General features: G+C 49.8%; 217 protein-coding genes, 16 tRNA genes, 2 rRNA genes, 1 other RNA gene, 3 pseudogenes and 1 riboswitch (2 of these 240 only partly in view). Of the genes and pseudogenes, 73 read left to right on the top strand and 166 right to left on the bottom strand.

What is annotated here, in order from left to right:
- The 12 genes from argB to tsaB form a co-directional block, all read right to left on the bottom strand.
- Positions 1-472 carry the 5' portion of an acetylglutamate kinase gene (gene argB / locus H3L98_RS04445; protein WP_027022483.1) on the bottom strand. It extends 383 nt beyond the left edge of the window, so only the first 472 of its 855 coding nucleotides appear in the window; its start codon is at positions 470-472; its stop codon lies off the left edge, out of view.
- A gap of 185 nt (positions 473-657) precedes the next feature.
- Positions 658-1,620, bottom strand: coding sequence for a tyrosine-type recombinase/integrase (locus H3L98_RS04440; protein WP_051532133.1), 963 nt, complete (start codon positions 1,618-1,620; stop codon positions 658-660).
- Positions 1,620-2,636 (bottom strand): ornithine carbamoyltransferase, encoded by a 1,017-nt coding sequence (locus H3L98_RS04435; protein WP_027022484.1) that lies wholly within the window; start codon positions 2,634-2,636, stop codon positions 1,620-1,622. The genes H3L98_RS04440 and H3L98_RS04435 overlap by 1 nt, the downstream gene beginning before the upstream one ends.
- 28 nt (positions 2,637-2,664) lie before the next feature.
- Positions 2,665-4,407, bottom strand: a complete 1,743-nt coding sequence (ptsP, locus tag H3L98_RS04430) for a phosphoenolpyruvate--protein phosphotransferase (protein ID WP_027022485.1) — start codon at positions 4,405-4,407, stop codon at positions 2,665-2,667.
- Positions 4,408-4,410: 3 nt separating this feature from the next.
- A complete protein-coding gene (locus H3L98_RS04425) occupies positions 4,411-4,680 on the bottom strand; it encodes an HPr family phosphocarrier protein (protein ID WP_027022486.1) in 270 nt (89 codons plus the stop codon).
- A gap of 41 nt (positions 4,681-4,721) precedes the next feature.
- Positions 4,722-5,795, bottom strand: coding sequence for a zinc ribbon domain-containing protein (locus H3L98_RS04420; protein WP_051532134.1), 1,074 nt, complete (start codon positions 5,793-5,795; stop codon positions 4,722-4,724).
- A 174-nt stretch (positions 5,796-5,969) separates the two neighbouring features.
- The gene (locus tag H3L98_RS04415; protein WP_027022488.1) at positions 5,970-6,377 is read right to left on the bottom strand and encodes a PTS sugar transporter subunit IIA; all 408 of its coding nucleotides are present in this window, start codon (positions 6,375-6,377) and stop codon (positions 5,970-5,972) included.
- Positions 6,378-6,388: 11 nt separating this feature from the next.
- Positions 6,389-7,036 carry a glutaredoxin 2 gene (grxB, locus tag H3L98_RS04410; protein WP_027022489.1) on the bottom strand — a complete coding sequence of 216 codons (648 nt, stop codon included), beginning with the start codon at positions 7,034-7,036 and terminating at the stop codon, positions 6,389-6,391.
- Positions 7,037-7,073: 37 nt separating this feature from the next.
- Complete coding sequence (locus H3L98_RS04405; RefSeq protein ID WP_027022490.1) at positions 7,074-7,766, bottom strand: phospholipase D family protein; 693 nt, start codon at positions 7,764-7,766, stop codon at positions 7,074-7,076.
- A 41-nt stretch (positions 7,767-7,807) separates the two neighbouring features.
- A complete protein-coding gene (locus tag H3L98_RS04400) occupies positions 7,808-8,404 on the bottom strand; it encodes a phosphoheptose isomerase (RefSeq protein WP_027022491.1) in 597 nt (198 codons plus the stop codon).
- A gap of 6 nt (positions 8,405-8,410) precedes the next feature.
- Positions 8,411-8,749: a YraN family protein gene (locus tag H3L98_RS04395; RefSeq protein WP_027022492.1), complete on the bottom strand. Its 339-nt coding sequence runs from the start codon at positions 8,747-8,749 to the stop codon at positions 8,411-8,413.
- Positions 8,746-9,435, bottom strand: coding sequence for a tRNA (adenosine(37)-N6)-threonylcarbamoyltransferase complex dimerization subunit type 1 TsaB (gene tsaB, locus H3L98_RS04390; protein WP_034333805.1), 690 nt, complete (start codon positions 9,433-9,435; stop codon positions 8,746-8,748). The genes H3L98_RS04395 and tsaB overlap by 4 nt, the downstream gene beginning before the upstream one ends.
- Positions 9,436-9,722: 287 nt before the next feature.
- Here tsaB and H3L98_RS04385 point away from each other — a divergent pair, with 287 nt between their 5' ends.
- Both H3L98_RS04385 and H3L98_RS04380 read left to right on the top strand, forming a co-directional pair.
- Positions 9,723-10,451: an OmpA family protein gene (locus tag H3L98_RS04385; protein ID WP_051532135.1), complete on the top strand. Its 729-nt coding sequence runs from the start codon at positions 9,723-9,725 to the stop codon at positions 10,449-10,451.
- 103 nt (positions 10,452-10,554) lie between these two features.
- Complete coding sequence (locus tag H3L98_RS04380) at positions 10,555-11,394, top strand: basic amino acid ABC transporter substrate-binding protein (protein ID WP_027022494.1); 840 nt, start codon at positions 10,555-10,557, stop codon at positions 11,392-11,394.
- 226 nt (positions 11,395-11,620) lie between these two features.
- On the opposite strand, the gene H3L98_RS04375 is transcribed toward H3L98_RS04380, so the two are convergent.
- Together H3L98_RS04375 and gshA are read right to left on the bottom strand one after the other, a co-directional pair.
- The gene (locus tag H3L98_RS04375) at positions 11,621-14,182 is read right to left on the bottom strand and encodes a DUF4132 domain-containing protein (RefSeq protein ID WP_084481913.1); all 2,562 of its coding nucleotides are present in this window, start codon (positions 14,180-14,182) and stop codon (positions 11,621-11,623) included.
- 146 nt (positions 14,183-14,328) lie between these two features.
- Positions 14,329-15,687, bottom strand: coding sequence for a glutamate--cysteine ligase (gene gshA / locus H3L98_RS04370; protein ID WP_027022495.1), 1,359 nt, complete (start codon positions 15,685-15,687; stop codon positions 14,329-14,331).
- Between the two features lie 225 nt (positions 15,688-15,912).
- Between gshA and argC the strand changes: the two genes are divergently transcribed.
- From argC to H3L98_RS10815, 10 genes and pseudogenes are all read left to right on the top strand, one after another.
- Positions 15,913-16,851 (top strand): N-acetyl-gamma-glutamyl-phosphate reductase, encoded by a 939-nt coding sequence (gene argC / locus H3L98_RS04365; protein WP_027022496.1) that lies wholly within the window; start codon positions 15,913-15,915, stop codon positions 16,849-16,851.
- 50 nt (positions 16,852-16,901) lie between these two features.
- Positions 16,902-18,125 carry a bifunctional glutamate N-acetyltransferase/amino-acid acetyltransferase ArgJ gene (argJ, locus tag H3L98_RS04360; protein WP_027022497.1) on the top strand — a complete coding sequence of 408 codons (1,224 nt, stop codon included), beginning with the start codon at positions 16,902-16,904 and terminating at the stop codon, positions 18,123-18,125.
- Between the two features lie 194 nt (positions 18,126-18,319).
- Positions 18,320-18,733, top strand: a complete 414-nt coding sequence (locus H3L98_RS04355; protein WP_027022498.1) for an OsmC family protein — start codon at positions 18,320-18,322, stop codon at positions 18,731-18,733.
- A 109-nt stretch (positions 18,734-18,842) separates the two neighbouring features.
- Positions 18,843-19,739 carry a glycine--tRNA ligase subunit alpha gene (gene glyQ, locus H3L98_RS04350; RefSeq protein ID WP_027022499.1) on the top strand — a complete coding sequence of 299 codons (897 nt, stop codon included), beginning with the start codon at positions 18,843-18,845 and terminating at the stop codon, positions 19,737-19,739.
- Positions 19,740-19,749: 10 nt separating this feature from the next.
- Positions 19,750-20,184 carry an SRA domain-containing endonuclease gene (locus H3L98_RS04345; protein ID WP_027022500.1) on the top strand — a complete coding sequence of 145 codons (435 nt, stop codon included), beginning with the start codon at positions 19,750-19,752 and terminating at the stop codon, positions 20,182-20,184.
- 18 nt (positions 20,185-20,202) lie between these two features.
- A complete protein-coding gene (locus H3L98_RS04340) occupies positions 20,203-20,868 on the top strand; it encodes a glutathione S-transferase (protein WP_027022501.1) in 666 nt (221 codons plus the stop codon).
- 43 nt (positions 20,869-20,911) lie between these two features.
- Complete coding sequence (gene glyS, locus H3L98_RS04335; RefSeq protein ID WP_027022502.1) at positions 20,912-22,981, top strand: glycine--tRNA ligase subunit beta; 2,070 nt, start codon at positions 20,912-20,914, stop codon at positions 22,979-22,981.
- A gap of 41 nt (positions 22,982-23,022) precedes the next feature.
- Positions 23,023-23,376, top strand: coding sequence for a RidA family protein (locus H3L98_RS04330; RefSeq protein WP_027022503.1), 354 nt, complete (start codon positions 23,023-23,025; stop codon positions 23,374-23,376).
- A 1-nt stretch (position 23,377) separates the two neighbouring features.
- The gene (locus H3L98_RS04325) at positions 23,378-23,542 is read left to right on the top strand and encodes a hypothetical protein (protein ID WP_156932334.1); all 165 of its coding nucleotides are present in this window, start codon (positions 23,378-23,380) and stop codon (positions 23,540-23,542) included.
- A gap of 282 nt (positions 23,543-23,824) precedes the next feature.
- Positions 23,825-24,131 (top strand): annotated as a pseudogene (locus H3L98_RS10815) (transposase); the annotation flags it as partial.
- Positions 24,132-24,159: 28 nt separating this feature from the next.
- On the opposite strand, the gene H3L98_RS04310 reads toward H3L98_RS10815, so the two are convergent.
- From H3L98_RS04310 to H3L98_RS04300, 3 genes and pseudogenes are all read right to left on the bottom strand, one after another.
- On the bottom strand, positions 24,160-24,660 hold the full coding sequence (locus tag H3L98_RS04310; RefSeq protein WP_027022504.1) for a hypothetical protein: 501 nt from the start codon (positions 24,658-24,660) through the stop codon (positions 24,160-24,162).
- Positions 24,661-24,760: 100 nt separating this feature from the next.
- A pseudogene (locus H3L98_RS04305) lies at positions 24,761-24,985 on the bottom strand (type I secretion system permease/ATPase); the annotation flags it as partial.
- 161 nt (positions 24,986-25,146) lie between these two features.
- Positions 25,147-25,626 carry a universal stress protein gene (locus tag H3L98_RS04300; RefSeq protein ID WP_027022506.1) on the bottom strand — a complete coding sequence of 160 codons (480 nt, stop codon included), beginning with the start codon at positions 25,624-25,626 and terminating at the stop codon, positions 25,147-25,149.
- Between the two features lie 140 nt (positions 25,627-25,766).
- Here H3L98_RS04300 and H3L98_RS04295 point away from each other — a divergent pair, with 140 nt between their 5' ends.
- Positions 25,767-26,537 (top strand): tRNA threonylcarbamoyladenosine dehydratase, encoded by a 771-nt coding sequence (locus H3L98_RS04295; RefSeq protein WP_027022507.1) that lies wholly within the window; start codon positions 25,767-25,769, stop codon positions 26,535-26,537.
- A 3-nt stretch (positions 26,538-26,540) separates the two neighbouring features.
- Positions 26,541-27,332, top strand: coding sequence for a segregation and condensation protein A (locus tag H3L98_RS04290; protein WP_027022508.1), 792 nt, complete (start codon positions 26,541-26,543; stop codon positions 27,330-27,332).
- Here the strand turns inward: H3L98_RS04290 and nagZ are convergent.
- From nagZ to H3L98_RS04265, 5 genes are all read right to left on the bottom strand, one after another.
- Positions 27,329-28,408, bottom strand: a complete 1,080-nt coding sequence (nagZ, locus tag H3L98_RS04285; protein ID WP_027022509.1) for a beta-N-acetylhexosaminidase — start codon at positions 28,406-28,408, stop codon at positions 27,329-27,331. The two genes, H3L98_RS04290 and nagZ, sit on opposite strands and share 4 nt — an antisense overlap.
- An 18-nt stretch (positions 28,409-28,426) precedes the next feature.
- Complete coding sequence (locus H3L98_RS04280; protein ID WP_211247115.1) at positions 28,427-29,620, bottom strand: site-specific DNA-methyltransferase; 1,194 nt, start codon at positions 29,618-29,620, stop codon at positions 28,427-28,429.
- Positions 29,607-30,227 carry a hypothetical protein gene (locus H3L98_RS04275; protein WP_034333812.1) on the bottom strand — a complete coding sequence of 207 codons (621 nt, stop codon included), beginning with the start codon at positions 30,225-30,227 and terminating at the stop codon, positions 29,607-29,609. The genes H3L98_RS04280 and H3L98_RS04275 overlap by 14 nt, the downstream gene beginning before the upstream one ends.
- A 73-nt stretch (positions 30,228-30,300) precedes the next feature.
- Positions 30,301-31,794, bottom strand: coding sequence for a DegQ family serine endoprotease (locus tag H3L98_RS04270; RefSeq protein ID WP_027022512.1), 1,494 nt, complete (start codon positions 31,792-31,794; stop codon positions 30,301-30,303).
- A gap of 165 nt (positions 31,795-31,959) precedes the next feature.
- A complete protein-coding gene (locus H3L98_RS04265; RefSeq protein ID WP_027022513.1) occupies positions 31,960-33,843 on the bottom strand; it encodes a lytic transglycosylase domain-containing protein in 1,884 nt (627 codons plus the stop codon).
- A 213-nt stretch (positions 33,844-34,056) separates the two neighbouring features.
- On the opposite strand from H3L98_RS04265, the gene H3L98_RS04260 reads away from it, so the two are divergent.
- Positions 34,057-34,129, top strand: a tRNA-Asn gene (locus tag H3L98_RS04260).
- A 112-nt stretch (positions 34,130-34,241) separates the two neighbouring features.
- On the opposite strand, the gene H3L98_RS04255 is transcribed toward H3L98_RS04260, so the two are convergent.
- From H3L98_RS04255 to H3L98_RS04230, 6 genes are all read right to left on the bottom strand, one after another.
- Positions 34,242-35,732 carry an alanine/glycine:cation symporter family protein gene (locus tag H3L98_RS04255; RefSeq protein ID WP_027022514.1) on the bottom strand — a complete coding sequence of 497 codons (1,491 nt, stop codon included), beginning with the start codon at positions 35,730-35,732 and terminating at the stop codon, positions 34,242-34,244.
- A gap of 69 nt (positions 35,733-35,801) precedes the next feature.
- On the bottom strand, positions 35,802-36,491 hold the full coding sequence (locus tag H3L98_RS04250) for a 7-cyano-7-deazaguanine/7-aminomethyl-7-deazaguanine transporter (RefSeq protein ID WP_034333814.1): 690 nt from the start codon (positions 36,489-36,491) through the stop codon (positions 35,802-35,804).
- A 92-nt stretch (positions 36,492-36,583) separates the two neighbouring features.
- Positions 36,584-37,054, bottom strand: a complete 471-nt coding sequence (queF, locus tag H3L98_RS04245; protein WP_027022516.1) for a preQ(1) synthase — start codon at positions 37,052-37,054, stop codon at positions 36,584-36,586.
- A gap of 1 nt (position 37,055) precedes the next feature.
- Positions 37,056-37,101: riboswitch (PreQ1 riboswitch) on the bottom strand.
- Positions 37,102-37,194: 93 nt separating this feature from the next.
- Positions 37,195-38,703, bottom strand: coding sequence for an efflux transporter outer membrane subunit (locus tag H3L98_RS04240; protein ID WP_084481916.1), 1,509 nt, complete (start codon positions 38,701-38,703; stop codon positions 37,195-37,197).
- Positions 38,704-38,756: 53 nt separating this feature from the next.
- Positions 38,757-41,960, bottom strand: coding sequence for an efflux RND transporter permease subunit (locus H3L98_RS04235; protein WP_027022517.1), 3,204 nt, complete (start codon positions 41,958-41,960; stop codon positions 38,757-38,759).
- Positions 41,961-41,975: 15 nt separating this feature from the next.
- Positions 41,976-43,319, bottom strand: a complete 1,344-nt coding sequence (locus H3L98_RS04230; protein ID WP_084481917.1) for an efflux RND transporter periplasmic adaptor subunit — start codon at positions 43,317-43,319, stop codon at positions 41,976-41,978.
- A 390-nt stretch (positions 43,320-43,709) separates the two neighbouring features.
- On the opposite strand from H3L98_RS04230, the gene rho reads away from it, so the two are divergent.
- Complete coding sequence (rho, locus tag H3L98_RS04225) at positions 43,710-44,966, top strand: transcription termination factor Rho (RefSeq protein ID WP_027022518.1); 1,257 nt, start codon at positions 43,710-43,712, stop codon at positions 44,964-44,966.
- Positions 44,967-45,048: 82 nt separating this feature from the next.
- On the opposite strand, the gene H3L98_RS04220 is transcribed toward rho, so the two are convergent.
- Positions 45,049-45,933, bottom strand: a complete 885-nt coding sequence (locus H3L98_RS04220) for a hypothetical protein (RefSeq protein ID WP_027022519.1) — start codon at positions 45,931-45,933, stop codon at positions 45,049-45,051.
- Between the two features lie 80 nt (positions 45,934-46,013).
- A complete protein-coding gene (locus tag H3L98_RS04215; protein WP_027022520.1) occupies positions 46,014-46,514 on the bottom strand; it encodes a hypothetical protein in 501 nt (166 codons plus the stop codon).
- A gap of 41 nt (positions 46,515-46,555) precedes the next feature.
- On the opposite strand from H3L98_RS04215, the gene H3L98_RS04210 reads away from it, so the two are divergent.
- Positions 46,556-46,777, top strand: a complete 222-nt coding sequence (locus tag H3L98_RS04210; protein WP_027022521.1) for a DUF1653 domain-containing protein — start codon at positions 46,556-46,558, stop codon at positions 46,775-46,777.
- A gap of 69 nt (positions 46,778-46,846) precedes the next feature.
- Here the strand turns inward: H3L98_RS04210 and glnA are convergent, their stop codons facing one another.
- The 4 genes from glnA to H3L98_RS04190 form a co-directional block, all read right to left on the bottom strand.
- Complete coding sequence (gene glnA / locus H3L98_RS04205; protein WP_027022522.1) at positions 46,847-48,265, bottom strand: type I glutamate--ammonia ligase; 1,419 nt, start codon at positions 48,263-48,265, stop codon at positions 46,847-46,849.
- A gap of 44 nt (positions 48,266-48,309) precedes the next feature.
- Entirely contained in the window at positions 48,310-48,744 is a 435-nt protein-coding gene (locus H3L98_RS04200) for an META domain-containing protein (protein ID WP_051532136.1), read from the bottom strand.
- A 217-nt stretch (positions 48,745-48,961) separates the two neighbouring features.
- Positions 48,962-49,038: transfer RNA gene (locus H3L98_RS04195), tRNA-Asp, on the bottom strand.
- Positions 49,039-49,069: 31 nt separating this feature from the next.
- Positions 49,070-49,145 (bottom strand) — tRNA-Val (locus H3L98_RS04190).
- 313 nt (positions 49,146-49,458) lie between these two features.
- Here H3L98_RS04190 and H3L98_RS04185 point away from each other — a divergent pair.
- Both H3L98_RS04185 and H3L98_RS04180 read left to right on the top strand, forming a co-directional pair.
- A complete protein-coding gene (locus tag H3L98_RS04185) occupies positions 49,459-50,637 on the top strand; it encodes an efflux RND transporter periplasmic adaptor subunit (protein WP_034333816.1) in 1,179 nt (392 codons plus the stop codon).
- Positions 50,638-50,717: 80 nt separating this feature from the next.
- A complete protein-coding gene (locus tag H3L98_RS04180) occupies positions 50,718-52,655 on the top strand; it encodes a MacB family efflux pump subunit (protein ID WP_027022524.1) in 1,938 nt (645 codons plus the stop codon).
- Between the two features lie 61 nt (positions 52,656-52,716).
- Here the strand turns inward: H3L98_RS04180 and H3L98_RS04175 are convergent, their stop codons facing one another.
- Entirely contained in the window at positions 52,717-53,073 is a 357-nt protein-coding gene (locus H3L98_RS04175; RefSeq protein ID WP_156932337.1) for a hypothetical protein, read from the bottom strand.
- A gap of 224 nt (positions 53,074-53,297) precedes the next feature.
- Here H3L98_RS04175 and serC point away from each other — a divergent pair, with 224 nt between their 5' ends.
- Both serC and H3L98_RS04165 read left to right on the top strand, forming a co-directional pair.
- A complete protein-coding gene (gene serC / locus H3L98_RS04170; RefSeq protein WP_027022526.1) occupies positions 53,298-54,401 on the top strand; it encodes a phosphoserine transaminase in 1,104 nt (367 codons plus the stop codon).
- An 806-nt stretch (positions 54,402-55,207) separates the two neighbouring features.
- Positions 55,208-56,548 carry a Fic family protein gene (locus tag H3L98_RS04165; protein WP_027022527.1) on the top strand — a complete coding sequence of 447 codons (1,341 nt, stop codon included), beginning with the start codon at positions 55,208-55,210 and terminating at the stop codon, positions 56,546-56,548.
- Positions 56,549-56,613: 65 nt separating this feature from the next.
- Here H3L98_RS04165 and H3L98_RS04160 read toward each other — a convergent pair whose 3' ends face one another.
- The 19 genes and pseudogenes from H3L98_RS04160 to H3L98_RS04070 form a co-directional block, all read right to left on the bottom strand.
- The gene (locus H3L98_RS04160; protein WP_027022528.1) at positions 56,614-56,907 is read right to left on the bottom strand and encodes a type II toxin-antitoxin system RelB/DinJ family antitoxin; all 294 of its coding nucleotides are present in this window, start codon (positions 56,905-56,907) and stop codon (positions 56,614-56,616) included.
- Positions 56,908-57,016: 109 nt separating this feature from the next.
- A complete protein-coding gene (locus H3L98_RS04155) occupies positions 57,017-58,732 on the bottom strand; it encodes a DUF927 domain-containing protein (protein ID WP_051532137.1) in 1,716 nt (571 codons plus the stop codon).
- Positions 58,733-58,746: 14 nt separating this feature from the next.
- Positions 58,747-59,466, bottom strand: coding sequence for a hypothetical protein (locus tag H3L98_RS04150; RefSeq protein ID WP_027022530.1), 720 nt, complete (start codon positions 59,464-59,466; stop codon positions 58,747-58,749).
- Between the two features lie 171 nt (positions 59,467-59,637).
- Positions 59,638-60,717, bottom strand: coding sequence for a DUF7146 domain-containing protein (locus H3L98_RS04145; RefSeq protein ID WP_027022531.1), 1,080 nt, complete (start codon positions 60,715-60,717; stop codon positions 59,638-59,640).
- Positions 60,714-61,487 carry a KilA-N domain-containing protein gene (locus tag H3L98_RS04140; protein WP_051532138.1) on the bottom strand — a complete coding sequence of 258 codons (774 nt, stop codon included), beginning with the start codon at positions 61,485-61,487 and terminating at the stop codon, positions 60,714-60,716. Before H3L98_RS04140 ends, H3L98_RS04145 begins: the two co-directional genes overlap by 4 nt.
- 263 nt (positions 61,488-61,750) lie before the next feature.
- Positions 61,751-62,119 (bottom strand): hypothetical protein, encoded by a 369-nt coding sequence (locus tag H3L98_RS04135; protein WP_027022532.1) that lies wholly within the window; start codon positions 62,117-62,119, stop codon positions 61,751-61,753.
- Positions 62,120-62,394: 275 nt separating this feature from the next.
- Positions 62,395-62,946, bottom strand: a complete 552-nt coding sequence (locus tag H3L98_RS04130) for a hypothetical protein (protein ID WP_156932338.1) — start codon at positions 62,944-62,946, stop codon at positions 62,395-62,397.
- Positions 62,947-63,008: 62 nt separating this feature from the next.
- Positions 63,009-63,716 carry a KilA-N domain-containing protein gene (locus H3L98_RS04125; protein ID WP_084481919.1) on the bottom strand — a complete coding sequence of 236 codons (708 nt, stop codon included), beginning with the start codon at positions 63,714-63,716 and terminating at the stop codon, positions 63,009-63,011.
- Between the two features lie 605 nt (positions 63,717-64,321).
- The gene (locus H3L98_RS04120; protein ID WP_027022534.1) at positions 64,322-64,528 is read right to left on the bottom strand and encodes a helix-turn-helix transcriptional regulator; all 207 of its coding nucleotides are present in this window, start codon (positions 64,526-64,528) and stop codon (positions 64,322-64,324) included.
- A 108-nt stretch (positions 64,529-64,636) separates the two neighbouring features.
- Entirely contained in the window at positions 64,637-65,407 is a 771-nt protein-coding gene (locus H3L98_RS04115; RefSeq protein WP_027022535.1) for a hypothetical protein, read from the bottom strand.
- 182 nt (positions 65,408-65,589) lie between these two features.
- Positions 65,590-65,775 carry a helix-turn-helix domain-containing protein gene (locus H3L98_RS04110; RefSeq protein WP_051532139.1) on the bottom strand — a complete coding sequence of 62 codons (186 nt, stop codon included), beginning with the start codon at positions 65,773-65,775 and terminating at the stop codon, positions 65,590-65,592.
- A 52-nt stretch (positions 65,776-65,827) separates the two neighbouring features.
- Complete coding sequence (locus H3L98_RS04105; RefSeq protein ID WP_027022536.1) at positions 65,828-66,166, bottom strand: type II toxin-antitoxin system HicB family antitoxin; 339 nt, start codon at positions 66,164-66,166, stop codon at positions 65,828-65,830.
- Positions 66,167-66,570: 404 nt separating this feature from the next.
- Positions 66,571-67,760: pseudogene (locus tag H3L98_RS11075) on the bottom strand (tyrosine-type recombinase/integrase).
- Positions 67,761-67,980: 220 nt separating this feature from the next.
- Positions 67,981-68,070, bottom strand: a tRNA-Leu gene (locus H3L98_RS04095).
- Between the two features lie 10 nt (positions 68,071-68,080).
- Positions 68,081-68,158: transfer RNA gene (locus tag H3L98_RS04090), tRNA-OTHER, on the bottom strand.
- A 16-nt stretch (positions 68,159-68,174) separates the two neighbouring features.
- Positions 68,175-68,248 (bottom strand) — tRNA-Cys (locus H3L98_RS04085).
- A gap of 33 nt (positions 68,249-68,281) precedes the next feature.
- A tRNA-Gly gene (locus H3L98_RS04080) sits at positions 68,282-68,357 on the bottom strand.
- 24 nt (positions 68,358-68,381) lie between these two features.
- Positions 68,382-68,457, bottom strand: a tRNA-Gly gene (locus H3L98_RS04075).
- A 23-nt stretch (positions 68,458-68,480) separates the two neighbouring features.
- Positions 68,481-68,556, bottom strand: a tRNA-Gly gene (locus H3L98_RS04070).
- 182 nt (positions 68,557-68,738) lie between these two features.
- Here H3L98_RS04070 and H3L98_RS04065 point away from each other — a divergent pair.
- Positions 68,739-69,323: a beta-class carbonic anhydrase gene (locus H3L98_RS04065; protein WP_027022537.1), complete on the top strand. Its 585-nt coding sequence runs from the start codon at positions 68,739-68,741 to the stop codon at positions 69,321-69,323.
- A complete protein-coding gene (gene nadD / locus H3L98_RS04060) occupies positions 69,320-69,925 on the top strand; it encodes a nicotinate (nicotinamide) nucleotide adenylyltransferase (protein WP_027022538.1) in 606 nt (201 codons plus the stop codon). Before H3L98_RS04065 ends, nadD begins: the two co-directional genes overlap by 4 nt.
- Positions 69,926-69,969: 44 nt before the next feature.
- Here nadD and paeA read toward each other — a convergent pair whose 3' ends face one another.
- From paeA to H3L98_RS04030, 6 genes are all read right to left on the bottom strand, one after another.
- Positions 69,970-71,250, bottom strand: a complete 1,281-nt coding sequence (paeA, locus tag H3L98_RS04055) for a polyamine export protein PaeA (RefSeq protein ID WP_027022539.1) — start codon at positions 71,248-71,250, stop codon at positions 69,970-69,972.
- A 141-nt stretch (positions 71,251-71,391) separates the two neighbouring features.
- A tRNA-Glu gene (locus H3L98_RS04050) sits at positions 71,392-71,466 on the bottom strand.
- A gap of 16 nt (positions 71,467-71,482) precedes the next feature.
- Positions 71,483-71,559: transfer RNA gene (locus tag H3L98_RS04045), tRNA-Arg, on the bottom strand.
- 150 nt (positions 71,560-71,709) lie between these two features.
- Complete coding sequence (locus tag H3L98_RS04040) at positions 71,710-72,324, bottom strand: riboflavin synthase (RefSeq protein ID WP_027022540.1); 615 nt, start codon at positions 72,322-72,324, stop codon at positions 71,710-71,712.
- 118 nt (positions 72,325-72,442) lie between these two features.
- Positions 72,443-72,643, bottom strand: coding sequence for a hypothetical protein (locus tag H3L98_RS04035; RefSeq protein ID WP_027022541.1), 201 nt, complete (start codon positions 72,641-72,643; stop codon positions 72,443-72,445).
- Positions 72,644-72,921: 278 nt separating this feature from the next.
- Complete coding sequence (locus H3L98_RS04030; RefSeq protein WP_027022542.1) at positions 72,922-73,320, bottom strand: VanZ family protein; 399 nt, start codon at positions 73,318-73,320, stop codon at positions 72,922-72,924.
- 113 nt (positions 73,321-73,433) lie between these two features.
- Here H3L98_RS04030 and H3L98_RS04025 point away from each other — a divergent pair.
- Positions 73,434-73,509, top strand: a tRNA-Phe gene (locus H3L98_RS04025).
- A gap of 94 nt (positions 73,510-73,603) precedes the next feature.
- Positions 73,604-74,986 carry a mechanosensitive ion channel family protein gene (locus H3L98_RS04020; RefSeq protein WP_051532140.1) on the top strand — a complete coding sequence of 461 codons (1,383 nt, stop codon included), beginning with the start codon at positions 73,604-73,606 and terminating at the stop codon, positions 74,984-74,986.
- 63 nt (positions 74,987-75,049) lie between these two features.
- Here the strand turns inward: H3L98_RS04020 and H3L98_RS04015 are convergent, their stop codons facing one another.
- Both H3L98_RS04015 and H3L98_RS04010 read right to left on the bottom strand, forming a co-directional pair.
- The gene (locus tag H3L98_RS04015) at positions 75,050-75,802 is read right to left on the bottom strand and encodes a hypothetical protein (protein ID WP_034333820.1); all 753 of its coding nucleotides are present in this window, start codon (positions 75,800-75,802) and stop codon (positions 75,050-75,052) included.
- A 136-nt stretch (positions 75,803-75,938) separates the two neighbouring features.
- Entirely contained in the window at positions 75,939-77,690 is a 1,752-nt protein-coding gene (locus tag H3L98_RS04010) for a bifunctional chorismate-binding protein/class IV aminotransferase (protein ID WP_027022544.1), read from the bottom strand.
- Positions 77,691-77,831: 141 nt separating this feature from the next.
- Here H3L98_RS04010 and ppk2 point away from each other — a divergent pair, with 141 nt between their 5' ends.
- A complete protein-coding gene (gene ppk2 / locus H3L98_RS04005) occupies positions 77,832-78,752 on the top strand; it encodes a polyphosphate kinase 2 (RefSeq protein WP_027022545.1) in 921 nt (306 codons plus the stop codon).
- Between the two features lie 147 nt (positions 78,753-78,899).
- On the opposite strand, the gene pcnB is transcribed toward ppk2, so the two are convergent.
- The 14 genes from pcnB to H3L98_RS03930 form a co-directional block, all read right to left on the bottom strand.
- Positions 78,900-80,225 (bottom strand): polynucleotide adenylyltransferase PcnB, encoded by a 1,326-nt coding sequence (gene pcnB, locus H3L98_RS04000; RefSeq protein WP_027022546.1) that lies wholly within the window; start codon positions 80,223-80,225, stop codon positions 78,900-78,902.
- Positions 80,226-80,291: 66 nt separating this feature from the next.
- Positions 80,292-80,525, bottom strand: a complete 234-nt coding sequence (locus H3L98_RS03995; protein ID WP_027022547.1) for an HP1242/YdcH family protein — start codon at positions 80,523-80,525, stop codon at positions 80,292-80,294.
- Between the two features lie 95 nt (positions 80,526-80,620).
- A complete protein-coding gene (locus H3L98_RS03990) occupies positions 80,621-81,307 on the bottom strand; it encodes a YggS family pyridoxal phosphate-dependent enzyme (protein WP_027022548.1) in 687 nt (228 codons plus the stop codon).
- 84 nt (positions 81,308-81,391) lie between these two features.
- Positions 81,392-82,564 carry a porin gene (locus H3L98_RS03985; RefSeq protein WP_027022549.1) on the bottom strand — a complete coding sequence of 391 codons (1,173 nt, stop codon included), beginning with the start codon at positions 82,562-82,564 and terminating at the stop codon, positions 81,392-81,394.
- Positions 82,565-82,954: 390 nt separating this feature from the next.
- Positions 82,955-83,725, bottom strand: a complete 771-nt coding sequence (locus tag H3L98_RS03975; RefSeq protein WP_034333858.1) for a glycosyltransferase family 2 protein — start codon at positions 83,723-83,725, stop codon at positions 82,955-82,957.
- Positions 83,722-83,892 carry a hypothetical protein gene (locus H3L98_RS03970; protein ID WP_156932339.1) on the bottom strand — a complete coding sequence of 57 codons (171 nt, stop codon included), beginning with the start codon at positions 83,890-83,892 and terminating at the stop codon, positions 83,722-83,724. Before H3L98_RS03970 ends, H3L98_RS03975 begins: the two co-directional genes overlap by 4 nt.
- On the bottom strand, positions 83,882-84,208 hold the full coding sequence (locus H3L98_RS03965; protein ID WP_027022550.1) for a phosphoribosyl-ATP diphosphatase: 327 nt from the start codon (positions 84,206-84,208) through the stop codon (positions 83,882-83,884). Before H3L98_RS03965 ends, H3L98_RS03970 begins: the two co-directional genes overlap by 11 nt.
- A 16-nt stretch (positions 84,209-84,224) precedes the next feature.
- A complete protein-coding gene (hisI, locus tag H3L98_RS03960) occupies positions 84,225-84,611 on the bottom strand; it encodes a phosphoribosyl-AMP cyclohydrolase (protein ID WP_027022551.1) in 387 nt (128 codons plus the stop codon).
- A complete protein-coding gene (locus tag H3L98_RS03955) occupies positions 84,608-85,150 on the bottom strand; it encodes a CreA family protein (protein ID WP_027022552.1) in 543 nt (180 codons plus the stop codon). Before H3L98_RS03955 ends, hisI begins: the two co-directional genes overlap by 4 nt.
- A gap of 28 nt (positions 85,151-85,178) precedes the next feature.
- Positions 85,179-86,504 carry a M16 family metallopeptidase gene (locus H3L98_RS03950; RefSeq protein ID WP_034333825.1) on the bottom strand — a complete coding sequence of 442 codons (1,326 nt, stop codon included), beginning with the start codon at positions 86,502-86,504 and terminating at the stop codon, positions 85,179-85,181.
- Between the two features lie 77 nt (positions 86,505-86,581).
- Positions 86,582-87,502 (bottom strand): oligopeptide ABC transporter permease OppB, encoded by a 921-nt coding sequence (gene oppB, locus H3L98_RS03945; protein ID WP_027022554.1) that lies wholly within the window; start codon positions 87,500-87,502, stop codon positions 86,582-86,584.
- A gap of 77 nt (positions 87,503-87,579) precedes the next feature.
- Positions 87,580-89,235 carry an ABC transporter substrate-binding protein gene (locus tag H3L98_RS03940; RefSeq protein ID WP_027022555.1) on the bottom strand — a complete coding sequence of 552 codons (1,656 nt, stop codon included), beginning with the start codon at positions 89,233-89,235 and terminating at the stop codon, positions 87,580-87,582.
- A gap of 123 nt (positions 89,236-89,358) precedes the next feature.
- Positions 89,359-89,835 carry a copper chaperone PCu(A)C gene (locus H3L98_RS03935; RefSeq protein WP_051532141.1) on the bottom strand — a complete coding sequence of 159 codons (477 nt, stop codon included), beginning with the start codon at positions 89,833-89,835 and terminating at the stop codon, positions 89,359-89,361.
- A gap of 45 nt (positions 89,836-89,880) precedes the next feature.
- The gene (locus tag H3L98_RS03930) at positions 89,881-90,501 is read right to left on the bottom strand and encodes an L-threonylcarbamoyladenylate synthase (RefSeq protein WP_027022556.1); all 621 of its coding nucleotides are present in this window, start codon (positions 90,499-90,501) and stop codon (positions 89,881-89,883) included.
- Positions 90,502-90,581: 80 nt separating this feature from the next.
- Here H3L98_RS03930 and tmk point away from each other — a divergent pair, with 80 nt between their 5' ends.
- Positions 90,582-91,202 carry a dTMP kinase gene (gene tmk, locus H3L98_RS03925; RefSeq protein ID WP_027022557.1) on the top strand — a complete coding sequence of 207 codons (621 nt, stop codon included), beginning with the start codon at positions 90,582-90,584 and terminating at the stop codon, positions 91,200-91,202.
- A gap of 54 nt (positions 91,203-91,256) precedes the next feature.
- On the opposite strand, the gene H3L98_RS03920 is transcribed toward tmk, so the two are convergent.
- The 25 genes from H3L98_RS03920 to H3L98_RS03800 all read right to left on the bottom strand — a co-directional run bounded on the left by H3L98_RS03920 (position 91,257) and on the right by H3L98_RS03800 (position 118,882).
- The gene (locus H3L98_RS03920; RefSeq protein WP_027022558.1) at positions 91,257-91,595 is read right to left on the bottom strand and encodes a hypothetical protein; all 339 of its coding nucleotides are present in this window, start codon (positions 91,593-91,595) and stop codon (positions 91,257-91,259) included.
- A gap of 138 nt (positions 91,596-91,733) precedes the next feature.
- A complete protein-coding gene (locus H3L98_RS03915; RefSeq protein WP_027022559.1) occupies positions 91,734-94,817 on the bottom strand; it encodes a type I restriction endonuclease subunit R in 3,084 nt (1,027 codons plus the stop codon).
- Between the two features lie 116 nt (positions 94,818-94,933).
- Positions 94,934-96,112: a restriction endonuclease subunit S gene (locus H3L98_RS03910; protein WP_027022560.1), complete on the bottom strand. Its 1,179-nt coding sequence runs from the start codon at positions 96,110-96,112 to the stop codon at positions 94,934-94,936.
- Positions 96,109-97,644 carry a type I restriction-modification system subunit M gene (locus H3L98_RS03905; protein ID WP_156932340.1) on the bottom strand — a complete coding sequence of 512 codons (1,536 nt, stop codon included), beginning with the start codon at positions 97,642-97,644 and terminating at the stop codon, positions 96,109-96,111. The genes H3L98_RS03910 and H3L98_RS03905 overlap by 4 nt, the downstream gene beginning before the upstream one ends.
- A 132-nt stretch (positions 97,645-97,776) precedes the next feature.
- A complete protein-coding gene (gene lolA / locus H3L98_RS03900) occupies positions 97,777-98,400 on the bottom strand; it encodes an outer membrane lipoprotein periplasmic chaperone LolA (protein ID WP_156932345.1) in 624 nt (207 codons plus the stop codon).
- A 146-nt stretch (positions 98,401-98,546) separates the two neighbouring features.
- Positions 98,547-101,252, bottom strand: a complete 2,706-nt coding sequence (gene gyrA, locus H3L98_RS03895; protein WP_027022563.1) for a DNA gyrase subunit A — start codon at positions 101,250-101,252, stop codon at positions 98,547-98,549.
- A gap of 125 nt (positions 101,253-101,377) precedes the next feature.
- A complete protein-coding gene (locus H3L98_RS03890; protein WP_027022564.1) occupies positions 101,378-101,683 on the bottom strand; it encodes a DUF2818 family protein in 306 nt (101 codons plus the stop codon).
- 100 nt (positions 101,684-101,783) lie between these two features.
- Complete coding sequence (gene nuoN / locus H3L98_RS03885; RefSeq protein ID WP_027022565.1) at positions 101,784-103,277, bottom strand: NADH-quinone oxidoreductase subunit NuoN; 1,494 nt, start codon at positions 103,275-103,277, stop codon at positions 101,784-101,786.
- A gap of 10 nt (positions 103,278-103,287) precedes the next feature.
- Positions 103,288-104,805: an NADH-quinone oxidoreductase subunit M gene (locus H3L98_RS03880; protein ID WP_027022566.1), complete on the bottom strand. Its 1,518-nt coding sequence runs from the start codon at positions 104,803-104,805 to the stop codon at positions 103,288-103,290.
- Positions 104,806-105,125: 320 nt separating this feature from the next.
- On the bottom strand, positions 105,126-107,141 hold the full coding sequence (gene nuoL / locus H3L98_RS03875) for an NADH-quinone oxidoreductase subunit L (protein ID WP_027022567.1): 2,016 nt from the start codon (positions 107,139-107,141) through the stop codon (positions 105,126-105,128).
- Between the two features lie 60 nt (positions 107,142-107,201).
- Entirely contained in the window at positions 107,202-107,507 is a 306-nt protein-coding gene (gene nuoK, locus H3L98_RS03870; protein WP_027022568.1) for an NADH-quinone oxidoreductase subunit NuoK, read from the bottom strand.
- Complete coding sequence (locus tag H3L98_RS03865) at positions 107,504-108,154, bottom strand: NADH-quinone oxidoreductase subunit J (protein WP_027022569.1); 651 nt, start codon at positions 108,152-108,154, stop codon at positions 107,504-107,506. The genes nuoK and H3L98_RS03865 overlap by 4 nt, the downstream gene beginning before the upstream one ends.
- A gap of 9 nt (positions 108,155-108,163) precedes the next feature.
- The gene (nuoI, locus tag H3L98_RS03860) at positions 108,164-108,643 is read right to left on the bottom strand and encodes an NADH-quinone oxidoreductase subunit NuoI (protein WP_027022570.1); all 480 of its coding nucleotides are present in this window, start codon (positions 108,641-108,643) and stop codon (positions 108,164-108,166) included.
- A 37-nt stretch (positions 108,644-108,680) separates the two neighbouring features.
- On the bottom strand, positions 108,681-109,094 hold the full coding sequence (locus tag H3L98_RS03855) for a hypothetical protein (protein WP_027022571.1): 414 nt from the start codon (positions 109,092-109,094) through the stop codon (positions 108,681-108,683).
- Positions 109,095-109,233: 139 nt separating this feature from the next.
- The gene (nuoH, locus tag H3L98_RS03850; protein WP_027022572.1) at positions 109,234-110,283 is read right to left on the bottom strand and encodes an NADH-quinone oxidoreductase subunit NuoH; all 1,050 of its coding nucleotides are present in this window, start codon (positions 110,281-110,283) and stop codon (positions 109,234-109,236) included.
- A 2-nt stretch (positions 110,284-110,285) separates the two neighbouring features.
- Complete coding sequence (nuoG, locus tag H3L98_RS03845) at positions 110,286-112,556, bottom strand: NADH-quinone oxidoreductase subunit NuoG (RefSeq protein ID WP_027022573.1); 2,271 nt, start codon at positions 112,554-112,556, stop codon at positions 110,286-110,288.
- Between the two features lie 70 nt (positions 112,557-112,626).
- Entirely contained in the window at positions 112,627-112,941 is a 315-nt protein-coding gene (locus H3L98_RS10915; protein WP_246327838.1) for a DUF411 domain-containing protein, read from the bottom strand.
- 257 nt (positions 112,942-113,198) lie between these two features.
- Positions 113,199-114,494: an NADH-quinone oxidoreductase subunit NuoF gene (nuoF, locus tag H3L98_RS03835; RefSeq protein WP_027022575.1), complete on the bottom strand. Its 1,296-nt coding sequence runs from the start codon at positions 114,492-114,494 to the stop codon at positions 113,199-113,201.
- A 55-nt stretch (positions 114,495-114,549) separates the two neighbouring features.
- On the bottom strand, positions 114,550-115,179 hold the full coding sequence (locus H3L98_RS03830) for a LysE family translocator (protein WP_027022576.1): 630 nt from the start codon (positions 115,177-115,179) through the stop codon (positions 114,550-114,552).
- 42 nt (positions 115,180-115,221) lie between these two features.
- A complete protein-coding gene (locus H3L98_RS03825; protein ID WP_169733481.1) occupies positions 115,222-115,584 on the bottom strand; it encodes a T6SS amidase immunity protein Tai4 family protein in 363 nt (120 codons plus the stop codon).
- A gap of 143 nt (positions 115,585-115,727) precedes the next feature.
- Positions 115,728-116,201, bottom strand: coding sequence for an NADH-quinone oxidoreductase subunit NuoE (gene nuoE, locus H3L98_RS03820; protein WP_027022578.1), 474 nt, complete (start codon positions 116,199-116,201; stop codon positions 115,728-115,730).
- Entirely contained in the window at positions 116,201-117,454 is a 1,254-nt protein-coding gene (gene nuoD, locus H3L98_RS03815; protein WP_027022579.1) for an NADH dehydrogenase (quinone) subunit D, read from the bottom strand. Before nuoD ends, nuoE begins: the two co-directional genes overlap by 1 nt.
- Entirely contained in the window at positions 117,447-118,034 is a 588-nt protein-coding gene (locus tag H3L98_RS03810) for an NADH-quinone oxidoreductase subunit C (protein ID WP_027022580.1), read from the bottom strand. Before H3L98_RS03810 ends, nuoD begins: the two co-directional genes overlap by 8 nt.
- Before the next feature lie 9 nt (positions 118,035-118,043).
- Entirely contained in the window at positions 118,044-118,523 is a 480-nt protein-coding gene (locus H3L98_RS03805; protein WP_009115715.1) for a NuoB/complex I 20 kDa subunit family protein, read from the bottom strand.
- The gene (locus H3L98_RS03800; RefSeq protein WP_027022581.1) at positions 118,514-118,882 is read right to left on the bottom strand and encodes an NADH-quinone oxidoreductase subunit A; all 369 of its coding nucleotides are present in this window, start codon (positions 118,880-118,882) and stop codon (positions 118,514-118,516) included. Before H3L98_RS03800 ends, H3L98_RS03805 begins: the two co-directional genes overlap by 10 nt.
- 344 nt (positions 118,883-119,226) lie before the next feature.
- Between H3L98_RS03800 and H3L98_RS03795 the strand changes: the two genes are divergently transcribed.
- The gene (locus tag H3L98_RS03795; protein WP_027022582.1) at positions 119,227-120,987 is read left to right on the top strand and encodes a transferrin-binding protein-like solute binding protein; all 1,761 of its coding nucleotides are present in this window, start codon (positions 119,227-119,229) and stop codon (positions 120,985-120,987) included.
- A gap of 15 nt (positions 120,988-121,002) precedes the next feature.
- Positions 121,003-123,849, top strand: coding sequence for a lactoferrin/transferrin family TonB-dependent receptor (locus tag H3L98_RS03790; RefSeq protein ID WP_027022583.1), 2,847 nt, complete (start codon positions 121,003-121,005; stop codon positions 123,847-123,849).
- A gap of 66 nt (positions 123,850-123,915) precedes the next feature.
- Here H3L98_RS03790 and rnpB read toward each other — a convergent pair.
- Positions 123,916-124,270, bottom strand: an RNA gene (rnpB, locus tag H3L98_RS03785) — RNase P RNA component class A.
- Positions 124,271-124,381: 111 nt separating this feature from the next.
- On the opposite strand from rnpB, the gene H3L98_RS03780 reads away from it, so the two are divergent.
- Positions 124,382-126,127, top strand: coding sequence for a potassium/proton antiporter (locus tag H3L98_RS03780; protein ID WP_027022584.1), 1,746 nt, complete (start codon positions 124,382-124,384; stop codon positions 126,125-126,127).
- Positions 126,124-127,380 (top strand): D-amino acid dehydrogenase, encoded by a 1,257-nt coding sequence (locus tag H3L98_RS03775; RefSeq protein WP_027022585.1) that lies wholly within the window; start codon positions 126,124-126,126, stop codon positions 127,378-127,380. Before H3L98_RS03780 ends, H3L98_RS03775 begins: the two co-directional genes overlap by 4 nt.
- 175 nt (positions 127,381-127,555) lie before the next feature.
- Here the strand turns inward: H3L98_RS03775 and H3L98_RS03770 are convergent, their stop codons facing one another.
- The 15 genes from H3L98_RS03770 to bioH form a co-directional block, all read right to left on the bottom strand.
- Positions 127,556-127,918: a hypothetical protein gene (locus tag H3L98_RS03770; RefSeq protein ID WP_156932341.1), complete on the bottom strand. Its 363-nt coding sequence runs from the start codon at positions 127,916-127,918 to the stop codon at positions 127,556-127,558.
- A gap of 409 nt (positions 127,919-128,327) precedes the next feature.
- A complete protein-coding gene (locus H3L98_RS03765) occupies positions 128,328-130,172 on the bottom strand; it encodes a DUF927 domain-containing protein (RefSeq protein WP_051532142.1) in 1,845 nt (614 codons plus the stop codon).
- 4 nt (positions 130,173-130,176) lie between these two features.
- Positions 130,177-131,232, bottom strand: a complete 1,056-nt coding sequence (locus H3L98_RS03760; RefSeq protein WP_027022587.1) for a DUF7146 domain-containing protein — start codon at positions 131,230-131,232, stop codon at positions 130,177-130,179.
- A gap of 11 nt (positions 131,233-131,243) precedes the next feature.
- The gene (locus H3L98_RS03755; RefSeq protein ID WP_027022588.1) at positions 131,244-131,957 is read right to left on the bottom strand and encodes a Z-ring associated ZapG family protein; all 714 of its coding nucleotides are present in this window, start codon (positions 131,955-131,957) and stop codon (positions 131,244-131,246) included.
- Between the two features lie 258 nt (positions 131,958-132,215).
- Positions 132,216-132,428 carry a hypothetical protein gene (locus H3L98_RS03750; RefSeq protein ID WP_027022589.1) on the bottom strand — a complete coding sequence of 71 codons (213 nt, stop codon included), beginning with the start codon at positions 132,426-132,428 and terminating at the stop codon, positions 132,216-132,218.
- A gap of 92 nt (positions 132,429-132,520) precedes the next feature.
- The gene (locus H3L98_RS03745) at positions 132,521-132,925 is read right to left on the bottom strand and encodes a hypothetical protein (RefSeq protein ID WP_156932342.1); all 405 of its coding nucleotides are present in this window, start codon (positions 132,923-132,925) and stop codon (positions 132,521-132,523) included.
- Between the two features lie 29 nt (positions 132,926-132,954).
- Positions 132,955-133,182 (bottom strand): hypothetical protein, encoded by a 228-nt coding sequence (locus H3L98_RS03740; protein ID WP_027022591.1) that lies wholly within the window; start codon positions 133,180-133,182, stop codon positions 132,955-132,957.
- A gap of 359 nt (positions 133,183-133,541) precedes the next feature.
- On the bottom strand, positions 133,542-134,006 hold the full coding sequence (locus H3L98_RS03735; protein ID WP_027022592.1) for a hypothetical protein: 465 nt from the start codon (positions 134,004-134,006) through the stop codon (positions 133,542-133,544).
- Entirely contained in the window at positions 133,999-134,226 is a 228-nt protein-coding gene (locus H3L98_RS03730; RefSeq protein WP_027022593.1) for a helix-turn-helix transcriptional regulator, read from the bottom strand. The genes H3L98_RS03735 and H3L98_RS03730 overlap by 8 nt, the downstream gene beginning before the upstream one ends.
- A 187-nt stretch (positions 134,227-134,413) precedes the next feature.
- Positions 134,414-135,520 (bottom strand): hypothetical protein, encoded by a 1,107-nt coding sequence (locus tag H3L98_RS03725; RefSeq protein WP_156932343.1) that lies wholly within the window; start codon positions 135,518-135,520, stop codon positions 134,414-134,416.
- 887 nt (positions 135,521-136,407) lie between these two features.
- Complete coding sequence (locus H3L98_RS03720) at positions 136,408-137,604, bottom strand: tyrosine-type recombinase/integrase (RefSeq protein ID WP_027022595.1); 1,197 nt, start codon at positions 137,602-137,604, stop codon at positions 136,408-136,410.
- Between the two features lie 220 nt (positions 137,605-137,824).
- Positions 137,825-137,900, bottom strand: a tRNA-Thr gene (locus H3L98_RS03715).
- Positions 137,901-138,025: 125 nt separating this feature from the next.
- Positions 138,026-138,181 (bottom strand): 50S ribosomal protein L33, encoded by a 156-nt coding sequence (gene rpmG / locus H3L98_RS03710; protein ID WP_027022596.1) that lies wholly within the window; start codon positions 138,179-138,181, stop codon positions 138,026-138,028.
- Positions 138,182-138,212: 31 nt separating this feature from the next.
- A complete protein-coding gene (gene rpmB, locus H3L98_RS03705; protein ID WP_027022597.1) occupies positions 138,213-138,449 on the bottom strand; it encodes a 50S ribosomal protein L28 in 237 nt (78 codons plus the stop codon).
- A 70-nt stretch (positions 138,450-138,519) separates the two neighbouring features.
- Positions 138,520-139,278, bottom strand: coding sequence for a pimeloyl-ACP methyl ester esterase BioH (gene bioH, locus H3L98_RS03700; protein ID WP_027022598.1), 759 nt, complete (start codon positions 139,276-139,278; stop codon positions 138,520-138,522).
- Here bioH and H3L98_RS03695 point away from each other — a divergent pair.
- From H3L98_RS03695 to H3L98_RS11000, 3 genes are all read left to right on the top strand, one after another.
- Positions 139,277-139,969 (top strand): ComF family protein, encoded by a 693-nt coding sequence (locus tag H3L98_RS03695; protein ID WP_027022599.1) that lies wholly within the window; start codon positions 139,277-139,279, stop codon positions 139,967-139,969. The two genes, bioH and H3L98_RS03695, sit on opposite strands and share 2 nt — an antisense overlap.
- Positions 139,970-140,287: 318 nt before the next feature.
- Positions 140,288-140,752: a tRNA (uridine(34)/cytosine(34)/5-carboxymethylaminomethyluridine(34)-2'-O)-methyltransferase TrmL gene (trmL, locus tag H3L98_RS03690; protein ID WP_027022600.1), complete on the top strand. Its 465-nt coding sequence runs from the start codon at positions 140,288-140,290 to the stop codon at positions 140,750-140,752.
- A gap of 48 nt (positions 140,753-140,800) precedes the next feature.
- Positions 140,801-141,625, top strand: a complete 825-nt coding sequence (locus H3L98_RS11000) for a septal ring lytic transglycosylase RlpA family protein (protein WP_338025828.1) — start codon at positions 140,801-140,803, stop codon at positions 141,623-141,625.
- A gap of 66 nt (positions 141,626-141,691) precedes the next feature.
- On the opposite strand, the gene efp is transcribed toward H3L98_RS11000, so the two are convergent.
- From efp to mltB, 5 genes are all read right to left on the bottom strand, one after another.
- The gene (efp, locus tag H3L98_RS03680) at positions 141,692-142,252 is read right to left on the bottom strand and encodes an elongation factor P (RefSeq protein WP_027009733.1); all 561 of its coding nucleotides are present in this window, start codon (positions 142,250-142,252) and stop codon (positions 141,692-141,694) included.
- Positions 142,253-142,334: 82 nt separating this feature from the next.
- Positions 142,335-145,781: a DNA polymerase III subunit alpha gene (gene dnaE / locus H3L98_RS03675; protein WP_034333830.1), complete on the bottom strand. Its 3,447-nt coding sequence runs from the start codon at positions 145,779-145,781 to the stop codon at positions 142,335-142,337.
- A 261-nt stretch (positions 145,782-146,042) separates the two neighbouring features.
- Positions 146,043-146,558: a hypothetical protein gene (locus tag H3L98_RS03670; RefSeq protein WP_182078455.1), complete on the bottom strand. Its 516-nt coding sequence runs from the start codon at positions 146,556-146,558 to the stop codon at positions 146,043-146,045.
- A gap of 164 nt (positions 146,559-146,722) precedes the next feature.
- Positions 146,723-150,469 (bottom strand): tetratricopeptide repeat protein, encoded by a 3,747-nt coding sequence (locus H3L98_RS03665; protein ID WP_051532127.1) that lies wholly within the window; start codon positions 150,467-150,469, stop codon positions 146,723-146,725.
- Positions 150,470-150,659: 190 nt separating this feature from the next.
- Entirely contained in the window at positions 150,660-151,772 is a 1,113-nt protein-coding gene (gene mltB / locus H3L98_RS03660; RefSeq protein WP_027022433.1) for a lytic murein transglycosylase B, read from the bottom strand.
- A gap of 306 nt (positions 151,773-152,078) precedes the next feature.
- On the opposite strand from mltB, the gene H3L98_RS03655 reads away from it, so the two are divergent.
- The 8 genes from H3L98_RS03655 to H3L98_RS03620 all read left to right on the top strand — a co-directional run bounded on the left by H3L98_RS03655 (position 152,079) and on the right by H3L98_RS03620 (position 156,288).
- Entirely contained in the window at positions 152,079-152,327 is a 249-nt protein-coding gene (locus H3L98_RS03655; RefSeq protein WP_027022432.1) for a hypothetical protein, read from the top strand.
- A 156-nt stretch (positions 152,328-152,483) separates the two neighbouring features.
- Entirely contained in the window at positions 152,484-152,969 is a 486-nt protein-coding gene (locus H3L98_RS03650) for a TlpA disulfide reductase family protein (protein WP_027022431.1), read from the top strand.
- A 73-nt stretch (positions 152,970-153,042) separates the two neighbouring features.
- The gene (locus H3L98_RS03645) at positions 153,043-153,312 is read left to right on the top strand and encodes an HP0495 family protein (RefSeq protein WP_027022430.1); all 270 of its coding nucleotides are present in this window, start codon (positions 153,043-153,045) and stop codon (positions 153,310-153,312) included.
- Positions 153,312-153,917 carry a lipoyl(octanoyl) transferase LipB gene (lipB, locus tag H3L98_RS03640; protein WP_027022429.1) on the top strand — a complete coding sequence of 202 codons (606 nt, stop codon included), beginning with the start codon at positions 153,312-153,314 and terminating at the stop codon, positions 153,915-153,917. The genes H3L98_RS03645 and lipB overlap by 1 nt, the downstream gene beginning before the upstream one ends.
- Before the next feature lie 27 nt (positions 153,918-153,944).
- Positions 153,945-154,307 (top strand): hypothetical protein, encoded by a 363-nt coding sequence (locus H3L98_RS03635; RefSeq protein WP_156932323.1) that lies wholly within the window; start codon positions 153,945-153,947, stop codon positions 154,305-154,307.
- Positions 154,308-154,459: 152 nt separating this feature from the next.
- A complete protein-coding gene (locus H3L98_RS03630) occupies positions 154,460-154,927 on the top strand; it encodes a hypothetical protein (RefSeq protein ID WP_027022427.1) in 468 nt (155 codons plus the stop codon).
- Positions 154,917-155,291, top strand: coding sequence for a hypothetical protein (locus tag H3L98_RS03625; protein WP_156932322.1), 375 nt, complete (start codon positions 154,917-154,919; stop codon positions 155,289-155,291). Before H3L98_RS03630 ends, H3L98_RS03625 begins: the two co-directional genes overlap by 11 nt.
- A gap of 34 nt (positions 155,292-155,325) precedes the next feature.
- The gene (locus H3L98_RS03620) at positions 155,326-156,288 is read left to right on the top strand and encodes an NYN domain-containing protein (RefSeq protein WP_034333764.1); all 963 of its coding nucleotides are present in this window, start codon (positions 155,326-155,328) and stop codon (positions 156,286-156,288) included.
- A gap of 70 nt (positions 156,289-156,358) precedes the next feature.
- Here H3L98_RS03620 and H3L98_RS03615 read toward each other — a convergent pair whose 3' ends face one another.
- Entirely contained in the window at positions 156,359-158,593 is a 2,235-nt protein-coding gene (locus H3L98_RS03615; RefSeq protein WP_182078454.1) for a PIN domain-containing protein, read from the bottom strand.
- Positions 158,594-158,831: 238 nt separating this feature from the next.
- Between H3L98_RS03615 and lipA the strand changes: the two genes are divergently transcribed.
- Together lipA and H3L98_RS03605 are read left to right on the top strand one after the other, a co-directional pair.
- Complete coding sequence (lipA, locus tag H3L98_RS03610) at positions 158,832-159,800, top strand: lipoyl synthase (protein WP_027022423.1); 969 nt, start codon at positions 158,832-158,834, stop codon at positions 159,798-159,800.
- 72 nt (positions 159,801-159,872) lie between these two features.
- Positions 159,873-161,585: a hypothetical protein gene (locus H3L98_RS03605; protein ID WP_027022422.1), complete on the top strand. Its 1,713-nt coding sequence runs from the start codon at positions 159,873-159,875 to the stop codon at positions 161,583-161,585.
- Between the two features lie 194 nt (positions 161,586-161,779).
- Here the strand turns inward: H3L98_RS03605 and H3L98_RS03600 are convergent, their stop codons facing one another.
- Positions 161,780-162,250, bottom strand: coding sequence for a hypothetical protein (locus tag H3L98_RS03600; protein ID WP_182078425.1), 471 nt, complete (start codon positions 162,248-162,250; stop codon positions 161,780-161,782).
- A gap of 43 nt (positions 162,251-162,293) precedes the next feature.
- Between H3L98_RS03600 and H3L98_RS03595 the strand changes: the two genes are divergently transcribed.
- Together H3L98_RS03595 and H3L98_RS03590 are read left to right on the top strand one after the other, a co-directional pair.
- A complete protein-coding gene (locus tag H3L98_RS03595; RefSeq protein WP_182078424.1) occupies positions 162,294-163,022 on the top strand; it encodes a hypothetical protein in 729 nt (242 codons plus the stop codon).
- Positions 163,023-163,069: 47 nt separating this feature from the next.
- A complete protein-coding gene (locus tag H3L98_RS03590) occupies positions 163,070-163,318 on the top strand; it encodes a hypothetical protein (protein ID WP_182078453.1) in 249 nt (82 codons plus the stop codon).
- A 533-nt stretch (positions 163,319-163,851) separates the two neighbouring features.
- Here the strand turns inward: H3L98_RS03590 and H3L98_RS03585 are convergent.
- From H3L98_RS03585 to H3L98_RS03575, 3 genes are all read right to left on the bottom strand, one after another.
- Positions 163,852-164,175, bottom strand: coding sequence for a hypothetical protein (locus tag H3L98_RS03585; RefSeq protein ID WP_156932325.1), 324 nt, complete (start codon positions 164,173-164,175; stop codon positions 163,852-163,854).
- A gap of 279 nt (positions 164,176-164,454) precedes the next feature.
- The gene (locus H3L98_RS03580; RefSeq protein ID WP_156932326.1) at positions 164,455-165,030 is read right to left on the bottom strand and encodes an SMI1/KNR4 family protein; all 576 of its coding nucleotides are present in this window, start codon (positions 165,028-165,030) and stop codon (positions 164,455-164,457) included.
- 19 nt (positions 165,031-165,049) lie between these two features.
- Complete coding sequence (locus H3L98_RS03575; RefSeq protein WP_182078452.1) at positions 165,050-172,465, bottom strand: two-partner secretion domain-containing protein; 7,416 nt, start codon at positions 172,463-172,465, stop codon at positions 165,050-165,052.
- 430 nt (positions 172,466-172,895) lie between these two features.
- Between H3L98_RS03575 and H3L98_RS03570 the strand changes: the two genes are divergently transcribed.
- On the top strand, positions 172,896-174,650 hold the full coding sequence (locus H3L98_RS03570; protein ID WP_027022728.1) for a ShlB/FhaC/HecB family hemolysin secretion/activation protein: 1,755 nt from the start codon (positions 172,896-172,898) through the stop codon (positions 174,648-174,650).
- A 412-nt stretch (positions 174,651-175,062) separates the two neighbouring features.
- Here the strand turns inward: H3L98_RS03570 and H3L98_RS03565 are convergent, their stop codons facing one another.
- From H3L98_RS03565 to H3L98_RS03550, 4 genes are read right to left on the bottom strand one after another with little or no spacing between them, the layout of a single operon-like run.
- On the bottom strand, positions 175,063-176,085 hold the full coding sequence (locus H3L98_RS03565; protein WP_084481934.1) for a TniQ family protein: 1,023 nt from the start codon (positions 176,083-176,085) through the stop codon (positions 175,063-175,065).
- Complete coding sequence (locus tag H3L98_RS03560) at positions 176,082-176,975, bottom strand: TniB family NTP-binding protein (RefSeq protein ID WP_027022729.1); 894 nt, start codon at positions 176,973-176,975, stop codon at positions 176,082-176,084. The genes H3L98_RS03565 and H3L98_RS03560 overlap by 4 nt, the downstream gene beginning before the upstream one ends.
- A complete protein-coding gene (locus H3L98_RS03555; RefSeq protein ID WP_027022730.1) occupies positions 176,972-178,837 on the bottom strand; it encodes a Mu transposase C-terminal domain-containing protein in 1,866 nt (621 codons plus the stop codon). Before H3L98_RS03555 ends, H3L98_RS03560 begins: the two co-directional genes overlap by 4 nt.
- Complete coding sequence (locus tag H3L98_RS03550) at positions 178,834-179,481, bottom strand: heteromeric transposase endonuclease subunit TnsA (RefSeq protein ID WP_027022731.1); 648 nt, start codon at positions 179,479-179,481, stop codon at positions 178,834-178,836. Before H3L98_RS03550 ends, H3L98_RS03555 begins: the two co-directional genes overlap by 4 nt.
- 330 nt (positions 179,482-179,811) lie before the next feature.
- Between H3L98_RS03550 and H3L98_RS03545 the strand changes: the two genes are divergently transcribed.
- Complete coding sequence (locus tag H3L98_RS03545) at positions 179,812-181,449, top strand: ABC transporter substrate-binding protein (protein ID WP_027022732.1); 1,638 nt, start codon at positions 179,812-179,814, stop codon at positions 181,447-181,449.
- 39 nt (positions 181,450-181,488) lie between these two features.
- On the opposite strand, the gene H3L98_RS03540 is transcribed toward H3L98_RS03545, so the two are convergent.
- Together H3L98_RS03540 and dusA are read right to left on the bottom strand one after the other, a co-directional pair.
- Positions 181,489-182,103, bottom strand: coding sequence for an NUDIX hydrolase (locus H3L98_RS03540; protein ID WP_051532165.1), 615 nt, complete (start codon positions 182,101-182,103; stop codon positions 181,489-181,491).
- 70 nt (positions 182,104-182,173) lie between these two features.
- A complete protein-coding gene (gene dusA / locus H3L98_RS03535; protein ID WP_156932355.1) occupies positions 182,174-183,166 on the bottom strand; it encodes a tRNA dihydrouridine(20/20a) synthase DusA in 993 nt (330 codons plus the stop codon).
- Positions 183,167-183,334: 168 nt separating this feature from the next.
- Here dusA and H3L98_RS03530 point away from each other — a divergent pair, with 168 nt between their 5' ends.
- Positions 183,335-183,700 carry a hypothetical protein gene (locus H3L98_RS03530; protein ID WP_051532166.1) on the top strand — a complete coding sequence of 122 codons (366 nt, stop codon included), beginning with the start codon at positions 183,335-183,337 and terminating at the stop codon, positions 183,698-183,700.
- Between the two features lie 70 nt (positions 183,701-183,770).
- On the opposite strand, the gene asd is transcribed toward H3L98_RS03530, so the two are convergent.
- A complete protein-coding gene (gene asd / locus H3L98_RS03525) occupies positions 183,771-184,883 on the bottom strand; it encodes an aspartate-semialdehyde dehydrogenase (protein ID WP_027022735.1) in 1,113 nt (370 codons plus the stop codon).
- 135 nt (positions 184,884-185,018) lie between these two features.
- On the opposite strand from asd, the gene H3L98_RS03520 reads away from it, so the two are divergent.
- Together H3L98_RS03520 and H3L98_RS03515 are read left to right on the top strand one after the other, a co-directional pair.
- The gene (locus H3L98_RS03520) at positions 185,019-185,600 is read left to right on the top strand and encodes an RDD family protein (protein ID WP_027022736.1); all 582 of its coding nucleotides are present in this window, start codon (positions 185,019-185,021) and stop codon (positions 185,598-185,600) included.
- A gap of 28 nt (positions 185,601-185,628) precedes the next feature.
- Entirely contained in the window at positions 185,629-186,210 is a 582-nt protein-coding gene (locus H3L98_RS03515) for an RDD family protein (RefSeq protein WP_051532167.1), read from the top strand.
- A 67-nt stretch (positions 186,211-186,277) separates the two neighbouring features.
- Here H3L98_RS03515 and infB read toward each other — a convergent pair whose 3' ends face one another.
- The 7 genes from infB to H3L98_RS03480 form a co-directional block, all read right to left on the bottom strand.
- Positions 186,278-189,289: a translation initiation factor IF-2 gene (gene infB, locus H3L98_RS03510; RefSeq protein WP_027022737.1), complete on the bottom strand. Its 3,012-nt coding sequence runs from the start codon at positions 189,287-189,289 to the stop codon at positions 186,278-186,280.
- An 11-nt stretch (positions 189,290-189,300) separates the two neighbouring features.
- Positions 189,301-190,812: a transcription termination factor NusA gene (gene nusA, locus H3L98_RS03505; protein ID WP_027022738.1), complete on the bottom strand. Its 1,512-nt coding sequence runs from the start codon at positions 190,810-190,812 to the stop codon at positions 189,301-189,303.
- A 20-nt stretch (positions 190,813-190,832) separates the two neighbouring features.
- Complete coding sequence (gene rimP / locus H3L98_RS03500; protein ID WP_027022739.1) at positions 190,833-191,264, bottom strand: ribosome maturation factor RimP; 432 nt, start codon at positions 191,262-191,264, stop codon at positions 190,833-190,835.
- Positions 191,265-191,497: 233 nt separating this feature from the next.
- Positions 191,498-191,573, bottom strand: a tRNA-Glu gene (locus H3L98_RS03495).
- A gap of 41 nt (positions 191,574-191,614) precedes the next feature.
- Positions 191,615-192,487, bottom strand: coding sequence for an endonuclease/exonuclease/phosphatase family protein (locus H3L98_RS03490; RefSeq protein ID WP_034333943.1), 873 nt, complete (start codon positions 192,485-192,487; stop codon positions 191,615-191,617).
- 19 nt (positions 192,488-192,506) lie between these two features.
- Positions 192,507-193,091 carry an opacity family porin gene (locus H3L98_RS03485; protein ID WP_027022741.1) on the bottom strand — a complete coding sequence of 195 codons (585 nt, stop codon included), beginning with the start codon at positions 193,089-193,091 and terminating at the stop codon, positions 192,507-192,509.
- 63 nt (positions 193,092-193,154) lie between these two features.
- Positions 193,155-193,760 (bottom strand): opacity family porin, encoded by a 606-nt coding sequence (locus tag H3L98_RS03480; RefSeq protein ID WP_027022742.1) that lies wholly within the window; start codon positions 193,758-193,760, stop codon positions 193,155-193,157.
- Positions 193,761-194,254: 494 nt separating this feature from the next.
- On the opposite strand from H3L98_RS03480, the gene H3L98_RS03475 reads away from it, so the two are divergent.
- From H3L98_RS03475 to H3L98_RS10905, 3 genes are all read left to right on the top strand, one after another.
- Complete coding sequence (locus H3L98_RS03475) at positions 194,255-194,611, top strand: hypothetical protein (RefSeq protein ID WP_027022743.1); 357 nt, start codon at positions 194,255-194,257, stop codon at positions 194,609-194,611.
- Between the two features lie 152 nt (positions 194,612-194,763).
- Entirely contained in the window at positions 194,764-195,777 is a 1,014-nt protein-coding gene (bioB, locus tag H3L98_RS03470; protein WP_027022744.1) for a biotin synthase BioB, read from the top strand.
- Between the two features lie 267 nt (positions 195,778-196,044).
- Entirely contained in the window at positions 196,045-197,610 is a 1,566-nt protein-coding gene (locus H3L98_RS10905; protein ID WP_027022745.1) for a cell division protein ZipA C-terminal FtsZ-binding domain-containing protein, read from the top strand.
- A 144-nt stretch (positions 197,611-197,754) separates the two neighbouring features.
- Here H3L98_RS10905 and H3L98_RS03460 read toward each other — a convergent pair whose 3' ends face one another.
- Positions 197,755-199,050: a 23S rRNA (uracil(1939)-C(5))-methyltransferase gene (locus H3L98_RS03460; protein ID WP_027022746.1), complete on the bottom strand. Its 1,296-nt coding sequence runs from the start codon at positions 199,048-199,050 to the stop codon at positions 197,755-197,757.
- Between the two features lie 152 nt (positions 199,051-199,202).
- On the opposite strand from H3L98_RS03460, the gene H3L98_RS03455 reads away from it, so the two are divergent.
- Positions 199,203-200,282, top strand: a complete 1,080-nt coding sequence (locus tag H3L98_RS03455; protein ID WP_051532168.1) for a L,D-transpeptidase — start codon at positions 199,203-199,205, stop codon at positions 200,280-200,282.
- 56 nt (positions 200,283-200,338) lie between these two features.
- A complete protein-coding gene (locus tag H3L98_RS03450; protein WP_027022747.1) occupies positions 200,339-200,935 on the top strand; it encodes a Maf family protein in 597 nt (198 codons plus the stop codon).
- A 39-nt stretch (positions 200,936-200,974) separates the two neighbouring features.
- Here the strand turns inward: H3L98_RS03450 and H3L98_RS03445 are convergent, their stop codons facing one another.
- The 10 genes from H3L98_RS03445 to H3L98_RS03400 form a co-directional block, all read right to left on the bottom strand.
- Entirely contained in the window at positions 200,975-202,015 is a 1,041-nt protein-coding gene (locus H3L98_RS03445; RefSeq protein WP_182078451.1) for a hypothetical protein, read from the bottom strand.
- On the bottom strand, positions 201,996-202,688 hold the full coding sequence (gene hisG, locus H3L98_RS03440) for an ATP phosphoribosyltransferase (protein ID WP_051532169.1): 693 nt from the start codon (positions 202,686-202,688) through the stop codon (positions 201,996-201,998). Before hisG ends, H3L98_RS03445 begins: the two co-directional genes overlap by 20 nt.
- A complete protein-coding gene (locus H3L98_RS03435) occupies positions 202,685-203,326 on the bottom strand; it encodes an SCO family protein (protein ID WP_246327837.1) in 642 nt (213 codons plus the stop codon). The genes hisG and H3L98_RS03435 overlap by 4 nt, the downstream gene beginning before the upstream one ends.
- A gap of 104 nt (positions 203,327-203,430) precedes the next feature.
- A tRNA-Asp gene (locus H3L98_RS03430) sits at positions 203,431-203,507 on the bottom strand.
- 39 nt (positions 203,508-203,546) lie between these two features.
- Positions 203,547-203,622 (bottom strand) — tRNA-Val (locus H3L98_RS03425).
- A 109-nt stretch (positions 203,623-203,731) separates the two neighbouring features.
- Entirely contained in the window at positions 203,732-204,334 is a 603-nt protein-coding gene (ribA, locus tag H3L98_RS03420) for a GTP cyclohydrolase II (protein WP_027022749.1), read from the bottom strand.
- Positions 204,335-204,345: 11 nt separating this feature from the next.
- Positions 204,346-204,969, bottom strand: a complete 624-nt coding sequence (locus H3L98_RS03415) for a hypothetical protein (protein WP_027022750.1) — start codon at positions 204,967-204,969, stop codon at positions 204,346-204,348.
- Between the two features lie 184 nt (positions 204,970-205,153).
- The gene (locus tag H3L98_RS03410) at positions 205,154-206,581 is read right to left on the bottom strand and encodes an SLC13 family permease (protein WP_051532170.1); all 1,428 of its coding nucleotides are present in this window, start codon (positions 206,579-206,581) and stop codon (positions 205,154-205,156) included.
- A gap of 155 nt (positions 206,582-206,736) precedes the next feature.
- The gene (locus H3L98_RS03405; protein WP_027022752.1) at positions 206,737-207,363 is read right to left on the bottom strand and encodes an LOG family protein; all 627 of its coding nucleotides are present in this window, start codon (positions 207,361-207,363) and stop codon (positions 206,737-206,739) included.
- A gap of 81 nt (positions 207,364-207,444) precedes the next feature.
- Positions 207,445-207,930: a disulfide bond formation protein B gene (locus tag H3L98_RS03400; RefSeq protein ID WP_034333962.1), complete on the bottom strand. Its 486-nt coding sequence runs from the start codon at positions 207,928-207,930 to the stop codon at positions 207,445-207,447.
- Positions 207,931-208,037: 107 nt separating this feature from the next.
- Here H3L98_RS03400 and queC point away from each other — a divergent pair, with 107 nt between their 5' ends.
- The 3 genes from queC (at position 208,038) to plsX (ending at position 210,440) form a co-directional block, all read left to right on the top strand.
- Positions 208,038-208,706, top strand: coding sequence for a 7-cyano-7-deazaguanine synthase QueC (gene queC / locus H3L98_RS03395; RefSeq protein ID WP_027022754.1), 669 nt, complete (start codon positions 208,038-208,040; stop codon positions 208,704-208,706).
- On the top strand, positions 208,703-209,335 hold the full coding sequence (gene nth, locus H3L98_RS03390; RefSeq protein ID WP_027022755.1) for an endonuclease III: 633 nt from the start codon (positions 208,703-208,705) through the stop codon (positions 209,333-209,335). The genes queC and nth overlap by 4 nt, the downstream gene beginning before the upstream one ends.
- A 73-nt stretch (positions 209,336-209,408) precedes the next feature.
- A complete protein-coding gene (gene plsX, locus H3L98_RS03385; RefSeq protein WP_027022756.1) occupies positions 209,409-210,440 on the top strand; it encodes a phosphate acyltransferase PlsX in 1,032 nt (343 codons plus the stop codon).
- Between the two features lie 37 nt (positions 210,441-210,477).
- Here the strand turns inward: plsX and ubiE are convergent, their stop codons facing one another.
- From ubiE to H3L98_RS03360, 5 genes are all read right to left on the bottom strand, one after another.
- Positions 210,478-211,221: a bifunctional demethylmenaquinone methyltransferase/2-methoxy-6-polyprenyl-1,4-benzoquinol methylase UbiE gene (gene ubiE, locus H3L98_RS03380; protein WP_420838891.1), complete on the bottom strand. Its 744-nt coding sequence runs from the start codon at positions 211,219-211,221 to the stop codon at positions 210,478-210,480.
- 60 nt (positions 211,222-211,281) lie between these two features.
- Entirely contained in the window at positions 211,282-211,956 is a 675-nt protein-coding gene (locus H3L98_RS03375) for a rhomboid family intramembrane serine protease (RefSeq protein ID WP_034333949.1), read from the bottom strand.
- 9 nt (positions 211,957-211,965) lie between these two features.
- Positions 211,966-212,301: a gamma-butyrobetaine hydroxylase family protein gene (locus H3L98_RS03370; RefSeq protein ID WP_034333951.1), complete on the bottom strand. Its 336-nt coding sequence runs from the start codon at positions 212,299-212,301 to the stop codon at positions 211,966-211,968.
- Positions 212,302-212,316: 15 nt separating this feature from the next.
- Positions 212,317-213,693, bottom strand: a complete 1,377-nt coding sequence (ffh, locus tag H3L98_RS03365; protein ID WP_027022760.1) for a signal recognition particle protein — start codon at positions 213,691-213,693, stop codon at positions 212,317-212,319.
- Between the two features lie 106 nt (positions 213,694-213,799).
- Positions 213,800-214,318, bottom strand: coding sequence for a c-type cytochrome (locus H3L98_RS03360; protein ID WP_027022761.1), 519 nt, complete (start codon positions 214,316-214,318; stop codon positions 213,800-213,802).
- A gap of 353 nt (positions 214,319-214,671) precedes the next feature.
- Here H3L98_RS03360 and H3L98_RS03355 point away from each other — a divergent pair, with 353 nt between their 5' ends.
- From H3L98_RS03355 to H3L98_RS03330, 6 genes are all read left to right on the top strand, one after another.
- A complete protein-coding gene (locus tag H3L98_RS03355; protein ID WP_027022762.1) occupies positions 214,672-215,532 on the top strand; it encodes an SDR family oxidoreductase in 861 nt (286 codons plus the stop codon).
- A 15-nt stretch (positions 215,533-215,547) separates the two neighbouring features.
- Positions 215,548-216,027: a 2-C-methyl-D-erythritol 2,4-cyclodiphosphate synthase gene (gene ispF, locus H3L98_RS03350; RefSeq protein ID WP_027022763.1), complete on the top strand. Its 480-nt coding sequence runs from the start codon at positions 215,548-215,550 to the stop codon at positions 216,025-216,027.
- Between the two features lie 21 nt (positions 216,028-216,048).
- Positions 216,049-216,714: a ribose-5-phosphate isomerase RpiA gene (gene rpiA, locus H3L98_RS03345; protein ID WP_027022764.1), complete on the top strand. Its 666-nt coding sequence runs from the start codon at positions 216,049-216,051 to the stop codon at positions 216,712-216,714.
- Between the two features lie 148 nt (positions 216,715-216,862).
- Positions 216,863-217,717 (top strand): substrate-binding periplasmic protein, encoded by an 855-nt coding sequence (locus tag H3L98_RS03340; protein ID WP_156932356.1) that lies wholly within the window; start codon positions 216,863-216,865, stop codon positions 217,715-217,717.
- 56 nt (positions 217,718-217,773) lie between these two features.
- The gene (locus H3L98_RS03335; protein WP_027022765.1) at positions 217,774-218,355 is read left to right on the top strand and encodes a thermonuclease family protein; all 582 of its coding nucleotides are present in this window, start codon (positions 217,774-217,776) and stop codon (positions 218,353-218,355) included.
- Positions 218,356-218,358: 3 nt separating this feature from the next.
- Positions 218,359-218,922 (top strand): thermonuclease family protein, encoded by a 564-nt coding sequence (locus tag H3L98_RS03330; protein ID WP_051532172.1) that lies wholly within the window; start codon positions 218,359-218,361, stop codon positions 218,920-218,922.
- Positions 218,923-218,956: 34 nt separating this feature from the next.
- Here the strand turns inward: H3L98_RS03330 and H3L98_RS03325 are convergent, their stop codons facing one another.
- Positions 218,957-219,541: an aminodeoxychorismate/anthranilate synthase component II gene (locus H3L98_RS03325; protein WP_027022767.1), complete on the bottom strand. Its 585-nt coding sequence runs from the start codon at positions 219,539-219,541 to the stop codon at positions 218,957-218,959.
- Between the two features lie 279 nt (positions 219,542-219,820).
- Here H3L98_RS03325 and H3L98_RS03320 point away from each other — a divergent pair, with 279 nt between their 5' ends.
- The 7 genes from H3L98_RS03320 to fabF all read left to right on the top strand — a co-directional run bounded on the left by H3L98_RS03320 (position 219,821) and on the right by fabF (position 224,277).
- Positions 219,821-220,492 (top strand): C40 family peptidase, encoded by a 672-nt coding sequence (locus H3L98_RS03320; protein ID WP_084481935.1) that lies wholly within the window; start codon positions 219,821-219,823, stop codon positions 220,490-220,492.
- Positions 220,493-220,501: 9 nt separating this feature from the next.
- Positions 220,502-220,714, top strand: a complete 213-nt coding sequence (locus H3L98_RS03315) for a hypothetical protein (protein ID WP_027022769.1) — start codon at positions 220,502-220,504, stop codon at positions 220,712-220,714.
- 57 nt (positions 220,715-220,771) lie between these two features.
- Positions 220,772-221,563, top strand: a complete 792-nt coding sequence (gene dnaQ, locus H3L98_RS03310; protein WP_051532173.1) for a DNA polymerase III subunit epsilon — start codon at positions 220,772-220,774, stop codon at positions 221,561-221,563.
- Positions 221,560-222,234 (top strand): 2-C-methyl-D-erythritol 4-phosphate cytidylyltransferase, encoded by a 675-nt coding sequence (gene ispD, locus H3L98_RS03305; RefSeq protein ID WP_027022770.1) that lies wholly within the window; start codon positions 221,560-221,562, stop codon positions 222,232-222,234. The genes dnaQ and ispD overlap by 4 nt, the downstream gene beginning before the upstream one ends.
- A 69-nt stretch (positions 222,235-222,303) precedes the next feature.
- The gene (locus H3L98_RS03300; RefSeq protein ID WP_027009910.1) at positions 222,304-222,573 is read left to right on the top strand and encodes an oxidative damage protection protein; all 270 of its coding nucleotides are present in this window, start codon (positions 222,304-222,306) and stop codon (positions 222,571-222,573) included.
- 98 nt (positions 222,574-222,671) lie between these two features.
- A complete protein-coding gene (acpP, locus tag H3L98_RS03295; RefSeq protein WP_027022771.1) occupies positions 222,672-222,911 on the top strand; it encodes an acyl carrier protein in 240 nt (79 codons plus the stop codon).
- Between the two features lie 118 nt (positions 222,912-223,029).
- A complete protein-coding gene (gene fabF, locus H3L98_RS03290; protein WP_027022772.1) occupies positions 223,030-224,277 on the top strand; it encodes a beta-ketoacyl-ACP synthase II in 1,248 nt (415 codons plus the stop codon).
- Positions 224,278-224,319: 42 nt separating this feature from the next.
- Here fabF and H3L98_RS03285 read toward each other — a convergent pair whose 3' ends face one another.
- From H3L98_RS03285 to rpsP, 5 genes are all read right to left on the bottom strand, one after another.
- Positions 224,320-225,108 carry a Cof-type HAD-IIB family hydrolase gene (locus H3L98_RS03285; protein WP_027022773.1) on the bottom strand — a complete coding sequence of 263 codons (789 nt, stop codon included), beginning with the start codon at positions 225,106-225,108 and terminating at the stop codon, positions 224,320-224,322.
- A 74-nt stretch (positions 225,109-225,182) separates the two neighbouring features.
- The gene (gene rplS / locus H3L98_RS03280) at positions 225,183-225,551 is read right to left on the bottom strand and encodes a 50S ribosomal protein L19 (RefSeq protein ID WP_027022774.1); all 369 of its coding nucleotides are present in this window, start codon (positions 225,549-225,551) and stop codon (positions 225,183-225,185) included.
- The gene (trmD, locus tag H3L98_RS03275) at positions 225,529-226,314 is read right to left on the bottom strand and encodes a tRNA (guanosine(37)-N1)-methyltransferase TrmD (protein ID WP_027022775.1); all 786 of its coding nucleotides are present in this window, start codon (positions 226,312-226,314) and stop codon (positions 225,529-225,531) included. The genes rplS and trmD overlap by 23 nt, the downstream gene beginning before the upstream one ends.
- Entirely contained in the window at positions 226,314-226,820 is a 507-nt protein-coding gene (gene rimM, locus H3L98_RS03270; RefSeq protein ID WP_027022776.1) for a ribosome maturation factor RimM, read from the bottom strand. The genes trmD and rimM overlap by 1 nt, the downstream gene beginning before the upstream one ends.
- Entirely contained in the window at positions 226,820-227,065 is a 246-nt protein-coding gene (gene rpsP, locus H3L98_RS03265) for a 30S ribosomal protein S16 (RefSeq protein ID WP_027022777.1), read from the bottom strand. Before rpsP ends, rimM begins: the two co-directional genes overlap by 1 nt.
- A gap of 145 nt (positions 227,066-227,210) precedes the next feature.
- On the opposite strand from rpsP, the gene alr reads away from it, so the two are divergent.
- Positions 227,211-228,263 carry an alanine racemase gene (gene alr / locus H3L98_RS03260; protein WP_027022778.1) on the top strand — a complete coding sequence of 351 codons (1,053 nt, stop codon included), beginning with the start codon at positions 227,211-227,213 and terminating at the stop codon, positions 228,261-228,263.
- A gap of 43 nt (positions 228,264-228,306) precedes the next feature.
- On the opposite strand, the gene H3L98_RS03255 is transcribed toward alr, so the two are convergent.
- The 3 genes from H3L98_RS03255 to H3L98_RS03245 all read right to left on the bottom strand — a co-directional run.
- On the bottom strand, positions 228,307-228,954 hold the full coding sequence (locus H3L98_RS03255) for an MBL fold metallo-hydrolase (protein WP_027022779.1): 648 nt from the start codon (positions 228,952-228,954) through the stop codon (positions 228,307-228,309).
- Positions 228,955-229,026: 72 nt separating this feature from the next.
- Positions 229,027-229,139 (bottom strand): 5S ribosomal RNA (rrf, locus tag H3L98_RS03250).
- Positions 229,140-229,213: 74 nt separating this feature from the next.
- A 23S ribosomal RNA gene (locus tag H3L98_RS03245) occupies positions 229,214-230,686 on the bottom strand; it runs 1,413 nt beyond the window's last position.

Below are 230,686 nucleotides of genomic sequence, written 5' to 3'. Positions count from 1 at the left end.
AAGCAAATTCAGGCAAATGCGTATCCACTTTAACAATTTCGCCCACATAGCCCCAATCGGCGCTGCCGCGCAGTTTTTCACACAACAGCATGCCCCCGTCTATCCCACACAAACCAATCCCACGCCCCTTCAGCAGCGACACCAAGCTTTTATTTACCTTCCCCGCCAACATCTGCTGCACCACATCCATGGTTTCGCGGTCGGTAACGCGCAATCCGTCGATAAACACACTTTCCTTGCCAATCAGCTTTAAGCCCTGAGAAATTTCAGGACCACCACCATGCACCAGCACCACACGAATGCCGATTTGGTTCAACAGCAGCAAATCCTGCATCACTGCCTGTTTTAATTCCTCGTTAATCATGGCATTACCGCCATATTTCACCACAATGGTACGGTTTTGGTATTTTTTGATATAAGGCGCCGCTTCGCCCATGGCACGGGCAAGCGCATGAATTTGGGATTGATGCATAATAAACAGCCTTTTAAAGATGGGTAAAACCAGAAAATAGAGTAATGCCTATCACTTTAAAAGAAAACACGGTTTTTGCCAACCGTGCCAGTGCGATTATCTGCACTGTGCATGGGTGGGTTTACTGGGAAAATTTGCCAATTCGGTACTTGAGTGCAAGTACATTCTACTGTAATTTCATGCTTCTACAGCAGATTATTTTCCTCACAATCGGTTTTTATACCATCCGATTCTGCTGTTTTCTTACGCTTGGCACGCGGATGGGCTTCGTCATATACCTTTGCCAGATGTTCAAAATCCAGCTTGGTATAAATTTGGGTGGTGGACAGGCTTTGGTGTCCGAGCAGTTCCTGCACGGCGCGGACATCGCGTGAGGCTTGCAGCAGATGTCCTGCATAGCTGTGGCGCAGCATATGCGGCGACAGGTGTTGCGGACTGCCCTGCCGTTGCGCCCATTGTTGCAGGCGTTTGGCGATTTGGCGGGTGCTGATTCGTGTGCCTTGTCGGTTGGTAAACAGAGCGTTTTCGCCTGCGGCAGCGGCGCGGTGGGGCAGGTAGGCGTGAATCGCGGCAACGCTTTTGGCGGTAAGCGGGACTTGGCGTTGTTTGCCGCCTTTGCCCCATACCGTCAGCCACCCCGCATCCAACAACACATCATCAAGGTTCAGCGACACCAGTTCCGACAGGCGCAAACCGCTGCCGTACAGCAGTTCCGCCACCGCCACATCGCGCCGCGACAGGGCGTGTTGCGGCAAGGCTTGGTCTAACAGGGTGTTCAGCGTTTCACCATCCACGGCTTTGGGCAAGCGTTCAGGGGGTTTGGGGGCTTTGATGCCTGCGGTGGGGTCGCTTTCCAAAAGGTCTTGACGAATCAAATGGGCGCAATACTGCCGCCATACCGACAATTTCCGCGCCATGCTGCGGGGGTGAAGCTGCTGTTGCGAGAGTTTTTTTAAAGCAGACACCATATCGCGCCGCTGCGGACGTTCCACACGCGCGGGCAACAACTCTGCCAACTGCGCCAAATCGCGCCGATACGCTGCCAAAGTATGCGGGGAACGCCCTTGTTGGCGCAACACCAGCAACCACGCTTCGGCTTGGGCGAAAAACGGCGCGTGCGAGAAAAAAACAATGGATTGTTCGGGCATTATGCTGCGCCCAACGATGCCACCATCACGGCTTTAATGGTGTGCAAACGGTTTTCCGCTTGGTCAAAGGCGATGTTTTGCGGCGATTCAAACACATCTTCGGTCACTTCAATACCGTTTGCCAATTCGGGATAACGTGCGGCAATGTCACGCCCAACTTGGGTTTCGGTATTGTGAAACGCGGGCAGACAGTGCATAAACTTGACTTCGGGATTGTTTGCGGCTGCCATCAGCGCGGCGTTTACCTGATAAGGCATCAATGCGCCAATGCGCTCGCCCCATGCTTCCAAAGGCTCGCCCATGGATACCCATACATCGGTATGGATAAAATCCACGCCGCGCACGGCTTCTTGCGGGTCTTCGGTAAGCAGCAGTTGTGCGCCGCTTTCGCGGGCAAATTCGCGGCATTGTGCCACCCAATCGGCATCGGGCTGTAAAGCGGCGGGCGCGGCGATGCGGCAGTCCATGCCCAGCTTTGCCGCTATCAGCAACAGCGAGTTACCCATATTGTTGCGGGCATCGCCCACATAGGCAAAACGGATTTGGTTTAAGGCTTTGCCTTGGCTGTGTTCACGCATGGTCAGCACATCGGCAAGCATTTGTGTGGGGTGAAATTCATCCGTTAAACCGTTAAACACAGGCACGCCCGCATATTGCGCCAATTCTTCCACTGCGCTTTGGGCGTAACCGCGGTATTCAATGGCATCATACATACGCCCCAATACCCGCGCCGTGTCTTTAATGCTTTCTTTGTGTCCGATTTGGGATGCGGCGGAATCAATATAGGTCACGTTTGCGCCTTGGTCGTACGCAGCCACTTCAAAGGCGCAACGGGTGCGGGTAGAGGTTTTTTCAAAAATCAGGGCAATGTTTTTACCGCGCAGGGCGTGGGTTTCGCTGCCTTGGCGTTTGGCGTGTTTGAGTTGTTCTGCCAAATCAATCAGATATTCAATTTCGGCGCGGCTGTGGCGGCGCAGGCTGAGCAGGGAACGTTGGCGCAAAGATTGTGCGGGCATGGTTTTTCCTTTTATTGCAGGGGTTGGGTTAAGAATCGCTGCCGTTGAGTTTTTTCAACAGGGCATCGGCTTTGTCGGGGTCTTCGTTGCGGGTAAGGCGGCTGATGTCGTTTTCCAGTTTTTCTATGTCGCTGCCAAGCACAATTTCTTTTACTGCCAACAGGTTGGCAGTATTCATGGAAAAACGGCGCAAGCCCAAACCCAGCAGCAGGCGGGTATAGGCGGGGTCGCCAGCCATTTCGCCACACAGCGACACGCCTTTGCCCATGCGGTTGGCGGTGCGGATAATATGCGCCAGCAAACGGATAACGGCGGGATGCGCGGGCTGGTACAAATAGCTAACGCTGTCGTCATTCCTATCCACCGAAAGGGTGTATTGAATCAAGTCGTTAGTCCCAATAGAGACAAAATCGGCGTGTTTGAGCAGGCTGGAAACGGTAAGCGCGGCAGACGGGATTTCAATCATGCAGCCTACTGACACACCGCCGAATTTTTCTTCGCGTTCGGTCAGTTGGCGTTTGGCGGTTTCCAAATGCACCAAACTTTGTTTGAGTTCTGCCAAGCCCGATACCATCGGAAACATCATTTTAACGGGTCCATGCACGGCTGCCCGCAAAATGGCGCGCATTTGGGTGCGGAACATCACGGGTTCGGCGTGGCACAAACGCACGCCCGTCAAGCCCAAAGCAGGATTTAAGGCGGCGTTGGGCGTGCCACCACCACCAAACCAGCGCGGATTTTTGTCCACCCCCAAATCCACGGTGCGGATGGTTAGCGGTTTGCCTTTCAGTTTTTTCACAATATCGCTATAGGCTTGATACAGTTCTTCTTCTTCGGGCAGATTATCGCGGTTTAAATACAGGAATTCGCTACGCAACAAACCCACACCGTCTGCGCCAAGTTTGTGTATGGCTTTGATGTCGTCCACACTTTCAATATTGGCAAGCAGCTCAATGGTTTCGCCATCGGCGGTGGCAGCAGCGGTGTGTTTGAGTTTGTTGAGCTGGCGTTGGTGGCTGCGGTATTCGCGCAAACGGCGGCGGTATTCTGCCAACACGGTTTCATCGGGATTGATAATTAACGTACCGTTTGCACCATCTACAATCACCCATTCATGCTCGCGTATCAGCTGGCGGGCGTTGCCCGTGCCAATCACAGAGGGAATATTGAGGCTGCGCCCCAAAATGGCGGTGTGGCTGGTGGGTCCGCCCATATCGGTGACAAAACCTTCAATGCGCTGGTCTTTGAAAAACACGGTATCAGCAGGCGATAAATCGTGTGCAATCAAAACGGTATCGTCCAGCAAATTGGCATCTAAATTGATTTCGGTGCTTTGCCCGATTAGGTTTTTTTGAATGCGCTCGACCACTTGCAGCATATCCTGCTTGCGTTGGCGCAGGTATTCATCATCAATTTCGTCAAACTGTTGCGACAGGCGGTCGGTTTGGATTTTTAACGCCCATTCGGCATTGATTTGCTGCTCTTGCAAAATATCAATGGGTTCGCGCGACAGGGTGACATCGGTCAGCAGCATCAGATGCAGGGAAATAAACGCGCCCAATTCGGTGGGGGCGTTTTCGGGAATGGCGCTGCGCAGCTGTTCCAACTGGCGGCGCGTGGCTTTAACGGCGGCTTCAAAACGGGCGGTTTCGGCGGCGAGTTCGGCTTCGGGCAGGCAAAACTGCGGCACTTCCGACACGCCGCGCACCACCAGATGCGCCCGTCCGATGGCAATGCCGCGCCCTGCCGCCGCGCCGTGCAGGACAATCATGGTTTACTCCCCTTCGCCGAAGTAGTCGTTAATCAGTTCGCCCAAAGCCGCCATTGCCGCTTCTTCGTCTGCGCCGTCGGTTTCAATCTCAATTTGTGTGCCTTGCGCGGCGGCAAGCATCATCAAACCCATAATACTTTTGCCGTTGACGCGTCTGCCGTTGCGCGTTACCCAAATTTCGCAGGCAAATTGGGCGGCGGTTTGGGTAAATTTACTGGACGCACGGGCGTGCAAACCCAGTTTATTGATAATGGTGAAGGTGTGTTGTTGCATGATTTTTCTTTCTTAAAATAATGTTTCAGGCTGCCTGAAAATCAGCTTTCCGCGCTGTTTTCGTCTCCCTTACCGCAATGAAAGCAATAACGGTAAAACGCGCTGTAACGGGTGTCGCAATGCCCGCAATGGCGGAACAGGCGGATGCTGCAATGCGGACAAAAATCCAACTGCGTATTGGTAAAATCCAAACCGCGTTCACAACCGGGGCAAATGCCTTTGCCGATGGCAAGCAGGGCTTGGTCGTAATCCAAGCGGTCGCGGCGTTCGGTTTGCGGCAAGGCTTCTTCTGCCTGTTTGCGTTCCAAATAGCGGTTCATGGCGGCAATGGCGTAACGCCCGATTAACACGGTCAGCACAATGCCCACAACATAGCGCACATAGCCGCCGTAGCTAGGCAGGTAAGGCACCAATTCCACAAAAAAGGCAAACAGGGCAAACCAGATAAAGCCCCACACAAACGGCCACCAGCGCGAACGGCGTTGTTTGGCAAACAGCCAGCCCGCTGCCAACAGCAGCGGCAAAGTCAGTGCCAAACGGTACAGAAAAACGGTTAATTCAATGCGGCGGTCGTCCACATCTTTCAGCGGCTGCGCCTGCTCTTCTAACTGGCTGTATTCTCTGCTGTTTACTGCCGAAGCGTGGTCATTGTCCAACTGCTGCTTTTGAACGGCATCCACTTGTTTTTGCAACTGTTGTTCACGCTCGCGCAATTCGTCCAAACGGCGGGTACGCGCCAGCACTTCGGGATTTTGTGCCGATTGTTCGGTGGCGGTACGCGCCGCCAGCCAGTTATTGAGGTTTTCCTGTTCGGTTTGAACGGTTTTTTGCTGTTCGGACAGGGCTTGTTCGGCTTTTTCCTGTTCTTGTTGCAAAACCTGCTGCCGCGCTTCCAAGCTTTTCTGTTGCTGCTTGTTTTTCAACAGCTTGTCTTGCGGCATATAGCTTTCCAACTCGCGCACAGGCTCGGTTTGCGGCAGGTCGCCGACAATTTTGCCGCCCAAGCCAATCAGGAAAGAGGCAAACACCAAGGCAATCAGCCACAGCCCACGCCGAAACCATTTTTCGGGCAGGCGGTCGGATTTGGACAGATGACTGCGAACTTTGTCGCTCATGATTTTCCTTTCTGTGAAGATTAGCTTGGAACGCCCCCTCCCCTGTGCCAACGGGAGAGGGGAGGGGTGGAGGCAAGCGTTCCCTTGTTTATCGCTCTTTCCCCCACCCTAGCCCTCCCCCGCTAATACGGGGGAGGGAACAGTCTTTCCGTTTCAGGCAGCCTGAAAATGCTTTCAGCACAAAGGTTCGGCAAACAGCATAATGCCCTGCACTCCCGCCGCGCGTACGGTTTCGGCAAACTCGGTCAGCTGCTGCGCCTGCGCCGAATGCGACACCGCTTTAATCAGCATCGGCGCGTTCAAGCCCGTAATCATGGCGGAACGCTGCGGCACCACCAGTTTCATCGCCGCATTGCACGGGGTTGCGCCGAAAATATCGGTTAAAATCAGCACGCCCGCACCACGGTCGGTTTCAGGCAGCAGCGCGGCGGCACGGTCAATAATACTGGCGTGGTCGTCGTGAATATCCACATTCAAAATACGGATATGAGAACGGTTTTCTTGGTCGGGAAAAAAATGCTGCGCCAAGTCCCGATACGCTGCGCCCAAGGTTTCATGGGTAATTAACAGTATGCCAATCATGGTGTTATCCCTTATACGGCGCGGTCGTGATACAAATCAATGCGGTAGGTTGCTGCCATTTTGGCTGCATAATCCGCCACTTTTTCGGGAAAACAGATGCCGTTTACCATCGTTAAATTACGCAGCAGGGGAAACACCAGCACGTCTTCCATGCTGAAGCCTGTGCCGTTCAGGGCATCGGCGCTCGCTACCCAAGCGTTTAATTCTGCCAAATCGGCGTGGATTTGCTTTAAATAGCTTTCGGTTTGGGCGAGGTTTTCGGCGAAACTGCCGATAAACTGTTCTTTTTTCGCCACATAATAGGCAACAGCGGACGCTTCGGCAAATTCGGGCAAACCCAAACGCACGGCGCGTGGCATGGTTAAATGGTTGTAATAGCCGTTCACACGCTCAAACCATGTTTTCACTTGGGGGCGCACGTTTTCGTCAAAATCTTTACCTGCATTCGCCGCCGCATAACGGACAATATCCAAGCTCTCGCCCATTGCCGTGCCGTCTGTTTTTTGCAGAATCGGTACTTGTTTCGCACCAATCAGGGCGATGGGTGTGGCTTCGTCGTCGTTTGCCAAAATCATGTTTTCAACATCATAGCCGTAATGCGCCAATGCCAAACGGGCGCGGGTGCAAAAGGGGCAATGGTCGTAGATATAGAGTTTCATGGGATTACTTTCTCAATGGTTTCAGGCAGCCTGAAAATCAAACGGTCAAGTCTTCCGGCCACAGGATAAACCAGCCGTACTGCCCTTTACGCAACACGGCACCGGCGGCTTTACCCTGTTCGGTCAGAAAATAGGTTTTGCCTTTTAATTCCTGCAAACCGGCTTCGCACAGGCGTTTATTGCATTCGGCGCGGTCTATGCCCCATTTTTCCGCCAGTTTGGCGGCGGTCAAACCGTGTGCGGCAGGCTGGGCGGCAACGGCTTCGGCAGAGGCTTCTGGCGGCACAACATCTACGGAAATTTTCACTTCATCACTGATGCGGATAATGCGCTGGGCTTCTTCATAGGCATCACGGTACACTGCAACGTCTTCATCGCGGGTCAGGCGGATGCCCATTTCGTTATTATTGACTTGGCTGAATTCGTATAAATTCAGGCTGGTAATAATGCATTCGTTTTCGCTGATATAGCATTTGGCGTGCAGGTTGTGGCAGTAGCTGGTGCGGACATAGGACAGGTTTTTTAACCACGCCGCTTCGGCAGGCTGCAACTCGCTTTTGCCGTACACGATGCGGATATCAATCTTCATGCGGTCTTTGTCTTCCAAAAGCTCTTTGATGCGGTCGTTGAGCTTCAGGTAGGGGCTGATTAAATACAGCCGCTCGCGAGAGTTTTTAATTAAGTTTTCCAAATAAAAAGTAGTAGCACTGGTATTTAAAAATTGAGCCATGGTCTTTCCTTGCAAACACGGTTTTCAGGCAGCCTGAACGCTTACACGCCTTCCAACAGCATGGTGTCAATACAGTCGCAAATGGCGTGATACAGCACCAAATGCACTTCCTGAATACGGGCGGTACGTGGGTGGGGAACGTTTAACAACACATCGTCATCGCGCAGCATGGCGGCGATTTTGCCGCCGTCTTTGCCGGTAAACGCCACGATTTTCATCTCGCGCTCGTGGGCGGCTTTAATGGCTTCCACCACATTGATGGAATTGCCTGAAGTGGAAATTGCCACCAGCACATCGCCCGTGCGCCCCAAAGCGCGTACCTGTTTGCTGAAAACGTGTTCAAATCCGTAATCGTTGCCGATGGCGGTGAGCGCGGACGTGTCGGTGGTCAATGCCAAAGCCGCTAATTCCATGCGTTCTTTTTCAAAACGTCCGGTCATTTCGGCGGCAAAGTGTTGGGCATCGGCAGCCGAACCGCCGTTGCCGCACATTAAAATTTTGCCGTCTTCCGCCAGCGCGTGAAACATTAACATAGCGGCTTCAGCAGTGGCTTCGGGCAGAAACTCAAGGGCTTGTTGTTTAACGGCAATGCTTTCGGTAAAGTGTGCGGCAATGCGTTGGGTAAGTGGGGAAGTCATGATGATTTATCCTGTAATATTTTGAATCCAAACGGGCGCTTGGTTGCCTTCTATCAATATGGCATCCAAACGACAAGGCGGTTGGTCGCAACGGCTTTGCAAATACTGTTCGGCGGTGGTGTGCAGTTTGGCGAGTTTGGACGGGGTAATGCTGTAGGCTGCGCCGCCGTAAGCGGGGGTTTTGCGGTATTTGACTTCTACAAACAAAACACAGCCATTTTGCTCGGCAATAATGTCAATTTCGCCGTGCCTGCTATGCCAGTTACGCGCCAATATGTTACAGCCCTGCGCCTGTAAAAAGGCACAGGCTGTGTCTTCGGCGGCGTTGCCGAGGCTGCGGCTCACGCCTGCCCCGCACGGCGGGCGATTTGTTCGGCGGCGGTCAGGGCAACTTTGTCACGCACATACAGCAGCGAGGCAGAAGCGGCATCGGTGGCGGGATAACGTCCGCTGTCTGCCAATTCCAAAAAGTCCACCGCCGTGGGCATCGCCGCCAAGCCTTCAAACGGTGGCGGATAATCCAGCTCAAACGCATTGCCTACGGCGCGGATGTCGTCCCAAACGGCATCGTCAGGCGCAGTAATGACAGCGGCTTCGCCCACTTGGTAATCACTCAAACGCACATGGTTTACCGTGTCAAACCATGCGTAAAACACCTCGTCCATACGCGCATCAATGGCGGCAAGTACGCAGGCAGACGGCGGCAGCAGATAGGCAGCGGCATCCAAAGACGGTACACCGATTAAAGGCGTGTCAAACGGCGTTGCCAAGCCCTGCGCCGTGCCGATGCCGATGCGCAGTCCGGTAAACGCCCCCGGTCCTTGTGCATACACCACTGCGCCCAAATCGGCAGCATCTATGCCGAATTCGTCAAACAGCTCACGGATGCGCGGCAAAATCAGTTCGGCATGGCGCGTACCCGCTTCAGCGTGACGGGTGCGGGTGGTGCCGTTTACACGCAATGCCAGCGACAACACGCTGGTACCCGTATCAATGGCAAGGACGGGACGGTTTAAATCGGGAAAGTTCATCGGCATTCCTTCAGAATTCGGGTTAAACAAATCAAATCGGCAAGCTGCGCCAACAGCGCACAAAAACAGCAGAAATTATAGCATGATGCCCCGCAAAAACAGCCCTTGCCGCCGCGTGGGTAAAAATAAGCAAAATTTCTTTATGTTTCCGTTTGAAACCCTACCCGAAAGAACGGTATAATCCCGCCGAATCACGGCGCGCCGTGCCGTATGATACACACCGTCCTGCCCGCTGCGGGCAGCAGGTTGTCTGTTTGAAATCCCGATTTTTAAGGAATTACTTTACTATGACTACGGAAAAACATTCCGCCAAAACCCCCGCCCCTGCCGAACAAGACAATAACACGCGCATCGGACTGTGGGTCGGTTTGGGTACTGCCGCAGCCGCAGCCGCAGGTGTTTTGGCAATGGCTTTTTACACCCATTACCAAGACGAAAAAACCACCGTCAGCGAACCTGCCGCAGCCGTTGCCGCTTCCGAAACCGCCCCCAGCGTGATTCCCACCAGCGAAGCCCAAGCCGCCAGCATTGCCGCCGCCACTTCCGACGAACAAAGCAAAGGCATGACCGCACCTTCCGATGTGGAAACCACTTCCGCACCTGCCGCTTCCGCTGCTGCCATTGACCCCGCCGCTGCCGCTCAAGCCCCCGCTTCCACCCCTGCTGCTTCTACCCCCGCCCAAACCATCTTGGCGCAGGAAAACGCCGTTCACGCCGAAACCAAAGTGCTTGCCGCCGCCGACAGCGTGCAGTTTTACTTTGCCAAAGGCAAATCCGACATGGCAGCCAACACCCTTGAAGCACTCAAAGGCATTGTAGAAGGCGTGAAAAACGGCACAAAAGCCGTGATTGTCAGCCATGCCGACAGCGAAACCAACGCCAACCTAACCAAAGAACGCGCGTCCGCCGTGCGCACCGTATTGTTGGCGGCAGGCGTGCCCGAAGGCAGCATTGAAATCCGCGAACCCGCCGCATCAGGCGAAGACAGTCGCCGCGTAGATGTCGTTTTACAATAATTAAATTATTGTATTTAAATAGATTTAAAACAGGCTGCCAAACCCGCACGGTTTTCGGCAGCCTTGCCTACACCCCATTATCCATCCCACAGGAATTCCCGTCATGCGCAACCAAACCGCGATTTTCGGCATCTTTTCCGCCATCCTGCTGGGCGCGTGTTCGCAACAGCAGCCCGCCCAACCCGCCGCTTCCGCCCCTGCCGGCAGCCTGAATACCAACCAAACCTATATTGTCGCCACCGATGCTTCCTACGCCCCCATGGAATACATGGAAAACAACAAAGTAGTCGGTTTTTCCCACGACATTTTAGATGCCGCAGCCAAAAGCCAAAACATCAAACTGGACTTTAACAACACCCCGTTTGAAGGGCTTTTTGCCAATGTCAACAAAGGTGACAGCGACATCGCCCTTGCCAGCATCACCATTACCGACGAACGCAAACAGCAGCTGGATTTTTCCGAGCCCTATTTTGAAGCCACCCAAATGATTGTCTTCAACGAAGGCGCAGGAAAAAACATCAAATCCTTTAACGATTTAAAAACCCACAGCGTATCCGTACAAGCCGCCACATCAGGCGATTTGATTATGCAGGATTTGCAAGGCAAACAAAGCACCCAAATCAAACGCTTTGAAAATATGCCTTTGGCTTTTAAAGAACTGCAAAGCGGCGGCGTTGATGCCGTGGTAGGCGACAGCAGCGTGGTAGAACACTATGTTCAGCAAAACCCCGAAGTCAAACTCACCACCTTGGTTGACCCCTCTTTTGTCAAAGAGCAATACGGTTTTGCCTTCCGCAAAGGGCGCAACGACGGCTTGCGCGAAGCCATCAACAAAGGCTTGGCACAAATCCACAGCGACGGCACTTACGACAAAATCCACAGCCAATGGTTTGGCAATAAAAAAGAAGCCGCTTCTGCACCTGCATCCGCCGCTTCTCAATAAATCCCTTAACAATCCACCCCGAAACGCACAGGCTTTTCGGGGATTTTTTTATCACACACAAGCAGAAATCTTCATGCTGGACTGAATATTACCCCCTCCCCCGTTGGGTGAGGGTTGGGGTGGTGGGTAATCAATTCAATATTGACCAATATTTTGTTTATCCATTACTTTCCCCCACCCTAGCCCTCCCCCAAACGGGGGGGGAAGAGTAGGACAGTTCTCAAACTTATCCCGCCCGCCCGATTTGCGACACAATCGTCGGGTCAGTAATTTGCGTATCTTCCACCAACAACATCGCTTTAGACAACACCACCGACAACATCGTATCGCCCTCAAACGGCACAAACAAACCCTGTGTCGGGTCTTTTTTGCTGCGGTCCGGCACAATGCACAAATATTGGTCGTTAGGCAACATTAAGATATTGCTACTGCCAATATGGATTTTATAAGTGCGGATTTTGCCTTGCACAATCACAAAATTGCCTTCAATATGCGCCACTTTACCGATTTTCAAACGGGGTAACAGCGTTTCCAGCACCGCTTTGCGGTTTTTCGCCACTTCGCCCAAATCGCCAAACGAATAGCTTTGCCAATAATCGCGGTACTGCGGCAAACCGCCGTTGTCGTGCCAATCGGGGTCGTTGCCCACGCTGGCAACGCCCACAAACAAGTCCACATCGCGCATCACTTCCGAAAACGCCCGCACAGGCACATCAATCAAGTTCATTGGCGTATTGTCCTCGCCTTCGCGGTAAAAGCGCACTTGGTCGGTGGAAACATATAAATAAATCCATGATTCCGACATCAAATCTTCTTGATAGATGCCTTCCGTCCAAAATTCGGCGTGCAAGCCATATTCAGGCAATGCCAAACGGATAATCGGGTGGTCGCCGCCGTCCCAGCCACCTTGCAAACTGCCCTGCCAGTCGCGCCCTTTTGCCAAGTTCATATATTGATGTTGTTTTAAAATATGTGCAGCAAAACGGTTGCTGTATGTGCGCGTTTTTAATTCTGCATCGGTAATTAAGTAAATCTCGCGGTATGCCTGTTTAAATGGCTGACGGATTTGCTTTTCTGCCAACATATTACGCCAAGCCAATACTTCAGCAGGTTCAGCAGTAGCAGGATGCCACAACATCACTTGCGAATACGCTGATACATCAATTATTTCGCCCGCATGGTTCACCCATTCACCATCTGCATAAAACGCCGCTACGCCCTGCGTATCGTTTTCATTTTGAAAAAACTGCCAAATCAGCCCACGCGCCAGCCAAGCCATCAGCCCGTGTGCCAAGTAATATTGTTGAAAATGCACCATTGTCATGCGCTGTTCGCTACGCATCATGCGGTCCAAACGGTCGCGCTGGGCAGTTAGAGTAGTATTGAGATTTTTTTGTAGCAGTTTTAAGGCTTTTAGTTGTTCGGCGCACTGCTCTTTTACCGCAGCAGGCACAGTTTTTTGCGGCGAACCATCTGCTTTAAACCATTCCAAGCTGCTTTTGCCTACGCCTGTAATTTGCAAACGACAACTGTGTCCGCTGTCAAAGGTTTCCATGCGTGCGCCGTTTTCATCCAAGCCAAAACCTTCCACCGCCATGTCTTCAATGGCTTGGCGCGATACACCATGTTGTTCTGCGGCTGCGCGCATGTATTGGTCAATGGTTTTGCGGGTATTGGCTGCTTTGACACGCAACAGCAAACGCGACAAATATTTAATACCGTTTAAGCCTGATTCTGCCAACGCATACAAACAGGCATTGCCGATACTGGTAAGCGTGGATACGCCCAAGTTGGGTACTTTTTCATAACAGCGTAATGCTAGCGCCGTGAGCGTTGCCAGCATGGTTTCATCGGCACACAGCGCACTGCCCCACACCAAACCTTTTACAAGGGGAACATTCGCCCCCGCCACAGGCAAACCATAAGAAAAATAATATTCCCTCTCTGTCATCTCGGATGAGTCGCGGGTCTTTTGCTTAATCATCCAATGAAACCAATCCAGCAACTGATTTTTAAAAACCTCTTCACCCAATTCGTCCATATAAGTACGCATGGTTTTTAAAAACGCCGCAGAAGGCTTACCGGCTTTCGCGCCCAAAGCATGGGTAAAAATTTTGTGCCAACACACTTGCTGCTGCATCGGCAAAGCTGCCAATGCTTCGCTGTGTGCTTGAGCAAAATCATCATTCTCAGGAAATTCTGCCTTATCTACCGTATCGCCCAGCAATTGTTGCAGTTTTTGGGCTAATCGGGCTTTATCTGAACTGCTCCTGTCGGAAGCAGACACGCGCTGACGCGCCAATTGCAAGGCATCACGCAATTCGTTGTCTGTTGCTGTGCCGATGTGTTTTTCAATGTGTTTGAGTAATGCGGCTAAAGGATAATAGGTCCAAACTGCCAACTTACTTTTTTCCCGCTCTTTACCCTTGTTCTTAAACACCTTTTCAGCTTCAGGCTCATCTGCAAACGCTGTGTTTAACAGCCAAGCGGCTTCGTGGCTGCTGACAGGCAGGTTTTTACGCAGCAGTGCCAATATCAACGCGTAAGCAGGTACACGCCCATACCACCAAGTATTAATATGATACATTTTTTGGGTGCAATACACCAGCAAACTGACTTGCTCAGACGGGGGCAAACGGCTTAAAACGGTTTTATAAACTTCGGTTTGTGCAGCTTGAATATCATAATATTTATAGGATTGTATGGCTCGCCAATCTTTTCCAAGTTGGTTTAGCCATTGTTCATATTGCTTGATTTGTTCGGGGGTAAATTCGGAAGAAGCAGACATGGTTTTCTTTCTGAATAATCCAAAAAAGGTAGTAAAGTGTAACATATCGTTATCATATCAGAAAAAGCGGATATTTGGGTAGATTGCTCAAAATATTTTTACAGGGTAAACCGATGATTCTGATTCGGTTTACCCTGTTTTAATAATTAGGTGTTTGCAGGCTTGGTTTGTTCCAGCTCTACCGCCGCTGCCAATAGCGACAAACGCGCCAACACGCCGTAAACGTATAGGCGGTTGCCTACGCTGTCGGGATTGTCGGGGTCGGGGCGCGGAATGCCCATTTCGTCCCATTGCTCAAACACGCGCTGGCAGGCGTTTTGGGTTTCTTCATCGGTGGCGCTGCCTGCCGAAGGAATGCTTTCGTCTAAAGGCACAAACAGCATGCCGCCTGCGTTCAGGTTTTCATCGTTGCCGCGCCCTTCATGCACGCGGAAAAATCCGCCAATCACAAATCTGTCCATCATATACACTACGGGTTCACACACTGCGCCATGTAAGGTCTCGTGGGTGTAAATTCCTTCTTGTACAATGACTTCGCTAACTTGCAAACCTTCTTTGATTTTTGCCATTTTGTTGCGGTTTTTGCGGTTTAGCCCGCGCACTTCATCGGCGGATTTCACGCTCATCACGCCCATGCCGTAAGTGCCCGCATCGGCTTTTACAATTACAAAAGGCTGTTCGGTAATGCCTTTTTCATTGTATTTGGCTTGAATCTTTGCCAACATACGTTCTACGGCAGCGGCAAGGGCGTCTTCGCCTTCTCGCTCTTGAAAATCCAATCCGCCAATTTGTTCAAAATAGGGGTTGATGTGCCACGGGTCAATGCCAATCAGTTCGGCAAATTCGGCAGCCACGCCGTTGTAAGCGGCAAAGTGGGCGGTTTTGCGGCGGGTGGTCCAACCGCCGTGCAAGGGGGGCAATACGCTTTGTTCAATGCCTTGCAGAATATCGGGTACGCCACCTGACAAGTCGTTATTTAACAAAACAAAACATGGGGAAAATCCGTCTGCCAACTGCACGCGATTGCCGTTGCGCTGCAAGGGCTCAATCAGCAGGGTGTCGCCCAAGGCAGTGGTAAATTCGGTGGCTTCGCGGATTTCGGGATTAAACGAGCCGATACGCACTTCAAAACCTGCGTTGCGTAAAATGCCTGCCAAAGCATAGACGTTTTGCAGGTAAAAGGTGTTGCGGGTGTGGTTTTCGGGAATCAGCAGCACGGAACGGGCGTTTTCGCAGGCGCGTTCGGCGGCGTCTTGGGCGGCAATGCTTGCCAAGGGGATAAAGTGGGGGTTCAGGTTATTGAATCCGCCGGGAAAAAGGTTCATATCAATGGCGGCGAGTTTGTAACCTGCATTACGAATGTCCACCGAACCGTAAAACGGCGGACGGTGGGTTTTCCATTGGCTGCGAAACCATGCTTCAATTTTTGCCTGTTGGCTTAACAGGGTTTGCTCAAAATCGCGCAAGGCGGCGGCGTGGTGGGGGGAAATATGCGGCAGCTTCATCTGAATCAATCCTTTCTGATTGGGAAAAGCGGGATAAGGGCGCGTAACAGCTGCGCCGCAAAACGCTGATTATATAGTGAAGCCCGATAAATATGTTTTATTTTAATAAAACAATTTGTTATTATCTTAATAATCGTATGTTTCCTACGCATTGCAAAAAACGCTGGCAATCGGCGTTAATCTGTTGCAATATTGCCGCCTTACCTATTGTTACGGGTTTTTGCCATGAGTATGCACACCATTTTTATTGACGGCGCGGCAGGCACGACAGGGCTGCGTATTGAAGAACGTTTGGGCGCGGCAGCAGACATTACCCTGCTGCGTTTGCCCGAAGCCCAGCGCAAAGACCCCGCTGCCCGTGCCGATGCCATGGCGCAGGCAGATTTAACCTTTTTATGCCTGCCTGACGAAGCAGCACGCGAAGCAGTCGCGTTTGCCCCTGCCGATGCGCGGATTTGCGACACGTCCACCGCCCATCGCACCGCTGCTGATTGGGTGTACGGTTTCCCCGAACTGCACGGACAGCGCGAACACATCCGCACCGCCACACGCCTTGCCGTTCCCGGTTGCCACGCCAGCGGCGTCATCGCCCTGTTGCGCCCCTTACGCGAACGCGCTTGGCTGGCAGAACACGCCGTGCCCGTGTGCCACTCGCTAACAGGCTATTCAGGCGGGGGAAAAAGCATGATTGCCGAATACGCCGCCGCCGACCGCGCCGATAAATACGCTGCACCGCGCCTGTACGGTTTGTCTTTGCAACACAAACACCTACCCGAAATCCAAGCCGTTTGCGGTTTGACTGCACCGCCGCTGTTTACCCCTGTGGTGGCGGATTATTACAGCGGCATGCTGGTCAGCATTCCCCTGCGCCTTGCCGATTTAAACGGCGCAAGCGGCGCGGATGTCGCCCGACTGTTTGCCGATTACTACGCCGATGAAGCCATGATTCGCGTGCATCCGTTTAACACGCCCCAAGCAGACAATATGCTTGCCGCCAATGCCTTAACAGGGCGCGACAGCATGGAAATTTTGGTTTCAGGCAATGCAGAACAAGTGCTGCTGTGCGCCTGTTTTGACAATTTGGGCAAAGGCGCATCGGGCGCAGCGGTGCAGTGCATGAATTTAATGCTGGGGCGTGATGAAACCGCAGGTTTGGTGATTTAAACCCCAACCCCCATCCGTTTCACCCACACACATTTTGCAAAGGAATAACCATGACCCACACCCCCATCAGCGGTGGCATTTGCGCCCCGCAAGGCTTTTTGGCAGCAGGCATACACTGCGGCATCCGCAAAAACAAAAGCAAACGCGATTTGGCACTGATTGTCAGCGAACGCCCCGCCGCCACCGCCGCCGTTTATACCCGCAACAAAGTTCAAGGCGCACCCATTGCCGTTACCCGCCGCCATCTGGCAGACGGTTTCAGCCGCGCCGTGTTGTGCAACAGCGGTAACGCCAACACCTGCAACGCAGACGGCGAATACATCGCCCAAACCTGCTGCGCCCTCACCGCACAGGCATTGGGCGTGCAGCCCGAAGACATTGTGATTGCTTCAACAGGCGTTATTGGGCAACCCTTACCGCTTGAACCGTTTGAAAACGGCATTCCCGCCGCCGTTGCCGCCCTGTCACGCGACGGCGGCGCGGATGCTGCCGAAGCCGTGATGACCACCGACACCCGTCCCAAAAGCCACGCCCTGTCTTTTGACGCGGACGGCGTAAACTGCCGCATCGGCATCATCACCAAAGGCAGCGGCATGATTAACCCCAATATGGCAACCATGCTCACCTTTATTACCACCGACATTGCCATCAGCCCCGAACTGCTGCAACGCGCCCTGTCCGAAACCGTCAATAACACCTTAAACCAAATCAATATTGACGGCGACACTTCCACCAATGATATGGCGGTAATTCAAGCCAACGGCATGGCGGGCAATCCCGAAATCCGCGATGAAAACAGCCCTGCTTACGCCGCTTTTTGCGCCGCTTTGCACGCTGCCTGCGTGTGGGCAAGCCGCGAAATCGCCGCCGACGGCGAAGGCGCAACCAAGCTGTTGGAATGCACCGTCCGCAGCGCCCGCAGTCCCGAAGTTGCCCGCGCCGTTGCCAAAAGCATTATTTCCAGCGATTTGCTGAAAGCCGCCATGTTTGGCGAAGATGCCAACTGGGGGCGCGTATTGTGCGCCATTGGTTACACCGAAGGCGATTTTGCCGCCGACAAAGTATCGCTGGTGTTGGAAAGCGAACACGGCAGCGTCAAAGTGTGCGAACAATCCGCCTACTATCCCTTTAGCGAAGACGAAGCCGCCAAAATCCTGTCTGCCAAAGAAATTGCCATCAATGTAGAAATGCACGACGGCGAAGCTTGCGCACAGGCTTGGGGCTGCGATTTAAGCTATGATTATGTAAAAATTAACGGCGATTACCGCAGTTAAAGTTAGAACCTGCATTCACAATCTTAACAGCTCGCTTTTATCGCCACTTTATGCGCCTACCGCGTTGGCATTTCACGCCGATATGTTCAATATCGGCATAAAATGCCGCCTTGTATCCGCACAAATTGGCAATCAAATCAAGCCATCAATCTTATGAATACAGGTTCTTAAACAATAAAACAAAGGAATAAACCATGAAAATTACCAGCCAATGGGTGAGCGGACGTTGTTTTGTCGCCACCAACGAAAGCGGACACAGCGTATTAAGCGATGGCGCAGCCGCTGATGAAGGCAAACGCGCGCCCAGTCCGATGGAACTGCTGCTAATGGGCGTAGCGGGTTGTTCGGGCATTGATGTAGTGGAAATTTTGCAAAAGCAACGCCAAAATATTGACGACTGCCTTGCCACCGTTACCGCCGTCCGCGCCGACAGCGTGCCGAAAGTGTTTACCGAAATCCACATTCATTTCAAGGTAATCGGTAAAGATTTGAAAGAAGAAGCCGTCGCCCGCGCCGTGCAGCTTTCCGCCGAAAAATACTGTTCGGCATCGATTATGCTCGGCAAAGCCGCACACATCAGCCACAGCTTTGAAGTGGCAGAAAATTAAATTCAGACAACGGGGTGATGGTTTTTCAAGTTTCACCTTGAAAGATGACAAAACCCCGTCCAAACAGTAAAATTTCCCCCTTTATATTCCGCATGATTCGGCATTTACCATGCTCACTTTTCAAGACATTATTTTCAAACTGCAAAGCTATTGGGCGGCACAAGGCTGTGCTGTTTTGCAACCCTTTGATTTGGAAGTGGGCGCAGGCACGTCCCACCCCGCCACCTGCCTGCGCGCGCTTGGTCCCGAGCCGTGGTTTGCCGCCTATGTGCAACCCAGCCGCCGCCCCAAAGACGGACGTTACGGCGACAACCCCAACCGTTTGCAGCATTACTACCAATTTCAAGTGGCGTTAAAACCCGCGCCTGCCGATATTCAGGATTTGTATCTTGATTCGCTGCGCCAACTGGGCATTGACCCCACCGTTCACGACATCCGTTTTGTGGAAGACGACTGGGAAAACCCCACTTTGGGCGCATGGGGCTTGGGCTGGGAAGTGTGGCTGAACGGCATGGAAGTGACCCAATTTACCTATTTCCAACAGGTTGGCGGTATTGATTGCTCGCCTGTTCTCGGCGAAATTACCTATGGTATTGAACGCCTTGCCATGTATTTGCAAGGTGTGGAAAACGTTTACGATTTGGTGTGGACCACCACGCCTGACGGACAAACCCTCACTTACGGTGATGTGTACCATCAAAATGAAGTGGAACAATCTGCCTACAATTTTGAGCACAGCGATGCCGATTGGCTGCTGGCGCAGTTTAACGGCTATGAAGCCCAAGCCCAACGCCTGCTCGCCGAAGAAAACGCACAACTGGCGTTGCCCGCTTACGAATTGGTGTTAAAAGCAGGACATACCTTTAACCTGCTGGACGCACGCGGTGCGATTTCCGTTACCGAACGTGCCACTTATATCGGGCGCATCCGCAATTTAAGCCGTTTGGTGGCACAAAAATTTGTGGCAGGTCGGGAAGCTTTGGGTTTTCCATTATTGAAAGGGTAAATTTTTTAAAATGGAAAAATTTAATTTACAACCCAACGAAATTATTAAGCGTTCCGAACTACATGACCGCTTTGGCGGCTCACGCCAAAGCGGTATTGCACCCTCAGCAAAAACAAATAATGTTTTCTTATTTACCCACCCTGAAAATGGCGAGGAACATGGCTATTACGACCGTTGGCTCAATCATGGAAAACAATTTGATTATTCAGGAGAGGGGCAAACTGGTGACCAAGAAATGAAGAGGGGAAATAAAGCAATTCTCGAACATAAGTTAGATGGTCGTGCTTTGCATGTTTTTGAGCATGCTGGGCAAGATGGTTATGTTCGCTACAAAGGCCAATATCAAATTAGTGAATCACAGGCTTATTCAGAAAAAATAGAACATAGTACCAACAATGGTCCGGCAAGAAAGGTATTTATTTTCCATTTGGATAAAGTTGAATAATCATAGGCAGCCTGAAAAATGATTACCCTCTACGCCTTAAAACAATCTCGCGCCTACCGTATTGCTTGGCTGTTGGAAATTTTGCAACTGGATTACCAAGCGGAAATTTTAACGCGCCACCCCGATACCCTGCTTGCGCCAGAATCCTTGCGTCATATTCATCCTTTAGGTAAATCGCCGATTATTCAAGATGATGAAGTGGTTTTAGCGGAAAGCGGCGCGATTGTTGAATATCTGCTGGAACGTTACGACACCCAACACACGCTCAAACCTCGCGTTGGCAGCGAAAAATGGCGCGATTATCTGTATTGGCTGCATTATGCCGAAGGCTCGCTGATGCCTTTATTGGTGATGTCTTTGGTGTTTCGCAGAATTGACGATAGCCCGATGCCATTTTTGGTTAAACCCGTGGCACGAAAAATCACGGCAAATGTGCGCCAATCCTTTTTGCATCCGCAGCTGGAATTACATTTAAATCATGTGGAACGCGCTTTAGAGCAAAAAACATGGTTGTTGGGCGATGATTTAAGCGGTGCCGATATTATGATGAGTTTTCCCTTGCAGGCAGCTGTGTCACGCGCCACAGGGCAACTGCCCAATATTGCCGCTTATGTTGCCCGCATTACCAAACATCCTGCTTATCAACGTGCAGAAACCAAGCTGGGTCAATTAGATAAGCTATAAATTCAGGCAGCCTGAAATCACGACCCTTACGCATGAAAGAACCATAATGTCTTCTACTTTATTGATTGAATTACTTACCGAAGAACTTCCCCCCAAAGCCTTGAATCATCTGGGTAACGCCTTTGCTGCTGCCATTACCGAAGGCTTGGAAAAAGCGCAACTGCTGGACGGCACGCCCGACTATATCGCCTATGCTGCGCCGCGCCGCCTTGCCGTGCAAGTGAAAAACGTCAAAGCCGTGCAAGCCGACCAACAGGTTGTGAAAAAAGGTCCTGCGCTTGCCCACGCGCTAAAAGACGGCGTGCCTACCAAAGCTTTGGAAGGTTTTGCCCGTTCCTGCGGCACGGATGTTGCCAGCCTGAACATTATTCACGACGGCAAACAAGAAGTGTATGCCTATGAATTTACCCAACAAGGTCAAACCCTTGCTGCGCTGTTGGGCGAAATTTTGCAGCAGGCGGTCAAAAAACTGCCGATTCCCAAAGTGATGCGTTGGGGCAGCAGCACGCATACGTTTGTGCGCCCCGTACACGGCTTGGTAGCAATGCACGGCGCAGAAGTGTTGCCCGTCAATGTATTGGGCTTGGACGGCGGCAAGCGCAGCTTGGGACACCGCTTTTTGTCGCAAGGCGAAGTGGTGTTTAATCAAGCCGATGATTATGCAGAACAAATGCGCGAACAAGGCAAAGTGATTGCTTCGTTTGCCGAGCGCAAAGCGGCGATTCAGGCAGCCTTAAATCAACGTGCCGCCGCTTTGGGGGCAAGCGTTGCCGCCGATGATGCGCTGCTGGACGAAGTCAGTGCCTTGGTGGAATATCCCAATGTTTGGGAAGCAGGTTTTGAAGAGCATTTCCTTGCCGTGCCGCAGGAATGCCTGATTTTAACCATGCAGCAAAACCAAAAATATTTCCCGCTGCTGGACAAAAACGGCAAGCTGATGAACCGCTTTTTGCTGGTTGCCAACATCGCCCCTGCCGACCCCGCACAGATTATCCAAGGCAATGAGCGCGTGTTGCGGGCGCGTTTGAGCGATGCGGAATTCTTTTATAAACAAGACCAAAAAGCCACTTTAGCCAGCCGTTTGCCCAAATTGGCGAATGTGGTTTACCACAACAAATTGGGTTCACAAGCCGAGCGCGTGGCGCGTTTGGAAGCGATTGCCGCGCACATCGGCACGGCATTGGGCGCAGATGAAGCGCAAGTTCGCCGCGCCGCGCAGTTGGCAAAAGCCGATTTACTGACCGAAATGGTGGGCGAGTTCCCCGAATTGCAAGGCACGATGGGGCGTTATTATGCTTTGGCGGACGGCGAAGCGGCAGCGGTTGCCGATGCCTTGGCGCAGCATTACCGCCCCCGTTTTGCGGGCGACGCGCTGCCTGAACACGCCGTTGCCACAGCGGTTGCCTTGGCGGATAAATTAGAAACGCTGGTCGGCATTTGGGGCATCGGGCTGATTCCCACAGGCGACAAAGACCCCTACGGTTTGCGCCGCGCCGCTTTGGGCGTGCTGCGGATGCTGTTGGAAAACAATTTGTCTATCAAAGATTTGTTGGAAACTGCTTACCGCAGTTTCGCCGCAGGCAGCCTGAACGCCGACACGGTGGCGCAAGTGGCAGAATTTATGCAAGCGCGTTTGGCGGTGCTGTTGGGCAACGATTATCCGCAAGACGTGGTGGCAGCGGTGTTGGCACAACACCCCGACCGTTTAAACGATGTTGTTGCCAAACTGCAAGCGGTACAAGCCTTTAAGCAGCTTCCTGAAGCAGCGGCGTTGGCAGCCGCCAATAAGCGCGTACAAAATCTGCTGAAAAAAGCCGAAAGTGCTTTGGGCGCAGTCAATGCCGATCTATTGCAGCAGGACGAAGAACGCGCCTTGTATGCGGCGGCGCAGGATTTGCAACCACAAGTTTCCAAAGCATTGGCAAATCAGGATTTTCAGGCAGCTTTGTCGGCATTGGCGGGCATTAAACCGCAGGTAGATGCGTTTTTTGATAAAGTGATGGTGATGGCAGACGATGCGGCGGTGAAACAAAACCGTTTGAATCTGTTAAAACAATTGGCGGATTTGCTGAACGCTGTTGCCGATATTGCCAAATTGGGCGACACGGCTTAATGCGCCTTGCCATTTAACCCGCTTAAAGAAAAGGAAAAATCATGACTGAAATTCAACGTTTTGGCGGCAATTACCGTTTGTGCGAAGCGGCAACTGCCAATGGTTTTGTGTTTTTGTCGGGCATGGTACCCGAAAACACCGATGCGGATATCGGCGGACAAACGGCTGATGTGTTGCGCCAGATTGACCATTGGTTGGCGCAATGCGGCAGCGACAAAACCCGTATTGTGGAAGCCACGATTTTTTTGGCGGACATGGGCGATTATGAAGGCATGAACGCCGCTTGGGATGCGTGGGTGGATTTGCAACATCCGCCTGCCCGTGCCTGTGTGCAAGCACGTTTGGCAAATCCCGAATGGAAAGTAGAAATCAAAGTATCGGCGGTGCAGGGCTGATATGGGCATTGTATTCGGCTTTATTTTGGTGCTGCTGCTGGGGATTGCCATCGGTTATAAATTTGCGCAAGTGTCGCGGCAGGCGGAACATCAGGGCTTGAGCCGCGAGGAAATCGAGCTGTTCCGCGAGTGGGTACGCAGCACAAAAAACACCACAGACCGCTAAAATTTGATTGAATAAAAAAACCGCCATCTCTGTTTAACAGCATGGCGGTTTTTATGCACAGTTGATTAAAATCGCAATGATACGGGTTGCCAACGCCCTTGTGTACTATGCGTACACGGCGGACGTTGTCGCCTTGTCTCGTTTTTATTTATTAGGGCGTGTCCCTAATTCAATAAAACATGGAAATATTCCAAAATAATTCCTTAATTTCAAAAGATTATGCAACGGCAAAACACTATGAAGCAACATGGCTGTTACATTACCCCAAATACCCGCATCATTTTGATTCAGACGGTTGGACAGGCAGGTTGTCTGATTGCCGATAAGGGTTACGATTCTGATGCCGTTAGTGAAGCAGCCCGCAAACAACAGGGTATCCATCCCGTTATCCCCAAACGCAGGACGGTAAAAGGGGCGAATATCGGTTTTGACCGCTATTCGTACAAACTGAAGCATTTGTTTGATAGAAAACCTGTTGGCAAGGTTGAAGCAGTTTCGCAGCATAGCGGCACGGTATGAAAAGTTAGCCCGTAATTTTAAATCGATGCTTTATTTGGCTTGTATGATTATTCGCGCTAAACTGAATTAGGGACACAGCCTAGACATAATACATATTCCTACTTTCCTGGAAGATATAATGAGAAAACCAATTTAGCTAATATTGAACTGTCTTCAATAAACAAGCCTCTAGAAAAAATAGCAATTTTATCATTTTTCTTGGCATGGATTATGGTTATGGCGCTAGAATGGTTGAAATAACGATCAGAATCACATGGGGATATTGTTTTTGAGATATGATCATTTTTTTGAATAATTATTTGGAATTCAGCATCTTGCTTACAGATGAAATTAAGATTCAATGTTTCTAATGGTTTACCCTTTTCAGAAAAAGACAAACTAATCATATAGTCTTCGGTTTGAGTGATATCTACAAACAAATAAAGTTGTTCTTGGTAAATATTAGGAAATACCAGTTTACTTTCGTGTATAAATCTCTCTTCTTCTGGTACATAGGAAAACCTTTTATGAAAATAGAATATTGAAAAATAAACAAATAAAATAATTGAGACAAATAAAATGAAAGTAATTATAAGACGTAATAAATATTTTCTGTCCATTTTAATTATAATTTCTTATCTTATTCGAATTAAGTTAACATACTTTTATTAAAAGATCAAGTACTTTAAATTATATAATTTCTCATTTATTCTTAGCCACTTACCCATTCTGCAGCTCAAACAAATACCGATAGTACCCCCGCTCCCGCTGCAGCAGTGCTTCATGTGTTCCCTGCTCCACAATGAGCCCCTTATCCATGGCAATAATACGGTGCGCCCTTCTTACGGTAGAAAGACGGTGGGCGATAATCAACACAGTGCGGTGTCGGCAAATGGCATCCATATTTTGCATAATCGCTCGTTCTGATTCATAGTCCAATGCACTAGGGTGTGTCCCTATTTGCTTTGCCAAGCGGTTTTTTGAGTAAAAATCCGTGCATGCAAGGCAAAAATCCTTGCAAGGTTGGGCACCTTGCAAGGATTTTTAACGCGGCAGATATGGGTTTATATCAGAAACACCGCTGCATAAGTAAATAGGGACACGCCCTAAGCAGCAGCCTTCTCTTCATCATCGGGATTGCTGCGGATAACCAACAACGGTACGCGCGTTTGTCGCATCACGGTTTCGGTAAAGCTACCCATCAGCAGGTGCATCAGCCCGCTGCGCCCGTGCGTACCCAACACCAGTAAATCGCTGCCTTCTTTATCAGCATAATCAATCAATTCGGCAGCCATTTCTTTGGCACCGCGCACCGATACCAACAAATGTTGTACGGCATCTTTTACCCCTGCGGCTTCGGCATGGCGCAAGGCTTCGCCCAATACGCTTTCGCCGTGTTCACGCGCTGCTTCTTCATAACCGCCCTGCTGCACCAGTTCGGGCGCAACCGCCATAAATTCAGCGGGATTGGCAACGTTTACCAAAGTCAGTTTTGCGCCTGTAAACGCTGCCAAACGGCAGGCGTGTTCCAAAGCTTTCAGGGCAGTGTTGCTGCCATCTACCGCCACCACAATATGTTGATACATGGTTGTTTTCCTTTTACTTAAAGATAAACAGGCACAAATGCGGAACGTTTGCGCCGCCGAATACACGCCAACATTATAGCGCATTTTGCCCCCGAAACGGCTATAATGCCCATCCTGTTTTTGCTTTTAGAAAGAATGCCGTGAACACGCCTGCTTCCGATTACACCCGCCGTTTTGGCGGGATTGCCCGACTGTACGGTCAGCCTGCTGCCGATGCGCTGGCACGCGCCAAAGTGTGTGTGGTGGGCGTGGGCGGGGTTGGTTCGTGGGCGGCGGAAGCCTTGGCGCGTTCGGGCATCGGCGCACTCACGCTGATTGACCCCGACAACATCGCCGTTTCCAATACCAACCGCCAAATCCACGCCTTAAACGATAATTTCGGACAAGCCAAAACCACTGCCCTACATCAGCGCATCGCCCAAATCCACCCCGATTGCACGGTACACGAAATAGAGGATTTCGCCGATGAACACAATATCGCCGATTATTTAAATCACGATTTTGATTTTGTGATTGATGCCATTGACCAAGTACGCGCCAAAGCCGCGATTGCCGATTACTGCGTCAAACAGCGTATTGCCTTGGCGGTAAGCGGCGGTGCAGGCGGACAACGCCATCCGTCCCAAATTCGCAGCGGCGATTTGGCAGATGCCCGCAACGACCGTTTACTCGCCAATATGCGCTACCGTTTGCGCCGACATTACGGTTTTGCACGCGGCGAAGGCAAACGCATGGGCATACAGTGCGTGTATTCCACCGAAACCGCCGTTGCCCCGCAAAACGGAAACGCACAATGCGATACCGCTTTACAAGGGCTGTCGTGCGCGGGCTATGGCGCGAGTATGTTGGTGACTGCCGCGTTTGGACTGCATTTGGCACACGCTGCCATTGAACACATTGTTGCACAATAAAAAATGAACACCCCCACCGTGGCGCGGGTGTTCGGACAAACGCTGACCGACATTCCCGCCGATTTGTTTATCCCGCCCGATGCCCTGCAAGTGGTGCTGCACAGCTTTGAAGGTCCACTGGATTTGCTGCTGTATCTGATTCGCAAGCAAAACATTGACGTGCTGGATATTCCCATGGTGGAAATTACCGCGCAATATCTGGACTATATCGCCCATTTGGAAGCCAAACAGTTTGATTTGGCAGCCGAATATCTGTTGATGGCAGCGGTGCTGATTGAAATCAAATCGCGCCTGCTGTTGCCCGCGCCCGCCGCCGAATCGCCCGAAGACGAAACCGCCGACCCCCGCGCCGAATTGGTGCGCCGTCTGCTGGAATACGAACAAATCAAAGCCGCCGCCAACGATTTGGACGCGTTGCCCCGCGCAGGACGTGATTTTGCATGGGCGTATCTGCCTGTAGAATTGGCAGCACACGCGCCCCTGCCTGCCGCCACCCTTGCCGATTTAAGCCGCGCATGGATAGGCATACTCACCCGCGCCGCCCAGCATCAACACCATGAAATCACACAAGAAGCCTTATCGGTGCGCCACAGCATGCACGCCGTGATGCAGCAGTTGGCACACCGGCGGGACGGCTGCCGTTTTCATCAGCTTTGCCGTGCCGATGCTTCCGCTGCCGAATGGGTGGCGTGTTTTTTGGCGGTGCTGGAATTGGTTAAAGACGGCATGGTGCGCGTGGAACAAACACAGGCTTTTGACGATATTTGGGTGCGGCGGCACGATATCGCCATTTAAAACGCTTCGCCCACTTTCACCCCGCCTGCCGTGTCTTTGGGTGTGGACAAACGGGTAACCGTTTGTTGTGCCGCTTGAAATTCCGCCGTTGCCAATACCGCTTGCGCCTGTTCAGGCGACAAAGCACACGCCATATTCTGCCAACGCGCCGCCAAATGCGGATTATTGGGGGTGTGAAAATCTTGGCGCAATTCATCAACCAAATCAGGACGGTTGCATACCAGCACAATATCGCACCCCGCCGCAAACGCCAAACGCGCCCGTTCGCGGATACCACCCGCACTGCACGCGCCTTCCATGGTTAAATCGTCTGAAAAAATCACACCGTCAAAAGCGCAGTCGCCGCGCAACACCGTTTGCAGCCAATAGGCGGAAAAGCCCGCAGGCTGTGCATCTACCGCAGGATAAACCACATGGGCAGGCATTACCGCCGCCATACCAGCCGCCGCCAAATCCCGAAACGGCTGCAAATCGGCTGCCAATTGCGCCAAACTACGCGTATCTTCAGGCAAAACGTGGTGGCTGTCGCCCGCCACAAAACCATGTCCCGGAAAATGCTTGCCGCAGGATTTCATACCGCCACGGTTCAAACCCTTTTGCAATGCCAACGCCAACGCGGAAACCACTTCGGCATCGGCGTGAAAACTGCGGTTGCCAATCACGGCGCAGTTGCCCCAATCCAAATCCAGCACGGGCGTAAACGACAAATCCACACCGCAAGCCGCCAATTCGGTCGCCAACACCCAACCTGTTTGTTCCGCCAACTGCTCGGCAGCGGCTGCGCCCTGCTTGTCCCAAATCTCGCCAAATACACGCATTGCAGGTAAGCGGGTAAATCCGTCAATAAAACGCTGCACGCGCCCGCCTTCGTGGTCCACCGCAACAATCAGTTCGGGCGAACGCAGGGATTTAATATCAGCAATCAATTGTTTTAACTGTTGAATATTTTTAAAATTGCGGCGGAATAAAATCACGCCGCCAATGGCGGGGTCAAGCAAACGGGTGCGGTCGTCCGCACTTAACACATCAGCCGCCACATCAGCCATAATCGCGCCACGCGGTAAAGAAGTATACATATTTCAAATTTTAACGATCTAAAAATGGAAAGAAGACTGTTGTTCAGAAAGTAAAAAAGCCTCATTTAGACCATATTCACTTCTCAAACGGTCAAGGCGCATTTGCGCAATGCCATCAATTGTATCGGAATAGCCATTCTGCAACATATAATTAACCGCTGCCTGATTATTTTTAATTTTCTCGGGAATTTGGCATAAAATAAATTTCCGATTACTTTTTTCTTCCAAATTACACTCAATAACTGCTTGTGCAGTTGTACCACTTCCTGCAAAAAAATCTAATATTACATCGTTTTCAGAAGTAGATAGCTTTACTAAATATTTAATCATCTCAACAGGTTTTGCCGTCTTAAACAAATGCCCCATACCTAATTTTTCCAAATCATGCTTACCTTGTCTGGAATAGAAATTAAGGATACTCATCGCACTGTCTTTACTTTCTTGCAAAAGATGCTTTTCATAGGGACGACCATTTTTAAAAATTAAACGATTCGTTTGGTGTAACTGAATAAACTTCTCTTTTGACGACCACCCCCTTGTTTTCAAAGGCTCTAAATGCAAACCAATTTCTTCTATAACCAATTTATTCGGCGGTGACGGTACAGATAAATCTTTAGCAAAACAAATTTGTCCCAATTCATCAACAATGGAATAATTTCTTATCCAGCTAAATTCATCAATATTTTCATACTCTTTTAATTTTTCTTTGAGTAAAAGATTGGCTTCTTCAATACCCTTCAGTTGGAAACATTTTTTAACTTCGGCACTTAAGTTTAAAATAACCTCACGATAAAATGGAATTTGAATCCTATCCATTTCAAATTTCGGACAAAGCTTCTTATTTTTAGCATAGGCAACAATGTATTCATGTATAACATTAATATGTTTAGCATTACTTCTGGTTGCTTGGCGTGTAATCAACATACCTAGAAAATTGTCTTTGCCAAAAACTTTGTTTCCCATTTGACGTAACTCAACCATTTGATTATCATCAATAGAGATGAAAATACAGCCATCTTCACGCAATTTATCCCTAGCTTGATGCAATAAAGGTTCTATAAAAATTTCCCAATCACTACAACTATCATTATATTCAAATTGCTTGGACTGGGTATTATAGGGCGGGTCAATATAAATCATATTGATACTACTGTTATCAAGTAAAGGAAGAAATTGTTCCGCCGCCATACTGTAAAGTCTATTGAATTGCATCACTCCACCAATCCTGACCTGTAAATTTTAAGCGGAAGATTTGCCTTACTGAATCACTATCACGAACAGGCAGGATACGAAAACCGTAATCTTTGACTAATTTTTTAACATCAATATTTTGCGTAGATCGTGTTGAAGAGTTTTGAACAGCCCTAACACGTTTCAATAGATATTCTCCAATTTGAGGATGCTGTCCATAAATAATACATTGCAATTCCGACAAACCATGCCAGATACCTACTGCCAGAAAAGTCTTGCAATCCATAAAAGCATTGGCTTTTTCCTCATTGGTATCATTAAAAGTTGCCTGCCAAGTTTTACTGGTCGCAGAAACCTGTTTTATCTCCAAGAAAATATTATTCTCTACGGATTTTTTCGCATCAAATCCATGTTTTTCAATATTAACCAAATCAAAATCCAAATGCGCCGCAACAACACTATCTTTAAATTCATTCAGAAAAGTATCGCCATCCATTTTTTGATATTGCTTTTGAATAGCAACAATGGGTTCAAGGGCAAGATGGGTAGCTGTCATGAACTCGCGATTCAATGGTTGAAAGTTGCCCTTATTAAAAATAGCAAGCTCTTGGTTCTCAAAACTCGACATTTTTAGCTCCAAAAATTTTAAAGTAGTTTAAACACCAGTTCAAACTACTTTAAATTCCAATTAATCAAATAAGTTAAGGCATCACCAAGGCAAGAAACACCAGATTATTGCCACGTTGCACCAGCACAGGCAGGTTTTTACCTTTGCCCTGCACCGCTGCACGGAAGGCTTCTTCGCTATCTACACGCACCCCGCTGATTTCACGGATAATATCGCCACGTCTGAAACCTGCACGCAATGCCGAACCCGTTGCCTGATGCACCACCAGCTCGCGCACATTGCCGTTGGCAGCCACTGTTAATTGCAAACCTGCTTCTTTCACTTCAAACGTGCCAACACGGTTGCCTACAGGCGGCAGTTTGTCTGCTTTGCCCGTAGCCTGAGTGCCGTCATCTACCGCACCCAACACCACCGTGGCTTGCGTTTCCTTGCCCTTGCGCCAAATGCCCAACAACACTTGGCTGCCCGGTGCCAAACCGCCGATTGCCATCGGTAATTCGCTGGACGAACGGATGTTTTCGCCGTTTACGCTGTGGATAATATCGCCACTCTGCACACCACCCTTGGCGGCGGGGCTGTCGGGCAACACATTTGCCACCAACGCGCCCACGGGTTTTTCCAAACCAAAAGATTTGGATAAATCAAAGCTCACTTCCTGAATCACCACGCCCAATTGTCCGCGCTGTACCTTACCGCTTTTCTTCAGCTGCTCTGCCACATTCATTGCCACATCAATCGGAATGGCAAACGAAATCCCCATAAATCCGCCGCTGCGGCTGTAAATTTGCGAGTTGATACCCACCACCTGACCATTCAGATTAAACAGCGGCCCACCCGAATTACCGGGGTTAATCGCCACATCGGTTTGAATAAACGGCGTATAGCTTTCATCGGGCAGACTGCGACCTTTCGCCGACACAATGCCCGCTGTAATACTGTTGTCAAAACCAAATGGCGCACCAATCGCCGCCACCCACTCGCCCGATTTCAGCTCTTTGGGATTGCCGATTTTGGCAACAGGCAAATCCGCCGCATTGATTTTTAACAGGGCAATATCGGATTTTTCGTCTGCACCAATCACGGAAGCGGTGTATTCGCGCTTATCGTTCAGGGTCACTTTAATCGCGTCCAAACCTTTAACCACATGGGCATTGGTTAAAATATGTCCGTCTGCGCTGATAATCACGCCCGAACCGAAATTCCAATCGTCACCCTCTTCGCCATCCGACAAATCGGGCTGGTTAGGCAGCAGCCGTTTAAAAAATTCATAAAACGGGTCATCGCCTTGCGCGGCATCGGGTATGCCTTCAGATGTCGGCAGCGCGGCTTCGCGATAGGCTTCAATATGCACCACCGAACCACCTTCTTGCGCCACCAGCTGGGCGAAATCGGGCAACAGCATATTCACGCCGTTTTTGTTTTCGGGGGCAACAGGCTTAACAAACTCGCCTTTGGGTTGGGAAGCGGTAGCAGTTTGGTTTTTATCGGCTTTTTCGCCTTTGCTGCAGCTTGCGGCACACACGGCAAAGGCTACGGCTAAAGCAATGGTTTTTAAGGAAGTGTTCATTGTCATCGGGTTTAAGTTGTTATTGGTCTGCTTGGGCGGAATCGGGACAGACCAAGGGGTTAAATAGTCAAAATAATGTTGTCAAACCGCATGGGGCAGAACCCATACGATTCTGCCAAATATCGGATATTAAAGCAAAGATAATGCAGAAACAAGCATAATGCCTTAACGCGCGGGAATCGTTCCCATGCGTTGTTTTAATGAAGTGTTCGGCTGACCGAATAAGGCAGCGTAATACACGGCATTGGTCATCACTTTTTTCACATAATCGCGGGTTTCGGTAAAGGGAATGGTTTCGGCATACACTGCGCCTTCCAAGGGCTGCGATGCCTGCCAGCGGCGGGCGCGTCCGGGACCTGCGTTATAACCTGCGGTTGCCAGCACGGCATTGTTTTGCAGGCTGCGGCGGGCATCTGCCATATACCACGTTCCCATGCGGATATTGCCATCAATGGTGTACAACTCGCTGCTGGGCATACCGATTTTTCGCGCAATCATTTGTGCGGTGGCAGGCATTACCTGCATCAAGCCTTGTGCGCCCACGCTGGATTGCGCGCCAATCATAAAACGGCTTTCCTGACGAATCAGCCCGTACACCCAAGCGGGATCCACACCTGCCTGTGCGGAATAATTCATCACTTGGTCACGGAACGGCGAGATATAGCGCAAACGGTAATTGAGCAGTTGGTCGGTGCGTTCGGCGGTGTTAATCGCCATTTCGTAAAACTGATTGTTCATCGCCAACTGCGCGGCTGCCAACATGGTGGCTTCGTTCATGCCGCGTATGGCATAACGCCATTCTGCCTGTGCCTGACGGCGCATTTTCCAATCGCCGCTTTGCTGGGCGGTGCGGAACAGGGTTAAGGCACGCTGCAATGCGCCATCTTGCGACATCGTCCGTACCGCAGCATCGGTGGCATCCGCCACATTGTTTTTCGCGTTGACACGTCCGCCCAATTCTTCGGTTGCCAATACCGCATAAAAATTACGCCCTGTTTGCGCGGCGCGGGCATACAGTTTTTGTGCATCGGCGTTGCGCCCTGCGGCGGCATAGCTGCGTCCCAACCAATACAGCCACGCCGAATCTTTCTGCAAATCGGCGGGCATGGACTCAATCACGCTTGCCAGTTCGCGCCAATCATACACCCGCAAAGCAGCACGGGCATACCATTCCAATTGGTCTTTGGTCATTTGGCGGCGGTCGGCATTGCGGAAATAGCTCAATGCCACATGCATATTTTGACTACGCGCCTGCACCGTTCCCAGTACTGCCCACGCAAAACCTGCCTGCTCACGGCTCAAACTGCCCGACAACGCCGACAAACGCGCCGCCGCATCGCCGCTTTTTTGCGCCGCCGCACCAATAATGCCAATCAACAGGTTTTCCTGTGCCCCCTGCCCCGCGCCGCCGTCTAAAGGACTGCCCAACGCCGCTGCCAATGCCCGCGCATCACTGATTTGGTTTTCCGCAATCAGCCCGCGCACCCGCCGCCACGCCTTGTCTGTATCCAATGCGCCCGCCAAAGCACGTTGTTGCAACAGCATATTACAGCCCGCAGGCAAACGCCCCGTTTCCCACAACAACGCATCCACAAACGCCGCATCGTTTTCCAAACCAAAACCGTGTGCATAACAACGGTTTTCACGGCTGCGTCCTTCAGGCTCAAGCAGCGCGTATTGCTGTTTGAACTTATCGGCAAAGCCGCGCACGCCCAAACTCTTCAACCACTCGTTGCGGACACTTTCCGCCAAGGCACTGCGCCCCGCGCCCGCCAAAAACTGCTCTACGGCAAAATCATCGCCCGCTTTGGCAGCAGCCAACAAACCGTCCAAACGCGCATATTCGTTCAACACCTTGTCTACCGAATCGGCAGGGCGTGGTTTAAACTGAAAATGCTGCACTGTTTGCGGCGGCAAGGGTTGCGAACCACCCGCAGGCACAGGATTCAACACATTTGGCTGCTTGGGTGGCTGAGAAGCACAGGCGGCAATCAGGGTAAGCACGGCGGCAATCAGCGGATAAGCCGCTTTTTGGCGAAAAGGCATCATGGGTTTTACTTTATTATTCAAAACAGTTATCAAACCGCGCCATGATAACATTTTTAAGCCGTTTACACAGCCCGAAAAACACGCCCTTACCTTCCAACACCTGTTTTAACACTCACCAAAAATATTAAATACCATTTAAAAATAAACAGATGATAAATTTTTATCACAAATGTTTTGACTTATTACTAATAGCAGCTATAATACACACTTCTTTCCCCGATAGCTCAGTCGGTAGAGCGACGGACTGTTAATCCGCAGGTCGCTGGTTCGAGCCCAGCTCGGGGAGCTTTAAAAACCGCCTAAATGAAAATTTAGGCGGTTTTTACTTATCTTGCTTTTTTCTATATAAAAATATACTGCTTGAATATTAAAAGAATTCAAGCAGCATATTGTTTACATTACCAAATATCCGATTTAATTTTGCGTTTCAACACAGGGTGTTCCGACAGCTTAAACACAGGCTCTTTACCCAGTTTGCGCTTCACCATATAGTCTTTTAACAGCAGCAACACCAGCTTATACATCAAAGCAATGGCAATCAAGTTAATCAACGCCATCACGCCCATGGTCAAATCGCCCATGTCCCACACCAGCGAAGATTCGTTTACTGCACCAAAATACACAAACGCCAACACCAGCATACGGAAAACCGTCATCACTGTGGTGCTGTTGCGGATAAACTGCATATTGGATTCGGCGTAAGCATAGTTACCCAAAATAGACGAAAAGCAAAACAAAAACAGCATAAACGCCAGAAAATACTGCGCCCATACGCCAACATGCTGGGTCAGTGCGGTTTGAGTCAGCTGCACACCACTCAAGCCTTGTCCCACCGAAACATCAGACAGCAAAATAATAAACGCCGTGCAGGAACACACAATCATGGTATCCACAAACACGCCCAGCATTTGAATCATGCCTTGCGAAACGGGGTGTTTGACATCGGCAGCCGCCGCAGCGTTGGGCGCAGAACCCATGCCCGCTTCGTTGGAAAACAGACCGCGTTTAATCCCCAACATCATCGCTTGCGAAATCATGCCGCCCAATAATCCGCCACCTGCGGCTTTAACGGTAAACGCATCGGTAAAAATCAACCCAAACACTTTCGGCAACAACGGCAGATTGGTCACAATCACAAATACCGCCAACAGCAAATACAAACCTGCCATCAGGGGCACAACCGCTTCCGCCACGCGCGAAATGCGCTGAATACCGCCAAAAATCACGGGCGCAGACAAAATGACCAGCACCGCGCCAAGCATGTGGGTATAAACCTGCCATTGCTCGCGCCCTGCTTCGTAAGTAAAGCCCGCCGCCGCTTGCAGGGAAGCGGTAATGGTATTGGCTTGAATGGCATTAAACACAAAACCAAAACAACTGATTAAGCTGACAGCAAACACCATGCCTAACCATTTTTGTCCCAAGCCCTGTGTGATGTAATAAGCAGGTCCGCCGCGAAATTGTCCGCTGTCTTTGTCGCGCACTTTAAACAACTGCGCCAGCGATGATTCGGCAAACGCAGAACTCATGCCAATCAGCGCGGTCAGCCACATCCAAAACACCGCACCCGGCCCGCCTGCAGTAATGGCAATCGCCACGCCTGCAATATTGCCTGTGCCCACACGGCTTGCCAAACCCGTTACAAACGCCTGAAACGCCGTGATACCGTGCGGGTCGTTGGGATTTTGGCGGCTGGCTTTCATTTCGCTGATGCTGCGCCCGAACAAACGGATTTGCACAAAACCCGTCATTACCGTAAAAAACAAGCCCACACCCAACAAAATCCACACCAGCGCGTCCCACAAAGGGCTGCTGAGCCAATTAACCGAGCAATGTAAGCTTTCCCAAACCCCTGCCTGCTGCGAACAAGCTAAGTCTTTGTTATACATATACAGATACTTTCTTGAGCAAAGTAAAGGCGCGTATTGTAAAGAAGTTTGGCAAAGGTTTGGATAACTTTACATTTCACGCACAGGCACAGGCGGAAGCTCGGTCAGTTTGCGGGTCAGCAAGTTCAACAGCACACCATAAGCAGGCAAAAACAACGCCGTACCAATCACCAGCTTAAACACATAATCCACCCACGCAATATGCCCCCAATTCGCCGCCATAAAGGCATCGCTGCCGCCGTGAAACGCCACCGCAAAAAACAACAGCGTATCCGCACCGTTGCCCACCACCGTAGAAGCCGCAGGCGCAACCCACCACGTTTGCAAACGGCGCAAACGGTCAAACACCGCAATATCCAGCAACTGCCCCACCGCATAAGCGGTAAAACTCGCCAACGCAATGCGGAAAACAAATAAATTAAACTCGCCCAACGCCGTCCAACCCGTCCACGCGCCATCGTGAAACAGCACCGACAACACATAAGACAGCAGCAGCGCAGGCAACATTACCCAAAAAATAATTTTTCGTGCCAAAGGTTTGCCAAAAATCCGCACCGTTAAATCCGTTGCCAGAAAAATAAACGGAAAACTGAACGCGCCCCAAGTGGAATGCACTTCGTAACCGTTCGGCAGCGTAACGGTAAACGGAAACTGCACCAAATAATTACTGGCAGCAATCACGGAAATATGAAACAACACCAGCCAAAACAAAGCCTTGTTTAACTGTGCGGGCGAAAAAGAGTAAGTAGTGGTTTTCATGGTTACAATCTCAAAAAATCAGGCAAAAGCATTCCCAACTGTGGCAAAACACAGGGGAAACAGTATTGAATCTAAAAATAAAAAAGGGGAAATCAGCGCATATCGTGGCGCAACAGGCGTTCGCGTGCCATGTCCGCAAAAGGCGTATGGGGACGACCGTAATTGGCATACGGGTGAATGGCAATCCCGCCACGCGGAGTGAATTCGCCAAATACTTCAATATATTTGGGATTCATCAGCGCAATCAGGTCTTTCATAATGATATTGACGCAATCTTCGTGAAAATCGCCGTGGTTGCGAAAGCTGAACAGATAGAGTTTGAGTGATTTGCTTTCCACCATTTTCACATCGGGAATATAGCGGATAATAATGGTGGCAAAATCGGGTTGTCCCGTCATCGGGCAGAGGCTGGTGAATTCGGGGCAGATAAATTTGACGAAATAGTCGTTATCTTGATGTTTGTTGTCAAAGGCTTCCAATACTTCGGGGGCGTAATCGGCGCGGTATTGGGTGCGCTGATTGCCCAGCAAAGTAATGCCTTGCAATTCGGTTTCGTTTCTCATGGGTTTCCTAGTTTTGTTGTCGCGGGAGGTTTGCGAACCGCGTTGTTGCAGAAAAAGGGCGCAATTCTAACAGATTCATTGATAAAAAACACGGTTTCCCGTTGAGTAAGTGGCGGGAAACCGTGTGTCGGTTTAAGGTTTTATTTGTGTTTGTTTTTCAATTTTAGGGGCTTGCCCAAAGGTTGTCCTTTATCCACAGGGGTAATGGGGACAGCGGGCGCGGCGGGCTCTTCGTCTGCGGTGTGGCGTTTGAGTCCGCCACCCAATACTTTATACAAATCCGCCATGTTTTCCAGCAATGCCAATTGGGTTGACAAAACGCTGCTGTCGGCGCTGTAGCTGGTGCGTTCGCCGTCTAACAAATCCAAGGAACTGGCTGCGCCGTGCTGATAACGCAGTTTCACCAAGCGCAGGCGTTCGTTGTAGGCTTTGCGCTGCGCCAAATTGGATTGGTATTGGCTTTGCAGTGAGGCGCGTGCTGCCAGTGCATCGGATACGTCGCGGAAGGCGGAACGAACGGCGGCTTCATACGCGACTACAGTTTTTTCTTGGGCAATTTTCACGGCTTCCAAATTGGCGTTGTTGCGCCCCCAATCAAAAATCGGCACGCTCAACACACCACCAAACGACCAGTTATGCCCTTTGCTGCTAAACAGTTGGTTTAACTGGGTGCTGCTCAAACCGATGTTGCCCGTCAGCCCGATGGTGGGGAAAAAGGCGGCGCGCGCCACGCCGATATTGGCGTTTGCCTGACGCAGGGCGTGTTCGGCAGCGCGGATGTCGGGACGGTTTAACAACAAATTGGAACTCAAACCCGCAGGCAGTTGTTTGATGCGGTATTGTTTTTCCAAAGACAGGGGCTTGGGAAGATTAGCGGGAACGGGCTGACCAATCAGCAATGCTAAAGCATTACGCGCCTGTTCGCGCCCTTTGATGGCAACGGCACGGGCGGTTTTGGCGGATTCAATGGCGGCTTCCTGCTCGCGCAATGCCACGGCAGACACCACGCCCGCTTTGTGGCGCAATTGGGTTAAACGGTAGGTTTCCAAACGGCTTGCCAGCACCCGTTCGCTTAAATTCAACGAGGCATCGGCGTAAATTTCGTTAAAGTGGGCTTTGGCAACAGCAGCAATCAGGCTTAAATGGGCGGCATCTTTGGCGGCGGCGGTGGCAAAATATTGTTGCAATGCGGCATCAGAGGCATTACGCACACGCCCCCACAAATCCAGCTCAAAATTGCTCACGCCCAAACCAACGGCATAACCCGTTGATGCGCCCAATTGGTTGCCACGGCGGGTGGCGCTGGCATTCGTTCCCAAAGATGGCACTTCGGCACTGCGGGCAATGGCGTATTGGGCGCGTACCTGCTCGGCATTCAGCGCGGCGGTACGCAAATCGGTATTGTTTTTTAATGCCAATTCAATCAGCGCGTGCAGGCGCGGGTCGGCAAAATAGTCTTTCCAGCCCAAAGACGCGGCTTGAATGGCTTGGCTGTCGGCAGGCACATCATAACGGAATGTTTCGGGCAGGTTGACTTGGGGTTGTTGGTAATCGGGGGCGAGTTTGACCACAGGTTTGATGTGGCTACACGCACCCAGCAGCAATACGACGGCTGCCGCTGCCGCAGACGGGAACAGGTTTTTACTCATCATCATGTTTTTATTTCCTTCATGCCCGCCACAAAAGGCGGGCAGTGTGCGTTTTAATGGTGGGGTTTGTTCAGGTTTAAACCTGCTTCTACAGCGGCTTGTGCCGCATTGCGCGGCGGTTTGCCGGGGAACAGGCGGCGCACGAACACATAAAACACGGGCACCAAAAACACCGACAGCACCGTACCCACCAACATACCCCAAAATACGGTTGTACCGATGGCACGCTGGCTGGCTGCGCTCGCACCTGACGAGAAGTACAGTGGCACCACGCCCAAAATAAACGCAAACGAAGTCATCAAAATCGGACGGAAACGCAGATGCGCCGCTTCAATCGCCGCCTGCAACGCCGTGCGCCCCTGCTCTTGCAGGTCTTTGGCAAACTCGATAATCAAAATCGCATTTTTCGCGCTCAAACCGATAACCGTAATCATACCCACTTGGAAATAAATATCGTTGGCATACGAAATCGGCAAGCCCACCGAGTTATTGAAGGTGTTACGCATCCACACCCCCAACACCACGCCCAAAAAGCCCAAAGGCGCAACCAACAGCACCGCCATCGGAATCGACCAGCTTTCATACAGCGCAGCCAGCACCAAAAACACCGCCAACAGCGCAAACGCATACAGCATCAGCGTTTGCGAAGCGCCTTTCGCTTCCTCGCGCGACTGACCGTCCCATTCCACACTGTATTTACCACCACCGATTTCATTGACCAAACGCTGGATTTCCGCCATCGCCTGACCCGTGGAATAAGCAGGATTGGGCGCAGTGCTGATTTTCATGGCAGGATAACCGCTAAAACGCACGCTCTGTTCCATGCCCGTTTGCCAGCTAACCGATGCAAAGGTGGACAACGGCACGGCTTCGCCGCGGGCATTGTTTACCGTCAGATTCAAAATCTGCTCGGGCTGCATACGCGCCCCCGCTTCCGCCTGAATCATCACCTTTTGCAAACGCCCGTTATTCGGAAAATCATTCACATACGAACCACCCAACGCCGTTGCCAGCACCGAGCGCACCGCCGAGAAATTCACCCCTTGCGCGGCGGCGGCTTCGCGGTCAATGCTCAAACGCACCTGCGGCGCATCTTCCAAACCCGCAGCGCGGGTATCGCGCGGGCTGAACATCGGATTTTTACGGATTTTGGCGATTAACTCATTGCGTTTTGCCAACAAAGCCTCATGACTGCCACCCGTGCTGCGGTCTTGCAGGTAAAACTCAATCCCGCCGTTACCCAGTTCACGAATCGGCGGCGGATTGGCGGCAATCGCCATACCGTCTGTTACCACTTCCTTGCTCATCAAATCGCGCATCATCAGTTGCGACAAAATCACCGCATCAGACTTGATGCCGGGGCGTTCGTGCCAGTCTTTCAAAATCACAAAGCCCATCGCCATGTTTTGACCGCTACCGAAAAAGCTAAAGCCCGAAATGGTAATCACGTCTTTCACTTCTTCATAGCCTAAAACAAATTTTTCTAATTTTTCCAGCGTTTTATCGGTACGCTCTTTGGTTGCACCAGCGGGAAGCTGTACGCTAATCATCAGGTTGCCCGAATCTTCGGCGGGCAGGAAAGAAGACGGCAGACGGCTGTAAACATAGCCTGCACCCGCTGTCAGTGCCAGCCATACAATCATCATACTGCCCACGCGGCGCAGCATTTTGGTAACCCAGCCTTCATAACGCTTGTTGCCCGCATTAAATTTGCGGTTAAACCAGCCAAAAAAGCCGCGTTTTTCGTGATGATGCCCTGCTTGAACAGGTTTAAGCATGGTGGCACACAAAGCGGGGGTCAGCGTTAATGCCAAAAACGCCGAAAAACCGATTGCCAATGCCATGGTCGCGGCAAATTGGCGGAAAATATTGCCTACTGCGCCGCTCATCATCGCCATCGGCACAAACACCGACACCAGCACCGCTGTAATCCCGATAACTGCGCCCGAAATCTGGCTCATGGCTTTTTTGGTGGCTTGAAGCGGCGGCAAACCTTCTTCCGCCATAATCCGTTCTACGTTTTCCACCACCACAATGGCATCATCCACCACAATACCAATCACCAGCACCATGGCAAACATGGTCAGCACGTTAATCGACATACCCAGATAGTGAATGCCCGCAAACGCGCCCAGCAACGAAATCGGCACCACAATGGCAGGAATCAAGGTATAACGAATATTCTGCAAAAACAGGAACATCACCAAGAACACCAGCACCATCGCTTCAATCAGCGTGTGCAGCACTTTTTCAATGGAAATATCCACGAATTTGGACGTGTCGTAAGGGGCGCTCCACGTCATATCGCCGGGGAAGTAGTTTTGCAGTTGTTCCATGCGCTCGCGCACCAGCTTGGCGGTGGCGGTGGCGTTGCCGCTGTTAGACAGCATCACGGCAATACCCACGGCAGGCGTGCCGTTCAAACGGGTGCTGGAACCGTAGGCTTCCGAACCCAATTCAATCCGTGCCACGTCTTTCAAACGCACGTTCGCGCCATCGTTATTGCTGCGCAACATGATGTTGCCGAACTGTTCGGGCGTGGACAGCTGTCCTTCGGCGGTAATGGTGGCAGCCACGGTTTGTCCTGCCACAGCAGGCAATGCACCTGTTGAACCAGCAGAAAGCTGAGCGTTTTGCGCGGAAATGGCAGCAGACACATCGGCAAACGACAAATTGAAGTTTTGCAGTTTTTTCGGGTCAATCCACACGCGCATGGCACGTTGTGCAGCAAACATCCGCACTGCGCCCACGCCTTGCAAACGCTGCAATTCGGGTACCACATTGCGCTGTGCATAATCGGCAATATCGTCCAAGCCCTGCTGTTGCGATTTAAGCGTTAATACCATCAGGAAGTTGGAACGCGATTTGGACACATTCACGCCATACTGCTGCACGGTGGCAGGCAATAAGGCCTGCACTTCCGAGAGCTTGTTCTGCACGTTCATTTGTGCCAAATCTTCGTTGGTTTCGGGGGTAAAGGTAAGCGATACCGAACCCGAACCGCTGGAATTGGCAGATGTGGACATATAGTCCAAACCTTCAATGCCGTTCATGCCGCGTTCAATCACGGCAAGCACGCTGTCTTCCATCACTTTGGCAGATGCCCCTGGATAGGTGGCAGTCAGCGTGATGGTGGGCGCGGCAACCGAAGGGTATTGCGACACGGGCAACTGGCGAATCGCCAGCACCCCTGCCAAAATAATGAAAATGGAAATCACCCACGCAAAAACGGGGCGGTCAATAAAAAACTTGGCCATACTGCAAAAGCTCCTTTATTGTGCGGCGGAAGCTTCCGCTTCTTGTTCGGGCTGCGACAGCGACGGCACGGTACGGATGCCGATACCGCGCTGTTCCATCGGCACAACGCCTGTTGCCGGTGCGCCGTCTTCAGCGTGGGCTTCTTCCGCATCGGAAGCGGGCATGGGACGGGCATACAGGGCAGCTTGATCTTCAGGCGGCTGCCATTCTTTGGTTTCCACTTTTTCGGCATTACGCATGGCGGCAACCATCGTGCCGTCCATCACCACTTTATCGCCTGCTTGCAAACCTTCGGTAATCACCCAATTGCCGCTTTTTTCGCCGCCGATTTTCACCGTGCGCGGTTCCATTTTGCCTTCAGAATTGACAATCATCACCGTATCGGTTTTACCGCGCGTTACCGCGCTTTGCGGCACCAAAAACGCATCTAAAATCCCCGCCAAAGGCAGTTTCACGCGCACATACAGCCCATCCATCAGCAAAGAATCGGGATTGGGGATTTGTCCGCGCACCGTCATTTGCCCTGTTGCCTTGTCCACTTTGGAATCGGCAAACAGCAAACGCCCTTTATACGGATATTCCGTTCCGTCTTCCAGCATAATGCTGACCTCTACCACGCTGTTGCGGACTTTTTCGCCGCTCATTAACTGCTGTTTCAGCTTGATAAAATCGGTGGCCGATTGCGTGATATTGACATACATCGGGTCGTTTTGGCGGATGGTTGCCATTTTAGTGGAATTGGCATTAACCAACGCCCCTTCCGCCACCAGCGATTGCCCGATTTCGCCCGAAATGGGCGCAACAATCTGGCTGTGGCGCACATTTACCTGCGCCGCGTGAATCGCTGCTTCGGCAGATTTGATTTGTGCGTGCGCCGAACGCTCCGCAGCCACCGCCGCGTCCCATTCCTGACGGCTAATGGCATCGGCTTCCACCAACGGACGGTAACGCGCCACATCTGCCTGCGCTTTTGCCAACGCCGCCTGTGCGGTTAATAAAGCCGCTTCGGCACTTTGCAAATTGGCAGCATAGGAAGCATCGTCAATCTGATACAGCGGCTGTCCTGCCCGCACAAACGCCCCTTCGTCAAACAAACGGCGTTTAACCATGCCTGTAATTTGCGGCACCACATCGGTGGTACGCACCGACTCAATGCGTCCCGCCAAATTATTTTCCAACAAAATATTGGCAGGATACACCGTTAATACCGATACAGTGGGTTTGCTGCTTGCCATTTTTGCCATGGCTTCTTGCTGACGTTTTTCGTTTTTGTTTTCACAGGCGGTCAGCGCCACACACGCCGCCACCGCTGCTGCCGTCAAACGCCACATGCGCCGCTGCGGTTTACTCGCTGTCATAAGTCCATACTTCCTGAAGATGTGATTTGAAATAAACAAAACAAAAACAGGCGCATCGGCGCACCGCCTAGAGCGGACTCTCAGACACCCGTTTGTTTTATAAACATATATCCTGCCCGATTATACCGATTTCCCACATTTTGTTTATAAAACTTTGCGAAAATTCACACTTTCCGCCGCTTTGAAACGCAAGAGCTGTGGCATTTGCACCGCAACATCCGCACCCACTTCTTGACGGACAAACCCTTATACGATAGAATTTTATGATTTTCTTACTGATTTGCCGCTTCTTCGGCAGGATTTGGCTTCCCCGCCTGTTCAAACACACCCTTACCGCGCCTACTCCGCGCCCGTGTTCCCTATTGATATTTCTTTAAAATCTTTTAAACCATGCACGTTTCCGAACTCCAAACCCAACACATTTCCCAACTGATTGAACACGCCGAAAAAATCGGCATTGAAAACGCCAACCGTCTGCGTAAACAAGATTTGGTTTTTGCCATTGTCCGCCAAATGATGAAAGACGGCATGGATTTTTCCTGCTCTGGCACGCTGGAAATTTTGCCTGACGGCTACGGCTTTTTACGCAGCGCGGTTACGTCCTATCTCGCCTGCCCCGACGACATTTACGTTTCCCCCAACCAAATCCGCCGCTTTAATCTGCACACCGGCGACACCATTGAAGGCACGGTGCGCGTCCCCAAAAACGACGAACGCTATTTTGCCCTTGTGCGCCTCGACAGCATCAACGGCGACCACCCCGAAAAATGCCGCCACAAAGTCCTGTTTGAAAACCTTACCCCACTGTTCCCCACCCGTCAGCTTAAATTAGAACGCGACATCAAAGCCGAAGAAAACATTACCGGCCGCGTGATTGACCTGATTTCCCCCATCGGCATGGGACAACGCGCCCTGCTGGTTGCCCCGCCCAAAACGGGTAAAACCGTGATGTTGCAAAACATCGCCCACGCCATTACCGACAATTATCCCGACGTGCAACTGATGGTGTTGCTGATTGACGAACGCCCCGAAGAAGTCACCGAAATGACCCGCAGCGTGCGCGGCGAAGTGGTCGCTTCCACCTTTGACGAACCCGCATCGCGCCATGTGCAGGTTGCCGAAATGGTAATTGAAAAAGCCAAACGCATGGTAGAACACAAAAAAGACGTGGTGATTTTGCTTGATTCCATTACCCGTTTGGCGCGCGCCTACAATACCGTTGTCCCCGCTTCGGGCAAAATCCTGACTGGTGGTGTCGATGCCAACGCCCTGCACCGTCCCAAACGCTTTTTCGGCGCGGCGCGAAACGTGGAAGAAGGCGGTTCACTTACCATTATTGCCACCGCCTTGGTGGATACGGGCAGCCGCATGGACGACGTGATTTTTGAAGAATTTAAAGGCACGGGCAATATGGAATTAAACTTGGAACGCCGTTTGGCAGAAAAGCGCGTGTTCCCCGCCATTAACATCAACAAATCGGGTACGCGCCGCGAAGAACTGCTGGTGTCTAAAGAACAGCTGCAAAGAATGTGGCTGCTGCGTAAAGTGCTGCACCCGATGGACGATATTGAAGCGGCAGAATTTTTGCTGGATAAAATCCGCAAAACCAAAAACAATGACGAATTTTTTGATTCCATGAAAAAATAAGCCAGCGCAATCCAAACCGTGCAGCACAAGCCCGATTATTGCTTCAATATCAGGCTGATGCTGCACTTTTTTACTAAACAATTTATTGGCAGAGATACAGTTTGCCATCTTTGGAATACATCTTATTTGTATTTGCCCGTAGCCTTTTAGTTTGTACGGCGTGTTCGAAAGAAATGGGCGCACAGGACAAATCTTTCATTTTTTCATAATTCTTTTCCAAAGTGGATAAAAAAATAGTGAGATCATTGCTGCTTATAGGTAATACACTTTCATCAAACATATGTTCGAATTTAGTCAGAATATGACCACATTCATCAATGGCATAGTACTCACTCGATATTGTTTCAGGCTCAACGCCCCCATGCACATTGCTAATATATAGCCCCGTAATCTTAACCACATAGCGCCACCGTTCAGGATGATTTAAATTATCCAAGGTTTTCTCAAAAGGCAATTTAAAAAATGCTTCTTTGCTCAATAATTCGCAACAATTATAAGGAAAAAAGAAATCCACATTCAGGCTGTTGGTAAAATAGAAAGAAAATGGGAAATGCTGTTTCTTATCCAATTGCCCCTGAAAAAACGATTTGGCATTGACAATACTGGTTTCTTCGCCATCTAACAAAGGCAGAATGGTATCTGCTTTATAGTGGGCAATATAATCATCAAGGCTTAATACGGGGATTTTTTTTAAGGTGCAATCCCTTTCTGTTTCGCAGTCAATACGTTCTTCTTCTGGGTAAACATACTGATAGCGATCAAGGATAAAGTCTGTTAATGCTTGGGTAATTAAGGCATTTTTGCGGTTTTCATCTAATTTTCCAGCGGTACAGGTATGTAGTGGTTTAGTATTATCATATTGTTTATTGCCATCAGGTTTATCGTCATTATCACGATAAAAAAAGACTGCACAAGCAACGGCAACCACTATGATTAAAGCCACAGCACTGATTTTGCGTAAGGTCATGATGATTCCTTTTTGCTAATTAAAATTGCACAATCAAACAGTATTTTTACCATCTGTTTGGCGATGCTTACACCATCAAACTAATCTGGTCGGTATTCCCAAACGCCTTTTTGAAAATCATATATATGGTTGTCAAACACCATAACAGGGTCTTTATAATACAGTATGGGTGGTTGTCCGTTTTCTTGAGGAATGTAACGTATACGACCTTTTAGGGGCGTGTCGGGCGAAGGTGCAAATGCCTCACGCGGCGGATAGTTGCCGTGTGCTGCATGATAGGCACGAACCTGTACCACTACTTTATCAGCCGCTTGGCGCATCTTGGTAAATTCTTGTTGATAGAGGAAAAATATCCCACCAGCCAACGCCGTCCAAACCACGGTTTTAACCGCTTCGGGCAAAAAGTGGCGTTTACCAAACGGCACACATAACCAGCCCCATAAGCGTCCCAGCACAACTGGTGGCAGCAACATGCCCGCCAACATTGGATGAAGCAGTGCCACAAATACCAATACTGCCGTACTCAAGATAAATGAAACCACATTACCCAACAACATTTTATAAAATATCAGTTTATCCATGATTTCAACCTATTTATGTTTCAACATACAGAAAAAGCTCTATGAAAACCACGCTGCCACGCGGTATTTACCGCCATTATAAGGGCAATCTTTACGAAGTATTAGACCTTGCCCGCCACAGTGAAACCGAAGAAATATTGGTCGTTTACCGCGCCTTATACGGCAGTTACGGCTTATGGGTGCGCCCTTTGGCGATGTTTACCGAAAACGTATCCACAGAACAAGGCGAGTGTCCGCGTTTCATATTAGAACATAAATTCTAATTTTAAACCAATACAATAAAACCCGTTTTCAACATGATTGAAAACGGGTTGCCTGCTATTAAAAGCGCATTATAAAGAATAATACATTTCAAATTCCAAAGGATGCGGCGCCATACGCATACGCTTCACGTCTTCGGATTTAAAGGCGATGTAGCTGTCAATCCAATCTTTGCTGAACACGCCGCCGCGCAGCAAAAATTCGTGGTCTGCCTGCAAAGCTGCCAAGGCTTCTTCCAAAGAGGCGCATACGGTGGGGACTAAAGCATCTTCTTCGGGGGGCAGGTCGTACAGGTTTTTATCGGCGGGGTCACCAGGGTGGATTTTGTTTTGAATGCCGTCCAAGCCCGCCATCAGCAGCGCGGCAAACGCCAAATAAGGATTGGCGGTCGGGTCGGGGAAACGCGCTTCAATGCGCCGCGCCTTGCTGCTGGTGGTAGAAGGAATGCGGATGGACGCGGAACGGTTTTTCGCCGAATACGCCAGTTTAGTGGGCGCTTCAAAGTGCGGCACCAAACGTTTGTATGAGTTGGTAGAAGGATTAGTAATAGCGTTCAAGGCTTTGGCGTGTTTGATAATACCGCCGATATAGTACAGCGCGGTTTCGCTCAAGCCTGCGTAGCCTTCGCCCGCAAACAGGTTTTGCCCGTTTTTCCAAATGGATTGGTGAACGTGCATGCCGCTGCCATTGTCGCCCATCAGGGGTTTAGGCATAAAGGTAGCAGTTTTGCCAAAATTATGCGCCACATTCCAAATCACATATTTCATGTCTTGGGTTTGGTCGGCGCGTTTCAGCAAAGTATTGAATTTTGTACCAATTTCCATTTGACTACCCGTACCGACTTCCGAATGATGCACTTCTACGGGAATGCCAATTTCTTCCAACACATTTACCATCGCCGAACGCAAATCCTGTCCTGCATCCACAGGCGCAACGGGCGCGTAACCGCCTTTAATTACCGAACGGTGTCCCGTATTTTGTCCGTCCAAATGCTTGCCGCTGCTCCACGCGCCGCTTTCAGATGTGATGGCAAAACGCGCTGTATCCATACGGGTTTCAAATTCCACACCGTCAAACACAAAAAACTCTGGTTCAGGACCAAAGTAAGCGGTGTCGCCAATACCAGAAGATTTTAAATAGGCTTCGGCGCGGCGGGCGATGGAACGGGGGTCGCGGTCGTAGCCGCGTCCTTCGGCGGGGTCAATCACATCACAGGTCAGCACCAGCGTGGCATCATCGTAAAATGGGTCAATATAGGCGGTGGTAGGGTCGGGACGCAACTGCATATCAGAAGCCTGAATGCCTTTCCAACCACCAATAGACGAGCCATCAAACATTTGACCGTTTTCAAACCATTCTTCGGGGTCGTCCAAAACCGCGCGGGCAGGCACGGTAAAATGATGCTGTTTGCCTGCGGTGTCGGTAAAGCGCAAATCCACAAAACGGATTTGGTGTTCCTCAATCAATTCAATCACATTATTAATAGACATGGTGATACTCCAGTTTAAGCGGGGAAACAGTCAGAATAATCGGCTTAATCCCAATCCTGCGCCACAAAGTGCATTTCGCCTTTGCTGCCACGCAAAATCAGATGATGACCTTGGATTTGATAGTGGGTAACAGTGGGTAGGATGTCAGCAAACGCGCTTTCTACGTCCATTTGCTCCGCACAATACATGCGTGTGGCGGCAACAGGTCCGAATGACACTTTACCGTCTGCCTGCGGCTTGGCTTGAAACATCAAACGATTGCAACCCATATACGCCCCTGCTGCGGGCAGATTGGTCCAGTTCATTTCGGCTTTTAGCGCAACCAAACGGTCTTTACTAAAGCCGTCCAGTTTGGTTAGCATCCACACCCGTTTAAGCGCGGCTTCGCCTTGCGGCGTTCCCGCAGTATTGGGCGGTGTGGGCGCAGCACAGGCAGCCAATGCCCAAGCTGCTGCTGCCACAGACACAAAACGCATCATTGCGATTCTCCTTTCACAACAAAACCGAGATTGTGCGCCCGACTGCGCCGCTTGTCCACTGCTACAGCGATGCTTCATCACACTTCATGGCATCGCGCCTGTTTTTTAGCCAACAAAAAATCAAGACAAAAAAATACCTTTCAGGAAAGCCCTGAAAGGTTTCAACTTCATTGAAAGGATTTTATGAATGAAAGGAGTACATGATGAAAAAAACGTTTGGCGCGGTGGACGGGGCTCGAACCCGCGACCACTGGCGTGACAGGCCAGTACTCTAACCAACTGAGCTACCACCGCTCTACCAATGATCGTGAAGCAGTATGGAGAATGGTGGGTGATGACGGAGTCGAACCGCCGACATTCTGCTTGTAAGGCAGACGCTCTACCAACTGAGCTAATCACCCATCGCGTTGCAGTGCTGCATCAACGAAAGCACACATTAAACCAAAAAAACTTTACACGCGCAAGGGATTTGTTGCGGTTATTTTACAATTATTTTTAAGATATTGTTTTTAATATATAAAAAATTCAACTTCACACCCAAATGTGGGCTTGTGTTATTTTACGAAACCACCGATTAAAATGATGTAAAAAATTAAATTAGATAGTATTTTTTATCAATGATTTAAGTTTTACTACTGTGCTTAAGGGGTTTGATTGCCATTATCGTTTGCGTTACGATGGCTGGTTTCACACAGCACCCGTCCCATTTGCATCATGAAGAAGTTTTTGACAATACTGATGATTATCGCCGCCATCGCCGCTGCTGCGTATGGCGGCTACCGTTATTTTACCCCTGAAAACACGGTTTCTTACATTACTGAAGATGTTAAACGCGGCAGCATCAGCCAAACCGTGTCTGCCGTGGGCGAGATTTCCGCTTCGCAACTGGTGGACGTGGGCGCACAGGCATCGGGGCAGATTAAAAAAATGCACGTTGTGATTGGTCAGCAGGTACAAAAAGGCGATTTGATTGCCGAAATTGACAGCACCAGCCAGCGTAATGCCTTGGACAACCACCGCGCCAAGCTGGACACTTATCGGGCGCAGTTGGAATCGGCGCAGATTTCCCTGAAAACCGCGCAGAAAAAGTTTGACCGCTACCGCGCCTTGCAGCAAGAAGATGCCGTTTCCAAAGAAGAATTTGAAAACGTGGAAGACAGCCTTGCCGCTGCCAAAGCCAAAATTAAAGAACTGCATTCGGTTATCCGCCAAACCGAAACCGCGATTAATACCGCCGAAGCCGATTTGGGCTACACCCGCATCACCGCGCCGATGGGCGGAACGGTAGTGTCGCTGGTGGTGGAAGAAGGACAAACGGTCAATGCCAACAACACCACGCCCACCATTGTACAAATTGCAGATTTGGGGACGATGTTGAATAAAATGCAGATTGCCGAGGGCGATGCTACCAAAGTAAAAGCAGGGCAAAACTTGAGTTTTACCATTTTGTCCGAACCCGATACGCCGATTGAAGGCGTGTTGGACAGCATTGACCCCGGTTTGACCACGCTGTCTAAAGGCAGTTACAGCAAATCCACCGACAGCACCGATAATGCGGTTTACTATTATGCGCGGGCGTTGATTGACAATCCCGAAGGCAAGCTCGCCATTGGCATGACCACGCAAAACACCATTGAAATCAATCGTGCCGACAATGTTTTGATTGTGCCGAACACCGTGATTAAAAATCAAAAAGGTAAAAAAACCGTGCGCGTATTGGGCGCAGACGGCAAACCGCAGCCGCGCGAAGTGGAAACGGGTTTAAAAGACAGCATGAATGTGGAAATCCGCAAAGGCTTAAAAGAAGGCGAACAAGTGATTGTTTCGGAAATGAGTGCGGACGAGCAGCAAGCACAGGTAAACGGCAGACCACGCCGCTCGCCGATGCGCTAACCCCCACCCTAACCCTCCCCCGTCAAAACGGGTGAGGGAACAGCCAGCCTGAAAACCCCACCATTCCGAAAGCCCGCATTATGTCTTTAATTGAATGTCAAAACATCAACCGCTATTTTGGCGCGGGCGAAAACCGCGTTCATATCTTAAAAAACATTAACTTGTCCATAGAAAAAGGCGATTTTGTTGCCATTATCGGGCAATCGGGTTCGGGCAAATCCACGCTGATGAATATTCTCGGCTGCTTGGACACGCCCACATCAGGCTCGTACCGCATCGGCGGCGACGAAACCGCGCAAATGAACGCTGACCAACTCGCCGCTTTGCGCCGCAAACGCTTTGGTTTTATTTTTCAACGCTATAACTTATTGGGTACGCTCACAGCACGGGAAAACGTCGCCCTGCCTGCCGTGTATGCAGGCATGGAACAGCGCGACCGCCGCCAACGCGCCGATTTGCTGTTAGCAAAACTGGGTTTGCAGGGTAAGGAAAACAATAAACCGTCCGAACTGTCGGGCGGACAGCAGCAGCGCGTATCCATTGCCCGCGCCCTGATGAACGGCGGCGAAATTATTTTTGCCGACGAACCCACAGGCGCACTGGATTCCCACAGCGGCGAAAACGTGATGGACATTATCCGCGAACTGCACCGCGACGGGCATACCGTGATTATGGTCACCCACGACCCCAAAATCGCCGCCCAAGCCAACCGTGTGATTGAAATCCGCGATGGCGAAATCATCAACGACCGCAGCCAAGCCGCCCCTGCCCCGTCTGCCGTACGCACGCTGCCTGAAAAACACGGCTGGGCGTTTTACAAAGACCAGTTTGCCGAAGCCTGCACCATGTCTGTGCAAGCCATTATCGCCCACAAAATGCGCTCGCTGCTGACCATGCTCGGCATTATTATCGGCATTGCCGCCGTGGTGTCTGTGGTTGCCTTGGGCAAAGGCACACAAGAAAAAATATTAAGCGACATCAGCGCAATCGGCACCAATACCATCGGCATTTACCCTGGTAAAGGCTTTGGCGACCGCAGCCGCCACCGCATCCAAACCCTTACCGTTGCCGACAGCGAAGCCATCAGCCGCCAAAGCTATGTGGACAGCACCACCCCCATGATGCAAAGCAGCGGCACGCTCACCTTTCAAAACACCGACCTGTCCGCCACCCTGTACGGCGCAGGCGAACAATATTTTGATGTGCGCGGCATCAAGCTGGCGCAAGGGCGATTGTTTGACGAAGAAGACGTCAAAAACCGCGCCCAAGTGGTTGTGATTGACCCCAATACCGTGAAAAAACTGTTTCCCGAAGACAGCAATCCGCTGGGCAAAACCGTTTTATTTAAAAAACGTCCGCTAACCGTTATCGGCATCAGCGCCGAACAAAAAGGCGGATTTGGCGGCGGTGGCGACAGCCTGCAAATGTGGGCGCCCTATACCACCGTGATGAGCCAGATTAGCGGCGACAAACACATCAACAACATCACCGTTAAAATCAAAGATGAAGTCAATTCGCAAGTCGCCGAAAAAAGCCTGACCGAATTGCTAACCGCACGGCACGGCACACAAGACTTTTTTATGAACAACAGCGACAGCATCAAACAAACCGTAGAAAGCACCACAGGCGCAATGACGCTGCTGATTTCGTCTATTGCCCTGATTTCGCTGGTGGTGGGCGGCATTGGCGTGATGAATATTATGTTGGTGTCCGTTACCGAGCGCACCCGCGAAATCGGCGTACGCATGGCAATCGGCGCACGGCAGGGCAATATTATGCAGCAGTTTTTAATTGAGTCGGTGTTGCTGTGTTTGATTGGCGGCTTTGCGGGGATTGCGTTGTCGTTTGCTTTGGCAGCCATGTTTAACCGCTTTGCCGAAGATTTCAGTATGGCGTTTTCCACCGCTTCCATTGTCGGCGCGGTGCTGTGTTCCACCGTGATAGGCGTATTATTCGGCTTTATTCCCGCCAAAAACGCTTCCAAACTTAACCCGATTGATGCACTGGCGCATGATTAACATGGTTTCAGGCAGCCTGAAAATTATGTTCAAGCTGCCTGAAATAGATAAATAAATTAAACTAAAAATCCATATCCGTATCTGCCACAGAACTATTAGCACACACTCTTTCAAGGAAAGCTACAGCTTCCAGTATACACTCACACTCCCATTCTGAATTACTAGAACGCGCAACATCCGAACTATAAATTTTATCTATAGACGGAACATGATATTCCACATCATCAGGTTGCTTCACTGGATGTACTTCATGAAACCCTATATGGTCAGCCTCTGTTTTGCAATGAGCAGCACTATATTTTTGTTTAGCATCTTGCTCACTATATGCAGGAAAGACCCCACTATAAATTGCTTGACCGTTTCCATCGAGATTTTGTACCTGATAAAAACGTGCTTTCTTTACTACTTCCTTACTCATTTTAATTGACACCATTTCATTTAAGTTTACGAAAAATTTTTTATACCAAAATTCATCAAATCTGTCAAGTAATGAAAATTTACTGAATATATATAGATAATACGAGCTTCAACATTAAGCCACCGCATTTGTAGATTTTTTTAAAAAAGGATTATAGAATGTAAAGCCCTTTTGTTTCAGGCTGCCTGAAACGCCCCACTATCAGAAAAACAAGGACTTCCGCCATGTACGAAACCCCGATTTACAATTTTTCCGCTGGTCCTGCCGTGTTGCCCGAATCCGTGCTGCGTACCGCGCAAAGCGAAATGTTTGATTACAACGGCACAGGCTTTTCCGTGATGACCATGAGCCACCGTTCCGATGTGTTTATGAGCATTCTTTACCACGCCGAACAGGATTTGCGCCAGCTGATGGACATTCCCGATAATTACAAGGTATTGTTTTTACAAGGTGGCGCATCGGCACAGTTTAATCAGGTGGTAATGAATTTTGCCAATGGTTTCAAACGGGTGGATTCGGTAGTAACAGGCAACTGGTCGCAAATCGCCCACGCGCAAATGGGGAAATTGTCCGATGCCGAAATCCATTTGGCGGCAGACGGCAAAGCCTACCACTATCAAAACCTGCCCCCCGTGTCGTCTTGGGACATCAGCCCCGATTCGGCATTTGTGCATTTTGTGATTAACGAAACCGTACACGGTTTGCAATACCGTGAAGTGCCGAAGTTGCCCGAAGGCATGCCACCCTTGATTTGCGATATGTCCAGCGAAATTTTATCGCGTAAAATCAATGTGTCCGATTTTGGCGTGATTTACGCGGGCGCACAAAAAAATATCGGTCCTTCCGGTGCAACCATCGTGATTATCCGCGAAGATTTGCTGGAACGCTGCTCGGCGCGTGTGCCCGATGTGTGGAACTACAAAGCCCATATTGAAAAAGACGGTATGTACAACACCCCCGCTACCTATCCGATTTATATTTCGGGTTTGGTGTTCCGCTGGCTGCAATCGCAAGGTGGTGTAGAACAAATGGAAACCATCAATACCTTAAAAGCCAAGACCTTATACGATGCCATTGACAGCAGCGGCGGTTTCTACATCAATGAGGTCCACCCCGGTGCACGCTCCAAAATGAATGTGATTTTCCGCACGGGCGACAGCCGTTTGGACGAATTGTTTGCCCAAGAATCTACCACACGCGGGCTGCGGCTGTTGCGCGGCTACAAATCCATGGGCGGAATGCGCGCCAGCATTTACAATGCCATGCCCCTGCAAGGTGTAGAAGCCCTAATTGATTTTATGAAAGAATTTCAAAAACGTTACGGCTAAACAGCTGATTGTTTGACTGTAAGAAACCCGTGCCGACTTGACTTGGCACGGGTTTTCAATCAACCACGCAAATTCTTGGACGTAAAAAAACAGCCCGAAAAGGCTGCGTTTTTTATAGTGTGGTGCGGAACCTGACACGAACTCACGATATAAACAACTGTATTTAAAAAGTTTAAATTTTCACATTTTTCAAGATACCAACAAAAGTACCAACAATTTGCAAAAGTCATGTTGTTTTGGGGTGCTGGTGTTGCACCCAACATAGCCCGATTGCCCGCTCAAAAGCAAGCAGCAGATTAAGCCCAATTGCCGTATTTTTTCCACCTGTTTACTTCAAGGCATTTTTGCGCCCATTAGACTGCTCTCGCGCGCGTGCGCGTATTGGTCGCAAAATTGGTTCATGCTACATTTTTCACAACCCAATCAGCAGCCATCATAGCCGCTCAAACAAAAAAAACCTATATAAGACGTAAAAAAGTACTGGTTACACTGGTTACACTGGTTACACGCATGATTTCAATAAGAAAAAGTGTAACCAGTCGCAAAAAAGCACTGGTTACATTTGCTGATTTACTGGTTACAACCCGCATAAAGCATTGAATATAAAAATGGAAAAAGTGTAACCAGTAATGTAACCAGTAAAATCACAAAATAGACCTTAATAATCATCGCTGTAACCATGTAACCAGTAAAATCACGTTTTAGAGTAAACAAGTAATTTAATTGCCGTTGTCAAAATCCATTATACAAAAGATAAGAAAACTGCTTTAATAAACGCAATTTCTCAAAATTGCGTTGGTTTAACCATGAAAATTGCCAAGCCCAAACCCTTGATGGAACTATTAGAATCACACATGACGACACCCGAACAGGCGGTAAGCGTTTTGCAATATCAAAGCGAAATGGGTATGACGGACGAAAAAGGGCGTTATCTGCATTGGGATAAGTTCAGACGGCGTTACCGCAACCCCGAACCGCTTTGGCTGGCAACCAAAATCAGCCGTCAGGCAGCGCAAAGTGTTTTGGCTTTGGGCGAATACACATTTACCTACAATATCCCCAGTTCGCTGCAAGCCCTGCTGCACTTCATTGATAAGAATGGCGCGGGGCAATTGGCGGTAAACAGCGGGGACGGTTTAAGTCGGCGGGAACAAGGCAAATTTCTGATTAAATCGCTGATTATGGAAGAAGCCATTACATCAGCACAGCTTGAGGGTGCGTCCACCACCCGCAAAGTTGCCAAAGAAATGCTGAAAAGTGAACGCAAGCCGCGCACCAAAGACGAAATGATGATTTTCAACAATTACCGTCTGATGCAATACGCTTTAAAACACAAAAACAGTTTGTTAAGTGTGGAAATGATTTTAAAAATGCACGAAATCGCCACGCTTCACGCGATTGAAAATCATGCTGTTGCGGGGGAATTTCGGCAGTCGGACGAGTTTTTTATCGGCGACAGGGACGGCAATAATCTGTACCAGCCGCCGCCATCGGCACGTTTAAACGAACTGATGCAGGATTTTTGTGATTTTATCAATACCAACCACAATCAGACGGGGCAGGATTTTATCCACCCTGTTGTTAAGGCGGTTGCCATTCATTTTCTGATGGGGTTTATCCACCCTTTCGGTGACGGCAACGGACGGACGGCACGGGCTTTGTTTTATTGGTTTATGCTCAAAAGCGGCTATTGGCTGTTTGAATATATTTCCATCAGCCGCCTGTTGAAAAACGCACCCGCCCAATACACCCGCGCTTATCTGTATGTGGAAAATGATGATTTGGATTTAACTTATTTTCTGTACCATCAGGCGGAAATCATTAAGCGGGCGATTGGGGAATTGGACGATTATGTAAACGACAAGCAGCGTGTGTTTAAAGAGTTTTCGGCACAAATCGCACGTTTCCAAACGCACACGCCTTTGAATAACCGTCAGGTAGGCATCTTGCAAAAAGCGGTTAAGGAAACAGGCAGAATGTTCAGCGTGAAAGAAGTCAGCCATGATTTTGCCGTTTCGGAAAACACCGCCCGCAAAGATTTAAACGGCTTAAAAGATTTGCGCCTGTTGGGTGTGATTAAGGACGGTAACAGTGTGCTGTATGTGGCACAAAACAATCTGATGGACAAATTGAAGTCTGATACATAAAAAACCGCCCCTGTTTTTTTAGAATGGGGGCGGTGCTAGGGGCTTTATTGGCTGGGTAAACGGTTTCAATCATGGTTTGCCATATCCGCTAATGCTTGCGCGGCAGTATCAGCCGAATAGCCCGTTAATCTGCCTGCCTGATAATCTGCCCGCCCCGCTCTGATGGCTTGTGCGGTTTCGTTGTTAGGCATGGGAATTTCCGCCCAATCAAACGATAAGGGGATTTTGCCCGTGCGGGCAATCTGATTGAAAAACATTCGCACGGCTTGGCTGGGGCTTAATCCGTACTGTTCTAAAATCGGGTAAACATCAGCGCGTAAATCATCATCAAGGCGCATATTGAAGTTTGAATAGCCCATTATTGCTGTCTCCTAGTGATGGGGATAATATAACGCTATTGTAATGTACAGGTAATGTACATTCAATCAAAACCACCCCAATAATCCACTATCGGGGCGGCTGGTGTGGTTAGCTTGGCTCGGTTTCGGGCGGCTGTGCGCCTGAAAACACATAAAACCGTCCTTTATCCCGCTTTTGGTGCTGCCAACGCTCGCCGTTCTTTTGCAGCCATTGGATTTCGTAAAGCACTTTGCACGCTTTAAGCTTGTCCCTGCCTTTGCACAAATCCTGCTCAAAGGTTTGGCTTGTCAGCCAATACTCAATCACATCGCCCAAATCGCGCCGATAACCGTAATGCTTGTCGCTGTAATAGGGCTTGGCGTTCCAATCGGTAAAACAGGCAGTATGGGCGTACTGCTGCATAAAGTTTGCCGCCTGTTCAATAATAACGGTGTCTTCATATTTGCCTACGCCGTTCAGGGCTAACCAATCATCAAAGCATTGCTTAATGCCCGCCATGCCGACACCAGCAGGCAAACCCGTAACGGATACGGCGGTTTCCAATGCTGCCGACACCAGCGCAAAGCGTTTGGCAACGCGCAGGGCTTGTCCGTCCAATTCGGGCAGGGTGTGCAGGAAAGCATCACGGGCAGCGCGGATAGTAGCGGGGTCGGTGCGCTGTAACAGGGCAATCCATACCCGCCCTGCCGTGCCGTGCTGGTGTGTGATGGTGTCGTTCAGGTGGTCGGACAATGCCGCACCATTGCCAAAGCCGTGCAGGTTTTCATAAATGCCGTAACGGGTGGCGGCGGGGATACTGGGTAAACGCACAGACTGCCCCGCTTCCCATGTGTCGCCCGCCCGTTCCAAATAGCTTTTCAAGGTATGCTCGCCTGTGGACAGTAACAGGGTGCGCCATTCGGACTGCTGGCGGTTGCCGCCGTCTTTCGCGCCTTGCAGCTTGGATTTGCCGTTAATCACGGAATAGGCGGTTTTGCTGATGGTGCGCGGATTGGCTTCGCCAATTTCGTCCAATACCAGTAAACCATCGTTGCGGGCAAGGGCAGCATTGGAAAAGCCCAAATCCGTACCGCGCCAGCTCATTTTTAAGGTTTCGGCTTCGCCCCACACGGATAGGGCAACCTTGGCGGCGGTGGTTTTGCCGTCCGAACTGTCTCCGTACAGGTGGAAACCGCCATTAGGCTCATGCAGCAATGCCAACAGCGGTGCAGCCAATGCCGTGCCGATTGCTAAGCACAAACGGCTGTTTCCTGCGGCATAACGGCACACTTGCTGCTGCCATTGCTCAAGGCTGCCCGTGCTGGTGTAGGCGGCTGCCTTGCCGGTGTCGCCGTTGTACATCACAGGCTGCTGCTCGGTATCGTCAGGCGACAAGATTTCGCCGCTTGGCAGAATATAGCTGCCGTTTAACCAACCCGCTTTGTCGGTAACGGTGTAGGCAGTATTCGCACCAAAGGTTTGCAGGTAATCACTCAAACGCTCGCGGCGTACCCTGCCCGCCTGAACGGTAATCCCCATGCCCTGCAAACGCTGCCAACAGGCATTTGTGCCGATTTCGGCAGCGGCAAGCAATGCCGTTTTGTTTTGGCGGCTGATGCGGTCGCGGTAGCGGATAACGCGGTAGTAGCTCCCTTGCAAATCCATACCCGTACCAATCAAATCTACAGCATCGGCAAGGCGTAAGGGGTCGCCATCGGTAACATTGCCGTCTTTATCGGTTTTAACGGGTATGTAGTACACGCCCTTATTGTTGCATTCAAAACGTGGCTGCGGGGTGTAGGCGGGTAGGGTGTCGGGGTCAATTAAGGGGGGATTGGTAGTCATAATCGGTTTTCCTTTCAGTTGAATGATTGACGGCGTTTGCGCTCGCGGTAGGCGCGTTGGCGTTCCGCATTGCTGGCGTATTTGCGTTGTCTGCCCGTGGGCGGCGGTGCAGTCAGGGCAGGGGGATAAACGGGCGGATAAACGTCCACGTCCAACACATCATCATCAGCCCATTGCGGCTGAAACGGACGGCGCGGCTCGTCTTGCCAATCATCATAATCATCAGCATAAGGCGCATGATGAATGGGGCTGCTGGTGCAGGGTGCTTGCGGTTGCGGCTGCCATTGATGCGGCGGCGTATAAGCTGCCGAATGGCGCACATTTGCCGAATATTCCCGCTCACGCGCCCGCTCGCGTTCACGCTCACGCGCCCAACGTTCATCGGCGCGGTGTTCATCGGCATACAGGTCAATGGCAGCGGGCGCACTATTGCGGTTGATGGTAATCTGCATTTGCTCACGCGGCTGCGGTTCAGGGGCGTTCAGGTTCATTTGGCGGGCAATCAGGTAATCGGCGTAATCCCTGCCGTAAACAGCCTGTAAACGCGCCGCAATGGTGTTGCTGATGCTGCGGGACACGCTTAAAGCGATTTCCGTTTCCTGTTGGTAATAACGCGCTTTCCATTCCGCTTGTTCTAACTGCCGTTCCAATTCCTGATGATGCAGTTTGCGAACGGCAAGAAACAGCAGCAATACGCCCAAAGACAGGGCAAATACGGTGTAGGCGATAACCATGTGTTCTATCCTTTTCGTGTCGGGTTACTTGGTTGCCCCTTGCCCTGCCCTGCCCCTTTCGGGGGCGTTACAATCAAACGTAACATAACGGCGGGGCTGGGTTTTTTCGCTAGGGTAGGGGGCTTTTGTAACGTTTTTATCGGTCAGCGTTACGGCATTTTTGGGGTGGCGTTACGGCTGTTTTGCCGCGTTCAGGTTCTCCAAAATGCGGTAGGCGGGACGTTGGCGGCGGTGCAACTCATCTAACGCATCGCCTGCCGTTTCGGGTTGCCATAACTGCACACGGATACCCTGTTTGGTGGCACGGTCTGCCAAATGGCGGGCAGCTTCATAACCAATCGGGCGCGGCTCGTCATGGTCGGCACACACCAGCAAACGCTTCACGCTTTCCGGTAAAACGCATTGGCGTACCCCGTTGGCACTCAATGCCGCCCATACAGGCAAGGCAAACAACTCACGCGCGGCAAGGGCGGTTTCAATGCCTTCACACACCAGCAGGCTGCCGTCATCACGGATACCATCCAACTGCACCGCCGTGCCCGATACGCTGCCGCTGTAGCGTGAACGCATTTTTTTGGCGGGTAAGGGTTCGCCCGTTTCGGGGTGGCGCAAATCGGCTTTCTGCCAATGCGTGTGTTTGCCCTTTACGCGCCCTTGCAGATAGGTTTGGTGCAAACCCTGTAACTGTCCGTCCGTGCTGCGGATAGCGGCAAGCATGGCGGGAAACGTGCCTAATTGCCGAAAACTGCCGTCTTGCACCTTTACCCAATACGGCAACGCCGCCTGATAACGCAGCTCGCTGGAAATGGGCGCATTCACACTCAAACCCCTGCCCCGCAAATAGGCACAAACGGGGTCTTTATCGCTCAAAGGCTGCGCCGCTTCCCACAACGCCACAAGGCGCGGTAACTGGTCGGGTTCAGGTTTCGGCTCGGACGGCGGCGGCGTGGGAACGGGGCGGCTCACAGTAGCGGCAGCGGGCGCACCCATACCCAAGATTTCAGACACACGGCGGGCAGCGGTTTTAAAATCACAGTCCAACCACAGCATCAGCAGCTTAAAACCGTCTCCCGCACCGCAGCCGTTGCAGAAAAACGTACCGTTACCCTGCTTGTCGTCAAAGCGGAAACGGTCTTTGCCGCCGCAAATGGGACAAGGCTGGTGTTTGTTGCGTAAACAGTCGGCAGGGAATCCTGCGGCAGCCAAAATGCCGTGCCAACGCCCCTGTGCGCGGTATTTCAGTTCGCTCATGCTTGCCGCTCCCCCGCAAAGTGTTGTGCCAGCTTTGCCTGCCCTTTGGACGTAATCAGGGCTTGCGTGTAATCCACACCGTTGCGCTCGCTTACCCCGTTTACCTGAATCATGTCGCCCGCTTTGACGGCTTTGGCACTCGCCATAATGGGCGATTTGCCGTAAATCCATTGATGCGCCCGCAAATAGGCAATCAAATCCTTGCGCCCCATGTTCAAATGCTTGGCAACCAAAGTGATGTTGTAGGCATCATTGCGCCCCGACAGCACGTCAAACGCCGCCGCTTTCGGCTCGGCAACGGCAAGGCGGGCTTGCTGCTGCTGATTCTGTTCCGCCAAATCCGCAGCCAAGCGCAGGGCATCGGGCAGGGTTTGCGGCACGGCGTTCACACTGCCCGACACCAGCGCATCAAAGGCACGGATAACCGAAACATGAAAACGCGGGTTAATCCACATCGCATAGGCGTAAACCAAATCACGGCAAACATAAGTTCCGCGTTGGTCGCCGCCGTTCACAACTTGGATAACCTGTTGATTTTGTTTCACTCCTGCAATTCCAGTAGTGTGATTAAGTGATTGATTTGCATCAATAACGGAATTTCCCGTTTTTTCCAGTTCCGCAATCAGTTCTTGCGTTTGCTGGGTGTTCAGCCAATTGCTGGGCTGATGGCGTTTTTCATTCCCTGCGGCACGGTGCAAGTCGTTCAGGCAATACAGCCCGTTGTGGGTTTGACGGATTTGGATTTGGTTAATGGCAATAATCGGATTCATGGTGTTTTACTCCAACAATGCGTTTACTTGATTTTTAGTAAACGTGAATTTATGCACATCACAAGCAAGGGGGTTTTTCCCGATTTTTAGAAAAACCAGTACAGGCGTTTTCTGAAAATTTAGAAAACCCCCTGCCCGCTTTTCGGCTTGTCAGTCGGCAACCTGCAAACACAGCTTTTGTTTAAATTCAACATCTTGAATATTTACGCAGATTGCACTTTGCCAGCCGTGCCGTTTCGGGCAAGGCTGGGGGTTCAAAGGGATTAGCGGTCTAAATCAGATTGGAAAGTGTTATAGATATGGTGCAGCAGGGGCATCACTTCCCCCAACATAACCGATAATTCAAACTGTGCAAATGCAATCTCGGCATCAGGCACAACCCAAGTGCGGGCTTCAGTATTTGCCATAACCAGCTTGGCAAACACAGCCTGAACATTGCCTAAAGTGTTAATAGTGCCTTCGGCACAGGATTTCAGGTTAGAAACGGCTTTAGGGTCAAGTTTGCCGCCGTGCGTAAACACCTGCTCGGCATGGGCAAGATAGGCGGGATTGGACAATAAACCTGCCAAGCCCGAATAAGTGCTGGTGTCAAAAGGGGGAAGTTCAGGGGTTTGAATAGTTTGATTTTGCATGATTTCATGCTCCTTACGATATTTTGAGAGTGGGAAGCCCGTAAAGGGGCGGCGGTGCTCTCTCTAGTCGTAAGTCTAGTGCGGACGTTACCGTTACCGCACACCGCCCAAACCGTGATAGGCGCATGAAGCACAGATACACTTCAGGCTGCCAAAATAGAATAGGCGTGAAAAAACGGCGTTTTACCCGTGCCGATTCGGGGACTTACGAACTTTTGAGAGAGAACGGGCATTTTTCCCCATTCTCAAATGTTTGTCAATGGGTTTATACGCGCTTAAACAGCACCACCAATCACACGGCACACCGCCCAAGTATCGGCGGCAGTTTGCTGAATGGCTAAACGGTAATCAGGGCGGCGGTGCAAACGCTGCTGTGTAAAGCGGCTCGCTTGGCTGAATGTGGGAAAAATGCGTAAAGTGTGCAAGCACAGGGGATTAGAAAAGCCCTTACGCACGGCACGGGGACGGCGCACAGATACGCCAATGGAAGCAGTAGGATTCATGGAATCTGCCTTTTCACGTTGGTTTAATAACCCCGCTGATACGCTGTCAAACGCAAGGCGGGAAACAAAGGGCGGATTGACAGACTGGCAACGTGATACCAGCAGGCGCAAAGCCTTCCGCCCCTGTTTCCCGTAAAAAGGCAAAACTGGGGGATTGCAAGCGTAAGAAATGCCGCTGCGGTACTCTGTCGTTTTAAACGCGCTGGCACGCTGTGGCGGCTTGCTTGCCACGTTGTTCAGGCTGTCAAACCCGATTGCTTGATTCAAAGCAACGCAATTATTCTGCCAAGTGTGGCGGTTGCCGTCAATGATTTTTTGCATCATGGTACTTTCCTAATTTGCGTTTCGGGTGTTTTACCCAACCAAAACGCGGGTTAATCTGTTGTTTACGAATGAAAACGCAATTTCGCCGCATTGCGCTGGTGTGCTTGAACAGGCGGATAGTTCAGGGTTTTGGCAAACACCAGCAGACGGCTTTTGCGCTCTTGGTAGCTTAAATCCCGTGCAATCAGCGCGGTGTTTTCGGCAGTAATGGCATCTAATGCGGCAATTTGGGTAACGTCCAGCAAATCACGGCTGACAATATGCCGCTTGCCCGTTAAGGCTTCATATTCCAGCAGGGCTTCATTGATAAAATGGTGGGATTGGGTTGTTTTACCATGCGCGGCGCGTTGGTCTCTCAACAGGCGGTTTTTCAGCTTGGTAACGCTTTTCAGCTCGTGGCGGGCAGGTTGCCATTGCTGGTGTTGATGCAGCAGGTTTTCAATCTGCTCATCACACCACACGGCAAAATCGGGGCTTAACCATCGGGCAAAGGCAATTGCCAGTTTGGGGTGTAACCATGTACCCCCACTATTGCCGCGCTTGGTTTTGATAAAGTGGGATTTTGAAATACGGGATTTTCCCGTATTTGAATTTTCGTTTTGTTGTACTGCCCGCTTTAACAGGGCTTGAATGTATTGCTCTGTTTCGGGTAAACGAATCCACTCATAGGGCTGTTTGCCAAACATCGCTGCAATTTCGGTAGCGTTAAACCAAGCATCGCGGCTGGCATGAACTGCCATGCCTTGAAAATCCAAAGTCAGTAAATTCATGATGAGTATCTCTTTTGGGGGTAGCTTTAATGATGAAAGGGCTGGTGTCGGCAAAACCTGACAAAACCTTACATTTTTGCGTGGTTTGATTCTGCGCTTTTCGGGTAAATGCTTGTTTCTTGGGCTTCCCATTTTTGAACCATATTTTTACGCGGCTTATTTTGCGCGTTTAAGGGCGTTTTCCTGCTGGACGGTATCGGAATAGGTTTAAGCGGCGAAACGCTGTCCGTGCGCTTTTGTGCGCCAGCAAACGGCGGTTTTATCCAAAGCGGGTAAAGCTGCCTTTTTTATAAGGTCAAAAAACCCGCGTTTGCCTGTGGCTCGCAAATTATTGGTACGCACTTTGGTACGCACCGCGCCAAAACCTAATAAAACCTAAAACCTGATAAAACCTGAAGTCATTGCGCGATACACGGCAGCGGCTCGCTGGTGTGGGGAATGTACCGACACCAGCCATCAAACGCGCCCTGTGCTGCTTACAGGCGGCTGTGCTGCTTATGGGATTTGCCTTTTTATGGACTCCGAAAATTCCGACACAGGCAGCTGTACGCTTTACAGGATTTGCCTTTTTATGGACTCAAAAAATTCCGACATACGCGCCCCGCTTACAGGCGGCTTGCCGACAGTTTCTCGATATAGGCGTTAATCTCGCTTTCTAACCAGCCTGTAGCATTGGCGGAAATTTTGAACGGACGGGGAAAATCCGCATCGTAATGGCGGCTCTTGGGATTGCATTTATTCCATACCGTGCCTGTGGAAATATCCAAGCGGGCGGCAACGGCTTTAACGCGCAATACGGTTTTGTTTTGCATAATGGCTTTTCCTTGTACGGGGTTGAACAACAGGCAAAATAATAACCGCCCTTGCGGGGCGGTTTGTCTGATTTCAACTGGAAAGAAAAGCGGTTCATCTGATTTCAGCTAGGACTGTAAACGTTCCAAGCCATGCTGTATATATTTTGCCAGCGTGTTTTTATCAGGCGGATTGCCTAATTGCTCGGCTTGCCGCTGCCATTCTTGGCGTATGGTTTCAGCCATTTCATAAGGCTGTGTACCGTCTTTCTTGGTGTACATGATGGCAAGCGCAGCAATAATTTCAGCCTGTTTGTTGCGAGTTTTGGCAGTAGGTTCAGGCTGTTTTTTGGAAACATCAGACGGCTCTTGATTGGGCTGTTCTTGATTGCGCCGTGTTAAAAAATCATCAAGGCTAGGTAGGTCAATTTCACTCTGTGATAGATTTTTAGATTTGGCAAAAACATCTTTTATTGAATACACAAACCTTTTCTTATCAAAAAAAAGATTAAAATCATAAGTATAAAGCACACCATCATCATCCCAATCATGTACTAACACAGAATTATGCTTACACATATCTTGAATAAAGCTCTCAACACTTGGCGAATATTCCCCATCTGTATCATCTTTTTTAGGATAAAACGGACATTCATCATCTTTAGGATAAAACGGACATTCATCATCTCCTAGAACATCAGCATCATAATAAACACCCATCAAATCTCTATGGTAAGCATGCCCTGCAAAATATTCATCAAAATCGTATTTGTGTAGAAATTCTCCTACTTGCCGAAAATTTACCTGATTTCGCTCAACAAAAATAAGGTATTCCATTGCTTCTGCTGCGTGGATAAATTCGCCATCTTTTTTGCTTATATCATCAAAAATAATGCCCATCTTTCACACTCCCATCACTTCAAAATTTACCAAAACAACACGCGCCTTTCCCGCTCCCACACCAGCAGCCGTCAATTTGCTGGTGTTGCCCGCTTGTTGGTCGCCCTGCCACAAACAAGGCGGTTGCCGATATGTTTATCGCGTGTACACATTCCAAGAATATGTTTAAAAAAAGCCGATTTTTAAACATATCGGCTATTCATAAGACTTATCATGCCTTTGGCTTTTGTCGCTTCCGCAATGGCTGCCAAAAAAATATTGTGGTCGTCTGCTTCCGCAGCTTCTTGTGCGGCGGCTTCCAAAAACAGGGCAATATCGGTTTCATCATGTAAATATCTGCTTACGTCCAAAGGTGCGGTTTTAATCATTTTCCAGCTCCCGTTTCATTTGTTTGGCTCGTGCTGCAATCGCTTTCATCAACTACCCTGCCCGTGCCGATTTGCCGATTGCCTGCGATACCCATTCATTTAGGCTGATACCTGCCGCAGCCGCTGCCGCCACAGCCGCCGCATGCAATTCGGGCTTAATCCGCACGTTAAACTTGCCCGAATAGCGGCGCACAGGCTCTATGCCCTGCTCTTGGCACACGTCCAAAAAGGTTTTCAGGCTTTGCCGCGCTTCTCGGTGTAATTCGTCCACGGTTTCAGCGTAAAAGTCTGCGCCACCGTTCAGGTTGATAAATTCGCCACGAAACAGGTTAATTTCGGGGTCGTAGGCAATCACGGCTTGATAACCGTCAATGTTCAGTAAATTTTGCATCGGGGTTTACCCTGTTGTCGTTCAGCTCATAGGGCGGGAAGTATCAAATAACAGTACCAATTATAGCAGTTTCTTACTGCTTTTGACGGCATTCAACACCGTTAGACAATCAGCCAAAACGGGCAAACCTGCTGCCCGTGCTGTAAATACCCTTTCCAAGCCATTGATTATCAATATGTAACCAGTAGTGTAACCAGTAATGGTTTTTCACATTTCTTTATAAAACAGCCATATAAGAAAAAGTGTAACCAGTAATGTAACCAGTAAATATTTTTAATAATTATGGATAATCATTTAGATAAGTGATTTGTAACCAGTGTAACCAGTATTTTTAAGTTTTAATACGCGTATAGGAGCTTCCATTGGACGAATAAAAAACCGCCCTGTTTGGACGGCTGGTGTGTTTATACCTTTTTGCTGGCTTCAATAAAATGCTGCTTCAGGTGGTCGGCGTACCATTGCATCATCTCTATTCTTTCGGTCAGGTATTCCGTGCGGTTGTAGGCGGCGCGTACCTTGTCTGTGGGGACGTGGGCTAACTGCCGCTCTATGGCATCGGGATTAAAGCCCTGCTCATTCAGCGTACTGCTGGCAAGGCTGCGGAAGCCGTGCGGGGTGGCAATGCCTTTGTAGCCCATGTGGTTGATAATCTTTCCGAATGTGTTTTCGCTGATGTAGCCGTCCTTGGTGCGGCTTGGGAATAAATAGGGCGTATGCCCCGTTATGGCTTGCAGCTCACGCAGCAGCTCTACCGTCCAATCTGCCAACGGTACAACATGGTCGCGTGTTTTTTTCATGCGCTCTGCGGGGATTAACCATTGCCGCTGCGCCCAATCTATCTCATGCCATTGTGCGCCGCGCAATTCGGTATTGCGTACGAACACCAGCATCAGAATCATAATGCCTAGCTTATTCGCTGGCTCGGCATCGGCAACGCTTAAACGGCGGTAAAACTCCGTCAGTTCCCCATGCGGTAAGGCGGGCATATGCTCGGTTTCCTGCTTGGCTAAATACCCTTGCAGCAGCATGGCGGGGTTATTCTCGGTCAGCTCCAACATGGCGGCATACTTAAACACCGCTCCCGTCCATTGGCGGATTTTTCGGCGGTTTCGTAAACGCCCCTTGCGCTGATACCGTCCAACACGGCTTTAATGTGTTTTACCCGTATTTCGCTAATCGGTAAGCTGCCAATGCTGGGGAATACATCGTTTTCAAAATAACGCAACACACGGGCAGCATGATTGGGCTTCCAACGGTAACGGTTCTTTTCGTGCCATTCGCGGGCAAGGTGTGCAAAGGTATTGGCAAGCCTGTCTTGCTTCTCCCGTTTGGTTTGCTGCTTGACTGCTGATGGGTCTGTACCCTGTGCCAACATCTGCTTTGCCCGCTCTCTCGCTGCCCGCGCTTCCACTAAAGACACGGCAGGATAAGTGCCAAGGGCAAGGGTTTTCTGCTTACCACCAAAACGGAAGTTCAAACGCCAATATTTACCGCCATTGGGTTTAACCAACAAATACAGCCCGCCGCCGTCAGACAATTTTTGTTCTTTGGCAGCAGGCTTGGTATTCCTGATTTGACGGTCGTTTAGGGGCATTTTGTTGGTACTTTTTCAGGGCTGTTTTGAAGTACCAACAAATATACCAACAAAAAAAGGTTGATTCAATTGGGTGGAATTAGACGGCATTAGACAAACAATAGGGAAAAACAGGGTAAGAAAAAACCATTTAATCTTTATGGTTCAAATATTTGGTTTACGGCATTAGACAGTATTGGACGTAAAAAAACAGCCCGAAAAGGCTGCGTTTTTTATAGTGTGGTGCCCGGAACCGGAATCGAACCGGTACGCCTGTTTTAGAGGCGACGGATTTTAAGTCCGTTGTGTCTACCTATTTCACCACCCGGGCTGTTACCATCTGGAGGCGGGGGCGCGGATTTGAACCGGCCTGTACAGGGCTTGCACACCCTGTCGCATCAACACTCTGCCACCCCGCCGTGAAAGGGCTAAAATTGGAGGCGGAAGTCGGAATCGAACCGGCGTACACGGCTTTGCAGGCCGCTGCATAACCACTCTGCCATTCCGCCATTACTGTTTGAAAGCATCAAACAGATAAAAAATGGAGCGGGAAACGAGTCTCGAACTCGCGACCTCAACCTTGGCAAGGTTGCGCTCTACCAACTGAGCTATTCCCGCAGTGTGATTTCCGAAACAGAGAAGTGGAGCGGGAAACGAGTCTCGAACTCGCGACCTCAACCTTGGCAAGGTTGCGCTCTACCAACTGAGCTATTCCCGCCCTGATTCGGATAAAATAAATTGTGGAGCGGGAAACGAGTCTCGAACTCGCGACCTCAACCTTGGCAAGGTTGCGCTCTACCAACTGAGCTATTCCCGCTTAATTCCGCCCCAACATGGTGTTGGCTGGGAAAGCAGGCATTATAGCCTGCCTATCGCGCTTGTCAAGCATTTTGTGTGTCAGAATGAAAAATTCGCGCTGCATTAGCGCCGCCGCAGTAGGAAAAGCAGCGCACATTGTCTATAATCGTTGTGATGTAGATTGTTTGAAAGCAAGACACTGTGTCTGAATTAACTAAAATTATCCAATATAACCAGCAATTTGTTGAAGAAGGTGGATACGCCGAATTTTTTACCAATAAATTTCCCGAACGCAAACTGGCGATTTTGTCGTGCATGGACACGCGCATGACCAAATTATTGCCTGCTGCGTTAGGTTTACAAAACGGCGATGCCAAACTGATTAAAAATGCGGGCGCAGTGGTCAGCCATCCTTGGGGTTCGGTGATGCGTTCGCTGCTGGTGGCGGTGTTTGAATTAAAAGTGGAAGAAATTATGGTGATTGCCCATTACGACTGCGGCATGCGCGGACTGAATCCCGACAGCTTTTTACAGCGTGCAGACGAACAGGGCATTCCCGCCGAGCGCATTCAAACCCTTGAAAACGCAGGCATTAACCTAAACAGCTGGCTAACGGGTTTTACCGATGTGGAAGACAGCGTCCGCCACACCGTCCACACCATTTTGCGCCATCCGCTGATGCCCGCGCATATCGCCGTACACGGCATGGTGATTCACCCCACCACAGGTAAGCTTACCGTGGTGATAGATGGCAGCCGTGAATGTACTTTAGGGGCAACATCATGAATAATATTATTTTATTTGGCGGAACATTTGACCCGATACACCACGGACATTTACACCTAGCCTGCGCCGCTGCGGAACAGCTGAACGCCGTGCAAACCCTATTTTTGCCCGCAGGCGAACCCTATCACAAAACCACGCCGCGTACGCCTGCTGAACACCGTTTGGCAATGGCAACGCTGGCTGTAGAATCCTACCCCGATTTTGCTGTATCCGATTGCGACATTGTCCGCAGCGGTGCAACCTATACTTACGACACCGTCCAAATTTTCAAACAGCTCTACCCCAGCGCACAACTGTATTGGCTGCTGGGCAGCGACAGCCTGCTGCAACTGCACACTTGGCATAAATGGCGTGATTTGGTGCGACATACCCGCTTTGCTGTGGCGATGCGTGCAGGTTCAAGCTTAGCGCACACCCCGCGCGAATTGCAAAGCTGGTTGGGCGCAGCGGTACAGAACGGCGAAGTGGTTCTGCTCAACACCAGCCCACCCGACATCAGCTCCACCCAAATCCGCCATACACTGGCAACAGGCGGCGATGTTTCGGCATGGTTGCCCGAAACTGTGGGAGAATATATCCGCCAGCACCGATTATATATTTGAAATCATTTATTTTAAGACAAATCCGCGCCCATTCAGCCCCTGATTTAAGACGGCGTTTGGCGCGACACCAAAAGCTGGTCAATTTTTAAATTATCGGTATCCACCACCTCAAACACATAGCCTGCATAGCAAACCGAATCGGTTTTTTTCGGGATTTTGCGTAAAGAATACATCATAAAACCCGCAATGGTTTCATAGTTTTGTGCATGGGGAAAAGACTCAATCTCAAAAGTACGCATCACATCTGCCAAAGGCGTGGCACCATCTACCAACCAACTGCCGTCATTGCGGCGGACAATTTGCGCTTCTTCGGTATGCACCAGCTCGCCCATCACAATACTCATCACATCTTTTAGCGTAATCACGCCCACCACCAAAGCATATTCGTTCACAATCACAGCAAAATCTTCGCCTGCCGATTTAAACGCTTCCAACATATCAAACAGCGACAGGGTATCGGGAACGAACAAAACCTTACGCAAAATCCGAGTATCGGCAGGACAAACGTCCCGTTCTTTTAACAACAAAGTCAATAAGGCATACGATTCCACATAGCCGATAACGTGTTCCAATCCGCCCTGACACACCAAAAAATTGCTGTGCGGTTTTTGCGCCATAATTTCCAACACTTCATCACTGCCCTGCCCCTGCTCAAAAAATACAATTCCTTCACGCGGACTCATCGCCGAAGTAACGGTACGTTCCTGCATTTCAAACACATTTTCAATCAAATAATGCTCTTGTTGCTTTAATACGCCTGCTTGTGCGCCCGCATCCACCACCGCGTAAATGTCTTCCGAAGTCAATTGTTCCTGACGTACGGTAGAAATCCCCAAACGTGCAAACAAAAAGCCCGCCAAACCGTCAAACAGCCATACCAAAGGTTTAAACAACACAATCAGCCAACGCATCGGACGTACCACTCGTACCGCTACTAACTCTGGATTTGCCATGGCAAATTGCTTGGGCATTAAATCGGCAAACAAGATAAATCCCCCTGTCACCCCTACAAACGCCAGCAATGAAGCCCACGTCCCCGCATAAGGAACAGAAGCAAAAACGCTTTCCAAGTAAGGGCGCAATGCCGCTTCGCCCACCACACCCGCTAAAATCGCCACCGTGTTCAAACCAATTTGTACCACCGCAATAAAACTACCTGCCTGTTCCTGCATCGCCAATACCGCTGTGGCGCGGGCATCGCCTTCTTTTTCCAATAATTGCAATTTGATTTTTCTTGCCGAAGCCAAAGCCAGTTCCGCACAGGAAACAAAGGCACTGGCACACATCAACAAAAACAATATGCCGACAACATAAACAATATTCATCTTGATTCCTTCCTTTTGATTTAAATTTGATTTTTTGAGATGAGAAAGGCAATTAAGCCATTATATTGATAATTTGATAACTATGAGATACTGATAATAGACATAAAAATAACCCTGTGCAAGCACAGGGTTATTGGAATTTGGCACGCCCACGGGGAATCGAACCCCGGTTACCGCCGTGAAAGGGCGATGTCCTAACCGCTAGACGATGGGCGCGTAGAGTATTTCCTGATGGCGCACCCGGAGCGATTCGAACGCCCGACCCTCTGGTTCGTAGCCAGATACTCTATCCAACTGAGCTACGGGTGCATGTCTCGCTGCGCGTACAGCTAATCAAGAAAGATTGAATTATGCCTGTTTGCTGTCTGCTTGTAAAGGCTTGCTATAAAATTTTTTATCCAATTTAAACCATATTGTTTATTTCAAATAAAAAATAGTTTTTACGCCTTGCCCGAAATGCTACAGTTGTTGCGCCGCCAACACCCGTTTTACACTATCTACCACAGCTTGGGTTTGTGGGTCGATTTCCATATTGACCCGCATACCTGCTTCACATTCGCTAAAACGGGTGCGCCGCAGAGTCTCAGGAATCAGGTAAACGCAAAAAGCATCATCACGCACTTCCCCCACCGTCAGGCTACAACCGTCCAAACCGACAAAGCCTTTGGGCAACACATAGGGGCGCAAGGCTTCGGGCAATGCCAGCCAAACCGTACAGTTGTGTTCGCTGTGCTCTACTGCCAGCACTTCGGTTTGTCCCCAAATATGCCCGCTCATCAGGTGTCCGCCGATTTCATCGCCAATGCGGGCTGCGCGTTCAATATTGATGCGGCTGCCTTCCTGCAATCCACCCAAATTGGTTTTTGCCAAAGTTTCTGCCATTAAATCAAATTGGGCGCAATCGCCTTGCACGGCGGTAACGGTTAAACAGCAGCCGTTGTGCGCCACCGACGCGCCTTCGGTCAAATCTTTACCCATGCCTTCGGGCAAACGGACATGAAAAGTGCAAAAATCGGGCGCGGGACGTTGTACTTTTTCTAAAACGCCCATGCCCGCCACAATACCGGTAAACATTGTTCTCTCACCATTTAAATAATGGCTAAATTATAACGATACAAGCTATATTTTGCCAAATACGACACCCCCGCTGCAAGGCGGGGGCGGAATATTTACAGATTAAGGGCAAATCATATCACGCGGTAAATCCAGCAGCTGCCACAGCAGCTTTGAACACGGCTTCATCAAACGCATCAGTATGCGTAACCACCACATAGCTATCTTCGACATTGACATTAATCCAGCGAATCCCTTCAATATGTTCCGTTTGCGCCACCAGCTTGTCTGCATCGCCTTTGTCTTTCAAACCATTTACTGCAATTTTGGATTGAGCCATTATAAAACTCCTAAAATATTGAAATCTCTCAACTGATGGGACAATATAGCTGATTTTATCCCATTATGTTGCCTTATACAGCGGGGACTTGCCCCTTATTGAACCAAAAACCATCTCTTTTCAAAAACGCCGACAAGGGTAATCCGCTTGCTGACTGCCACGGCAAACACCCTGATATCATGGCATTTTTACTTGAAAAGGGCATTTTGCCCGTGTCGGGGCAATCTGTCCAGCCCCATCTAAAATGTTACCGTTTTTTTACAGACTCTGCCACCATTTTAACTTTCCTGCGCCCTGCGCCGCGCCCTTATCTTTTGAATGCTGACTGCCGCATACAGCGCCGCCGCCGCACCCGCCATATCTGCTATTCCGTCCCACACATCTGCCTGACGGGAAACGGTAAAAACCGCCTGTGCCCATTCGCTTGCCACCGCATTGCCCAAAGCAAACACCAGCAAAGGTACAATAGGTAACGTCCGCCGCGCCGTCAGCCATATTTTTGCTAACAACCATGTTTGCGCGAAAAACAGGAAAAAATGTGCCATTTTGTCAAAATGTGGAAACGGCGGCGCAGAGATATCGGCACTTTCGCGCCACACCAGCGCATACGCGCCCGCCAGCCACCACAACAACGCCAAAAACAACCATTTATTGATAAACCAATATTTTTCTTTCATTTTTACAAGCTGATTTAAGTATGAAAGCAGCAAACATACCACGTTCACCAAAAAATTTCCGCAAAAAACTTGCCCGAACGGAAAATTTGTGTTTTAATCACTTTCTTTCGCAAGGCCAGATAGCTCAGTCGGTAGAGCAACGGACTGAAAATCCGTGTGTCGGCAGTTCGATCCTGCCTCTGGCCACCATATCCCACAGCCCGAATCTTATTATTCGGGCTGTTGCTTTATCAAAAAAACATACATCACACACTTTCAACCGTTATCCGTCAAAAGGAATCCGATGAACGACTTTTCCGATTTGTTTAACGATTTTTCTCAAGAACTGGCAGCAGGACACGGCTTTACCGCGCCCATGCTGGCACAAAGCCTGAAAACCCCCGCAGGCTGGGTGGAACTGCTGCTCACCATTGCTTTAGCATGGCTGTGTTTTTATATTGCCGAACATCCCGCCGTGCGCCGCAGCATTGAAAATTGGCGTTGGCGTCCGCTGCGCCACATCGGGCAACGTATTTTCTGGCCGCTGCTGATGTTTGCCGCCGCATCGCTGGCACAGCTTGCCGCCAAAATCGCCGCTTATCCGGTGGTGTGGCCACAACTGCTCGCCATGGCTGCCAACTGGATGATTGGCATCCGTTTGGTATTGGCAATACTGCATTTGGCACTGCCGCAAGGACGTTTTACCGCACAATGGGAACGGCGTTTGTCGGGGCTGCTGTGGGGCTGTTTTGTGCTGTGGGTATCAGGCATTGACAAAATCATTACCGATTGGATGAAATCACTCAGTTTTACCATAGGCAGCAATAAATTAAGCCTCTATACCGTGCTGACGGGTCTGCTGTGGGTCTGCATCGTGATGATGCTGATGATGTGGCTGGCACGCTGGATAGACGAGAGACTGATGAGCACCCAACGTTTGGACATGAACCTGCGTATCGTCTTATCCAAAGTGGTAAAAAGCCTGTTTATGGTGCTGTCGGTGCTGATTGCCCTGCCCTTGGTGGGGATTGATTTGACGGTACTGTCGGTATTTGGTGGTGCTTTGGGTGTGGGCTTGGGTTTTGGTTTACAAAAAATCGCCAGCAACTATGTATCGGGCTTTATTATTTTGGCAGACCGTTCCGTGCGCCCCGGCGACCGCTTAAACGTAAACGGCTTTACCGGCTATGTCGGTAAAATCACTTCCCGCTTTGTGGTATTGCGCAGCGCAGACGGACAAGAAGCCCTGATTCCGAACGAAACCTTTGTTACCTCTACCGTGATTAACGAATCTTACACAGGCAAAGCCCTGTGGCAGAGCTTGGACGTACAAGTCGGTTACAACACCGATTTACCGCGTGCTTTAGCCATTTTGACCGAAGCCGCAGCTGCACAAAAACGCGTTTCTGCCAACCCCGCGCCCAATGCCTTTTTAACAGGCTTTGGCGACAACGGCATTGACCTGCGTGTCGGATTTTGGGTAAACGACCCTGAAAACGGCTTTTTGGGTTTGTTTTCCGATATTTTGATGACGATTTGGCAGCGTTTTAACGAAGAAGGCATTGAGTTCCCCTATCCACAGCGCGAAGTACGCATTTTGCAGGACGACAACGGCGAAACGCCTGCTGTTTTGCCTGTAGAAGATAAGGAAAAACCCAGCGAAACGACTGTATCCGAATCAAAATAATCCCATGCAGACGCCCCAAAAGATAAAATCTTTTGGGGCGTTTTTATATATCCATTCAGACCATTAGAAGCGGTAGCTGGCACCCACCGAAATCATCGGCAGCACTTTTACTTTAGCCACTTTGTCTTGAATTTTCTTTTTCTCTTCGTCAATATGGCGGTTAATTTCTGCTTGTGCCTGTGCGCGTTGTTCGTCAGTCAAACTTGCACCTGCAGCTGCTTCAGCTACCACCAATTTGTCGTTCAGGCTGTTGCTCAAACTGATGCTGGTTTTCGGCGAACCGATAAACACGCCCAAATCGGCAGTAAAGCCCCAAACGCCTTTGGCGGTTTTGATATTATGACCCCAACCGAGACCCAAATAGGGAGAAACCGCAGGATATTTCACTTTGGCAGATACTTTATCATCGTTGCCGTCAATGGTTACATTGTATTCTTTACCGCCCAATTCAAATGTGGCATTTTGGGTAATTTTCGCGGTACCGTCTGCTTTCAATTCGGCACGACCCAGCGCCAAGCCACCAGTTAAACGGAAACCGTTGCTCATCGGGAAATAATCGGCGTAAACATTGGCTTTATTGTTGCGGAATTTGGCACTGTATTTCACATCGCCTTCGTCAAAGTCGCGTGAAATACCCATCACACCCAAATCGCCGCGCACAGTCAGCTGCTCGTTAATGCCGTAACCGCCACCCACGGCAATATTCGGCAGACCTGCTTTACCGTACACTTCAAATTTTTTGTCTGCAGAGTCGTTTGCCAAAGCTGCGCCCGACAAACCCATACCCAACAACAAACCCAAAACAATCTTTTTCATATTTGACACACTCCTGCATTTAAGGAAAAGTAAGGAAATGAAACTCAACGCCTGTAAGCAGACGTTATTATTGTAATCCGATTGTTGGAATTGTGGCAGCAAAACTGGCGTTTTTTTAACCAAGCGCAAGAAAAGGTTAAATTATGTGGTTTTTTTGCAGCAATTTTACGGTAAACCAAGCATGCAGGGCATTACCCAAGCAGATTTTTTCGGCACGAAACAGCATGTCGCGGCTGATACGCGCTATTTTTACCTGCGGATAAGCAGCGCACAACCAACGGCGGGCGATACCGTGCAGCACATCGCCATCGGGAATCAGCATTTCGCCGTCTAATTCAATCATCACGCTGCTGCGCCCGCCTTCTAACAGTGCTCCGCTTTCATCAAAGAACAAGGCATCAAACGCGCCCTGTGCTTGGGCGTTGCGCCATGTTTGGTCAAAAATCTGACGACGCGTGGTTTTGTGGCGGCGCAAAAAGTCGTGCGTGGGCAATACCGTTTCTGAAATCAAAACATAAGGTTCGGGCGCGGTAGACAGGGGCGCATCCGTCCACCCACATTCGCCCTGCGGCGACAATACCAAACGCAAACGGAACACGCCTTGCCCCAAAGCAGCGGCGCGGGCGCAGGCTTGCTGGTAAATGGCTGCGGTTTGACAGGGAATATTGAGTGCGTGCGCCGATTCCTGCAAACGTTGCAGGTGCAGCGGCAAATGGGGAATCGTACCGTTTTCCACACGCATGGTTTCCAAAATGCCGTGTTCAGGGCGCAATTCACTCAGAAAACGGGCTTTCCAAGCACATTCGGTGTATTCGTCCGCGGCAATGCTGTCGGTAACAATGCCGCTGCCTACGCCGTATTCGCCGCGCCACAGGCTCTTATCCTGATGATTTGGATATAGGCACAGGGTGCGAATCAGCACGTTTAAACAGGCACGGTAACCCAAAACACTATCGGGGCAAGGTTCAATCCAACCAATACTGCCCGTGTACAAACCACGCGGCGCAGTTTCCAATAAATCAATGATTTCCATGCTTTTGCGCTTGGGTGCGCCTGTGATGCTGCCGCAGGGGAAAGTGGCAGACAACACCGTTGCCAAGGGCGTGGCAGCGGGCAAACGGGCGCACACAGTGCTGGTCATCTGCCACACGCTGCCAAAGGGCGAGACTTTAAACGGTTCGGGTACGCTCACGCTGCCTGTTTCGGCGATTTTGCCCAAATCGTTGCGTAATAAATCCACAATCATGGTGTTTTCGGCACGGTTTTTTGGGTCTTGACGTAACGATTCGGCGCGTTGCGCGTCTTGGCTGTCGCCCAAACGCGGGGCTGTGCCTTTCATCGGTTCGGTGCGGATCAGACCTGTTTCGTCTATGCGTAAAAACAATTCGGGCGAAAAACACAATAGCCAATCGGGTGCGTCTGCACGGGCTGGCAAACGCATCAAAGCGGCATAAGGTACGTTTTGGCGCAAACGGGCATACAGGCGCGGCGGTGCGCCATAGGCGTGCAGGTGCAAACGTTGGGTATAGTTGATTTGATAGGTTTCGCCACGCGCAATCGCAGCTTGAATCCGCGCCACGGTGTCGAGATATTCACTTTCGCTGATATTGGGCTGCGGACACGATACCCCCGCATCGCCGCTGTATTGTGCCAACCATGTATTTACATCTTCCACAGGCTCTTGATGAGTAAACCACAACACACGCGCCACCCCACCCGCTGCAAACGCATAATCCACTGCCAATGCTGCATGATGCCCTTGCGCCCAACCACGCTGCAAACAGTCGTCCAAACCCGCCCACACGTCCAACACATCTTCATCAACAAAACCGTGCAGCAGCTTTGCCTGCCCCGCTACGGCATCGTCAAACAACACAAACGGCTGCATCACACACCCTTTCCCTAATTTTGATAAACGGGCGATTATATAGCGGATGCGCCCGTGTCAAACACGTTAATTTGTGTTAAAATCGGTTTTATAATCAACAGGCGCACCCGCGCCACCTTTTCCCCACTGAAAGGTACGACCATGACCGAACCGCAACTGAAACCCTTTGAAAAAATTGCCCTGACCGAGCAGGAACAAGAAAGCTTGAGCGTTTTTAAACAGGCTGTTATCGAACACCGCGGACGCGCCAGCAAGGAAGACAGCGGCAGTGCGCCCCTGCCCGCCGATTATCCCTACAAAACCCGTATGAAACGGCGCGAATACGAAAAAGAAAAGAAAAAACTGCAAGTTGAGCTGCTGAAAGTACAAAGCTGGGTAAAAGACAGCGGCGAGAAAATTGTCGGTTTATTTGAAGGGCGCGATGCGGCAGGCAAAGGCGGTACCATCAAACGCTTTATGGAACATCTTAACCCGCGCGGTGCGCGCGTGGTGGCATTGGAAAAACCCACCGAAACCGAACGCGGACAATGGTATTTCCAACGCTATATCCAAAACCTGCCCACTGCCGGCGAAATCGTGTTTTTTGACCGTTCTTGGTACAACCGCGCCGGTGTGGAACGCGTAATGGGCTTTTGCGAACCGCACGAATACATGATGTTTATGCGCCAAGCCCCCGAATTGGAGCGCATGCTGGTATCCAGCGGTATCCATTTGTTTAAATTTTGGTTTTCTGTTTCTCAAGAAGAACAGCTGCGCCGTTTTGTGTCGCGTTACGACGACCCGCTGAAACACTGGAAACTCTCGCCCGTTGACATCCAATCACTGGACCGTTGGAACGACTACACCGAAGCGAAAAACGCCATGTTCTTCCACACCCACACCAAAGACTCTCCGTGGGTTATCATCAAATCGGACGACAAAAAACGTGCACGTTTGAACTGCATCCGCTATTTCCTGCACACGCTGGATTATCCGGGCAAAGACCTGAAAGCCATCGGCGCAGTGGACCCGCAAATCGTGATGCACCCCGATATGAACAAAACCACGCAAGACCGCGGTTAATGCAATCGGATTAGGGCGTGTCCCTATTTGCTTTGCCCATTACGCCCTCCCCCGTAAAAACGGGGGAGGGAACAGTGTTGAAAAATTGTTGTGTACTGTCTATCAGATGAAAACCCATCCCCGTATGCTTACCATACGGGGATTTTTTTAACTTTCTGATGCTTTATTCGCAGAAGCAGCCGATTTGCGCCGTCTGCGGCGGCGCTTTTTCTTGGCGGGCGCATCGCCTGAAGAGGTATTGGATTGGGCTGCGGTCATCTGCTTGCGTTGCGCTTCATTGGCTGCTTGAAACCGTGTCCACCATTCTGCCGTTTGTGCATCGGCTTCGCCCGCCGCCGCCCGAATCAGCAGAAAATCATAAGCAGCACGAAAACGCGGTTGTGCCAAAAGACGAAACGGACGACCACCACGCTGATGAGCAAACTGCGGCTGCATCAGCCAAATCTCACGCATTACCGCCGAATAACGCTGCGGCACGCCCCAATCGCGTTCAAAACCGCCGCGAATCTGCAGCACCGCATCGCCCATCGCTGCGGCGGGGGATTGTCCGCGCCCGATATTGTGCTGCCACAACGGACGCACCCGCGCCCATAGCAAAGCCGCCAACACAAAACCCGCCGATACGGTTTTGCCTTCGCGCACCCGCGCATCTGTGCCGCGCAAAGCCTGCGCCACCACCGTGTCCTGTTCCAAACCCTGCTGCAAAACCGATAAAAACGGATGCACTTCATCGCCCACGCCCAGCACTGCCAATTGGCGCAAACAGGCTTCCGCATAACCGCAGAATAAAATTTTCAATAATTCGTCAAACAAACGCGACTGCGGCTCACGCGCCAATAAATGCACCGCAGCGGCAATGGGTGCAGCCGTTTCCGCCGCCACTTCAAAACCCAGCTTGCCCGACAAACGCACTGCCCGCAAAATCCGCACAGGATCTTCACAATAACGCTCTGCCGCATCGCCAATCATCACCAGCCGCCGCGCCGCAATATCGTCCATGCCCCGATGAAAATCAATCACCTCCCCTTTAATCACATCGTAATACAAAGCATTACAGGTAAAATCGCGCCGTACCGCATCTTGCGCCATTGTGCCATAAGCATTGTCGCGCACCACCCTGCCCGCATCGTTTTGGCGCACCTGCCCGCTGCGGAAAGTGCTGACTTCCACCGTTTCCACCCCCATCGGCACATGCACAATCGGAAAACGCCTGCCCACAATACGACTGCGCCGAAACAATGCCTTAACCTGTTCGGGCGTGGCATTGGTCACCACATCAAAATCTTTCGGCTGCACCCCCAGCAGCAAATCGCGCACCGCACCACCCACCAGATACGCCTCATAACCCGCCTGAACCAGCTTGCGGATAATGCTGACCGCCGCCGTTCCTTCCACAATTAAATCCACCGAACGGCGCACTTCCCCAGCAGCGGCATTTCTTGCCAATTTTTTCTTAACCCATTGTTTTATCATAATTTATCAAAAATAAATAAACACCCGATAATACACATTAGCGGGTGTTTGTACAAGGTTTAACGCTTATTCTGCTGCTTCATCTGCAGCTTTTTTCAAAATCACATACAGCTCGTCTTTCAAAGCCAGTTTTTTCACTTTCAATTGATGAATTTCTTCTTCCGCAGACGAACCTGTTACAGGGTCTTTTTCTAAATTGGTAATTTTCTCATCCAATTCGTTATGCTCATTAAACAAACGGGTAAAATGTGCGTCTTTGTTCTTCAATTCAGTAATCAAATTACGGTACTCGGGAAACATATTCAATGCCTTTCAAAACATGATTGGGGGAAAAAAATCCAATGCTTATTGTATAGAAACTCGGCGAAATTTGCCAGCCTTTTACCCCGTTTTACCTAGCTGCGGCTGCCGAAAATCGCCCGCCCTATCCGCACCATGGTTGCACCATACGCCACCGCATCTGCCAAATCACCACTCATGCCCATCGATAAAGTATCCACTTGATGATACTTCTGCTGCAAACCTGCCAATAAATCGCGCATTAAAGCAAACTCTGCCACAGTCTGTTCACGGTTATCCGCCGTGGGTACACACATCAGCCCACGCAAACACACATTTGGCAAGGCAGCCACTTCATCTGCCAATGCCATCACTTCATTAGGGGCAACGCCGTGTTTGGCTGTGGAAGCGCTGGTATTCACTTCAATACACAGCTGCAAAGGCGGTAAATGGCTGGGACGTTGATGGCTCAAACGCCGTGCCAGTTTCACGCTGTCCAGCGTATGCACCCACGCTGCCTGCCCTGCCACCATACGGCTTTTATTAGACTGAATATGCCCGATAATATGCCACACCAAATCAGGACAACTGTCGCGCAAATCTTGCGCTTTTTGCTGCCATTCCTGAATATAATTCTCGCCAAAATCGCGCTGCCCTGCCCGATACAGCGTGGCAATATCGGCAGCGGGAAATGTTTTACCCACTGCAATCAAACGCACGGTTTCCGCATCGCGCCCCGCTGCCGCTGCTGCCATTTGAATTTGTGCCAACACTTTTAATCGGTTTGCTGATAAATCATTCATTTTATATCCATATATAAAAAAGGCCTGCAATGATTGCAAGCCTTTTGATTTTATCCAATCAACACAGCTTTATGCTGCATTAAATTAGAATTTGTGTTTTACACCCACGCCGATAGTACCGATGGCGTCTTTGTCTTCTTTTCTACCATACTGAATATAACCGATTTGGCTGTTCAGTTGGGTACGTTTAGACAGGTGATAATCGGCACCCAATACACCTTGAACATATTTAACACCTTTATCTTTTGTCAAGGTATTATCTGCTGTATCAAAGATTTTAGCATTAAAGCCATAGGCTGCACTACCTTTTACAGTTACGGCGTCGTTAATGGTATAAGCAGCAGTTGCAGCCACTTCATGGAAACGTGCCAAATATTCCGTACCTCTGTCACTTGTGTCACCAATCTTACCATCAACATTTTGTGAATATTGGTAAGCCAAACCTGCAGTCAAGTTGTCATTACGGAAACCCGCTTGCGCCAAAGCCTGATAGCCATATTTGTGTTTGGCACTTACTTTTTTGTTAGGATCGGCTTCACGAGCCACCAATTCAACATTGCCTGCACCACGTTTTACTGCAGTACCCGCCACATCTGCAAAGAAACCACCACCGGGTTGCTGGTAGCTGGCAGATGCACCGTAAACAGGACGGTCAACACGTTTGTTATCTGCACCGTTGCCACTGGCACTGTTTTGATCATCCATACGGTTGTTATCGCTGGGCGATACATAGGCTTTGGCAGTAAAACCGCCCATATCGGGGGTGGTGTACTGTACGGCTACACGGCGTTTTACCACATCGTTACCACGGGTAAAGAAACCTAAACCAGCAGCATCGCTGTTGTATTCCCACACATCCAGTTCGCCATTCAACTCACCTACGGGGTTGTGGAAGTAACCTGCTTTTACTTGACCGAAGCCACCTTCCAAACCAACAAACGAATTACGGGTACCAAAACCGTTTACACCTGCAGTTTCGTTTTTAGCGACATTAGTAACCACTTTTGTACCAGCTGCGCCACCAGCAATATCCACTTTTTGCTCTAATTGCCAAATAGCTTTCAAGTTGTCAGACAATTGTTCTTGACCCTTGAAGCCAATGCGCGAACCGTAGTCCACGATATTGGTTACAGTGCCTTTGACGTCTTTTTCTTTGGTAACTTCTACACCGCCTTTGATTTGGCCGTACAGAACGACTTCAGCCATAGAAGCAACAGGCAGAGCTGCCAAAGTGAGCGCGATCAGAGTTTTTTTCATTTCTGTCATTCCTTAAATTTAGAAACAAAACAACGAATTTGCACCAGCAAAATCCGCATCGGTTTTCAAAACGCCCCAACCCGCCGGTTGAAACGCCTCAATTCAGGTAACAATATAAAGGTTTCGCCCAAAAAAAACAAATCAATTTTTGCGTTTTATTTGATTTTTTTGTTGCCCGATGGTGCGCCAAATGCTGCAAAATCCAAAAAAAACAACAAATAATCAAATCCATGCAAACCAATCAGGCAAAAAGAACCTATACCGTTCCCACAGCCTATGTTGCGTGTTTCATACATTTTACGCCACACAACCCGCTGTAAAAACAATACCCAAACTGCATCATAGCCGTATTCTAGCATATTTTTTGGGATTTGCCATATTTTGCCCCATTTATGGCTTGGGCTGTTCGTTGGCTTCTTTTAATTTAACATATTTATAATAGGAATTGGCAGCCACTGAAGCAGAAATCACCCAACCGTCGCCACCGTATAAAAAACCTTTTTTGAAAACATAGCTTTTTAAAAAGGCAAATGCACCATGGGCAACGGCTTGGGCAGTGGTGGCGGATTTTTTGCCACGATAACGCTCGGCGTACAAATCACTGTAAAACTGCATTTTGGCAAGCAGTTCGCCTGCACCGTTATAAGAATAGTGCAGCAATTCGCCCGATAAAGCGGTTAATTGGCTATCATTTTGAATTTCAATGCGTTCATGCACAGGTACATCAGAAAATGCGGTATGGCTGCGGTGATACAGGCGCGGCACCATATCGGGATACCAACCGCAGCCGCGAATGGGACGACCACGGTAATGGTTTAAACGTGACACGGTATAAATTTTATTTATTTCTGAAAAATCAATTCTTTGCAAGGACTGCATTAATTCATCGCTGACGATTTCATCGCTGTCGATGTTCATAATCCAACCGTTGCGGGCTTGAGCCGCTGCCCGATTTTTCAGCTTGCCAAATCCTTCAAAAACATGATGATGTATAGAAACATTGGCATATTCGCCGGCAATTGCCAAAGTATTGTCCTGCGAGCCGTTGTCCAGCACCACCACTTCATCAAAACCACGCAAGGCATTGAGTACGCGCACCAAATGGCGTTCGGAATTTTTGGTTAATACTGTGGCACTGATAGGCAAAACGGACGAAGTCATATCCATATTCCAATAATTAAGCGGATAAAAGCAAAGATTAACAATACTTTGGCTAAAACCACCACCACACTGTGTACGGCGTGGGCGTGGCGGCGCAGCGGCGACAAACGGAATAATCCGTAAACCATCAGTACAAAAAAGGTAAAAAATAATATTTTATTCAGCATGTTGGCGTGCGGCTTTTTCCGCCAAACCCGATACGCCCTGCCGCCGCGCCAATTCTGCCAACACGCTTTCTACACGAATGCCCTGCTGCGCCAGTAAAACCATGCTGTGAAACCATAAATCGGCGGTTTCGTAAATCAGATGTTCGCGGTCGCCATCTTTGGCTGCCATCAGCACTTCGCCTGCTTCTTCAATCACTTTTTTGAGGATTTTGTCGGTGCTGCCTTGCAATAATTTGGCGGTGTAAGACGATTGGGCATCGGCATGTTTGCGTTGTTCTAACAAATCCGCCAAAGCGGGCAGAATCTCGCTACTCATTATTATTCCTTGATTATCAATAGATTTCATCAGCAGGTTTCAGCACAGGCAAGTTGTTCTGCCATTCACCGTTGCGCCATACACGGTAAAAACAACTTTCACGCCCTGTGTGGCAGGCAATGCCGCCATGCTGACGAATCAGCATCACAATGGCATCGCCGTCACAATCTAAATACATTTCATGTACTTGCTGCACATGCCCTGATTGTTCGCCTTTTTTCCATTGGGCTTGGCGGGAACGGCTGTAATAGTGGGCGAAACCTGTTTCGGCGGTGCGGCGCAGGGCTTCGGCGTTCATCCATGCCAACATCAAAACTTTTTTGGTTTCAAAATCTTGGGCAACAGCGCACACCAAACCGTCCGCATTCCATTTGACGGCATCAATCAGGGCATCGGCATTCATGCGGCTGCGCCCTCTACCACGCACGAGCCAACAATTTTGGCGTTGGGGCGGTTTTCCAACAAACGACGGGCATCGGCAGGCACACCGCTATGGCAAGAGATTGCACTGATTGAGTTTTTCGGCGAACCTTCAATCACGCGGTCGCTGTACACCATATAGCTGAAAGTGTGGCGTTTGCTGTCGTAGTAGCGGATAATCTGCATAGTTTTAAAGGCAAAACTGGCACTGCGTTTAAACACTTTGCTGGGCTTGGCAACGGTTTGTTCGTTGTATTCAATCGCGGGCGCGGTTTGGGCGCAGGATACGGAAAAATAGCTGGTATCTTCTTCTAAATTAACGGTTTCTTTTAAACCACCTTTTTTGGCATAGGAAAGATAGCACGCCACGCCTTTCACATCGGGGTCGTCAAAGGCTTCAATTTCAATGCGGTCGTTTTTGCCCAGCAGGTGAAAAACGGTGTCGGCTTCGCCGATTTTGTCGGTATTTTTGCCGCAAGCTGCCAGCAATAACACGGCAGCCAATAGGGTAATTTTTTTCATTATAAACATTCCTTTTATTTATCAATATTTAGAACTCGCCTTTTTTCGCACCACCTACCACTACGACATTCATTTGCTCGGGGCGGATGTGTTTTTGCCAAGCGTGTTTAATGGTTTCACTATCCAAGGCATTGATTTTACTGTTGTAGGTATCCAGCCAGTTATCGGGGCGGTTGTAATAGGCTGCGCTGATTAAATGTCCCAGCAGCTTGCCATTGGTGTCAAAACGCAGCGGAAAACTGCCTGTAATATAGGCTTTTGCTTGTTTTAATTCTTCTTCATTAGGTCCTTGTGCGACAAAATCCGCCAGCACTTTTTGCGCGGCTTTCAGCGCGGCGCGTCCGTTTTTGCGCTCGGTGGCAAAGGAAATTTCCAGCGGTCCTGCTTCAATATAGGGCGACAAACTGCTGCCTGCGCCGTAGGTGTAACCGTGTTGGTCGCGCAATACTTTCATCAAACGGCTGTCAAAACCGCCACCACCTAAAATATAGTTCCCCACCAGCATGGCGAAATAATCGGGGTCGTCTGCTTTTAATACGGGCAAACCCATTTGAATAATGGTCTGCTGATTGTGCGGATAGGGCAGATGTTCAAATTGTCCACCGCGCACACGCACAGGCGGCAAGCGCGTATCGGCAGCAGGGCGGGCAGGCAGCGGCTGTAATAATTCATCTGCCAAACGCGCAGCACGTTCGCGCCCGATGTCGCCAACAATGGCGATAATGGCATTGCTTCGCGCATAATGTTTGCGATAAAAATCATGCAAATCCTTGCTTTGAACAGCTTGGATTTTTTCTACGGTTTGAAATGCGCTTTTGCCATAGGGGTGGTCGGGATAGTTCAGACGCTCAAGGGCGCGGGAAGCGAGAAACCCCGGATATTGTTCGCTTTGCTGCAATGCCAGCGCAGCACGGTTTTTGATGCGTTGCAAAATAGTGGCGTCAAAACGGGGGGAAGCCAGCGATTGGGCAAAAATATCACTGGCAGCTTGCAGTTTGTCGGGGTGGCTGAGGCTGCGCATACGGAACGATGCGTAACCAGATGAGGCACTCCCCGACAAACTCGCGCCCAAATCGTTGATTTTTTCGGAAATCTGCTCTTCATTCCAATCGCGGTTGCCCAACACCAGCATAGATGCGGCGGCGCTGGCGGTATTGTCTTTGCCTACAGGGTCGGCAGCCGAACCCGCGCCTTTAAACAAAACCGCTACATCCACCATCGGCAGTTCACGGCGTTCCACCAACAGCACCTGTGCGCCGTCTGCGGTTTTCCAGCGTTGGATATCCACAGCCTGCGCCACCGCGCACGCAGTCACCAGCAAAGCAAACAGTTTTTGAGGCAGATAGCGCACCATGTTTCTCCCAATAAGGACAAAAGGGAAAGTATAGCAGTTTCGGCGCACACAGGGCAAAACGGTGTGCGCCCTTCGCTTTAATAACGGATTTTCGGGTCAATTACCGCATATAGAATGTCCACCAGCGCATTAAACGCAATGGTCAGCACGCCCACCAAAATGGTCAGGCTTAATACCATGCCATAATCGCGGTTGAGTGCGCCGTTTACAAACAGTTGTCCGATACCTGGTAAGCCAAAAATGGTTTCAATCACAATGGAACCCGTGATAATCCCCACAAACGCAGGTCCTAAATAGGAAATCACAGGCAATAGCGCGGGACGCAGTGCGTGTTTGAACACAATATAGCGCATCGGCAAACCTTTTGCCCGCGCCGTACGGATAAACGGACTGTTCATCACTTCAATCATGGAACCGCGCATAATCCGCGAAATACTCGCCACATACGCCATCGACAACGCCGCCACAGGCAACACCAAATTCATCCACGCGCCGCCGTTCCAACCACCTGCGGGAAACCATTTCAGCGTTACCGCAAACACCAGCACCATCAGCGGTGCTTTCACAAAGCTGGGAATCACGACCCCTGTCATTGCCAGCGTCATCAGTGTGTAATCGGTGGCAGAGTTTTGCCGCAACGCCGCCAACACGCCCAACGTTACCCCCAGCAGCAGCGCAATCACAAACGCATATATACCGATTTCCACCGACACGGGCAAAGCCTGCGCCAACAGCTCGTTTACCGAATGGTCTTTATATTTAAACGATGGTCCAAAATCGCCTTGCGCCAATTGTTTTAAATAATTTAAATACTGTAGCCACATCGGGTCATTTAAATGGTATTTGGCTTCAATATTTGCCAACACCGCAGGCGGCAGGTTGCGTTCGCCTGTAAACGGACTACCTGGTGCCAAGCGCATCATAAAAAACGATACCGTAATCAACACCAGCAAAGTCGGTACGGCTTCCAGTAGCCGCCGTATAATCAATTTCAGCATACAAACCCCCTAATCAATTAAAGCAGCGCAAACACCCCGCCCCACGCAAGGGCAAGGCATTCACACTGCCATACCGTTTAATGTTGTGCAATAGACCAGTTTTTCACTTGGAAATTATCCATCGGGTCTTTAGCCGAATAACCAATCACATACGGTTTAACCAAACGCGGCGACACATAGTGATACACAAAAATCGTTGCCGCATCTTTATCCAACACCGCTTCTGCCTGTTTGTACAGTTCGCCGCGTTGTTCGGGCGTTACATCGCTGCCCAAAGTTTTGGCAATCAAACCATCAAATTCCGCGCTGCTGTATTTACCGTAATTGCTGGAACTGGTGGATTTAAACGTATTCAAGAAAGTAGAAGCCTCGTTGTAATCCGCACACCAGCCGCCGCGCGCCATTTGATGATTTTGTTTGCGGCGCGTATCCAAATAGGTTTTCCATTCCTGATTGTTCAAGGTAACGTCCACAAAGCCCAAAGCTTCTTTCCACAGCTGCGCCGCTGCCACCGCATTGGTTTTGTGGTTTTCGCTGGTGTTATACAACAGCTCAAATTTCAAAGGATTGGACTCGCTGTAACCTGCTTCGGCAAGCAGTTTTTTCGCTTCTTCTACACGCTTGGCTTTGTCCCACGATTTCCATTCGGGGGTAAAGTTGTTCATGCCCTGCGTGGCAGTGGGGGTAAACTGATAAGCAGGTGTTTCGCCACGACCCACCACTTTTTCAGCAAACAAATCACGGTCAAAAGTCAATGCCAACGCCTTGCGTACTTTGGCATTGTCAAACGGTGCTTTGGTGTGGTTAAACTCGTAATAATAGGTACACAAAAACGGCGAAACTTTCAACTGGTCGCCCATTTCGGCTTTAATTTGCTTAAACTGCTGATTAGGCACATCATTATAAGTAACATCTACTTCGCCTGCTTTAAAGCGGTCCATATCGGTGGTGGCTTGGGTAATCGCCAAGAACGTTACGCGGTTGATTTTGGTGTTGGCATCATCGTAATACTGCGGATTGCGTTCCAAAACAATGCGGTCGTTTACCGTCCATGATTTAGGCAGATACGCGCCGTTGCCGACAAAGTTTTCAGGCTGTGTCCATTTGTCGCCGTGTTTTTCTACGGTGGCTTTATGCACGGGCTTCACAGATGAGTGAATCAACGTATCAGGGAAGAAAGGCGCAGGCTCTTTTAAGGTAATTTCAAGGGTTTTGGCATCAATGGCTTTTACACCCAAGGTGTCGGGCTTGGCTTTACCGTCCATCACTTCTTGCGCATTCACCACGCCCACATCTGCCAAATAGCTGGAATATGGCGAAGCGGTGGCGGGGTCGGTCAAACGGCGCATGGAATAGACAAAATCTTCGGCGGTAACGGGGTCGCCATTGCTCCATTTGGCATCGCGCAGGTGAAAGGTCCACACTTTATTGTCGGCACTTTCCCATTTTTCGGCGATACCCGGAATGGTTTTGCCATCATTATCGGTGGTGGTCAAACCCACCAACATTTGGCGCAACAGATTGGATTCAGGTACGCCACCAATTTTATGCGGGTCAAGCGATTCGGGTTCTGCGCCATTGTTAATGGTAATTTCTTGTTTGTCAGCAGGATTGCTGGTAGCGGCGTTGCCGGAAGCAGCAGGGGTTTGCGTGTTTTGATTACCGCCGCCGCAGGCAGCCAAGCCCAATACGGTTGCCAACAGCAAAAAAGCAGGGGTAGGTTTGATGTGCATGGTAAAATCCTTTTTAAGGTTTAACAGAAAAAGACAGCATAATCTTTAAGAAATTTAACGATTGTGTCAAGCTGCTTTACAAAAAAAGGGCAAACGGAAGATGTCCGTCTGCCCTATTGCTGCTTAATGATGGTGGTGATGCCCTTGTGTTTTGTTTTTTTCCAAAGGACGTACGGTTACGGTAACGGTTTGGCTGCGCCCTGTATCAAACTTCAGCTTCACAGGGAAACTTTTTCCCACTTCCAGCGTGTGTTTCAAATCAAAAAACATCAGGTGCAAGCCACCCGGTTCCAGCACCACCGTGCCTTGCGCAGGAATGCGGATGCCTTTGATTTGGCGCATTTTCATTACGCCATTTTCATGGATATGGGTGTGCAGCTCGGTACGCGCCGCAATCGGGGTTTCGGCAGACAGCAAAGTTTGGGCGCGTGTACTGGGATTATGCAGGCGCAAAAACGCTCCACCCTGACTCTGTCCTGCCACCGTAGGACGCGCATAAGCATCGCTTACGCGCACATCTTGCGTGTTGGCTTTGGCTGGGGAAACAGCATACGCAGGCGCAGCACACAGCAGCAACGCGCACAATACGGGTTTGAACATATCGGTCTTTCCTTTCTTGTGTAGCAACTAAAAACGGCGATTGTATTACAAACCCAAGCGCGACACATCGCCCTTGCCTGCGCGTATCAGTTCAATGCCATCTGTCATGTCCACCACGGTGGTGGGGTCTGTGCCACACCAGCCGCCATCTATCACCAAATCCACGCTGTGTTCCAAACGGTCGCGGATTTCGTAAGGGTCGGTTGGCGGTTCGTCATCTTCGGGCAACATCAGCGTACACGACAACATGGGCGCACCCAATTCACGCAACAGTGCCAATGCCACCGCATTATCAGGCACACGCAAACCAATGGTTTTGCGTTTGGGGTGCAAGGTGCGGTTGGGGACTTCTTTGGTTGCAGGCAAAATAAAGGTATAACTACCGGGGGTAAGCGCTTTCAACAAGCGGAACGCCACATTATCCACCTTGGCATACGTTCCCAACTCCGCCAAATCAGCGCACATTAAAGTCAAATGGTGTTTTTGGTCTATACCGCGAATGCGTAAAATCCGTTCCATCGCGTCTTTATTTCCCAATTCGCAGCCCAAGGCATAACACGAATCAGTGGGATACACCACCACGCCGCCATTGTGAATCATATTCACCGCTTGTTTAATCAAACGTTCTTGCGGATTATCGGGATGAATGGCGAAAAATTGTGCCATAATCGGTTTCCTGTGCAAAAAACCGTATCATACCGAACAATCCCCCACACAACACACCCTAAATCAGCAAAGGAATCCCCATGAACGCCAAATTCATTACTTTAGACGGCATTGACGGCGCAGGAAAAACCACCCAATTAGACGTTATCCGCCAATGGTTTGAACGCCAAAAACTGCCCGTGCGTTTTACCCGTGAACCGGGTGGCACGCCCCTAGGCGAAAACCTGCGCCAACTGCTGCTTGACCCTAATACCCACGCCCATATCCGCACTGAAACCCTATTGATGTTCGCCGCCCGCCAACAGCATTTGCAAGACGTGATTCTGCCCACGCTGGCAACAGGCACACATATTGTCTGCGACCGTTTTACCGATGCCACATTTGCCTACCAAGGCGGCGGACGCGGCGTGCCTGCTGACGACATCGCCCTATTAGAACAATGGGTACAAGGCAATTTCCGTCCCGATTTAACCATTCTGCTGGATATTCCGATAGACCTGTCCCAACAACGCCTTGAACAAAGCCGCGACAAAGACCGTTTTGAGCGCGAATCCCCCCAATTTTTCCATGCCGTGCGCCAAAGCTATCTGCAACGCGCCGCCGCTGCCCCCGAACGCTACGCCATTATCGACAGCAGCCGCGACAAAGCCCTTGTCCGCAACGAGATAGAAGCCGTGTTGGATAAACTGTTTGCCGCTTAAACCATAAAAAAACGGACGGAAAAAATTTTCCGTCCGTTAATTTTATTCAATTGATTACTTTACCACTTCCACAGGACCATGGTCATCACAATGGTCGCCGTGCTGGTGGTGCAAACGACCGTTTACGATGTAATCCACATGGTCGCCGTGCGGTATGGCTTCGTGTCCGCAGCCTTCGCCGTGAACATGTCCCGCACAATCATGCACAGGATGGCAACCATCGGGATTGGTGTCGTTTACATCCAAACGGTGTTCATCGTAATGACCGTTGTGTGCGTGGTGTAAATGACCGTCGTGCAGATAATCCACATGGTCGCCGTGGCGGATGGCGGTGTGTCCGCAGCCTTCGCCGTGAACGTGCTCGTGGTTTTGATGGGTGTCGCAATGGCTCATGATGCTGCTCCTAAAGTGTGTTTAATCAAGAAACGTCATCTTAACCACACCAATCAGTCATGTCAATAACTTTTTGATTTAATTGATTTTTTGTTTTGTTATAGCCTAACGGGTTAGGGTATAACTTCACTCTGCAAACTAAATCCTGCCACCAATTCCCTTAAATTTCTCCACAAACGCCGAAATTTTTTGAAACACCTTTTGTTTTAAACCCAAATACTGCGGATTGAGCGGACTGATTTTCGGCAAAATATCATGTAACTGCGTACCGTTTTCGCTGGCGTATTCGCGCTTGAGCGACACGGTCAGATAACGTTTTGCCGCTTCGGTATTCAGTTTTTCATCGTTAATCAACGCTTCCGCTTCCTTGCGTTGTTCGCCTTGAGCAAAAACATAAAAATTATCAATCAAGGTCGCTTTATCTTCAAGCGCATCCAAATCGGTTTGCCCGATAAAATCCATAATCAGGCTTTCTTTAGCGCGGTTGCTGATGCTGGCACGAACGGTGCGGCGGATTTCTTCGGCAAGCGCGGTTTTATTCTGATGCTTTTTGTTGTAATCAAAAATCAGCTCCAAAATAAAATCCAAATTGATTTCCTGTGATTTTAAAAGCTCCACTTCAAAAACCACATCACTCCAATCAATCCCGCTTTTTTCCCGTGATTGGCTGTCTTGCTGCTGGCGCAGCCAATCGCGGATATCGTTATAAGTAGAACGGCTGTCTTGTAAAGTACGCTCCGATAAAACAGGCGTGGTTTGAACCCTTGCCATTTCCTCATCAGTTAAATGGTGCTGTTCCTGAAACTGCTTAACTGCTTGGGCATCGCTGCCGTCAATTGCCTGATAGGCTTGTAATACAGTAAATTCATCATAGTTTTTTAAGATATTTTCCGCCCGCAAATATTCGCCAAACAGTTTCACAAACGCTTTTTTATCGGCATCGGTCGTAATGGCATCAGGCTGGGGAAATTGTTCCTGCAATTCGCGCACAATTTCAATATACCCGCGTTTATTATCCTCCTGCGAGCCGTGCAACTGCTCCGAATAGCTGGTTTGCAAAATTTGCTGCCGTGTACTGGCTTTGCCAAACAGGGTAATGGCGTCAATGGTTGCCTGCTCCAAATCGCGGAAAGTAACGATATTGCCAAACGCTTTGGTCGCATCATAAATGCGGTTGGTGCGCGAAAACGCCTGTATCAAACCGTGATAGCGCAAATTTTTATCCACAAACAGCGTATTTAAGGCAGGCGCATCAAATCCCGTTAAAAACATCCCCACCACAATCAGCAAATCCACTTCCTGATTTTTTACCCGTAGGCTTAAATCGCGGTAGTAATTTTGAAATTCCTTGCTGTCTACACTGTAATTGGTACTGAAATAACGGTTATAGTCGCCGATAGCTGCCTGTAAAAACTCTTTGGCACTGCTGTTTAAAGCCGTGGTTTCAAAGCCTTCATCGGTAATATCGCCAACGGCATCTTGTGTTTCATTGGCGGCAAACGAAAAAATCGTTGCCACTTTCAGCGGCTTGTCTGCGCCCTGCTGCAACTGTTTAAACGCTTCATAATACGCTTTGGCAGCATCCACGCTGCTGACGGCAAACATGGCATTAAAGCCCTTGCCCGTTGCGCTGGTGCGGTGGGTTTTGTATTTAAAATTATCCAAAATATAACGGCTGATTTCGCGGATACGTTCGGGGTGTAAAAACGCCTGCTTGGTTTCGTGGGCAGACAGTTTTTCCAAATCCTTTTCGGTTTCAAAAGATTTGAACTGCGGACGCACATCGTTATAATCCACCTTAAACTTCAATACCTTTTCATCACGAATCGCATCGGTAATCACATAAGTGTGCAATTCGCGTCCGAACACGCTTTGCGTGGTTTCTGCACCCAACGCATTTTCAGGAAAAATCGGCGTACCCGTAAACCCAAACTGATAATACTTTTTAAATTTCCGTTTTAGGTTTTTTTGCGCTTCTCCAAACTGGCTGCGGTGGCATTCGTCAAAAATAAACACTACCTGCCGTTGATAAACCGCCAGTTTGTCTTCTGATTTCATCAGATTATTCAGCTTCTGAATGGTGGTAACGATAATCCGATTATCGTCTTGTTCAATATTGCGTTTTAAACCTGCGGTACTGTCCGAACCGTTTACGCTGTCGGGGCTGAAACGCTGATATTCCTTCATGGTTTGATAATCCAAGTCTTTTCTGTCCACCACAAAAAAGACCTTATCAATAAAGGGCAATTGCGTTGCCAACTGCGCTGCCTTAAAGCTGGTCAGCGTTTTGCCCGAACCTGTGGTATGCCAGATATAACCGCCGCTTTCGCTGTTGCTCCAATTTTGCGCCTGATACGAACTGTTTATTTTTCGCAAAATACGCTCCGTAGCAGCGATTTGATACGGGCGCATAATCAGCAGCGTATTACTGACATCAAACACACAATAATGAGCCAACACATTCAGCAAGGTATTTTTATCAAAAAACGTTGCCGTAAAATCCTTTAAATCTTTAATAACCGTATTGTCTGACCTTGCCCACTGCATTGTAAAATCAAAGCTGTTTTTATTTCTTTGCGTGGTATTGGCAAAATAGCGGGTATCCGTACCGTTGCTAATCACAAAAATTTGCAGATACTTAAATAAAGAATATTCGCTGTTAAAACTTTCTTTGCTGTAGCGGTGGATTTGGTTAAACGCTTCCCGAATTGCCACACCGCGCCGCTTCAACTCAATTTGCACCAAAGGCAAACCGTTTACCAACACCGTTACATCATAGCGGTTGGCATGTTTGCCGGTTTGTTCAAACTGATTGATTATTTGTAATTTATTATTGGCAAGACGGGTTTTGTCCAGCAGGGCGATATTTTGAATGCGCCCGCTGTCAAACACAAAATCACAAATGTAATCATGATGAATTTTGCGGGTTTTATCAATCAGCGTATCGCTTGGTTTATTTAGGTATTCATCTAAAAAACGCTGCCACTCCCCATCAGAAAACGCCACTTTATTTAAAGCTTGAATTTGCTCGCGCAGATTATCCAACAGCTTGGCTTGGGTATTTAAATCGCGGCGGTATTCATAGCCTTGGTTTTGCAAATCGGCAATCAGCTCATGCTCCAAATCGTTTTCGCTTTGATAGCTGCCTGATTGCTCAATTTTTTCGTATTTATCCAAAACAATAAATTGATTGGTTTCGGCGACGGGGGTGGTTTCCAACATGGTTCATCCTGTCTAATGGGAAAATAAATTAAACTAACCAGTAGGTTGGGTTGAAGCGCAGTGTAAACCCAACAAAACACGTTGGGTTACGGCTTCGCCTCAACCCAACCTACCTGCTATGATTTGGGAAAACTTAACAACTGCTCGCGGTAATATTCGTATTGCTTGCGGCGCAGCGCGATTTCACGCGGCAAACCTTCACTGATGGATTGGGTAAGGGTGTCAAATTTATCCAAAATGGCAACGATTTTGGCTTGATGAGCAAGCGGTGGGACAGGGATTTGAAACTCTTTTAATTTACTATCCGAAATAGCGGGATAAGCAGAACCACTTTGATTCTCTTCCAAATATTCTTTAAATAATATATGGGATAAATTAAAATAAATCCATTTGGGCAAAACTTGCATTTTATTTGCCCTTAAAATGCAATAACCTGTACTTGCTATTTGACCATCAAATTCTTGAGGGATAATAGCTACACGCATTTGCGTTGGTCGTGTTGTTGCAAAGATAATATCATCAGTTGCAACAAGTTTTTGAGCTCGGCTCGGCGCATTATCTACATCAATATCCGTAGTTTTCGTGATTGAATTATTTTTTAAATCTACGGAAGTTAAATCAATATACTTAAATATACCATCTTGGCTTTTCCATTTAATATTTTTTGTCGGAAATGTTATATCATTCAAACTTTTCCATTCAAACCCAACTTTTGCCAATTCATTTTCAGATAGCAATTTATCACGATAGTAGTGATATTGTTTGTTACGCAGGGTAAGTTCAGCTTCCAGCGTAGCTTCCAGCGTAGCTTCCAGCTCTGTCATTTTGTCAAGTATTTTTACAATTTCTTTTTGTACGGATAAGGGTGGGATTGGGATTTCTAAAGTCTTTAGCTCACTGGCATTTAAGGCTGGAATCCCCGTAAAAGTACATAAACCATGTATTTCACTTTGTGAATAAAGTAAAGTGTGATACAGAAACCTTACATTTACCTCAGCTTGATTCTTAATGGTCACCGAATAGTTAAGATTTCCACGGAAATATTTACCATCTTGCCAAGTAACAGAACCCACACCAGCTCCACGAGTTGTAATGCCAATAGGGTCATTTTCAGTATTCCACTCATTGATATAGCCTAACGGCTCACGACCACTATTGATAACAGGATAATCTCCAACATTATCAGAAATTTTCTGCTTGCTAATTGCCTGCCCTGTTTTAATGATGGCAATTTCCCCAAGCGCTTTCCATTCCACTGTCTGCCCATCCAGCAGTTTTTCTAAATAATTTATCATGCGCTAATCTCCGCAATCACGGCATCAATTTCGTTGCGTAATTGTGCAATACGGGCAACGGTTTGGCTAATGTCTTGGTTAAGTTGTTCAATATCAATGATTTCGCGAGTGTCTTCCGCTTCTACATAGGAACTGACGGCAAGATTGTAATCATTGGCTTTAATGTCGTTGTGCGCCACCGATTTGGCAATATGGGCAATGTCTTGCTTGTCGGCAAAGCAGTTTACGATTTGTTCAATATGTTCTTCGGTTAAAACATTGTTGTTGGTTTCTTTTTTAAACCATTTGCTGGCATCAATAAATTGAATGCGGTTATCACTTTTGTGTTTGGACAATACCAAAATATTCACGGCAATGCTGGTGCCGTAAAACAGATTGGGGGCAAGGGCAATCACGGTTTCAATGTAGTTGTTGTCCACCAGATATTGACGGATTTTCTGCTCTGCGCCGCCACGGTAGAAAATACCGGGGAAGGTAACAATGGCTGCGCGTCCTTTTGACGATAGGTAGTTAAGCGCGTGCAAAATAAAGGCAAAATCGGCTTTGGATTTGGGCGCAAGCACGCCTGCGGGGGCAAAGCGTTCATCGTTGATTAGGGTGGGGTCGTCCGAACCTACCCATTTAACGGAATAAGGGGGATTGGAAACGATGGCATCAAACGGTTTGTCGTTTTTAAGCTGGGGTTTGAGCAGGGTGTCGCCCAGTTGAATATTGAATTTGTCGTAGTTGATGTTGTGCAAAAACATATTCATGCGGGCAAGGTTGTAGGTGGTGTGGTTAATTTCTTGCCCGAAAAAACCTTCTTCAATAATGTGTTGGTCAAATTGCTTTTGGGCTTGTAGCAGCAGGCTGCCTGAACCGCAAGCGGGGTCGTAGATTTTATTGACACTGCTTTGTCCGTGTAGGGCCAGTTTGGCAATCAGTTTGGATACGTTTTGCGGGGTAAAAAATTCTCCGCCTGATTTGCCTGCATTGGCGGCGTAGTTGGAAATCAGAAATTCGTAGGCATCGCCAAACAGGTCAATTTGATTGTTTTCAAAGCTGCCGAAATCCAGTTCTGCTACGCCTGTTAATACGGCGGCAAGGCGTTTGTTTTTGTCGGCAACGGTATTGCCCAAGCGGCTGCTGGTAATGTCAAAATCGGCAAACAAGCCTTTGATGTCGTGTTCGGACGGGTAGCCGTTGGCAGAAGATTCAATGGCTTGAAAAATATTTGCCAAATCGGTGTTTAGGTTGTCGTTGGTGTTAGCTGTTTTAACAATGTTTTCAAATAATTGGCTGGGGTAGATAAAGTAGCCTTTGCTTTTGGTTAAGTCGTCTTTGATTTCGGGGGCGATGTTGTTGTCGGGTAATTGGGCATAACGGAAGCTGCCGTCTTCTACAAAACGGGAAAAGTTTTCGCTGATAAAGCGGTAAAACAATGCGCCCAAAACGTATTGTTTAAAATCCCAGCCGTCTACTGCGCCGCGCACGTCGTTGGCAATCTGCCAAATGCGGCGGTGAAGTTCGGCTTTTTGCTGTTGGCTCGTCATGATAAGTAACTCTAAAAATAAATTTTATTAATCATTAGGGGAAAAGTTAAATAAACACTTTCCCCTGTTGGTGAATCTACAGTTGATAAAAATAAAGACAAAACAAAACGACAACGCCCAAATGTATAGCCTTTATTGGCTCAACACATCCACACCTTTGGGCGGAACAAATTTAAACGTGCCTTTAGACAAATTGGGCTTGGTATTGATGCCATGAAAACGGATGGAGGTTTGGTTGCCGAAACCGTCTTTCAATTCCATCGCCGCCAGTTGTCCGCCTTTAAAACCAATGCGGATAAACTGATAGCCCGCATTGTTTTTCTTCGGCGTGGCAAGCACATAATCGATTCCGCCTGCACTGCCGTCTTCTTTCAGCGAATAGCTGCTTTCCAAAGCAGATTTATTGGACAAAATCGCCGCAGGACTGTCGCCGATGGTTTGGTCTTGGTCAGATTTGGTTACCTGTTTCAAATCTTGGTCGTACAACCAAATGGTTTTGCCATCACCCACAATGGTTTGACGGTAGGGTTTGGTGTAATCCCATTTGAACAAACCAGGGCGCAGAATTTGAAACGAACCTGAACTGCTTTGGTTTTTCTTTTTGGATTTAACGGTTTGGCTAAAACCGCCACTCAAGCCATCGGTATCGCTATTAAAGCGTTTCAAATCGTCAATCGCGCCCGCGTGTGCAGCCGCAGCACACAAAGACACAGCACACGCTGCCAGCCAAGCACTTGCTTTACGGTAAGTTTTCATCATTTTACTCCTAACGTGGTTGATAAACATGTTACACCGTAACATATTTGCCACGCCGCTGAAAAGACCACAGCGCCCATGTAAAGGTTTATTAAATCACAAGTTTTTTATTTCAAAGAAAAACCGTGCAAAAACTTAACCGAACTTTAATTCGTGTGTGTGTCAGTCTGTGACACTTGTGTCACGTCTTCATCGGCTTCTTCCGCCACACGCTCCAAGCTAACCAAGGTTTCGCCTTCGTCCAAATTCATCAGTTTCACGCCAGCAGCAGCACGTCCTGTTTCGCGGATTTGTTCCACTTTGGTGCGGATTAACACGCCACCCGATGTAATCAGCATCACATCATCACTTTCGCACACCAGCGTGGCAGCGACCAATTCGCCGTTGCGCTCGCCCGTATCAATGGCGATGACGCCCTGCCCGCCTTTGCCTTTGCGGCTGTAATCGGCAAACGGCGTGCGCTTGCCGTAGCCGTTGGCGGTGGCGGTTAAAACCTGCTGTGGCGTATCGGGTGCAGACACCAGCAAACTCACAATACGCCCATTTTCAGGCAAACGCATACCACGCAAACCGCCGCTGCCGCGTCCGCTCGGGCGCACGCCGTTGGCTTTCGGGGTATCGGCACTTTCTTCTTCAGTTTCAGACAAATTAGCGGAATCTTCATTTTCCACTTCATCATCGCTACCCGATTTTTCCCAATATTCGTTAAAGCGTATCGCCTTGCCCAAATTGGAAAACAGCATAATATCGTCCTGCCCCGACGTTTTCGCCACGCCCACCAAGCTGTCGCCGTCTTTCAGGGCAATGGCCTTGATTCCGTCACGGCGCACGTTTTTAAAGGCGGACAACTGCACTTTTTTCACCATGCCCTGCGCGGTAGCAAAGAACACATATTCGTCTTCGGGGAAATCGCGCACCGCCAAAATCGCGCTTACTTTTTCGCCCTCGTCCAAGTGAATCACATTATTAATCGGACGACCGCGCGACTGCCGTCCGCCTTCGGGCAGACGATAGACCTTAATCCAATGGCAACGCCCGAAATTGGTAAAGCACATCAGGTAATCATGGGTATTGGCGACAAATAAAGTTTCAATAAAATCTTCGTCTTTGGTGGCAGCAGCCTGTTTGCCGCGACCACCGCGCCGTTGTGCCTGATAATCGCTGGTGGGCTGGGTTTTGATGTAGCCGCCGTGGGTCAGCGTCACCACCATATCACGCGGCGGAATCAGGTCTTCATCGGCAATATCGCCGCCGCCAAAAGGATTGATTTCGCTGCGGCGTTCATCGCCAAACTGGGTTTTAACTGCTTCCAGCTCTTCGCCCATCATCTCACGGATGCGTTCAGGTTTCGCCAAAATATCCAGCAAGTCAATAATTTGTGCCATAATATTTTTGTATTCGCGCACAATTTCGTCTTGGTCCAAACCCGTCAGATTACGCAGGCTCATCCGCAAAATGGCGCGCGCCTGCTCTTCGCTCAAACGGTAACCGTCTGTCTGCAAACCGCAATGTTCGGGCAAGTCATCAGGACGTGCCATACTCAAATCCACACCGCTGCGCGACAGCATCGTGCTGACCAATTCAGACGACCACGCCCGCGCCAACAATGCTTCACGCGCAGCATCGGCATCGGCAGAGGCTTTAATCAGCGCAATCATTTCATCAATATTGGACAGGGCAACAGCTTTACCCTCGGCGATATGCCCTTCGGCACGCGCTTTTTTCAGGCGGAACAGGGTACGGCGGGTCAGCACTTCGCGGCGATGGCGCAGAAATTCGCTTAAAATCTGTTTTAAATTCAACAGGCGCGGCTGTCCGTCCACCAGCGCTACCATATTGATGCCAAAACTGTCTTGCAGCTGGGTCAGCTTATACAGTTGATTTAATACGACTTCGCTGTTTTCATTGCGCTTCAGCTCAATCACAATACGCATACCCGATTTATCGGATTCGTCGCGCAATTCGGCAATGCCTTCTACGACTTTTTCGCGCACCAATTCGCCGATTTTTTCCACCAGCTTGGCTTTATTTACCTGATAGGGGATTTCGTCCACGATAATGGCTTCGCGCTCGCCGTTTTTGCCAATTGGTTCAATATGGGTTTTGGCGCGCATCACCACACGCCCGCGCCCGCTGCGATAACCTGCATGTACGCCGCTTAAGCCGTAAATGGTTGCGCCTGTAGGAAAATCGGGGGCTTTGATGATGTCAATCAGGGTTTGAATATCGGTTTCGGGGTCGTCCAGCAGTTTTAAGCAGGCATCAACGGTATCATTCAGATTATGCGGGGGAATATTGGTTGCCATGCCCACGGCAATGCCTGCCGAACCGTTAATCAACAAGCTGGGAATACGCGCAGGCAGAATATGCGGTTCTTGTTCGGAACCGTCATAATTATCCACAAAATCCACCGTGTCTTCGCCAATATCGGCTAACATTTCGTGGGCGATTTTTGCCATACGGATTTCGGTGTAACGCATCGCCGCCGCGCCGTCGCCATCTACCGAGCCAAAGTTACCCTGCCCGTCCACCAGCATATAGCGCAGCGAAAAATCCTGCGCCATGCGCACAATGGTATCGTACACAGCGGTATCGCCGTGGGGGTGGTATTTACCAATCACATCGCCGACCACACGCGCGGATTTTTTATAGGCGCTGTTCCAGTTGTTTTTCAGTTCGTGCATGGCATACAACACACGCCGATGCACAGGTTTTAAACCGTCGCGCACATCGGGCAGCGCACGTCCGACAATCACGCTCATGGCATAGTCCAAATAGGACTGGCGCATTTCGTCTTCAAGGCTGACGGCAATGGTTTCTTTAGCGAATTGATGGTCGTGTACGCTGCTCATGGCAAATTCCGAAACAGTTTAAAAAAACGGGGTATTTTACCACGATTCCCCCCATCGGCGGCGCAACAAAATACCGCACAAACGGGATAATTACCCATTTGTGCGGCGGAAACCGTCAAAGCCGTTCACTCACGATTGCGCCCGTGCCAAAAATAACGCCACACAAACGCGGGAAACGCACACACGGCATACAAGCACAACACCACCGCATAAAATTCCCAATCCTGCGGATGTACCGTTCCCGCCCGTGCTTCCAGCAGTCGCGCCAACAATCCACACACCACAAATCCCAACAGCCATTCGCCCAAATGCACGAGAAAACGCTTTTTGCCCCCACGCACAGGAAACACACCCAATAAACGTTGGGTAACAAAAGGAAAATTGGCAAAGAACACAGCCAGTGCCAATAAAGTGTACATTGAGGCAGTCATTGGGCATCTCCAAGTGAATCGGGCATTTTAACAAAGAAAACAGACTGCCCGAAAGCCTGTTCGGACAGTCTGTTTGAATCAGACAGATTAAAGGATTTAACTAGCTACCCAAAGTCAAACCTGCGTTTGCCACCGCCACGCGAATCCAGCCCATCAGCTGTTCAGGCATCACGCCCCACAGCAACAACAACAAGGCATTGGCAGACAACAGCAGCTTGGCAGTAGAATCGCCTTGCACGGGTGCGTCATCGGTTTTATCATCAAAATACATGATTTTCACCACGCGCAGATAGTAGAACGCACCCACCAGCGACATTACCACAGCAAACACGGCAACAGGCAAGACCCAAACATAAGCATTGGTGCTGATTAAGGCTTTTAATACCGCAAATTTGGCGTAAAAACCCATCAGCGGTGGGATACCTGCCATGCTGAACATTACCAGCAGCATTACAAAAGCATACCACGCATTGCGCTGGTTCAAGCCTGCCAAATCGCTTAAATTTTCGCATTCGCGTCCATCACGGCTCAACAGCATCAATACGCCGAAGCCCGCCAATGCCATCAGTGCATAGGCAATGGCATAGTAAACCGCTGCTTCCACGCCAATCACGCTGCCGATAAACGCCAGCAAAATAAAACCCATGTGCGATACGGTAGAAAAGGCAAACATGCGTTTGATGTCGGTTTGCATAATCGCTGCCAAATTACCCACCAGCAGCGACAAAATCGCCAAAATCGCAAACATCGGCTGCCAATCGCCTTTTTGCAGCACCAGTCCGCCCACCAAAATGCGGAAGGCAAATACGGTTGCCGCAATTTTAGGCAGCGAACCCACCAAAGCAGCCACAGAAGTGGGCGCACCCTGATACACATCAGGCACCCACATGTGAAACGGCACGGCACCAAATTTAAACGCCACACCCGCCACAATAAACAGCACGCCCAATTTCAACAGCCAGCCATTTACCGAACCGGCACGCGCCAAATCCACAATCTGACTGAATTCCAGCGTACCCGTTGCGCCGTACACCATGGAAATACCGTATAACAGCAAACCCGATGCCAACGCACCCAAAACAAAATATTTCAACGCCGCTTCAGAAGCTACGACAGAATCACGGCGCAGCGCAATCAGCGCATACAATGCCAAAGACAGCAGTTCCAAGCCCAAGTACGCGCTCAAAAAGTGGTTGGCACTAATCATAATGCTCATACCACTCACGGCAAACAGCGACAGGGTGTAAAACTCGCCTTTATCAATACCGCGCATTTGGTTATACGGTCTGGCATAGATAAACAACACCGCCATACCCAAATACACGGCAATTTTAGTTAATTGCGACAAGCCGTCAGCAATATACATATTGTTGAATGCACCTACTGCACCTTGCGACTGCCACACGCCCCATTGTCCGAATGCAGCACTTAACAGCACGCCCACACTCAGCCAATGCGTGATGTAACGCTTGTCGTCGCTGGTCCACAAATCCGCCAGCAGCACCGCAAACAAACCCGTCAGCAAGACGATTTCGGGCGCGGCAACGGTTAAATTCAGGTCAGCCCAATTCCAAGTCGGATTCCAGTTATTCATCGTTTGCCCCTCAAATCTTACTTTGCGCCACTTGGGCAATCAAACCATCGGCAGCTTCATGCACCACCGCCACAAACGGCTCGGGATACAGACCCATGCCCAGCACCACCACCGCCAAAATCGCCAACACAGCAAATTCGCGGCAGTTAATATCCTTCATTTCACGCACTTCAGGATTGTGAATCTCGCCAAAAATAGTGCGTTTGTACATCCACAGCGTATAAGATGCACCATAAATCAAGGTTAAAGCAGCCAGTGCGCCAATCCAGAAATTTACCTGCACCGAGCCCATAATCACCATAAACTCGCCCACAAAGCCCGAAGTAGCAGGCAAGCCTGCGTTTGCCATGCCAAACAGCATCATAAACGCCGCAAACTTAGGCATCACATTCACCACACCGCCATAATCGGCAATATTGCGCGTGTGCAAACGGTCGTACATCACACCAATACACATAAACATCGCCGCCGACACAAAACCGTGCGAAATCATCTGCACAATCGCACCTTTCAAGCCCCAAGTATTCAACTCACCTAACTCGCCGCCTGAAAACACACCGCTAAACAGGAAAATACCCAGCGTTACAAAGCCCATGTGGCTGATAGACGAATACGCCACCAGTTTTTTCATATCGGTTTGTACCAAAGCCACCATACCAATATAAATTACCGCAATCAGGCTCAACACAATCACCACAGGCGCAAAAAAGCGTGAAGCATCAGGCAACACAGGCAAAATAAAGCGCAAGAAACCGTATGCACCGATTTTCAGCGTAATCGCTGCCAATACCATTGAACCACCAGTCGGCGCTTCAACGTGTGCATCGGGCAACCAAGTATGCACAGGGAACATCGGCACTTTTACCGCAAACGCCATAAAGAACGCCACAAACAGCAGTTGTTGCACGCCCATCGGAATGTGTTTGATATTTTGCAAATCGGCAATCGCAAAGCTGCCCGCCTGATGCGACAGATACACCAAACCCACCAGCATCAGAAGCGAACCCAACAGCGTGTATAAAAACAGTTTTACCGAAGCATACACACGGCGCGGACCGCCCCACATACCGATAATCAGGTACAACGGAATCAGCATGCCCTCAAAAAACACATAAAACAACAAAGCATCTTGTGCCGCAAACGCACCGTTAATCAGCCCCGACATAATCAGGAACGCCGCCATATACTGCGCCGTTTTTTTCTGAATCACTTCCCAGCCTGCCAGCACCACCATCAGCGTAATAAACGCATTCAGAATCACAAACAGCACGGAAATGCCGTCCACTCCCAAAGCGTAATGCACATTCAGCGCAGGAATCCATTGATGCAGCTCGGTAAACTGATAACCGCCATTACTGCGGTCAAACAGCACAAACAGCGGCAGCGTTACCACAAACCCCGCCAATGCCCCGATTAATGCCAAAATACGGGCAAAACCAGCACGTTCATCCGAGCCAGTGGCTAAAACCAGCACCCCCGCTATCACTGGCACCCAAATTGCCAAGCTGAGTAAATTATTAAAAAACATAGTATTTACCTGTGTTCCCTATTTTAAAACCTGTGCGCCGTTTCAGGCAGTTTGAAAAATATTTCTGTTTTAATCGTAGCTTGGATTGAAGCAAAGCACAAACCCAACAATCTAAAATTTTTATGTACCGTATGGGTTATGCTGCGCTAACCCAACCTACTCGCTGCATCAAAGCCAAATATCATTGACTACCCTATTATTTTTCTTGAAACCAACTCACACATAAAAATTAAGCAAGCGTAGGTTGGGTTAAGCGAAGCTCAAACCCAACACGCCTTGTTCAGACAGCCCCTAATTTCAGACTGCCTAAAACGCTTTTCTTAAAACCACAAATGCCAAAAAAACGCCACCACCAGCACCAATACGCCCGTTACCATCACAGCAGCATAGGTGTAGATAAAACCTGTTTGCATTTTACGCACTTGTGCTGCCATATTACCTACAGCTTTGGCTGCGCCGTTGACAATACCGTTGTCGATAATGGCGGTATCGCCCACTTTCCAGAAGAAATTACCCAATGCGCGGCTGCCTTTAGCAAAGACATTAAAATAAATCACGTCCAAATAGTATTTATTATCCAGCAAGTTATACACAGGCTTGCAAGCTGCGTGGATTTTGGCAGGCAAATGTGGGGATTTCACATACAAGAACCACGCCGCTGCCACACCTGCAATCGCCAAATACAGCACGGGCGACATCAGACTGTGTGTTACCATACCAAACACGCCGTGGAAATGTTCAGCCATTTGGCTCATCACGGGGTGCAGTTCGTGATTCACATAAACGGCATCTTTCAAAAAGTCGCCAAACAACAAAGGTTCAATGGTCAGCGCACCAATCACTACAGAAGGCACAGCCAAAAACGCCAAGGGGAAAGTGACCACCCACGGGCTTTCGTGCGGATTGTCTTTGGGCGACAAACCGTGATGATGTCCGTGCTCATCATCGTGATGATGGTGGTCGTGTTTGACCTCACGCCAGCGTTCAGGTCCGTGGAAAACGATAAAGTATTGGCGGAATGCGTAAAACGCAGTCACAAACACACTGGCAAGCACAGCGAAATAGGCAAAGCCGCTACCCGGTAAATTACTGAATTTTACCGCTTCAATAATGGAATCTTTAGAATAAAAACCTGAAAACAAGGGTGTACCAATCAGCGACAGGTTACCAATCAGCATGGTAATCCAAGTAATCGGCATATATTTGCGCAGATTACCCATATTACGCATGTCTTGGTCGTGGTGCATACCGATAATCACACTGCCCGCTGCCAAGAACAGCAGGGCTTTAAAGAAAGCATGCGTCATCACATGGAACATGGCGATGGAATAGGCAGATACGCCCAATGCCACAGTCATATAACCCAGTTGCGACAGGGTGGAATAAGCAATCACGCGTTTGATGTCGTTTTGAATCGTACCCAAAAAGCCCATAAACAAGGCAGTAATCGCACCAATCACCATAATCACGCTTAAAGCGGTGGTGCTCATTTCGTACATGGGCGACATGCGCGATACCATAAACAAACCAGCAGTTACCATGGTAGCGGCGTGAATCAAAGCTGAAATCGGGGTCGGACCTTCCATAGAGTCAGGCAGCCAAACGTGCAAGGGAAACTGCGCCGATTTACCCATCGCGCCGACAAACAGCAGCAGACAGGTTACGGTAATCAAATCCGTACCCAAAAACGACATGCCCTCTGCCATGTGCAGATTGGCAAACACATCCTGATAACGCAGGCTGCCGCCAAAATACGCCAACACCAAACCAATGCCAAGCAAAAAGCCGAAGTCACCGACACGGTTTACCAAAAAGGCTTTTAAGTTGGCAAAAATCGCGCTTTCGCGTTTAAAGTAAAAACCAATCAGCAGGTAAGACACCAAGCCCACCGCTTCCCAACCAAAAAACAGCTGGATAAAGTTATTACTCATAATCAGCATTAACATGCTGAAGGTAAACAGGGAAATATAGCTAAAAAAGCGTTGGTAGCCGACTTCTTCGTCTTTCATATAACCGATGGTGTAAATATGCACCATCAGCGATACGGACGTAACCACCACCATCATCATGGCGGTCAGCCCGTCCACTAAAAAGCCGACTGAAAAATCCACATTGCCCATGCTCAACCAAGTGTAAACATTTTCGTCAAACTTGGTGCGGCTGCCTGAAACAAAGCCCCACAACACCTGCAAAGACAACAGCGCAGAAACGGCTACACCTGCAATGGTGGCACAATGTGCGCCACGCCGTCCGATTTGCTTACCGAACAAGCCCGCCAACAGCGAACCCGCCAAAGGCGTGAGTGCGATAATAAGATATAAAGTCATGTCGTTCATTTGATTGAACCCTTTAATTTAAAACCGATTTTAGGCAGTAGCAATTACTGCCTAAAAACTCTAGCCTTTCAGCGTATTTAATTCGGTTACGTTAATGGTATTGCGGTTACGGAACACCAACACCATAATCGCCAAACCGATGGCAGATTCTGCCGCTGCTACCGTCAAGACAAAAAACACAAAAATCTGTCCTGCCGTGTCGCCCAAATACTGGGCAAACGCGATAAAGTTAAAGTTTACCGCCAACAGCATCAATTCAATCGACATCAGCAAAACCAGCACGTTTTTGCGGTTCATAAAAATGCCCATGGCACTGATACCGAACAATAACGCCGCCAACACCAAATAATGATGAATCGTAATCATGCTTTTGCCTCCCCTTCGGCTTGGTCTGTATTTTCAGGCGCAACAGTGGTTTCCGCTGCCATTTTGACCATGCGCACACGACCTTGTTTGGCATCTACTTTTACTTGGTCAGCAGGATTGATGTATTTGGGATTTTCGGATTTGCGGTGCACCAAGGCAATCGCTGCCACCATACCCAAAACCAACAGCACCGCTGCCAGCTCAAACGGCAATAAATAAGTGGTGTAAATCTGCCGTCCCAAATCGCGCACATTGCTGTAATCAGCAGGCACATCTGCCATTTCGCCAAAAGCAGACAATTTGGTTTCAGGTGCAAGCAAAATCATCACCAGCACCACCGCCATCAAAATGCCTACCGTCATGGCAGAGGGTGCGTTGCGCCAAAAGCCCTTACGCATCTCTTCAATATCAATGTTCAGCATCATTACCACAAACAAGAACAGCACCATTACGGCACCCACATACACCACCATCAGGGTCAAGCCCAAAAATTCTGCTTGCATCAGCATCCACATCATCGCGCTCATGCTGAACGTCAGCACCAGATACAATGAAGCGTGTACAGGGTTTTTGGCGGTAACGGTTTTTAATGCGCCAAACAGAATTACCGCTGCCAGCACATAAAACATGATTAGGGAAAAAGTCATCACACACTCCTAGCGGTACGGCGCATCAGCGGCTTTACGTTTGGCAATTTCGGCTTCGTAACGGTCGCCGATTGCCAACAAAATGGGTTTGGTCATGTGCAAATCGCCGCGTTTTTCGCCGTGATACTCAAAAATATGGGTTTCCACAATGGCATCAACAGGACAGGCCTCTTCGCAAAAACCGCAGAAAATACATTTTGTTAAATCAATATCATAGCGAGTGGTACGGCGCGTACCGTCTTCACGCTGTTCGCTTTCAATATTGATTGCCATGGCGGGGCAAACCGCTTCGCACAGTTTGCAGGCGATGCAGCGCTCTTCGCCGTTGGGATAACGGCGTTGTGCGTGCAAACCGCGAAAACGCACCGATTGCGGTGTTTTTTCTTCGGGAAACATAATGGTTTCTTTGCGGGCGAAAAAGTTTTTGAGCGTTACGCCCATACCTTGCACCAATTCGCCCAATAAAAAGGTTTTGACTAAATTTGCCATAATGTTGCTCCTACCCTTTTGGTAGTGGTTTTTTTATTTAAAATGACTTTTCAAACTGCCTGAAAAAAGATAAAAACCAATCTTTCAATTCCAGCCAAGCTGAACGTTCATTCACACGAACATAATGTTTTGTTGGACGCCAATCTTGTGCAGAGCAATGACTGCCGTGCTCATCACGCTCAACCAAAGCCAAACGCACCGTTTCTTTTTTTTCCAAACAAACCGAAAAAATATGTGCTTTTACCATATTTTGGTTGCCACCTAAATGACTCACAAAAATTTGATATGGGCGATTGTATTCCATACCCTCAACTGCCACGCAATTATTTTCAGTATTGCCCTTTTCTTGTACCGACATCGTGTGGCTGCCTGAAATCACAATCCGTGAAATCATTTTGCCATTATTCAAATAAATACAAGGCTGCTGATTTTTCAAAACAATGCGTGCCACACCATCTGGTTTGGGTTCAGTTGAAACCGCATAACTGGGAGCAATACTGAATACAGCAAGCAGTAACAGTATGGGTTTCAATATGTAAAAGTTCAACTTTCAGGCTTCCCGCAGTAGTGGGTGCAAGCACCCACCTACTTTATTTCCACAGGCTTAAGGGCGAAATCATCCACAAGCCCAACAGCACGATGCAGACAAAAGTTACTGGAATCAATACTTTCCAACCCAAACGCATAATCTGGTCGTAGCGGTAGCGCGGGAAAGTGGCACGAATCCACAAATAGCCGTACAGGATAAACGCCATTTTCAGGAACATCCAAAACGCGCTTGGTACACCGATAAAGCCCCAGCTTTGCGGAAACGGCGACAGCCAGCCGCCCAAAAACATAATCGCGGTTAATGCGCCAATTAAAATCATAAAGATATATTCGGCCAAGAAAAACAGCGCAAAGGCAAAACCCGAATATTCCACATGGAAGCCCGCAACAATTTCCGATTCGCCCTCTGCTACGTCAAACGGGGCGCGGTTGGTTTCGGCAACGGCGGAAATCAAATACACCAAAAACACGGGGAACAAGGCAAACCAGTTCCACGAGAAAATCGAACCGCCTGCAATGCCTTTGGCTTGCGAAGCCACAATATCGTTAAAATTCATGCTGCCTGAAACCATTACCACACACACCAAGGCTGCGCCCATGGCAATTTCGTAAGAAATGGTTTGCGCGGAAGAACGCATCGCGCCCAAAAACGAGTATTTAGAGTTTGATGCCCAACCTGCAATAATCACGCCATACACCGACAAGGACGTAATCATCAGAATATACAGCAAACCTGCGTCCACATTGGTCAGCAGCCATTCATCGGAAAACGGAATCACTGCCCAAGCCGCAAAAGCGGGCATCAGCGACATCATTGGTCCGATATAAAACAAGGCTTTATTGGATACGGATGGACGGGTAACTTCTTTAAACAGCAGCTTCAATACATCGGCAAAGGGCTGAATCAGACCAAACGGTCCTGTTACGTTCGGACCGACACGCAACTGCATATAGCCAATTACTTTGCGTTCAAAATAAGTCAGGTATGCCACCGTTAAAATCAGGGGCAGCAAAATAATCACAATTTTCAGCAAGATTGATACAATCCAGCCAATTTCGTTGCCCAGCAGGGCTTGGAACCATTCTTGCATGATTATTCAGCCTTTCCTAAAGTAAGCACGTCCAGCATGCCGCCCAAAACGGCGTTGCTGCTGTGAACAGGCAGGTAAACGGTGTGTTCGGGCAAGGTGCTGTCAGCACAAACCGTTAGGGTTAAAGTTGCATCACCATGATGAACGGCAGCGCGGTCGCCGCTGTTCAAGCCAAATGCAGATAAGGTATCGGGGTGCAAACGCGCTTCAGGCGCAGCAGCGTGAGCGGTTTTCTGCAACGATTCGGCACGGCGCACAATCGGATCACTGTGGTAAATACCCACACCACCGGTACGCAGCAGACGCGGCGCACGGAATGCCGCTGTTCCGCGCCATGTGCTGTGGTTGTCCAAACGTTCTACCACAGGTTGCACGCCCAAGGCTTCAGCAGCAACCTGCTCGCTACTGTCAAATTCAAAGCCTTCCAATTCAAACACATTGCCCAATACACGCAACACTTTCCACAAGGGGCGCGAATCTCCGTAGCCTTTGACGACACCGTGGAAAGACTGCACACGCCCTTCCATATTCACCAAAGTGCCTGATGTTTCGGTAAACGGGGCAATCGGCAGCAGAATATCGCATACGTCCAGCAGGGTTTCGCTTTCAAACGCGGTAAACGCCATCACGCTTTGTGCTTGTTTTAAAGCAGCAATGGCTTGTGCGCCTGCACGGGTGTCAATTTCGGGTTCTACATTCAGCAGCAAAACGGCTTTTTTCGGTTTTGCCAACATTTCATTGAAATCGGCACTGCCTGCTTGCGGGGCAAAACCCATCAAATCTGCGCCTACGCTATTGGCAGCTTGCGGCAACACCCCCAAAGTGGCGTTGCTTACCGCCGCCAAACGCTGTGCCGCCGCATAAATCGCTGCATAATCAGGATGATTTTGTACATCTGCGCCTAAAATAATGGCAGCGGTTTGTGCGTTACGCAAACTGCCTGATACGGCATTGTCGGGGTGGGTGTACAGGCTTTCCAAATGCGCTGCCCATTGGTCGGGATGCAGGCTTTCCTGCGTGAGCAACGGCATGTGTAATTCTTCTTTGGCAGCCGCAATTACGCTTAACGCCATGCCGTTTTTGGCAGAACGGCGCAAACGAGCAGTCAGCAAAGGTTGTTCTTTACGCAAATTCGCGCCTACCACCAGCACCGCATCACAAGCCGCCAATTGTTCAATGCTTTGACCCAACCATTGCGCCCCACGGAAGCTGCCCGCTAAACGGTTGTCCTGTTGGTGCAAACGGCTGTCCATACTGCCAATGCCCAAGCCTTTTGCCAATTTTTTCGCCAAATACAGCTCTTCCACGGTGTTCATTGGGTTCGCCCAAATGCCTACCGCGTCTTTACCGTCTTCACGGCTGATGCAATCTAAAGTTTTGCGGACATATTCCAACGCCGTTTGCCAATCCACATCATGCCATTCGCCGCCATGTTTGATTTTCGGTGCTTTCAAACGGCTGGCGTGATACAGACCTTCATAAGCAAAACGGTCGCGGTCGCTAATCCAACATTCGTTTACTGCTTCGTTTTCCAAAGGCAAAACGCGGCGGACAGTGTGGTCTTTGGTTTGAACAATCAGATTGCTGCCCAAAGCATCGTGCGCGGAAATGGTTTTACGGCGCGACAATTCCCAAGAACGTGCATCGTAACGGAAAGGCTTGCTGGTGAGCGCACCGACAGGGCATAAATCAATCACATTGCCCGATAATTCGGTTTCCACCGCTTTACCGATAAACGGCATAATTTCAGAAAACTCGCCACGGTTTGCCATGCCGATTTCCTGCACACCTGCCACTTCTTCGGTAAAACGCACGCAACGGGTACAGTGAATACAGCGGCTCATCTCTTCTGCCGACACCAAAGGACCCATGTCTTTACCGACAACGGAACGTTTGGCTTCCTGATAACGGCTGGACGATTTTCCATAACCCACCGCCAAGTCCTGAAGCTGGCATTCGCCGCCTTGGTCGCAAATCGGGCAATCCAAGGGGTGGTTGATTAACAGGAACTCCATCACGCCTTCCTGCGCCTGTTTGGCTTTGGGCGAATGGGTATGCACCACCATACCGTCTGTTACCGGTGTGGCACAGGCAGGCAGGGGTTTGGGGGCTTTTTCCACTTCCACCAAGCACATACGGCAGTTGGCGGCAATAGACAATTTTTTGTGGTAGCAGAAATGCGGAATATAGGTACCGAGCTGGTGCGCAGCTTCCATTACCGTTACGCCCTGCTTGACTGCAATCTGTTTACCGTCGATTTCAATTTGTAACATGGTTGTTCCTAGTTACGATATTTAATTTAAAAATTTGTTTTCAGGCTGCCTGCAATGCCGCCTGCCCTATTCAATAAGATTGATAAACTTGGCTGCTGCCGTCTTTGCCAACCAGCAAAACATCATAAGGCTGCGTTCTGTCTTGGTACATTTCACCGTCCATACCCGGCGAACCCAAAGGCATTCCCGGCGTTGCCAAGCCTAAAGCATCGGGTTTTTCTTTCAACAAACGGCGCACATCGGCTGCCGGAGTATGTCCCTCAATAATATAACCGTCTATTTTGGCTGTATGGCAGGAAGCATAATTTTGCGGCATACCGAAAGATTTGCGGATTTCGCTGTTGCCGGTATTGTGTACCGTTACTCGGAAGCCATTTTTCTCCATGTGATTTATCCATTCAGTGCAACAACCGCAATTCGGATCTTTCCATACCTCAATATGCCCAGTATTTTGATGTGCGTCCGTATATTTATCAGCCGACACACCGTGTCTGACCTCTGTTTGCGGCGACAATATGCCCGACACCACAGCCGCAGCAACTACTGCCAATACCATTAAAACCCATACTGTTTTTTTAAATAAAAAATTAATCTTTTTCATATCTTCTTACAATCTACTTTGGTTTTCAGGCTGCCTGAAACTCAGCACCATTTATGTTCTTTAGCCGGTTTGCCGTGTTCAATATAATATTCAAATTCGTGGCGGAAATGCTTGGTAAAGCTGCGCACGGGAAACACCGCTGCATCGGCCAAAGCACAAATGGTGCGTCCAGCCATATTGTTGCCGATGGAATCAAGCAAATCCAAATCTTCTTTGCGGCCTTTGCCGGTGGCAATACGGTGCACGATGCGGTACAACCAGCCCGTACCTTCACGGCAAGGCGTACATTGTCCGCAAGATTCTTCATGATAGAAATAAGCCAGACGCTCCAATGCTTTAACCATGCACACATCTTCGTCCATCACAATCACCGCGCCCGAACCGAGCATAGAACCGGCTTTGGCGATGGCATCGTAATCCATGGTTAAGCCCATCATAATCTCGGCAGGCAGCACCGGCGCAGACGAACCGCCCGGAATGACGGCTTTCAGCTTTTTGCCGCCGCGCATACCGCCTGCCATTTCCAGCAGTTCGGCAAACGGCGTACCCAAAGGCACTTCATAATTACCAGGGCGTTCCACATGGCCGGAAATGGAAAACAGTTTGGTACCCCCTGCCCCTTCCACGCCTTTATCGGCAAAAGTTTTGCCGCCGTCGCGGATAATAAACGGTACGGATGCAAAAGTTTCGGTATTGTTAATGGTAGTCGGTTTGCCGTACAAACCGAATGATGCAGGGAACGGCGGTTTAAAGCGCGGCTGGCCTTTTTTACCTTCCAAAGATTCCAGCAAGGCGGTTTCTTCGCCGCAAATATATGCACCATAACCGTGGTGGGCGAACAATTCAAAAGAAAAGTCCGACCCCATAATGTTTTTGCCTAAAAATCCGGCGGCACGCGCTTCGGCCAAAGCAGCTTCAAAACGTTGATAGCCTTCAAAAATTTCGCCGTGAATATAGTTATAACCTGCCTCCGCACCCATGGCGTAACCGGCAATAATCATGCCTTCAATCAGCGCGTGCGGATTAAAATTGATGATGTCGCGGTCTTTAAACGTGCCCGGCTCGCCTTCGTCGGTATTGCACACCACATATTTTGCGCCCGGAAAGGAACGCGGCATAAAGCTCCATTTCAAGCCGGTGGGGAAGCCCGCACCGCCGCGACCGCGCAAAGCCGATGCCTTCACTTCGTCAATCACATCGTTTTGGGCGATTTTTTCGCTCAGAATTTTCCGCAATGCCTGATAGCCGCCACGCGCCTGATACGCTGCCAGCGTCCAACAGTCGCGGTTGTGGGTATCTACGTTTTCAAAAATCACGCCGGATTGGTAAATTGCCATTTTCTTTGCCTAAAGTTTCCAGACAGCCTGAAAAACGCCGCCTTATAATTAAATTTCAAACATCTACTGTGCTGATTACTTTCACACCCAAGCCCGCCATTGCCACCCCCAAAATTCTGTCCACCCAATGCCCTGCTGCCTGAAAACGGCGGTTGATGCGCGGCACCGACAGTAAAAACACCACCGCTGCAAACCACAACGCCTGCAACAGCATCATCCAAAGCCCGTACACCGCCAATTGCCACATTGGCATTTCGGGCGACAGCACCACCGTAAACAGCGAAACAAAATACACAGGGGCTTTTGGATTCAAAACATTACACAAAACGCCTTTCCACAACGCCGTGGATACGGACTGCGGCGCAGCAGTGGTTGCATTTAAATCTACCGTGCTTCTCGCCCGCGCCCGAATGCCTTGAATCCCCAAATAAATCAAATACGCACCACCGATAATTTTTACCGCCGTCATCAGCCATGCCGAAGATGCCACCAGTGCCGCCATGCCCAGCACCGAATACACAATATGCACGCCCAAGCCCAAAGCAATGCCGATGCTGCTAATTAAGCCCGTTGTGCGCCCGCGGCTCAAAGTCTGCTGCGACACATACACAAAATCAGGTCCGGGCGACATGGCTGCCAATAAATGCACACCTGTAATCAATACAAAGCCTTGCCAAAATTCCATGATTTTGATTCCTCTGGGTTGTAAACCCAAATCCATTACACTTTATTTTAAATAATATTTATCCAACTGAAGGATAAAGCGATTATACTTTTTAGAATGATAAAGTTCCAAACATTTATAAAAAATCAAAGGATTATTAGCACTATCCGTTACCGTCATTTTTGGAAACTCTTTTTTCATAAAATCACTCACTGCCTGATAAGCATCGCCATGATGTTTACCGGATTGAAAATAAAAACTTTCGGCATGACCCGCATCATTTTTGATTTCTGCATTAAGGCTAAAAGTTGCCAAGCAATAAGAAATCCCATAATTTTTCAAAAAATATCGTGAACGATTTAATTCATTATCTGCATATACAGGAAAAATTAAAATAATCAAAAAACATAAAATGATTTTTTTCAATTTTTTAGTTTCCAAAATAAGATATTAACTCATTTTGCATGATTAACAATGTAGGTTAGATTGCTTAGTCACCCAATAAAATCCTTACCTTGCGTTGAGTTTCCCAACCCAACCTACACCGCTCGTTTCAGGCAGACCAAAATTTACTGCAATTCTGCCAATTTTTTATCAATCGCTTCAGCCGTCATAAAGCTGCACATTTTATGGTTATTCACCAGCATCACAGGCGCATCGCCACACGCGCCCATGCACTCGCCTTCCACCAGCGTATATTTACCGTCTGCGGTGGTTTCACCATAGCCGATACCCAGTTTTTCTTTTAAATATTCGCCCGCGCTTACCCCGCCGCGCAAAGCACAAGGTAAATTCGTGCAAACCGTCAGTTTGTATTTGCCTACGGGTTGCAGGTCGTACATATTATAGAAGGTGGCGACTTCGTATGCGGCAATCGGCGGAATACCGATATATTGCGCTACAAATTCAATGGTTTCAGGTTTCAGCCAGCCCATTTCGGTTTGCGCGATACGCAATGCGCCCATCACGGCGGAACGGCGTTGGTCGGCAGGATATTTTGCCAATTCCACATCAATTTGTCGTAAAGATTCTGCGGATAACATTATCTGTCTACCTCTCCGAATACAATATCTTGCGTACCGATAATCGCCACCACATCGGCAAGCATATGACCGCGTGCCATTTCGTCCATGCCTTGCAAATGGGCAAAACCAGGGGCACGGATTTTCAGGCGGTAAGGTTTGTTCGCGCCATCTGAAATCATGTAAATGCCAAATTCGCCTTTGGGATGCTCGATGGCAGTATAGGTTTCGCCTTCGGGAACGTGCATGCCTTCGGTAAACAATTTGAAATGGTGAATCAAATCTTCCATACCCGTTTTCATTTCGGTGCGTTTGGCGGGGGCAAATTTTTGGTTTTCGGTAATCACGGGACCAGGGTTTTCACGCAACCATTGCACACACTGTTTGATAATGCGGTTGGACTCGCGCATTTCGTTAATGCGGCACAAATAGCGGTCGTAGCAGTCGCCGTTTACACCCACAGGAATATCAAAATCCACTTTGGCATAAGCATCATAGGGGGCTTTTTTGCGGATGTCCCACTCAATGCCCGAACCGCGCAACATCACGCCAGTAAAGCCTTTTTGCAGGGCGCGTTCAGGCGATACCACGCCGATGCCTACAGTACGCTGTTTCCAAATACGGTTATCGGTCAGCAGGCTTTCGTATTCGTCCACGCAGGCAGGGAAACGCTCGGTAAAGGCTTCAATAAAGTCCAACATCGTGCCTTCACGCGCTTCATTCAGCTTTTTCAATACTTTGGCATTGCGGAATTTGCTGGATTCATACTTGGGCATAAAATCGGGCAAATCGCGGTAAACGCCACCCGGACGGAAATAGGCAGCGTGCATACGCGCCCCCGATACCGCTTCATACAAATCCATCAGCTCTTCGCGCTCGCGGAAGGCATACAGGAAAATTGTCATCGCACCAATATCCAAAGCATGTGAACCGATACCCATTAAGTGATTGAGAATACGGGTGACTTCGGCAAACATCACGCGGATATATTGGGCACGTTCGGGCACGTCAATATTCGCCAGTTTTTCAATCGCCAAGCAATATGCCTGCTCGTTACACATCATGGACACATAGTCCAAGCGGTCCATATACGGCAGTGCTTGCAGATAAGTGCGGGTTTCCGCTAATTTTTCCGTACCACGGTGCAGCAAACCGATATGCGGGTCGGCGCGGACGATGGTTTCGCCTTCCAACTCCAAAATCATCCGCAATACGCCGTGTGCGGCAGGGTGCTGCGGTCCGAAGTTAATGGTGTAATTTCTCAGTTTAGCCACCGTAGGTCTCCTCACGGACGATGCGCGGGGTAATTTCGCGCGGCTCGATGGTTACAGGTTGGTAAACCACGCGTTTTTCCGTTTCGTCATAACGCATTTCCACATAGCCTGAAATGGGGAAGTCTTTGCGGAACGGATAGCCGACAAAGCCGTAATCAGTCAGAATGCGGCGCAAATCGGGGTGGTTGTTAAAGATAATGCCATACAGGTCAAAGGCTTCACGCTCGTACCAATCGGCGCTGTTGTAAATATTTACCACTGATTCCACCAAAGGCAGATTATCGTCATCTGCCCACACGCGCACACGGATGCGCTGGTTGTTTTTAACGGAAACCAGTTGGCTGACCACAGCAAAGCGCTTGCCTTGCCATTCTTCGTTTTTATAAGTGCTGTAATCCACGCCGCACAAATCCACAAGCGATTCAAAATACAGGGATTCGTGGTCGCGCAAGGTGGTCATCACGTCCAAATAATGTTCGGGCGTGCATTCTACGGTCACTTCATCAAGGGCGTGAACCACTTTGGTTGCCTTCGCGCCCAACACGGTTTGCACGGTTTCGTATAACTGTTTGCTGTGCATGGCGTATCCTTAATTACGGGCGATGGTGTAAGTGCGTTTGATTTTGCCCTGAAGCTGAATCAGACCATAAATCAAGGCTTCGGCAGTGGGCGGACAACCAGGGACATACACATCTACGGGCACAATGCGGTCGCAACCACGCACCACAGAATAGGAATAATGGTAATAACCACCGCCATTGGCACAAGAACCCATAGACAATACCCAACGCGGTTCTGCCATTTGGTCGTAAACGCGGCGCAGCGCAGGTGCCATTTTGTTGCACAAAGTACCCGCCACAATCATCAAGTCGGACTGGCGCGGCGAGGGACGGAAAATAATGCCGAAACGGTCGAGGTCGTAACGCGATGCGCCCGCCTGCATCATTTCTACCGCACAACACGCCAAACCGAAGGTTACCGGCCACAGCGAGCCGGTACGCACATAATTGAGCACCGTATCCGCGCTGGCGGTTACGAAGCCTTTATTCAAAACGCCTTCTATTCCCATTCCAGCGCACCTTTTTTCCATTCGTAAACAAAGCCTACCGTGAGCACCACGATAAACACAAACATGGACCAGAAAGCATACGCGCCCGTTTCCGCCATCAGGTCTTTAAACACCACCGCCCACGGAATCATAAACGCCACTTCCAAGTCAAACAAAATAAATAAAATTGCCACCAAATAATAACGCACGTCAAATTTCATACGCGCGTTTTCAAATGCTTCAAAACCGCATTCAAACGGCGTGTCTTTTTCGGCATAGTGGCGTTTGGGTCCGAGCACATTGCCCAGCGTGATAAACAAGATACCCGCCGCCAAGCCGACAATCAGAAAAACCAATACGGGAAAATAGTTGGCCAACATGGTTGCGCACCTGCGGAAAATGTAAAATTAAGTAACCGCACATTTTAACGAATTTATGCCGTTTTTGAAAGTTATCCGTGCGACAAGGGTGCATAAAAAGCCTTTATTTTTCCATGTGATAATGATAAGAATTCTTATTAATTAAATAGCCCATATAAAACAGTATACTTAATTTTATTTTCTTCTATAAAAATGGTTTTAAATAAATTTAGCCCCCCGCGACTTAACACAATAAACCTATATCTTAACGATTTACCTTGCTTTTCTTTGCTGTTTCTTTACAAAAACCAACTAAAACCCTTACAATAAAAAAGAATGATTTTTATTTAGTCAGAGTGAAAACCATGACAAGCAAATACTTTTTGGGCTGCTTAAGCCTGCTGCTGGCAGCTTGCGCGGGCAATAAAGGCAGTTTTACTTTGGATGAAGTACACGCGCCGCCACCACCGTCCTCACAAAACAGCAAACCCAATAAACCCAGTTATACAGACGAAAAAACCACACCGCGCCCCACTGAAGCGCAATTATCGGAACTGATGCAACCTGGTTTGGGCTTTTCCGCCAAAATTCCGCGCCGCAGCACGGGCGCAATCCGTTCAGAATTGGAAGAAACGGCAACGGTTAAACCCGAAAGTATTCAAAGGTTAAACGGTAATCTGAACGAACCGCCCCATCAAGATGAAATCCGCAAAAATGCCAAATTCAGCGGCACGATTATTCATTCGCATGATGGTCTTAAACCCGTACGCCAGCGCGATTTGCAATATGTGCGCTCGGGTTGGGTAATGGACCCGCTGGTCGGATTGCAAATCAGCAACGGTCCGCCCAAACGGGTGGAATACGGTCAAGTGGGCTATGTTTATTATCAGGGTACACAGCCTTCAAGCAGCTTGCCCACTGCCACCGTACGCTATGAAGGCACTTGGGACTTTACCAGCCACGCCAAATCAGGACGCGACCGCGCTCAGTTTGACGGCATTGCCCGCAATATCGGCGACTACTACGGCGCGACTTCACAAAACGAATCCATTAACGAAGACCCGAATAAAGGTCCTGTCGGACACCGCAGCGAGTTTACCGTTAATTTTGCCGATAAAACCTTAAACGGCAAACTGATACGCCATCACGCAGGCAGCGACAACGCCCAAACCGCCACCGAACGTTACCGCATTGATGCCAAAGTATCGGGCAACCGTTTCCGTGGCAGCGCCACCGCTGCCGATGCTGCCGACCCATATTTCAGTGCATCATCGCAATCGCTGGAAGGCGGATTTTTCGGTCCGAACGGCGAAGAATTGGCAGGCAAATTCTTGGCGGACGACCAGTCTCTGTTTGCCGTATTCGGTGCCAAACAAGCACAGCCTGCCGCCGCCGAAGCCGCTTTTGATGCCGAACGCATCAGCTTGGATACGCTGGAACGGCAAAAAAGCGATACCTTTGGCAATGCCCGTACTTTGGTGATAGACGGTCGCGCCTTTCCGCTGCTGCCTGAAAGCACGGGCAGCGATGTGGCGGCATTTGTCCGCAGCCATCAGCAGGACATCGGCGGCAAAACCTTAAAAACCGAAACCTGTTGCAGCAATTTGGATTATTTCAGTTTTGGCACTTACAGCCTTGACGGTCAAAACGCCAACTATTTCTTGAGCGGCGAACGCACCCCCACCGCCAACGTCCCCACCAGCGGCAACGCACACTATCGCGGCACCTGGTCAGCAAAAATCATCAGCAAAGACGGGCGCGTGTGGGCAACGGGCGCAGACAACAAAGAAGCAGGCAGCCGTGCCTTGTTTGACTTTGATTTCAGCAAAAAAACCTTTTCAGGCAGCCTGATTGGCGAAGAACGCGCCGAACGTTTCCCCACCTTTACCTTAAGCGGCGACATTGCGGGCAACGGTTTCAACGGTCGCGCCCGCACAGGCAGCAACGGTTTTACCCTTGACCCGTCGGGCAGCAACAGCGCCGTCGTTCACATTGATGCCGAACTGAAAGGCGGATTTTACGGTCCGAACGCAGCCGAAATCGGCGGCAGCATTCACAGCCGCGAAAACGGTCAAGACCAAGTTGGCGGCGTATTCGGCGGCAAACGTCAAACCACCACGCCCTAAATAAGGAAAAACGCCATGCGTACACGTCTTACCCTGCTTTGTCTGGCACTGGGCAGCACCCTGTTTACCCCGCATCTGCACGCGGCAGACACCCAAGAAGAGCAAGAAAAAGTAATTGTTCTCGATGCCCTTTCTGCGGTTGGCAAACGCAAAGCCACGCGCCGCGACAATGAAGTGACAGGCTTGGGCAAAATCACCAAAAATGCTGACGACATCCGCAAAGAACAGATTTTCGGCATCCGCGACCTGACCCGCTACGACCCCAGCATTTCCGTAGTGGAACAAGGGCGCGGCGCAAGCAGCGGTTATTCCATGCGTGGCGTGGACCGCAACCGCGTTGCCCTGCTGGTGGACGGACTGCCGCAAATCCAGTCCTACACCACCCGTTATTCCAAAGCCAACGGCGGCGCAGTCAACGAAATTGAATACGAAAACCTGCGTTCCATTGAATTAAGCAAAGGTGCCAGTTCTGCCGAATACGGCAACGGCGCACTGGGCGGCGCGGTCGGTTTCCGCAGCAAAGAAGCCCGCGACATTCTCGCGCACGGCAAAAACTGGGGCATAGACAGCAAAACCGCCTACAGCAGCAAAAACCGTCAAGTGATGCAGTCGCTGGGCATTGCCGCACGCCATCAGGGTTGGGAAGGTTTGTTGCAATACACCATTCGCAAAGGCAAAGAAACCCGCATCCACCGCGATGCCGAACGCCTGCAGCAATCGTTTACCCGTTTGGGGGCAGTAGCAGACGGCTATCTGTTAGAAAAAGGCTCTACACCCGACCAGCGCGATAAAGGCTGGTTTATCTTGGCGGACGAATGCCCGAACTACGAAACTTCGCCCTGTACCCCCAAATACCACGCCACCCACACACGCGGTTTGACCAATCAAGACGTAGGCGGCAGCCAAACCCTGTCCGCACGCCGCGACGCACGCACCGACCCGCCGCTGACCGCCGCCGAAGCCGAAGCCTATGCCAAACGCCTGCACCCTACTGAAACCGTTTCCGCCAAAGACTATACCGGCCCCGACAGGATTGCGCCCAATCCGATGGACTACAACAGCCGTTCGCTGCTGTTAAAAGGCAGTTACCGCATTGCGCCCAGCCACCGCATCGGCGCGGTAGTGGAACAAACCGCACAGCGTTATGATATCCGCGACATGACCGTTCCTGCCTACCACACGCCGCAGGATTACCGCGACGATATCCGTTATGCCACAGGCGGCGCGTATTCGGGCAACGAGCCTGCCGCAGGCTTGGTTATCGACAGAGGCTTGGGCGGAGCGCGTAAAAGCAGCCTGCAATGGAGTCGCACCCACTTTTTTGACGAACGCCATAAAAAAGGTCGTCAGGGCATTTATTACGAATACACCGCCGACAAAGGCTGGGCAGACAACTTCGCCGTCCGTTTTGACCAGCAAAACATCAGCATCAACAGCCGCTGGCAACAGCTTAACTGCAGCGTTTACCCCACTGTGGACAAAAACTGCCGCGTCAGCACCGACAAACCGTGGTCGTTTGCCGAATCCGAACGCAACCGCTACAGCGAACGCCACCGCCTGTTGCAACTGCAATGGGGCAAAACCTTCAAACTGGGCAAGACCACCCATAAACTGAACCTGCTGGCAGGGCATGATGCTTTCCGTTCCAAGCTGGAACGCGGCGATTATTTTGCCGAACACGCCCAAAACCGTTTTGAAGACATCCGCGCCGATACTCGTTATTACGGCAGCTACGACAATCCCTTTGTGTACCGCCGCCGCGAACCCGTTATCGTGCGGCGCGAGCTGTGCGATGATTCGGGCAAAAGCAAAGGTTTGGACGATTGCAGCCCGCGCCTGATTAACGGCAGCAACCAGTTTGTCGCCCTGCGCAACCACATTGCCTTCGGACGTTTTGCCGACTGGGGCATCGGTTTGCGTTACGACCGCCACCGCTTCAAATCGTCCGACCCGTGGACCAGCACCGGCACGTTCCGCAACTTCTCTTGGAACAGCGGTTTAACCGTGCGCCCCACCCCCCAAACCGCCCTGTCCTACCGCATTTCCAGCGGCTACCGCGTACCCGCGTTTTATGAGCTGTTCGGACGGCGCAACCCTGCCGCCAGCATTGACCACCCTGGGCATTATGTCGGCAAATTCCGCCCCGAAAAAGCCTTGAACCAAGAGTTTGGTGTCGGTTTCAAAGGCGCGTTCGGCACATTGGAAGCCTCTTATTTTCATAACCGCTACAAAGACCTGATTACCGAAGGCAAACCAATCGGCGTGGACGGTTACGACCAATGGGGTTATCACAACCTGCAAAACATCAGCTTGGGCGGCGTGAATTTCTTGGGCAAAATTTATTGGGACGGCATCAGCGAAAAACTGCCTGAAGGCTTGTACACCCACGCCGCCTACAGCCGCATCCGCGCCAAAAAAGTCAGCACCAAAGCAGGCTTCAGCTTTACCGACAGCCCGCTGCTGGACACCCTTCAGCCCGACCGCTACATACTCGGCATCGGCTACGACCACCCCGAAGGCAAATGGGGTTTCAACCACACCTTTACCTATTCCGCCGCCAAAAACAACCGCGATTTGGTCGGCACGGAATACTATGCCAACGGTAAAGCCCTTGCCCTCAAAGGCACACGCCACCGCAGCAAACGCTGGTACACCCACGATTTAAGCGGCTACTACCGCCTTAAAGAACGCTTTACCCTGCGTGCAGGCGTGTACAACCTGACCAACCGCAAATACAGCACTTGGGAATCGGTGCGCCAGTCGTCCATTAACGCGGTCAATCCCGACGGCGGCACGCGCAATCACGCCAGTTACGCCGCACCGGGGCGCAACTACACCCTGTCGCTGGAAGCCAAATTTTAAAAGCTGAGCGCACAGAAAAAAGCTGCCTGAAAACCAACAATCGGTTTTCAGGCAGCTTGATGTTTGGGTGCAGGCAAAACGATAAGCCGGGTTCTGTCGCGGACAGCCATTCCTCTAGGCATACCGTTACCGATATGCTCAAGCAACCTACCCGAACGCTCGGCGGGCCGCGTCAATGCGTTCTGTTTGGTCTTGCTGCGGATGGGGTTTAACCTGCTGCACCCTGTTACCAGAGGCACGGTGCGCTCTTACCGCACCTTTTCACCCTTGCCCGAATCTTCCTTACGGAAGCCGTCGGCGGTTTAGCTTTCTGTTTCACTTTCCGTCGCGTTACCGCGCCCAGCCGTTAGCCGGCATCCTGCCCTGTGCAGCCCGGACTTTCCTCCCCGTGTTGCCACGCGGCGGCTGCCTGTTCTACCTGCAGCGGCGATTATAGCCGTTTTATACCAAAAAACAAATACTTTTGTGTTATAATTCACTGTTTTTCCGCCATTATCGCCGTCTATCTTTGCCGTAGAACAGGGAATTTTTGATGAATACCTTAAATTTTCTTTTTTTGATTACCGCCATTTTGCTGTTTGCAGGGGTGATTGCCAGCCGTTTGTCGGCGCGTTTGGGTATGCCGCTGCTGCTGGCGTTTTTAGGCGTGGGCATGCTGGCAGGCGAAGACGGCATTGGCGGCATCAAGTTTAACGACTTATTCGGTGCTACCTTGGTCAGCCAATTGGCATTGGCGATTATTTTGTTAGACGGCGGTTTGCGTACCAAACTGGAAACCTTCCGCATCGCCCTCAAACCCGCCGCCGTACTCGCCAGCTGGGGCGTATTGGCAAGCGTTGCCCTGCTGGGGATATTTGCCGCGTTTTATTTGGGAACAGATTGGAAAATCGGCTTGCTGATGGCAGCGATTGTCGGTTCAACCGATGCCGCAGCCGTGTTTTCGCTGCTGCGTAACAGCGGCGTACGCCTAAATGCCCGTATCCGCGCCACGCTGGAACTGGAAAGCGGCGTAAACGACCCGATGGCGATTTTGCTGGTTACCGTATTAATCAGCCTGATTATGCAACCCGAACAAACCACCGCCGCTTCCACCGCCCTCATGCTGGCAAAACAACTGGGTTTCGGATTAGCGTTCGGATTGGCAGCGGGCAAACTGCTGGCGTGGCTGCTCACCAAAATCCGACTGGCAGAAGGCATGTATGCCATTATGATTGCCTCAGGCGGACTGATGGTGTTTGCCGTCAGCAATTTATTTGACGGCAGCGGCTTTTTGGCCGTGTATTTGGCGGGCGTGATGGTGGGCAACTCGCGCAATTCGTCTGTAGAACACGTTTTAAACGTAATGGACGGTTTGGCGTGGCTGGCACAAGCAGGTATGTTTTTGGTGCTGGGTTTGCTGGTTACGCCCTCGCGATTGATTGACCAAGGCATACCCGCACTGGTCATTGCCGCGTTTTTGATTTTGGTGGCACGACCCCTTGCCGTTTACACCTCTATCAAATGGTTTCGCTACACCCGCCGCGAAATCGCCTACATCAGCTGGGTAGGCTTGCGCGGTGCCGTACCCGTTACGCTGGCGATTATGCCCCTGATGAACGGTGTACCGGGGGCGCAGGTGGTGTTTGATGTGGTGTTTGCCGTGGTGATTTTATCGTTGCTGATTCAGGGAACGACCATTCCGTTTTTTGCCAAAGTATTCAAAATGGTATTGCCACCGCAACCCGAACCCTTGGACAGCCGTGAAATCTGGTTGGCAGACCGTTTATCGGTGGGTTTGCAGTCGTTTCGCGTGGAAGCCGCTTCCGAAGCAGAAAACAGCCACCCTTACGCCATGGCACGCGCCGCCGAATTTGCCGAAGGGCGTTTGTTTGCACTGATACGCAACGGCGAAACCATTAAAGTCAATCTTGCCACGCGCATGCAAGCAGGTGATATTGCTTGGTATGTGTTGCCCGAACATTTGGGCGCAGCGTTTGCACGGCAGTTTGCCGATTACCGCCACAACCAACAGCAGTTTTACGGCGAATTTGTGGTGAAACCCGATGTTAAAGTAGGCGAACTGGCAGCCGCTTACGGATTAAAAGTAGATGACACCGAAGCACAAGCCGCTTTGGCAGACGTGTTCCGCGAACGTTTCGGCGACGTGCCTGTGGCGGGCGACCGCATTGAATTGGGCGGATTCCGCATCACCGTCAAAGAATTGGACGAGCAAAGCCACATCAAATGGCTGGGCTTGAAAATGCCAAAAAAAACCGACCATAAGGACACCCCCGCATGAACATCGTTATCCTTGGCGCAGGCATAGCTGGCGTTGCCTCTGCCTATTATTTAAGCAAACAAGGGCATCACGTTACCATATTAGACCGCGCCCAAGGCGTAGCCGAAGAAACCAGCTATGGCAATGCAGGACAGCTTTCGTTTGGCTATACCACCCCGTGGGCTGCGCCCAATATCCCCTTTAAAGCCGCCAAATGGCTGTTTAAAAAACACTCACCGCTGATTATCCGCCCCGACGGTTCACTGTACCAACTGCGCTGGCTGGCAATGATGCTTGCCAACTGCACCGATGCCGCCTATGCCCGCAACCAAGCCCGCATGATGCGGATTTCCGAATACAGCCGCGCCCTGTTTACCGAATTGGAAAACGAAACTCATATTCAGTTTGACCAACGCAGCTTGGGGACACTGCACCTGTTCCGCGATGCCCAAGCCTTTGCCAAACACCAAACGCAAATGGGCGTGTTGGAGCAATTTCATATTCCCTACACCACTTTGGACGCAGCAGGCTGTGTGCGCCACGAACCTGCCCTCGCCCACATGGCAGAGCAAATCGCAGGCACATTCCACCTACCCAACGACCGCACGGGCAACTGCTATTTGTTCACGCAAAAACTCGCCGAACACTGCACCGCGCAAGGCGTACAATTCCGCTTTGGCGAAACCCTGTCGCGCATTGACAGCCACGGACAACGCATCCGCGCCGTTCACACCCAAAACGGCGAATACACAGGCGATGTGTTTTTGTGTGCCTTAGGCAGTTTCAGCCGTCCCATGCTGGCGCAAATCGGTTTGGACGTGCCTGTGTATCCCGTAAAAGGTTATTCCCTTACCCTGCCCGTGCGCGATGATGCCGCTGCGCCGCAATCCACAGTATTGGACGAAACCTATAAAGTTGCCCTTACCCGCTTGGGCGCACAGATGCGCGTGGGCGGTATGGCGGAATTATCGGGCTATGTTTTAAGCCATCCGCCCGAACACCGCGAAACCTTATTGATGGTGGCACAACAATTGTTCCCGCAAGGCGGAGATTTTGCCCAAGCAGAATATTGGAGCGGTTTGCGCCCCATGACCCCCGACAGCACGCCCATTATCGGCAAAGCGCAGTTTGACAACCTGTTTATCAACACAGGACACGGCACATTGGGCTGGACCATGTCGCTGGGCGCAGCCAAAACCGTTGCCGATTTAATCAGCCACGGCAAAGCCGAAATTGAAACGGCAGATTTGGGCTTATCACGCTACGGCAGATAAAAGACGTAAAAAAGCAGCCTATAAAGGCTGCTTTTTTAATTTGGCGGCAGGACACGAACTATTAAACTAACAAACTTATTTAAAATGATTTATTTTTTACTGAAAATGAAAGTACCCCCAAAAATACCCCCAATTTGCACAGTTCACAATTTTTCAGGCAGGGTAAACCACCCGATTATCTGCACCCCAACTGTTCAAAAATTAGTCCTTTCCCGTGTGCCTGAAAATCCAAATAACCCACATACAGCCTGCGGGCGGTAATTTTCAGCGTAATGGGAACGGGCTGCGCCGCTTTCGGCTCATATATTGGCGTAATAATCCCCAATATGGAAATCACATCGCCCTGCTTGTAGCGTTTCAGCTCTGCACACACATTTTTATCAAAGGCGATAATATCGCCGTCCAAATCGTCTGCTTTCAAATTGCCGACAGGATAACCGTACACGTTCATTTTCGCAATCATGTACTCTGTACCCCGTATGGTGTACATCGGTTTCGGCTTCAACAGCAATTTACCGCTCACGATACCGTCAATCATTTTTTACTCCGTTTTTGTCAAAAATACCCCCTTGATTGCCCGTTCCCACATTCCCGCCCGTTTTTTCCGTTCCCAAAAGGCATTTTTGTATTATGTTAAATTTTATTTATTATAACACATTGATTTTATAACTTTTATCCGTTTTTGTGCAAAAAATTTTTTCTATATATAGTAAAAATGCGTGGGAATCGTGGGAATATGGGAATAATTTTTAAAAACATATAGATATTTTACTTAAATTATGGGAATATCATGGGAATCAATATAGTTACTAATTTTACATTTTAAATCATTAAATTAATCACAAAAAAGCCCGTTTTTCTGTCTGCCGATTCCCACGCCCTTTTTAGCAAAAACACCGTTATCGGCGCATCAGTCGGTAACGGTGTCAGGTGGGGGCATGGCGGTTTTAATCCGCTTTTTCGTCTTTTTCGGGCGGGGCGAATCCGTGCAGGCAGTACATACGGGTACTGTTTGGCAAACGCAGCGCATCGCACATTTTCGGCGGCAGTTTGAACTTTTGGCGGTTATTGGCTTCCCGCAGCAGCCAGCCGCAGTTTTTCAGCACATCACACACAAACTTGGTATCAAAGCCGTTGCAAATTTCCTGTTCAAACACCGAATCATTGATATAAAAGCGCGGCATGGCATCATTGCCTGCGGTTTCAATCCGAAAACCCGCATGATTGCGCCCTGTGGCAGGCATCACATCATAGCTGCTCTGAATCAGGCGGGTAAAACGCTCGCCGCGCCCGTGTACCTGTAAAAAGTCTTTGGCATTTTTAATGATTTGCGCTTCTTCACGGTTGCTTTTGCCATCGCGTTCATACCATGCCTGAAAACAGGCGTGTACGCCCGCAAATCCCGTGCCTTTGGCAAAACCTGTAATTCCCCACTCGCCTGCCAGCTCCAAAGCGGCAGCCGCCAGCGTGAAGCGTTTGGCAGCGCGTGCGGGCTGGCTGTCCAGTTTCGGCGGCAGCATGGCGGCAAATTCGGCTTGCAGGGCATGAATGCGCCCAATCAGTTTTTCAGGCTCGCTATTCATGCGCTGGGCTAATTCGGTCAGGTATTGCCGCCACGCCGCTCCGTAAAACCGTTTGCTGGCTGTGCCCAAATGCAATGCCAATTCTGCGGACGTACCAAAACCGTGCAGGGTGTCAAACACGCCGTAACCTTTGCCCGCATCGGCAGGAATGGCGGGCAGGCGCACGGCTTGCCCTGCGTTCCACTCCAAGCCGTCTTGTTTCAGATAATGCGCGGCATCAAATTCCCCTGTAGAAATCGCCAAAATCCGCCATGTAATCCGTGTGCGGTTGCCGCCTTGTTTTGCGCCTTGCAGCTTGGAAACGCCGTTAAACACCGAATAGCCGACATCTTTCACGGTTTTTTGCTCTGCTTCGCCAATTTCATCAAGAAAAACAATGCCGTCATTATTGGCGGCGGCTTCATTGTCAAAGCCCAAACTTGTGCCTTTCCATTGCACTTTTAAGCCCGCAGGCTCGCCCATCGCCGACATCGCCGCCATACCCAACAGGCTTTTGCCAATGGAACTGCTGCCGTAAAAGTGAAAACCGCCGTTTTCATCGCGCAAAATCCCCAAAAACGGCGCGGCAAACACCGTTCCCAACGCCAGCAGGGGGCGTGAATTGCCTGCCAAATAGCGGGCAACGTGTTCTTGCCAGTCTTTCAGGCTGCCCGAAACTTCAAAAGATTCACGCTTGCTGGTGTCGCCCGTATAGATAATGTTTTTATCGGGATTGCCAATCACTTCCCCGCTCGGCAGCACATAGGCGGTACAGCTTTTATCCGTCCAGCCGCCGCGTGATACGATTTCCCATTCGGTGCTGTCGCCGCCCCATTGGATATAATCCCACAATTCGCTTTTGTGTTTTTCCTTAATGGAAATCCCCATACTGCGCAGCAGGCTCAAGCCATCGTTACGCCCCACGTTTTCCATCGCAAACGCCACTTGCTTCATTGCCCCGCGCCCGTTGCGGCGGTATTCCAAAATGCGGTATTCCCGCTCATCTGCGCTCTGCCCGCGCCCAATCACTTTAAACGCATCGCACACGCGCACCAAAGGCTTGAGAAAGGGCGTACCGTCCTTATCATGCCCCACCGCCTGAAACCATACGCCCGTTTCGTCTGTGATGAAATGTGGCTTTAAATCGCTGCCCTGCCCCTTTTCATCTGCCAGCTTTGCCAAACGCTTTAAAGAACGGTTTTGTGTATTCAGTTTGATTACTTTTTCCATGCTGTTACTTCCCTTGTGTTTCCTGTGCCAAAATATCCAATACATCGCAATCGGCTTCATCAGGCTGCCAAACGTCAATATTGCCGTTTAAGGCTTTGTAATAACGCCTTTGCAGCTGATACGCCGCGTTAATGCCCGTTTGGTTGCGGTCGTTGTCGGCAATTACCACCAAACGGCGCACCGCTTCAGGCAGGGCAAATGCGGCAATACGGTTTGCCGCCCCGCACGCCCACACGCTCAAGCCGCTCACGCAATGCGCCGCCGCCGCCGTTTCAATGCCCTCACATACCGCCAAACAGCCGTTTTCAGGCAGTCCGAATAAAGGCACGGCTGCCCCGCTCAATGCCCCCGCGTGAATGGAACGGTGTTTTTTCGCGTCCAAACGCTCCCCCGTTTTCGGGTCTTTCAATACCGCCTTAAACACCTTGCCGCCCTGCTGCATCAGATAGGTTAAGTGCAAACCCGCAAACGTGCCGTCTGCGTGGCGGAACGCGCCCACCATCGCAGGAAAACGCCCCAAACACGCGCCCTGATGCCAATAAGCCAAGCTGCTGTGAAAACGCAGCCCGTCATCTTGAAAAGGCAGGTTGCCCGCTTCGGGAATACCGCGCCCGCTCAAATACGCGGCAATCACGCCGCCGCTCTGCCACGATTGGCAGCCGTTCCAACATTCCAGCAGCCTTTGCCGTTGGTTTTCGTCCGTCTGTACGGTCGGCGGTGCGGTTTCACGGGCTGGCAGGGTAAGGGCGGGACTGCGTGTGCCGCCGCTCATACCCAATAATTCCGCCACGCGCTTTAAGGCTTCATCAAACGTGCAGCCAAACACCAGCATCAGCAAATCAAAGCCGCTGCCGCCTTTTTGGTTGCATTGGTTGCAGATAAACCAGCCGCGCCCGCCGTTATCGGTAAAACGGAAACGGTTTTTGCCGCCACAAGCAGGGCAAGGCTGGTGTTTGTTTTTATTTAACAGGTGTTGGGGAACGCCCAAAGCCGATAAAATCGCTTCCCAATTACCGTTGGCAGCGGCTTTCACGTCTGCCAATGTGTACATCGTTTTCATCTTTACCCCCCTTAATAACGGCTGCCGCGCTGTCTTGCACGGTAAGCCCGTTGACGTTCCGCATTGCTGGCGTATTTACGCTGTCTGCCCGTTGGCGGCGGCGCAAGCAGCGCAGGCGGATAAACAGGCGCATCAGACGGATAAACGTCCACGTCCAGCACATCATCATCAGCCCAATGCGGCAGAAACGGACGGCGCGGCTCATCGTGCCAATCATCATCAACATAAGGCGCATGAATAGGGCGGCTGGTGTAGGGGGCTTGTGGTTTCGGCTGCCATTCATGCGGCGGCGTATAGCCTGCCGAATGGCGCACATTCGCCGAATATTCCCGCTCACGTTCCCGCGCCCGCCGCTGCCGCTCATCGGCGCGGTGTTCGTCTGCATACAGGTCAATCGCAGACGGCGCACTATTGCGGTTAATGGTAATGTGCATTTGTTCTTGTGGCTGCCGCTGTTCAGGGGCTTGCAGGGACATTTGCCGCGCAATCAGATAATCCGCGTAATCCCTGCCGTACACCGCCGCCAAACGCGCCGCAATCGTATTGCTGATGCTGCGGGACACGCTCAAAGCGATTTCCGTTTCCTGCTGGTGGTAACGCGCTTCCCATTCCGCCTGTGCTAACTGCCGTTCCAACTCCTGATGATGCAATGCCCTTACCGCCAAAAACACCAGCACCACACCCAACGCCAACGCGCCTGCCGTATAAATAATTACAATCGTCATCTCACATTTTCCTTGTTGTTTATCCCTTACCCTGCCCCACCCCTTTCAAGGGCGTTACAGTAAAACGTAACGTAACGGCAAAAGGGGCATATTCGGCGGGGTAGGGGGTTTTCGTAACGGTTTCGTAACGGTTTTTCAGACTGGCGTAACGCCTTTTGTAACGCCATTCATCACACCGTTACGCTTGGTTTTGGGGATTTCGTAACGCTGGGACGGGGTTTCGTAACGCCACACCCACCCCGTTACGATTGATTTCGGCTATCGTAACGCCGCTGTAACGCCGCTTACCAACCACACCAAAAAATCAGGGTCAGCCCAACACATTCCCAACAACACCAGCCCGCTCCCCACCACAAAGCCCAAAAGCGCATAAACATTAAACAGCGAATGCAGATACATTTTGCGGCGGCTGCTGTAGGCATACCGTTTCACACCGTCCACATTGCGGACTTCATCATACAGTTTAAACATGGTTTTTCCTTTAAATCAAATAGATAACCAAATCAAAAGGCTGCAAAAACACAGCCTTGCCGCATTTTGGCAAAGCCTTTTAACGCACAGGGTTAGGATTGGGATTCTTTGGAAAGGGGTGGAATGGACTGGCACGGATACAGCGTTTGTGCGCCTTCACGGAATGCCACTTCACTATAAGCAGTCTCCCGCAAATCAGACAACTGCCCCATCATATCGGCAACAAGATGTGTAATGGTGGACAATGCCGCCGCCATCTGCTTGCTGTCCAGCCATTCACTCAAAGGGCGATTGTGATTAAATGCCTGTTGGGAATAGGAAGCAAAACTCAACAGCTCTGCCAAATCAAGTTGTGCACATTCGGCTAAAGAAGACAAAAAGACACAATCATCGGTACTGAAGCCTTGTAAAGCAGCTCCACGATTTACCAAAGAAGCATCTTGAAAAATGGCAACGGCAGGGGCATTAGCCAGCAGAATAGCAAGGCTGCTATACATACCCGATTTTCTGTTTACTTGCTTTTCCATCACACACCCCCGCGCATCACACGGCACACAGCCCATGCCCCTGCGGGCGTTTGCTGGATTGCCAAACGGTAATTCAGGCGGCTGTTTAAGCGCAAAGCGACAAAATCGCTGGCTTGACGAAAGCTCGGAAAAGTCCGCAGCGTTTGCACCAGCAGCGGGCGCGTAAAGCCTTGACGGACGGAACGGGAACGGCGCACAGATACGCCGCAAGCATCAGATTGATTCATAGAAAGTTTTACCTTTTCACTTTGGTTTAATACACCCGCTTTCGCGCTGCTAAACGCAAGGCGGGAAACAAAGGGCGGGTTAGCAGACTGGCAAAGTGATACCAGCAGGCACGAAGCCTCCCGCCCCCGTTTCCCGTAAAAAGGCAAAACTGGGGGAATGCAAGCGTAACACTGCCGCTTTTGGCTCTCTGATGCGCTAGGCATTCAGGGCTTATGGGCGGCTTGCTTGCCACTTTGTTCAGGCTGCTAAACCCGATTGCTTGATTGAAAGCAATGCGCCGATTCTGCCAAGCGCGGGCGCGGCTGTCAAGCAATTAGGGGATTGGTTTCCCTAGCCGTGTGTTTTTTGGCAGTAAATGCTAGTGCGGGCGCGGGGCTTTACCCATCGCACCCTTTAGCTGTGGTACAAGGGCGCAGGCAAGCCGTGAATAACTGGATTGGGAACGGCACGGCTGCCCGTAGGGTAAAACACCCGTTTCCCAAATCTGCGCCTGCCATTCGCGCAATGCCCGCATAGGCGGCACTTTCCGCGCTAAAAACAAATCATACAAACGGCAAACAAACGCCATTTGCGCCAGCGCATCATCAATGCAGGCAGGGGCAGACAAATGAAACAGCAGCGCATCATAATGGTGCGCCATCGCAAGGGTTTGATTAAACAAGCCCTGCTCTTGCGCTTCACTTTTTATCAACTTGGCAACTGATGAATACTGCCACAGTCTGCCGCTCTCAAACCATTGCTTCAGGCTGTCCTTATCGGTCAGCAAAACATAAAAATGCGTATCGTCTCGGCTCATCAGCGCAATCGGCGGCAGCTTATTCATGTTTGCCCCCTTTTTGGCGAGAAACAGCGATACGGTGCGCCAACCATGCGTTTACTTCACTTTCCACCCAGCCCGTAGCGGTATCGGTAATTTTCACAGGCTGCGGAAAATGCGGGTCAAAGCGGCGGTCTTTGGGATTGGCTTTGCAGTAAATCGCTGCTCGGCTCAAGCCCGTGCGTTTCATCATTTCGGGCATACGCAAAAAAACAATTTCATTCATGCTGGTGTCCTTTGGGTTAATCACAATCGCCGTTAGGCATTGGCAGCCATCATAAGCCCTGTTTTTCCCCTTGCCTATGCACAATATTTGCGATTGTGCATGGCACAAACCCTGCGAATATACCCCCCTATCTGTTTGTTCAAACGTAAAAAAACCGCCTTTTTCAAGGCGGCGTTAAGAAAAGCATTTAAACGGTAACTTTTTTCAAAATATTGCGTATCGTGGCGTAGGTACGGCTGTACCGCTTATGGTGCTTGGCAGCAAACTGGTTTTTAGACGTGCCAAATTCACGGTTTTCCCGAATAAAGTCGGCGATAATCTGCCGCTTCACTGCCCCGCGTGCATAATTGCCTTTCTGCCCGATTGTCCGATAATGGTTACTTACCACCCAATCTTGATATTCCGTTTCGCTTACTGCTTTGCCGTCAATCACAAACTGCGGCTCGGGCTGTGGCTCGGAAACAGCGGGCGCGGGCGGCTGGTGTCGTGCAGAAATACCGTTTTCAGGCTGCGGCACTGGCTGGGGGGCAGGCAAAGGGGATTGGGCTTGTGGCGGCGGCGTGCGTAGCGGCTCGGAAACGGGCGTTTTCGGCTCGGACGGGGGATTGCCCCGCATCAATGCCAAAATCGCAGGATTCGGGCGGATTAGCCGCTCTAAACGGGCTTCATGCTCTTTAACGCATTCAGACAGGGAACGGGCTTTGCTCTCCTGCCATACTTTAGCGGCATCGGCTTGCATTTTCTCCAAGTGTTCCCGCATAGAAAACATACCGCGTTCCGCCAATATACCGCTATATTCAGCCGCCATATTAGCCAAACTTTCCCGCCGCGTTCCCGTCAGGGTCAGGTGTTCAGCAGCAGCAGCTAAATCGCTTATCCGTGTTCCCGTTTTAGCAAATTGCCTTATTTTTCCAAAACGTTCATGTTCAGCCAAACCGCCCGCCATTCCCTGATAACACTGCCACCTTTCCGCTTCAGCAGCTTGCATCTTTTCCAATTGTTTCCACATAGAAAACGTACCGCGTTCCGCCAATATGCTGCTATATTTAGCCATCATGCTGTTTACGCTTTCATACCGCATACTTCCCAAACGTTCATGCGCAGATAAACCGCCCATCATTTCCTGATAACGCTGCCTTTCCACTTCAGCAACAAGCTGGCTTTGCATTTTTACCATCTGCCCCCGCTCTGCCACTAATTGCGCCGCCGACTGAAAAAACGGCTTCTCTGCCGCCAATAATGCCATTGCCCCTATTCCCGCTACCGTATCGCGTGAAGTAACCGCCGTTGCCATAATAAGATTTCCTTTGCTGGTGTGTCTGCCGCATTCTATCTGCATTCTATAACGGCTACAATCCTTTCATTTCAAACCCGAAAGCTGCGCTGCGGCAGGCAGGGAAAGGGCAAGCCCTGCATATCTTCCACACCGCCGCAGCCCGTTCAAAACCACGCAATAAAATTGCGCTCAAATCATTGATTAACAACTGTTAAACCATTAACTTTAACACGTTTACAGGGGAAAAAAATTCCATGAATAAGGGTCTATGCGGTATCCGCCGCACCCGCCGCCGAACTTTACGCACCCCCGCCCTGCCCCACTTTCCCCAATACCCCTTGTTTTTCATCATTTTTTACACAGGAAGGAAGTCAGCAGCCCACCACACTTCACAAAAAAAGCGGCTTGAACTACCCGAACGGTCGGAACGGCGGGAAGTACCTAACCCATAGCAGGCAGCAAAGGCAAACCACCCACCCTAACATTAACAAAAAACCCCTTAACAAAACCCGCCCAAAATGCCAAAAAAATACCAATGAGAGTGCGTGGGGTCTAGAAACCCCAAACCATACAACTCAAACCCCACCCCCATTGCAAACATTCCCACAATAAACATTTGTATTTAAATACATTCCCAAGATTCCCACGCATTCCCACAAGATTCCCACACCGTTTGGGAACAGGAAAAAACAATTAAATTACTGTTTATAAAAAACTTATTTTAAAAAATAGATTGTTTTTAATCTTTATTCCCATATTCCCATCAATTTTAATCTCACGTGTGGGGGTCTATATGGCTCACTCTGCCTGCTAAAAGACTGTTTCCAAAGGCTTGCCCCAACACCAGCCGCGCCCCACGCGCCCACACAAAACGCCCTTACGGTTTATCATAAGGGCGTGGTGCTTCACACTATCGGGCTGCGCTCTGCTTCATCATAATACTGCTTCAGGTGGTCGGCGTACCATTGCATCATCTCAATCCTTTCGGTCAGATATTCCGTTCTATTGTATGCGGCGCGTACCTTGTCTTGCGGAACGTGGGCTAATTGCCGCTCTATGGCATCGGGATTAAAGCCCTGCTCATTCAGTGTACTGCTGGCTAGACTGCGGAAGCCGTGCGGGGTGGCAATGCCTTTGTAACCCATGCTGTTGATAATATTGCCAAATGTATTTTCACTGATATAGCCGTTTTTGGTGCGACTGGGGAACAGGTAAGGCGTATGCCCCGTTATGGCTTGCAGCTTATGCAGCAGCTCTACCGTCCAATCTGCCAACGGTACAACATGGTCGCGTGTTTTTTTCATGCGCTCTGCGGGGATTAACCATTGCCGCTGCGCCCAATCTATCTCATGCCATTGTGCGCCGCGCAATTCGGTATTGCGTACGAACACCAGCATCAGAATCATAATGCCTAGCTTATTCGCTGGCTCGGCATCGGCAACGCTTAAACGGCGGTAAAACTCCGTCAATTCCCCATGCGGTAAGGCGGGCATATGCTCGGTTTCCTGCTTGGCTAGATAACCTTGCAGCAGCATGGCGGGATTATTCTCGGTCAGCTCCAACATGGCGGCATACTTAAACACCGCGCCCGTCCATTGGCGGATTTTTTCGGCGGTTTCATACACACCCCTTGCGCTGATACCGTCCAACATGGCTTTAATGTGTTTTACCCGTATTTCGCTAATCGGTAAGCTGCCAATGGTGGGGAATACATCGTTTTCAAAGTAAATCCATATCCGCTCTGCGTGTTTGGGCTTCCAACGGTAACGGTTCTTTTCGTGCCATTCGCGGGCAAGGCTAGCAAAGGTATTGGCAAGCCTGTCTTGTTTCTCCCGTTTGGTTTGCTGCTTGGCTGCTGATGGGTCTGTACCCTGTGCCAGCATCTGCTTTGCCTGCTCTCTCGCTTCCCGTGCTTCCATTAGCGAAACATCGGGGTATTTTCCCAACGACAATAACTTTTCCTTACCGTCCACACGGTATTTGAAACGCCACAGCTTGCCCCCTGCAGGCGTAACCAGCAGGAATAAGCCGTTTGCATCGGTCAGCTTATACGGTTTGTCTTTGGGCTTGGTATTCCTGATTTGGCGGTCATTTAGGGGCATGGTGGGGGTATTTTTTCAGGTGGATTTTTTCGTACCCCCAAATATACCCCCAATGTTTTGTTGCTTCAATAAGGCGGCAATAGACAAAAATAGACGGCAAACAGGGGAAAACACAGCCAAAGATTTTAGATAAATATTTTTAAAACAAATGATTAGTAGATAAAGATAGACGGTGTAAGACGTAAAAAAACAGCCCGAAAAGGGCTGCTTTTTTATAGTGTGGTGCCGGCGGCAGGAATCGAACTCGCGACCCCCTGATTACAAGTCAGGTGCTCTACCAACTGAGCTACACCGGCAAAGAAGTGTGTATTTTACGCAGGAATTTTATTTTTGACAAGCAAAAAAATCATCATCTGCAAAAATTATTGTTTAAAAAAGAAAAATCCCCGCCAACCATTAGGCAGCGGGGACAAAAACCATATTATTTCAGTTTGGTTTCTTTGTAAATAACGTGCTTGCGGGCAACGGGGTCAAATTTTTTGATTTCCAGTTTGCCAGGCATGGTGCGTTTGTTTTTAGTAGTGGTGTAGAAATGACCGGTACCTGCGGTGGATTCCAATTTGATTTTATCGCGCATGATTTTGATTCCTTAAAATAATATTGGCAAATTAAATTACTTCACCACGGGCGCGCAAATCTGCCAGCACCGCGTCAATGCCGTTTTTGTCGATGGTACGCAAAGCGGCGTTGGAAACGCGCAAACGCACCCAACGGTTTTCGCTTTCTACCCAAAAACGGCGGGATTGCAGGTTGGGCAGGAAGCGGCGTTTGGTTTTGTTGTTGGCGTGGGAAACGTTGTTGCCCGACATCGGACGTTTGCCCGTAATTTTGCAAACTCGTGCCATAATGGTTGCTCCAAATTTTTAAATACAGAAACGGCGGTTTATACCACAAAAAGCGGATTGCTGGCAATGCTTAAGGACAACAAGTTTCTACCGCTTGCACAAAATCTGCCCAAACCTGTGCGCTTTCGCGGCTGTGGCTTAAAAACGGGGCATGGGCGGCGCGGGCGATGGTGTGCAGTCGGGCATCGGGTAAGTGGCGCAATAAATAATCTCCCATGCGCGGCGGGGTAACATTGTCGCGCCCACCCCAAAGCAGCAGTACAGGCACACGGATGCGCGGCAAAAAAGCACGGGCATCGGCGCGGCGCACAGCAGCAAGGGCGTCGTCTAAAGCCTGTGGCGTGCCGTGGCGCAACATATCGGGCAATACGTTTGCCAAAATCTGTTCGCGCTCGGGGGTGTGCAGCAGCTGCAATTGCAAAAACTGCTTCATGTGTTTGGGGTAATCTTGTTGAAACAGGGTCAGCATTTTATCCAAAACGCTTTGTTGTACGCCTTCGGGGTAGTCGGGCGCGGCATCAAAACGGGCAAAGGTGCTGCATAAGGTTAAACTTTTCACTTTATGCGGATGTTGCGCCGCCAAAAACAACGACACCAGCCCGCCCAAAGACCAACCGAATAAATGTACAGGCGCATTTAAAGTCGCCGCGATTTGGTCGGCTGCCGCACTTACGCTAAAATGCGGGCGCATTGGTGCTGTGCCACCGTGTCCAGCCAGATGCGGGGCATGATGCTGCCAAGTATCGGGCAGATGTCGTGTTAATTCGTCAAAAATCCGCCCGTTGGCTGCCCAACCGTGTATCAGGCAAAGAGAAGGGGTTATCGTCATGCCGTGGTTCTTCCGTTTTCCCACCATACAAACGTGTGCATTATGCCACGATGCCGCCGCAGCGGGCGCGTTGTGCCAAGCCTGTTTAGACGATTTATTGGACTTGGGTGCACAGGGCGAACATTTGTGTCCGAAATGTATGGCATACAGTGCCAACGCTCAAGTTTGCCCCGATTGCGAAGCCGAACCGCCGCCGTTGCAAGCCGTGTGGGGCAGTTTGCGCTATCAAGCCCCCGTTCCTGCTATGCTGCACCGTTGGAAACACCAAGGACACAGTGCCTTATTGGAAGCCTTTTGGCAGACAATGCGCCACGCGCCGCCGCCGTGGTTGGAAAACAGTGAAATAGATGCGGTTTTGGGTATGCCCGTTAGCCGAGAACGGCGTTTGCAGCGCGGTTTTAACCAAAGCGAAGAACTGGCTGCGCGCATCGCAGAAGAATACGGTTTTGCCCTGCTGCCGCGTGATACCGTTTTGCGCCGCCACCGTCCCCCACAAAGCACGCTCGGACGCGAAGAACGCGCCCGCAATATCCGTCAGGTTTTCCGCCTCAACCACCACATTCGCGGACAAAATATTTTGCTGGTAGATGATGTGATGACCACAGGCAGCAGCCTGTACGCGCTGGCGCACACCCTGATACGCGGCGGCGCACAGGTTTACGCATGGGTGCTGGCAAAAAATCACGACTGATTGCCCTGTTTTTTAGCTGAATCGGCTGCAACCCGCGCCCGCAAACGGGCATGCGGATACACCCAATCATAAATCATTGAAAAATAAACCATCAAAAAATCCCGCTGTCTCTTGACAAACCATCTTACCGATACAAAGCATCCATCAAAAAATAATATTTTTTAAAAACAAAATATTAAAAAATTCCTATTGCCGTTTTTGGTAAAAAATCCCTTAAAAAAATTGACTGCTCAAGAAAAATGCGTTTATATTCGCCCATTCGCTGTTTCTTTGTTGTTTAAAAACAACAAAACAAACGGCGTTTTTTTGGATAAACCCATGTTCAGCATTGTGCTCTATCAGCCAGAAATTCCTCCTAATACGGGCAATATTATCCGCTTGTGTGCCAATACCGGCTGCAAGCTGCATTTGGTCAAACCCTTGGGCTTTCCGCTCGACAGCGCCAAAATGCGCCGCGCGGGTTTGGATTACCGCGAGTTTGCCGATATGGTGGTACACGACAGTTTTGCCGACTGCCTGCAGCAGCTGGCAGGCAAACGGATTTTCGCGCTGACCACCAAAGGCACGGCACGCCCCGACCAAGCAGGTTTTGGCGAAGGCGATGTGTTTGTGTTCGGTCCGGAAACACGCGGACTGCCTGCCGAGATTCTCGACAGCCTGCCGCCCGAACGCAAAATCCGCCTCCCCATGATGGCGAACAGCCGCAGCATGAATTTATCCAACACCGTTGCCGTTACCATTTTTGAAGCATGGCGGCAGCTGGACTACCGCGGCGGCGTGTAAACCCGTCTGATTTTACCCACTTCAACAACTCAAGAATTGGATGACCCCTTGTCTAAAAAACAAGATATTTTCTTTATAGTCGTGATTGCCCTGATGTTAATCGGTACGGCATTGATTAACCGCGCCCAAGCTGCACCCACCTTTACCGTGCGGGCGCAATCTGTCAAACCCGTGAAACAGGCACTGAAAACCAAACGCGCCCAAAAAGCCACCCAACGCAGCTATGTGGTTAAAGGCGTGCGTTATCACCCCTTGGCAAGTGCCAAAAACTTTGTCCAAACCGGCAAAGCCTCTTGGTACGGTCCGGGGTTTCACGGTAAAAAAACCAGCAACGGCGAACGTTACAATATGCACGCCCTAACCGCTGCCCACAAAACCCTGCCGCTGGGTACGGTGGTACGCGTCAGCAATCTGGATAACGGCAAAAACGTGATTGTACGCATCAACGACCGCGGACCTTTCCACGGCAAACGCGTGATTGATTTGTCTAAAGCCGCTGCCGCCCGTTTGGGTTTTGTCAAACAAGGCATGGCAAAAGTGCGTGTGGAAGCCCTGCACGGCGGTCGCCCTGCCCTGTTTAAAGCCTCGGCAGATGCGGAAGACTACTACACCGACAGCACCGATGCCCTGCTGTATGCTGCCGACAGCAGCGTAGTGGAAACCGCACAAATTGAAGGTGCGTTTGTTCCTGCCACCGACAATCTGCCGCTGTTTTTCAGCCGTCAGCCCGCAGAAGCTGCTGCACCGGTTGCTCAAAACAGCACTCCAGCCGCTGCAGGCAAAGATATTTTCTTTGGCAACCCAGCTGCGCCGCAAGCCGCACCTGCTGCACCCAAGCTGCGTTTGAGCCGCAACCTTGCCCGCGTAATTTAAGGCACACGGCATACACAAAAACGCCCGCTGTTTTTCACAGCGGGCGTCTATTTTAATGATTAAGCATTAAGCACGTTTGCGGAATTCGCCGGTACGGGTATCGATTTCCACTTTATCGCCGTTTTCCACATACGCCATCACTTGAATTTCGGTACCGCCAACCAAACGCGCGGTTTTCATCACTTTGCCCGAAGTATCGCCTTTTACCGCAGGTTCGGTGTATTCCACTTCACGCACGATAATGGTAGGCAGTTCCACAGAAATCGGATTGCCTTCATAGAAGGTAACTTCACACACGTCTTCCATACCGTCTACGATAAACTTCAACGCATCGCCAATGTTTTCCGCTTCAATTTCGTATTGGTTGAACTCTTCGTCCATAAACACATACATCGGGTCTGCATAATAGCTGTAAGTACAGTTTTTGCGCGACAATACAATCACGTCAAATTTATCATCGGCTTTCACAATGGTTTCAGAAGCCGCGCCGGTCAGCAGGTTTTTCAGCTTCATGCTCACTTTGGCAGACGAACGACCACCTTTGATGTATTCGGTTTTTTGCACCACCATCGGGTCATTACCAATCATAAACACATTGCCGGCACGCAATTCTTGAGCGGTTTTCATAAGGGAAATCCTTTAGTTCTACAAAATAAAAACGCGCTATTTTAACGGATAGGCAGCGTGGAAGCAATGAACGCGCGTTTGCCTACCATTCCACATTTTCTGCACCCAATAATTCCGCCAAGCGTTTGGGCAACTCAATATCGGGGCTTAAATACCATTGTTCGGGGTCGGGCAGCAGCTCGCCCGATGCTTGGGCATTGGCATAACACAAACGCAGGCGCACCGTGCCGTTTTCGGGGTCGACATAGGGGCGCAACAGTTCCGCCACTTTATCCACAGGGCTGCGCGGATTCAGGCGCAAAGTCAGGCTGCGGGCGTAAGCGGCGCGGGCTTCGTCCAGCGTGTAAACGGCATGGGCGTAAATGCTCAATCCGCCTTCGCCGTTGTAGGTGTCTTCGCGCACACGGCATTCGCACACCAAAATCTGGTCGGCTTTTAAGGTATCGCGCGAGAGTGTATTCAGCAGTTCACCGCGCACGGTCACTTCACGTCCGCCGCTGACATCTTCTAACTGAATCAATACTTTTTTGCCGTTTTTGCCGTTAATGTGGCGCACCTGCGTGGCAAATCCCGCCACACGCAACACTTCACTGTGCGGGCGCAATTTCGCCAAGGGTGTGCTTGCCAAACGGCGGACTTCTTTTTCATACGGGGCAAACGGATGCCCGCTCATATAAAAACCCAATACCTGTTTTTCTTCCGCCAAGCGCGTGCTTTCGTCCCAAGCGGGGATTTCGGTCATTTTTATGGCTTCAATGGCGTCTTCAAACATATCAAACAAGCCGCCTTGATTGGCATTATTGGCTTTTTGTTCGGCGTGCTGCATCGCCGCTTCCACATTGCCCAGCAGCATGGCGCGGTTGGGTTCAATGCGGTCAAACGCGCCGCCGCGAATCAGGGCTTCTACGGTGCGGCGGTTTACATGCTGTTTGCCGACACGTTCGCAAAAGTCAAACAGGTTTTTAAACTTGCCGCCTTTTTCCCGTGCTGCGACAATGCTTTGCACCGCCGCTTCGCCCGTGCCTTTAATCGCGCCGAGTGCATAGCGGATTTGTTTGTTTTTTAAGGGGATAAATCGGTATTCGGATTCGTTGATATCGGGCGGTAAAAAGCTGATGCCGTTCATGCGGCTGCGGGCATCGTCATAAAAAACTTTAAGCTGGTCGGTGTTGTCCAATTCGCTGGACATGGTCGCCGCCATAAATTCGGCGGGATAATGGGCTTTCAGCCATGCGGTTTGGTAGGAAACATAGGCATAGGCAGCGGCGTGGGATTTGTTAAAGCCATAACCGGCAAACTTTTCCATATAGTCAAAGATTTCATCGGCTTTTTCGCGGCTGATGCCTTGTTTTTCCGCGCCTTCGGCAAAAATATCACGGTGTTTTGCCATTTCTTCGGGCTTCTTTTTGCCCATGGCGCGGCGCAACAAATCCGCACCGCCCAGCGAGTAACCGCCAATCACCTGCGCTGCCTGCATCACCTGTTCCTGATACACCATAATGCCGTAAGTTGGTTCAAGCACAGGCTCTAATAAAGGGTGCATGTATTCAAACTTCGCCCCTTTCATCCGCGCAATAAAATCGGGAATCAAATCCATCGGACCAGGGCGATACAGCGACACAAAGGCGATAATTTCTTCCAAACGGCTGGTGTTTTGCGCCTGCAACAGCATTTTTTTCATACCAGGCGACTCAAACTGGAACACCGCAGTCGTGTTGGCATCGCGGAAAATCTGATACGCCGTTTGGTCTGTCAAATCAATTGCTGCAATATCAATGTCTTTACCTGTGGTTTGACGGATAAAGTTTTGCGCGGTTTCAATAATGGTCAGGTTACGCAGTCCCAAAAAGTCAAACTTCACCAAGCCCACGTCTTCCACATCGCCCTTGTCGTACATGGACACGGGCGAAGACGATTCGTCTGCCTGATACACGGGGCAGAAATCGGCGATTTTACCAGGGGCAATCAACACACCACCTGCGTGCATGCCCAAATTACGGGTTAAATCTTCCAGCTTCAACGCCAGATTTAACAACTCTTCCGCTTCTTCTGCTTCAATCAGGCGTAAGATTTCAGGCTCGGCTTCCAAAGCCGCCTGCAAAGGCAAAGGGCGGTTGGCTTCCAGCGGAATCAGTTTGGACAAACGGTCGCACAAACCAAACGGCAGTTCCAACACGCGCCCCACATCACGAATCACCGCTTTGGACGACATCGTACCAAAAGTTACAATTTGGCTAACCGCTTCTGTACCGTATTTTTGGCGCACATATTCAATCACGCGCCCACGGTTGTTTTGACAAAAATCAATATCAAAATCAGGCATGGACACGCGCTCTGGATTCAAAAAACGCTCAAACAGCAGCGCGTAGGCAATCGGGTCTAGGTCGGTAATCCCCAGCGCGTACGCCACCAACGAACCCGCGCCCGAACCGCGCCCCGGTCCGACAGGACAACCGTTGTTTTTCGCCCAATTGATAAAATCCTGTACAATCAAAAAGTAACCCGCAAAGCCCATTTGCACAATGGTATTTAATTCAAATTCAAGGCGTTGCTGATATTCGGGCAATTTGTCGGCGCGTTCCGCTTCATTGGGAAACAAGTGCGCCAGCCGCGCCAGCAAACCCTGATGCGACAATTCGCGCAAATAATCGTTCAGGCTTTGCCCGTCAGGTGTGGGAAAATCAGGTAAAAAGTTTTCCCCCAGTGTAAAGGTAAAATTGCAGCGTTTGGCAATTTCCAAACTGTTTTCAAGGGCTTCGGGCAAATCGGCAAAACGTTCCGCCATTTGCTCGGGCGTGGGGAAATATTGGCTGCGGACAAAGGGTTGTGGACGTTTTCGGTCTACCAACACGCGCCCTTCGGCAATGCAAACGCGGGCATCGTGGGCTTTAAAATCGTCTTCGTGCAAAAACTGGGTGGGATGGGTAGCGACAACAGGCAAATCCAATTCGTCAGCCAGTTTCAAACTGGCAGATACGATAGTTTCCCAAGCGGGGTGTTCGGGCAGGCGTTGCAGTTCCAAATAAAAAGCATCGGGAAAACGCGCAGCGTAACGCTCGGCAGCGGCGCGGGCGCGTTCGGGATGATTGGCGGCAAGATGCGTGCCGATTTCGCCCGCCGCTGCCCCACACAGGCAAATCAAACCGCTGTTGCTGCTTTCGTCCAGCCATTCAGGGCGCAATTCGGGATGATGGTGGTTGCGCTGCGGGTCGGTATAAGCACGGGTAAGCAGTTCGCACAAACGGCGGTAGCCCTGTTTATTCTGCACCAACAACAGGCTGCGAAACGGCGCATCGGCACGGTCGGGGTTGGCGATACGCACGTCTGCGCCCAATATGGGCTTAATGCCTTGTTTGCGACACGCCTGATAAAACTTTAACGCGCCAAACAAATTCATCAAATCGCTGACTGCCAGCGCGGGATAACCCAATTCGGCGGCGCGTTTTGCCAAATCGGGAATACGGATGGTGCTGTCGGTAATCGAAAATTCGGTGTGGGCGCGTAGGGGGATAAAATTGGGAACGGTCATCGCGGGCAGCCTGAAAACAAACGGGGAATTTTAACACAGGCGGTTTTGGTGCCTGCCGATATTTCGTTTCCCATGCTTTTTTACTGCCACACCAAGCATCATACCCCGCGTGATGGCACTACTTTTTATTGGGTAAAGGTTGCCATAAATAAACTCCTAATGTGTTGTAAAAGTGTTGATCAATATAATCCAAAATAGGGAAGATATAGCTTGGATGATTAAAGTGAATACGTACACTTATATTGTAGGGGAGGGGAGATGCTATTTTTGTAGTACTACAGTTAAAATCCCCCCTCTATCACAAGCAAACAAAAAACTGGGAAAATTAGTTCTTTTTGAAAGATTTGTGTTAATATTGGGCAAGTAAAAATAGTTATATACCGTCTTACTTTCCAAACACACTAATCCTTGTACATTATTCTCCTTGCAGGTTTTTTTTGAAAATTTAGAACCATAATAGTTAATCATTTCTTCTTTACTGGTAAAAGTATCTAAAGTCCTTTGATGTCGTGCTTCTATTTTATGGATATAAATTTTTCCGTGAATACCATCGGGTATGGTTGGTTTACCTAATGTTTTTCTGATTTCATCTGAATTAAAAGTCACCCAATCTACCTTATTGGCTCGCCTATATCTTGAATAAGCATCTTGATTTTTTTCATCTCTGTAGTCATACACCACAGGAGCAGGGTGCTGGGCTTTATTTTCTTGCTTTTCTGTGCATGAAAATAAAAACATTGAAAAAGTAACGATATACAGCAATTTAATGGTTTTCATAAGGGTTTTTCCTGTTGAATGGGTGCGATGGCTGCTGCTCAAGGTTTCTTTAACCTGTCTGAAAAACAAGCTTATTTGTAATAGATTGTAATCTTAAAAACCGTAACACGCAAAAAACCCGCTTCACCGTTTAAGCGGTGATGCGGGTACAAAATCATGGTTGCTTAATCAGAATGTTGCGCCTGCTGCTGGCGGCGACGCGCCAATTCTGCCAAGCCTTGTTGGGCGTTTTTGTCGCCCTGCTTGGCGGCTTCGCCCCACCATTTTTCGGCGGCATCGTAATCAGGCGGCGAACCGTGGAAATACAGCCAGCCCAAACCGTATTGCGCTGCCACCACGCCTTGTTCGGCAGCAGCTTTATACCATGTTACCGCTTCATCACGGCTTTGGTCCACGCCCCAGCCGTTAAAATAGGCAACGGCAAGATTGGTTTGTGCGGCGGCGTGTCCTTGTTTGGCGGCTTTCAGATACCATGCGGCGGCTTGGCGTTGTCCTTCAATGCTGTCAAGGCTTTGTGCGTACAGCAATCCCAAATTAAATTGGGCATCAGCATGACCTTGTTCGGCGGCTTTTTCGCACCAGTCGGCGGCTTTGTCGGTGTCTTGTTCCACGCCGTGTCCGTCTGCATACAGCAAACCCAAATTGTTTTGCGCGTTGGGATAGCCTTGTTCGGCGGATTTCAGATACCACTGTACCGCCAAATGGTAATCCTGCGGCACGCCCTGACCGCTTTCGTAACGCACGCCCATATTGTATTGGGCAGCGGCGTTGCCTTGTGCGGCGGATTTTTTAAACCATTCCAAGGCATTCGCTTCGTTTTTCGGCACGCCGCGACCATTGGCGTAAGCAATACCCAAATTGTATTGCGCTACGGCATCGCCCTGTTCGGCAGCTTTGGCAAACCATTGGGAAGATTCGCTTAAATCGCGTTCCACACCCAAACCGTGGGCGTACAGTTCGCCCAAGTTGTTTTGTGCAGCAGTGTAACCTTGTGCGGCGGCTTCGCGGTACCATTCCACGGCTTGCGCGTAATCTTGCGCCACGCCCTGACCTTTGGCATACGACACGCCCAAATTGTATTGCGCTGCCATGTGTCCTTGGTCGGCGGCTTTGCGATACCACACAGCGGCTTGCTGTTCGTCTTGCGGTACGCCGTAGCCGTTGTCAAACAAGGTTGCCAAATAATATTGGGCTTCAACATTGCCTTTGATTGCCAAGGTTTGAAACAGCGGGAAAGCTGCGCCGTAGTCTTCTTCTTCATACAGCGACACCGCTTGTCCGAACATCTGCACCAAACTTTCATCGTGTTGGGCAGGACGGTTGCTGCCGCCGCGTTGTATGGGGGCAACGGCTTCACGGCGCGGCTCGGGGGCAGCGGCGGGATAACGCTCGCGCTGTTCCGCCATCACGTCTGCCACGGTTTTAAACGGCTCGCCCAAGGCTTTGGCAACCATTTGCGCGGCGGATTTGGCAACTTGGCGGTCGCTTTGGCGGTGATTAACCTGCACGGCATTAGCGGCGCGTTCGCGCAAAGCGGTGTGCGCCTGTGCCGCGGCAAGGGCTTCTGCGTGTGCAGATGCAATCATTTCTGCCCGTAAAATTTCTTCGGCGCGTTCGCGTTCACGCTCGGATTCTTCGGTTGCCAAACGGTCGGCTTCTTCGGCTTCGGCTTCTTGTCGGTCGGCTTCTTCATCGTCCAACATTTCAAACACGGGCTTCGCCGCCGCAGGTGGCTGCTGGTGTGCTGCAGCAGAAGCGGCTGCTGCCAATTCGGCTACGGTTTTCGGGGCAGCGGCAGACGGTGCAGGCTGTGGTGTTTCCAGCGCTGTTTGCTGTGGCGCGGCAGGCACAACGGCAGGGGCTGGGGTTACTGTGGCTGCTTTTGCGGCGGCAGCGGCAGCCAATTCCGCCACAGTCGGCTGCGGGGGAACTTCGGCAGCCTGTGCAGGCACAACGGCTTGCGCGGGCGTTTCCGCTGCGGCTTGGGGTGCAGCGGGCGCAGTTTGCGGGGCAACAGCAGGTGTGTCTTGGTGAGCGGCTTGATTTTTTTGTTGCCATGCAGCAAAAGCAGCTAACTCGGCGACAGTGGGCTGCGGTTGTTGGGCAAATTGTTTGACAGGCACAGCTTCGGGCGCAGCAGCCGTTTGTGCTGCTTGCGGTGCAGCTTGTTCAGACGGAACAGCAGGCGCAGCTTGCTGGGGCTGATTTTGTTGCGATGCAGCGGCAGCGGCTAATTCGGCAACAGTGGGTTGTGCGGTAAGGGCTTGTGGCGCAGCTTCGGCAGCTTGTGTAGGTACAGCAGTTTGCGCGGGTGCTTCTGCTGCGGCTTGGGGTGCTGCGGACGCAGTTGAATTAGCAGATTGATGTTGCTGTGATGATGCAGCGGCTAATTCGGCAACAGTAGGTTGCGCGGTAACGGCTTGCGGTACAGCTTCGGCAGCTTGTGAGGGTGTTTCCGCTGCGGCTGGGGGTGCTGTGGGCGCAGTCGGAATGGGTGCAGCTTGATTAGCAGATTGATTTTGCTGTTGTGATGCTGCAGCAGCGGCTAATTCGGCGACAGTGGGTTGTGCGGTAAGGGCTTGCGGTGCAGCTTCGGCAGCTTGCACAGGCACAACACCAGCCGCAGGAACAACAGATGCTTCTACTGGAGCGGCTGGAACAACAGGTGCAGCCGTTTCTACCACAGGCACAACCGCTTCCTGCACAGGCAAGTGCGGTACAGCTGCTACGGGAATGCTGCGTTTTAAGTGCGGGGCAGTCGGCACGGGCTGATGTGTTAAAGCGGCGGGCGTGGCGGAAGGTTCGCCGCGTGCGGCTTTGGCATACCATGCGGCGGCTTGCTGATAATCCTGCGGTACGCCGCGCCCGTGTGCATACAGCTCGCCCATACGCGCTTGTGCGGGGGTATAGCCTTGTTGGGCGGCTTTTAAATAGCAGTCGGCAGCCGCCACATCGTCTTGCGGCAAACCCGCCGCGCTGCGGTGCAACTCGCCCAAATAATACTGCGCCACCGCTTGCGTTTGTGCCAGCTGGCGCACCATGGTTAAGGCAGAGGGATAGCCTTGTTGAGCCGCTTGAAAATAATAGTCGGCAGCGCGGACATCGTCTTTTGCCACGCCGTAACCGTGGGTGTACATACTGCCCAAATAATATTGCGCTTCATCGTAACCGCGTTCTGCCAAAGTGCGGAACATTCCCAAAGCAGCGGCATAGTCGTTTTGCTGATAGGAAGCCAGTGCTTTGACATACAAATTGGCGGTATTGTTTTCTTCCTGACGCGCCGCTTCGTCCAGCCACAACGCTGCTTCGCGGTAATCCTGTTCCACGCCCGTGCCGTTGGCATACATTTTGCCTAATTTAACTTGGGCTTGCAGATAACCTTGGTTGGCGGCGAGTTTGTACCACTCGGCGGCTTGGGCGGCATCGGTTTCCGTTCCCAAACCCGCAGCATACATTTCGCCTAAATAATATTGTGCGGTATCGCTGTTTTCTTCTGCCAATTCTTGAAAACCCGACAGCGCCGCATCGTAATCGGCGCGCTCGTAGGCATCGCGGGCTTCCTGCAAACGGTGTTCTGGGGTTTTGTCTTCCTGCTCGGCAGCCAGTTTGAACCATTGCGCCGCCTGACGGTAATCCAAAGGCACACCCAAGCCGTTGGCATACAGTTCGGCAAGTTTTGCCTGTGCGGGCGGATAGCCGCGTTCTGCTGCCTGACGGAACCAGTCGGCGGCTTTAATCGGGTCTTGCGCCACGCCCAAGCCTTCGGCATACAGTTTGCCCAAATGGTATTGGGCGCGGGTGGATTTTTGTGCCGCCGCCTGCAAAAACAAAGGGTGGGCAACGGCATAATCGCCTGCTTCGCAAGCCGCCAGCGCCTGTTTGAATTTGGTCGTAACAATGGCTGTTTTCATAATTGTTTTATTTTGGAAAATCGCAAAATCAGATAGGGGTGGAACGAATGCTTATATTAACAGAGTTTTGCACAAATTTAAAACTTTCGGCGGCGCGTTCCGCCCGTCCGCACTGCCGCGCAAGTGCCGTATTTGCCCGTTTGCAGGGCATCGCACCACAGGCAACCGCCGTTGCGCGATACCCACAAACCTACAAACCGTATGCCCCCACGCCTGCGGCAATATCACGCACCGCCGTTACATACATACGGCTGTGGTTATACTGCCAAACCGTGTAAAAATTATTCAAACCGATAAAATAATCATATTGATTGGGCGCAGTCTCCAAACGGAACAAAACCGCTTTTTCATGGTCTGACACCGTTGCCAAAGGCATCACGCCCATTTGTTTTAACTGCGCCACCGTGTAATTGAGCGCGGTTTTTTCATCAATTACCGCTTGCAGCTGCGGGGTAATATTCAGCGCAACAGGCACAATCATGCGTCCGCCCGTCTGCCAGCCGTGTACTTTCATATAATTGGCAACCGAAGCGGCGGTATCTGCCACGCTGTTCCAAATATCGCGGCGACCGTCGCCGTCAAAATCCACCGCCCATTTGCGATAGCTGGACGGCATAAACTGCGGCATACCCATCGCCCCTGCAAAACTGCCCGTAAAGCCCATCGGGTCGCGCCCTTCTTCCTGCGCCAGTTTTAAAAATTCCACCAACTCGTTTTGAAAAAACGCGCCACGGCGCGGATAATCAAACGCCAGCGTTGCCAGCGAATCCGCCACACGGATATTGCCTTTGTTCGCGCCATAATTGGTTTCAATACCGATAATGGCAACAATAATTTCGGCGGGTACGCCGTATTGTTGCGCGGCGCGGTCAATCACGGCGCGGTTAGCGGCATAAAAACGCCGTCCCGCCGCCAGTTTGGCAGCAGGTACATTATTGCGGCGAAATTCGTACCACGGGCGCGATGTTCCGGGTTTGTCCATTAAACGAATCAGATTCGCACGGTAGCCCGCACGCGCAAAAAAATCGTCCAAAGCAGCACGGCTAATGCCGCGCTGTGCATAATATTCGCTAAATGCCTGCACATTGGCATTGGCAGCATAGCCGTAAGCCACACCCGATGCGGGCGCGTTAAAAAACGGCACGGGTGCAGGCGCAACTGAAGGGCGTTTTTCGTGTGCAGGCGGCGGCATCAACACTTCCTGCGAAGCCGCCGTGCCCGATGTTTGCGGTGTGATGCCCTGCGGCTCTGCCCCACACGCCGCCAATACTGCCAGCGACACCATGCCCAAAAATTTTTTCATCAAAATAAAATCCTTTATTTACAATAAAATACCATTTAGTCAGCCATTATTTTTTTATCTACCGACCCAGTCGCAACGATTGCCCGACCACCGCTATTATGCCACAATTGCCACAACTTCCCGTCTGCCACCCGCCGCACACGGGCAAAACGGCGCAAAAGTGCATCTTTATTGCTATAATAGCGCCTGTTTCGCCCGCTACGGGCATTTACACCAACCACCACCGCCGTACCCCGCTACGGTACGCATGGCGAAGCTGCGGTTTGGGATTGTTCCCCGTACCGGCATTCAATTAAGGAACACATTATGGATTTAGAATCTGCCAAAAGCCAGTTTGTACGCTTGTGGGAAATTCAAAACCAGCTTTTGCTCAACGACATTGATTCGGAAATCCGCCACGCCGTATCCTGCGGCAAACGCGAATGCCAAGTCTATGTCGGCGACGTTACCACCTCTATGCACGACGTACTGGCATACTACGAGCGCAAAGGTTTTAAATGCGAACTGAAAGCAGACCAAAAAATCATGACCATACGTGGTTGGGCGCTGTCCTAATCCCTTTATTCGCACTTGCCCCGCCCCAATTTGGTGCGGGGCTTCACGTTTTGCCCGACTGCTTTTCCCGCCACGGTTTATCGCCTATAATTTTCCCCGCGTGATGATTCACGCATTTTTTTGGATTTTACTTCACATATAAGGAAACATAACATGATGAAAAAAACCGTTTTGGCACTGTCGGCGCTGCTGGCTGCCGCTTCCGTTCACGCCGCCGATTTCGCCCGCCACCCCGACAACAAAGCCCAAACCGTCCCCTCCAAAGCACAGGTACAAGTCATTAACTTTTGGGCAGCATGGTGCGCCCCCTGCCGCAAAGAAATGCCCGATATGTCCAAATGGTATGCCAGCAAAGGCAAAAAACAAAAAGTGTTTATGACAGGCATCGCCCTAGATACTTCCGAAAACATCAGCAAATTTTTGCAAACCACGCCCGTGTCCTATCCCATTTGGCGTTACACCGGCAAAGACAGCCGCAACCTGATGAAAAGCTACGGCAACAAAGTAGGCGCACTGCCCTACACCGTTGTCCGCGCCCCCCAATGCGCTTATGAAGAGCCGATTGTCGGCGAACTAACCCTTGCCCGTTTGGACCAAGCCGTGAGCAAAGCCCAAAACGCCTGCAAAGGCAAAAAAGCGTAAATTCTGTTATGATTCATAGGCTGTCTGAAGCGTTTTCAGACAGCCTGTTTTCTGTAACATACAAGGTAAAACCATGTCCGAACCACAAAAACCCCTAATTGAATTTCCCTGCGATTTCAACATCAAAGCCATGGGCGCACAACACCCCGACTTTGCCGCGCAAATGCTGGCAGCCGTTCAGCCCCACGCCCCTGCCACCACTTCCGCCGACATTACCCTGCGCCCCAGCAGCGGCGGCAACTACCAAGGCGCAACCATTAAAGTCCATGTAACAAACCAAGAACAACTGGACAATATTTACCGCACCCTTACTTCCCACCCGATGGTAAAAGTGGTTTTTTAATGAAAATCAAAAAACTGGGCTTGGCAGAATACGCGCCCGTGTTCCAAGCCATGAAAGACTTTAACGCCAATCGCCATGCCGATACCGAAGACGAATTGTGGGTGGTTCAGCATCCGCCCGTGTTCACGCAAGGCATGGCGGGCAAAGCCGAACACCTGCTGCGGCAAAGCGATATTCCTGTGGTACAGATTGACCGCGGCGGACAAATTACCTACCACGGACCAGGGCAGTTGGTGGTTTATACCCTGATTGATTTTAAACGGCGCAAACAAAGCGTCCGCTCCATTGTGTCTGCACTGGAAAACGCCATTATCCGCACCCTTGCCGACTACGGCATCGCCGCTGCCGCCGACCCGCAACGCCCTGGGGTGTATGTAAACGGACGCAAAATCGCCTCGCTGGGTTTGCGGATTAAAAACGGCTCGGTGTATCACGGGCTGGCACTGAATATCAATATGGATTTGTCGCCGTTTCAAATGATTAACCCTTGCGGCTATGCGGGCATGGAAATGGTGCAGATGGCGGATTTATTAGACAATGTACCGCCGTTTGATGAAGTGGCGGATAAATTAAGCGGTTATTTGCAGCAGGAATTGAGTAGTTAAACTACCCAAACCAAAAGGAATCAGGCAATGGAAAACCATATAGGGGAATTATTTATTCTACCGCTGGCGATTATTGCGGTTTTACTGCTTTACTTAATTGGCAATAGGCATTCCCCAACCACCAAGCGTGCATGGATAATCAGCGCGATTGTTTTCAGTATTATCATATACCTTCTCCTTATCCTTTCCATCGCCATCCCGTTCATTGGTATTCTATTCGCCTTCATGTTCCTGCTGAATTTCTCTATTTGGACGATTGCTGCTGCTTTGATTATCGGTACCGCCATTTCTACCTTCATTACATGGCGGCACAAATCCAAACCACCCCTGCGCAAAACCATCCTTATCCGAAGAAAACCGCCGCCAGACAATAACGACAACGAATCCTAAATTCAGGCAAACCCGATATTTCAACACACAGGGTTGCACATCAAGCACAGCCCTATGTGTTGCCCTGATTCGGACGGGGTAACACCCCGCCCGAACAAAAGCTGATTTTATTGCCGTCAACGACAGTGTTTCAAACCAAAAAGGAACTTTTGATGAAAAAAGCATTAGCCGCAGCTTTAATGTTGTTTGCCAGCGCATCGGCATGGGCAGCACCGCTTAGTCTCGGTTTACCCATACCTGACGATATGAACACATTGTTTGGTCTGCCGATTGGTATTATTATTTTTTTATTGATTTTCTTAATCACGGACAAGGATTCAGCAAGTACACAGCGCGCATTTATCATCAGTGCGATTGTGGGCAAAATCATGGCAGGCATTGTTTTTATTGCCTGTGCCATCGTCATTCCGCAAGGTGTTGGTGTTTTAATTGGTGCAATTGCCATGATATTCTTGCTGCCTTGGATTGCTGCTGTTTCTTTGATTATCGGCACGGTAGTTTCTGCCTTAATCACATGGTCTCGCGGCTCTGAACCGCCACCGCCGCCACAAAAAGCCACGTTTACCCTCAAAAAACCACCGGCAGACGAGAACGACAAGGAATCAGACAATGAAAAGTGAAATAGAAAATAATATTGATAAGTTATTTATTCTTCCCATTGTTATGATTATTGCCTTACTGATTTTCTTGGTAATCAAAAGGCATTCCCCAACAACACAACATACGTTTACCATCAGCATGGCTTTTGCTGGCATAGAAGTATTCATTATCTTTGTATTTTCATTAATAATTCCGTTCGGTGTCGGTTTTGCTCTATTCCCATACATCATAATGATGTTCTCGGCTTGGATTGTTGCCATTGCTTTGATTATCGGTACAGCCCTTTCTTCCTTTATCGCATGGAGGCACAGTAAGAAGCCACCACGCAGCACCAAGTTTATCCTAAAAAGACCACCACCAAACGACAAGGATAGAAAATCCTAAACCAACCCCATTTATTCACAAAAAAGTCCCACCCATGAACGAAACCAAAAAATACGCCATTTTTATTGACGGCGACAATATTTCCCCGCGCTATCTCGAACCCATTTTAAGCGAAGTGGCAAAAGACGGCGAAATCCTTGTCCGCAGAATTTACGGCGACTGGACCACACAAAACATGAACGGCTGGAAAGAATTGCTGCTGCAAATTCCCGTCCGCCCCGTACAACAGTTCCGCAACGCCTCGCAAGCCACCGACCACGCCATTATTATGGATGCGATTGAATTAGCAAACACCAATAAAGAAATCAATGCCATGTGCATTGTCAGCAGCGATACGGGCTTTTACAGTCTGGCTTTAAAAATCCGCGAATACGGCTTGTTTGTTTTGGGTATCGGCGAACAAAAATCCAATTCTTTGTGGATTAAATCCTGCAATCAGTTCAAACATATTGAAAAACTCTCGCTCTACAGCACCACTACCCAAACCGATACGGACGAAAGTGCGGCTGGCATGTCTTTAGAATATTTGCTTGACAATGCCTATGCCAATTCCAAAACAGATGATGAAGGCTGGGTAAGCTTGGCGCATTTGGGCACATCCATCCGCAATATTATGCCCGATTTTGACCCGCACAATTACAATCATGAAACCTTACGGGCTATTATTGAAGCCATGCCCGAAAGCTACGAACTGACTAAAGACGAATTGATTCCGCCCAATTACTGGCTGCGTAAAGCCCAAAACCACGCCGCCGAAGCCGAAAAATTATCAGGTGTGATTAAGCGTTGGATTAACAACTATGGCTTTATTAAAACCGATAAAGGCGATTTTTTCTTTTATGCCAGCAATATCCATAAAGACAGCCGCCAACACAATATCAAACGCGGCGATAAAGTCAGCTTTGAAGTATTCAAATATCCCAATCCGAACAGCACCCATAAAGACGAGCAAAACGGACGGGCAGCCAATGTTGTTTTTGAAGAATCATCTGATTAATGCTTGATTTTAATTGGTAATATTAAACAGCCTGTGCCGATGCAGACACAGGCTGTTGTTTTGCAAAATTTTAGGATTGAACGGTATAAGTCAGACGGTAGCCGCCTGCTTCTGCATGTATTGCCACATCGCCGTGCCTCACCAGCTCATACACTGCCTGCTCGGCATAATGCGGCGGCAAACCCGCACTTTTTAACAAATCCATCAAACCCGTATCACTGTCGGGTAATTGTTCGGCAGTCCGTCCTGCGATAAAGCGGCGCACACCGGCAAGCAGTTTTTCCACATCCGCCGCTCCGACATGTTTACCGTTTGGCGTTTCAACTTGTTCCGTTTCAACTTGTTCCGTTTCAACTTGTTCCGTTTCAACTTGTTCCGTTTCAACTTGTTCCGTTTCAACTTGTCCCGTTTCAACTTGTCCCGTTTCAACTTGTCCCGTTTCAACTTGTCCCGTTTCAACTTGTCCCGTTTCAACTTGTCCCGTTTCAACTTGTCCCGTTTCAACTTGTCCCGTTTCAACTTGTCCCGTTTCAACTTGTCCCGTTTCAACTTGTCCCGTTTCAACTTGTCCCGTTTCAACTTGTCCCGTTTCAACTTGTCCCGTTTCAACTTGTCCCGTTTCAACTTGTCCCGTTTCAACTTGTCCCGTTTCAACTTGTCCCGTTTCAACTTGTCCCGTTTCAACTTGTCCCGTTTCAACTTGTCCCGTTTCAACTTGTCCCGTTTCGGGCAAGACTTCTTCCATCGGCAAAGGCACATTCGGATAAACCACATCCTGCCCTGCCTGCAGCACCAAATAACCGCGGTGCTGGCACAAATGCAGGATATACAGCACATGCCCTACTTCCAAAGGCGCATATTTGTTACGGAACACCAAGCAGGATTTTAACAGTTTGTCGGTGCTGCGCGGACGGGTGGATGCTTTGGCGATAATGCTGCGGCAAATCTGTCCCACCACCGCATCATAACGCGCCCGCGTTTCGTCCACAGGGGCAAACAAGCCGTTTTGGTCAGCAGCAATCAGCTGGTTTTCCTGCAAACACGCCCACACGCGCCCTGCTGCCGCTTCCCTCTCTACGGCGGATTTGTCTGCCCAAAACGGCTGTGCGGCAATTTGTTTGGCGCATTCTTCAAACCACAGCTCGCGGCTGATGCCTTCGGCAGCGGCATGGCGGAACAAATCGCTTTCCTGTACCGCAGCAGTTGCTGCATATACGGCGGAATCCTGCGCGTTTAATTCGTGGGAAGGGGCAGCGGCAGCAGGTTTGGCGGTTTTGTGTTTCGGGCTTAACAAACGGTAAGCCACACGCGCATCGTCGCCAATGGAAATCAGCCCGCGCCACACGCACATCTGCACCAGCTTGTCCAACACTGCCTGCGGCATCCGCTCGTGCAAACCCGATTGCACCCGAAACCAGTTAAATAAAGCATCACGCGTTTGCGGCGGTTTCGGGCTGCGCCGCTGAATCCATTCATACAGCTTGCCAATCCATTCGTCTGCCTGCTGCATAAACACAAAATCATAATCCAGCAGTTCCGACTGCCCGTCCCGTATCAGGCTGCCCTGTTCCAGCAAACGGTCAATAATGTCTTCCACCAGCTTGCTGCGGCGCGGTTCGGGATAGGTCAGCCAGTCTTTCAACACAAATTCTTTCAAACGGTATGCCAAATGGCTGCGGCTGCGGGCGCGGGCTTCGGGGTGGTTTTTCAAGCCCTCCCAAGCCTTGGCTGCGCCCATATTCACCGTAATCAGATACGGCGGCAGCGCCTTATATTCGGGCGGCGGCAGATAAGGCGTTTCCCGTACAAAAGCACGCCCCTGATGGCGTGTTTGTCCGTACAGGCGGTTTGGATGAAAAGACTTTTGCGGTTTGTAAGGTGCAGGCACGGGCGGACTCACCCGACTGCGCAGTTCCGCTTCCGTCAAACTTAAAAAACTGCCGTCGCTCACGCGCACCGCATACGCACAATGCTTGTTCGCCAACATATGATTGATAACCGCATCAAAACCCTTGTCTTTAGAAAACACGCAAAAACACACGTTTTCTGCGCCATATTCCTTGCTAATGCGCCCCATTTGATAGGTCAGGCAAAAATCCAAAGCATTGTCGCCCGTTTGCGCCACATCAATCAGCTGCACCGTATGCACATTGTCTTTTTGCAATGCCAACAGGCTTTGTGTCAGTTCCGTAGGGATTTTGTCCTGCAAAAACCCTGTAAACAGCCACAAGCAGCACGGTTCGCTGCCCAAATCGGGAATATTTTTCAAATGAACATTTTCATTATCAATCATAATATGGCGCATATGGTTTTCCTTACTCGCAACTACTCAAGTTTTCTTTTATCAAATTTTTCCTGTTTCAACAAGCCGATACAGGCAGACAACGCCCAAAAATTGCCGTTTTGATTGATTTTAAAAATAAAAATTTCAAAGCCTGCACCCAAACACGCAAACATCTGCCGCAACGGTTTCAAACCCCCGCGCCAATATGTTATGATTTTTTGTTTGCAGACAAACGTTCTGCCCCACCCACAGCAAAACCATGACCACAGAAACCCCCAATCCCGCCAACAACGCCCAAGGCGTGAAACACAAAGGCGCAGCCAAAACCGCGCGTATTCCGATTAAAGTTGTGCCTTTGGAAGAAAAACTGAAAAAGCCCAGTTGGATTCGCGCCAAAATCCCCACAGGCAAAAAGTTTTTTGAAATCAAAAATATTTTGCGCGACCAAAAGATGCACACCGTGTGTGAAGAAGCGTCTTGCCCCAATATTGGCGAATGCTTCAGCAAAGGCACGGCAACTTTTATGATTATGGGCGATATTTGCACGCGCCGCTGCCCGTTTTGCGATGTCGGACACGGTCGTCCCAATCCGCTTGACCCCGACGAACCCGCCAATCTTGCCGAAAGCGTGGCGGCGATGGGTTTGCGCTATGTGGTGATTACTTCGGTAGATAGGGACGATTTGCGCGACGGCGGCGCACAGCATTTTGCCGACTGCATCAACGCCATCCGCGCACGCAGCCCGCACACCAAAATTGAAATCCTTGTCCCCGATTTTCGCGGACGTTTGGATATTGCCTTGGAAATTTTGGCAAAAAATCCGCCCGATGTGATGAACCACAATTTGGAAACCCACCCGCGCCTGTACAAACAGGCACGCCCCGGTTCGGATTACAAACACTCTTTGGAACTGCTGCGCCGTTATAAAGCGATGATGCCGCATATTCCTACCAAATCGGGCATTATGGTGGGTTTGGGCGAAACCGATGACGAAGTGCGCGAAATTATGCGTGATATGCGCGAACACAATATTGAAATGATTACCGTGGGGCAGTATTTGCAGCCGTCTGACGGACATTTGCCCGTGTTGCGCTACGTTACCCCCGAAATGTTTAAGCAGTTTGAAACCGAAGCGTATGAAATGGGCTTTACCAATGCGGCAATCGGCGCGATGGTGCGTTCCAGCTACCATGCCGACGTGCAGGCGGAAGAAGCCTTAAAAGTGTAAATTCTAACGCTATTTGCGACTAAACATCGCTATTTGCGAATTTCACAACGATAAATGCAACTGGGTGTAAAAATGACTCAACAACCTATTATTGAGATTGCTGAATTTCCACATGACAACCGATTGTGGCGAATTGATTATTTAAGCGAAATCACGTCTAAATTGCAACGTAACAATAATATAATGATTGAAGTCATTCTGCGCCCAGTTTCTGATGCAACTAAAGCTGACTTTTCTCAATTTACGCAAAACGGTACAGAAAATTTTGAATGGCAACAACGGTGTCAATGTAATGTAAATATTGGTGCTTTGCCGATTTTAACAATTGGTTCATTATGGAAAAATGGTTGCAAGCAACTTGAAAACGCCATTTCAGAAATCACAACATTTGAAAAGTTGATGATTGATGTTAATCAATTTCAAATAATTGATAGTAATGAAAGAATAGAATACGCAGAGAATAAATTCTGCAAATTAATCTTGCAAAAATATTTTCCATCAACTAATCAAGCTACTTCTTATTTAGTAATTCCCCACAACACTTATAAACGTGGCATTATTTTTCCCGTAATGGAAATAATCCGTTTTTATTATGCATGTTCCACTAATTTAGCGCATTTAGCTTTTTCTAATCCTGATAAACTTTCAACCATTTCTTATGATACAGATAATGAAAATAATAAAGTTATCATTCATTTGCCACAAAAATATACCGATAATGAAGCTTTCATTCTAGCTCGTATTTTATCTAATGAAATTGCATTTCAAGGTTTCACAAGCATTAAAAGCGCAATTGAAATTGCAAGTATTAACTTAACAAATACACTACCACTATTTAAAACACCCTTTCCATTTTCAGAGCCAAGCAATTTAACTGTTCGTGGCATACCTATCTACGACCGATTTTTAGTAACAGAAATTTGCTCCTGCTCCGCACCTTTTCCTAATGTGATTGTTATTCGCCACAATGACGGACGAAAAGCCAATCCGGAAACCGACATTGCCGAAAATGATAAAAAACCTTATCAACGACAACAGCCTACAGCAACAACTGATGATAATTTAGCGATACAGAACCAAGATGAATCTGCTTATTCACATCAACCATTGCAAGTTAAATTAAATATAAATTGCTTTGATGATTTAAATAGCAAGAAAGTGGAAAAATTAGATAAGCCTTTTAATCAATATCAAGCACAGCACCGTATTATCACTACAAATACGCAAGCCACGGGACTGGGTGTAGATATGGGTATATCAGGACAAACAACAATCCTCCAAGCCAATATTGACGCTACACAATCCGAAAAATCAATACAAAAACATCGGGAATCATTAGCAGCGACATTTGAGCATACCATTGAAATGATTGAATACTTGGAGGAAAATTATGCAGATGTGAGTGTTAATTTCTATTCTGATGAAAATACAAGTCTATTCATACCATTATTAAAGCCTGTCAATAAAAAGCAATGGTCTTACTTGGATTCTGAAAAGCGAATCAAACGAAAGGTTTTAATTGGAAAAATTGAGTATCAACAAAAGATTTTTTGGCTAATTGAATTTGAAGCACGTAAAAGCGAGCATTTCAATACTGCTCTTATTTATCTAAAATCGAATGATGATGAAATTTTATTAAAGAAATTATTACATGAATTAGCCTACAATAAAGGAATTTGGGATAAAATTTCGTCCAATCATTCTTATCATATTTCAACTTTTAAGCACACTCATAAAGACATTAAGAGTTTTGCTGAAAAAGTTTATGGCAAAATTAAAGAATGACACAACCAATCCAAGGAGATTATTATGAATCAAATGAGCATTCCCCCAATCCACCACCCATTCTCATAGGCTTGTCTACCACCACGCGCGTAGGCAAGTAGTCCACTTGTTCTCATCATAATACCCCCACCACACCGGTTCGCACATACGCCTCCAATTTACCCAAAAGCGCATGGTATTCCACCACCAAAATTTTAATCATGGTTTAACGGGTTTCTTTGCTTCCACAATGCCAGCCTTTCCTGCTGTTGCGACCTTAAATGTGGTTCTGCTTGCCAAATTAAGGCATACACTGCCTGTTTGTCTGCAAAGCAGGGAAACCAATCGTCTAAAATCACACTTCTGATTGCGCCTTGCTGTAAAACCATCACATACAGCAAATCAAAACAGGCTCGAGGGTGGTCGGCGATAAAAACCGGTGTGTGTTCGGAAACGATGCCCATACGCTTTAGCCTTTGTGTGCCGTCAATCACACCAGTACTACCCAAAAGCGGATTGGTATTGCAGGATTGGTTGTCGCCACACACATACAGATGCAGGGGCATAGGCTTGGCAAAAGTAGCAGCAGAATGCCAATCGCCCGTACCGTTGGGACTGTGAATGTTGAGCGCAACCATCAGGCTGATGTAACATTGTCGGCTGGTGGGTGGGATAATCAGGGACATTCTAAATTTCCCAGCAAAATACATATCTTACCATTCAGCCAATATGTGCCGTTCCGATTTAACTCCGCCAACGCTGTTTAATGCGGCAGAACAACAATACCTACACCGATTAAGCCAGTGTCTGCCTTTATCCGTGCTGCTGTCTTCCGCACGCAATCAGGAGGAAATTGGTATGGATTTTGTTTACCACTCGGCACGACTGTCAGGCAGCCGCTACGACTGGCACGATACGCTTACCCTGTTGAAAAACGGGCGTACCGCCGCCAAACCGTTTGCCGATGCCGTTATGCTGTTAAACTTGTGGCGCAGCTATCAGTACCTGTTATCGTGCTTTGATGCTAAGCACACAAGCATTCAAGACTTTATTATCAACAGCCATGCTTTGATTACACAAGATTTGCCGCCGCATCAGCAGGACAAACCAGTTTCCCATCATTCAGCTTATCCGGCAGCAGAGTTAAACCGCTTAATGACCGAAGAACAAAAACTGCATAACCCGTTTGACAGAGCCTTGTATTGCTACAATTATCTGGCAGACGGCAACCGTTTCCCCTACACTGCCCGTCATACCACAGCGTTTGTATTGATGAATGCGGGATTATTTCCCTGCATATTTTGGGCAGACGGTAGCCAAGATGATGTGGACAGCCTTGGGGGCGATGTTAAAAACAACAATCCTTCAAATGGCAGAAATGCTTTTATCCATGCCTATAAACAAACCGTAGCACGTTATGAACCGAAACCTGCCCCCGAATGCAGACGGGCTGCCTGAACAATCAATACCGCCCATAACCCCAACACATTCAAGAGGACTAAAAAATGGCGACCATTATGGAAAAAGAAAGTCTGATTGACCTGATTGCTTATGCAACATCAATCGTTGCTTTAAGAATGGAAAACTCTGAACAATATGAAGAGTTAATGGACTTTTTGGCAGAAAAAAGACATTGGACTTATGCGACACCGCATGAAGAAATTGATTTGGATTCGGAAGTCAAGCCTCTTCAAGAGATGATTAAAAAATACAAGGCATTGCCCTTACTTCCCCAATTTCAAAAAAATGCTTAAGGGTATAACGATATTGAAAATAGAAATCCCCTAAACAGCAAAGATACTTTTCCTGATGAAGCCACCCCATCGGTCGCCGCACCGTAGCATCTACCCCAAGCATACCCCCGAATCCTTACTGCCCTTGCTTAATGAAGTGGACAAACTGCATGAACGCTTTATCCGCTACAAACACTGCGTTCCCGAACACTCGGATTTATGGCGGGTTACGCGGGGAAAAGCTACACGCTTTGTGGACCTAGCACAGCAATGCGATTGAAGGCTCAACACTAACTTTAAGCGATACGATTTTCTTTTTACAAGAAAGTTTAACCGTTCAGGGTAAACCGCTTCAGGATTTTTTGGCGGCTCAAAACCATGCCCAAACCGTTGATTATTTATTTGAAACGGTTTCCGCACACAGCACAATAACGGAAGGGCTGATGCAGCATATTAACGCAATGCTGCTGTATAGTGTCTGCCCTGTGTTGATGTCTGTGCTGACAAATCAAGCGTGTGAACAGCCTGAATGCTTGACTGTTCAAATGCGGGAACTAATGGACTATATCGCTCACGGTTCTGTCCACGCTTTGCCAATCTATATGACCTGAACGGTAAACAATAGCTTGGAAATGTGTCCACGGTTCGGAACTAAAATTTTGGCATTTTTGTAAATTCAGCATCAGATTGTGAAGTGAACAGGTTTCATCTATTGATATTTCAATATATTCGCTTGTTTTTTCTGATGAAATTCTTTCAATTCCTATTTGACCTACGTCTGGATAGGCTTTGCTTCCAAACTGGACTTTATCATCGCTCTCTGGAATATATGGCAAAATAATACTTTTTAATTGACTTAAGATTTCATCTTGATTCATAAATTACATTCCTGTTTGTGTATTTTTCAGTGGTATTGTTCGCGTTCGGCCATTGATAGGTTTTATGTAATTTTAAACTTTTACAGCCCGTCAGACTAAGGCATTTGTGCTGATGTGGGTGGGGGTGTTTCCCTGTAAGATTTGGGCGGACAGAGAAGCAGGGCTGCCTGAATGGAGATTCAAGCAGCCTGATGATTACGAGAAATCAATAAAACAAACATATAAAATGGAAATTTGGGGCTTGTGCTGCGTTTCAATTCAACCTGAATACCCCCTGTTTTACAGTAAACGACCTGTTGTCAATTCTTTAAAACGATTAGGATTTGCATTAAATATTTGCATCCATCTTTTTGACTGTGCAATCATATCCTTTCTACACCAGATTAAATAATCAAATAATGTTCCATACTCATTAAGTTTAATTTCATCAAGATTGCTATCATATTCGTATACAATATTTTCATTTCTATTGGTAAATAAGAAATAAAAAGAAATATGCTCATTTCTATTATCTAAATAGAGCAGTTGTTCTTGTATTGGATTAATATTCTCCTTTTGAAAAAAATTAAATAAATCTTCATGTTCATACCAATACTGCTGGTTTTCAATACCAAAACTTTGACTAGTTGGTTGATAATTGGGATTAAATATAGTTAAATTTTGTCCTAAAAGAACCCCTCCTGAACATTTGCCCATTGTCATTAAAAATTCCCTAAATTGTCCTTGTACAGACAAATTATAACGTTGTTCAATTTCTTGAATTTCTGTTTCATTATACCCCTGAATTAATTCAGGACGGGTAAAATCATTATGCTTGGGGCGGATAGCCAATAAGGTTTCCAGTAAAGTCGTCATAATTAAATTCCTATTCTGTTTATTTTGAACCATGCTCAATATTAATTTTGATATTCATATTGCGTTTTTGAAAATCACTAATGCTCCCCCCATGACCATTGCCCCCACCACATCCCATACATGCTCCAGGAAAATCTCTATTGCTGTTTTGAATTTTTATTTCCACACTATGGATATTAGGGTTTCTTTGATTTTGCTGAGTAATAAAGCTCATCAATTTCTTTTCCGCATGATTAAAATTGGTTTGTATTGAATTGCCATCATTTACCTTACGAGTACGGTCAGGTAACACCCTATTATCACTACGAATTACAGTGTATTTTTTACCTTTAATTGTAATTTCTCCAGGAGCTCTACCACTCCAACTGGTGCCACTAACAGATAAATAATGGGTAGCCTGCCCATTTTTATGGTAAACAGTTGCTGTTGCAATAGAAATAGAATCAAGGTCTTCAGGTTTACCTTTTATTAAAGAATTTCTTTTTTGAGCTATACTGGTATTCTTATCCTGTTTAAAAAAACTCCTAATGTCAGCAAATTCCTTCCTACTCGCATCACTTAAGTGAGAAACTTTTATTTGGTTTCCTTTATCAGTGATTTTTTGTTGTAATTTTGTATCGTTCTTGGTGTTATTTCTTCCAATGTTATTATCAGAATGAGCTTTTTTTGTATTTACTGATGCCAGTAAAGGGTCTGCACCACTTGTTTTAGGTTTGGCATCTCCTAGATAATCTACAGCTTTACCAGCATACCTACCTTTAGGGTGGATAAATTGGGCAACCCCTTCTATTAATGTTCTCGCAAAGTCTCCATTTTGCTTGTGTCGTTCTTTAATTTCATCATTCAATATACCAGCATGGGAATTTTTTAATTTATCTCTATGAGTTTGTGTTGTATGTTGCTTAAAGATTTCCGAATTATTATATGCGTTAGGGTTTCTCGTTGCATAGTCCCTATAGTCCCAACCGAAATATTTATCTTGGCCTTTCATACCCAATGCAGAAACAGCAACTTCATCAGTATAACCATCATTTGAATTTTTATCGACCCATCTTAAAATTTGTTTTTGTAAACGAAGTTCGGCTTCTTCCAAAGAAATTTCTTTTCCCTCAACTTTTCTGACATGCCCTTGCATAGCTTCAGCATATCTTTTTGTTAATTGTATTTCATCTCGATGCAACTGACGGTTAAATGTTTCCGCATCTCTGGCTGCCGCAGCACCTGCCAAGGCACTATTGCCGTTACCATTTCCCGCAATTTCTCCAACTGCTGCACCACCCATTACGGCTAACCATTGTTGCACCGCTTTGCGCTGATTTTCATTGAGATTGCTGTTTTCCTGCAAATATTCTGAAACCTGCGTATTGAGCCACGAAGTCGCTACCGTACCTGCTACTGCGCCTTTAATGTCCGCTCCTGCCGCTTTTGCCTGCAATGCACCTACCAAGCCGTGCAATGCCAAACGCTCTGGACTGCCTTCTTTCCACCCCATTGCGCCTGCTACATCGCCTGCGGCCCGGAAGCCGACTTCGCCGACTAATTGAGCCATCTCTTGACGCTCGCTGACCTTTTTCAAGTCAAAAATCCGCTCCAACGGCTGATGACCTTCGTCATGGCGTTTAATGCCTTTCAGGCTGCTGCCATTGGCATCGCCGCGTACTTCAATATTGCCTTTGGTTAGAACGGCGTGGGTAGTGCTGCTTTTCTTATCTCCCACCGGCATCGCCAAACCGGGAGCAGCCGCCAAGTTCCCCAACATTTCCATGGGACTTTCGCCGTTGGTATTAAAGCTGATACTGCCACCACGCATTTGATAAGCGGCTTCGTTTTCCAAATCGTTGTGGCCTAAAGTTTGGGTGCTGAAACGGTTAAGGTTTTTATCCGCATCACTGGTAATGGCCGCACCGTTTAATTGGGTATGCCCACCGACATATAAATCCAATCCGCCTTTTCCAGCGTGCAGTTTGGTTTGCTCTTGAACACTACGATAATCGCTTTTGCTGTCGCTATAACTGAAATTGCCTTGAGCGCCACTATCACTACCGTAGATGGCATAACGTCCTTCCAACTGGCCGGAAATGGCTTTTTGCCGATAACGGTCAGTATCTTGTTCACTGCTCAAAGTGAAATTACCGGCAATATTGCCTTCTATGCGCTCGGCATTGACTACCGCCCCCTTCAAATCCGCATTGCGGCCGCTACGCAAAGTCAGTTTGTCAGCATTAATTGTGCTTTCTTCATGCCCGATACTTTCCAAGGTGCTGCCTGATTTGCTATAGCTGCCTTGTCCGTAGATACCGATGCCGCCACTGGCACCGTTACCGCCTAACTGACCGGCAGCATATACTCCTACTTCCGCACTCATGCTGCGGCTTTCACTTTCCTGATTCTGCCGTGCTTGCGTACTGCCGATTTTTAAATCACGCTTAGCATCTAAAACCAAGTCCCCTGTATTGAAATCCACTCCTTCCAGCAGCAAATCGCCCGCATCGGGTGTCTGCTTGCCATGTGCTTGAATTACAAATTCACTGCCTTTTTCACTGGACACTGTAGTTTTGCGTACGGTTTCACTATGGGCGCGGTCATGGCTTTCACTTCGGCGCGTGCCAATGCCTATGGTAATTTTTCCTTCTGCTTCCTTCGCTGCACCATTTCCTTGCCCTTGCGTAGCTGCCGCAATAGCCGCCAAATCTTTGACCCCATAAGCTGTTTTAGCCGCATATAAGGCTTGTAGGCGCGGATTGTCGCTTTGTGCGGCACGGTTTCCACTGTTTTGAATATTGGCAACCGCATCAGCCACATTACTTTTTGCTCCGATAAATAAGCCGTTACTTTCTTTAAAACGGGTCAGTTCACTATCGGCGGTATCAATCACTGCATGGTCTTTAATATTGTTACCAGAAATGCTCCCGCCCTTGGCTGCAATAATATCGGCACCGGTCAAATCAATATTGCCATCTGCATAGATGTCCACTTTTCCGTTTATGCTGCCAATGGTGCTGACAGTACTACTGACTTCGCCTTGGGTAGCAGCTTCACCCTTTTTGTATTTGCCAAACAACAGACTGCCGTCATCTATGCTGATACCTGAACGGTCTTTTTGAGACAGGGTACTGCTTTGACGGGTGCTTTGTGCGGTATCAACTTTGATTTTGCCTTTTGCCGTCAGCTGGGTATGTTCGTCCGATACCACATGGCTGCCAGTAATGTGCATATCGCCATCACTGTGCAATAGAACCTTATTGCCACTCAATACACTGGATACCGCTTCAGTGCGGTTATCGGTATGACGGTATGTTTCGGTGGATTTACCAACAAGACGTTTATCGGTATGACGGTGTGCTGATTCAAACTCACTACTGTTTTGCGCGGCAGTAATGTTCAAATTCTTGGCTTTCACTGCCAATATACCAGTTTCACTCTTCAGATTGCTGCCTTGTATTGACGCAGTACCGTTGGATTGAATCAGCACATTGCCTTTACCGTTAATATTGCTGCCGATAGCTTGTTTGATACCGTCAATTTGGTAATTGTGTTCGTCTTGGGTATGACTGTGCCGATAGCCAGTTTGTAATGTGCCGATATTTAGGCTGTCTTCTGCAAGAATAACGGTATTGCCCGTACCTTGATTGTCAATTTTACCAGCCTGCACATTTAAATCACGGGCAGACAGGGACAGCGTGCCGTTAGCACCTGTTACATACAAACCGGCTATCCGACCTAAATTTGTGTGTTGGCTTTCTGAATTGGCACTGTTTTTTTCGCTTGTTACGCTGTCTGCTGTCAGATTCAATGTACCATCAGAATGTACACCGAGATAATCCTTGGCGGTAAATGTTCCCCCTTGAATATCCATACTTTTCCCAGCACGAACCGTTAAGGAATCCGCGCGGGCAGAGCCGTTCAGATGCCGGAGATTTTCCACATCTAAAACCATTACTTTACGGGCATTGAGCGAACCACTGTTAGCTAATGTGCCGGAAGCATTTAACCGTAAATCGTTAGCTGAAATAAATGCCCCCGTAGGTTTTATATCGCCGGAACGCGCCACCACATAGACTTTGGGGACAAGTACGGTTTGGGTGCTGCCGTCTGGCAGGGTAACGGTTTGGGTTTCCAGCCACACAATATCAGCCGTCAGCCGTGCCACCTGCTCGGCGGTCAGGGCTATGCCAGGGGTCAGCCCCATGGCTTTGGCAGCGGTTACGCCGCTGTTCATCAGGGCTTTAAACTGTTCTTCATCGCTTTGATAACCGTCCAAACGGCGGAAGCCAGTCAAACGGTTAATCTGTTCATTAACCAGTCTTTGCTCATAATAGCCGTCCCCTAGCCGTTTGTGGGTATTGGCAGGGTCAATGCTCAATGCCTGCAACATATAATCGCTGCCCAGCCATTGACGGTAATCGGCAAAGGCAGGGTCAGTTTCAATCAACCAACCGGAGCGTGTTGGATTAACTGTATATAAACTACTATTTGGTAATTTAATCCCTGTATTTAAACTTAAAATTTTAGACAGGTCATGATTTGCTCCTGCAATAGTGGTCGTAGAAACACCTTCTGCAAAATGTGTTTCCACCTTACCTTGATGGTTTTTGTCATAAACCGATACATTCAGTTTAATGGGTTTGACAATATCAGCAAGTGGATAATTTGCTTTATCTCCCCATTTGGACCTGTGCTTTGTTCCTCTGCGATTCCAACCAACCCAATGGTCTTGCTTTGTACTATCGGTTACACGGATACGGTGTTCGCCTTCTCCATCAATTTGTTGGACATCATTTTGAATAATATCAATTCCATCAGCCAAAATATGGCTTTTATCGTTCTGTAAATTTGAGCCGTCTAAAATCAAGCGACCGCCAGAAGCAATGATGGCAGGCGAGCTTGCTTCAACTTCGTGTTGAGTTTCATAACGGGTATAAATATAACGTGTATAGTCTTCTACTCGCCGACCATCTAAATAAACCGTTTCCGCTTCGCCCCAACCAGTTACATTTGAAGAATCAAAACGTTTATTCTCATTTTTTGGTTGGTACTCTGTAATCTGTTTACGAGAACCATCAATTTCACGCTCAACAGTTTTGAAATGCAAATTGCGGTTAGATAGGTTATTAGTTCGTAAAACCATATCTCCAGCAGAGCGGATTTCAGCACTGCCGTTAATCAGGCTCTCTGCCCGCCCTTGGGCGGTATGTTCGGCTGTCAGGCTGCCGCCAATAGCTAAATCCCCTTCGCTGGACAGTAGTGCGCCTTCTTGATTCACAATCTGTTTGGCACCGATGTCCAAACGCTTACGCGCCGCCACCACCGCTGCTTTGCCGTTCTCTTCGCGGTTGTTCAGCTTATCTGCCGCCAAAGCCACATGATTGCCGTAAATCCGTCCCGTCCCGGTATTGAGCAGTTCCTGACCAGCTTCCACACGGGTCAGACCGTTGCTGTTTATCAGACCACGGTTGCTGACATTCTGCTTGGCGCGCACTTGAACGGCAGCTTCGGCTGTAAGGTTGCGGGTATTATTCAGACTGCCTTCGGTGCTGATGCTTAAAGCATTGCCCGCTTCCAAATCGCGCTCAACGTGTAAATCGTCTTTAACATCAATAGACAAATCACGGGCAGCCGCCAGTTTGCCCCGATTGTTCAGGGATTGGCTTTGCACTGACACATCGCCGCCCAATACACTGCCGTCCGTATTGTCAAGGTGCAGGGTTTTTGCGCCTTGGTCGTGAATGTTTAGGGCTTGATTGGCGGTAATTTCGCCGCCTTGATTATCCAAACGCTGGGAAACATTTAAGTCGGCATTGCCCGCCGATTGCAGTTTGCCGGCACGGTTGCTGACCTGCTCGCTGCGGACATTCAAGGCTTTACCCGCCGTTATCTGTCCACGGTCGTTTTGAACGGTACGGGTACGGATATCCGTGCTTTGCGCCAAGATTTTGCCGTCTTGGTTGGACAAGGTTTCGCCCGATACCATCAGGCTGTTCAGATTGACTTCGCCACGGTTGTTCAAACCGTTGTGCAGGGTCAAATCAATACCGCCGTTGGCCTGAATCCTGCCGCTGTTGTTTAATGCCTGACCGGTTTTAATGCTGCCGGCGGCAAAGTTCTGTACCGCCGGCGGAGTAGTGAGCGCAGACGCACTGCCACCCGCCCCCGCACTGTTGCCAGGGGTGGGGGCAGACGGGGCGGCTGTGCTGCCACCGCCGACAGTCGGCGCATCGGCTTCGGGATAGCCGATTTTGCCACTGTTGGTAAAACTGCCGGCACTTTCCACCGCCAAACCCTGCAAACCCGTTTGCGACATCACACCGCTGTTATCCAAACGCGGTGTTTCCACGTCCAAACGTGCTGCCTGAATATTGCCCTGATTGTTTAATTGCGCGTCCGCACGAACATTCAGTTCCCCGCCCGACAATACCGCACCCGTATTCTGCGCCGACTGCGCCCGCAGATTCAACTGTCCTTTTGCCGACACCGTGCCGCTGTTTTCCACCTGCTTGGCACGAATATCGGCACTGCCCTGTGAAGCCAGCGTCCCGCTGTTGCCCAACCGGCCCGCCGCATCAATACTGACCCCGCCCGCCTGGGCAAATATCTGTCCCTGATTGCGGACGGTGGCATCTTTATCGGTGCTGATTAAAGTAATTTTGTCGGCATACATACCGCCCAATTCGCCAGTATCAATGGCAACGGCAGGAGTATTGGTCGATGAACGGGGCGTATGCTTACCTGCTGCATCAAAATCATTTTCCCCTGCCGTAATTTGCAAATCTTTCGCCCATATCCCGCCATTGATTTCGGCGGCACGACTTAAAATTCGGGTGTAATCGGCATCACGACCGTCCAAACCGCCCTTACCGATGCCCACCTTACCCGCTCCCGCCACCTGAATACCGTCCAACTGCCCGTTGCGGATAAAAGGCAGCCCCGTTGTCAGCGTTACCCCTGCCGAATTGATAAAGCCGCCGCCGTCCACCTGAATTCCCGCCGGATTTGCCAACACCACTTCCGCCCGTTTGCCGCCCACTTCAATATAACCGTTTAACAAACTGGGATTGGCGGAATTAACCTGATTAACAATCACTCTGGCTTCGCCCGTTGCCAACCACGGATTGCCCTGAATCCAACCGCCCAACTGCGTCTGCGTATTGCGGCGGCTGTTGTTCAAAATCGCACCACGGCTGTCCACATCAAACTGACGGTACTGATTGACCGACACCCCGCCTGCGGAAGGCGTTTGGATATTGACTTGGGTCATACCGTTGGCACTGTTCAACACCGTGGGCTGTTGGTTTTTGGGCGCAGACTGATCCGCCTGAATGTCCGCAGCCGCAGCCGGCACAATCACAGCCGTTCCCATTGCCAGCATCAGCGAGAAATGCAACAGGGACGGCGCAAAAGTAGCGGTTTTGGATTCATTAGTGCGGACTTCAGTCATGGCGGCTATTTTATTTCCAAGTAAAAAATAAGCGGGTATCCGTCCGTATCAGACAGAAACAGATACCACGTTAAAAATATACAAAACTCAATAAATTAGTGGCAAAATGCCATAGCGGGCAGATTATCGGCGATTATTTGTCCCATGACAACGAATTTGTCCCGCTTTAGTATAAAAAAGCCTTTTTACCAACCATTAAAATGGGAATATTTATCAGGTAGTCAATTGTTTATTATTCATCTTTCTTTTATTCCAAGAGCAGTTAAGACATAAAAATCAAGCAAAATAGTCTAGTCCTTGATTAAAATTATTTTTCCTTAAATATTAAATCTTTAAACAGCAAAAGCAGAAACCATACGCCCTTTACCCCGTTTGGCAAAACGCAGTAATTAAAATAGCCGCTATTTTTTTACCCAACAGGAACGTAACCATGCGCCTTCGTCTGCTCACCCTATCGGTTTTTGCCGCCTTTTCCCCCACCCTGTTCGCCCAAACCTTCAACGAAACCTTAACCGACATCCAGCAGCAGCAAAATATCCAAGAACAACAGCGCAGACAGCAGTTGCAACAGCAGATGCAGGAAGAGCGGGACGTACGTCTGCCTGCCCCGCAGGGCGTAACGGAGTTTACCCCCGCCACTCAAAACCATGGTCCCTGTTTTCCCATTCACGAAATAGATTTGGTCGGCGAATATGCCGACAAATTCGGCTTTGCACTCAAATACGCCCAACGCCAAAGCGGTTTTCAGGCAGGTGCGTGTCTGAATGCAGACGACATCAACCGCATCATGACCTTGGCGCAGAACAAAGTGATTGAACGCGGCTACACCACCACCCGCATACTCGCCGCCCCCCAAGACTTAAACCAAGGGCGTTTGCAACTGACCCTGATGCCAGGCTTCATTAAATCCTTTCAGGTTTCCGAGCAAGACCGCGAACACACCCACAGCGGGCGCATTGCCGCCTTTCAAAACGAATTTCCCACCCGCCGCGACAAACTGCTGAACCTACACGATTTAGAACAAGGTCTGGAGAATCTCAAACGCATTCCCACCGCCGAAGCCGACATTCAAATCGCCCCCGCCGAACAACCCAATGAAAGCACCGTTCAAATTGCGTGGCAACAAAGAACCGTCCCCATCCGTGCCAGCTTCAGTGCCGATAACGGCGGCAGCAAAGCCACTGGCAAATACCAAGGCACCGCCACCGTTTCTTTAGACAACCCCTTGGGTTTAAGCGATATGTTTTATGTGTCCTACGGACGGCACTTGGGCAAAACCCCACGGCTGCATGATGAAGACGGACGCAAAGTCAAAGGCAAAACCGCCAATTATTCCCTACACTATTCCGTTCCCGTAGGCAAATGGCAATGGTCGTTCAACCGCAACGGCTACCGCTACCACCAAGCCGTGGCAGGAGCCAACCAAATCTACGACTATAACGGCAAAAGCATCAGCACCGATTTGGGCTTTAGCCGACTGCTGTATCGGGACGGCAAACGCAAAACCCATGTCGGGCTGAAATTGTGGAGCAAAGAATCCCAAAGCTATATCGATGATGCCGAAGTAGAAGTGCAACGCCGCCGCACCGGCGGTTGGACTGCCAACATCAGCCATAAAGAATACTGGGGCAAAGCCACCGTAAACGCCAATCTAGCCTATAAACGCGGTACAGGGCTGTATGGCGCACAAGCAGCCCCCGAACAGGCATTTGGCGAAGGCACAGCGCGTATGAAAGTGATTACTGCCGATGCCGATATCAACCTGCCCTTTGCCATCGGCAAACAGCCCTTTGCTTGGGACAGCAGCCTTCATGCCCAATGGAACAAAACCCCCTTAACCCCCCAAGACAAAATCGCCATTGGCGGACGACACACCGTGCGCGGTTTTGACGGCGAAATGTCGCTGTCGGCAGAACGCGGACTGTATTGGCGCAATACCCTTTCCTGGCAGTTTGCCAAAGGACAGCAACTGTATGTGGGCGCAGACGCAGGACGGGTATCGGGACCGTCAGCCGAATACCTGCTGGGACAAACCCTAGCAGGTGGGGCAGTGGGCATACGCGGGCAAATTAAAGCGGGCGGGGCATGGTCTTACGATGTGTCCCTTGCCAAACCGATTAGCCGTCCCAAGCATTTCCCTACCAAACGGCAGACGCTGGCGGTCAGCTTGAATGTTTCGTTTTAGCGACAAACGTGAGTTCGGAATAAGGAATCTGTAAATATTTGCCACACTTTATCTGTCAAATGGATAACGAATTGCGAAAAATTCGGATTGAATATGATTTCTTATCCCGAACTCACATTAAGACTATTAAGATTAATAGAATTTGATGTGGAATGTGCATAGATTCCGTCCTGATTTCTTTTTAATTTCACAGCACAAAAACCTATGATTTATATCAATTTTCACTTAAACCGAAAGTAAAAGGCCCATTCAAGATAACAAATGGAAAGAAAAAGGCTTTTGGAAATTAAAGCCTAAAATCCCATTTTATCCAACCCCAATACTTTCATATATGGTATAAGTTTTTTACACACAATCAATGCTGAATTATTTAATGTAAATTACAATATTACAACCAATTTATCTAAAAAATTCAAAAATCTCTATTTTGATTATACAAATCTTTATGCACATTCCGATTCATCTGCGATACCATTTGCCGAAAGTCATCAGGGCAATTCCGAAAATCTTTCAGTAAATGATTATACCGCAAAGCCTTATCCTGCCATGCGCGGATTAGGTTGTGCGGATAATTTTGCAGCAGCCACATACACGCATAAATTGTACTATGCTTTTCAGACAGCCTGCGGCTTTCCCAAATAGTGCGTTGGCTACGGTCTAGGTTGATTGGGGTTTGTTGTACTCGTTGGCATAGATATTCATACAAATTAGGGGCAAGTCTTTGCGATGTACTAACCACAAGTAAATGATGCAACACTTTGAGTTTATTGTACTCTTCCACACGCCATATTGAATGCTTATCACTCAACTTAAACAGCCAATTTTGCCATTGTGTCTGAATAGCATAATGATTAAACACAACTGGAATACACAGGCTCTGGCTCAAATCAAATTGACAATACCAGCAATATTTCAATTCTGTAAACTGAAATTGCTGAGGTCTGCCTAATTCCTGCCGATGAAATGCAATATAAGTTTGACATTGCGGACAGCAGTCATATTGCAATAATTGATGATTGGGACAAAACGTCTGCAATGCTACGCGCCACGATTGACGAAAATATGACTCTTTGTCTTCCGCCAAACATTGCGGACAAAAAGTTATGGCGTAACTAGCGCGTTTGCGATGATTGGCTTTCAAGCTGTTTATCCAAAACAATTGCCCTGAAAGTTTATTTATATCAAATAATTTACCTTTAAAACTATCCAATGTTGTGTTATGAATATCAGCGACTGAACAACCGGTTTTTTCAGCCAGCAAGTCTATCAACCAATCAGGCGCATGACGGTCAATATCCCTGTTCCATATTTCATAATGTGGAAACAAAAGATGACAAAACGTCTGTACCTTTAGTCCATTAGCGTGTGCCAAACGAATCAGCCACGATGAAAATAACTCATTTGAATAAGGCTTTGGGTGTACTGGCAAAATCATGTGAGTTTATCCAGTTGGCGTTTACGTTCACTCGGTACAATCCAGTTACTTGTTTGAAGCATTTTCAATGTGATACATTCGGTTTGTTGTTGAACAGCTAACACCGCCATTCGCGTGAGTAAGCGTGATAATTCGCCAATATAGCCTTCGCTCATACTATACAATTTGCTCGCCAATTCCCTTTCATGCAAATTAGACGGCTGTTTCAGTGGCAACATTCGCTCAAAGCTCATCAATAAACGCAGAAAATTCTTATCCAATTCCCAACGTGGCAATACAGCAGGTTCAAAGCGATTGGCTAATTGTGTATCCATTTGAATGGCGCGATAAGCATCTTTAATGCCTACACCCACAATCGGAATCTGCAATTCATTACCCAAATATTTAATCACATTCAAAAATGCTCTTTGCTTATTGAGATTACCAGCCAATATATGATGAATTTCATCAATAATCAATACCTTGGTCTGAATGCATTTAAGCAGATACAAAACTTGGGCGAGCTTTTTATCAGCACGGTCATGCGCTTTGTAAGGCGCATATAATAAATCCAAAATCGTATTGTACAAACGACTTTCATCAGGTATGGGCGGTGCTTGAATCAAGATAACAGGGGCGATAATATGGTTGCCATTCGGATTGTCATGTGCAGGGTGTTTACTTAAAAAGCGTGATACCAGCATGGTTTTACCATTGTTGGTATCGCCCACTAGCAACATATTCGGCATTCGGTGCTGTGGTGGGTAAACCAACAAATCTTCCAATTTTGCCAAAATCTGTTCGGCTTGCGGATAACCTATCCAACGTGGCGAGCATATGTATTCAATGCGTTGTTTATCGCTATGATTAAGTTTTTCCACCACTTTGGGCGACAAATGCGCATTACTCATAATAAATCGTCCAAATCATCAAATGGTTGAATATCATCAAAATCATTTTCTTGTTTTTCAAGTAGCCGGGCAGCCTGAAAATGTGTTGCAGGCATAGGTAATGGTTTCCGTGTGCTTGAATCTAATTGACGGCGCTGTTCCGCACGGCGAACAGCTTTGGTTTTGCGTTTAGCTTGTTGCTCCATATCGCGCATTCGCGTATAAGCAGAGAAAATCATATTCTCATCAATATTTTGTTTTTGTTCAAGTTTTAGTTGGCGTTGAATTTCACGCCATTCCCAAATGCTTACAACAGGATGTGAACTATCCCGATAGGGAATAGGGAAATACATCAACAAATTAGGGTCATAGAACCAAATCACACTTAAATCGCGTGGGTCTGTGCGAAACATGAATTTTCTTGCTTTTTTGGGATTATTTGGTTCAGTTGTGGCAACCCAATTGCGTAATACATCATGCCAATAAGTGATTTTGTTCATCACTACGCCGTATTGCTGTATGGTTCGCATCTCAAATGGCATAAAATTTAAGCGTAAAGTAGCTTCATCAACTACTTTATCAGGTAGCCCTGTACCTGCTTTTTGGTCGTTGCCTAAAATACCTTCTTTCCATTTTGCCAACGGCGACATCGCTAACGCTGAATGTATGCGCTGATGATAAACATCGGTAATAAACACCGTGAGCCACGTTTCAAATTCCGATAAGGTCAAAACTGCTTTCTTTTCAGAATTATATTGCTTCCGTTGTTGCGTATTGGAAAATGTTGTACCTGCCAAACCGTGAATTTCATCTAAAATCGTGCCGAGCAGACGTTCAATGTGCCCGCCAAAATGTGGTTTTCCAACAGGTCTCCATTCAATTTCAATGCCATATTGTTTACAGGCTTTTTCCAACATTTTTCCGCGAAATTCTTTGGCATTATCCACATGAATTTTGCGTGGCAATCCCCATACTGCCCAATGCCCTTGAACATCATGTTTCATTAACCATTGTTCTTTCGGTAAAATACTGTGCGCCAAACATAATCCCGTTGATAATGCACTAGGCGGGTCAAATGAAATATAAAACCCTGTAACCATTCGGCTAAATACATCAATCGCCAACGTAATCCATGGTCTGCCGATTGGTTGGCGTGAAATATCATCAACCAAAATAATATCTAATTTAGTATGATCTATTTGTACCACCGCAAGCGGATAATCCGCATTGGGAAAATTGCCTTGCAAAGGCGAAAACTGAACATCGGCAATTTGTCGGCTCAATCGTTTAGCAGCCTGAATTTGTGGTGAAATTTTCTTGATACGCGCCCGAATGGTATTCGCGTGCGGAATAGGATAATGTTGCTCATGACAACGCCGTGCAATTTCCGTAATAATTTTGCGAATGGATTTGCGCTGCGTACTCAAATAATCCACTTCAATCACTTCCTGAATGATTTTTTCCACATTATCAGAAAGCCCGATTTTGCCTTTATCGCTGCGCGTTTGACGTGTTAAACCTGTTACGACACCTGTCTGCTGGTATTGTTTCAGCCAGCGATAAACGGTACTCACATGAACACCATATTGCTTGGCACGTTCTGTTACTTCGCTTTTGGTTAATGCCGTTGTCGCTAATAATGGTGCAATCACATCATAATGTTTTTGTGCGACAAGCCATTTCTGCTCACTTACGCTATCCACATGATGATTGAAATCTGTCTGCATAATTGGCGATAAATCTTGTGCTTGCGCCTGATAAGTTGCACCCGTTGCACTATCTTTAACGTGAAACAAATCCAAATCTACCATCGCAATAATCACGCAATTTCTACCTTGAAACATCACAGGCATACCAATTTTAAGTGAAAAAGTTGCCGTCATTTTTTAAACCATATTTTTGAGTTCATTGTGATTTTTTGATTGAAATCTACACCAATTTGTTTCGTTGCCAACAAATACCATAATACCGGTAAAATTTTCGCTTGATTGATTTCATCTTGAAAAATATAAGAAATTAACGATTTAGGGGTGGCGGTTTTTAATTCACACATTGCCTTATCTAAAATGGTCATATGACCTTCAGAATATTCGCCATTTAAACCATTCTTCCGATACGGCAATAGAAAACGCGCATTGTGCAAATAATCAGTGTGGATTTCCACTTCGGTAATCAATTTAAACCGCCAGCCATGCCGTTTACAAAAACGCAAGGCTGCCTGAAATTTAGGTTTCAGCCTATACCAATTTTCGCGTAAATCACTACGATATTTCACTTCATAGACAATTACTTGACGACAAAAATGTACCAAAACATCAGGCGTATAAATATGACGAACACCAGCCTTATCCAACCATTCAATTTGAATTGGCTGAACTTCAAATCGTTGAACATCAGAATTAAATTCCAGCAAAGTCAAAAAATCACGCTCCAATGATGATTCGTAACCAGCCGTACCAATGGCTTTATTATGCGGCGCAATACCTGTAATATTGCGGTAATTTTTTGGAATAACTCGGATTGGCATAGTGAACCGCCCTAGAAGTAAGTGATGCAGCTATTTTAAAATACGTTTATGACAATCATGATTTCCGAATAATTTTTTGCAAAAAATCACAATCTAGTCGTAAATATCGCTGTTAAAATTTATGGCATCCTATTAAGAATAGGATTTTAGTCGCAAATATCATTGTGAAAAATCAGAAATCCAAATGAATTTAGTCGCAAATAGCGATGTATTTCACAAAAGAAAGCGACTGCGGTCATCACTGATAACCATACACACAGACGGTTTTGTCGTACTTGACAAAACCGTCTGTTTTTTCAAAGATGGCGTTTTTTCTTTTACAGACACACCATGAAACAGCCTATCCTACTTTCCACCCTATGCGCCGCGCTGGTGTTAGGCGTCAGTGCTTGCGGCGGACAACAAGCACAAAATCAAACCGCCGCCGCTTCTTCCGCCCTGCCCGCAGGCAAAGACAATATTATCCTTAATTTGGGCGCAGAACCCGAATCTTTAGACCCGCACAAAGCCGGCGAATCCGCCTCGTTTGACGTGATACGGCAACTGCTGCACGGCTTGGTGGCAACAGACGGGGAAGGCAACACCGTTCCCGCCCTTGCCGAAAAATGGGAAAGCCCCGACAACAAAGTATGGACTTTCCACCTGCGCGATGCCAAATGGCACAACGGCGACCCGATTACCGCGCATGATTTTGTGTACAGCCTGCGCCGTCTTACCGACCCCGCCACCGCTTCCCCCTACGCCAGCTATTTGGCAGATGCCAAAGTGCAAAACGCCGCTGCCGTGCAAAGCGGTAAAGCCAAGCCTGAAAGTTTGGGCGTTACCGCCATCAACGACAAAACCCTACAAATTACCTTAAGCCAAGCCCTGCCCTATTTTCCCGATATGATGCTGTTGCCCGTTACCTATCCCGTGCATCGCGCCACCGTAGAAAAACACGGCGACAAGTGGACACAGCCGCAAAACTACACCGCCAACGCCGCTTACGCCCTCAAAGAATGGACGGTAAACAGCCAAATTATTTTGGAACGCAGCCCCGCTTACTACAACCACGCCCACACCCGCATCAAACAAATCGTTTTTTTACCGATTAGCGATGCCGCCGCCGCCCTCAACCGCTACCGCGCAGGCGAGTTGGACTATGCAGGTGTTCCCCCCGCCCAATTCCAAGCCCTGAAAACATCCGAATTGGCAAACGAAATGCGCACCCGCCCCGCCCTGTGTACCTTTTACTACGAGCCCAACCACCAATCGCCCCTGTTTCAAGACGTGCGCGTGCGCCGCGCCCTCAATTTGGCGATGAACCGCGACACCATTGCACATAAAGTGATGGGGCGCGGCGAGCAACCCGCTTACCAGTTTACCCCGCCCGATATCAAAGGCATGGGCAAGGCAGGCATCAGCTGGCAAAACCAAACCCAAAACGAGCGCAACCGCCAAGCACAGCAACTGTTGGCAGCAGCAGGCTACAGCAAAGACAAGCCCCTGCGTTTTGAGCTGCTGTATAGCAACAGCGATGTAGCCAAACAATTGGTTAATGCCAGCATTTCGCTGTGGCAGCAAGCCCTAGGCGCAGACACGGTAAAAATTGAAGCCGTGAGCCAAGAATGGAAAACCTCTTTGGAAACCAAGCGCAACGGCAAGTTTGATATGGCGTTTTCGGGCTGGTGCGGCGATTACAACGAAGCCTCGTCATTTTTAAATATGCTGCGTGCCAACAACGGCAACAACAGCGCCCGTTACCGCAATCCCGCGTTTGACCAATTATTGGACACTGCCTTAAACAGCAGCGATGCCGCTACCCGTCAGCGCACCTACCACCAAGCCGAACAACAGCTGGAACAAGACGGCGCAGTGATTCCGCTGTTTCAGCGCATCAGCGTGAGTGTGTTAAAGCCTTATGTCAAAGGCTTTTCCGACAACGACCCCTTGAAAAACTGGCAGGTTAAGGATTGGTATCTGCAATAGAAAACGCCCGCGCTTGCCCCCCCAGCGCGGGCATGGTTTTTAACGGTTTTGCTGCTGCCATTCTGCTGCACACGCCGCCAAATGGCGCAAAATCAATGCTGTTGCCCCCCAAATATCGTATTTGCCAAACACCAGCGCAGGGCTGTGGTAACGCTTTCCCTGCCAATCAAAGGCGCGGGCGCGGTAAAGCTGTGGATTAAAAGCTGTTTCAACAGGCAGCCAAAAGGTTTCTGTCACTTCGTCAGGATTCGGACGCAATACAGGTAAGGCATCAGCATACGCCAGCACAGGCGTAACGGCAAAACCTGAAGGCGTGCGACATTCAGGCAATTTGCCTGCTATTCGCCACAACACGGGCGGTGTGCCCACTTCTTCTGCCGCTTCGCGCAGGGCTGTGGCAACGGCATTGGCATCATCGTGGTCGCTGCGTCCACCAGCAAAAGCGATTTGTCCGCCGTGCTTGCGTAATGTGGCGGCGCGGCGGGTGAGCAAAATCTGCCATCTGCCTGCCGAATCGGGGGCAAAACCCACCAATACCGCAGCAGGCACGGGCGATTCAAAATCAAATAATATATTGCGCCTTTGCAGCAGGGTAACATCATCGCAGGCACGGGCGCAAAACGCCAAAAAACGGGGCAGTTCGCTAGGGGACATTCCAATCAATCACACAGCATTTTTCATCTGTTGCCAACCATATCGGCAATTATCCGAAACGGCAAGCCTTTTATCGTTGTACCGCTTCCCATGCCTGCAAAATCAGTTCGGGACGGTTGGTTTTTAATAATTCCGCATCCGACAACATCCGCCGCCAAATCCGCGCATTATGCAATCCGTGCATCAAACCCAAGCTGTGGCGCACAATATGGCGCAAAGTGGTATAGCGGTTGCTGTGCAGTTCGTTGCAGGTGTAGGCATAGAGTTGCTGCACAATTGTGTCATATTGGGGCGCAGATGTGTCGTCGCCGTAAAAACGCGCGTCCCAATCCGCCATAATCATCGGGTTATGATAGGCTTCGCGTCCCACCATCGCACCGTCTACATGATGTAAATGTTCGGCGATTTGGGCATTATCGGTAATACCTCCGTTGATAATAATGTTTAAATCGGGAAACTCGCGTTTTAAGCGGTAAACATAATCATAACGCAACGGCGGAATATCGCGGTTTTCTTTGGGGGACAGCCCGTCCAACCACGCATTGCGGGCATGTACGATAAAGGTTTGAACGGGCGTTAAACGCGCCAGCGTGCCGACAAAATCCTCCAAAGGCTGATATTCGGTTTGCCTGTCCAAGCCGATGCGGTGTTTGACGGTGGTTTCACAATCGGGCGCGGCTTCGGCAATGGCATTCAAACAATCCGCCACCAAAGGTGCATCATTCATCAAGCATGCGCCAAACGCGCCTTTTTGTACACGCGGGCTGGGACAGCCGCAGTTTAAATTGATTTGGGCAAAACCTGCGGCAGCGGCTTTGGCGGCGGCACGGGCAAGTAAATCGGGTTCGCTGCCGCCCAATTGCAGGGCAACGGGGTGTTCACAGGGGTGTTTTTCCAAAAAACGCGCCGCATCGCCATACACCAGCGCACCGGCGTGAATCATCTCGGTATAAAGCAACACACGGCGGCTGATTTGACGGGCAAGAAAACGGTAATGGCGGTCGGTCCAGTCCAACATGGGCGCAACCGACAGCAGCGGAAAAGACGGCATTGCAGTCATCATAAACCTGATATAAAAAACTCAATCACTGTGCTGCCATACCAAGGGCAGCACCTTTACAGTTCATTTGAAGCGGTTTTCAAAAGCAGACTTTTCGGCGAAAATACCCGTATTATTGTCATGGAAACCATTATCCCATCAACATTTTAAGGTTGCAGAAAGGATGCAATTTTGAAAAACCTGCAAGAATTGACCGATGCGCTGGTAGCGGTAAAAGGCGTACAGGCCGCCGCCATTGTGGACTACGAAAGCGGCATGATTATGTCGGCTTCGGAAGGGCGCGGCAACGAGGCCGATTTGGAAGTGGTGATGGCAGGCGGAACCAATATTATCCGCGCCCAACAAAAAACCCTCAGTATGTTGCAGCACAACGACACCCTGCGCGATATTTTAATCACCCTGCAACGGCAATACCACCTGCTTTGCCCCTGCACCCAAACCCAAAACATGTTTATTTATCTGATTCTTGACCGTCAAACGGCTAATTTGGCGATTTGCCGCAACGCCATGTTTTGTGCCGAAGCAATGGTTAGTTAAACCTTTTTCCCACTCATACCAAACCCGCCGCGCCCCAACACGCAGCGGGTTATCGGTCATTAAGGACAGTTTACAGATTACCCAAAATAATCCGCAACATACGGCGCAAAGGCTCTGCCGCGCCCCACAAAAGCTGGTCGCCCACGGTAAATGCGCTGATATATTCGCCACCCATCGCCAGCTTGCGGATGCGTCCCACAGGAACGGTGAGCGTGCCTGTCACCGCAGCGGGTGTCAATTCATGAATGCTGGCTTCTTTGGTATTGGGGACGACTTTTGCCCACGCATTGGCACCCGCCAGCAGCGATTCAATTTTTTCTACCGATAAATCCTGCTTTAACTTCAAAGTAATGGCTTGGCTGTGGCAACGCATTGCACCTGTGCGGATGCACAAACCTTCCACCACCACAGGCTGTTGCGAAGCCAAAATCTTATTGGTTTCCACACCGCCTTTCCATTCTTCTTTGGATTGACCGTTGCCCAAATCGGCATCAATCCATGGAATCAGACTACCCGCCAAAGGCACGCCAAACTCTTGTTTCGGATAGACATCGCTGCGCAGAAAATCCGCCACTTTGCGGTCAATATCCAAAATCGCACCCGCAGGGTCGGCAAGCTCAGCAGCAACGGTTTGATGAATCGCGCCCATGCCGTTCAGCAATTCGCGCATATTTTTCGCACCTGCGCCCGAAGCGGCTTGGTACGTCATGCTGGAAGCCCATTCCACCAAACCTTCACGGAACAAACCGTCCAACGCCATCAGCATCAGCGACACCGTACAATTGCCGCCCACAAAGGTTTTGATACCGTTTTGCAAGCCCGCATCAATCACATGACGGTTTACAGGGTCTAAAATAATCACCGCATCGTCGTCCATACGCAATGCCGAAGCCGCATCAATCCAATAGCCGTTCCAACCGCACTCGCGCAAGGGACGGAATACCGCTTTGGTGTAATCGCCACCCTGACAGGTAATAATAATGTCCATTTCCGCAAAACGCGCCAAATCATTGGCGTCCAGCAGTGTTTTTTCTGCTTGACCAAAATCGGGCGCAGCCCCGCCCGCATTGGACGTGGTAAAGAAAAACGCCTGCGGAATATGCTCAAAATCCTTTTCTTCGCGCATACGCTGCATCAGCACCGAACCGACCATACCGCGCCAGCCGACAAATCCTACTTTCATGGTATTTCCCATAGATGTTGCAAAAAAAAGGGCATTTGTAACCCTTTGCAGGTAAAAAGTAAAGGTTTTTATGGAAACGGCGCAGGATTGGGCTAAAATACGCCTTTGCTTTTCCCCTTACACAGGACAACCGCCATGCAAGATTTGACCAAACCGACCGAAAAAACCCCGATTAACGACACCCCGTTTTCATTCGGGCAAACCGATGAAATTGAAGTGGATTTGGCATCGCCGTGGGCGCGTATGGGCGCGGCTCTGCTCAATTCAGTATTTTTCGTACTGACCTATATCCCCTTTCTTGGTACATTATTCACCGTATTCGGCAACCCGGATGCCTCTGCCCTTATACCGCTTACCCTGTTAATCCCTTTGGTTTACGGCATTTGGCAATTGGTTCAATACAGCCGCCACGGACAAACTTTAGGCAAAAAAATTGTCGGTATCCGCGTAATTCGTGAAGACGGCAGCAATCCGGGGTTTATGGGCGTGGTGCTGCGCGAAGGGGTGTACAACATTATTTTGCTCGCCATCACCCTACTTATTGCTCTACCTCTCGGTCTCACAAGCAAAAATGTCATTAATATCTATGATTGGATCCTGATGTTTGCCAGCTTAATCTGCGTGGTCATGCTATTTGCTGTCCCCGACCGCCGCACCCTGCAAGATATGCTTGCCAAAACCGTAGTAATTCAACTGCCCAAAGACCATTCACGTTAAGTTTCTCCCATTATCAAAAGGTTAAAAAATGAGTTCCTACCGCGACCAAGTTTCGTTTAGTTTTGAAGACGGGCACAAACGTTACCGCTGGCTGTTGGCATCGCCTGCGGAACGCATTTTAGCCACCGTTGCCGACCTGATGTGCGCTGCCCTTGCCGCCGCGCCCGCCGCATGGGTGCTTTATCCCCTGCGCCACACGCCCAAGCACGAATGGAGCAATCTGTTTGCCGCATCGCCGCTGTTGTGGTTGGCTGCGGGCTTACTGCTGGTGTTTTTCGGCATCCAAGCCGTATGGCTTGCCACACGCGGGCAAACCATAGGCAAACGGCTGATGGGCATCCGCATTATCCGCGACAACGGTCATCCCGCCGGTTTTGTAAACAGCCTGATTTTACGCACCCTGATTTTTAACCTGCTGTGTGTGATTATGATAGGCGGAACCCTGATGCTGGCACATTTGGACGACAATTTTAAAGTGTACGAGCTGATTTGGATTCCCTATGTGGTATCGTTTATTATGCTGTTTCAAACCACAGACGACCACCGCACCTTGCAAGACCGTTTGGCTGCTACGGTAATTGTGAAAGCACGGATGCGCCAAGAAGCCTGATTGTATTGCAAGCAACAAAAAGCTGCCTGAAAACCATTTCAGGCAGCTTGTTTTTTAAACGCGGGGATTACAGCGTACGCGCCACTTCCACCACATCAAAGCATTCCAGCACATCGCCTTCGGCGATTTCGTTAAAGCCTTTCAGCATCAAACCACATTCAAAGCCCATGCGTACTTCTTTCACATCGTCTTTGTAGCGTTTGAGCGATTCCAGCATACCCGTATGCACCACCACATTGTTGCGGATTAAGCGGATATGGCTGTCGCGTTTGACTACGCCGTCGGTAACCATACAGCCAGCAATATTGCCCACTTTGGACACGGTAATCACTTGACGGATTTCCACCGTACCCGTGATTTGTTCTTTCTGTTCGGGGGCGAGCATACCACTCATAGCAGCTTTTACTTCATCAATGGCATCGTAAATAATGCTGTAGTAGCGGATATCTACACCTTCGTTTTCTGCCAGCTTACGGGCAGAACTGTCGGCACGCACGTTAAAGGCAATAATCAACGCGCCTGAAGCAATCGCCAAGTTTACATCACTTTCGCTGATGCCGCCCACGCCGCTGTGCAGTACGTTTACCTTCACTTCGTCGGTGGACAGTTTTTGCAGGCTACCCGCCAAGGCTTCGTAAGAACCCTGAACATCGGCTTTGATAATCACCGACAGATTTTGCGCCTGCTCTTCGCCCATATTGTTGAACATATTTTCCAACTTGGCGGCTTGCTGTTTCGCCAAACGCACATCACGGTATTTGCCCTGACGGAACAGCGCCACTTCGCGGGCTTTTTTCTCGTCTGCCAACACCAGCGCGTCTTCGCCTGCATTGGGTACGTCCGACAAGCCCAAGATTTCTACGGGGATAGACGGACCTGCTTCGGTAATGGCTTTGCCGTTTTCGTCCATCATGGCACGAACTTTACCAAACGCCGTACCTGCCAACAGCATATCGCCTTTTTTCAGCGTACCGCTTTGTACCAGCAGCGTGGCAACTGCGCCGCGACCTTTGTCCAAACGCGATTCCACAATAATGCCTTTGGCGGGGGCATCTACGGGCGCGGTCAGTTCCAAAACTTCGGCTTCCAACAGCACCGCTTCCAGCAATTTATCAATATTCAAGCCTTTTTTAGCAGAAACATCAATAAATTGGTGCGTTCCGCCCCATTCTTCGGCAATCACTTCGTGCTGGGTCAGCTCTTGGCGGATGCGCTCGGGGTTGGCGGCTTCTTTATCAATTTTATTGACAGCAACCACAATCGGCACGCCTGCGGCTTTGGCGTGGGCAATGGCTTCTACGGTTTGCGGCATCACGCCGTCATCAGCCGCCACCACTAAAATCACAATATCGGTGGCTTGTGCGCCACGCGCACGCATGGCGGTAAACGCTTCGTGACCGGGGGTGTCCAAGAAGGTAATCACGCCTCTGGGGGTTTCCACATGGTATGCGCCGATGTGCTGGGTAATGCCGCCTGCTTCGCCTGCCACCACTTTGGTACGGCGGATGTAGTCCAGCAGTGAGGTTTTACCGTGGTCAACGTGACCCATGACGGTAACAACGGGCGGACGCGGCAGGGCTTCGGCGGCAATATGTTCTGCGCCGTCGTCCAAAAAGGCTTCGGGGTCGTCGGCGGCAGCGGGTTTGCCGATGTGTCCCATTTCTTCCACCACAATCAGGGCGGTTTCTTGGTCCAAAGATTGGTTGATGGTAACCATCATGCCCATTTTCATCAGCGTTTTGACGACTTCCACGCCCTTCACTGCCATTTTGTGCGCCAAATCGGCTACGGTAATGGTTTCGGGGACTAAAACCTCGTGTACCACGGGTTCGGTCGGGGCTTGGAAAGCATGTTGGTTGGGCTCAAGTTTGAGTTTCTTGCCTTTTTTGCCACCGCGTACACGCTCGTCATCACGGCTGCGGCTGCTGTCTTTGCCCTTGCCTTTTTTACCGCCTTTGGGACTGTCGTCATCGCGGCGACGGTCGCCTTTTTTACGGCTGCCGCTGCTGGGATTTTCTGTGGCAGGTGCAGCGGGTTTGGCTTCGGGCTTGGCAGATTTATCGGTGGGTTTGGCGGCTTTTTTATCGTCTGTTTTCACAACTTTGGTTTCGCCTGGTTTGGCACTGCGCTGACCCTGACCGTCTTTTTTGGCTGCAGCGGCTTTGGCTTCTTCCTGCGCCTGTTTTTTAGCGGCTTCGCGGCGGGCTTGACGTTCCAAACGCTCTTGTTTTTCGCGTTGCAGTTTTTCCTGATGCTCGCGGAAAGCAGCGGCGCGGCGTTCTTCTTCATCGCGGCGTTGCTGCTCTTCTGCACTCACCACTTCTACAGGCTGCGGTGGCGGTTCGGGGGCTTTGTCTTTTTTGTTGCGGCGGCGACGGCGTTTGCCGCTGCCTTCCTTGGCTTCACCTTCGTTGTCGCCGTTATCAGACGGCGCAGCAGCAGCTGGCGCGGGTTTGTCTTCGCTAACGGCGGCTTTTTCGGCAGGGACAGTTTCAGGCTGCTTGCTTTCTTCCTGCTTAACGGCGGCTTCATCTGCCTGCGGCGCAGTTGCTTGTGCGGGTGTGTTTGCTTCCGGCGCGGGCGCGGCAGCAGGTTTAGACGCGGTTTTTTTACTGCGTGCGGCTTTCAACTTGGCGGCTTCGGCTTCGGCAGCGGCTTTTTTCGCTGCACGCTCAGCTTCTTCAGCAGCATGGTCTTCTGCAACAGGTGCAACTGCTTCTGCCTGCTGTGCAGCAGCCTGTTGTGCGGCTTTAGCCGCTTTTTCGGCTTCCAATTTGGCTTTGGCTTCGGCAGCCAGCTCTTCCGCGCTGGGAACAGCAACACTACGGCTTTTGCGGCGCGTTGCCACTTCCACGCCACCCACTTTTTTCACTTCGGTGCGGGTACGCGCCACCGTGGTTTGGCGGCTGTGGGTATCGTGGCTTTCCTGAAGATGCGCCAAATACAGGCTTTTTTCTTCAATGGATACGGTATCGCTGCCCGATGTTTTGTGAATGCCTGCTTCTTTCAACTGCTTTAACAGCAATTCTACTGGGCGTTTGACTTCGGCAGCCAATTGTTCTACGGTTCGGTTACTCATCTTTACCCCCATTATGCGTTTTCTTCTTCGGCAAACCAGTGGGCGCGGGCTGCCATAATGATTTGTTCGGCTTCTTCGCTGCTCACACCCGTGATTTCAATCAGCTCGTCAATTGCCAATTCAGCCAAATCGTCGCGGGTGGCGATGCCTGCATCTGCCAAATCGCGCAACATATCTTGGTCAATGCCGTCCAAGTTTTTCAATTCTTCGTCCAAATCGTCCAACTTCTCTTCCGCAGCAATCGCCAAAGTCAAAATGGCATCGCGGGCGCGGTTACGCAGCAGGTTTATGGTGTCTTCGTCCAAACCGTCAATTTCCAGCAGTTCCGCCACAGGCACATACGCCACTTCTTCCAAAGCGGCAAAGCCTTCTTGTACCAAAAGATTGGCGGTGCTTTCGTCAATATCCAAATGCTGCATAAACAGGCTGCGGATTTTTTCGTCTTCGGCGGCGTGGCGGGCTTCAGCTTCCTGAACCGTCATAATGTTCAGTTCTTTACCTGTCAATTCTGCCGCCAAACGCACGTTTTGACCGCTGCGTCCGATGGCGAGTGCCAACTGGTCTTCCGCTACAATCACATCTACCGATTCGCCGCCGCCGTCCAATTCGTTAATCACAATACGGCTGACATTGGCAGGCGACAACGCGTTAATCACAAACTGCGCGGTTTCGCCCGACCACAACACCACATCAATGCGCTCGCCGCCCAATTCGTTGGACACGGCATTGACACGCGAACCGCGCACACCGATACACGTTCCCTGCGGGTCAATGCGCTGGTCGTTGGATTTCACCGCGATTTTGGCACGATGGCCGGGGTCACGCGCCACTTCTTTAATTTCCAACAAACCATCGCCGATTTCAGGCACTTCCTGCTCAAACAGACGGTACAGGAATTCGGGCGCGGCACGGCTCAAAATAATCTGCTTACGCTCGTTTTTCAGCTCTTCCACGCGCACAAACAGCGCACGGATACGGTCGCCGCCGCGATAGTTCTCACGCGGCAGCATTTCGCTGCGCGGCAGCAGTGCGTCCAATTTCGGTGCCAATTCCACAATCACGCCGTTGCGCTCCACCCGTTTTACCGTGCCAGTAACAATATCATCGCGGGTTTCCAAAAACGAATTCAGAATCTGCTCGCGCTCGGCATCGCGGATGCGTTGCAAAATAATCTGCTTGGCGGTTTGCGCTGCCTGACGACCAAAAATTTCATTGGGCAAATCTTCTTCATAATAATCGCCTACGGCAATCTCAATACCGGGGATTTCTTCCTGAATCTGCTCAATGGTTTTTTCCAATTCGGGATAAGTGTAGTCTTCGTCCTGCACAATCAGCCAACGGCGCACGGTGCGTGATTCGCCCGTATCACGGTTGATGCGTACTTCCAAATCCATGTGTTCGCGGTCGGCTTTTTTCTTGGCGGCGATGCCCAAAGCCGTTTCAATGGCTTCAAACACCACATCGGGTTCAACGTTTTTTTCGCTTGCCAAAGCTTCGGCAAGCAATAAAATTTCGCGGCTCACTTTGTATTGCTCCTGTGATTTTAAAATTTAAACTCGGGCTTGATTCGCGCCTTATCGATGTTGTCAAACTCAACAGCCGCGTTTTGTCCGTCTGCTTCCAGCGTCAGCACCCCATTTTCAAACGCCACAATGCGCCCGACAAAATTTTTCTGTCCGTTTACGGGCAAACGGGTTTTTACCTTCACCAAACTGCCTGTAAAACGTTCAAAATCTGCTGCTTTTTTTAAGGGGCGGTCCAACCCAGGGCTGGATACTTCCAGATTTTTATAATCCACATCTTCCACCGCAAACACACGGCTCAAATGGTTGCTGGCGGTGGCGCAGTCTTCAATATTTACCCCGCCTTCTTTATCGATAAACACCCGCAGCGTACCCTGCGCCGTCAGTTCAAAATCTACCGCCTCATAGCCCAAACCAGGCAAGGTCTTGTCTAAAATTGCTTGAATATCCATGTCTTAATTTAGTTTTACGATTTCTGAAAACAAAAAAATGGCCCGTGGCCATTTCTCATTTGTGTGAAAAATTTCAATTATTATAAAGACTTTTGCCCCAAAAGCAAAGCGGTTTTTGCAAAAATCAAACACCGCAGGTAAAAACGGGTAAAACCCGCCGCAGAAGCCAGCACAAAAATCCACCGGCACAAAGACTTAATGCCCTGCTTCTGCAACAGAAACAGGGCAAAAACTGGCACGCCCACGGGGATTCGAACCCCGGTTGCCGCCGTGAAAGGGCAGTGTCCTAGGCCTCTAGACGATGGGCGCGTAAAAAACGCTATTATACGGCGCAACGCCGTTCCGTCAAGTCAAAACCACACCGCCAAAGGACGGTGGTCGGAAGCCAACCACGGCTGCGCCTGCACCCGCAGCGGTATAGCCCGCGCCAAAGCGTGGTCAATATTCAAAGCAAACGGCTTCCAAGTCGGCAGATAGGCAGGTGTATAAGCTGCCACATCCGCCGCTGCAGTAAAATCGCGGAACACGGGCGAAAACGGGCTACTGTTTAAATCGCCCACTGCCAGCACTTTCTTTTCTAATGCCATTTTTTGCGCCACGGTGTGCAGATAGCGTTGGCGCGTTTCTGCCAAATCGCGACTGACGGGCGGCGGCGGATGCAGGGCAAACACCGTTACCCCATCGCTGCGTATGGCACGGATATAGGGAATATCGTCCACAAACACCACTTCACACGCTATCAAAGGCAGGCGCGAGCGCACCGCCAATGCAAACGGGCTGTAGTCGCGGTGTTCGCAACCGTGCGGATAGGCTTGATACAGTTTCTGCCAAGCCGATTCATCGGCATGGATTTCCGCCAATGCCAGCATTTCGGGGTTTAACGCCAAAATGCGTTCGCTTTCCGCAGCCGCATCGGGATTGTCCAGATGCACGTTGTACCACAACAAGGCGGGGGCGCGTTCCAGATTGTGCGGTTTGGCGGCAGGCACAGGACGGAACAACACCCATACACTGCCTAATAGGAAAAGCACCCACACAATCCGCCACTTGCCGTGCACCAACACCGCTGCCAATGCCCACACCAGCACATAATAAGGCAAAAAATGGCTAAACAATTCCAAAAAATAATGCCATCTTCCCAACTGCCCCAGCACCAAAGCAAAACAAGCGGCAGACGCCAACCATTGCAGGCGTTTGGCAACCGCTTGTTTGAAATGAACCATTGGGTTAATCAAGTAAAGATTAGAAAGTGTAACGCATACCAACGGATACTTCGTGCGCTTTTAAATCCGCATCCATGTGGTTGTAGCGGTAGCCCGCATCTACCGACAATTTGGGGTCAATTTTCATGCTGACACCCGCCATCACGCCGGGGCTGACACGCACTTTTTCATGGGAAATGTATTCGTCAGGATTACCGAAATCGGATTTGATACGAGTCAATGCCAAACGCGCACCCACATAAGGTTGCAGTGAAGTGCCTGTGTCCACATCAAAAATTGCCGATACACCTGCGCTTTGCGCCCGTGCCTTAACATATTGGTTTTTGCTGACACGGCGGTAATAGGTATAGTCGCCCGCCAAACGCCAGTCGCCAAAATCGTAACCGCCGCCCAAACGTGCCACGGCACTGTTTTTGCTGTACACGCGCTCGGTTAAGCCTGATGCGGCGCGGTCGTAAGGGCTGCTGCCCACCTGTAAAGACGATACGCCCACATCGCCCTGTATGTACACGCCGCTGTTGCCGTCTGCCCAAACTGCCTGTGCCGTTACCGCACCGCATAATGCCAAAGTAAGGGCGGTATGAGATTTTTGGGTGGTATTCATGGAGATTCCTCCTGTCCGTTTGAATGGTGTTTCCGCACACAGGGCAGCAGCCCTGTCAGAACTTTAGCGGAAAGTATAGCGCAAACCTACGGTTAATTCGTGCGCTTTAAGTTTGGTGTCCAAGTGGTTGTAGCGGTAGCCCGCATCCACCACCATATTACGCGCCACATGCACACCCACACCGCCCATCACACCGGGGCTGAGTTTGGTGTCGTTTTCTTTGGCAACACTGTTGGGCGCAGACACTTCCTGACGGATGTTGTTTACCGACAGACGCGCACCCACATAAGGCTGGATACCGCCCAAATACAAAGGCACATCGTAAATCACCGACACACCCGCACCGTAAGCACGGGTTTTGCTTTTGCTGCTGCCGGAACTGGCTTCAACGTGTTTGTAGTGGGTATAGTCGCCCGCCACACGCCAGTCACCAAAATCATGCCCCACGCTCACACGCGGCAAAACGGTGGATTCTTTATAAGTGCTTTTCCAATCGCCCGCGCCGTTCAGGTCTTTCAAATCGGTTTTGGCACGCAAATTAACCAAACCCAAATCGCCCTGCACATAAAAACCGATGGTGCTGCCGTCCGCCTGCGCCGCCTGCGGTACCAGCAAACCCAACGCTGCGGCAAAAACAGCGGCAAAGACAGCAAAAAAAGACTTCTTCATAAAACGGGTTCCTTAAATAAAACAAAAATTGACAAACTAAATCACATTCTAGCCGATAGCGTACAAATGCGTAAAGCTGCGTTAAGCCGCACACAGGCAAAAAAAGCCGTTTATCCGATTAAATTTTTTAAATATCAAAATATTAATCATTTCATATGTGTAAATAAAAAATCAACCGCCACCGCAATACTGTTGCATTTTCACACCTGACACGGCAATTTTACCGATACTACCGCCGCAAGCCGTGTCAATTTGTACCGACTTTTACTTTGCGGAAGCAAAACATTAGCAGTATAATGGCTTGCGGCATGACAAGATGTGTGCGTATTTAGGAAACAGTGGCACGGATATTGTCCTGATTGTGCAGCAGCCGCAATCTGATTTTCCAACAATATGTACCAACCCAGTAGACACTCAAGCGGTATGTTTTTATTCAACTTGGCTTGGGACGAATCAAAGCGTATCACCTATCAATTTTTTGGAGTTATTTTCTTATGAATTTCGATAAAACCGTATCAGAACTGCTGAATGTGGACGGTGCACTGGCAGCAGCAGTGGTGGACTATTCAAGCGGCATGTTGCTGGCAGGCGGCGGTTCTGCTGCCGTAGATTTGGAAATTGCCGCTGCTGGTAATACCGAAGTCATGCGTGCCAAAATGAAAACCATGCAGATGCTCGGCTTGAAAGACCACATTGAAGACATTTTGATTACCTTGGGTAAGCAATACCACCTGTTGCGCCCGCTGCGTAATCAAGACGGCTTGTTCCTGTATTCCGTATTGGAGCGTTCCCGTTCCAACTTGGCATTGGCGCGCCGTTCTTTGGTAGATGCCGAAAACAACCTGAACTAAACGTCCGACACTTTTGTGTCAGGCTGTAACCATTTTCCCAAAAGACCGCAAGGCTTGACGCGGTCTTTTTTGCGCCCGTATGCCCAAACCGAGTAAACACTCGCCCCATCACTTCCAAACCATCCGATTCACCACCCACAGGAATAACTGCCATGACTGTTTCGCCCGTTGCCCTGCGCCGCCGCACCACCCCCGAACCACACGATACTTGCCAATATTGGCGCAAATGCCAAGTGGAAGAATTGTTTGACCTGCCGTTTTTGGATTTGGTGTTTCAAGCGGCGCAAACCCACCGCCAATACTTTAATCCGCGCCAAATCCAGTTATCCACGTTAATGTCTATTAAAACAGGTGGTTGCCCTGAAGATTGCGAATATTGTCCGCAATCGGCGCACTATCACACGGGCGTGGAAAAATCTGCCCTATTGAATGTAGAAGAAATTGTTGCCAAAGCCAAAATTGCCAAAGCTCGCGGCGCGGCACGGTTTTGTATGGGCGCAGCGTGGCGCGGTCCCAAACCCGATGATGTCGCAGCGGTGTGCGAAATCATTAAAGCGGTTAAAGATTTGGGCTTGGAAACCTGTGGCACATTCGGTATGTTGGAAGCGGGCATGGCGGAAGATTTAAAACAGGCGGGGTTGGATTATTACAATCACAATCTGGACACCGACCCCGAACGCTACAACGACATTATCCACACCCGCCGTCACGAAGACCGCATGGACACGTTGGGAAAAGTGCGCCGTGCGGGTTTAAAAGTGTGTTGTGGCGGTATTGTGGGCATGAACGAAAGCCGCAGCGAACGCGCGGGCTTGATTGCCAGCCTTGCCAATCTCGACCCACAACCCGAAAGCGTCCCCATCAACCAATTGGTTAAAATTGAAGGCACGCCGCTGGCTCAAGCTGCCGATTTGGATTGGACGGAATTTGTCCGTACCGTGGCGGTGGCACGCATTACCCTGCCGCGCAGTTATGTGCGTTTGAGTGCGGGGCGCACCGAGATGCCCGAAGCCGTGCAAGCGATGTGTTTTTTGGCGGGCGCGAATTCTATTTTTTACGGCGACAAACTGCTCACTTCCGCCAACCCCGAAGAAGACAGCGACCGTATGCTGCTTGCCAAGCTGGATTTGCAAGCCGAACAGGGCGCACTAAACGATGCTGTATGATTCTGGCGACACATGCCGCTTGAAGTTCGGTTAAATAAACCCTATGATAGCCGTCATAATCGGCAATGCTGCCCCAAGCGGGCAACTTCCGTTATAATTGCCGTTTATCAACCGAGATTAACCCGCTTGAGATTGTTTCCACACACAGGACGACACCCATTTGTGCCGCCCTGCGTGCCGTTTTGATAGGGACAAGGCTTTATCCCGTCCCATCATAATGATACCGCTCTCCAAAAGACAGGGGTTCAAAACCGAAAAGGAATCATTATGGATAAAATCCTGTTGATTGTTATAGCTGCCTTAATTTTCGCACTGATAGCCGTCTGTATTTACAATATGTTTGAGGAAAACAACCGCCGCAACAAAATCCGCAGACATTTCGGTCATTCAGACGGCGATGCCCTGATGGGCGTACAGCTGCAATCTGTGCGCGATGGTCATCACACCCATTCCGCTCACGAAACACAAGAATATACCCCGCTGCCGCGCAATGCCCAACACGATGTTAAGCGCGAACCGCAGCGTTTAAAGCCATCGCTGGTGGGCAGAACGCCCGCGCCGCCGCCTGAAGACGAGGCGGAAGATGACGGCGTATTGATTGAAACGCCCGCGCCTGCCGCCAAACCTGCCCCCGTTGCCCCACGCGACCACGCTGCCCAACAAATTGCTGACGACGTTTCCCGTTTTGAAGATGAAGACCCTTATCACGAAGAAACGCATCACACACCACAGCCGCCCGTTGTCCCCCAACCTGCCCCGCCTGTGGTTGCACCCGTTGCGCCCACCGCACACGATAAGCAGCATGACGATGACGGCATTCCCCCCGTTGTGCCGCCGCAAGGCGAAGGCACGGGCTTGGTTAGCGAATTAAAAGCCACGTTTGCGCGTATGCTCGGCGGCAGCGAACCCCCCGCAACCGATAAAGCCGTTGCCGTTGCTCTGCCTGCCGACGAATACGAAGAATACACCGAAAACGAACGCCCGCAGCCGCCCAGACCGCTGCTGATTGCTTTTGACGACCTGCGCCACAGCGATTTGCCGTGGTTTGACCCCCGCGCCGACTACATGGCGTATGTTTCCCTGCGCGAAGGCACGGAACTGCTCGCCTATCCGCGCCTGTCTAACCGCCACCGTTTCCAAATTGTCGGTTGTACCATGGACGGGCTGTTCCAAACCGCCGAGCCGATACCGGGCGTACAATACCAAGCCTTTGCCATCGGTTTGCAGGCCATCAGCCGCAACGGTTTGGCAGATGAGCGCGAACTGCAATTGTTCGGGCAACAAGTGGATATGTTGGCACAAAGCATGGACGGCGAAGCCGTGTTGGACGACATTCCCCGCTTTTTGGCAAACGCCCGTCCCTTGGACGAATTGTGCGCCAAAGTGGACCAAACCATCGCCATTCACTTGGTGTCGCGCATCGGTATTTTGGGCGCGGAACTGCGTTCGGCGGTGGAAGACTTGGGCTTTCAATTATTGGAAGACGGCGCGTTTGGTTTTGCCGATGTGGGCGGCGACATCAAATACACCATTGTTACGCTGGACGGCAGTCAATTTACTTCCAGCCTGCTGGCAAGCCAGCCCTACAAAGGCTTCAGTATGTTGTTTGACATCACCCGTGTTCCCCCTGGTGAGGGCAATTTTGACCAATTTATGAATTTGGCGGTGCGCCTGTCGTCCATGCTCAATTTGGAATTGGTGGACGACCAAATCCAGCAGCTTTCTACCGATTGGCTCAAAGAAGTTCGTACTTATGTGCTGGCAACGCAGCAGGAAATGCTCGCCGCCGACATTACCCCCGGCGGCAGCTTGGCACAACGCCTGTTTACCTAAAAAACCAAACTGCGGAACAACCTTGTTCCGCAGTTTTTTGTTTAACTATAGTTGATAAAAATAAAAACGAGACAAGGCGACAACGCCCGCCGTGTACGAATAGTATATAAGGGCGTTGACAACGCCGTATCGTTGCGATTTTAATCAACTATATACACGTTCAAAACACGCCACTGCTTCACTATGCCCCGTATGCGGAAACATATTCACCAAACCCGCTGCCGAGAACACATAGCCCTTTTCCACCAACACTGCCGCATCACGCGCCAAAGTAGCAGGGTTACACGACACATACACCAGCCGTTGCGGCAAATGTCGGCGCGACAGTGATTGCACCACCGCATACGCGCCCGCACGTGGCGGGTCCAGCAGGATTTTATCGGCGCGTGTCCACGCTGCATCAGGCGCAACTTCAAATAAATCTGCTGTAGCAAAACGTGCGTTTTTTATACCGTTGGCACGCGCATTGGCGGCGGCGCGGCGGGTAAGCGAGGGTAAACCCTCTATGCCTTCAATATTGGCACCACTACGCGCCAAAGGCAGGGAAAAATTGCCCAATCCACAAAATAAATCGGCAATTTGTTCATCGGCTTGTGGCTGTAACAGGCGCACGGCGCGGGCAACCAGAATTTCATTTACGGCGCGGTTGGCTTGGGTAAAATCCCCCGGAACAAAAGGCATGCTTAAAGCAAATTCAGGCAAGCGGTAACACAAATCCTCATCTGTTCCGCCCATACGCACAGGCTCATTTTTGCCAATCTGCTGCCATGTCTGCCAACTGCCTGCCACCGCACACACGGCATCCGACCAATCGCGCCATGCTTGTGCGGGAATGGCACGGTTGCTGCACACCATCAGCGCGGACACGTTGTCGCCGCAATGGATTTCCAAGGCGTGAACACCTGCTTTGGGCGCACGTTGGCACAATTCCGCCACGGCTTGCGCCCACATAGGCAAAGCATCTGACACAGGTTTCGGCAACACCGCGCATCGCGACACCGCCACCACATCGTGTCCGTGGCGTTTGCGGTAGCCCAATACGCCCGCTGACGTAACCGCCAAACGGGTGCGACTGCGGTAATGTTTGGCAGAGCCGTAAACAGGCGCAAGCATTTGCTGTGGCAACACTTTTCCCAATCGCTGCAACTGGCTTTCCAAAGCCTGCTGTTTAAAAGCAACTTGTGCCGAAAAATCCAAATGTTGCAGCGAACAGCCACCACACTCGCCCGCGTGTGGACAAAACGGCTCTACCCGCCACGGCGAAGCCTGATGAACATCAAGGGTTTCCGCTTCATCAAAACGGCTGTGACGGCGGACGATTCGGCAGCTTACGGTTTCATCAGGCAGCGCACCCGCCACAAAAACGGTTTTACCGTCAATGCGCCCGATGCCGCGACCTTCGTGGTCGGCGCGTTCAATTCGGATAAGGGAATGGTTCATATTGTGTTTGGTTTCCAAGCGCAACAGCCTGCAAAAGTGTCGGCACAATGTGCCACATCGTTTGTCAAACTGCAAAAAAACGTTATTTTCACATAAAATCACGCTATTTGGCGTATGATGGCGTTATTTTCCAATATACTTTATTCCTGACTATGTACAAAACTCTATGGACAACCGTTGCCTTGGCAGCGGCTTCTTCCGCTATGGCGGCACAAACCACCCCCGTACCCGATGTGCGCCCTGCTGCCAACGGCTGGCAGGTTGTCATCAATATCCCCCAACAACGCCTATTTTTGTATTACGATGGCGAATTGGAAAAAGTGTATCCCGTGGCAGTCGGCAAAGCACACACGCAAACGCTGTTGGGCGAACACAAAATCGGTCCGAAAGCCTATAACCCCACTTGGCACATTCCCAAATCCATTCAAAAAGAACGCGGCGACGGCGTGAAAACCGTTCCCCCTGGTCCGAATAATCCTTTGGGTCCTGTATTTGTGCGTTTGGGCGACCCCAAACACGGTTTGGGCATTCACGGCACCAACGCCCCTGCCAGCGTCCCCGGTATCCGCAGTCATGGCTGCGTACGCATGAAATCCGACCAAGCCCTAGAATTTGCGAAAAAAATCACCACAGGTTCACCCGCCACGGTAAGCTATGAAATGGCAATGCTCAATACCGATGAAGCAGGCAATTTGTGGCTTGCCGTGTATAAAGACCCTTATAAACAAGGCAATCTGAAACGCGACAGACTACGCCAAACCATTTCCGCTTGGGCAAAAGCCAATGGTGCCAACATCAGCAATACCTTGGTAGAAAAAACCATTAAAACACAGGCAGGCAAAGCCGTATGTTTAAGCTGTAGCGGCAAAGCGGTGATTCAGGGCGATTTGCAGTCTTTGGCGTGGAACAGCGGCTCGATTCAGCCCACCCGTCCGCGTGCCGGCGGGGTACGCGCCACCCGCAATGAAGTTCTGCCTGAAGGCAGCAGCATTGAAGTGGACGCCGCAGACGATGCACCCGCCGCTGCTTCCAAACCCGCCAAGCCCGCTGCGAAACCCAAACCCGCACCGAGCCGCAAACTCAAGCGCAATGTTAAACCCACATCGGTATTTGAAACCCCGCTCCTGCCCACCAACGCACCACCGCCACAGCCTAAAGCCAAAGCGGCTTCTGCACCCGCAACCCCTGCCAACAGCAACGAGCGCGTTTTACAACCCACCAATATCCGATAATTAACCCTGCGGCACGCCCTATTCCAGCGTGCCGCTTTACTAACCGAACCCAAACCATGACCGAACTTTACTTGGCTTCCGCCAGCCCGCGCCGCCACGATATTTTGCAACAGCTGGGCTTTCGCATACATCTGACCGTTGCCGAAATCAACGAAACCCCGCACCCGCAAGAATCCGCTTATCACTATGTCGGGCGCATGGCATTAGAAAAAAACCGCGCTGCCCGCAGCCTTTATGCCGACACCCTGCGCCCCGACCTGCCCCTACTCAGCGCCGACACCACCGTTGCGCTGGACAGCCGCATATTGGGCAAACCTGCCAATGCCGAAGAAGCCTTTGCCATGCTCTCGCAGCTTTCAGGCACCAGCCATCAAGTGATGACCGCCGTGTGCATCAGCCGTCTCGGGCAAGAATACAGCGTATTGCAATCCAGCGAAGTGCGTTTTAAAACCTTAAGCGAACAGGAAATCCGCGCCTATATTGCGGGTGGCGAACCCATGGACAAAGCAGGCGCATACGCCATACAAGGCATTGGCGGGATTTTTGTCAGCCACTTGGCGGGCAGTTTTACGGGCGTGATGGGCTTGCCTGTGTTTGAAACCGCTGCGCTGCTGCGCGAATGCGGCTGTCCCGTTCCCCTGCACACCGCTTGAATATAAAAAAACCACTTGTTTAACAAGTGGTTTTTAAATTTACAAATAACGCACGTTTTCTGCTACGTCCACGCTGATTGCCTTAATTTCAATCAAATGTGCAAACATTTGTTCTGCAAGGTTTTCATCGGCTGCCAATGCGGTTTGCAAGGCGCGTAATAAATCCGCTTTTTTCTTGGGGCGCGTTTTGCGAATCAGGCGCAATGCCTGCTCTGTGGTGGCGGTATGGTTGTCAACCTCCGCTGCAGATTCAACCTCCGCTGCAGGTTCAACCTCCGCTGCAGGTTCAACCTCCGCTGCAGATTCAACCTCCGCTGCAGATTCAACCTCCGCTGCAGATTCAACCTCCGCTGCAGGTTCAACCTCCACTGCAGGTTCAACTTCCGCTGCAGGTTCAACTTCCGCTGCAGGTTCAACTTCCGCTGCAGGTTCAACTTCCGCTGCAGGTTCAACTTCCGCTGCAGATTCAACTTCCGCTGCAGATTCAACTTCCGCTGCAGATTCAACTTCCGCTGCAGATTCAACTTCCGCTACAGGTTCTGCTTCCGCTGCAGGTTCTGCTTCCGCTGCAGATTCTGCTTCTGTTGCATCGGTCAACAGTGGCATAGTCGGACGGTTATCAGGCAAAGCAGCAGGCACGGGCGCAGGGGGCAGATATGCGCCCTCGTCTTCCGCCCAAGGCAGTGGCCATGCCCCGCCGTCCTGCTTGGCATCGCGGCATTGGCGTTTTAAACGGCGGCGTTGTTTTTTACCCAATTTGTCCCACAACAACAATTCTGCATCGGGATACACTTTTTGCAAAGCAGCGATATTGGCGCACATTTTTTTGTGGTCGCACACCACGGCAATGCGGGCGTGGTGGTGGTGCGCCAACAGGGTTTTTACCGCCGCCGTCATCGCCGAAACTGATTTTTTTTCTTCAAAATCGATGACTTCTGCCGCCGCATGGTTTTGCGCGAATGCCACGGCGCGTTTCAGCATTTTTTTACTGCGGGCAAACAAAAACACTGCACCCACGTTTTTGGGAATGCGGTTTAAATCGGCTTTTGTGCTTTGCAAATCAATCAGCAGGGTGTTCATGGTCTTCCTTTCCTGAAACGGCTTCGCCGCTTACGGCGCGGGCAAAGGCTTGAATAATCGGTTCAATCCATTCGTATTTGGTTTTTAAAGCGGCTTGGTTCACCACCAAACGGCTGGAAATATCGGCAATGTGTTCTACGGCTTCCAAACGGTTGGCTTTGAGTGTACCGCCTGTAGAAACCAAATCCACAATGGCATCGCTTAATCCCACCAAAGGCGCTAATTCCATTGAGCCGTACAGCTTGATAATGTCCACATGCACGCCTTTGGCAGCGAAATGGGCTGCGGCAATATCGGGGTATTTGGTGGCAACACGCAAACGCCGTCCGGGGCGCGAGGCTTGTTCGTAATCAAAACCCTGTCGCACCGCCACCATCATGCGGCATTGAGCAATCTGCAAATCCAAAGGTTGATACAAACCATCGCCGCCGTGTTCGGTTAAAACGTCTTTGCCCGCAATACCAAAATCCGCTGCGCCGTATTGCACATATGTTGGCACATCGGTAGCGCGGACAATTACCAAACGCACATTGGGGCGGTTGGTGCCGATAATCAGCTTACGCGAATGTTCGGGGTCTTCGGCAGGGGTAATGCCTGCGGCGGCAAGCAGCGGCAGGGTTTCGTCAAAAATACGCCCTTTAGACAGGGCAATGGTTAATTGTTCAGGCATCATTTGGTAACAGACGGGGAAGTTTTCAGCAAAATACGGATGTCTTCGGCAAGGTGGGCGGGGGAAGTGCCATAAGGCTCAAATACCACCACATTGCCTTTTTGGTCAAGCAGGTACGCACCTGATGTGTGGTCTATATTGTAAGCGGTGGCGGATTTAACTTCGGTTTTGGCAGAGACAATACGATATTGTTGTTTAACCAATGCCAATTGTTGGTTGCCTGTGGCAGTCAAACCAATAAAATTAGGGTGAAACTGCTTAACATAACGTCCGATTAAGTCAGGAGTATCGCGTTCGGGGTCCACGCTGACAAACACCACCGCCACTTTATCGGCATCTGCACCCAATAAATCCACGGTTTCACGGTAACTCAATAATTCGGTAGGGCAAACATCGGGACAATGCGAAAACCCAAACGCCAGCAACACCACTTTGCCACGTAATTGCGACAAGGTAAAAGGTTTGCCTGTGCCGTCTGTGAGTTCAAAATCGCCGCCAATGCGGTCGGAAGCGTGGATTTTTGCCCCTTTAAACACCGTTTCGGCAGCCACGGCAGCAGAAGCAGCAGGGGGATTTTCTTGTGTACCACAGGCTGCCAGCAGCCATAACACGCCACACAAGCACAAACATTTTTTCAGCATAGCCATTCCTGATAAAAAGTAGGGCAATCATACCAGCCGCGCCTGCTTGTGAAAACCGCCCATGCAAAAAATCCCTTGATAAATTATCAAGGGATTTTTAAATTTGGCGCGGTGGACGGGGCTCGAACCCGCGACCACCGGCGTGACAGGCCGGTACTCTAACCAACTGAGCTACCACCGCGCAATGGTTTAACTGCTATTGGCAATCAACCAAAAAACTTGGTGGGTGATGACGGAGTCGAACCGCCGACATTCTGCTTGTAAGGCAGACGCTCTACCAACTGAGCTAATCACCCGCTGTTTCGCAGCAGCGAAAGACGTTATTAAACCCGTTTTTGCATCGCTTGGCAAGCCCGTTTAGCCAATAAAAATGATTATATTTGATTTTTATAGAAAAATAGTTTTTCAAATGTGCTGATTTGTCATCATGTGTCCGAGTTTATCGGCTTTTACCGCCAAATAATGTTGGTTTTCGGGGTGATGCCCAACGTGCAGGGGCAGGCGTTCTACTACGTTAATCCCGCAATCGCGCAAGGTATCGAGTTTGTCGGGATTATTGGTAAGCAGGCGCACGGCAGCCACGCCAAGATGGTCGTAAATGTGTTTGGCAATGCGAAAATCGCGGGCATCTACAGGCAAGCCTAGGGCAAGATTGGCTTCTACGGTGTCCAAGCCTTGGTCTTGCAGGGCATAGGCACGGATTTTGTTAATCAGTCCGATGCCCCGCCCTTCTTGGCGCAGATAGACAATCACGCCGCGCCCTGCACTGTGTACGGCTTGCATGGCGGCTTGCAACTGCGGTCCACAATCGCATTTTTGTGAAAACAGGGCATCACCCGTTAAACATTCGGAATGAATGCGCGACAACACGGGTTCGCCGTTGGCAACATCGCCCATCACAAGGGCAATGTGTTCGCGTCCGTTGTCTTCTTGAAAGCCATGTAGGGTAAATACGCCGTATTCGGTGGGCAGACGGCATTGGCTTAAATGGTTTAGCTTGGGGGTCATGTAGTGGTTTCTCAATTTTGGGGGATGGCTTCGGGCGGGGGCAGCAACTGTGCCAACACAGGCTGCAATGCCAGCGTTAAGCCCAGCCAGTCGGCAAGCATTTCGGCACTAATGGGCTGATGATGGGCGAGATAGACGACACCGTACACACGCCCGTCACTCAAACACACGGGCAAAGCGGCTTGACTGTAGTCGTGGTGCTCGCCTTGCAAATCGCCACGTTGCAGCCATTCGGCAAGGTTTTCCGCCCAGTTTAACCAACCTGATACGGCACTGCGGGCAGCCAAATGATAGGGGTCTTGCGAACCATCGGCAGCAAGCTGTGCGGCGGGGGCTTCGCCCTGTTGTGCCAAACGCAGCAATACGCCCTGATGCAGACCATACACGGCAGCACCTGCCACAGGACAACGTTCGTAAGCGGCATCAAACGCCATAAAAATTTGTTTTAACAGGGCTTCATTGTCTTCATTACGCTCAAGGTATTCGGCAGCGGCAGGCTGCCACAACAAAGCCCTTTCCACCGCCGCTTGTCCGTGTTGAATCACTGCTTCGGCGGCGGCTTGCGCCACACGCACGGCATCGGCAGGCAAACGCAAACCTTGGGTTTGCAAATAATCCCGAATAGGCTCATACATAGCAAATCATCTCAATCTTTTAAGGCAGATAATATTGTTATAGTGTCAAGCATATTGGGGCAAATACCTTCTATCTCAAGCATCAGGCATATATTAAACCACACGCCCCCGCATCATCAGCAATATGCGGGGGCGTGTGCCTAGGGACACGCCCTAGTTCTTACAAACTTAAAATCGGAAGTGCTTACATTAAAAACCAATACGCCCACAACGACACCGCTACCACACTCAGGCAGTTCAGCACAAAGCCCACTTTCATCATGTCTTTTTGTCCGACCAAGCCCGTACCGAATACAATCGCATTCGGCGGCGTGGCAACAGGCAGCATAAAGGCACACGATGCACCGATGCCGATAATCATCACCAGCACTTCTTTGGGTAAACCCATTTGTGCGGCAATGGTGGCAAACACCGGCACCAGCAGCGCAGCCGACGCGGTATTGCTGGTTACTTCGGTTAAGAAAATAATAAACGCCGCCACCACCACAATCACCAGCCAAGGCGATGCCCCGCCAAAGCTTTGCGCCACTTCATTCCCCAAAGCGGCAGACGCGCCCGATTTGTCCATCAGACTGCTTAAAGTCAAACCGCCGCCAAACAGCAGCAACACACCCCAGTCGGTATTCCGCGCCACTTCGCGCCAACGCACCGTGCCAAACAGCACCACTGCCACCGCAGCCGCTACTGCAATCAGGCTGTCCATGCCTTTTGCCACGCCCGTCAGCGCCGCCAACTGCTTGCTCAAAATCCACGCTGCCGCCGTCAGCACAAAAATCACCACCGTAATCACACGGTGCAGCGTCCACGGAATATCTTCTTTTTCCTGAATATTCACGCGCTGCTGAAAATTGGGGCGCAACATCAGCAACAAAGACACCAACATAATCGGCAACAACACCAACATCATCGGCAAACCATAAGCCATCCAGCCCGAAAAATCCAAGTTCAATGCTTTGGCGGCAATGGCATTAGGTGGTGAACCCACCAGCGTTCCCAAACCGCCGATACTGGCACAATACGCAATCCCCAACAGCACAAATACAAAAGTATTGCGGTCTTTTTCGCGGTCCAGATGCGACATCATGCCCATTGCCAAAGGCAACATCATGGCAGCCGTGGCGGTATTGCTAATCCACATCGACAAAAACGCCGTTACCGCAAACACCAGCAGCACCGCCACCCACATATTACCCCGTGCCAGCGAAATCACCCACATGGCGATTTTGCGGTCCAACCTTTGCATGTGCAATGCCGTTGCCAAAGCAAAACCACCAAAAAACACATAAATAATCGGGTCGGCAAACCTTGCCAAAGCACTGTTTACCGTCATATCGGGAATATGGCACAACACCGCCAATATCGGCACCATCAGCGCGGTAACGGTAATATGCACCGCTTCGGTAAACCACAAAATCGCAATAAAAATCAAAATCGCCAAACCGCGGTTTACCATATCTTCATACGGCAGCACAAAATAACACAGCACGCTTACCGCCGCCGCAATCAGGCTGATAATCAGCCCGCGAAAATCGGTAATCGGGGTTTGCGCACTTTCCAACGACAGGTTTTCGGGCAGGTTTTGCCCGCTGGGGTTGTGTTTAAAATCCACCATAGCGTGTTCCTTGAATGCTTGGGTTGTGGTTTACGCAGGCATTATAGCCCTTCCCCACCCACCTTTTCAAATCTTAACGCAGATGTAATAAAAGTACAAAATCAGTGGTTTATTTGTTAATTAAAATAAAGCCCCTATGTCGGGGCATCGCTTATTTACCTGCCCATACACACGGCACGTACCGCAGCCACGATTTCTTCTTCATGCTCAATTTGGCGGATAAGGGCAAAATCGCTTTCGGAAATCAAACCTTTGCCCAATACCTGTTCGCGTAACCAATCCACCAACCCCTGCCAAAACGCTTTGCCCGACAAAATAATCGGACGTGGCGGAATTTTGCCTGTTTGCACCAGCGTCAGCGTTTCAAACAATTCGTCCAGCGTACCAAAACCACCCGGTAATATCACATACGCCACGGCGTGTTGCACAAACATGGCTTTGCGCGAAGCAAAATGGTTAAAGTGTAAGGCGATATTTTGATAGGAATTCGGCACTTGTTCGCGTGGTAAAACAATATTCAGCCCCACCGATATGCCGCTGCCCGCATACGCGCCTTTGTTTGCTGCTTCCATAATGCCCGGTCCACCACCCGACAGCACGGTAAAACCCGCATCGGCAAACTGCCGTGCCAAACGCTCGGCAAACGCATATTCGGGCGTATTGGCGGGAATGCGGGCGCTGCCGTAAATACTGACGGCAGGTTGTACGGTGTCCAATTCTTCATCGGCGCGGACACACTCGTCAAAAATCTGTTGATAAATATGGGTATTATTGTTAAACATCTTTTTTCTCTGAAACAAGGTTAATCATGCGCCATCATAACAGAAAGCCACTCCGTCCACCTGCCCTATGGCAAAATCAGACTACACATTGCGCGTTTTCAGCCACATTGCCCACAATACTACCAACACCACACTGAAAAACACCGCACTCCACCACGCCAAAGGCACACCCAACACACGATACACTTCGCCACACGCGCCTGTGCCGCGAATCAGCGGTTCATACCAGTCAAACAAAGGCGCACCGCGCAAACGGAACGTCCACGGCGCACCGCATGGCGGCTGCTCCAGCAAAGGCAGGCTTTGCAAATGAATTTGTTTCACGGCAATATACAGCCCAAACAAAGCAGGCAAAGAAATTACCGCCGCTGCCACAGTACGCGCCCACCGTGCTGCCAAAGGCAAAAGCAGACACAAGGGCGACACCAGCGCAATCCCCACCAATGCCAAACGCTGTTGAATACACATCACACACGGGTTCATGCCCCACACATATTGCGCCAATAAAGACGCACACACACCCGCCGCCGCCACAGCAAACACCAGCCACACCGTTTTACGATACATTTTGACCCCTAATAAAAAATCGGGCATTTTACCCTCATTTGTTTCGCCCGATACAGCGGTTTTAGCACAAAAGCGTATAATCGCGCTTTTTTCTTTAAGCCGTTTGTATGTCTCAAGCTCTGGTTGTTTTTTCAGGCGGACAGGATTCCACCACTTGTCTGTTTCTCGCCCTGCGCGAACACGGCGCGGGCAAGGTACGCGCCATCGCCTTCCATTACGGGCAACGCCACGCGGTAGAATTGGACAAAGCCGCTGCCATTGCCCGCGATTTAAATGTTCCGCTGACTGTATTGGATTTGTCGGTTATGCAAAGCGTAACCCACAATGCTTTAATGGACGACCACGCCACCATCAGCAGCAACAGTCAAGGCATGCCCAATACTTTTGTTGACGGGCGCAATGCTTTGTTTTTACTGTATGCGGCGATTTTTGCCAAATCACACGCCATACACGATATTTATATCGGTGTGTGCGAAACCGATTTTTCGGGTTATCCCGACTGTCGCGCCGAGTTTATCCGCTCTATGCAGCAAACCTTGCAATTGGCAATGGATTATCCGTTTCGGTTGCACACGCCTTTAATGTATCTGACTAAAAAGCAAACGTGGGCATTGGCAGACGAATTGGGCGCGTTTGATTTTGTGCGCACCCGCACCCACACCTGCTATTTGGGCGTGGAAGGCGGTTGCGGCGAATGCCCCAGCTGTATTTTGCGCGAACGCGGTTTGCGCGAGTATTTGGCAGAACGCGCCGACACGGAAAGCAGACAACCATGAACAAAACCATACGCACCGAAATCTTTACCCGTTTGCGCGATGCCAATCCACACCCCACCACCGAACTGAATTACAACAGCCCGTTTGAATTGCTGATTGCCGTTTTGTTGTCGGCGCAGGCAACCGATGTGGGCGTGAATAAAGCCACCGCCAAGCTGTTTCCCGTTGCCAATACGCCGCAGCAGATATTGGATTTGGGCTTGGACACGCTGCGTGAGTATGTGAAAACCATCGGTTTGTACCAAACCAAATCCAAACACATTATGCAAACCTGCCGTTTGCTGCTGGAAAAACACGGCGGCGAAGTCCCGCAAACGCGCGAAGAATTGGAAGCCTTACCCGGTGTGGGACGCAAAACCGCCAATGTGGTGCTGAACACGGCTTTCGGGCAAGCGGTCATGGCTGTGGATACGCATATTTTCCGCGTATCCAACCGCACCAAAATCGCCACGGGTAAAGACGTGCGTGAAGTGGAAGACAAGCTGATGCGCTTTGTTCCAAAAGAATTTTTAATGGACGCGCACCATTGGCTGATTTTGCACGGACGTTATACCTGCAAGGCGCAAAAACCGCAGTGCGCCCGCTGTCTGATTCAAGATTTGTGCGAATACGGCGCAAAAAACCTGTGAGTCGTTTTCAAACGGCGGCGCACGTTTTACAATGTTAATACGCCTTTGGTCGGATAAAAAAGGAAGATATCCCATGATTACTCTTGCTGTAGATGCAATGGGCGGCGACATCGGTTTGGACGTAACCGTGCCTGCCGCAGCCGATTTTTTGCGGCGGCATGCCGATGTGCGCCTGATTTTGGCGGGCGATGAAAGCCGTTTGCGTGCAGCCTTGGCAGAACACACCGATATTGCCGCGAAAATAGACATCTGCCACGCCTCGCAGGTGGTGGCAATGGACGAAGCCCCGCAAAGTGCTTTAAAAAACAAAAAAGATTCGTCTATGCGCGTTGCCATTGAACAGGTAAAAAACGGTACGGCACAAGCGGCGGTGTCGGCAGGCAACACGGGCGCACTGATGGCAACAGCGCGTTTTATCTTAAAAACTTTGCCGAATATTGACCGTCCCGCCATCGCCAAATTTCTGCCCGCTGCCAACGGACATTTAACGCTGGTGTTGGATTTGGGTGCCAACACAGACTGCACCCCGCAGCAATTGTTTCAGTTTGCCGTGATGGGCAGCGAACTGTTTGGCGCACTGCGCCCGCAAAGCAGTACGGCGCGGGTGGGTTTGCTCAATATCGGCACGGAAGACATCAAAGGCACGGAAGCCGTCAAAGAAACCTTTTCCCTATTAAAAAACAGCCCGTTAAATTTTATCGGCAATATTGAAGGCAATGAAATTTTTGGCGGCGATGTGGATGTGGTGGTGGCAGACGGCTTTGTCGGCAATATAGTATTAAAAACCATTGAAGGCGCAGTAAAATTTATGGGTGGCGAAATCAAAGCCGAATTTGAACGCAATGCCTTTACCAAATTGGGCGGACTGGCTGCCCTGCCCGCTTTAAACAACTTTAAACAGCGGCTGGACCCGCGCCGTTTTAACGGAGCGATTTTTCTCGGTTTGCGCGGCATTGTGATTAAAAGCCACGGCGGCACCGATGCCATAGGTTTTGCCTACGCGCTGGAAGAAGCCCTACACGAAGCCAAAGCCGACAGCCTGAACAAAATCCAAGCAGGCATCGCCCAAAAGCTCAATACAGCAACACCTGCCGAAAACGCCTAAACAAAAAAACCAGATAGCTAACTATCTGGTTTTTTAATTAGAACTTAACGCCTTTATGCAACGCCACCACGCCTGCTGTCATATTGTGATAATCTACTTGGTCAAAGCCCGCTTCCAACATCATCTGTTTCAGCGTTTCTTGGTCGGGGTGCATGCGGATGGATTCAGCCAAATACTGATAGCTGTCCGCATCTTTGGCAATCCATTTACCCATCAGCGGCAGCAGCTTAAACGAATATAAATCGTAAACAGGTTCAAGCGGTTCATAAACTTTGGAAAATTCCAACACCAGCAGCGTCCCCCCCGGTTTTAACACACGGTGCATTTCTTTTAACGCCACCTCTTTATGTGTCATATTCCGCAAACCAAACGACACCGACACTAAATCAAAATAATTGTCGGGGAAAGGCAGTTGTTCGGCATCGCACACCGCAACAGGCAAAATCAAGCCCTCGTCCAATAAACGGTCGCGCCCCACCGTAAGCATGGACGAATTGATGTCCGTCAGCCACACTTCGCCTGTTTTGCCCACGCGCTTTGCCCAGCCGCGCGACAAATCGCCCGTTCCCCCTGCAATATCCAGCACTTTGCCGCCTTTGGGAACACGCGCCGTATGCACGGTAAAATGTTTCCACACACGGTGCAGCCCACCCGACATCACATCATTCATCAAATCGTAGTTTTTGGCTACCGAATGAAACACTTGGGCAACACGCCCTGCTTTTTCGCTTTCGGGAACGGTTTGATAACCGAAATGCGTTTGTTGGTCTTGATTATTCATCATGCTTTCTTTATCTAAAGTCAGTTTATTCAAAATGCAAACCCGTTTGCCACTACCTGCTTACGGACGACGTTTGCCAAACAGCAGTTCATAGCCCAAATACAGCAGCGGAATCAGCATAATGCCCAAATACAGCGCATTTGCCAATACATAGGGCAACGCCAGCAGCAGCACAAACAGCATACCGAATACCGCACCACCCAAATGTGCCGCGTGTCCCAAATTGTCCCACGGGCGCGGGTTGAGCATCATGTGTACCGAATAAGCAAAATACAGTGTGCCAAAAATCCATGCGGGAATCGGAATCGGGATAAAAAACAAAAACAGCGACATCATCGGATTCAGCGCAATGGATGCAAACAGCACCCCCGATACCGCGCCCGATGCGCCGATTGCTACGTAAGACGGACGGTTACGGTACAGCCACAGCGAAAACGCACTGCCCGCCAGCATAGAACCGAAATACACAATCAAAAATCCCGCCACACCAAACGCCGCCAACATCACAGGCGCGAAAAAATACAGCGTCAGCATATTAAACAGCAGGTGCATGGCATCGGCGTGTAAAAATCCCGATGTGATTAAGCGGCGGTATTGCTTGTCGCGCAGCACCGAACCCACATGAAACTGATAACGCTGAAACACAAATTGGTTTTTCCAGCCAATCATGCTCACCACGCAGGTTAGCCCAATCAGGGCAAGCAAAACCAATGTATTGATATTGGCAAAATTCATTAATATTCCTTATTTTGCGTTTAAATGGTGCTGCACGCGGCGCAGATAATCCTGCCAAAGTGCATCGTATTCTGTTGCCAAACGGTGTAAATACGCCCAATCGTACAAACCGCTGTCGTGTCCGTCTGAAAACACGATTTTTACAGCATAATGTCCCACAGGGGCAAGCGCGGTTATCGATACATCTTGCTTGCCCGTTTGCAAAACGGGTTTGCCGTGTCCGCGCACTTCGGCACTGGGCGAATACACACGCAGGTATTCGGCAGACAGGGCATAAGACGTGCTGCCATAGTCCAATAACAGCACGCGCCCTTGATTTTGCAAACGGATTTCTGTGGGCATCATGATTATTTTTTCCGGTTAAAACGGCGATTTACCGTTTGGGAACAAGCCTTTCATGCCTTTTGCCATGCGCATCAGCTTGGTCATATTGCGCCCGCTAAACATTTTCATTACCTGCTGCGATTGTTCAAACTGCTTGAGCATTTTATTGACTTCCTGCACGGTAACGCCTGCACCTGCGGCAATGCGGCGTTTGCGGCTGGCTTTAAGCAAGGCGGGATTGGCGCGTTCTTTGGGGGTCATGGAATTGATAATGGCTTCCACATGCCCCATCGCTTTTTCTGCCGTGCCTTCGGGAATGTGTTTGGACAGCTGTCCCAATTCGCCCGGCATTTTGGACAATAGGTTTTCCAAACCGCCCATATTGCGCATTTGCTGGATTTGTGCTTTAAAATCATTTAAATCAAATGATTTGCCCTTATTGAGCTTTCTCGCCATATCGGCGGCGACTTCTTCGTCAATGCCCTTTTGCACGTCTTCAATCAGGGTCATCACGTCGCCCATGCCCAAAATGCGGCTGGCGATGCGGTCGGGGTGGAAGGGTTCAAGCCCGTTTACTTTTTCGCCGATACCGATAAATTTAATCGGTTTGCCCGTCACTTGGCGCACCGACAACGCCGCACCGCCGCGCGAGTCGCCGTCCATTTTGGTCAAAATCACGCCTGTCAGCGGCAGGGCTTCATCAAAGGCTTTGGCGGTATTGACGGCATCTTGACCCAGCATGGCATCCACCACAAACAGGGTCTCAATCGGATTCAATACAGCGTGTACTGCTTTGATTTCCGACATCATTTCTTCGTCAATTGCCAAACGACCCGCCGTATCCACCATCAGCACGTCATAAAAATGCTTTTTGGCGTAATCTTGCGCGGCGCGAACGATTTCTACGGGTTTTTGCGTGGGGTCAGACGGGAAAAAATCTACATTTACCTGTTGCGCCAATAATTTAAGCTGTTCAATGGCGGCGGGGCGGTACACGTCGGCAGACACGGTTAGGATTTTCTTTTTCTTGTCCTGCTCTTTCAGCAAACGCGCCAGCTTGCCCACGGTGGTGGTTTTACCCGCGCCCTGCAAACCTGCCATCAAAATGGTGGCGGGGGGAACGGTAGCAAGGTTTAAGGCGCTGTTTTGCTTACCCATCAACTCAACCAAGGCTTCGTTTACAATACCAAAAAAGGCTTGGTCGGGGGTGAGGTTGTCGGCGATTTCGTGTCCGAGGGCGCGTTCTTTGATGTGATTGACAAAGTCTTTCACAATCGGCAGGGCAACATCGGCTTCTAACAGGGCAAGGCGCACTTCGCGCAAAGCGGCTTTGATGTTGTCTTCGGTAAGGGTAGCCTGACCGCGGATGTTTTTGAAAATTTTACTAAAACGGTTGGTTAAATTGTCAAGCATGGACACAGTCCTTTAGAAATTCGCAACGGGCTTATTTTAGCACAATCGGCAAACAAACCGCCCGCAACAACAAGGGCGTGCGGGCGGAAATCAGGCGCAATATAGATTATTCGGGGGCGCGGAAGGCTTCGTGGCAGGATTTGCATGATGCGCTGACTGCACCGAATGCGGCTTTGATGTCGTCCAATTTGCTGGTTTGTGCGGCTTCGTTTAAGGCATCAACAGCTTGGAAAAAACGGTCGCGCTCGCCCGCAAAAGCATCTGCCTGCAACCACACGGCAGGCAGGGAACGTCCGTTGCCATCGGGGTCGTTGGCAAAATGGTCAAACGGGGCGCGGGCTTCTTTGGCAAACGATGCGGCTAATTTTTTAAATTTTTCTTCATCAAACGCATCATCGCCTTTTGCCATTTTACCCATATCGGAATAAGTGGGCATAAACGATTTAAACGCAGCACTGCGTTCTTTAGATAGTTCGCCCTTGCCTGTGGCAAAGGTTTGTCCGCCTGCTTGTGTGCCTGCTGCAGCGGAAGCAGCAGGGGCAGAAGCAGCTTGCGGGGCGGGGGCTTCGCCACCACACGCGCCCAATACCAAAACAGTACCCAATAGGACAAGATATTTATGCATAGTGTGTTCCTTAAAAATAATTATTTGTGAATGCTAGGGCGTGTCCCTATTTGCTTTGCCAAGCGGTTTTTTGAGTAGAAATCTGCGTATGCAAGGCAAAAATCCGCGCAAGGTTGGACACCTTGCAAGGATTTTTAACGCGGCAGACGCGGGTTTATACCAAAAACACCGCCGCATAAGTAAATAGGGACACGCCCTAACTGCAACGCCCATCTTACCATAAGCAGCCCACCGCTGCATAAAACCCGCCCAAGGCGATTTGTCGGCGCACCGCTTAAAATTTTGCTTTGTTGGTGTTATGATTGGGCGCATCAACCTTTTTATTCAACAGCACACCCAAGGAAACAGCAAACATGGCAATTTTGATTACTGGTGCATCGGCAGGTTTTGGTGCGGCAATGGTGCGCCGTTTTGTCCAAGCGGGCTATCCCGTTATCGGCATGGCACGGCGCGGCGAAAAATTAAACGAATTAAAAGAAAAACTGGGCAGTATGTTGCAAGTGGTAGAAGCCGATGTGTGCAACAAACATTCGGTAGATGCTGCCTTGGCAAGCTTGCAAAACCTGCCCGAAGCCTTCCGCCAAATCGACTGCCTGATTAACAACGCAGGATTGGCATTGGGTTTAGACCCCGCCCACCAAGCCGATTTTGACGATTGGGAAACCATGATTCAAACCAATATTGTCGGTTTAAGCTACCTGACCCGCCAAGTGTTGCCGCAAATGGTGGAACGCGGCAACGGTTATATCATCAATTTGGGTTCAATCGCGGCGAATTATCCCTATCCGGGGGGCAATGTTTACGGCGCGACTAAAGCCTTTGTGCAGCAGTTCAGCCTGAATTTACGCGCCGATTTGCACGGTACGGGTGTGCGCGTAAGCGTGATTGAACCAGGCTTATGCGGCGGCACGGAATTTTCTCATGTACGCTTTAAAGGCAACAGCGAACGCGCCGATGCCCTGTACCGCGACACCGATTCTTTAAGCGCAGACGATATTGCCGAAACCGCGCTGTGGCTGTACCAACGCCCCAAACACGTTAATGTCAACAGCTTGGAAGTGATGCCCGTGTCGCAAAGTTTCGGTGCGCTGCCCGTTTACCGCCCTGCGCCGCCGCCCCCGCCCGCACCCGCCGAACTGCCCGCCCTTGCCGATGCCCATCAGCCCGAAAAAGAAAAAAGTCTGTTGGAACGCTTGGCAGATTGGTTAAAATAGAAATAAGGAAAAAACATGACTTTCCGCATCGGTCAGGGCTATGACGTACACCAGCTCGTTCCCAACCGCCCCTTGATTCTCGGCGGCGTAACCATTCCGTTTGACAAAGGTCTGCTCGGACATTCGGATGCCGATATTTTGCTGCACGCCATCACTGATGCCCTGCTCGGTGCAGCGGCGTTGGGCGACATCGGCACACATTTTCCCGACACCGCCGCCGAGTTTAAAGACGCCGACAGCCGCGAACTGCTGCGCCGCGCCTATGCCGCCGTGCGTCAAGCAGGCTGGCGCATTGTCAATGTGGACAGCACCATTATCGCCCAACAGCCCAAACTCAAACCGCACATTCCCGCCATGCGCGCTAACCTCGCCGCCGATTTGGATTTGCCCGAAAACTGCATCAACATCAAAGGCAAAACCAATGAACAACTCGGTTATTTAGGACGCATGGAAGGCATGGAAGCGCAAGCCGTGGTACTGTTGCAAGCCATTTGATTATCTTATTGAAAGCAAACCATGACCCAAGACGAATTAAAACGCCAAGCCGCCATTAAAGCAGTAGAATTTGTCCCCGACAACGAATACATCGGCATCGGCACGGGCAGCACCGTCAATCACTTTATCCGCGCACTGGGCGAAAGCGGCAAAACCGTTAAAGGCGCAGTGTCCACCTCACGGCAAAGTTCCGAATTGATGGCGCAATACGGCATCCCCGAAATCCACCCAAACGAAGTTTCGTCCCTGCCCGTGTATATTGACGGCGCAGACGAAATCAACCATTTACTGCAAATGATAAAAGGCGGCGGAGGCGCACATTTAAGCGAAAAAATCGTGGCAAACCTGGCACAAAAATTCATCTGCATTGCCGATGAAAGCAAATACGTTTCCCGTTTGGGCAAGTTTCCGCTGCCTGTGGAAGTCGTACCGATGGCACGTTCCATGGTGTCGCGCGAACTGGTAAAACTGGGCGGACGACCCGAACTGCGTATTGGTGTTAAAACCTTAAACGGCAATGAAATTGTCGATGTACACGGTTTGGATTTCAGCCAACCCATGGCAATGGAAACCCGTTTAAACAGCATTTTGGGCGTGGTGGAAAACGGCTTGTTCGCCCACCGCCCCGCCGATGTACTGCTGCTGGCAGGCAAAGACGGCGTAAAAATGCTCACGGCACAGCCCTAAAAATACAGCGGGCAAATCAAAGCACTTGAAAACGTGTTATGATTTCGGATTGCCCCAATCCTGCCCGCCACAGCAAACAGCCGTTTTAACTATTTTTTACTTACCCGTATTCGGCAGCCGTTTTGCCTGATGATACGGGTGCTTATTTGTGGAGAACCCAATGTTTTCTATCCGCCGTTACTTACACACCTGCGCTTTGGCAGCAGCCGTGTGGCTGACTGCCGCCTGCGGTAACGAAGCCCCCGCCACCCCGTCCGCGCCCGCTGCTGCCGCCGGCGACAGCGGCGAAGAAAAACCCACTTATGTGGTGATTACCCAATCGTCCCACCCGCCGTTTTCCATCCGCAATTCCGACGGCAGCATGAGCGGTTTGGATGTGGAACTGCTGCAGGCAGTGGCGCAGGCAGAAGGCTTTAAGCTGCAAGTGATGCCGCATAATTTAAGCGGCATGCTCGACATCCTGCAAAGCGGTCATGCCGATATTGCCACCGGTATTCAGATTACCCCCGAACACCAAAATACCTTTATTTTCAGCCAGCCCTATTTGGAATCGGGCTACGGCTTTTTACTGCCTTCTTCCAAAAAAATCAGTAATGTAAATGAGTTGCAAGGCAAGGTATTGGCGGTAACCAGCGGCGGTACGGTAGAAAAACAGCTTCGCAGCACCAACATCACCGACAAAATCCTGCCCACCGCCACCCTGTATTTGGGTCTGAAAGAAGTCAAACAGGATAATGCCGCCGCCGTGTACGGCACGGAAGCCGCGCTCAAACCCTATTTGCAGCAAAACCCCGATTTTGTGTTTATCCCCGATGAAAAATCAGGACAAATCCAATTTGCTTTTGCCTTGGAACAACGCGGCGCCCCGCTGCGCGGCAAAATCAATGATGGCTTAAACACCCTGCGTGCCAACGGCATGTATCAGAAAATCATCAATAAATGGCTGCATTCCGCCCACAGCGTGAACGCTTCGGCATCATCACATTCGTCCGCTCCCCACTAATGCCGCTGCAGACTGCCTGCACACAGGCAGTCCGTGCATATTTTTACGCCTAATCCATGTTTTACCGTAAACTTTACACCCTGTTTGCCGCCGTGCTGCTGGCTGGCGCGTGTGCGCCCGTACATCTGCCGCCTGCCGCCCCCGATACCACACCCAACATCCGCACCCCCGCTGCCGATAAAGGCACACATTACCGCGCCACCGTTACCGCCGTTTCCGATGGCGACACCGTCCGCGTTAGCGACAACCAAGGGCGCAGCCATAAAATCCGTCTCGCATTTATCGATGCCCCCGAAACCACGCAAACGCATGGTGCAGAAAGCCGCGAAGCCCTTGCCAAACTGGTGCAGGGGCGCGAAGTGGACGTGGAAATTGTGGACATTGACCGCTACCGCCGCCAAGTTGCCCGCCTAAGCAGCGGCAAACGCGACATCAATTACCTGCAAATCCAACACGGACACGCTTGGCATTACCAATCCATCGCCAAACGCAACCAAGCCAAAGACGACTTTGCCCGCTACGCCGCCGCCGAACAGCACGCCCGCCGTCAACACATCGGCTTGTGGCAACACCCGCGCCCCCTTGCTCCGTGGGATTACCGCAAAAACAAACGTCAAAAACACCAGTTGGAACACTAAACCATGCTACTCAAGCTCACCGCCCGTCAAAAAAAGAAACTGTATCAAAGCGCCGCTGCCCTGATTAGTGCAGCCGTGCTGGCAATCTTCGGCATTTCGCAAGGTCCGAGTAACAGCAAAAACTACAGCGGCACCGTAACCGCCGTTACCGATGGCGATACCGTCCGCATTACCGACCACAACGGACAAAAACAGCGCATCCGCATGGCGTTTATCGATGCCCCCGAAAGCAGCCAAAGCCACGGCAAAGCCAGCCAAGCCGCCTTAAAACAAATGGTGGAAGGCAAAAAAGTTCAGGTAGAAGTGATTGACACCGACCAATACCAACGCCAAGTCGCCCGCCTGCGCATCAACGGCGAAGACGTCAATTTTGCCCAAATTCAAAACGGACACGCTTGGCATTACCAATCCATTGCCAAGCGCAATCAGCCCAAAGACGACTTTGCCCGCTACGAAAGCGCACAAGCAGAAGCCAAAAAACAACGCAAAGGCTTGTGGCGTGAGCGCAGCCCCCTTGCCCCGTGGGATTACCGCAAAGAAAAACGCGCAGGCAAACAGCCCGAATAAACAAAAAGGCTGTCCGAAATGGACAGCCTTGTGATTATTTACGCGGATAATCTTGAAATTCCGTTAAAAAATTCTGCAACATTTCATGCCCGTGTTCCGTCAGCAGCCCTTCGGGGTGAAACTGCACCCCTTCCACCGCATAATCACGGTGGCGCACACCCATAATTTCCCCGTCTTCCGTCCACGCCGTGATTTCCAAACAATCGGGCAAGGATTCGCGCTCAATCACCAAGCTGTGATAGCGCGTACACACCACAGGATTGGGCAAATCGCGAAATACCCCCGTTCCATGATGAAACACGGGCGAAGTTTTACCGTGCATCAGCGTTTTGGCACGCACCACTTTTCCTCCAAAGGCCTCGCCTATGGTCTGATGCCCCAAGCACACGCCCAAAATCGGAATTTCACCCGCAAAACGGCGCATCGCCGCCACCGAAATCCCCGCTTCTTTGGGCGAACACGGTCCCGGACCAATTAGCAAGTAATTCGGGCGTAAATTCGCAATTCCGTCCAAATCAATGTCGTCATTACGCAACACTTTCACTTCCTGACCCAATTGGGCAAGGTATTGGACAATGTTGTAGGTAAAGCTGTCGTAGTTATCAATAAAAAGCAGCATAATAATTCCTTGATACCTTGCGGCATTATGGGGCAAAAAACAATCGGGACGGTATTTTTACAGATTTTGCACACGGGCGCAAAACTGCGCTGACTATCGCCATGTTAAACAGCGTTTACAGAATCTAACGCTATGTAATAACAGATTTGGGCTATAATCGCTTACTATGATTGTTTTTACATTCGGGCAAACAGGGCAAAAACGGGGTTCCGTATGTTGCCCTGTCCGATTATGCTTATGAATAACCTATTAAAATCTAAAACAAATACATGGATTCCCATGTTGTTTGTTTTATTGAGTTTGGGTGGGGCGGCAGTGAGCCATGCCAACCCCGACGACCATTTGGAGCAGTTGCTGCGTCAGCGCCAACAGCCGCAGCAAAATACCCCTCAAGACAATTTGGATGCGCTGATTCGTTCAAAATCTGCCGATTCACGCTCTGCTGCACCGCAAAGCAAACCGTCTGATAAAGCGTCTTCTACATTGCGCTTAAACCGCTCGGTACAGCAAGCAACCGCTAAACACGACGTTGCCAGCAAACAGCAAACTGTGCGGCAATCAAGCGGCGGACGCAGCGATGCCGATGCACTGTTGTCCAATGCCATGGGCTTGTTGGGCGTGGCATACCGTTTTGGTGGTACCAGCCCGAGCACGGGTTTTGACTGTAGCGGTTTTATGCAGCATATTTTCCGCAAGGCGTTTGCAGTAAACCTGCCGCGCACTTCCGCACAACAGGCGCAAGTCGGCACGCACGTCAGCCGCGCCAACTTGCAACCGGGCGATATGGTGTTTTTCCGTACTTCGGGACGACGCATTTCCCATGTGGGCATGTATGTGGGCAATAATCGCTTTATCCACTCACCGCGCACAGGCAAACGCATTGAAATCACCAACTTGGGCAGCAAATATTGGAGTGCGCGTTACGCCACCGCCCGCCGTGTGAAAAATTAAGGTTGCGCCATGCCGATGCCTGAATTGCCGCGTTGGCACGGTGAAGACGGTCAAACCGTTGCCTGCACCGAAAAAATCAAGGTGATGCGCGAAAACATGACTGAGCTGTATCAAGCCGCTCAAGATGCCTTTGAAGATGCGCTGCTGATGGGTTGCGCCGAACAGCAAGTGCGTGATTTTTTGGCAGATTTGATGGCAGGTATAGAAAATCCTTACCGTTAAAAACCACAGCGGCTGTCTGAACCATTCAGGCAGCCGCGTTTGTTGTGAAAGAGTGCCATGCAGGAACACGTCCGCCAAATTATTCTCGATACCGAAACCACAGGGTTGAACGCCAACGACCCCGTTCACCCCGACCGCCTGATTGAATTTGCCGGTTTGGAAATGATTAACCGCCAATTCACAGGCAACAGTCTGCACCTGTATGTCCACCCCGAGCGCGATATTCCCGAAGAAGCCGCAGCGGTACACGGCATTACCTTGGAAAAACTAGACGGCAAGCCCGTATTCGCACAAGTTGCGCAAGAAATCTTTGATTTTATTCAAGGTTCGGAACTGATTATCCACAATGCCAAATTTGACGTAGGCTTTTTAAACGCCGAATTTGCCCGTGTCAACCTGCCCGAAGTGCAAACCGTGTGCGCCATTACCGACACGCTGGCAATGGCGCGGGAAAAATATCCGGGGCAAAAAGCCAGCTTGGACGCATTGTGCAACCGCTTGGGCGTGGACCGCAGCCGCCGTGTTTTGCATGGCGCGTTAATTGACTGCGAACTGCTCGGCGGCGTGTATCTTGCCATGACACGCGGGCAATTCAGCCTGATGGCAGGCGAAGATGATGGTGAAACTGCTGTTTCCCACACGGAAAATCACAGCATTTCCGCATCGCCGCGCCCCAGCCAATTAAAAGTGCGCCGTGCCAGTGCCGAAGAATGCGCTGAACATGAAAGTTATTTGGACGCATTAGGCGAAAACTGCCTGTACCGCCGCGACCTTACCGCCGCAGAAGCAGAAGCAGAAGCAGAAGCAGAAGCAGAAGCAGAAGCAGAAGCCAAAAAGGATACACCGTGAATGCCGCCGTGTTAATTCCCGCTGCGGGTGTTGGCAGCCGTTTTGGGGCAGAAATCCCCAAACAATATACTGTATTAGCTGGAAAAACCGTTTTGGCACACACAGTAGATATTTTCCGTGCCAATCCGCGCATCAGCCAAATCGCCGTGGTGGTTGCGCCTGATGATGCCTTTATTGACGAACTGAACTTGCCCGCACATATTTGCCGCGCAGGGGGCGACAGCCGCGCCGAAAGTGTCCGCAACGGACTCAATCATTTACTGAAAAACGATTTGGTATCGCCCGATACGCCCGTGTTGGTGCACGATGCTGCGCGTTGCTGTCTGCCCGCTGCCGCACTGGAACGCCTGCTCGACGCTGCCGATGCCCCACACGGTGCATTGCTCGCCCTACCCGTTGCCGATACCCTCAAACGCCAAGACACACACGCTTGCGCCGAAACCACCCTGCCCCGCGATGGCTTGTGGCAGGCGCAAACGCCGCAGCTTTTTCCTGCTGCGCTGCTGCAACGCGCTTTAAACGGCAGTTTGGACGGCATTACTGACGAATCTTCTGCCGTAGAACGTTTGGGCTTGCGCCCGCGTTTAATCACAGGCGACAGCCGCAACCTCAAATTAACACGCCCCGATGATGCCCTGTTGGCAGAAGCCTTGTTGCGCTTGCGCCCTTAAAGCACATCAACGGTTTGCAGCAGGCGCGAACTTTGTTAAGATTGCCCTTTTTCATCAGGCAGACACATCATGAGCCGCACCGTACACTGCATCAAATTGGGTAAAGAAGCACCCGCAATGAAATTCCAGCCCCTGCCCAACGAATTGGGCAAGCGCATTTTTGACAATGTTTCGCAAGAAGCGTGGGAAGCGTGGACACGCCACCAAACCATGCTGATTAACGAAAACCGTTTAAGCCTTGCCGACCCGCGTGCGCGCGAATATTTGGCACAACAAATGGAAAACTACTTTTTCGGCGACGGCGCAGATGCGGTTCAAGGCTATGTACCCCAAGCCTGAGTGCCCAAATTATAGATAGAAAAATCTAATCCAATCGGGTACAATAGCCCGAATATTTATCCCCAACCGCCGTAAGGCATTTAATCAAGGACAAAATGATGTCAAACAATGTTGAACAACAAGTGAAAAAAATCGTTGCCGAGCAATTGGGCGTGGCTGAAGACCAAGTGAAAAACGAATCTTCTTTCCAAGACGATTTGGGCGCAGATTCTTTGGACACCGTAGAATTGGTAATGGCTTTGGAAGAAGCTTTCGGCTGCGAAATCCCCGATGAAGATGCTGAAAAAATCACCACCGTTCAGGCAGCCATCGATTATGTAAACGAACGCCAAGGCTAATCCCCTTGCTTTCTATCCAGCCTCTGATGGGCGGTTCGCCGCAATCGGGGGCTGTTTTTACAACACGCCGCACGGTTCAGCCCAGCCTGTCAACCCATCGGCAAAGAAAGGAATTCCCATGAATCAAAGACGTGTCGTGATTACTGGCTTGGGACAAGTGTCGCCAGTGGGCAACGACCCTGCCTCGGCGTGGCAAAACCTGCTGGCAGGCAAAAGCGGTATCAGCACCATCACCCGTTTTGACGCTTCCGAACTGGCGTGCCAAATTGCGGGCGAAGTGAAGGATTTTGACATCGGTGCTTACCTGCCCGCCAAAGAAGCCCGCCGCATGGACGTATTTATCCATTTCGGCATTGCTGCTGCTTTGCAAGCGGTGGCAGATGCAGGTTTGGACGACGTTGCCGATTTGGATAAAAACCGTGTGGGTGTCAATATCGGTTCGGGCATCGGCGGCTTGCCGCTGATTGAAGAAACCGCCAATGTGTTGCAAAAAGGCGGTCCGCGCAAAATCAACCCGTTTTTTATCCCTGGTTCACTGATTAACCTGATTGCTGGACACGTTACCATCTTAAAAGGCTACCGTGGTCCCAGCTACGGCATGGTTTCTGCCTGTACCACAGGCGCACACTCTATCGGCGATTCGGCGCGTATGATTAAATACGGCGATGCTGACGTGATGATTGCAGGTGGCGCAGAAAGCGCAGTTTGTACCTTGGGCGTAGGCGGATTTGCCGCCATGAAAGCCCTGTCCACCCGCAACGACGACCCCGCCACTGCCTCACGCCCGTGGGATAAAGGGCGCGACGGTTTCGTAATGGGCGAAGGCGCAGGCATTCTCGTGCTGGAAGAGCTGGAACACGCCAAAAAACGCGGTGCGAAAATTTACGCCGAATTGGTTGGTTTCGGTATGAGTTCCGATGCCCACCACATTACCGCGCCCAATGTGGAAGGTCCTGCCCTCGCCCTGCAACGCGCCCTCAACGACGCGGGTTTAAATGCCAACGAAATTGATTATGTGAACGCGCATGGCACGTCCACCCCTTTAGGCGATGCCAATGAAACCAACGCTTTAAAAATGGTATTTGGCGAACACGCCCGCAAGCTGACCATCAGTTCCACCAAATCCATGACGGGACACCTGCTCGGTGCAGCAGGCGGCGTGGAAGCCGTTTACAGCGTATTGGCGATTCATCATCAAGCCGTTCCACCCACCATCAACCTGCACGAGCAAGATGTGGAAAACGGCTGCGATTTGGATTACTGTGCCAACGAAGCCCGACAAATGACTGTCCGCGCCGTTGCTTCCAACTCTTTCGGTTTTGGCGGTACCAACGGCACACTGGTCTTTAAAAAGTTTGAAGGATAAGCAAAAAACAAGTGCTTGATAAATAATCAAGCACTTGTTTTATTAAATCATCCCCAAATCCCGCAAACCGCGAAAAATCCCGTCTTCATCGGCACGCGGACAAACATATTTCGCCAAACGCTTTAGTTCAGGCGCAGCATTGCCCATCGCCACCCCAAAACCCACCGCCTGCAGCATTTCCACATCGTTTGCCCCGTCGCCAAACGCCATCGCCTCTTCCATTTGCACACCCAAAGCCTGCAAAACCGCCGCAATCCCCCGCGCTTTTGAACCTGCCGCGTCCAAAATATCCACACCGTACTGATGCCAACGCACCGTTTTTAAATGCGCGGGCAACATCGCCGCTACCGCCTTATCGTATTCAGGCGGATAAAACGCCAGCATCTGATACACCTCTTGCGTATCATAATGCCGTTTATCCACAATATACGGCAAACCCAATTCCGCCGCTGCTGCCGCAAAATGCGCCTCTTCCCACGCCACCGCCACATCGTTCGCCGACACAAAAGCATGGTTGATACCCGCCTGTTCCAACGCCGCCGACACCCCTGCCAACACCTGCCGCTGCATCGGAAACGCCTTCAAAACCTCCCCTTGATAACGGATATACTGCCCGTTAATCAGCAACACAGGGTCAATACCGTATTCATCAATCAACTGCTTGGCAGCTTCAGGCAACACAGACGGACTGCGCCCCGAAGCAATCGCCACCCGAATCCCCTTTTCCTGCAAACGCCTAATGGCATCACGGGCAGAATCGGGAATCAAACGTTGCCGTTTCAAATATAAAGTATCATCAATATCAAAAAACACGATTTTTGGAACAAACATAAGCCACTATTCAAAATCAATATATTACAAAAACGCCCGCAGAATTGCGGGCGTTACAAAATCAAAAAACCAAATTAGTCTTTTTTGCGGGCAGGTAGTTTTTCTTTAATACGCGCTGCCTTACCGGTCAAGCCGCGCAAGTAGTACAGTTTGGCACGGCGCACATCGCCACGGCGTTTCACTTCAATTTTTTCCACACGGGGCGAATACAGCGGGAAAGTACGCTCTACGCCTTCGCCGTTAGAAATTTTACGCACGATAAAGCTGCTGTTCAAACCACGGTTGCGCTTGGCAATCACCACGCCTTCATAGGCTTGCAAACGGGTGCGGTTGCCTTCCACCACACGCGCCCACACCACCACGGTATCACCGGGGGCAAAAGCGGGGATTTCTTTATTCAAGCGGGCAATTTCTTCTTGCTCAAGTTGTTGAATCAAATTCATTTTGTTTTTCCTTAATATAATATGGATTTGCCTGTTCCTTTCGGATACGTTCCAAAAGACGGGCTTCCTGTGGGCTAAACGTGCGTCCGTCCAATAATTCAGGACGGCGCGATAAAGTACGCCGTAACGACTGTTCCAGCCGCCATTCGGCAATTTTGGCATGATTGCCAGACATCAAAACTTCGGGCACGGGCATGCCATCAAATTCGGCGGGGCGGGTGTAGTGCGGGCAATCCAACAAACCGTCTGCAAACGAATCCTGCTCGGCGGAACGGCTGTCGCCCAACACATCGGGCAGCAACCGCAGCACGGCATCCATCAACATCATTGCGGGCAGTTCGCCACCCGAAACAACAAAATCGCCAATGGAAATTTCTTCATCTACATGGGTTTGCAAAACGCGTTCATCTACGCCTTCATAACGTCCACACAGCAAAATCAGATTGGGCTGTTGTGCCAGTGCGGCTACGCGCTGATGAGTCAGCGGTGCGCCCTGCGGACTGAGATAAACCACGCGGCTGTCGCCTTGGCAACGGCTGCGGGCAAAACCAATAGCAGCCTGAAGCGGTGCTGCCATCATAATCATGCCCGGTCCGCCGCCAAACGGACGGTCGTCAATATAACCCAAACGGTTATCGGCAAACTGGCGCGGGTTGACGGTATCAAAACGCCACAAACCCTGCCGCAACGCCCGTCCGCTCACACCGTGTTCCGTTAATGCGGCAAACATTTCGGGAAACAGGGTAACAGCCTGAAAAAACATCAGTAATCTGCACCCCAATCAGCGGTAATCACACCGGTTTCGGCATTGACATCATCAATATAATGCGACACAAACGGAATCAGTTTTTGCCCGAATGTACCGTTTACCACCAAAATATCGTGTGCGCCAGTATCCATCAGATTGGCGACTGCGCCCAATTCCACCCCATCGCGGTTCAGCACTTTCATACCGACCAAATCCGCCCAATAATACTCGTCTTCCTCGGCAGGTGCAAAAGCTTCACGGGCGATTTCAATGGTATAGCCGCGCAATAATGCAGCGGCATCGCGGTCGTCAATCCCGACAAATTTAACTTGCAATTCATCGCCTACTGCTTTGCCTTCCGCCACTTCAACCGTGCGGATGCTGCCATCACGGCGCAATTGCCATTCGGGATAGTCAAGCAGACTATCGGCAAATTCGGTATCGGCTTTGACTTTCAGCCAGCCTTTAATACCAAATGCGCCTTTAATATAGCCCATTGCCACCCAGTTTTGTGCGTCCATTAGGCGGCTGCTTGACCTTTAACCAATTTGGCAACGGCATCACTCAATTGTGCGCCTTGACCAATCCAGTGGTTCAAACGGTCGCTGTGCAGACGCACGCGCTCTTGTTTTTCATTGGCAACGGGGTTGTAAAAACCCACGCGCTCAATAAAACGACCGTCGCGGCGGGCGCGGCTGTCGGCTACGATGATGTTGTAAAAAGGACGTTTTTTAGAGCCGCCACGGGCCAAACGGATAACTACCATGTGTTTAATTCCTAATTGGGAAGTGTATCAATATAAAACTGTCTATTGTAGTGTTTTTTGCCACGGTTGGGCAAGTGTTTTTTCACGGTTTATCAACAGGTATAATGCGCTTTTTTCATCTTTGTCCTGCTAAAAAGGAATGCCGATGCGCCCCCTGCTTTGCGAAATCCGCCTCAACCGTTTGCGCGAAAACTATCATACTTTGAAACAATTACACGGCGGCAAGCTGTTGGCGGTCGTCAAAGCCGATGCCTACGGACACGGTGCCGTGCGCTGCGCCCAAGCCTTGGACGACATCGCAGACGGTTTTGCCGTGGCAATGTTGGAAGAAGCCTTGCTGTTGCGCGAAAACGGCATTCACAAACCGATTGTACTGTTGGAAGGCGTGTTTGAAGCCAACGAATATGCACAAGTAGAACAATGGGATTTGTGGCCCGTGATTCATCATCAGGCACAATTGGAAAGTTTTTTGGCACACGCTTGGCAGTCGCCGCGTACCGTTTGGCTGAAAATGGACAGCGGCATGCACCGCGCAGGCTTTTTTCCGCACAACTACGCCGCCGCCTATACCGCCTTGCAACAAAGCCCGCACGTCGCCGAAATCATCAAAATGAGCCACTTTGCCTGCGCCGACGAAACCGACCGTGCCATGACCGAATTACAAACCGAAACCTTTGATTTAGCATGTGAAGGTTTAGCAGGCGCAGAAAGTTTGGCAAATTCTGCCGCAATTTTGGACTACCCACCCTCACACCGCGACTGGGGACGCGCAGGACTGGCACTCTATGGTATTTCCCCGTTTGGCGGCAACGATGCCCGTCTCAAACCCGTGATGCGTCTCAGCACCCGCGTATTTGCCGAACGCGTTTTACAACCACACGAACCCGTAGGCTACGGCGCAACCTTCTACACCAAACGCTCCAGCCGCATCGGACTAATTGCCTGCGGTTACGGCGACGGCTACCCCCGCCATGCAAGTACCGATACCCCCATTGCCGCAGACGGCGAACGCACCCGTATTGTCGGGCGCGTATCCATGGACATGATGACCGTAGAACTCAAACACGGCGGCATCGGCAGCGAAATTGAATTGTTTGGCGACACCGTACATGTCAATGAAATCGCCGCTGCCGCAGGCACACTTGCCTACGAAATCGTCTGCAACATCAAACGCGCCCAACGGATTTATAGCGAATAATTTTAAGGCTGTCTGCAATCCCACTTCAGACAGCCTACCCTATTTATCCGCGAACATAAGGATTATGTTGTTTTTCATAACCAATGGTGGTTGTCTCACGATGCCCCGGTAACACACGCACATCATCAGGTAAAGTATAAAGTTTGGTACGGATATTATCTAATAAACCCTGTGGGTCGCTGCGCGGAAAATCGGTACGCCCAACACTTTCCTTAAACAGCGTATCCCCCGCAATCAGTAATTTCTCTGATTCACAATAAAATACCACATGCCCTGGTGTATGCCCGAAAATATGTAAAACCTCAAATACATAATCCCCCAAACGCACCTGCTCCCCCTCTTCCAACCAACGGCTGGGAACAAAAGACGGTGAGAACGCAAAACCATGTTTCGCATAAGCACGAGTGGTTTCAGGCAGGCTTTCCAGCAAAAACAAATCTTCACGGTGCGGACCAATCACTGGCACATCTGCCAATTTCAGCATTTCCACCACCCCACCCGTATGGTCTAAATGACCATGCGTCAGCCAAATCTCTTTTAATGTTAAACCCAATTCCTGTAACTGCGCCCACAATACAGGCACATCGCCCCCCACATCCACCAAAACCGCTTCTTTGCTGGCATCATCCCACAACAAAGTAGCGTTTTGTTCATAAGGGGTAACGGGAATAATTTTGATATTTAAAGCCATTTTCTTTCCATCTTTTTGTTTTATATATATGAAAAATCCCCCGCTATTAAGCGGGGGATTTGAGTATAGGTAGTTTGGCGGTGCCCTACTTTCGCACGGGGATCCGTACTATCATCGGCGCAGCTGCGTTTCACGGTCCTGTTCGGGAAGGGAAGGGGTGGTACCGCAGCGCTGTTGCCGCCAAACATAAAAGGATAAATCGGAAGCCGCTGTTGGGTAATGATGTATTTCAGTAAACTGATTAAGTACTTCAAATGATAGAGTCAAGCCTTACGGGCAATTAGTACAGGTTAGCTCCACACATTGCTGTGCTTCCACACCCTGCCTATCGACGTTCTGGTCTCGAACGACCCTTTAATGTGGTCAAGCCACAAGGGAAGTCTCATCTTCAGGCGGGTTTCGCGCTTAGATGCTTTCAGCGCTTATCCCTTCCGAACTTAGCTACCCGGCGATGCGACTGGCGTCACAACCGGTACACCAGAGGTTCGTCCACTCCGGTCCTCTCGTACTAGGAGCAGCCCCCGTCAAACTTCCAACGCCCACTGCAGATAGGGACCAAACTGTCTCACGACGTTTTAAACCCAGCTCACGTACCACTTTAAATGGCGAACAGCCATACCCTTGGGACCGACTACAGCCCCAGGATGTGATGAGCCGACATCGAGGTGCCAAACTCCGCCGTCGATATGAACTCTTGGGCGGAATCAGCCTGTTATCCCCGGAGTACCTTTTATCCGTTGAGCGATGGCCCTTCCATACAGAACCACCGGATCACTATGTCCTGCTTTCGCACCTGCTCGACTTGTGGGTCTTGCAGTTAAGCTACCTTATGCCATTGCACTATGAGTCCGATTTCCGACCGGACCTAGGTAACCTTCGAACTCCTCCGTTACACTTTGGGAGGAGACCGCCCCAGTCAAACTGCCTACCATGCACGGTCCCCGATCCGGATGACGGATCTGGGTTAGAACCTCAAAGCCACCAGGGTGGTATTTCAAGGGCGGCTCCGCAGAAACTGGCGTTTCTGTTTCATAGCCTCCCACCTATCCTACACAAGTGACTTCAAAGTCCAATGCAAAGCTGCAGTAAAGGTTCACGGGGTCTTTCCGTCTAGCAGCGGGGAGATTGCATCTTCACAACCATTTCAACTTCGCTGAGTCTCGGGAGGAGACAGTGTGGCCATCGTTACGCCATTCGTGCGGGTCGGAACTTACCCGACAAGGAATTTCGCTACCTTAGGACCGTTATAGTTACGGCCGCCGTTTACTGGGGCTTCGATCCGATGCTTGCACATCTTCAATTAACCTTCCAGCACCGGGCAGGCGTCACACCCTATACGTCCACTTTCGTGTTAGCAGAGTGCTGTGTTTTTAATAAACAGTCGCAGCCACCTATTCTCTGCGGCCCTCTTTGGCTTACGGAGCGAGTCCTTCACCTAAAAGGGCATACCTTCTCCCGAAGTTACGGTATCAATTTGCCGAGTTCCTTCTCCCGAGTTCTCTCAAGCGCCTTAGAATTCTCATCCTGCCCACCTGTGTCGGTTTGCGGTACGGTTCTGATTCAACTGAAGCTTAGTGGCTTTTCCTGGAAGCGTGGTATTTGCTGCTTCGCAACCGTGGTTGCTCGTCATCACGTCTCGGCATTAAGGAAGCGGATTTGCCTACTTCCTCTGCCTACCAGCTTAAACAGACTATTCCAACAGTCTGCCAGCATAACCTTCTCCGTCCCCACA

Source organism: Conchiformibius steedae (assembly GCF_014054725.1).
In the GTDB taxonomy this organism is placed as follows: domain Bacteria; phylum Pseudomonadota; class Gammaproteobacteria; order Burkholderiales; family Neisseriaceae; genus Conchiformibius; species Conchiformibius steedae.
This window is presented reverse-complemented; position numbering and strand designations above follow the sequence as displayed.

What these genes read in the sequence shown, in the direction of transcription:
- H3L98_RS03285 (WP_027022773.1), bottom strand. Translation starts at nt 225,108, where the DNA reads ATGTTTGTTCCAAAAATCGTGTTTTTTGATATTGATGATACTTTATAT.
- H3L98_RS03655 (WP_027022432.1), top strand. Translation starts at nt 152,079, where the DNA reads ATGGATTTAGAATCTGCCAAAAGCCAGTTTGTACGCTTGTGGGAAATT.
- H3L98_RS03650 (WP_027022431.1), top strand. Translation starts at nt 152,484, where the DNA reads ATGAAAAAAACCGTTTTGGCACTGTCGGCGCTGCTGGCTGCCGCTTCC.
- ppk2 (WP_027022545.1), top strand. Translation starts at nt 77,832, where the DNA reads ATGACCGAACCGCAACTGAAACCCTTTGAAAAAATTGCCCTGACCGAG.
- H3L98_RS04220 (WP_027022519.1), bottom strand. Translation starts at nt 45,933, where the DNA reads ATGACCTTACGCAAAATCAGTGCTGTGGCTTTAATCATAGTGGTTGCC.
- H3L98_RS04435 (WP_027022484.1), bottom strand. Translation starts at nt 2,636, where the DNA reads ATGCCCGCACAATCTTTGCGCCAACGTTCCCTGCTCAGCCTGCGCCGC.
- H3L98_RS03760 (WP_027022587.1), bottom strand. Translation starts at nt 131,232, where the DNA reads ATGAAAACGATGTACACATTGGCAGACGTGAAAGCCGCTGCCAACGGT.
- H3L98_RS03520 (WP_027022736.1), top strand. Translation starts at nt 185,019, where the DNA reads ATGCAAGATTTGACCAAACCGACCGAAAAAACCCCGATTAACGACACC.
- H3L98_RS03985 (WP_027022549.1), bottom strand. Translation starts at nt 82,564, where the DNA reads ATGAAAAAAACTCTGATCGCGCTCACTTTGGCAGCTCTGCCTGTTGCT.
- nuoH (WP_027022572.1), bottom strand. Translation starts at nt 110,283, where the DNA reads ATGCAAGAATGGTTCCAAGCCCTGCTGGGCAACGAAATTGGCTGGATT.
- alr (WP_027022778.1), top strand. Translation starts at nt 227,211, where the DNA reads ATGCGCCCCCTGCTTTGCGAAATCCGCCTCAACCGTTTGCGCGAAAAC.
- acpP (WP_027022771.1), top strand. Translation starts at nt 222,672, where the DNA reads ATGTCAAACAATGTTGAACAACAAGTGAAAAAAATCGTTGCCGAGCAA.
- glnA (WP_027022522.1), bottom strand. Translation starts at nt 48,265, where the DNA reads ATGTCTATTAATAATGTGATTGAATTGATTGAGGAACACCAAATCCGT.
- rho (WP_027022518.1), top strand. Translation starts at nt 43,710, where the DNA reads ATGCACGTTTCCGAACTCCAAACCCAACACATTTCCCAACTGATTGAA.
- H3L98_RS03595 (WP_182078424.1), top strand. Translation starts at nt 162,294, where the DNA reads ATGTGCCGTTCCGATTTAACTCCGCCAACGCTGTTTAATGCGGCAGAA.
- lipA (WP_027022423.1), top strand. Translation starts at nt 158,832, where the DNA reads ATGACCACAGAAACCCCCAATCCCGCCAACAACGCCCAAGGCGTGAAA.
- H3L98_RS03665 (WP_051532127.1), bottom strand. Translation starts at nt 150,469, where the DNA reads ATGAAAACAGCCATTGTTACGACCAAATTCAAACAGGCGCTGGCGGCT.
- H3L98_RS03935 (WP_051532141.1), bottom strand. Translation starts at nt 89,835, where the DNA reads ATGTTCAAACCCGTATTGTGCGCGTTGCTGCTGTGTGCTGCGCCTGCG.
- H3L98_RS04010 (WP_027022544.1), bottom strand. Translation starts at nt 77,690, where the DNA reads ATGCAGCCGTTTGTGTTGTTTGACGATGCCGTAGCGGGGCAGGCAAAG.
- H3L98_RS03565 (WP_084481934.1), bottom strand. Translation starts at nt 176,085, where the DNA reads ATGATTTTGCCAGTACACCCAAAGCCTTATTCAAATGAGTTATTTTCA.
- H3L98_RS03755 (WP_027022588.1), bottom strand. Translation starts at nt 131,957, where the DNA reads ATGACGATTGTAATTATTTATACGGCAGGCGCGTTGGCGTTGGGTGTG.
- H3L98_RS03545 (WP_027022732.1), top strand. Translation starts at nt 179,812, where the DNA reads ATGAAACAGCCTATCCTACTTTCCACCCTATGCGCCGCGCTGGTGTTA.
- H3L98_RS10915 (WP_246327838.1), bottom strand. Translation starts at nt 112,941, where the DNA reads ATGGAGAAAAATGGCTTCCGAGTAACGGTACACAATACCGGCAACAGC.
- H3L98_RS03805 (WP_009115715.1), bottom strand. Translation starts at nt 118,523, where the DNA reads ATGGGAATAGAAGGCGTTTTGAATAAAGGCTTCGTAACCGCCAGCGCG.
- H3L98_RS03830 (WP_027022576.1), bottom strand. Translation starts at nt 115,179, where the DNA reads ATGGAATTTTGGCAAGGCTTTGTATTGATTACAGGTGTGCATTTATTG.
- H3L98_RS03915 (WP_027022559.1), bottom strand. Translation starts at nt 94,817, where the DNA reads ATGTTGGAAACCACCCCCGTCGCCGAAACCAATCAATTTATTGTTTTG.
- H3L98_RS04375 (WP_084481913.1), bottom strand. Translation starts at nt 14,182, where the DNA reads ATGTCTGCTTCTTCCGAATTTACCCCCGAACAAATCAAGCAATATGAA.
- H3L98_RS03455 (WP_051532168.1), top strand. Translation starts at nt 199,203, where the DNA reads ATGTACAAAACTCTATGGACAACCGTTGCCTTGGCAGCGGCTTCTTCC.
- H3L98_RS04110 (WP_051532139.1), bottom strand. Translation starts at nt 65,775, where the DNA reads ATGATTAAAACCGCACCTTTGGACGTAAGCAGATATTTACATGATGAA.
- H3L98_RS03645 (WP_027022430.1), top strand. Translation starts at nt 153,043, where the DNA reads ATGTCCGAACCACAAAAACCCCTAATTGAATTTCCCTGCGATTTCAAC.
- H3L98_RS04155 (WP_051532137.1), bottom strand. Translation starts at nt 58,732, where the DNA reads ATGACTACCAATCCCCCCTTAATTGACCCCGACACCCTACCCGCCTAC.
- H3L98_RS03435 (WP_246327837.1), bottom strand. Translation starts at nt 203,326, where the DNA reads ATGCTGAAAAAATGTTTGTGCTTGTGTGGCGTGTTATGGCTGCTGGCA.
- rimM (WP_027022776.1), bottom strand. Translation starts at nt 226,820, where the DNA reads ATGGACGCACAAAACTGGGTGGCAATGGGCTATATTAAAGGCGCATTT.
- H3L98_RS04400 (WP_027022491.1), bottom strand. Translation starts at nt 8,404, where the DNA reads ATGACTTCCCCACTTACCCAACGCATTGCCGCACACTTTACCGAAAGC.
- H3L98_RS04440 (WP_051532133.1), bottom strand. Translation starts at nt 1,620, where the DNA reads ATGCCCGAACAATCCATTGTTTTTTTCTCGCACGCGCCGTTTTTCGCC.
- H3L98_RS03550 (WP_027022731.1), bottom strand. Translation starts at nt 179,481, where the DNA reads ATGCCAATCCGAGTTATTCCAAAAAATTACCGCAATATTACAGGTATT.
- H3L98_RS04290 (WP_027022508.1), top strand. Translation starts at nt 26,541, where the DNA reads ATGAACACCCCCACCGTGGCGCGGGTGTTCGGACAAACGCTGACCGAC.
- H3L98_RS04165 (WP_027022527.1), top strand. Translation starts at nt 55,208, where the DNA reads ATGAAAATTGCCAAGCCCAAACCCTTGATGGAACTATTAGAATCACAC.
- infB (WP_027022737.1), bottom strand. Translation starts at nt 189,289, where the DNA reads ATGAGTAACCGAACCGTAGAACAATTGGCTGCCGAAGTCAAACGCCCA.
- H3L98_RS04125 (WP_084481919.1), bottom strand. Translation starts at nt 63,716, where the DNA reads ATGAATTTACTGACTTTGGATTTTCAAGGCATGGCAGTTCATGCCAGC.
- H3L98_RS03780 (WP_027022584.1), top strand. Translation starts at nt 124,382, where the DNA reads ATGAATACCTTAAATTTTCTTTTTTTGATTACCGCCATTTTGCTGTTT.
- H3L98_RS03540 (WP_051532165.1), bottom strand. Translation starts at nt 182,103, where the DNA reads ATGTCCCCTAGCGAACTGCCCCGTTTTTTGGCGTTTTGCGCCCGTGCC.
- bioH (WP_027022598.1), bottom strand. Translation starts at nt 139,278, where the DNA reads ATGACGATAACCCCTTCTCTTTGCCTGATACACGGTTGGGCAGCCAAC.
- H3L98_RS04275 (WP_034333812.1), bottom strand. Translation starts at nt 30,227, where the DNA reads ATGTCGAGTTTTGAGAACCAAGAGCTTGCTATTTTTAATAAGGGCAAC.
- H3L98_RS04040 (WP_027022540.1), bottom strand. Translation starts at nt 72,324, where the DNA reads ATGTTTACCGGTATTGTGGCGGGCATGGGCGTTTTAGAAAAAGTACAA.
- H3L98_RS04415 (WP_027022488.1), bottom strand. Translation starts at nt 6,377, where the DNA reads ATGATTGGCATACTGTTAATTACCCATGAAACCTTGGGCGCAGCGTAT.
- H3L98_RS03765 (WP_051532142.1), bottom strand. Translation starts at nt 130,172, where the DNA reads ATGGAAAAAGTAATCAAACTGAATACACAAAACCGTTCTTTAAAGCGT.
- queC (WP_027022754.1), top strand. Translation starts at nt 208,038, where the DNA reads ATGTCTCAAGCTCTGGTTGTTTTTTCAGGCGGACAGGATTCCACCACT.
- oppB (WP_027022554.1), bottom strand. Translation starts at nt 87,502, where the DNA reads ATGCTGAAATTGATTATACGGCGGCTACTGGAAGCCGTACCGACTTTG.
- H3L98_RS04355 (WP_027022498.1), top strand. Translation starts at nt 18,320, where the DNA reads ATGAAAATTACCAGCCAATGGGTGAGCGGACGTTGTTTTGTCGCCACC.
- H3L98_RS04255 (WP_027022514.1), bottom strand. Translation starts at nt 35,732, where the DNA reads ATGTATAACAAAGACTTAGCTTGTTCGCAGCAGGCAGGGGTTTGGGAA.
- H3L98_RS03460 (WP_027022746.1), bottom strand. Translation starts at nt 199,050, where the DNA reads ATGAACCATTCCCTTATCCGAATTGAACGCGCCGACCACGAAGGTCGC.
- H3L98_RS03890 (WP_027022564.1), bottom strand. Translation starts at nt 101,683, where the DNA reads ATGACTGCCTCAATGTACACTTTATTGGCACTGGCTGTGTTCTTTGCC.
- ffh (WP_027022760.1), bottom strand. Translation starts at nt 213,693, where the DNA reads ATGCTTGACAATTTAACCAACCGTTTTAGTAAAATTTTCAAAAACATC.
- H3L98_RS04030 (WP_027022542.1), bottom strand. Translation starts at nt 73,320, where the DNA reads ATGAAAGAAAAATATTGGTTTATCAATAAATGGTTGTTTTTGGCGTTG.
- H3L98_RS04120 (WP_027022534.1), bottom strand. Translation starts at nt 64,528, where the DNA reads ATGCAAAACAAAACCGTATTGCGCGTTAAAGCCGTTGCCGCCCGCTTG.
- gshA (WP_027022495.1), bottom strand. Translation starts at nt 15,687, where the DNA reads ATGAAGCTGCCGCATATTTCCCCCCACCACGCCGCCGCCTTGCGCGAT.
- rpmB (WP_027022597.1), bottom strand. Translation starts at nt 138,449, where the DNA reads ATGGCACGAGTTTGCAAAATTACGGGCAAACGTCCGATGTCGGGCAAC.
- efp (WP_027009733.1), bottom strand. Translation starts at nt 142,252, where the DNA reads ATGAAAACCGCTCAAGAATTGCGTGCCGGCAATGTGTTTATGATTGGT.
- H3L98_RS03585 (WP_156932325.1), bottom strand. Translation starts at nt 164,175, where the DNA reads ATGAATCAAGATGAAATCTTAAGTCAATTAAAAAGTATTATTTTGCCA.
- H3L98_RS03315 (WP_027022769.1), top strand. Translation starts at nt 220,502, where the DNA reads ATGCCGATGCCTGAATTGCCGCGTTGGCACGGTGAAGACGGTCAAACC.
- nuoN (WP_027022565.1), bottom strand. Translation starts at nt 103,277, where the DNA reads ATGAATAACTGGAATCCGACTTGGAATTGGGCTGACCTGAATTTAACC.
- nuoI (WP_027022570.1), bottom strand. Translation starts at nt 108,643, where the DNA reads ATGGCAAATTTAGTCAAAACCTTTTTATTGGGCGAATTGGTGCAAGGT.
- H3L98_RS04345 (WP_027022500.1), top strand. Translation starts at nt 19,750, where the DNA reads ATGGAAAAATTTAATTTACAACCCAACGAAATTATTAAGCGTTCCGAA.
- nuoL (WP_027022567.1), bottom strand. Translation starts at nt 107,141, where the DNA reads ATGAACGACATGACTTTATATCTTATTATCGCACTCACGCCTTTGGCG.
- H3L98_RS10905 (WP_027022745.1), top strand. Translation starts at nt 196,045, where the DNA reads ATGGATAAAATCCTGTTGATTGTTATAGCTGCCTTAATTTTCGCACTG.
- trmL (WP_027022600.1), top strand. Translation starts at nt 140,288, where the DNA reads ATGTTCAGCATTGTGCTCTATCAGCCAGAAATTCCTCCTAATACGGGC.
- nuoE (WP_027022578.1), bottom strand. Translation starts at nt 116,201, where the DNA reads ATGTTATCCGCAGAATCTTTACGACAAATTGATGTGGAATTGGCAAAA.
- H3L98_RS03950 (WP_034333825.1), bottom strand. Translation starts at nt 86,504, where the DNA reads ATGGTGCGCTATCTGCCTCAAAAACTGTTTGCTTTGCTGGTGACTGCG.
- H3L98_RS04425 (WP_027022486.1), bottom strand. Translation starts at nt 4,680, where the DNA reads ATGCAACAACACACCTTCACCATTATCAATAAACTGGGTTTGCACGCC.
- H3L98_RS04385 (WP_051532135.1), top strand. Translation starts at nt 9,723, where the DNA reads ATGACTACGGAAAAACATTCCGCCAAAACCCCCGCCCCTGCCGAACAA.
- H3L98_RS03370 (WP_034333951.1), bottom strand. Translation starts at nt 212,301, where the DNA reads ATGATGCCCACAGAAATCCGTTTGCAAAATCAAGGGCGCGTGCTGTTA.
- rpmG (WP_027022596.1), bottom strand. Translation starts at nt 138,181, where the DNA reads ATGCGCGATAAAATCAAATTGGAATCCACCGCAGGTACCGGTCATTTC.
- H3L98_RS03555 (WP_027022730.1), bottom strand. Translation starts at nt 178,837, where the DNA reads ATGACGGCAACTTTTTCACTTAAAATTGGTATGCCTGTGATGTTTCAA.
- H3L98_RS03410 (WP_051532170.1), bottom strand. Translation starts at nt 206,581, where the DNA reads ATGGTGGATTTTAAACACAACCCCAGCGGGCAAAACCTGCCCGAAAAC.
- H3L98_RS03975 (WP_034333858.1), bottom strand. Translation starts at nt 83,725, where the DNA reads ATGACTTCGTCCGTTTTGCCTATCAGTGCCACAGTATTAACCAAAAAT.
- H3L98_RS03475 (WP_027022743.1), top strand. Translation starts at nt 194,255, where the DNA reads ATGAATTTCGATAAAACCGTATCAGAACTGCTGAATGTGGACGGTGCA.
- H3L98_RS04340 (WP_027022501.1), top strand. Translation starts at nt 20,203, where the DNA reads ATGATTACCCTCTACGCCTTAAAACAATCTCGCGCCTACCGTATTGCT.
- H3L98_RS03485 (WP_027022741.1), bottom strand. Translation starts at nt 193,091, where the DNA reads ATGAATACCACCCAAAAATCTCATACCGCCCTTACTTTGGCATTATGC.
- hisI (WP_027022551.1), bottom strand. Translation starts at nt 84,611, where the DNA reads ATGAATGCCGATGCCCTGATTGATGCCGTCAAATGGAATGCGGACGGT.
- dnaE (WP_034333830.1), bottom strand. Translation starts at nt 145,781, where the DNA reads ATGACCGTTCCCAATTTTATCCCCCTACGCGCCCACACCGAATTTTCG.
- H3L98_RS03560 (WP_027022729.1), bottom strand. Translation starts at nt 176,975, where the DNA reads ATGAGTAATGCGCATTTGTCGCCCAAAGTGGTGGAAAAACTTAATCAT.
- H3L98_RS03450 (WP_027022747.1), top strand. Translation starts at nt 200,339, where the DNA reads ATGACCGAACTTTACTTGGCTTCCGCCAGCCCGCGCCGCCACGATATT.
- H3L98_RS03970 (WP_156932339.1), bottom strand. Translation starts at nt 83,892, where the DNA reads ATGCTGAATAAAATATTATTTTTTACCTTTTTTGTACTGATGGTTTAC.
- H3L98_RS04330 (WP_027022503.1), top strand. Translation starts at nt 23,023, where the DNA reads ATGACTGAAATTCAACGTTTTGGCGGCAATTACCGTTTGTGCGAAGCG.
- H3L98_RS03810 (WP_027022580.1), bottom strand. Translation starts at nt 118,034, where the DNA reads ATGCACAGCAAACAGTTATACGAAACCGTGCAAACCGTGTTGGGCGCG.
- fabF (WP_027022772.1), top strand. Translation starts at nt 223,030, where the DNA reads ATGAATCAAAGACGTGTCGTGATTACTGGCTTGGGACAAGTGTCGCCA.
- H3L98_RS03325 (WP_027022767.1), bottom strand. Translation starts at nt 219,541, where the DNA reads ATGCTGCTTTTTATTGATAACTACGACAGCTTTACCTACAACATTGTC.
- rimP (WP_027022739.1), bottom strand. Translation starts at nt 191,264, where the DNA reads ATGGATATTCAAGCAATTTTAGACAAGACCTTGCCTGGTTTGGGCTAT.
- H3L98_RS03480 (WP_027022742.1), bottom strand. Translation starts at nt 193,760, where the DNA reads ATGAAGAAGTCTTTTTTTGCTGTCTTTGCCGCTGTTTTTGCCGCAGCG.
- H3L98_RS03720 (WP_027022595.1), bottom strand. Translation starts at nt 137,604, where the DNA reads ATGCCCCTAAATGACCGCCAAATCAGGAATACCAAGCCCAAAGACAAA.
- H3L98_RS03625 (WP_156932322.1), top strand. Translation starts at nt 154,917, where the DNA reads ATGAAAAGTGAAATAGAAAATAATATTGATAAGTTATTTATTCTTCCC.
- H3L98_RS04185 (WP_034333816.1), top strand. Translation starts at nt 49,459, where the DNA reads ATGAAGAAGTTTTTGACAATACTGATGATTATCGCCGCCATCGCCGCT.
- mltB (WP_027022433.1), bottom strand. Translation starts at nt 151,772, where the DNA reads ATGAAAAAATTTTTGGGCATGGTGTCGCTGGCAGTATTGGCGGCGTGT.
- nadD (WP_027022538.1), top strand. Translation starts at nt 69,320, where the DNA reads ATGAATAATATTATTTTATTTGGCGGAACATTTGACCCGATACACCAC.
- H3L98_RS03775 (WP_027022585.1), top strand. Translation starts at nt 126,124, where the DNA reads ATGAACATCGTTATCCTTGGCGCAGGCATAGCTGGCGTTGCCTCTGCC.
- H3L98_RS03405 (WP_027022752.1), bottom strand. Translation starts at nt 207,363, where the DNA reads ATGTTTAACAATAATACCCATATTTATCAACAGATTTTTGACGAGTGT.
- H3L98_RS03620 (WP_034333764.1), top strand. Translation starts at nt 155,326, where the DNA reads ATGAACGAAACCAAAAAATACGCCATTTTTATTGACGGCGACAATATT.
- H3L98_RS03570 (WP_027022728.1), top strand. Translation starts at nt 172,896, where the DNA reads ATGCGCCTTCGTCTGCTCACCCTATCGGTTTTTGCCGCCTTTTCCCCC.
- paeA (WP_027022539.1), bottom strand. Translation starts at nt 71,250, where the DNA reads ATGAATATTGTTTATGTTGTCGGCATATTGTTTTTGTTGATGTGTGCC.
- H3L98_RS03770 (WP_156932341.1), bottom strand. Translation starts at nt 127,918, where the DNA reads ATGATTGACGGTATCGTGAGCGGTAAATTGCTGTTGAAGCCGAAACCG.
- trmD (WP_027022775.1), bottom strand. Translation starts at nt 226,314, where the DNA reads ATGTTTTTTCAGGCTGTTACCCTGTTTCCCGAAATGTTTGCCGCATTA.
- H3L98_RS03670 (WP_182078455.1), bottom strand. Translation starts at nt 146,558, where the DNA reads ATGAAAACCATTAAATTGCTGTATATCGTTACTTTTTCAATGTTTTTA.
- grxB (WP_027022489.1), bottom strand. Translation starts at nt 7,036, where the DNA reads ATGAAACTCTATATCTACGACCATTGCCCCTTTTGCACCCGCGCCCGT.
- H3L98_RS03965 (WP_027022550.1), bottom strand. Translation starts at nt 84,208, where the DNA reads ATGAGTAGCGAGATTCTGCCCGCTTTGGCGGATTTGTTAGAACAACGC.
- H3L98_RS03255 (WP_027022779.1), bottom strand. Translation starts at nt 228,954, where the DNA reads ATGGCTTTAAATATCAAAATTATTCCCGTTACCCCTTATGAACAAAAC.
- H3L98_RS04200 (WP_051532136.1), bottom strand. Translation starts at nt 48,744, where the DNA reads ATGATGCGTTTTGTGTCTGTGGCAGCAGCAGCTTGGGCATTGGCTGCC.
- H3L98_RS03740 (WP_027022591.1), bottom strand. Translation starts at nt 133,182, where the DNA reads ATGAATCAATCTGATGCTTGCGGCGTATCTGTGCGCCGTTCCCGTTCC.
- H3L98_RS04160 (WP_027022528.1), bottom strand. Translation starts at nt 56,907, where the DNA reads ATGGGCTATTCAAACTTCAATATGCGCCTTGATGATGATTTACGCGCT.
- pcnB (WP_027022546.1), bottom strand. Translation starts at nt 80,225, where the DNA reads ATGATAAAACAATGGGTTAAGAAAAAATTGGCAAGAAATGCCGCTGCT.
- H3L98_RS03515 (WP_051532167.1), top strand. Translation starts at nt 185,629, where the DNA reads ATGAGTTCCTACCGCGACCAAGTTTCGTTTAGTTTTGAAGACGGGCAC.
- H3L98_RS04280 (WP_211247115.1), bottom strand. Translation starts at nt 29,620, where the DNA reads ATGCAATTCAATAGACTTTACAGTATGGCGGCGGAACAATTTCTTCCT.
- ubiE (WP_420838891.1), bottom strand. Translation starts at nt 211,221, where the DNA reads ATGAATAATCAAGACCAACAAACGCATTTCGGTTATCAAACCGTTCCC.
- H3L98_RS03940 (WP_027022555.1), bottom strand. Translation starts at nt 89,235, where the DNA reads ATGCACATCAAACCTACCCCTGCTTTTTTGCTGTTGGCAACCGTATTG.
- H3L98_RS03990 (WP_027022548.1), bottom strand. Translation starts at nt 81,307, where the DNA reads ATGAATGATTTATCAGCAAACCGATTAAAAGTGTTGGCACAAATTCAA.
- H3L98_RS04230 (WP_084481917.1), bottom strand. Translation starts at nt 43,319, where the DNA reads ATGACAGCGAGTAAACCGCAGCGGCGCATGTGGCGTTTGACGGCAGCA.
- tsaB (WP_034333805.1), bottom strand. Translation starts at nt 9,435, where the DNA reads ATGAACTTTCCCGATTTAAACCGTCCCGTCCTTGCCATTGATACGGGT.
- H3L98_RS04180 (WP_027022524.1), top strand. Translation starts at nt 50,718, where the DNA reads ATGTCTTTAATTGAATGTCAAAACATCAACCGCTATTTTGGCGCGGGC.
- H3L98_RS03605 (WP_027022422.1), top strand. Translation starts at nt 159,873, where the DNA reads ATGACTCAACAACCTATTATTGAGATTGCTGAATTTCCACATGACAAC.
- hisG (WP_051532169.1), bottom strand. Translation starts at nt 202,688, where the DNA reads ATGATGCCTGAACAATTAACCATTGCCCTGTCTAAAGGGCGTATTTTT.
- asd (WP_027022735.1), bottom strand. Translation starts at nt 184,883, where the DNA reads ATGAAAGTAGGATTTGTCGGCTGGCGCGGTATGGTCGGTTCGGTGCTG.
- bioB (WP_027022744.1), top strand. Translation starts at nt 194,764, where the DNA reads ATGACTGTTTCGCCCGTTGCCCTGCGCCGCCGCACCACCCCCGAACCA.
- H3L98_RS04145 (WP_027022531.1), bottom strand. Translation starts at nt 60,717, where the DNA reads ATGAGCGAACTGAAATACCGCGCACAGGGGCGTTGGCACGGCATTTTG.
- nth (WP_027022755.1), top strand. Translation starts at nt 208,703, where the DNA reads ATGAACAAAACCATACGCACCGAAATCTTTACCCGTTTGCGCGATGCC.
- H3L98_RS03300 (WP_027009910.1), top strand. Translation starts at nt 222,304, where the DNA reads ATGAGCCGCACCGTACACTGCATCAAATTGGGTAAAGAAGCACCCGCA.
- ribA (WP_027022749.1), bottom strand. Translation starts at nt 204,334, where the DNA reads ATGACCCCCAAGCTAAACCATTTAAGCCAATGCCGTCTGCCCACCGAA.
- H3L98_RS04035 (WP_027022541.1), bottom strand. Translation starts at nt 72,643, where the DNA reads ATGGCTCAATCCAAAATTGCAGTAAATGGTTTGAAAGACAAAGGCGAT.
- gyrA (WP_027022563.1), bottom strand. Translation starts at nt 101,252, where the DNA reads ATGAGCAGCGTACACGACCATCAATTCGCTAAAGAAACCATTGCCGTC.
- dusA (WP_156932355.1), bottom strand. Translation starts at nt 183,166, where the DNA reads ATGATGACTGCAATGCCGTCTTTTCCGCTGCTGTCGGTTGCGCCCATG.
- H3L98_RS04015 (WP_034333820.1), bottom strand. Translation starts at nt 75,802, where the DNA reads ATGAAAAAGATTGTTTTGGGTTTGTTGTTGGGTATGGGTTTGTCGGGC.
- H3L98_RS04210 (WP_027022521.1), top strand. Translation starts at nt 46,556, where the DNA reads ATGAAAACCACGCTGCCACGCGGTATTTACCGCCATTATAAGGGCAAT.
- H3L98_RS03445 (WP_182078451.1), bottom strand. Translation starts at nt 202,015, where the DNA reads ATGAACACCCTGCTGATTGATTTGCAAAGCACAAAAGCCGATTTAAAC.
- H3L98_RS04020 (WP_051532140.1), top strand. Translation starts at nt 73,604, where the DNA reads ATGAACGACTTTTCCGATTTGTTTAACGATTTTTCTCAAGAACTGGCA.
- H3L98_RS04130 (WP_156932338.1), bottom strand. Translation starts at nt 62,946, where the DNA reads ATGATGCAAAAAATCATTGACGGCAACCGCCACACTTGGCAGAATAAT.
- H3L98_RS03995 (WP_027022547.1), bottom strand. Translation starts at nt 80,525, where the DNA reads ATGTTTCCCGAGTACCGTAATTTGATTACTGAATTGAAGAACAAAGAC.
- H3L98_RS03375 (WP_034333949.1), bottom strand. Translation starts at nt 211,956, where the DNA reads ATGAATTTTGCCAATATCAATACATTGGTTTTGCTTGCCCTGATTGGG.
- glyQ (WP_027022499.1), top strand. Translation starts at nt 18,843, where the DNA reads ATGCTCACTTTTCAAGACATTATTTTCAAACTGCAAAGCTATTGGGCG.
- H3L98_RS03400 (WP_034333962.1), bottom strand. Translation starts at nt 207,930, where the DNA reads ATGTATCGTAAAACGGTGTGGCTGGTGTTTGCTGTGGCGGCGGCGGGT.
- serC (WP_027022526.1), top strand. Translation starts at nt 53,298, where the DNA reads ATGTACGAAACCCCGATTTACAATTTTTCCGCTGGTCCTGCCGTGTTG.
- H3L98_RS04175 (WP_156932337.1), bottom strand. Translation starts at nt 53,073, where the DNA reads ATGAGTAAGGAAGTAGTAAAGAAAGCACGTTTTTATCAGGTACAAAAT.
- ispF (WP_027022763.1), top strand. Translation starts at nt 215,548, where the DNA reads ATGACTTTCCGCATCGGTCAGGGCTATGACGTACACCAGCTCGTTCCC.
- H3L98_RS04300 (WP_027022506.1), bottom strand. Translation starts at nt 25,626, where the DNA reads ATGTATCAACATATTGTGGTGGCGGTAGATGGCAGCAACACTGCCCTG.
- H3L98_RS03360 (WP_027022761.1), bottom strand. Translation starts at nt 214,318, where the DNA reads ATGCATAAATATCTTGTCCTATTGGGTACTGTTTTGGTATTGGGCGCG.
- H3L98_RS03330 (WP_051532172.1), top strand. Translation starts at nt 218,359, where the DNA reads ATGCTACTCAAGCTCACCGCCCGTCAAAAAAAGAAACTGTATCAAAGC.
- nuoG (WP_027022573.1), bottom strand. Translation starts at nt 112,556, where the DNA reads ATGTTACAAATTGAAATCGACGGTAAACAGATTGCAGTCAAGCAGGGC.
- H3L98_RS04240 (WP_084481916.1), bottom strand. Translation starts at nt 38,703, where the DNA reads ATGAGTAAAAACCTGTTCCCGTCTGCGGCAGCGGCAGCCGTCGTATTG.
- H3L98_RS03575 (WP_182078452.1), bottom strand. Translation starts at nt 172,465, where the DNA reads ATGACTGAAGTCCGCACTAATGAATCCAAAACCGCTACTTTTGCGCCG.
- rplS (WP_027022774.1), bottom strand. Translation starts at nt 225,551, where the DNA reads ATGAATTTGATTCAACAACTTGAGCAAGAAGAAATTGCCCGCTTGAAT.
- argC (WP_027022496.1), top strand. Translation starts at nt 15,913, where the DNA reads ATGAGTATGCACACCATTTTTATTGACGGCGCGGCAGGCACGACAGGG.
- H3L98_RS03745 (WP_156932342.1), bottom strand. Translation starts at nt 132,925, where the DNA reads ATGTATAGCAGCCTTGCTATTCTGCTGGCTAATGCCCCTGCCGTTGCC.
- plsX (WP_027022756.1), top strand. Translation starts at nt 209,409, where the DNA reads ATGATTACTCTTGCTGTAGATGCAATGGGCGGCGACATCGGTTTGGAC.
- H3L98_RS03335 (WP_027022765.1), top strand. Translation starts at nt 217,774, where the DNA reads ATGTTTTACCGTAAACTTTACACCCTGTTTGCCGCCGTGCTGCTGGCT.
- H3L98_RS03790 (WP_027022583.1), top strand. Translation starts at nt 121,003, where the DNA reads ATGCGTACACGTCTTACCCTGCTTTGTCTGGCACTGGGCAGCACCCTG.
- H3L98_RS03615 (WP_182078454.1), bottom strand. Translation starts at nt 158,593, where the DNA reads ATGCGCCATATTATGATTGATAATGAAAATGTTCATTTGAAAAATATT.
- H3L98_RS03750 (WP_027022589.1), bottom strand. Translation starts at nt 132,428, where the DNA reads ATGTTTAAACTGTATGATGAAGTCCGCAATGTGGACGGTGTGAAACGG.
- H3L98_RS03735 (WP_027022592.1), bottom strand. Translation starts at nt 134,006, where the DNA reads ATGAATAAGCTGCCGCCGATTGCGCTGATGAGCCGAGACGATACGCAT.
- H3L98_RS04215 (WP_027022520.1), bottom strand. Translation starts at nt 46,514, where the DNA reads ATGGATAAACTGATATTTTATAAAATGTTGTTGGGTAATGTGGTTTCA.
- H3L98_RS03865 (WP_027022569.1), bottom strand. Translation starts at nt 108,154, where the DNA reads ATGACTTTTTCCCTAATCATGTTTTATGTGCTGGCAGCGGTAATTCTG.
- H3L98_RS04405 (WP_027022490.1), bottom strand. Translation starts at nt 7,766, where the DNA reads ATGGCTCAATTTTTAAATACCAGTGCTACTACTTTTTATTTGGAAAAC.
- H3L98_RS04325 (WP_156932334.1), top strand. Translation starts at nt 23,378, where the DNA reads ATGGGCATTGTATTCGGCTTTATTTTGGTGCTGCTGCTGGGGATTGCC.
- H3L98_RS03955 (WP_027022552.1), bottom strand. Translation starts at nt 85,150, where the DNA reads ATGAAAAAAATTACCCTATTGGCTGCCGTGTTATTGCTGGCAGCTTGC.
- dnaQ (WP_051532173.1), top strand. Translation starts at nt 220,772, where the DNA reads ATGCAGGAACACGTCCGCCAAATTATTCTCGATACCGAAACCACAGGG.
- H3L98_RS03600 (WP_182078425.1), bottom strand. Translation starts at nt 162,250, where the DNA reads ATGTCCCTGATTATCCCACCCACCAGCCGACAATGTTACATCAGCCTG.
- H3L98_RS03910 (WP_027022560.1), bottom strand. Translation starts at nt 96,112, where the DNA reads ATGATAAATTATTTAGAAAAACTGCTGGATGGGCAGACAGTGGAATGG.
- lolA (WP_156932345.1), bottom strand. Translation starts at nt 98,400, where the DNA reads ATGAAAACTTACCGTAAAGCAAGTGCTTGGCTGGCAGCGTGTGCTGTG.
- queF (WP_027022516.1), bottom strand. Translation starts at nt 37,054, where the DNA reads ATGAGAAACGAAACCGAATTGCAAGGCATTACTTTGCTGGGCAATCAG.
- rpiA (WP_027022764.1), top strand. Translation starts at nt 216,049, where the DNA reads ATGACCCAAGACGAATTAAAACGCCAAGCCGCCATTAAAGCAGTAGAA.
- argJ (WP_027022497.1), top strand. Translation starts at nt 16,902, where the DNA reads ATGACCCACACCCCCATCAGCGGTGGCATTTGCGCCCCGCAAGGCTTT.
- H3L98_RS04265 (WP_027022513.1), bottom strand. Translation starts at nt 33,843, where the DNA reads ATGATGCCTTTTCGCCAAAAAGCGGCTTATCCGCTGATTGCCGCCGTG.
- rpsP (WP_027022777.1), bottom strand. Translation starts at nt 227,065, where the DNA reads ATGGTAGTTATCCGTTTGGCCCGTGGCGGCTCTAAAAAACGTCCTTTT.
- H3L98_RS04140 (WP_051532138.1), bottom strand. Translation starts at nt 61,487, where the DNA reads ATGAATCCGATTATTGCCATTAACCAAATCCAAATCCGTCAAACCCAC.
- H3L98_RS03800 (WP_027022581.1), bottom strand. Translation starts at nt 118,882, where the DNA reads ATGTTGGCCAACTATTTTCCCGTATTGGTTTTTCTGATTGTCGGCTTG.
- nagZ (WP_027022509.1), bottom strand. Translation starts at nt 28,408, where the DNA reads ATGTATACTTCTTTACCGCGTGGCGCGATTATGGCTGATGTGGCGGCT.
- H3L98_RS03920 (WP_027022558.1), bottom strand. Translation starts at nt 91,595, where the DNA reads ATGAGCCATTGCGACACCCATCAAAACCACGAGCACGTTCACGGCGAA.
- H3L98_RS04235 (WP_027022517.1), bottom strand. Translation starts at nt 41,960, where the DNA reads ATGGCCAAGTTTTTTATTGACCGCCCCGTTTTTGCGTGGGTGATTTCC.
- H3L98_RS03930 (WP_027022556.1), bottom strand. Translation starts at nt 90,501, where the DNA reads ATGGCACAATTTTTCGCCATTCATCCCGATAATCCGCAAGAACGTTTG.
- H3L98_RS04380 (WP_027022494.1), top strand. Translation starts at nt 10,555, where the DNA reads ATGCGCAACCAAACCGCGATTTTCGGCATCTTTTCCGCCATCCTGCTG.
- H3L98_RS03635 (WP_156932323.1), top strand. Translation starts at nt 153,945, where the DNA reads ATGGAAAACCATATAGGGGAATTATTTATTCTACCGCTGGCGATTATT.
- H3L98_RS03320 (WP_084481935.1), top strand. Translation starts at nt 219,821, where the DNA reads ATGTTGTTTGTTTTATTGAGTTTGGGTGGGGCGGCAGTGAGCCATGCC.
- H3L98_RS03490 (WP_034333943.1), bottom strand. Translation starts at nt 192,487, where the DNA reads ATGGTTCATTTCAAACAAGCGGTTGCCAAACGCCTGCAATGGTTGGCG.
- H3L98_RS04135 (WP_027022532.1), bottom strand. Translation starts at nt 62,119, where the DNA reads ATGCAAAATCAAACTATTCAAACCCCTGAACTTCCCCCTTTTGACACC.
- lipB (WP_027022429.1), top strand. Translation starts at nt 153,312, where the DNA reads ATGAAAATCAAAAAACTGGGCTTGGCAGAATACGCGCCCGTGTTCCAA.
- ptsP (WP_027022485.1), bottom strand. Translation starts at nt 4,407, where the DNA reads ATGATTGTCCTGCACGGCGCGGCGGCAGGGCGCGGCATTGCCATCGGA.
- H3L98_RS03355 (WP_027022762.1), top strand. Translation starts at nt 214,672, where the DNA reads ATGGCAATTTTGATTACTGGTGCATCGGCAGGTTTTGGTGCGGCAATG.
- H3L98_RS03630 (WP_027022427.1), top strand. Translation starts at nt 154,460, where the DNA reads ATGAAAAAAGCATTAGCCGCAGCTTTAATGTTGTTTGCCAGCGCATCG.
- H3L98_RS04115 (WP_027022535.1), bottom strand. Translation starts at nt 65,407, where the DNA reads ATGGGCATTATTTTTGATGATATAAGCAAAAAAGATGGCGAATTTATC.
- H3L98_RS04150 (WP_027022530.1), bottom strand. Translation starts at nt 59,466, where the DNA reads ATGGTTATCGCCTACACCGTATTTGCCCTGTCTTTGGGCGTATTGCTG.
- H3L98_RS04270 (WP_027022512.1), bottom strand. Translation starts at nt 31,794, where the DNA reads ATGAACACTTCCTTAAAAACCATTGCTTTAGCCGTAGCCTTTGCCGTG.
- H3L98_RS04420 (WP_051532134.1), bottom strand. Translation starts at nt 5,795, where the DNA reads ATGAGCGACAAAGTTCGCAGTCATCTGTCCAAATCCGACCGCCTGCCC.
- H3L98_RS03415 (WP_027022750.1), bottom strand. Translation starts at nt 204,969, where the DNA reads ATGTATGAGCCTATTCGGGATTATTTGCAAACCCAAGGTTTGCGTTTG.
- H3L98_RS03905 (WP_156932340.1), bottom strand. Translation starts at nt 97,644, where the DNA reads ATGACGAGCCAACAGCAAAAAGCCGAACTTCACCGCCGCATTTGGCAG.
- H3L98_RS04250 (WP_034333814.1), bottom strand. Translation starts at nt 36,491, where the DNA reads ATGAAAACCACTACTTACTCTTTTTCGCCCGCACAGTTAAACAAGGCT.
- H3L98_RS04310 (WP_027022504.1), bottom strand. Translation starts at nt 24,660, where the DNA reads ATGGACAGAAAATATTTATTACGTCTTATAATTACTTTCATTTTATTT.
- nuoK (WP_027022568.1), bottom strand. Translation starts at nt 107,507, where the DNA reads ATGATTACGATTCATCATTATTTGGTGTTGGCGGCGTTATTGTTCGGT.
- H3L98_RS03880 (WP_027022566.1), bottom strand. Translation starts at nt 104,805, where the DNA reads ATGTTTTTTAATAATTTACTCAGCTTGGCAATTTGGGTGCCAGTGATA.
- H3L98_RS03795 (WP_027022582.1), top strand. Translation starts at nt 119,227, where the DNA reads ATGACAAGCAAATACTTTTTGGGCTGCTTAAGCCTGCTGCTGGCAGCT.
- H3L98_RS03725 (WP_156932343.1), bottom strand. Translation starts at nt 135,520, where the DNA reads ATGGCAACGGCGGTTACTTCACGCGATACGGTAGCGGGAATAGGGGCA.
- H3L98_RS03580 (WP_156932326.1), bottom strand. Translation starts at nt 165,030, where the DNA reads ATGACGACTTTACTGGAAACCTTATTGGCTATCCGCCCCAAGCATAAT.
- H3L98_RS03730 (WP_027022593.1), bottom strand. Translation starts at nt 134,226, where the DNA reads ATGAATGAAATTGTTTTTTTGCGTATGCCCGAAATGATGAAACGCACG.
- H3L98_RS03590 (WP_182078453.1), top strand. Translation starts at nt 163,070, where the DNA reads ATGGCGACCATTATGGAAAAAGAAAGTCTGATTGACCTGATTGCTTAT.
- tmk (WP_027022557.1), top strand. Translation starts at nt 90,582, where the DNA reads ATGAACGCCAAATTCATTACTTTAGACGGCATTGACGGCGCAGGAAAA.
- nuoF (WP_027022575.1), bottom strand. Translation starts at nt 114,494, where the DNA reads ATGGCAATTTACCAATCCGGCGTGATTTTTGAAAACGTAGATACCCAC.
- H3L98_RS04105 (WP_027022536.1), bottom strand. Translation starts at nt 66,166, where the DNA reads ATGCAAAATTTACTGAACATTGACGGTTATCAAGCCGTGATTGCCTAC.
- H3L98_RS03695 (WP_027022599.1), top strand. Translation starts at nt 139,277, where the DNA reads ATGCCGTGGTTCTTCCGTTTTCCCACCATACAAACGTGTGCATTATGC.